Source organism: Gimesia benthica (assembly GCF_009720525.1).
In the GTDB taxonomy this organism is placed as follows: Bacteria; Planctomycetota; Planctomycetia; order Planctomycetales; family Planctomycetaceae; genus Gimesia; species Gimesia benthica.
The window spans coordinates 5,991,372-6,222,057 of record NZ_CP043930.1; the positions used below are offsets into that span (position 1 = coordinate 5,991,372).

Below are 230,686 nucleotides of genomic sequence, written 5' to 3' on the forward strand. Positions count from 1 at the left end.
GCAACTTCCGGATGACCGGAGAGCTCCGCCAGCTTCTTAAGTGAGTCGGTGAAGACCTGGCTGGACCCGTTCCGCGGATCACACCACAGTCTGCAGTTCTGCGCCTGTACCTGGTGGAAGCTCGGTCCCAACAGGGCACACCCGTTGCGGCGGGCCAGTTCCTGCCAGTGCAGGTCATGAGCGGCAGTCACACTCCCCTTGCAGGACCCTTCACCGCAACCGTGCTGATGTACGATGATCCCGCGGACCTGCTTGAGTCCCTCGGGAATCCAGAGCGTATAAGTCACGCCGATCTGCAGCTGTCCTTCAGCAGGATTATCTGGTTGCTCGTAAGTGGTCGAATAATAGGGCGGATGGTAAGACGCCTCGACCCGCGGTAATTCCAGTGGTCCCTGTTTCTCTTCAGCGAGTACAGGTAGAACAGAGCTGATGACAAAACAGAGCAGGGCAAATGCCGAGGTGTAAGCGCGTGATTTCATGTTGAGGTTCCAGTCTGCAAGGTATGAGTGTAACTTCCGGGCGGGTCGTATTGGGTTAGACTGATATCTTACGAAATACGTACCTGCCTCGCCAGCAAAAACATCCTGCAGCGGAAGAGCCCCCGCTCCCTGCGCAATCAGGCTGGGGAAACGCCAACCAGCGCTGCAACCGGCATGGTCCAGATTTCAAGGTTGTTTTCATCCTTGATTTCGAAGCCGGCCTCTTTCAGAAAGCCAACAGCGTTAATCGGCTGGCAGTCCACGATGTGCGGGAAGTGCTGGTGCATCCATTTGTAGGTCTTCTCGAGGAAACTGTCTTTTTCCCCTTCCTGGGGGAGAGCCATTGAGACCACTCCCAGACGTCCTCCCGGTTTCAGGACCCGACGGATTTCTTTCAGTACCTCCGGAATGGTTTCCAGCGGAAAGAGTTCCAGGGTAAAGCTCATGCTAACCGCATCGAAGGTATTGTCATCGAAGGGCAGCGGAGGTGTATTGGCGACCGACAGTTTAACCCGCTCAGCCAGACCTGCCTCGGCCACGCGTTTTTCAGAGACTTTCTGCATGCCATCGGAAATATCCACTCCGCAGACCTGGCCACTCTCTCCCACTGCTTCTGCCAAAGCGACCAGCGAATGGCCGGTGCCGTACCCGATTTCGAGTACTGTCTCTCCCTCTGAAACAGCCAGGGCTGCCAGCCCTTTTTCACGCGCCACGTGCTCGTTGGAATCGGCGAGCGCGTCATAAGAATGGCTGATGCGATCGTAGAAGGACTTGGTGAGTTTTTCGTCAGTGGTGCTCATGGATGCATTCTCCGCAATCTGGAAGGTGAGAGTCGAACACGCGAAATTATAAATCGATCGATTCCGGGAGAGAAGCCGCAAGAGTTAAATCTGTCTGAAGTTCATTAAGTTACAGTTTCGAAATTTCAGACGCGTCAACTTGACACTCTGACAATGCGAAACTTCCTGAAGAAAATTGAACTTCTGCAAAACAGAGTTTTTTAGAATTCCTTTCGTGCGCAGAGGATGATACAACATAGGCTGAGTCATCATCAGAATCATTTTAATGGAGCAAGGGTGCCTTCGCTTAACCTTGTTTCATATTCAGGAGGAATAGCTATGCGGAATGTCCTGGCATTGATACTGGCAGGAGGCAAGGGATCGCGTCTTGAGCCTCTCACCCGGGATCGGGCGAAACCTGCGGTACCGTTTGGAGGCGGTTACCGGATTATCGATTTTACCCTTTCCAACTGTATCAACAGTGGACTGCGGCGGGTTCTGATTCTGACCCAGTACAAGGCAGCCAGTCTCGACCGTCATATTAACCTGGGCTGGCGATTCCTCTGTCGGGAGTTGAATGAGTTCATCGATGTTCTGCCTCCCCAGCAGAGAATTGACGAACAGTGGTACCAGGGAACCGCTGACGCCGTCTATCAGAATATTTATACCATCGAACGCGCCCGTTCCGATTACATTCTGATCCTCTCCGGCGATCACATTTATAAAATGGATTACTCAAAACTGATCAACGATCACCGTGAATCAGGGGCCGAAGTCACTATCGGGTGTATTCCTGTGGACCGCACCGAAGCAACCCAGTTCGGCGTCATGGGAGTCGATGATGACATGCGGGTCGTCAAGTTCGAAGAAAAACCCGCTTCCCCCGCCCCGATGCCGACTCATCCGGATAAGAGTCTGGCTTCGATGGGGATTTATGTCTTCAACACCAACTTTCTGTTTGAGCGCCTCTGCTACGACGCCACTCAGCTCGACAGCGCGCACGATTTTGGTAAGAACATCATTCCCTCGATCATTGATGACCACCTGATCCGTGCCTATCCCTTCCAGGATAAAAACACCGGCGACGGCTATTACTGGCGCGACGTAGGAACCATTGACGCTTACTACGAAGCCAATATGGACCTGATCTCCGTACATCCGCAGTTGAATCTCTACGATAATACCTGGCCGATTCGCTCGTACCAGGCACCCGATCCACCACCGAAGTTCGTCTTCGCTCAAAGCGAAGGTTCCAAGCCCCGCGTCGGGCAGGCGGTCGACAGTATGGTCTGTCCGGGGTCGATTATTTCCGGTGGCCGCGTGAGCCAGTCGATCATCTCCTCGAATGTCCGCGTCAACAGTTGGGCCGAGGTTGATAATTCGATTCTCTTCTCCGGCGTGAACGTCGGGCGACATGCCAAGATCCGGAATGCGATCATCGATAAAGGGGTTTCGATCCCCAAAGGCTGCGAGATCGGCTATGACCTGGAGCAGGATAAAAAACGGGGCTTTACCGTTTCTGAATCCGGTATCGTCGTAATCGGCAAGATGGATGGTTTCCCCGAAGAGGGTTGAAACTGATCCAGAACGAACGCAAAAACAAAAGGCCCGTCTCGTGAGTCACTCAACGAGACGGGCCTTTGCGCATAAAAATTCCCGGAAGCAGTAGCCCAGGGGGGAAGGACATGCACCACTTCCGGGAGGCGATTGTTCGCCTTAAATTTTCATCCTGTTATTCACGGTCTGGCAGGTATCAGTCTGGAGTGACTTCAAAAAAGATCGATGCCTCAGCGTCCGTGCCTCGGGCATTCGATCTTTCCGTTGAGTGAATGAAATCACTCAACGAACACCGGTATTTGCTTGAAGGTTGAAACAGAGAATGATAACTGTCATTCTGAGGTGTGATAGTAACAGGAATTGTCTTCTCGAAATTGATTTCATTAACTTGAACGTTAATGGTGCGGGGAGAATAGAAGTTCCCCCGGAATCGGTCAAGACCAATTCAAAGCGTTTTTTCAATTTGAGTTTTCAAAACATTTAACACATGTAAATCTTTCAAAAACAAACCAAATCCACACATTCGAAAGGGAATGGCATAATGCTTCGACGTTGTTTGGTACTGCTGACAGTATTGAGCTGTCTGAATCTGTTTCTGACCACGGTCACCCGCGCCGCTGATCAACAGAAACCGAATATCATTTTTATCATGGCAGACGATCTGGGTTATGCGGAAGTTGGCTGTTACGGTCAGACGAAAATCAAAACGCCGCACATTGATCAGCTGGCAGCAGACGGTATGAAGTTCACCCAGGCTTATGCCGGTTGCATGGTTTGCCAGCCTTCACGGAGCGTATTGATGACGGGGCAGCACACCGGTCATACCGCCGTGCGTGCCAATGATCTGAATCAGCTGCTCTATGAAGAAGATAAGACCGTTGCCGAAGTATTGAAGTCCGCCGGTTACGCCACGGGCTGTTTCGGGAAATGGGGATTGGGTTACGAAGGCACGCCGGGACGTCCGAATCAGAAAGGCTTCGACCAGTTTACCGGTCAACTCCTGCAGGTGCATGCCCATTTCTACTATCCCTTCTGGATCTGGCGGAATGAAGAAAAGGTCATGCTGCCGGAAAATGAAAATAATCAGCGGGGGACCTACATCCAGGATCTGATTCACGCAGACGCCAAAAGTTTTATCCGCCAGAACAGCAAACAGCCCTTTTTTGCGTACCTGTCGTATATCCTGCCCCACGTGGAACTGGTGGTGCCGGAAGAATCAGAACGTCCCTACCGGGGAAAATTCCCCAAACGGGAGATTAAAGATCCGCGTCCCGGTTACATTGGTTCCGAAGATGGCCTCACGACCTTTGCCGGAATGGTTTCACGCCTTGATGCACATGTAGGGGAAGTAGTGAAACTGCTCGAAGAGCTGGGCATCCGTGATAACACGCTGATTATCTTTACTTCCGACAACGGCGGGCAGGGGGGCAACTGGAAAGAGATGACCGATTTCTTTGACGGCAATGCACCCCTCAAAGGCCATAAGGGAACCATGTACGAAGGCGGCCTGCGGGTCCCCTTCATCGCCAGCTGGCCCGGCAAGATTGCTCCCGGCACCACATCTGATTTACAGATCGCCTTCTGGGATATGCTGCCCACCTTCGCTGATGTGGCTCATGCAAAGGTACCCGCCGGCGTTGATATCGACGGCATTTCGATTCTGCCGACGCTGCTCGGGAAGGGAACTCAGAAAAAACATGATTACCTTTACTGGGAATACACCAAAGGCCAGATTCGCTCCCGGGCACTGCGGATGGGAGACTGGAAAGCCGTTCAGAACCGGATGAATCGGCCGATTGAACTCTACAATCTGAACCAGGATGTCGGCGAGACGAAAAATCTGGCTGAGCAGCATCCGGAGCAGGTCAAACAGATGACCGAAGCCATGCAGCAGGCCCACACGGCACCCCGCGACTTTCCGCAGACCCTCAAGCCGGTTGGCATCAAGGGCTACGTGAAATAAGCAGTTGAGTACCAGGCAAAAGAAAAACCGCGGTCTGTTTCCAGACCGCGGTTTTTTTTTGTGTCAACTATGATCGTCCGGGCTTAGTTAGCCAGATCCCACCACCAGCGACCGACGGGCAGGGCCGGGGCCTGTGATTTGGTGGAGACGGCTCCCACTTCGGGAGAGACCTTCAGGTTGTTCTGGTTCTTAACGACCGATGCCGTATCGACGCGAACACCGCCGGCTACCTGAACCACAACGTCTTTGCCGTTGTAGACCCGGTGATTGACGACCGTTTCGACCGTGTGAGCAGGCTTGTATTCTGCGGGACGATACATGCCGTTCGAAGCGAAGGCATTCATTTCCCAGCCAGCACGGTCAGCCAGCTGCTCGTTCTGCATCAGGGCAGCGACCAGGGCCAGATCGAAAATGTTCTGCAGGTCGGCGTAAACCAGATCTTTCTGGGCCAGTTCCTGATAATGTTTTGTGAAGTTGGCTGCGAATTCGCGGTTCAGCTTTTCGGCCTGACCGGTCTGCAGACGCTGACCTTCTTTGGTCACGATCTGGTTTTCAGACTGACAGAGAACTGAAGAGCCAACCAGCTCGAAGGCGGTCCGCTGTGGGTTGTGCAGTACGGAATCGTACTTCATGGTCAGCCACCAGCGAAGTGCTTCCAGCTTCTGAGCCGACTGTGAGTTTTCTTTGGCCAGCAGATCGAAGTAACTGGGGATATTCGCACCAGCGTCGAGTTTGCCGATTCCGATCATTTTCATCCGGTAGTCAGCTTCGATCAGAACACGGGCCACACGGGAAGTGTCAGGCACACCGTACTGGGTGATGTCCTGGACGCCCAGTTTGTCTTTCAGCTGACGAGTCCAGTTCCGAACACCGCCACCAGCGTGCAGAGGTCCGCGGGCATTGGACTGAGCGACGAATTCTTTCACACGGGCCAGTCCTTCAGGACGAGGATCGAAAGAACAGCCGAAGATTTTTTCACCCTGGTCAGAGAAGGTCCGCAATACGGTAACGAGGTCATCCAGCTGCAGTACGGGACGTCCGCTTTCGACACCCACTGCCTGGCCCTGCTCGTTGTAGATCCAGGCTTCAGCCGGACCGGCGATCACGACTTCGTTCTCTTTCGGATAAACAAAGATGTATTGAACTTTGGTCAGACCGGCGAGCATTTTCATGGTTTCGACCGGTGAACGACCTTCTTCGATTAACTGCTGTACCTGCTGTTCCAGACGTGTCAGCGAAACCAGACGCAGCTGGCTGTTCTGAGCAACATTCTGATTCAGGTTAGCCTGACGGGCTTTGATGCCCAGGGCTGCCAGTTGTCCGTTGCGTTCCTGCTGGCTGATCTGATGCAGCAGTCCGTTGGGATCGACTTTTACCCCACTGGAAAACTGACTGATTTCCCCGTCACCTTCCCCGGTGTCTGACCAGAGGCCAGAAGTCTGTGTCTGAATCAGCTGAATCAGTTCGGTGAAGTCGGCCAGCTGAGAACCCCCGGCCAGTGACATGGCCTGGGCTCGTTCGCTCATTGCTTGAGTGCGGGCTTCTGCCAGCGGGATCCGGTTGATCGTTCCCAGGGCGGCAACAAAGTCGCCGGAATCCATCTGGGCTTTGACAACCATCTTCAGCAGCATGGTGCGTTCATTCAGGTCAGCGACGGTCTCTGCGGTTTCAATCGCCTGACCAAATTCACCGGCAGCCAGTTGAGCGGCGACCATTTCTTCAGGAGTGACTCGCGGAGTTTCCTGAACCGGTTCAGGAGTTTGTTCCGGCACAACCACAACTTCTTCCTGTTGTTCTTCCATGACCAGTGGAGTTTCTGCAGGAGCCTGAATTTGCTCATCCACTTTTTCCACGGTCACTTGAGGCTGGCGGTTCACCAGATAAAACGTGACTGCCAGTACGATTGATAAACAGGCGATGGTTGCCAGAACTGAAACAACACTGGAGCCGACTCGAGGGTTTTTAGGGCGCATGGACGCTCTCCGATTGGCACTGATATTTGACGGTTCGATTTGCAGGCCGTGTGTACACGTTCTGCAAGATAGGGAATCTAAGTACTTTATGATCTAGGATCGTCCAACTTTGGCCCAACGTCAAGCGTAATCTCAAATTTCTTCTTCTTCCTGTTTCAGCTGAACGCTGACATCGAAAGAACAGTTACAGGTAGTAGAATAGAAACACTTCGTTCAAAATTGTTGACAACGCAGAACCGCTACCATTGCTATAGAAAGTATAATCGTGCCAGAGCTGCCGGAAGTGGAAACCATGGTACGGGGCATCCGCGATGCCGTCGTAGGCGCCCGGATCCGTGAATTCGTCAAATGTCGCTGTACCTGTAAGCCGATTTCGATGAAACCAGGCCTGAAGTCGATCCAGGGCAGGGTTTTCAATCAGTCGGTGGTTTCCGTAAGGAGACTCGCGAAACGCGTGATACTGGATCTGGAAAACGAGGAGTCGTTCGTCATTGAACCCCGTATGACTGGACTGATGTTACTCTCGGATCCCCCGGATCGCGAACACCTCCGCCTGGAATGGCGTCTACAGAACGGACGCAAGCAGACATCACTCTGGTTCTGGGACCGTCGCGGACTGGGAACGGTTCAACTATTACGCAAAGCCGAACTGGAGACCGTGCTCGGCCCCGCAAAGCTCGGCCCGGATGCCCTGGCCCTGACACTTAAGGAACTTGAGCAGCGGTGTACCCGCACCAGCCGGGCGATCAAAGTTGCCTTACTGGACCAGAAAATGGTTGCCGGCATCGGGAATCTCTACGCCAGTGAGATTCTGCATCTGAGCCGGATTCATCCCGAGCGCCCCGCCAATGAACTGAACGCAGACGAAGTCAAAGCCCTGCACCAGGCGACGCGCAAGATACTAAAGACCGCCATTCGCTACGAAGGCTCAACACTCGGCGATGGCACTTATCGGAACGCGTTGAACAAATCGGGCGGGTATCAGAATCATCACCGCGTCTACAGCCGGGCGGGAGAACACTGTCCCACCTGCCGGGGGCGGAGATCATTCGCATCGTCCAGGCGCAGCGCTCCACTTTCTACTGTCCCTGTTGCCAGGTCGGTCACAGCCTCTGAGGATTTCTCAGATATTTCAATGAATTGGGAGTAGAATTGGCGAATCGTGCTTTTCTCTCCGCTTAATTTTGGAATAAGATCAGAGGATACTCGGGCTCGGGGCCTTGGTCTGATCCTGATTCGTTAGCAGCTGGAAGTCCATGTCGTATCGCGTCTTTAAAAAACTGCTCGGTGAAACCAATCTTGAACGGAAGTGCCGCTTCCTGTTCGGCGGGGGGCTTATGGTCCTGATTACCGCCAGTTTCTCCCTCAATACCTGGATGAACAACCAGGTGCTGGATGAGCAGAACGTGACCTCCGCCCGGCTGCTGGTGGCCCCCATCATTCTGGAAAAGCACTGGAAGTGGTCCGAGAACAACAAGGAATACCGCGAGCTGATCGAAAAGATCGCTCAGTCGGTGAAGTCCAAGGACCTCGGAAATTACAGCTGGTCGGTTTTCAAAGCCAACCCTTCGAACGCCGACTCCAAGGAACGCCCCATCGACAGTGCCGGCTACGAGGCGCTCGAACGCATCAAGCAGGGTGAGAACGAAATTTTCTACGCTGACGTGTCTGAGGGCAAATTCCAGTATTACAGCGCCATTCACGCCACCGAATCCTGTGTCTCCTGTCATCGTCTGCACGATGATCCGGATCTCGAACTCGGCGGTCTGATCGGCATCGTCAATATTCGCTTCCCCTCACAGAAGGTGGAACAGGCCCAGAACTGGAACCGGGCGATCAACGTCGCTTCAGCTTTGATCACCGCCGTCCTGGCGATGCTCGCCGCTTACGCCATCGTGCGCTATGTGATCGTCAAGCCGGTCCTGCACCTCAAGGACGTCAGCGATGAAATCGCGCACGGCAATCTTGATCTGCGAGCCGACATTCGCACCGGGGATGAATTCGAAGAACTGAGCTACGCGTTCAACCGTATGTTGCGTCACCTCGTTACGGTGCAGGAAGAACTCCGGACCGTCAACACCGACCTTGATACGAAAGTCGATGAACTCGCGCAGGTGAACCTCCGACTTTACGAGATGAATAAACTCAAGGACGAGTTCCTGGCCACGATGAGCCACGAACTCCGCACGCCGCTGAACAGTATTCTGGGCTTCAGCGATCTCCTGGCGAACTCTAAAGATCTGGGAGAGAAACAGAAACGCTACGTCGCCAACATTCAGATGTCGGGGAAAAACCTGCTCGCCCAGATCAACGATGTGCTGGACCTGGCAAAAATCGAGAGCGGCAAAATGGAACTGCAGCTTTCGGAGATTTCCATCGCGGATCTGATCGAACGTCGCGTGGGAACCATGCTGCCGCTGGCGGACAAAAAGAATATCGAACTCACTTCGGAAATCGATCCAAAGATTCCGATCCTCTTCCAGGACTCGGTCAAGATTCAGCAGATTCTCAATAACCTGCTTTCGAATGCCATCAAGTTCACTCCGGAAGGGGGACGCGTGCATGTCTCGGCGACCCTCTGTGAAGACGATCCGGAACTGTTCGATCTTTTAGTCCGCGATAACGGCATCGGGATTCCCCTGGATGAGCAGGAATTCATCTTCGAAAAATTCCGCCAGGGGAAATCGAACTCGGAAACCCGGGATACGATGAGCCGCTCTTACGAAGGCACCGGCCTGGGACTTTCCATCATTCGCGAACTTTCCAAGCTGCTGGACGGGGAAGTCTTTCTCGAAAGTGAATTCGGTCGCGGCAGTCAGTTTACGGTGCGACTCCCCGTTCGCATGCAGGTCGATGCAGACAACCTGCTCTCTGATATCAACGACACCTCTGTCGGCATGAATCGCCTTAAATCCTCGGACCTGGCTAAATACGCGGAAAAACTGGCCGAGAACAAGCATTCTGAGTCACGCACTCCTTGAATCTGTTGATCAGAGAGCCTACCCTTTGCACATTGGTCGGGATTCGCGCCGACAGGAATCATTTTCTTTGCTGACTCAGGAATTGTGTAAGTGGCTCTGGAGCTGAAAAACCCCCATAGTGTGCTGGCTGCCTTGAAAACCCGCCCCATCGACGTGACCGAAATCCGTCTGACCGCGGGAGCCTCACAGGGAAACTGGGGAGACGTAGCCGATGAAGCCCGCAGTCATGGCATTCCCGTCGTGGTCCGCAAGGCACCACCCCAAAAGATGAAACGCCGCCAGTCGGAAGATCAGGGCCGCCGCACCGCAGGTTCCGTGGCGCTGGTCAAACCCCGCATACCCTCTTCGCTGAGTGAACTGTTTGCACTCGATAAATCAGAGGGCGAATCCCGCGGACTCTGGCTGGCCCTGGACTGCATTCAGGATCCGCACAACATCGGCGCCATTTTTCGAACTGCAGGGTTTTTCGGCGTGCGAGGTGTGATCCTGACCAAAGACCGTTCGGCGCCCCTGAACGGCACTGTCTACGATGTTGCTTCAGGAGGCATGGAAGGGGTTCCCTTCGCCGTTGAAACCAATCTGAGTCGCGCAATCACCGAAGCCAAGGAAGCCGGCATCTGGATCATGGGGACGTCCGAACATGCGGAAGAAGACGTCGCCGCTTACAGCCAGGATCGCCCCTGGATGGTCGTCATCGGCAATGAAGAGAAGGGCCTCAGAAGGCTCACGCTCGAACAATGCGATGTCGTCTGTCGCCTCACTTCAGCGGGGCTCGTCGATTCTCTGAATGCTTCCGTCGCCGCAGGAATTATGATCGCCCGCTTTTCTCCTTTCGGACCCGGCGTGAAATAAGTTTCCCCTTCGTTCACGCCTGAAAATCCTGCAGGTTGCCACACAATCAGCAAAATTGTGACGATTGTTACAACACCCTGCACTGGTAGTGGTTAAAGCGATTATTCTCGATCTCTGTCCTCTGCGGTGCTCTCTTGCGCATCTGCGCGCCCGGCTTCCATGACTTATTATTTTGGTTATATGGGAAATGACTGCATATAATAGGGATCAGGATATCGAGCGAAGGATGTTCGATAATGATTAAGAGGAAACGTCTGAATTCCATGCCAGATACCCGGCAAACGGATGCTACATTGAAAGTACAACTTAGGGGCCATTCGTAGAGACAGACTTGGGCGTCTGCTGGCTGTATTGTTCTGGCCCGACGAAATTTGATCTTTGCAGGAACAGAAACGTGACAAATTACTTAGTAACCGGCGGTGCAGGCTTCATTGGATCTCATCTGGCGACTCGGTTGATCAATGACGGACATCGGGTCCGTGTCTTTGACAATCTCAGCACGGGTGCTTTGAAGAACCTGGAGCACATTAAAGAGCAGGTCGAATTCGTTGAGGGAGATCTCCGTGACCTGTCCGCCGTTGAAGCCGCTGCCAAAGATGTCGATATCATCTTCCATCAGGCCGCCCTGGCTTCCGTTCCACGCAGTGTCGATCACCCACTTGATACACACGAAGCCTGTGTCACCGGAACCATTCACGTGCTTGATGCTGCCCGTCGCTCGGGCGTACAGCGCGTCGTTTACGCCGGTTCCAGCAGTGCATACGGCAACCAGAAACAGATGCCCAAGCATGAAGGTCAGACACCCGAAGTGCTGTCACCTTATGCCGCCGCCAAGCTGGCCGGCGAACTTTACTGCCAGGCTTTTGCCAATTCTTACTCACTGGAAACCGTACGAATTCGGTATTTCAACGTCTTTGGACCCCGTCAGGATCCCAACAGCCCTTACTCGGCTGTGATTCCGTTATTTGCTTCCGCTTTACTGGAAGGCAAACGCCCCGTAATCTTCGGCGATGGTTTACAGTCTCGTGATTTCACCTTCGTTGATAACGTGGTGCAGGCGAACATTCTGGCCTCTCAGGCAGACGCTGCCGTCGTTTCAGGTAATGTTTACAACGTTGCCTGTGGCAGTTCGCTGAACCTGATCGATCTCTTGAAGTTCATCTGCGAACAGTTGGACAAACCGTTCGATCTCGATTTCCAGCCGCCTCGTACCGGCGATGTCAAACATTCGTGGGCCGATATTTCCGCTGCTGAGCGGGACCTGGGCTACGAACCTGTCGTAGATATTCAGGAAGGACTGCGGCGGACCATCGAATGGTATGCTGAGTACGTTGGTGCAGAATCCAGTAAATGCCTGGGCGGTTGTTAATCGTCCCGGCATCAGAAATCGACTCAGTCATTTCCAAGAAGCAAAATCGCAGGAAGATTGCGCCTCACTAAATCAGGACCCCTGTTGTGAATACTGAATTTCAGCCTCTCGAACCTCATTCCGATCTGGACTTCGATGGAATGGAAGATTCAATCACGAATACTTCCGCTCCGGGAGTGGATATCGTCCGGCTGCTCTTCAGAAATAAATACCTGATCGTCGGGGGACTGCTGGCCGGTTTATTACTGGGACAGGCTGCCTACATGAAACTGGGCCCCGTCTTTTCTGCGAATACCAAGATCCAGGTTTCACAGAAAAACCCGGTTCCCATCAAAGAGGGAGAGGTTCAGACATTCGGGGAACTGACGGCTCACATTGACGTCATCAAAAGTCCCCGGATTGTCGGCCAGGCAGTCAAGGCTGGCAAACTCACGGAACTGCCTTCGCTTGAGGGGGAAAAAGATCCTGCCCAGGAAATCATCGATTCTCTTAAGGTCAAGCGTCTGTCTGGGACCGACCGGACTTATCTGAATATCCTGAATCTGACCTACGAAAATAAAAATTCCCACGATGCCAAAGTCATTATGCAGGCCATCGTAGATGCTTATCAGCATTATCTGGATGAGGTACGTGATCAGAATACGGGCGAAATTATTGACCAGTTAAATAAGGCCAATGAGTCGATTTTGTCTGATTTGGAACAGAAGAAAAAAGAATACAAAGAGTTCCGCAAAGATGCCCCCCTGTATTGGGAAAACACCCCCGGTTCGGAAGCCGCTGTCGCTGGTAGTACGAACATGCATCAGGAACGCGTAAAAACAATCGATAACGAACGGCGGCAGAACCTGCTCAAACTGACCGAGCTGAAATCGAAAATCAATACGCTCAAGTCAGCCATCGCCAGTGGAGAATCCAAAGAGACTCTGGAACTGCTGGCGCAACAGTTTCTGATGGGCCAGGCCCGCGGACAGTCGGGAGCAACCACCGGTGGCGTCGAAAATCAGGCAATCACACCGGGTAACACGCAGGTGGAACGGGCACGCCTCGCACTCGAAACGCATCTCATGCCGCTGCTGATTCAGAAGAATCGCCTCGAACGGGATTACAAAAAGAATCATCCGGACCTGGATGCCGTCAATCGCAGCATCGACACGATCATCAACCTCTATCGTCGACAGGGAATCGAAATCTCTGCCGATAATCTGGAGTCGGGAGATTTCCAGGTTTCTAAGGTGAAGGATGTCGACTTCGTAAACATCTATCTGAAGTCGATGGAACAGCAGCTGAAAGAACTGGAAAACCGCGAAACGGCACTGGCCCGGCTCTTTGACCAGGAAACGGACCTGGCCAAGAAGGTCGGTAACTACCAGGTCGTGGATCAGGCGTACAACGAAGAAATCGCCCAACTCAAAACGCAGCGGGAAAGCATTTTCAAACAGCTGCTGCTCGAAAAAGTGGCCCAAGGGAACAGCGGTTACACCATGACGCAGCTGTCGCCCGTTAAAGACGAGCTGGTCATCAAGCGACAGCTGAAATTCCTGATGGCAGGTGGCGCTGCCGGTCTGGGACTGGTCCTCGCGTTCTCCTACTTCCGCGAAATGCGGGACACGACCATGAAATCGGTCGATGAAATTCGTAACCAGTTGCACCTGCCGATGCTGGGAGAAGTTCCCCAGTTCACAGAAGAACCGGCTCACATGGATGACAGCCAGTTCGACTCGGCACTCTGGTATTACTATCGACCCGCGTCCCGGGAAGCCGAAGCCTATCGATCGCTACGCACCTCGTTATTGTTGAAAACCGACCGCACTGGTGCCAGAGTCCTGCAGATCACCAGTGCCGAACCGGGAGACGGCAAGACAACGACTGTTTCCAACCTGGCCCTGGCGATTGCTCAGACAGGCCGGAAAGCGCTGATCATCGACGCCGACTTGCGGCGGCCAACCGTGCACAAACTGTTCGGAATCAATAACGCCGTCGGTCTGGGAGATGTTCTGGCCCAGGAAATTGATGCCCAGACTTCGATTCGCGAAACCCGTATCAGCAATCTGTCGATTCTGACAGCAGGTATGCTGCCGGAGAATCCTTCGGAAATGCTGATGTCGCGCCGGTTTGCTGAAATGATCAATCAGCTGCGGAATGAATATGATTACATCCTGATTGACACACCGCCCCTGGTGGTGGTCAGCGATCCCTCCGTGATCGCTTCAACGGTTGATGGGGTCCTGCTTGTCGTTCGCATCGACAAGAACCGACGCGGCGTGATCCGCAAGGTACAGCAGATCATCCAGACGAATGGTATTAAGATCACCGGTTTGATCGCCAACAATGTGATTACCAACTCGCTGGTCGGCTATGATTACATCGACAGTGAAGGCTATCAGGCCTACTTCGAGAAGCCGGCAACGCAGACATCAAAGCCGGCTGCGAATCCAGCAAAGACCGAAGTCACAAGCTGATTAACGCTTGATTATTCGAGTTCAATATCGAGTTCTTCAATCTTACGATACAGACTCGACAGTCCCAGCTTGAGCCGTTTGGCAGCCTCCCGTTTGTCGGCACTGTCCTTCAGCACGCGGGTGATGTGCATCCGCTCGTAATGACGCAACGCCAGTCGCAGGTCATCGACGTCTGGTAGTGGGGGCTCGTTCTGATGCAGTTCGGGCGGCAGATCGTTCAGGCAGATCAATGTGTCGTCGCACATCATCACCGCCCGTTCGATGGCATTGTCCAGCTGGCGGACGTTTCCTTTCCACTCGGCTGACATCAACGCCCGAATCGTTTCACTGGTCGCCCCTGTAACCCGCTTGCCCATCTTGCGCGAATGCTTGGCGATAAAATATTCAACCAGCTCGGGGATATCGTCCACCCGCTCACGCAGCGCAGGGATGTGAATTTTCATCCCGTCCAGCCGATAGAACAGATCCTGCTCGAATTCGCCGGTCTTGACCATCTCTGCCAGGTCGCGTGTCGTGGAAGCGATGAGTCGTACATCGACCTTCACAGGCTCTGCACTTCCCAGCGGCAGGATCTCGCCGTATTCAATGGCACGCAGCAGTTTACCCTGGGTTCCCAGCGGGAGCTGTGAGATCTCATCCAGGTAGACTGTACCGCCATCGGCGTTCTTGAAGACGCCGGTCTGCTCCGCCTGGGGGTACTGCAGCGAACTGGCCGCGGATCCAAACAGCTGCGATTCCAGGAGCTCAATGGGCCGCATTCCACAGTTCACGGCCAGGAAGCGTTGTTCGCGATTGGGCCCGTTCGAGTGAATCGAGCGGGCAAACAGTTCTTTCCCGGTCCCCGATTCCCCTGAGAGCAGCACATTGGAGTTCGTAGCCGCGATCTTGCGGATTGTACTCTGCAGTTTCTGCAGGGCCTTACTGCTGCCGACAATCTCCTCGATACCGGGGCTGCGGGCCAGCTCTCGTCGGAGAATCTGATTCTCGTAGAAAATTTTCTGATATTCAAACAGCCGGTTGAGCTTGTGAGACAGGTCGTCAAAGATCACCGGTTTTACCAGGTAGTCAAACGCTCCCGCCTTGAACGCAGAGATTGTATTTTCGACGGTCGCGTACGCCGTGATGATCAGTACGAAAATACTCGGCTTGATATTCTGCAACCGGCGGAGCAGTTCAATACCATCCCCGTCCGGAAGCTGCACATCGCAGATTGCGACATTGAAATCCCGATCCCGGGCCAACTCCAGTGCCTTGGCCACGGTCGAAGCCTGCATGGTTTCGTAACCTTCACTGGTCAGAAATTCGGCCAGTGAGCTGCGGATGACTTCTTCATCTTCGACAATCAGTATCGAGCGGTTGAGTTGCACGTCGGAGTTCGTCCTGTTTTCTATCATCAGGTAGTTACAAATTTCATTTCCTGGGCCGGTCCCGGAGGAATTTCGCCCAGATCTTTTACTTCTTCACAGTACAGGGCGACAACGAATTTCGCCCCTTCACTTACGGTATCGTCAATTCGGATCGTGCCTGTATTGGAATGTTCCAGAATATTGCGACAGACAAACAGCCCCAGCCCCGTTCCCTTGGACTTGGTCGTGAAGTAAGGGCGGAACAGTTTTTCCTTATCCACTTCCTTGATGCCTTCACCATTGTCGTGCACGGAGATCAGGATCTGTCCGTCTCGTGCTTCAGTCGTGATTTCAATCGACTGTCCCTCTTCGGTGGCGTCCATCGCATTCAGAATCAGGTTCAGAAACACCTGCACCAGCTGATCACGCACGAGTTGCACGGGGGGCAGGTTCTCTGCGAATCGCGTGATGATCTTCTTACCCTTTTTCCGCTTATAATACTTGGCGATATTCAGTGATTCGGTGATCACCTCATTGATGTAGCAGCGGTTCCGCTCTGTAGTCGCCGGGCGGCTGAAATCGATCAGCTCGCGTAAAATACGCTGGATCCGCCGCAGCTGCGCGTCGACTTCGTCCAGTCGCTTGTTCGTATACTCGTCATTATTGTGCCGGTTCAGCAGCTGGACGAGCGAACTGATGCCCGCCAGCGGATTCCCGACCTCGTGCGCAATCCCCGCGGCCAGCAGACCGAAGGCAGCATGTTTCTCCTGCTGAATCAACAACGCCTGTGATTCCTGCAGATCGCTGGTCCGCCGGGCAATTCGGTCTTCCAGCAGTTCCTGGTTCTGTTTGAGTTGTTCGTTGGCGACCGAGAGTTCCAGACTCGTGCGTTTCACCAGACTGGAAAACGCAATACTGGCCCAGGCAACCCAGCCCATCCACACGACCATTAACAGTATCTGGGTCAGCCAGTCCGGTGGTGCATTCTGCAGGGGGAACAGCAGCGTCGTGTAGCTCAACAGATGCAGTGCCAGCGTCACATAAGCAATCAGCGGTGAATGCCGAATCGAACAGACAATCAGCGACAGCAGGTAATAAAAGCGGAACGGACTGTTCAGCCCGGTGTCGTAATGACAGAGCAGACCGATAAACAGCGCCTCCATCACGGAAATGGTCAGCGGCCATTCGCCCAGAAAGACTTTGCCTCGAAAGCTGAACCAGGTATCCGCGAGGGCATAAATCGCCCCCAGGGTCAGAATCCAGTTCAGCTGAGGGACCTGAATCGTAGCATCGTTGCCCACAAAGTTGACCAGCACATACCCGACACACAATCCAAACCAGCGGATTCGCAGCGTAATCTCTTCGGCAGGCAGTTCCCAGGTAAAGGCATCGTGATGAATCTTGGGGGGCGGTGCCAGATGCGGCGGCGCAGCAGCTCTGCTCTCGGCAGACGGAGCCGGTGGCTGGTCTGTCGTTTCGGGCTGATTCTTCAGGACTGAATGATCATTCATATCAGAAATTATGACTGGATGAGACAGACCGCGGATCGACTGCAACGATGGTGAGTCCACACTGTCAACAAAGTGTCGTGCTGAAACCGGGGCACTCCCGTGGGGGATGGCCTGTGGTTCAGAATAGGTTCAGATCATATACTATCATGAATCTGAAATTGATCCGCAATTACACATGCGGTATTTTGCTCCAGTTCCGGTTTAATTTTACTGAACAAACAGGTAAAACCAGAACGGGTCTGATATAGTCTGCTGAAATTCATCAGCGGTAGTGAGACATTCGTGCGAACAACCCGCCGATTCCAGCCGCAACACACCGGCTTGAGTTTACAGAACCAATACTCACAGCCGATAATGACGTATAGAATATTGTAGACACACCAACGGATATGTAATCCAGATAGATTGGGATTTTATGAAAATCGTCGTAGCGAGTTCTGAAGCGATTCCTTTTGCCAAAACGGGTGGACTGGCTGATGTTGCCTCCGCGCTGTCTAAGGCACTGGCGGACGCCGGGCACGAGGTGAGCCTGTTTTTACCCTGCTACCCGCAGTCAATCGCGAAACGGGGGCTCAATCTGGATGAGTTCGAACTCTGTCCGGAAAAAGTAATGATCTCCGTCGGCAGCAAGGAAGTCGAAGCCCGTCTCCGCAAAACCGGATTCCCCGGTTCCAGCGCCACGGTTTACCTTGTCGAACAGGCCCGCTATTTTGATCGCCCCGAACTCTACCACGAGGGCGGCCGGGATTATCAGGATAACTGCGAACGCTTCATTTTCTTCAGCCGCGCCGTGATGGAGTTCACGAAAAAACTGAACCTCTCACCGGACATTATCCATGCCAACGACTGGCAGACAGGTCTGATCCCGGCGCTGCTCAACATTGAGTATGAAGACCAGCCCGGCTTCGAAAAGACCGCCGCCGTCTACACGATTCACAATATGGCTTTCCAGGGGCAGTACTGGCACTGGGATATGCTGCTCACCGGAATCGACTGGAAATACTTCAACCGCCACCAGATGGAATTCTTCGGGCAGTTGAACCTGCTCAAAACGGGCATCGTCTTCTCTGATATGGTAACAACGGTCAGCCCCACTTATGCGAAGGAAATCCGGACCGAGCAGTTCGGCTACGGTCTGCACGGCGTTCTCGATTCCCACGCGGATCGGCTGGTGGGCATACTCAACGGCGTCGATACGACCGACTGGAATCCCGAGATCGATCCGCACATTGCCGCGAATTATTCCGCACAGACGGTCGCGGACGGCAAGCCTCGCTGTAAAGCAGCACTGCAGGAACGGATGGGACTCCCCCAGAAACCCGACGTTCCACTCCTGGGGGCAATCTCCCGCATGACCGATCAGAAAGGTTTCTCTCTGATTCTGGATGCCGCCGAAAACCTGCTGGCCACAGACGTGCAACTGGTCATCCTGGGAACGGGAGACCCTTATCACGAGACCTCCTTCAGCGAACTGGCACGACGGTTTCCCGATAAGGTTTCCACGCTCATCGGCTTTGACGAAATCCTGGCCCACCAGATCGAAGCCGGCCTGGATATCTTCCTGATGCCCAGTCAGTTTGAACCCTGTGGTCTGAACCAGATGTATAGCCTGATTTATGGCACAGTCCCCATCGTGCATGAAGTCGGCGGTCTGGCAGATTCCGTCGTTGATGCCTCTGACACCAACCTCGAAAACGGAACCGCGAACGGCTTTTCCTTCTGGCACTTTGATGCGACCGTACTGTATCGACAGATGCGGCGTGCCATCGACATGTATAACGACAAACCTACCTGGCAGCAGCTGATGCAGAACGGCATGACCCGGGACTGGTCCTGGAAGCATAGCGCTCAGAACTACCTCTCAGTCTATCAGCAGGCGCTCAGTTTTCGTGCGAATAGTACTGAATCAGTTTCCGCCTCGTCTTAAACTGAATCCAGCAATCCTGCAAATCGATCTCTCTGTCCCCATTCGAATCACTGTCTGCTATGTCTGAAATTCGTACCGATCCGCTGACCGGGTTGACGACCATCTTTGCGCCGGAACGGGCCAAACGTCCCATCGCCATCAAGAGCAGTCAGGGCGACGAGGACCAGAGTGCTGAGCAGATCGCCTCCGATCCCTTTGCTGAGGGGAAGGAAGATGAGACCGAGCCTGAACTCTTCGCTGTCCGCGCACCCGGATCCAAACCCAACGGGCCCGGCTGGAGTCTGCGGGTGGTGGATAACAAATATCCTGCTCTCACACCCGTCTCGACACCCGGTTCCGAACACGATTCGTTCGGTGTGCACGAAGTCATTGTGGAATGTCCACATTATGAAACGCACATTTCCCGACTGGACCTCGCCAGCTTCCAGAACATGTTCCACGCCTATCGCGCCCGGTTGCGCGTGCATCGGCAGAACCCCCGGTTGCAGTATGCGATCATCTTCAAAAATCAGGGAGTTCTGGGAGGCGCTTCACTCGGCCACGCCCATTCTCAGCTGATGGTCAGTCACGTGATTCCCGAGGCGCTGCAGAGAGAGATTGAGACCGCACAACAGTATCAGGCAGAGCAGGGGACCTCGCTGTTCGAGCAGTTGGCTTTCGACCCGGTTCTGGTGACCGAACACTTCGATCTGATTTGCCCCTACGCCAGTCGGTTCGCTTTTGAAACCTGGCTGATTCCCCGTTCCCGCGGTACGCACTATGACCACTCCCGTGATGAGGAACTCAACGACCTGGCTGCAATCACCCGACGTCTGCTCAAGGCACTGGAGACGATTCTGGGCAGCCACGATCTGAACTTTGTCATTCAGACGCCCCCGTTTCCGACGGGAGACGACGCCGGGTACACCTGGACGCTGCGCATCTATCCCCGGCTGGCCCATCTGGCGGGTTTCGAACTCGCCTCCCAGATGTACGTTAATCCGGTCTTTCCCGAACAGGCGCGGAAGCTGCTCCAGCGGGAACTGGCGCAAGAGCAGTCTTAAAGCTTCAAAACGAAGAGAGGGGCACTGTTACGCTCTTTTGGGCCTCAGGTAAAATAGAGAAGCCAACGTCAGTTTCTGGCTTAAAACCATCGTTCTGTCTGGTGAAAACTTACCTGCTTTAACAATTACCCTCCATCCGACAGTATTTCAGCTCCAGGAGTGCTGATTTTAAGGACTCCTGGATTTTATTCTCGGAAAAAGTCCTCTATCATTAGTAAAAGATTGGCTTTACTATAAGTCAGATTCGTCCAGACCCTGCAGGATTGGCGCTGAACGCGGGGAGGATCAGACCCGCGAGTGTCATCACTCATTCGTTCTAATTCACTGCGTTATCGATAGTTCTGTGTACCACACAGATGAAAGGATGCGGCCCATGGGCTGTCGACTTCGGCTCGTATTAGTCATTCACAACCATCAGCCAGTCGGGAATTTTGAAGGCGTTTTTGAAGAATCCTATCAAAACAGCTATCAGCCATTTCTCGATGTCTTGTCAGAATACCCGGATATCCCCTTTTCACTGCATACCTCAGGCAGCCTGATGGAATGGATGGTGGAAGCCCATCCGGAATACATCGATCGCGTCCGCGGTCTGGCAGAATCCGGGCAGGTGGAAATTCTGGGTGGTCCCTTTTACGAGCCCATTCTGGCCGGGATTCCCAAGTCTGACCGTATCGGCCAGATCAAAGCCTACACCGAATACCTCAAGAAGCTCTTCGGGACACCGATTCGCGGCATGTGGGTTCCGGAGCGCGTCTGGGAACAGGCCTTTGTATCTGACCTGGTCGACGCGGGTATGGAATTTACGCTGCTCGACGATTCGCACTTCAGTGCCGCCGGTGTGCGGGCGGAAAAAATGCACGGTTATTACCTGTCGGAAGACGAAGGTCGGCTGCTGAAAATTTTCCCCGACAACGAAACCCTCCGCTACCAGATTCCCTTTACCGATCCGGTCGAGACGATTCACTACCTGAAACAGATCGCCGACCATCATCCGCATTCGGTGGTCGTCTTTGGTGACGACGGGGAAAAATTCGGCGCCTGGCCCGGGACCTACGATCACGTCTACCGGGATGGCTGGCTGCGACGTTTCCTCGATCTGTTGCGTCAGAACAGTGACTGGCTCAAAGTGACCACGCTGGGCGAATCGGTCGACACCGTTTCCCCCATGGGCAGTTGTTACCTGCCGGATGCCAGCTATCGGGAAATGAACGAGTGGGCGCTCTCTTCCGAGCGGCAACTCGAACTGTCGCACCTCAAAGACAAATTCTCAGAAGACGAAGAATTCGAGCGTCTCAAACCGTACCTGCGGGGAGGCTTCTGGCGCAACTTCCGTGTGAAGTATTCAGAGCTCAACGAAATGTATTCGCGGATGCTGCTGGTCAGCAGTCGTCTGCAGAGCCTGGAAGCCACCGGAGTCGACGCAGAGGACCTGCCGATCCTGCACGAAGCCCGGACCGAACTTTACCGCGCTCAGTGTAACTGCCCTTACTGGCATGGCGCGTTCGGCGGTCTGTATCTGCCTCACCTGAGAAATGCGATCTTTAAGCATCTGATCTCAGCAGACTCGCTGCTGGAAAAGATCAATCACCGCGACAACAACTGGCTGGAAGTCGAAGTGGCTGACTTCAACCTGGATGCCCGCAAAGAAATCCGCCTGGCCAGCCATCGCCTGGTGAGTTTCCTCTCACCCGCGCATGGCGGTCATCTGTATGAACTGGATATCCGCGGCGCCAAACACAACCTGCTGGCCACGCTCTGTCGGCGTCCCGAGCCTTACCACGATATCATCCGCAAAGCGGCTCAGGAACAGGCTCAAGGTGCCCAGAACGGAGAGGATATCGGCAAGATCCATAACGCCGTCCGCTTCAAACAGCCGGGGCTCGAACAGAAACTGCAGTACGACAATACGCCTCGTAAGTCGCTGATGGATCACTTCTATCAGCCCGGCGTAGATCTCGATACCGTGATCAACGGCGGCGGAGAGCTGGGTGACTTCGTCGAAGGCGTCTACCTGAGTTCGGTACGCCGCACGGATGACGAATGCGATGTCCGCATGAGCCGTAAAGGGCACGTGGGACCGTATGAAGTCGAAGTTACCAAGACCGTCTCCTTAAGCAAGTCTGCTGCCGGAACGCTGGTCGTCCAGTATGAACTGTCGAACCTGCCCACTGAAGTACCTCTGCATTTCGGCGTCGAATTCAACTTCGCCGGCATGGCTGCGGGCGCCAGTGACCGTTACTACTACAACCACATGGGTAAGCAGCTTGGGCAGCTGGAATCAAAGCTGGACCTGGAGAAGCTCGATCGTATCGGTCTGGTTGACGAATGGCTCGGACTGGATGCGGCCCTCGATTTATCGTCGCCCGCCAGCATCTGGACCTTCCCCATCGAAACGATCAGCCAGTCTGAAGGGGGCTACGAACTCGTCCATCAGAGTTCAGTCGTCATCCCTCACTGGGAGTTTGTTGCCGACGATGAAGGACGCTGGTCGGTCACGATCACACTCTCTCTGGATACGTCCGCCGCACAGGCGAAGGCACTCAGCGAAGCAGCCGCTTCCGGCGCCTGAGACTGAACTTCAGCGGTCAGGCACCAGAGGGATTCAGGCCGTGGTTCAGGAAAACAGTTCCTGAACCACTTCGCCGCCGTCGACGATTTTCATCGGACGTCCCAGCGGACTCATGTTTTCCTTCTTCGGATTCACATTCAGAGACTGGCAGATCGAACAGAACAGGTCCGTCACGGTGACCGGACGATCCTGAACCGCAGAGCCGTCTTTGGTGGAAGATCCGATGACCTGTCCCCCTTTGACGCCCCCGCCCGCCAGGGCGGCTGAGAAGACACGCGGATAATGATCGCGTCCGTTCCGGGCATTGATTTTCGGGGTACGCCCGAATTCACCCATCCAGACGACCAGTGTGCGATCCAGCATGCCCCGCTGTTTCAGATCTGAAATCAGGGTCGCCATGCCGGCGTCGACTTCCTGTGAACGCTGTGTGATCGACTCGGAAATGTCGAAGTGATTGTCCCAGCCGTTGGAGCGGACTTCGATGAATGTCGATCCCGCTTCGACCAGCCGACGGGCCAGCAGACAGCCTTTACCGAAGTTGTTCTCGCCGTACTGGCGACGCAGGGTATCCGGTTCCTCGCTCAGGTCGAAGACTCTGGTCTGCGGGCTCAGAACCATGGCTGAGGCTTTGTTATAAATCTTACTGTGGTTTTTGACGACCACTTCACCACCCCGACTGGCGAATTCCGTATCCAGGCGTCCCAGCAGGCCCAACCGTTTCTGATACCGCTGATCAGGAACAGTGGCAGCCACGTTGTTGGGAATGCTCCCCGGATTGCTGACGTTGAACGGTTCATAATCGACGCCCAGGAACCCGGCCCCGTTGGTCGCACCAACCGAAACAATCGACGGAATCTCCAGTTCCCGGTTGCCAATCTCACGCACAATATTGGAACCGAGGCTGGGGTGTTTGACACTACCGGAAGGAATGTAGCCGGTGTGCATCTGGTAGGTCGCACGCTGGTGATTCCCTTCTTTGTTGGTCATCGAGCGAATCAGGGCGATCTCCTGCATGACCTTCGCGGTCTCTTTCCACTCTTCGGAAATCTCAATGCCTGAGACAGCGGTCTGGATCGGTGCCTTATCACCGGCACTGGAAGTTCCCGGTTTGGGATCGAAAGTTTCAAACTGGCTGGGTCCGCCGGACATCCAGAGCAGGATCATCGAGCGTCCCTGTTTGCGGAGCTCTTCCGCGGAGACGCTCATCAGATCGTGAAAACTGAGCGTGCCTGCAGCCATGGCACCCAGGGAAACGTTTCGTAAGAAGCTCCGTCGGGAAAATCCGTGACGGCCGGCCTGAACATGCTGTTGGTGATAAAGATTCATTTAAAACTCCTCGGATGGAGAGATTGTTTTTTAAGGTTGAAGCGAAACGGCAGTCACTCTGGGTCAACGCTTGGTGATAAACTCACTCGAGTTGAGCAGACTCCACATCAGGTCTTCGAGGGCAGTCTCACGCCTTTCGGCCTGCTGGAAGTAGTCCTCGCAGATCTCCAGTTCTTTTTCACTCGGCTCTCGTGAGAGTGTGAGCAGATACAGTTCCTGGATTGCCGCTTTATTCTCGGGGTAGTCGCGGGCGATCTGGGCGAGTTTCGTCGATCGATTCGCTCCCAGCATGCCGTTGAGGGCTTCGGAATTCATCATGAACAGTGCCTGTGGAACATCGCCGGTGATCTCATCCTGTGAAGTGGATGGATCGAATGTAAACAGGCTGCTGAACTGTCCCCGGGCCGAACGGCTACGCTGGTAGCGTCGGTTGCCGGCACTGCGATCGGCCTGCAGATCATCCACGCCGAACACCTGCGTGATGGCTGTGAAAATCTGATCGCCTCGCAGACGAGTCGGAAGCTGAGCCGCGAAGGGCGTCTGCAGCTGTCCTTCAGACCGCTTCTGCATCTTCCGCTGGTAAGCCCGGGTATTGGTAATCGTCCGACAAAGCCACTTCAGATCATAGCCGCTGGCGGTAAAGCCCTGGGCGAGGGCATCAAGTACTTCAGGATAGACGGCACTCCGCTCGGGACCAATATCATCGATGGGCATGTAAAAGCCTTCGCCCAGCATTTCCGACCACATCCGGTTCACGATGGCCCGCGAGAACCAGGGGTTCGCCTGCGAGGTTAAAAACTTCGAGAGCACTTCGCGACGTTCCAGGTCATCCAGGCCCTCGGGGGCTTTGGTGCCTACGAACAGGACCGGCTGGATCACCTGACCCATCGACGTCGGATCGTTCAGATCGGGCATGTAATATTCGCTCATGAACCGCTGCGTGTTTTCCGGCAGAGGCATACTCTTCAGTTCTTCCGCGGTCAGCGCTTTGTCGCCGTCTGTGTCAGCACGGGAGACCAGTTGTTCAAAGCCCCGTCCCATCATGGTCCGCTGCACTTCCTGCTGGGTCAGCTTGCCATCGCGATTGCGGTCGTAAGAGCGGAACAGGAACTCGGGATTTTTCAGCATTTGAATCCGGCGGGCAAACTGGTCCCCCTGATTCATCGATACCACTTCGAACGTACGTGGAGTCGAATCACGTACGGGACGCACGCGCACGCGGGGGAAGAAGGCCGCCAGCTCGTGGAAGTCTTTCCGCTTCCATTTGTCGGTCGGATGATCGTGACAGTTGGCACACTGAATCTGGATTCCCAGAAAGATACGCGAGGTTTCTGCAGCGAGCTCAGCCGGATCCCCTTCATGTGCGAAGATCAACGCCGTGCTGCCGTTTTCCCGTACGTCACCAGAGGCAGTCAGCAGATCGGTCGTGATCTCCTGCCAGCTCTTGTTCTCATTCAACTGTGTGGTCATCCAGTCGACAAACTGAGCTTCGTTCAGCCGAGCCCGCATGTCGGTGGCGCGGAGGTAAATCACATCCCGCCAGTAGCGGGCCCAGTTCACCCCGTAATCATCCGACTTGAGCAGTTCCTCAATCACGGCCCGGCGTTTGTCGGGAGTTGAGTCCAGTCCGAACAGCAGCACTTCGGAAGTCGTGGGCATTCTGCCGGCCAGGTCAAAAGTAACCCGACGGAGGAAATCCTCATCACTGGCCAGGGGGGCCGGGGTGATTCCTGATTTCTTCAGCTCCCCTTCGATCAGCGCGTCAACCTTGGCAGCCAGCTCCGATTCGGAGACCCGCTCCTGCTTCTTTGTTGCTGCGAAAGTCGAAGAGTGGCATAATGGGACCGACAATGTAAGTAGGAGAAAACTCACAAGTTGTGCCGTGCGTTTGATGGAAAAACTCATCATGACCTTTCACCTGAACTGAGACGGAGAGAATGGCCCCGAATTTCATTCGGGAGTCAGTCAGACATCACTGAATGGCTGACGTCTATTTAACCCGATTCAGATCAGGATGTGTCGAAAAAATGATGAATTTCATGAAATACACACGGTGCGTCTACAATTCGAACTGGTTGAATCATGGAACTAAGCGCTTGGGTGATCGTGATTATTTTAGCCGGGGTGACCATCGTCGTCGGTGGCGTCCTGTTTTTTCGTCTGCATGCCTTCCTCGCATTGCTGGCAGGAGCCATTTGTGTAGGTGTCTTGACGCCCGCTCAGCAGATCGAGGAGACAGCCCTCCGGAAAAACAAGTTTAAAATCCTCGAAGTCACTCCCGACAATCAGAAGATTGTCATCGAGATCGAAAAGGCCGGGATGCTGCAGCCCGGCATGCTATTGATGATTATGGGGGGCGAGCAGCCCGGGTTTCCGCTGATCCCCATTGCCGAGACCGAAGTGGCCCGGGTGACCTCCGAGTTTACTAAAGACAGCCAGCGGATGATCATCGCTGACCTCAAAGTTCGGGATGACAGCGCCAGCCGCGAGATTCGCCTCGACGATTTTGCCATCACCCCCGCCAACTACCAGGCGGCCATCAAAGCGGGGCAGCAGTCAGTCGGCGAACGGGTGGCCGCGGGTTTCGGTTCAACGTGTGCCAAGATCGGCATCCTGATCGCTCTGGCGGCCATCATCGGCATGTGCCTGCTGGAGAGCGGCGCCGCCGAGCGAATCGTCCGCTCAGCCATTAATTTTGTGGGTGAGAAGCTGGCCCCTGTCGCTTTCATGGCCAGCGGGTTTCTGCTGGCGATTCCCGTCTTCTTCGATACCGTGTTCTACCTGTTGATTCCCCTTGGCAAAGCCATGCGATTCCGCACCGGGAAAAACTACCTGCTCTACGTGCTGGCGATTGTGACCGGAGGCACGATGGCACACTCCCTGGTACCCCCCACTCCCGGACCGCTGTTCGTAGCGGAGCAGCTGGGGGTCGACATCGCCACCATGATTATGGGCGGCATGATTGTCGGCAGTATCGCGGCCATCTTCGGTCTGGCTTATGCCACCCTGATCAACAAACACTGTGAACTCCCCTTTCGCGATTCCGCCGACGTCACGCAGGCCGATCTCGAAAGACTTTCCAACAGCCAGCTCGAAGATCTCCCCTCACTCTGGCTGTCGCTGGCACCCATTCTGCTGCCGGTGATTATGATTGCCGGCTCCACACTGCTGAAATTCAAGTCCATCAGCGACCAGGTCTCTCCCGAGGTTCAGGATCTGATCATGACGCTGGGAAATAAAAACATCGCACTTGGTATCGCTGCCGTGATCGCCCTGGCGACGCTGGTGCGACAGAAAAAATCTTCGCTGGGCGAACTTTCCGAATCGATTCAGGCCTCCCTTTCCACCGGGGGCGTGATTATTCTGATCACCGCTGCCGGCGGAGCCTTCGGGGGTGTCCTGCAGCAGACAGGCGTCAGCTTTCTGATTGAATCACTGCCCGATGTCTCTCCCCTGATGCTGGTCACACTGGCTTTTCTGATCACGACGGCCATCCGCACTGCCCAGGGATCATCGACCGTGGCCATGATTACCACCGTGGGAATTCTGGGCGGGATTGCGGAATCTGCAACGCTCGGTTTTCATCCGGTTTATCTTGCCCTCGCGATTGGCTGCGGTTCCAAGCCCCTTTCCTGGATGAACGACAGCGGTTTCTGGGTCATCGGCAAAATGAGTGGCATGACCGAGGGGGAAACTCTGAAATTCATTACTCCCATGACGGCCCTGATGGGCGTGGTCGGATTCATTGTCGTCCTGCTGGGAGTCTCATTCTTTCCCATGGCCTGAATGAAAGCCGTTTCAAACGCGTCTCATTTATCGAAGGGATAATGTCCTGTGAAGCAGCAACTTTTGAGAGGATTGATCTGGTCTCTGCTGATGCTGCTGCCACTGTCGGCATTTGCTCAACCCGTTGACATCGGTTCGCGCCGGGAGCTGTTTGTCGATCGCCTCTTGATCGACAAGCTGCAGGGCGTGGAACTCAAGCTGCACGCGCCTGTCAAAGCCCCCCGGCCCCGCTCGCCATTACCGGTGCGGCATATGATGACCGTCATCAAAAACGGAAACCGTTATCAGGCCTACTGGCGCGGCTCCGATCCGGATTATCAGGGAGAAAAGCACACCGGTCATGCCGGGGAAACCGTGCATTACGCTGAGAGCCGGGACGGACATGAATGGAAGTTCCCGGAACTGGGGCTGCACGAAGTCGGGGGAACACGCAAGAACAATGTGATCCTGGCGCAGCAGCCTCCCTTCCTGACCAACTTCACTCCTTTTCTGGATACCCGCCCGGGCGTCGCTCCGCAGGAACGCTACAAAGCACTTGCCGGCTACCCCGGTCCGGGAGATAAACGGGGTTTAGCAGAACCGGGGCGTGGCTTGTTCGCTTTCGTTTCCCCCGATGGCATTCACTGGACGAAGCAAACCGAAGTCATCCCGTATCAGCCCCAGTGGCGGCACGCCTTTGATTCGGCGAATGTCTCCTTCTGGTCGGAAGCCGAGCAGCAGTATGTGTGTTATTTTCGAACGTGGACTGATCCCGAACGGCTGCGCAGCATCAGTCGTACGACGTCTCCTGATTTTCGCCACTGGACTGATCCGGTCGCCATGGATCCCAATCTGCCGGGCGAACACCTTTACACGAATCAGACGCATCCTTACTTCCGGGCACCACAGATTTATATCTCCCTGCCGACCCGCTTCATTCCGGGACGCGGATCTGCACCGGATTATGACCTCAAGGATCAGAACGCCACCGACATCCTGTTGATGACCACGCGCGCCGGTTCCTTACACTACGATCGCCTGTTCAAGCACGCCTTCATTCGACCGGGACTGGAACCAGAACAGTGGGAGAACCGGGCGAACTATGTAGCCCTGAATGTGGTGCCGACCAGCCCGACCGAAATGTCGATCTACCATCGCAGCGGCGATCGTTACATACTCCGCACCGACGGTTTTGTCTCCGTGAATGCAGGCTATGCTGCCGGAGAACTGCTGACTCGACCGCTGGTCTTTGCCGGGGATCGTCTGCGGGTTAACTTCAGTACCAGTGCCGCGGGCAGTCTGCGGGTCGAACTGCAGCAACCGGACGGAACTCCGATACCCGGTTTTACCAGGGACGATTGCATCCCCCTGATCGGAGACGAAATTGAAGGTCAGATGCGCTGGAAGAGCGACGCTGATCTGTCGACGCTGGCCGGGAAACCGGTCCGCCTCTGTTGGATTCTGCAGGAGTGTGATCTGTACTCCTTTCAGTTCAGTCAGTAGAATTATACTGAATAAAGTATCAGTTTTACCTGTTCTGTTTCCTGGCTTACATCATGACAGATCCGACACTCGAACCACGTTCCCGTTCTCCCTGGGCCATTACCAGTCTGGTCTGTAGTGGCGTGGTGTTATTCAGCGTACTGGCCTGCGTGGCACTGGCGGCATGGCAGAGCGAAGGACTGACCCAGGTTAAAGTAACTGCGCTGGATGCGGATAAAGAACCCCGCGATCACGGAATCCCCCTCTTGAAACAGAAGGAAGCACTGCCCGACTACGAAGTACAGATTGTCACACAGGATCTGTTCAATCACAAACTGGGAGCCAGACCGAATCAATCAGCGACGGATGGTCTCGTCTGGAATCTGAGTTCGCCTGTCGCAGTACATGAAATTGTGGGCATACGATTGCTCGATCAGGATCAGCTTGTTTCGGACACCCTGGTTGAAGTGCCCTTCAGCAGACAGCCGGTCGAGATTGATAATTACCGGCTCGAATTTCAGACAGCACACTCGGCAGCGGTTGGCGTAAATTCCTTTTTCCGCTCTCCGCTCGGAGTAACAATTGCCACTGCGTTTGTCCTCGCCATCATCGTGATCGGCATTGGTCTGTTTCTGTAAAAGCAATGCGTATAGAAACTGGCGCGACGGGAATCGGCTTTCGATTCACTTTGTGAATAATCATTGGAAAGAGAAATACATGGGATTTCTTAGCTCACCTTCCAGCTTTTTAGGATTTATGGGTTTCTGTATTGCCTGCGGCGCACTGGGCGAAATCAGTAGGCTGAAGAATAAACTGGAAGCTCAAGACCTGCGGATTACGGAACTGGAACAACTGGTGGGGGCACAGTCAGAACAGGAAACCCAACTGGAATGAGGGTTACGTGAACTCTGGTTTCCAGACGTTTCGATCCTTCACATTTCCCAGCTGTTCAAAAGAAACGTCTCAGCAAATCAGGCAGTAGTCTCAATATCAGAAGCATGGCAACAACCCTCAGGAAGAGCTCTGCCAGTAAGAGAATCCAACCCGACTCCGGCTTGCGCAACATTCCCGCATAAACGCTCCACTCACTTGACCAGGATCGAACCAGTTCAACTGTCTCTCGGCTGGCTCCGATAGAATTCATCCAGATACAACGCAGGTTGATAAACTCTCGCAGGTGTTGCAGCTTGTGATCAGAGTAACTCCGTGGAGGAAGAGTGACGGAATTGACCGTGCCATCTTTTGCCAGGTGGACATCATCAGGGCCGAGGCCCAGCTCTGACATGGCAATCCAGTCCTGTTCGTGAAAACCGAGGCGATAAGCACACCCGTAATTCCAGTGAGTCGGGCGTTGTTCGACTCCTGATCTGGTAGAGGTTGGTATTTCCATGACGGATCCCGTGGAAGTGTTCGAAGGTTTATGTGTCTGGCTGTAATGATTGAAGGTTTCCGGTCATCAGACAATGGATTTCCACGGAATAGAAAAAATCTTTCAAAAAGGCCGTGGTAAAGGGGAGAGAATATCGCCCTGTACTTAGACAGAGGCAGTAAAACTGCGGGAATTCGTCTGTAGCGTCGCTTGCCTAACCGCTTACCAGCCGACACTATGGTTTCATCCGGTCACCGAAGTAGGGCTGTCCGGCAGAGAAATCACGCTTCATTGATAAATATGGTCTGCTTTCATGACACAGAATATTCGCACATCAAAACTGTTTAACCTGATCTCAGCTGGTCTGGCATTTCTGCTCTGGGGAAGCTGGGCCTATGTGATGAACTCCGGGGAGTCCGCGCAGCAGGGAGTGGTTGCGGCCCTCACCCAGGGGACCGCCAGTTTTATGATCACTCTGTTCATGGTGCAGGCGGTGACTCACCTGTTTCATCGCTTTGATCGACCACTGGTCAAAGTTGTGGTGCCGGCGTTGATTGTGATCTGCTTCACCGGCTTCTGCCTGGTCAATGTACACACCCTGATGGGAACCCCGCGGATCATCGCTACGATCTTACCGGCCCTGATGGTTGCGTTTTCGTTCTGTATGTTTACATCCTGGAGATTACTCCGCATTCATCAGCAGCAGGGGACGACCCAATATGAATGACACCGGCACCAGACGACCGCTCAAGGTCCGCGAAGTGAAATTCGTTGTTGCGTTCGCACGTTACCTGAGCGGTAAGCAGATCACCCCCAACCAGATTTCCGTAATCAGCATTCTGTTCGCGGCTCTGGCGGCAGCCGGTTTTATCTGCTTTGCATTGTATGCACACTGGTGGCTGTTGATTCTGGCGGGATTGATGATCCAGTGCCGACTCCTGTGTAACCTCTTCGATGGGATGGTCGCCGTTGAGGGAGGTAAGAAAACGAACTCGGGCGAACTGTTCAACGATATTCCGGACCGGATCGCCGACCCGCTGATTCTGGTTTCAGCCGGTTATGCCGTGCATATGGTCGCCTACGGTGCCGAACTGGGTTGGTGTGCAGGTTTGCTGGCGGTGATGACGGCCTACATCCGCACGCTGAGTGCCAGCATCGGGGCGCCCGTCGACTTCAAAGGCCCCATGGCCAAGCAGCATCGCATGGCTGTGCTGACGATTGCCTGTGTGTTGACCGCAATTGAAACGCTGGTCTGGCACACGGATTACTGCTTATTGATCGCTTTGATCGTGATCATCCTGGGAGCGGTTGTGACGTGCATCCGCCGCGCCGTTTCTGCCTATCGATTTCTGGAGGCCTGATCATGTGGGAGATCCCTCCGCATTCTCTGTATGCGATGCTGGTCGTCTTCGGTCTGCTGGTCACGGCCACGACCTGTCGACTGATCCTGAAGCGACTCAAGCCGGAAAAGGACTATACCGAACTGCGTCAGCGGATTCAGTCCTGGTGGTGGATGATCGGCATTCTGTTTCTCTGCCTGATTGTGAGTCGCACGACGGCCATCATCCTGTTTGCCTTCATCAGCTTCCTGGCACTCAAAGAGTTCTTTTCGATTGTCCCTACAAGGCAGGCGGACCGGCGTGTGCTGTTCTGGGCCTACTTGTCGATTCCCGTGCAATACTACCTGGTCAGCATCGGCTGGTACGGTCTGTTTATCATCTTTATTCCGGTCTACCTGTTCCTGTTTCTTCCGATGCGGATGGTGCTGATTGGAGAGACGCGCGGATTCATTCAATCTGCAGGCATCATTCACTGGGCCGTCATGCTGACTGTCTTCTGTCTGAGTCACATCGCTTACCTGCTGATGCTGCCGGTAAAGAACGCTGACGCCGGTGGCATGGGACTGGTGATCTTCCTGTTATTCATGACTCAGTTCAATGACGTGTGTCAGTTTATCTGGGGTAAACTGCTGGGACGCCACAAGATCATTCCCAAAGTCAGTCCGAATAAGACCTGGGAAGGGTTCATCGGAGGATTGCTGACCATTGCACTGGTCTCCGGTTTTCTGGGACCGTTTCTGACGCCGTTGAATTTCCGCTTCAGTCTGCTGGCAGGCCTGCTGATCAGTGTCTCGGGATTCATCGGCGACGTCGTGATCTCATCAATCAAACGTGATCTGGAGATCAAAGACAGCGGTTCGCTGATTCCCGGGCATGGCGGTATTCTGGACCGCTGCGACAGCCTGATTTTTACATCGCCACTGTTTTTTCATTACCTCTATTACATGAGTTTCTGAGCTGTGGAGTGACAGAACTATGGAGCGGGTACTCAAAATCCTGTTTTTTGCGCTCATCGTCAGACCGATCGTGATTATCGTACTCGGACTGAACTTACGAGGTAAGCAGAACCTGCCCGTCGAGGGGCCATCAATCGTCGTCGCCAATCATAACAGTCACCTCGATGCCCTGGTGCTGATGAGTCTGTATCCCCTGTCGCGTCTGCATAAGGTGCGTCCCGTAGCGGCCGCCGATTATTTCCTGAAAAATCGCTACCTCTCCTGGTTTTCCAGGAACTGCCTGGGCATCATTCCCATCCAGCGGACCGGGCGCATGCGCAAGAGCGAACTTTTTGCGGGTTGTCACGAGGCACTGGATCGGGGCGAGATTCTGATCTTGTTTCCGGAAGGCAGCCGCGGTAATCCCGAAGAGTTGAGCGAAATCAAACGCGGCGTCTATCACATCGTGCATGATCGTTCCGATACGAGACTGACCCCCGTGATGATGCACGGACTGGGCAGGGCACTGCCACGGGGCGAAGCGCTGCTGGTCCCCTTTAACTGCGATGTGATTATTGGAGAAACCATTCCCGATGCAGAGACCGGCGAACAACTGGTCGAGTCGATCAAAGCCTCCTTCCTGGACCTGCAGCAGTATTGCATTACATGCCGACAGACAGGATGATGAAACTAGTTACGAAAGAAGTTTAAGTTTCCATTCGTCCCGAGGAGTTCTGTTGATGTCGTTCCGCGTGTTGCTACTGCTGTGTGTTGTCTGTCTTTTCCCAGTGATGAAAGCGTCTGCGGCAGCAGAAAAGACAACGCGGCCCAACATCATTCTGATCATGTGTGACGACATGGGCTGGTCGGACCTCGGTTGTTACGGCGGCGAAGTGCAGACACCCAACCTGGATCAGATGGCCCGGGAAGGCCTGCGGTTCACCCAGTTCTACAATAACGCGGTCTGCTGGACCACGCGGGCTTCACTGGTGACCGGGCTCTATCCCCGTTATCCCCGGCCTCATCTGACGACGAATATGGTGACACTCGGTGAAGTGCTCAAGCAGGCCGGGTATCAGACGACCCTCAGCGGCAAGTGGCACCTGGGACGTACCGAGACCACGCACCCCGTTTATCGTGGGTTCGAAGACTATTACGGTCTGCTGGATGGCTGCTGCAATTTCTTTGATCCTTACTATCGGGATCCCAAATACAAGTGGGGCAGTTCCGGAGGCGGATACCGCTTCTTTGCAAAAAATACCACGCGAATTACCGAGTTCCCCGACGACTTTTACACGACCGATGCCTTTACCGATCACGCGATCAAACAGATCAAAGGCTACGCGAAAACAGACCAGCCTTTCTTTCTGCATCTCTGTTACACCGCACCTCACTATCCATTGCACGCCAAGCCAAAAGACATCGCGAAGTACAAAGGCCGTTATGCCGCAGGCTGGGAAGCGCTGCGGGAAGAACGCTATCAGCGGCAGTTAAAAATGGGGCTCGTCGATCCCCAGTGGAAGCTGCCCGAACGGGATCCGGAGTCCGCCGACTGGGAAAAGGATAAGTACCCCCGCGACTGGCAGCAGCGACGGATGGAAGTCTATGCGGCGATGATTGACTGCATGGACCAGAATATCGGCCGCCTGATGCAGACTCTTAAAGAGACCGGCGTGGATGAGAATACGATTGTGATGTTCCTGTCGGACAATGGTCCTGATGCCAGCGAGCCGGGCGGTGCGAATCCCGAACAGGAACCCGGCCCCAAAGAGTACTACACAACCTGCGGACCCAGCTGGGCTTTCCCGCAGAACACACCGTTCCGTCGTTTTAAAACCTGGATGCATGAAGGGGGCATTTCGACTCCGCTGATTGTCCGCTGGCCCGGCCATGTGGCTCCCGCCAGTCTGACCCGCCAGCCGGCACATATCATTGATGTGATGCCGACCTGCATCGAACTCGCGGAGACAAAGTACCCGGAAACCTATGCAGGTCATAAGATCATTCCGGTGGAAGGGAAGAGCATGCTGCCGATTTTCCAGGGAGAGACGCGCCAGCCGCACGAGTCCCTGTTCTGGGAACTGCGAAACAACCAGGCGGTCCGGCAGGGGAAATGGAAACTGGTGGCGGATCGAACCATCAATCGCTGGGAGCTGTACGATCTGGAACAGGATCGCACCGAGACCAACAATCTGGCGTCCCACTATCCGGAACGGGTCGCACAGATGAAAGCCGCCTGGCAGGAGTGGGCAGAGATGACCGGCGTGGCGAACCAGAAACATCAACGCGGCAAGCAGATCCCGTAACAGGGCGGATTGTTTTAGTTCAGAAAGCCGAGCCAGCGTTTCTTCTGATCGTCGTTGAGCTGCTTTTCCTCGGGAACCGCTTCGTCTTCGCCACGTTCGAGGTTCAGACCAAGCTGTTTTTCCTTTTTGCGAATCTGTTCTTCGCGGTTTTGCAGCATCAGTTCGGTACGGGAGAGACGTGCCCGTTCGATTGAGATCTCGACTTCGGCCAGTCCCAGGTTGTGTTCCAGATCGTGCTGCAGTGTCTGCAGATGTTTCACCAGCTCTTCAGGTGCGTTGTTGATGGCTTCCCAGTTGACCGGGATCACAGCGGTTTCGGCTTCTCTCAGACGTTTGATCAACAGCCCGATGTATTGATCCCGTTCCCGAATGGCTGCGGTCAGATCTCCATGCGAAGCCTGGTCATAGTCAATTTCAGCGGGGGCGTCCGGCAAGGGAGGCTTGTAGCTGGACAGGGTACGACCGGTTCCACCAGAGAGCAGGGCACTGTTTTGTGCGACGGGTTCTGGTTGAGGCACTGGAGGTGCAGGTGCTTTTTTATCCGGCAGATCACTGGAGACATCGACTCCCTGACCTGAGAGCAGTTTCTGCTTCATGGCTTCCCAGCCACTCACATTCGGATCCGCAGCTGGTTCGCTGAAGGCCTCGGGGGCTTCTTCTGGCTCAGGTGCCTGTTGTTCCACTTCGCTTTCCAGCGGACTTTCTTCCACCGCAGGAACACTGGGTGCGGAAAGGTAATCCACAAGGGTAGACGGCTTCGCAGCGACGGGACCTTTTTCGAACCCGTCTTCGACCATCTTTTTGAGTTCGGCGATCTGCATTTCAATGCGGGCCAGGGAAGACTCGGTCTCCGCGCCCTGCATCTGTTCCATGAAGGCCTGCAGATCCTGTGCAATTTTCTGCTGCTCCTCGATTACTTCACGGGGAATGCCCCCCGAGACCGGCATCCCGCGGTCTGCACCGCTACGGTGCCGGCGATCGAGCTGTTCGGCGACCTGTTCCAGTCGCTCGGTGAGCATGACGACGAGCTGATCTTTTTCCTGCAGCTCGGTTTTGAGTGTCTGGACCTTTTGTTTTTCTGACGCCGAGAATTCCTGGTACTCGCGGCGGCTCTGTTCGAGTTCAGCCTCGACCTCGGAGAGTCGCCCGCTCAGATCGGTGACGAGCTGTGATTTTTCTGCGAGCTCCGCTTCCAGTTCTGCCAGACGGGGGCTCTCTGTTTCCGCGGGGTGTTGCTGGTTGTTCTGGCACCGCTCCAGTTCAGTGGCGACTTCGGTCAAGCGTTCCTTGAGTGTTTCCACCAGTTCCGCTTCTTCCCGCAGGCAGGCTTCCAGCTCTTTGATTCTTCTGTTGTCGACCTTGGCCAGATCCTGTCTGCTGTGCTGGCTCTTTTCGAGTTCTTCGGCGACTTCGGTGAGTCGTTCGGTCAACGTTTCGACGAGCTGCTCTTTGCCCAGCAGTTCTGCTTCGAGGGCACGGATCTGCTCACGTTCGGAGAAACTGACTTTCGCTTCCCCTGAGCTTTGAGGGCGTTCTGGCCTGGCGGGTTGAGGCGCAACATCTCCCTCGGGAACCGAAGTCGCTTCGCGGAGCGCGGGCGATTCGATTCGCTGATCAGCGTGATCGGATTGAGGAGATTTGTTATCGGGGGCCATCCATACCTGCCTGAATCTGTGAAGCCTTTCGTAAAGCTCTTGGTCTAAGGTTAAATACAGCTATGTTTAACCTAGCTTATTGAAAGTACGACAAGATGACATTCAGGGAATCAATGATGCAGATTTTCGACATCTATTTGCGGATGGTAGCGGTTATGCAAGTGCTTCCGGGTTTACGACATTCGTCGTCTCTTTACCGACGAGAACATCTGCTATCTGGCGGGCCGCCTGTGCTCGAAGTTCGTCCAGTGATTCGCTGGAAATGAAAGCCGCATGGGGAGTTGCGATCACCCGTTCATGCTGAAAGAATGGATCGGTCAAGTCGGGTGGCTCCGGATCAAACACGTCCAGAGCGGCACCAGCAATGCTCTGATTCTGAATCGCCGACTTGAGCGCGTCGAATTCAATCAACGCACCGCGCGACGTATTAATAATCAGTGAAGTGGACTTCATTTTCTCGAAAGCCGCTGCATCAAACTGATGCTCGGTGGCTTCCGTCAACGGGGCGTGAATCGAAATCACATCGCTCTCTGCCAGCAGCTCCTCAAAGTCGACCATTTTCGTGCCGGTGCCATAATCGTTACCGGACGAATTCGTCGCGATCACCTGCATGCCAAACGCACGCGCCCGTTCTGCAACCGCCTGTCCGGTCAATCCAAAGCCAAACAGTCCCATGGTGAGTGTGCTCACTCGGCGGGGAATCGGGGCAGCGGAGAGATCATAGACTCCCTGTTTGGTCTGCTGATGAAAATACGCTACGTTTCGCAGGCTGGCCAGCATGAGGGCGATCGCATGGTCGGCGACTTCCGGGATGCAGTAATCGGGCACATTGGTGACCGGGATCTTCTGTGACGTCGCATATTCCACGTCGATGTTATCGAGACCGATACCCAGGCGGGCAATGGTTTTGCAGTCGGGAGCCGCTTCAATGACGGGCCGGGTGACCTGGGCCCAGCAGGTGGCGATCGCATCGACGCCGGTCGCATGTTCGATCAGGGTCTGTTCATCCGCGCCGGGAGGGGCCTCAATGACTTCGGCATCCACGCGAGCTAATTCCTGTTTCTCGACCTCACAATCGGGCCAGGCACGATCCGTGATTAATACGCGATATTTCGCAGACACAATTAACTCCTTTAGTGAGTTCCTGCTTGAACTCGACTTAACATTTGAAAGATTCATCTGACTGGCGCACTTTACAGTCTAGCTGGCGGGGACCAATAAGGGAACTGATGATTATCATTTCAGAGAGAGTCGGTTTGATCACAGTGTGATCCATTCTGCAACAGGTTTCGTCAGCGAGTTGTTTTTTCAACATTCTGATAAAGCACCACTCATAAACCATTTAGAGAAATTCATTGCAGAAGGGACCCTCTGGGAGTCAAATTTGCATTATAACGGAGAGAGCTTGACACATTCCCGTTTTAGTGACATGATTCCAGCAGAGTGATACTCCTCTCAGGAACGATTATGATTTTACGTATAACTGTCATCTTGATGCTGTTTTCCATGCTGACCCACACATTGCTGGGTTGTGGCTGGCATCATGCGCATGACGCTCATGCAGGTCATACTAACTCCTGCCAGCCCCTGGGCTTGTGCGGACACGATGCTGAGCAGGAACACGAAGCAGCCGAACACGCTCACCATGATCACGAAAGCGGGTGTGCTCATCATGATGCGCATGCAGAGCACACTGCAGCTGCGGAACATCAGGACGAACATCCTGTGCATCAGCATTCCGACCCTTGCCATGAAGGGCGTTGTTCTTATCTGACGGCAGCGACTGTCAAAGTCCATGATGAATCGTCGAAACTGGTCAGCCTGCTTCCCATCTGGGAACTGATCTGTTCCACCCAGGAACGTCAGTATGTGAATCAGATGCGAGAGTTGCCACCGGCCTTTCTTTATGCCGCGCCGGGCGTACGCGCCCAGGCCCAGACCACTGTCTGGTTGATTTAACCACTCCACAGTACCTCTTGTTGCTCCGGCCTCTGCTCTGACACGGATTGTTCAAACTGTCAGAGGGCCTTCACATGAGACCGGTTCTATTCGACTTCCCTTGCGCTTATCACGACAGCCGATGCGCTGTCATCGTCGAGGACTGTGATGAATCAATCAAAACTCAAACAGAACTGGATCTGGATTTTATTTTTCCTGATCCTGATCCCCGTTGGCTTGCTGGCCTGGAAGACTCAGCAGCAATGGATGCCTGCCGTGAATGGCATGGCGGAAAACGGAAAATCAAAAACGGAATCGGGCGAGCATGGAGCGGAAGAGGATCATCATGACCACGATCACGCGGGGCATGAGGAATCGACCTCTCTGGAACTGACTCCCCAGGCACGCAAGAATATCGGCCTGACCGAGGAAAAAGTCATTCCGGTGAAGCTGCAGGCGTTCACGCGCACATTGACCATTCCAGCGATTGTCGTCGAAGTACCCGGTAAGACCCGCGTGAAAGTCGTAGCTCCAATGACCGGAATCATCACCAATGTGAATGTGATCGAAGGTGAAGCGGTGCAGCCCGGTCGGGAACTCTTCAAGATCCGCTTGACCCATGAAGACCTGGTGCAGGCACAGGCTGACTTCCTCAAGACGCTGGGGGAACTCGATGTCGAAGACAAGGAAATCGCCCGGATTAAGGAAATTACGGATAAGGGTGTTATCGCCGGTAAGGTCCTGCTGGAACGCGAGTATGCCAAAGAAAAACTGGAAGCAATTCTGAAAGCCCAACGAGAGGCACTGCTGCTGCACGGTTTCTCCGAAGGTCAGGTCGACCAGATCCGTGATAACCGTCGGCTGATTAAAGAACATCAGGTGTATGCCCCTCAGCTGCACGGTCAGTCGGGAGAAGTCCAACTGCCTAACATGGCAATTCAACGGATCTCAGCACCCGCACCCGATTCGCAGGGACCTGTCAACGCGCGTCACAAATCCATCTTCATCGTGCAGTCGTTGAATATCAGCAAAGGGGACTTCGTCCAGGCAGGCGATACGCTGTGTGTGTTGGCCGATTACAGTGACCTGTATCTCAAAGGACAGGCATTTGAACAGGAAGCCGATGAATTAACGCGTTGTCTGGAAAATGGCTGGTCTGTCGAAGCGATTCAGGAAATCAATAACAAAAATAAAGAGCTGATTAAAAACCTGCAGATCGATTACCTGGACAACCAGATCGAAACCGATGCACGCATCTTTTCGGTCTTTGTCGATCTGCCGAATAAGGTCGAGCATGAAAACGTACGCTCGGATGGAGAACGCTTCATCACCTGGCGTTTCAAGCCGGGACAGAGGATGCAGCTGCGGATTCCGGTGGAAACCTGGAAGAAGCAGATTGTCGTCCCCGTGGAAGCAATCGCGACCGAAGGAGCAGAGAGTTTTGTTTTCCAGGAGAACGGCGATCACTTTGATCGGCGTCCGGTGCACGTCCTGTATAAGGATCAGCTCTGGGCCGTCATTCAGAACGATGGCGCGATTTTCCCCGGAGACAAAATTGCACTCACGGGAGCACATCAGATGCAGATGGCTTTGAAAAATAAGGCCGGTGGTGCGGTCGATCCCCACGCGGGACACAACCACTGATCGTCTTATAGACCAGTCTGAAGCTCTAGTGCATCCCTTGAACGTGACTCCCGGTACGGAAGAATCCAATGCTCAATGCAATTATACGTTTTTCACTGAAACAGCGGCACCTGACGCTGGCCTTCTCCCTGTTCCTGATCGGATTCGGAACATGGCAGGCACTGAATATGGCCATCGATGTGTTTCCCAACCTCAACCGCCCGCGAGTGGTGGTGATGACGGAAGCACCAGGCATGGCGCCCGAAGAAGTCGAATCATTGATTACCTTTCCCCTGGAAACCGCCCTCAACGGTGCTACCGGTGTGCAGGCCGTGAGGAGTTCCTCCGGCGTGGGGATCTCGGTGATCTATGTCGAATTCGAATGGGGCACCGATATCTACAACGACCGGCAGGTCGTCAACGAACGTCTGCAACTGGTCACCGATCGTCTGCCTGAAGGCATCAAGCCACAGCTGGCGCCGATCTCCTCCATCATGGGGCAGATCATGATGCTCGGGATGTGGAGTGAAGGGGATGAGACTTCGCCCCTGGAAGTCCGGACCCTGGCGGACTGGGTGGTTCGTCAGCGGCTGTTGACGATTCCCGGTGTCTCCCAGGTGTTTACGATGGGGGGCGGACGCAAGCAGTTCCAGGTCCTCGTCAATCCGGAAGCCCTGATCAAATACGGGATCACGCTGCACGATGTGCGGGAGGCCTGCCAGGAAAGTAACCTGAATACGACCGGGGGTTACCTGGACGAACAGGGCCCCAACGAATTTCTGGTACGGGCACTGGGCCGGATCCAGACGCTGGACGATCTGAAGAAAGTCGTCGTGACTCGCCAGGAAGGACGTCCGATTGTGCTCTCCCAGGTGGCCCGGGTAACCGAAGGTGCACAGGTGAAACGGGGGGACAGTTCCGCATTCGTCAAGCAGGAGGACGGCTCCTTTGCCGGCGGACCGGCGGTGGTGCTGACCGTCAATAAACAACCCAATGCCGACACGCGACGGGTGACCAACGATGTGCTCCAGGCACTGGAAGAGCTCAAGCCTTCGCTTCCCAAAGACATTCGAATTCAGCCGGAACTCTACTCGCAGAAATCATTCATCGACCGTTCCATTGAGAATGTGATCGAAGCCCTGCGGGACGGGGGCATTCTGGTGGTGATTATTCTGTTTCTGTTCCTGATGAACTTCCGCACGACGTTTATTACCCTCACAGCGATTCCCTTATCGATTGCCATCACGGCGATTATTTTCGCTGTCTTCGGATTATCAATTAATACGATGACGTTGGGAGGCCTGGCGGTGGCCATCGGAGAACTCGTGGATGACGCAATTGTGGATGTAGAGAATATTTTCCGCCGCTTACAGGAGAACCGTTATCGCGAGAACCCCAAGCCGACATTGCTGGTCGTCTTTCAGGCCAGTTGTGAAATCCGGAATTCCATTGTCTTTGGAACCGTGATTGTTGTGCTGGTATTCTTGCCTCTGTTTGCATTATCTGGGATGGAAGGACGCCTGTTTACACCCCTGGGTGTGGCATATATCGTGTCGATCCTGTCATCACTGCTGGTTTCTCTGACGCTGACTCCCGTGCTGTCTTACTGGCTGCTCGGTAAGAAATTCGGTTCGCCCGTTCAGAAATCGGATAAAGAAAAAGCGAGTGAGCACTCTCACAAGGATGGACCGCTGCTTCGTCTTCTGAAATGGGGCGCGGGGCTGGTCATCGGCTTCAGTATCCGTTTTGCCAAACCTCTGCTGATGTTGGGGATTATCAGTGTACTGATCGCGGGTCTGTTCCTGATACAACTCGAACAGGACTTTCTGCCCCCCTTTAACGAAGGGGTCGCGCAGTTAAATGTGGTTCTGCCTCCGGGAACCTCTTTGAAGAAATCGAATGAAATCGCCAGAACGGTGATGGATCAATTAAAGAAGATCAAAGGTGTGGCTGCCTTTTCCCGTCGCACCGGCCGGGCGGAACTCGACGAACATGCCGAAGGGGTGAACGTCTCGGAATACATTATCTCGTTTGATCCGGAGTCAGGACGGGGACGTGAAGCGGTACTCGAAGAGATCCGGCATTCGATGGAGTCGATTCCCGGAATTGTGATCTCCGTGGAACAACCGCTGGCGCACCTGATCTCTCATATGATCTCCGGCGTCAAAGCTCAGGTCGGGGTTAAAATATATGGCGAGGATCTGACCATTCTGCGGACGACTGCTCAAAAATTGGGAACCGCGATGCGTTCGGTGCCTGGAGTGACCGACGTACTGGTTGAGCCACAGGTGGAGATCCCGCAACTGCAGATCAAACTCAACCGGGATAAGTTGAAACTGTATGGACTGACGCCCGCGTATGTGAATGAATATGTGCAGACCGCTATGAACGGGATGGTGGTTTCCCAGGTATTGCAGGGGCAACGGACTTTTGATCTGTTGATCCGCATGGACGAGCAGTACCGCGAAGACCGGGAGACGTTGAAACGGCTTTCGATCAATTTGCCTGGCGGTGGTACAACGCCGCTGTCCTCGGTCGCGGAGATTACGGAATCGTCCGGGCCCAATACGATCAACCGGGAAAAGGTTCAGAAGCGGATCATCGTACAATGTAACGTGTCCGGTCGTGGCCTGGTCGACGTGGTACAGGACATTCAGGCGAAACAGAAGCCGATTATTCAGAAGCTCCCCGCAGGCTATTTTGTGGAATACAGCGGGCAGTTCGAGAATCAGCAGACAGCCTCTCGACTGATTTCGATCCTGTTTGTGGTTTCGATGCTGGGTGTCTTCCTGGTGCTGTTTACGATGTTCCATTCCGTTAATTTCTCACTGCAGGTGATGGCGGCACTGCCGATGGCCTTCATCGGTTCGGTGATTGCCCTGGTTATCACGGGACAGACCCTGACCATCGCAGCCATGGTTGGTTTTATCTCTTTGGGGGGGATTGCCTCCCGGAACGGAATTCTGCTGCTCAACCATTATCTGCACCTGGTGAAATACGAAGGCGAAAGCTGGACGCGCGAAATGATAATTCGGGCAGGTCAGGAACGCCTGGCGCCTGTGCTGATGACGGCATTAACCTCGGGCATCGGCCTGGTTCCCCTGGCGATGGCGCAGGGAGAAGCCGGTAAGGAAATTCTGTACCCGGTCGCGACGGTGATCATCGGTGGGCTGCTCAGCAGTACGATTCTGGAGTTCTTCATACGTCCTGCTCTGTTCTGGAGTTTTGGACGCGAGGCCGGAGCACGGATTGTCGAACGGGGGACGGAAGAAATTCCCCTGCTGGAAGAAAGCGAAGAACAGATGGCTGCGATCACACATTAAAAACAGAATGTAAAACGCTAATCGAATCTGAAAATGTAACTTAATCAATTAACTGAAAAGGATTGTAAAATGAAATTTCGCAAAGCGAACTGGCTGACTGTATTGTGCTGTGTACTTGGACTGGCCCTGGTGGGATGTCAGAATCAAAGTGATCAGAACACCAAGACGTTCGACGAAACGGCGCATGAAGATAAAGAGATGGACGATCACGATCATGGACATGAACATCCTTCCGAAGGCCCGCATCATGGCTCGTTGATCGAACTCGGAAAAGAAGCCTATCATGGCGAACTGGTTCACGACGAAAAGAGTGGTGCGATTACGGTCTATATTCTGGATGGTGCCGCGAAAAAGAATGTTCCCATCAAAGCAGAAAGCATTCTCGTGAACGTCAAGCATGACGGCAAAGGGTCACAGTTCACACTGACCGCTGCACCCGAGGAATCCGATCCCCAGGGGGAATCGTCACGGTTTGTACTGAAAGAGAAAGCCCTCGGGGATCTGCTGCACGAGAAAGATACCACGGCTCGTCTGGTTCTCGAGATCGACGGCAAATCGTACACGGGAGAAATCTCTGCTCACAATCATGACCACGATCACGAACATGGTGAGAAACACGCTCAATGATCGAATTTGTTTAAACTGAACAGGTGACGCCGCGTTGGCAAACTGACGCGGCGTTTTTTTTATTGCCTCAAGTCGTGAGAGAAGTATTTATCATCTGTGCTTGAAACAGGTTCGACAATGATTCAGGAATGCTGCTATAATCGAATCAGAGTCAAAACTGTGTGAGAGACTTCATGCTTTCAGGAAGTCATTCACTTAATCCAGGTATTCCAGCGATGCGCATCTCACTGGCGAATATTCATGGCAGCACCAGAGGTCCAATCTGAAATCAGCGAGCCCTCCGTCCCCCGTAGACGGGTGGTTAAGGTTCTGGCTGCGTTGGTTGTGCTGGTTGTCGTTGGAGTGTTCTGGGGAAAGACTGCCTGGATTAATTTTTGTCAGTGGCAGGCGGAGAGCCAGCTGGCAGACCGTCACACAGAAGCTGCCTTGCAGTGGATTACGCGTGCTTACGAAGCGGATACTGAAAATCCAGAGACACTGTTGATTATGGCGCGTGCCCATCGCCGTTCCAGTCAGATTGAGTCCGCGGTTGAAGACTTGACCAGACTGTATCAGATAACCGGTAATACGGAAGATCTGCAACGGGAGCAGTGGCTGGTTGAAGCCCAGGTTGGTGATCTGCAAAATCTGGAACAGCACCTGGCTGACATGCTGATTGATCCACGGGGGAGGGCCCCCGATATTTGTGAGACATTTGTCAACAGCTGCGTGCTCAATTATCGTTTTCATGATGCCAAACGGGTTCTCGAAGTCTGGCAGGCCGATTTTCCCGAAGATCCTCTCCCGCATTATTATCGCGGACGGATTCTGGAACATGAAGGAGACTGGAATCAGGCCGTTACCGAATTTGAAGCGGCTTTGAAACGGGATCCGGAGCACATTCCCTCCGCTTATAATCTGGCCCGGATCAGACTGGCCCAGAATCAGGCGGAAGCGGCGCTGAAGAACTACCGTAGCATCACAGAAATTCAGCCGGATCATGCGGCAGCGCTCGTCGGTACTGCGATCTGTTTACGGATGCAGCAGGAAGTCGATGAGGCACGCGAAACGCTGGCAAAAGCACAGGCGATTCCAGAAGCCCGGAGGCAGAAAGATTTTCAGCGCGTCGGCGATCCCGCTTACGAGGCGCGGAGTACCATTTCGCGGGAACAGGGACAGCTTGAGCTGGCTGCAGGGAATTACGAACAGGCTCTGGTCCATCTGCAGGAAGCACTCGCGCGGAATCCCAAAGATCGCAAAGCCCGGCTGGCCCTGGCGAACGCCCTGCGTGGTCAGGGAAAACTGGAAGAGGCACAGGAACAGCTCAAGATTGTCGAAGAGACACAGCAGGCGGTGAAACGCCTGGATGAGTGTTTCGATCAACTGCACAAGGATCTCGAGAATGCAGAACTGCGTGCGGAGATCGGTACGATCTTTTTAAAATACATTTCGGAAGATCAGGGTATCGTCTGGTTAAAAAACGCACTCTATTACGATCCAGAAAATCAGTTGGCAAAACAGACTCTGACTGACTACTACAACAAACAGCAAACCCCGCCTGATTCGTCTGTCACACAATAAATGTCCCGTTATATTTATTTTCTATCCAGCATTATCAGTTGTCTTTACGAGGTGTTCCCATTCAGCAGCTTCGTTTGTTCATTGTTCCGCTGTGCCTGCTTCTGAGTAGTTGTGCTTCAGAGCAACCGGCCGAGACAGTATCCACCGAGCAGGAATCTTCTGCGCCTGTTGCATCGTCAATTTGCTTTGAAGAAATCACAGGTCAGACGGGCGTCGACTTTAAGTACCGCAACGATGAAGAATCCGGGAACCTGTCGATTCTGGAATCTATCGGCGGCGGAGTTGCCGTCTGGGACTATGATCTGGATGGCCGTCTCGATCTGTTCTTTCCGGGAGGAGGAATGCTTTTCAAAGATCAGCAGCCGCAAGGGTTGCCTTCCGCGCTCTACCGACAGCTTGCAGACGAGACGTATCAGAATCAGACCACTCCTGCCGGTATTGGTGCCAGCCCGCATTACTCACATGGCTGTACGGTCGCAGATTTCGACAATGATGGTTTTCCGGATCTGGTTGTGACCGGATACGGCGGCATCTCGTGCTGGCATAATCTCGGAGATGGAACGTTTGAAGAAGTATCGCAAGAGGCAGGCTTAATCGATCCCCACTGGAGTTCCTCTGCAGGTTGGGGAGATCTCAATGGAGATGGGGCAGTCGATTTGTACGTGGCGCATTACGTCGACTGGTCAATTGAAAATCATCCCTCGTGTGCGTCATCCTCCGGAACGCGCGATGTCTGTCCTCCCCGACGGTTTAACGGGGTGGACGATATTGTGTTCTACAGCAACGGTGACGGCACGTTCCGCGATGCCAGCCGGGAAGCGGCGCTGGTACCCAAAGGCAAAGGGTTGGGAGTGATCCTGGGGGATGTTGATCTCGACCAGGATACCGACATTTATGTTGGCAACGACACCACCGATAACTTCCTCTATCTCAATGACGGAGAGGGAAAACTCGAGGAGTCAGCATTGAGTCGGGGTGTGGCCGTAGACGATCAGGCAGTACCCAATGGCAGCATGGGCGTCGACCTGGGAGATTACAACGGCGACGGAAAACCCGATCTCTGGGTGGCGAACTATGAGTCGGAAGCATTTGCGCTGTATAAAAACATCGGGGCAGGGCAGTTCCTGTATGCCAGCCGGGAAACGGGTGTGAATTCAATTGGAAATCTGTTTGTCGGATTCGGTACCCGGTTTGGTGATTTTGATTCTGACGGTGATGAAGACATCGTGGTTTCCAACGGCCACGCCATCCATTTTCCCCAGCATGCTACCGTGCGCCAATTACCTCTGTTGCTAGAGAATCAACAGGCAAAATTTCAGCGCTTATCGTTTCCGAAGTCGTCCTATCTGGGACAACAACACTATGGTCGCGGGTTGGCCACTGGTGACCTCGACAACGATGGTGATCTCGATGTGGTGTTTGCGAATTGCAACGAACGAGCCGCGATACTGAAAAACTGCTCTGAATCGAAGGGAAGTTGGGTTCAAATTCGCTTGATCGGTACTAAAACCAATCGAAATGCAATTGGAGCGACAGTCGTCTTTCATACTTCCCAGGGAGATACATTCCGGTATGTGACAGGGGGCGGAAGTTATCTCTCTCAAAGTGCTTATAAGGTGCATGCAGGACTACCTGAGGGAGCGGAGTTATTGGGTGTCACAGTCTACTGGCCATCTGGCAAAGTAAATGAAATACAAAGTATCACCTCCTTAAGTCAAATGTACAATTTGATAGAGTAGTTAAGTATCTATTCGTCAATTGATGCCTCAAACCAGTGAAAACGGTTTGATATAAACTCATTTTTACTGCTATGATAGAGATGTGCTCGAATTGGTGAAGTAAATGCAGTAGTGGGGCCGAGTTTTGAAGAAGAGTTCCATCATCTGCGAGTTATCATTTTATTATCTTTTGGTGAATAAAGAGGGAGAGTATTATGAAGCGCTTAGCGTGGCGTCGAGGTTTTACACTCATTGAGTTGCTGGTGGTGATTGCCATTATTGCAATTCTGATTGCACTGCTGCTACCCGCAGTACAGCAGGCACGTGAAGCAGCCCGCCGATCTACATGTAAGAACAACCTGAAGCAGCTCGGGTTGGCCATGCACAATTACCATGATGCTCATGGTATGTTTCCGATTGCAAATGCACCTTCCGTTCGCGATTCCTGTACGGGTGGGTGTGCTTGGCGTGCGATGAGTGCTCAGGCACTGATGCTGCCTTACATGGACCAGGCTAATATCTATAACCAAATCAACTGGAGCCTCCGCTACGATGAAGCTCCTAACACTACAGTGCAGAACACACGGATTCCTGCCTTCCTGTGTCCTTCAGACCTCAAGTGGGCTGGCGGCGATCCAGGAAATAACTACTGTGTGAGTGCCGGTCCTTCCAAGTGGTGGCGTGTGGGTGTCGCACATCAGGTTGGTGTGTTTAACTTCAGCAAGCCGACTCGCATCAGCGATATCCTGGATGGTACTTCCAACACCATCGCTGCCGGCGAACGTACCGTGGGTGACAATAACAGTGGTAAGTTCAGTCTGCACACAGACCTCGTCCGTGCGCAGGCGTTTCCCAGTGGCTTTGCAGATTCCTATCCCACCAAAGCAGCACTGGATGCATACGGGACCCAGGCTCTGACCGGGACCAGTAACACTCACAGTCACGTTAACCGCGAATGGATGAATGGTGTAGGGGGGCAGACCGTCTTCAATACGCTGAACCCGCCGAACTCACCGAATCCGGATGCCCACCCCTGTGGTGGTTGTGGCTGGTACGATTCGGCCGGAGTCTGGTCTGCTCGCAGTCGCCACACCGGTGGCGCACATGTGCTGCTGGCCGATGGTTCGGTTCGCTTTGCCAGTGATAACATTGACATCAACGTCTGGCAGCATCTCGGCTCCGCCATCGGCGGCGAGACGATTGGCGAATGGTAAGGCCATTCAACTGAGTTGATGAATTACTGCAAGAGAGCGATTCTCACCCTTTCGAGTTTCGCTCTCTTTTCATTTCCTGATCGCTGTTCTGATCTGAATAGTTAGACCGGAATAGCAATCTGATAGACATACACATTTCGAATTTATACGCGCTAAAGGAATCGATCATGAAAACGCTTTCCGTCCTGTTAATTTTTCTGGCTGTAATCTGTACAGGCTGTGGGGGAGGGACCAACACTGATGCAGAGAACGCTGCGACCGAGCGGAACAATGTCACCTCGACCGACGACATGAAAGCTTCTTTAGAGTCCATAGCCCAGACCGGAGAAATGGGAAGTGCTGCCATGGGCTTCCGGGAAACACTGGAAGAATTGAAAAAAACGGATTCAGCCAAGGCGGATCAACTGCTTTCTGATCTGGATAAACTGGAAGCGGCCTCATCGCCCGCTGCCACCAAAAAAATCGCGAAGGATATGGCGGATAAGCTCTAAAAGGTCTATCCCCTCTCTAAAAGCCGCGTCAGGTTGCTGACGCGGCTTATTTTTTCCCTCATAACAACTTCTGAATCGGGGGACTTTGTCCTGTTTTAGAAACCGCGTTTCAACAGCCGATATCTGAATAGTTAGACATTTCGGGAGGGGCCGTGGTATACTACTCATAACAGATCTCTGATTTGAGGGGTGTGCTCCACCTCACAAGTAGATCAGACTCCATTTTAATGGTATCGGGAATGAAGCAGAAATCGTCGCTAAATCAGGCCGAGACAGGTTCACGACGTGAGTTTCTCAAGCTGGGGCTGGGAGGCCTGTCTCTACCGGCGCTCTACCAGTTACAGGCGGCTCAGGCAGCCAATGCAGGAGCACCAGCCGGTAATAAAGAACGAACTGCCATCATTCTGGTCTGGTGCCGCGGTGGTGTGAGTCATCTGGATACATTCGATCCCAAGCCGGAAGCCCCCTCCGATTATCGTGGTCCCTATTCGCCGATCGCGACAAAAACCGAAGGCCTGTATCTGAGCGAACTGCTCCCCCGTTGTGCACAAATCTCCGACAAATTCACTGTCCTGCGGTCCATCACCCATACCGGCGGCGGTCATCCCGCTGGATCATTGCAGGTTCTGGGAGGCGATCCCGATCGCGTCGATAAACGCAAGCCCAAGCTGCCCGACTGGATGTCGGTCGCCAACTTTCTCCGCCGGGATCCGAATAAAGTACTGCCCAATTATGTGGGCGTGAACGCGATTACAAACTACGATAGCTTTCAGATTGCCGGCCCCACCTATCTGGGACCCGGAGCCGGTCCGTTTCAGATTCAGGGGGATCCCAGCAAACCTGAATTCAAGGTCCCCAACATTGGTCTGTCAGACGCCCAGCAGTCGGAACGACTGGCAAAGCGAATCAGTCTGCGACAACAGTTTGACCAGCTGCGTCGAGATCTCGACCTGGAAGGGGCCATGCAAGCCATGGATCAGTTCGAAGCCCAGGCAACGAGCCTGCTGACCAGCAAACAGGCGGCACAGGCATTCGATCTGACACAGGAACCTCAACACATTCGTGACCGATACGGAATGCATCAATGGGGACAACAGTGCCTGATGGCGCGTCGCCTGGTGGAAGCGGGCGTGGAAATTATCACAACCGAGCTTTCCGGGCCTCTGTGCGGACGCGTTTCCAACTGGGACGACCATGCGGTCAATCACCACGTGTTCGATGCAATTAAATACCGGGCACCGTTCTTCGACCAGGCCGTAACCGCTCTGATTGAGGACATCTATGCTCGTGGACTCGATAAACGGGTACTCGTGATTGTCGGGGGAGAATTCGGACGAACCCCCCGCATCTCCTACTCGAAAAGTACCGGGGGCGGCATCGGCAGTGGCAGTGCCGGCACGACACAACCCGGTCGCGACCACTGGCCCAACGCGAATTCGATGCTCTTTGCCGGCGGAAACATTCAGACTGGCCAGATCATTGGTGCCACTGATGCCAAAGGGGAAGGACCAATTGCCCGCGCCGTCGGACCTCACGATTTCCTGGCGACCATCTATTCGCACCTCGGCATTGATTATGCGAATACCTTCCTGCCCGATTTCTCCGGTCGTCCTACGCCGATCGTCATGCATGGCCAGGCGATTCCGGAACTGGCGGGGCGTGCCTGATCTCAGGTAACTCGCGGTGACGCGGCAGCGGTAATGCACAGACCAAAAGAAAACAGCCCTCCAGGTGGATCACGCCGGGAGGGCTGTTTTGCGTACTGCTTAAAAGATTTATTTACCTTTGATTGCGTACAGCTTATCGAACGAACGCAGGTAAATGATTCCGTCACTGATGGCGGGAGTCGAATAGAAATTGCCGGGCAACTGGTTCTCGGCAATCACCTCTCCTGTCTTAGCATCGATGACCGTACACAACCCTTCAATGCTCAGGAAGTAGACCTTGTTGTCTCCACCAACCAGAGCCGAGAAGTACTGGCCGTTCACCCGCTTTTTCCAGACGGGTTCCCCATCGCTGAGGTTCAGGCAGGTCGCCACACCATTCTGGCTGACCATATACAGTTTGTCATTCATGATCAGGGGCGTGGATGCATCGGGGGTAGCTGTATCAAATTTCCAGAGCAGGCCCGACTTGCTGATGTCTCCCGTGCCACCCTGCTTGAAAGCTTTGATGTAACCCAGGCCGCCTCCACCGGGATTCCCGGAAGTCGCGATGATCATCTCTTTGTTCGCGACCGGTGCCGCGATGATTCGGCCGAAGGGGCTCGGAATATCCAGACCGCCGGCAATCCACAGTTGTTTGCCCGTCGCGGGATCGTAGGCATTCACATGATCGGAACCGGAAACCAGCAGTTCCGTCTGATCGCCGCGCTGAAAAATAGTCGGTGTCGAGTAAGCGTCTGCGCCGTCCTTCTCTGCGGGTAGTTTGCGGTTGGCTTTCCAGACCTCTTTGCCGGTTTCTTTATCGAAAGCCACGACATACGAGGGGCCCTTGGTCATGCAGGTGACGATCAGCAGGTTGTTCCACAGGCGAGGAGTGGAGCCCATGCCGAAGGTGATGTCGTACGCACCATAGTCTTTGACCATGTCCTTCTGCCAGACGATTCCCCCGGAAGCGGCATCGACGCAGACCAGCAACCCGGAACCAAAGAATGCCCAGATATTTTCTTCATCAGACATCGGGGTTGGCGTCGCAGCATTGTGGCGATGTTCCCAGAGATTGCGGGGACCCGGTGCCGCGAGTTCCCCACTTCCGACTTTGACTTTCAGCAGCTGCTGACCAGTCTTTCGGTCGAAGGAGAGAATCCAGAGACCGTTATCGGGAGTTTTAGTCGTCAGGTCGACCCGTTTCGCTGTGATCGCCGGAGAAGAGTTCGCACGACCGGGGAGATCGACAGACCAGAGTAGGCCCTCCTGAGCCGACCACTTTGTCGGAAGATTTGTTTCGGAAGAGACTCCACTGCCATCGGCACCACGAAACTGAGGCCAGGTCTCTGCGTGAGTCGCTGCGGTCGATAAAAACAAACCGCAGCAGACGGTAAGTAACAACAAAGGTGTGAATCGCATCAAACAAACTCCAAAAGGGGGGGAAGGTATTAGCGCGCTACCTGGAATGTCAGGTGGTTAATTATTCCTCACGTGGGGGGCGTGTCATCAGGGTCTGGGTGGCATCTTCGGGTGACTTGCCTTCAAACAGCACCCGATAGATCTCGGTTGTGATGGGCATTTCCAGCCCTCTCTGTTCTGCCAGATTATAAACGCTGCGAGTCGTGTTGACACCCTCCGCGACTGCCTCCATGCTGTTGAGGATCTCTTGCAGCGTCTCGCCGCGGCCGAGCCGTTCTCCCAGACTCCGGTTGCGACCAAAGGGGCTCATGCAGGTTGTGATCAGGTCGCCAACACCAGCCAGACCTGAAAACGTGGACGGTTCGGCACCAAAAGAGGCTCCGAACAGAGTCATCTCCACCAGTCCGCGTGTCATGATGGCCGACTTGGCGTTGTCGCCATATTTGCCCCCATCGCAGATCCCGGCTGCAATCGCGATTACATTTTTGAGTGCCCCGGCCAGTTCGACACCAATGATGTCCAAATTCGTATAGACACGGAAACGGTCTGTGCTGAAGAGTTGCTGCGTCTCGCGAGCAAGATCGAGCTCCCCGCTGGCAGCCACGACACTGGCCGGCAGACGGCGGGCGATTTCTTCCGCATGGCTGGGGCCTCCCAGTACCACGACAGGCCGCGGTCCCAGCACGTCAGTAATGATTTCGCTGGGACGATAAAAAGTCTCTATCTCAATCCCCTTGATCACACTGACGACCGGCGTTTCCCCTTTCAGGTGTGGCTTCAGTGTGGTCAGCGCCTGTCTGACAAATTCGGTGGGGATTGCAATGACCAGAAAATCGGCATCTTTCACCGCAGCATCGACGTCTGAGGTCACATGCACCGCGTCAGGCAGCTTGACTCCCGGCAGCAGTCTGCGATTTTCCCGATGGACGTTGATATCTTCAGCGACTTCCGGCTTACGGACCCACATGGAGACCGCTGTCTCCGGGCTTTCTGTGAGCAATGATGCACAGGCGGTCGCCATCCCGCCTCCACCCAGAATTGCCACTTTGGTTGTCATAACTTGGTTGTCTTTCATTTGTGAGTGTGAAAAATCGGGAATCGGTTCTTCTGCAGGCAACGCCTCCTGTTGTCTGCTGCATGACAGGCAGAATACCTACGACCCGGATACCTGTAATATAACGAGAAATGCTGCATAAGCCAAAGAAGGCGGCAGAAACCGCCGATCCAGTTTATGACAGGAATATTTCGGGCCGAGATTGACTCCCCAGCATCCTGCATAACTCGATTGTGCTGCATTTCTCCCACGATCCCTCTGATCGGAACAGCAGGCATCTTCCGCAGCAAGTCACAGAATTAACCGTTGCAGATCACAGTATTTCGCAGCTTACCGGGAAATCCATACTAGGTTTTACCTGGTAAGTTTTAAAATGAGGAGCAATCTTATGAACCAGGTTACCGAGCAACAGGCTGTCACTTTTCAGGATCGTCGTCAGAATCGTGGGGAACAGCGTCCCGATGGCGGCGTCGAACGTCGTCAGTTCAGCAATTCCTACAACTCTGAAAATGAAGACGTCAACGAACTGGCTCAGGCTATCGACCAGTACAAACTGCGTCACCGTCGTCGGTTTATCACCTTCGAAGAGCTGCACTCCGTCGTGACCGGTCTGGGTTACCACAAGTAAACCTGGAAATCCCCGTTGCTCGGGGAATCGACTGGATCTGCTAAGTCGTCCCTGTCATTCGAACCGCCAGTCAGTATCCCACGCGATATCTGGCTGGCCGGTATGCGAAGCGCTTCCTTTTGGCTCGCTGTCTTCTCGCATGTTCTCCTCGCCGAAAACTGCGCCAAAACTGCTTAATTCCATGAGCCCCAGCAGTTTCCGCTGAAAACTGCCCTTTCTTGCATTCCAAAAAAGTCTCAAAATTTGAGGAAAAATTTATTTTTTTCCTCAAGTATGCTGCTGCGAGTCTGCAGATTGATGTTGACCTGATTCGACGATTCTGGAAAACTCCCCCCACTGAACCACCCCCGAGTCATTAGAGCTGTGCAACACAGTGTGGCCGGCTCTCCCTTCAGAAAAAGAGCGTTTCTGCTCGAAACCTGATTTACCTTCATATTCACAGGTCGAACATTGAAAACTACTCTTCTTTGTCTAGCCATTGTTTTCACAGCGGGTCTGAATGCTCAGGCCACTGAACTGACCACAATTTATAGACCAGCGTCGGATTTTGATGATGTGATTCGTGCGCAAAGTCCGACTCCCACCTACGAGGAATCGATTCCTTACGGAACAACTCCGCCAGCAGGGGGAGGCTATCCACCAGCAGGGGGAGGTTATACCGTACCGGACGGACAACCCTTCGATCCGAATATGGGAGCCGGAAACCTCTACGGCGCACCGTCTCCCGGACCGGGATACGATCCGTTCCTGACACCTGGCGCTGGTGGCATTGTCGATCCCTATGCAGGTTCGCCCATGCCCGGTTATACGACTGGATTAAATGGTCCTCAGCCGTTTCGTTTTGGCTGGAGTTCCAGTTTAACCTTTGGTCTGATGCCCAAAGTTCGTACTTATGCACAGCCCGGCGGTGCAGATGGTGGTAATTTTGGTGTCTTCGAAACCGATGTCGACCTGAAATATTCAACTCCCCTGCGGAGTGGCTGGATCTTTTCTGCAGCTCCCGAATTTGATTATCGGGGCTGGAATGGTCCTCAGTTTATCTCACTGCCCGGTGCTGGCTATCGCTTTGGGAGTGACCTGGCATTATCGACGCCGGCCAACGGCCTCTGGAGTGTTCAACTTGGTTTCACGCCCGCCCTGGCTTCCGACTTCGGCAAAAGCCTGAGCTCGCATGCCTGGCAGTTTGATGCTCGTGTCGTGCTGTTCTATCGTCCTTCTCAAACCTGGATGTTTGCCGTCGGTGCCGCTTACTGGGACCGGTTGGGTGATTACATTATTCCTTATGCTGGTGTTGTCTGGACCCCGAATGATCTCTGGGAAATCCGGGCGATGTTCCCCAAATCACGCGTCAGTCGCTTCCTGGGTAACGTCGGCGATAAGAGCGTCTGGCTGTATGGTACCTTCGAATACGATATCGAGTCCTTCGAAGTCGAACGAACCGGTATCGCCAACCGTGACCAGGTGGAATTCCAGGATTATGCTCTGATGCTCGGTTTGCGGGGCGAAGGCGCCTGTATGTCGATGTTCCTCGAGGCTGGTGGTGTATTCCGTCGTCGTGCTTACTTCGGTTCCGGTGGCGGATTTGATACCAAAGACGGCTTCATGGCCCGCTTCGGCTTCCAGTTCTAAATCAGATCTGTGCTTCAGCGAACAACAGGCTGTGATGGAATTAAAATGAAACACGGAGCGGTTTGGCTGATGTCTTTCCGCTCTTTTTTTATAGATAAAGGAATTTGAAGTGAGCGCTCCTGCTGCAGTGATCCTCGCCGCTGGTAAAAGTACCCGGATGAAATCTGAACTTCCCAAGGTCCTGCACCCGATTCTGGGGCGTCCCATGATTGATTATGTGCTGGACGCCGCCCGCGCTGCCGGCTGCGAAAAAATTGTGGTCATCGTGGGGCATAAAGCGGAAGAGGTCAAAACAGCGTTGTCCCACCATCCGGATGTGGAGTTTGCTCTGCAGGCAGAACAGAAGGGGACGGGACATGCCGTAATGATGAGTGCCGATAATCTGGCCGAACATGACGGACCGGTACTCGTACTCGCGGGAGATACACCACTGTTGAAAGGGAGTTCACTCTCGCGTCTGCTGGAAGTTCAGCAACAGCAGAATGCTGCCTGCGTAGTAGGGACCGCGATCACCGAAGCCAACGAAGGTCTCGGACGCATCGTGCGCGACACGAACGGCAGTTTCCTGCGGATCGTGGAACAGAAAGATGCGACCCCGGAAGAAGCTGCGATTCTTGAAATCAACACGGGCTGTTTTGCATTCGATGGCAGACAGTTATTCAAAGCTCTGAATCAGGTCAGACCCAATAACAATCAGGCCGAATACTATCTGACCGACTGTGCAGAAATTCTACTCAAAGACGGGGAAACGGTCCTGGCAGAAACCGCATTCACTATCCAGGAAGCGCTGGGCGTCAATACCCAGGAACAGCTGGCTGAGGTCGCAGACATTCTGCAACAGGAAACGGCGTAATAATCGCTCCGGTTTCCATGGAATCCTCAGCCGTTAATGCCAGTAAAAAATGTGCAAAGCAAGGCATTTGGGTAGTTTCGCATGAAATCGAAAGCTCATGCTTGACATCTTTCTCTGGATAAGCGTGAATAGAGAAACGGACCGGGCAGAACTGTCTGGCTCTCGCAGATCTGAATCCCGCTACCCCAGGTATTGCACTACTGCAGGCTTTTTTTTCAATGTATGACCACCTCACACTTCTCAGTGGACGAGCTCATCCCAAACTGGCCGGAGAAATTGCAGAATATCTCGGCATTCGACTGGCCTCAGTCGAATTATCGAATTTTCCGGATGGGGAAATCAGCCTGAAACTCAATCAGAACGTGCGGGGACGCGATGTTTTTATCGTGCAGCCCACTTCACCGCCGGTCAATGATAACCTGATGGAACTGTTGATCCTGATGGATGCCTGTCGACGTGCGAGTGCCGAACGGATCACCGCCGTCATTCCCTATTTTGGCTATGCCCGCCAGGACCGGAAAGACTCGGGACGGGTTCCGATTACCTCCAAACTGGTCGCCAACCTCATCAACGAAGCAGGCGCGGATCGCGTCCTGGCGATGGACCTGCATGCAGCTCAGATTCAGGGTTTCTTTGATACCCCCGTGGATCACCTGTATGCAGCGCCGATTCTCGACCGCTATTTCCGCAGCCTGAATATTCCCGATAAGGATCTGGTGGTCGTCAGCCCCGATGAAGGCAGCATCAAGCGGACGCTGCAGCACAATAATAATATCGGGGGCACGCTGGCGATTGTGGATAAACGCCGCAAGAACGCCCTGGAAACACAGCAGGCCAATATTATCGGCGGTCCGATCGAAGGCAAAATCGCCCTGCTGTTTGACGACATGATCTCCACGGCCGGTTCGATTGTGGGAGCCGTGAATGTGGTTAAAGAGCATGGTGCCAAAGAAATTTATGTTGGTGCTTCCCATGCTGTCTTTTGTGGACCGGCAATCAAGTCTCTCAGCGAAGCTCCCATCAAAGAGATTGTGGTGACCAACAGTCTGCCGATTCCCGATCAGGACAAGCTTTCGAATTTACGTACGATTTCGATTGCACCCCTGCTGGGAGAAGCCATTCGCCGAATACATCGCAATGAATCGGTCAGCCACCTGTTCGACTGAGAGACGTCTGGGAGTCACAGTGTCTGAGCGGAATAAGAGGTTCTGATGGCGCTTCACGAACAGGACCGCGAAGATCTGATGCGGGAAGCGATCGCCCTTTTTCCCCGGGCAGAATTCCAGGTACCTCGGGAATCAGAACCCGTTTTCTGGGGACAGAAACGCAGTGGGCAGTTTTCGTTTTACTTAGGCGGCGATCCGGTTTACCAGTTCGATGAAGAGGGACATCTGAGGCGCGCCTATCTCGACGGCCACCTCTATCGGACCCAGGGGAACACACTGGCCCGCTTGACTAAGGTGAGAACGGCTGACTCTTCCACACTTGAGCGTTATGATCTGACGCAGGCGGAACTCGAGGATGTACTTGATAGAATGGCGGACCGTTTTACCAGGCTGCAGACAGAGCTTGAAGCCCCGGACCGGTTTCAGTTAACCGAGTACCTGACGGATTCAACAGAAGAGGAACTGCGCGAGCAGATTCAGGCACAGATCGCCCTCGTGTTGCAGGGAGCGACTCAACTGGCCCCCCGTATTCGCGGTAAACGTTGAAGCAGGGCACACATAAAATTTCAGAGAAAACAGGTTCCGATGCAAAAACTGATCATTGGTTGTGGATATGTAGGACGGGAAGTGGCTCGTCGATGGCTGGAGGCGGGGCACGATGTGGCTGCACTCACGCGCTCGGAAGCCAACGCACAGCAGTTTTCCGATCTGGGAATTCAGCCCGTCCTGGGAGAGATCACAAATCCGGAAACGCTGCAGGGCCTCCCCGAGTCGGAAACCGTGTTGTATGCGGTGGGCTTTGATCGATCTGCGAGCCAGTCTCGACGCGAAGTTTACGTCGAAGGTCTCGCGCATGCCCTGTCAGTAATTAAAGAGCGTACACAGCAGATCATTTATCTCTCCAGTACCAGTGTCTATGGTCAGACGGCGGGGGAGTGGGTCGACGAGACCTCGGCATGCGAACCGGAGCGGGAGAACGGGCAGATCTGTCTGGAGGCAGAACAGTTGTTCGCCCAGCAGAAACTGCTCGGAGAAGCAGTTGTCGAGGGAAACGCACGGGCTGTAATTCTCAGACTGGCAGGGATTTATGGTCCCGGGAGACTGCTGGCCCGGATGGAACAGATCAAAGCGGGAGAACCACTGGCGGGTAGACCTGATGCCTGGCTGAATCTGATTCATCTGGATGACATCGTTCAGACAATCCTCCGCTGTGATGGAGACTTGCAGCTCGCTTCCCATTATCTGGTGAGTGACAGTCGTCCCGTAACGCGTCAGGAATATTACGAAACCCTGGCTCAACTGCTCGAAGCACCTCAGCCCCGGTTTGCGACGGGAGAAGCGGCGGATGTGAAGTCAAAATCGACCCGCCCTAATAGCACTGAACGTGCTGCTGGTGTTAATAAACGATGTAATAACAAAAGGTTACGTGAAGAGCTGGGAGTGCAGTTACAGTATCCCAGTATCTGGGAAGGGCTCTCTCAGGCGATTAAAAATACCTGAGACCGATCAGGATCACAGGTCCCTCACTTTAGCTTTGGCGAGCGAACGTGTATGCTGTGTGGGTGTAGACGGTCTGTCGCAGATCCTGATCCGTCCGTATCAGAAGCCTTTCCTAGTTCATAGTTTATCGCATGTCCGACACTTACCAGGTTCAACCAGTTTCCGGTCCGCTCAACGGGGCTGTCAGACCACCCGGTTCCAAGAGCATCACTAATCGCGCGTTAATTGTCGCTGCCTTGGCAGAGGGGCAGACTGAACTGACCGGCGTCCTGGACAGTCGTGATACCCAGGTGATGATCGAAAGCCTGAACCGACTGGGAATTAACGTCGATCACGATCCGGAAAATTGCACAGTCGTCGTTCAAGGCTGCGGGGGCCAGATCCCCGCCAGCGAAGCGTCACTCTGGCTGGAAAACAGTGGCACCAGTATCCGTTTTCTGACCGCGCTCTGCTCGGTAGGGCAGGGGGAATTTCAGCTGGACGGTAACGCACGTATGCGGCAGCGACCGATTCAGGATCTGATTGACGCCCTTGCACAGCTGGGAGTCGATGTTTCCTGTGAATCCGGCACTGGTTGTCCGCCAGTCCGGGTAAAAGCCCGAGGATTGTTGGGTGGAGAAACGGCGATTGCCGGTAATGTCTCCAGTCAGTATCTGAGTGCCCTGCTGATGGTGGCGCCAGCTGCACTGGGACCCACAACAATTACCATTCAGGGCGAGATGGTTTCGAGGCCCTATCTGGACATCACCCTTGGTGTGATGGCGCAATTCGGTGTGACCATAGATCGAGTGCAGAATGATGTCTGGAGAATCCTGCCGCAAACTTATCAGCGACCCGGCGCCTATGATATTGAGCCGGATGCTTCCGCCGCGAGCTACTTTTTTGCAGCAGCTGCGATCACAGGCGGTTCGGTCACCGTGGACGGACTCAACCAGGATGCCTTGCAGGGAGATATTAACTTCATCCGCGTTCTGGAAGACATGGGCTGTGACATCAAGCGGGACCGTAACAGCATTACGGTACACGGGAAACCCTTAAAGGGCATTGATGTTGATATGAATGAAATCAGCGATACCGCCCAGACGCTGGCAGCAGTAGCTCTGTTTGCTGAGGGACCAACGTGTATCCGCAACGTTGCTCATATCCGACATAAGGAAACAGACCGTCTGTCTGCCATCGCGACCGAACTGAAACGCATGGGGATTCAAGTCGAAGAAACGGATGACTCCGTGACAATTCATCCCGGAGAAATTCAGCCGGCGGTGATTGAGACCTACGACGACCATCGGATGGCGATGAGCTTTGCCCTGGTGGGGTTGAAGGTGCCCGGTATTCAGATTGCAGATCCCGGCTGTACTGCGAAAACATATCCCCGGTTTTTTGACGACCTGGAATGGTTGTGTGGTCAGACGTCGTGATGAAAAAAAACGTCTGGGAAGATCAATCAAAGTCCCGTCCGGCGGATGAGCTGGCGCTACCGCAATATTTTCGTTCCGCCCGGCAACTCGCCTTTTTTCTGCTGGAAGCGTATCGCACGGAGGACCAGTTTGTCGCTGATTCCCTGCAACAGTGGAGTCGTCGGATCGATCTGTCGCAGCAGGACCGTCGCCTTGCAATGGAAATCAGCATCGGCGTGATCCGCCGCCAGTTGACACTGGACACACTGATTGAAAGCCAGCTCACACGCCCCCGCGAGAAGGTTGAGCCGGCACTTTGGACACTGCTCAGAACCGGCGTCTATCAGCTGGTGATGCTCGATCAGATTCCCGATCATGCTGCTGTTTCAGAAACCGTCGAACTGGCCGGAAAGGTCGGCAGGGAACGCTGGAAGAAACTGGTGAATGCCATCCTGAGGTCAGTGGGCAGACTGCTGACCACAGACGAAGTCACAGAGCCCCAGGCGAATGCAGTCCCACTCAGCGCACAGCGGTTTCGCTGTCTAACAACGGATCTGTTTCCGGATCCGAAAGTCGATCAGGCAGGATATTTTTCGCGGGCATTCAGCTATCCGCAGTCGGTGATGACAGACTGGTTGTCGCGATATGACAGCCAGCAGGTTCAATCCATCGCGCAATGGTTCAACCAGCGTAATACCCTCTACCTGCGTACGAATCTGCTGCAGAACAGTCGGGATGAACTCTTGAACGAGCTGCAGTCTGCAGGAATCGCAGTCAGCCCGGGCGCAGAGCCGCAATCAATCCGTCTCGAAAACGCAGTTCCGCTTGAGTCACTGGTCGGCTTCGATGCCGGTAAGTTTACCATCCAGGATGAATCGGCGATGGCCGCCGGCAACCTGCTCAGTCCGCAACCGGAGGAAACGGTCTGGGATCTGTGTGCAGCACCGGGAACCAAAACCACACATCTGGCAGAGCTGATGTTCAATCGGGGTACGATCGTCGCCACCGATGTCTCCCCGGACCGTCTGGAAAAAATCGAACAGAATGCATCCCGACTGGGGCTGACCTGCATTCGCACACAGTTGATCAACACCAGGGGGGCTACGCTGCCTGAAGAGCAGTTCGATGCCATTCTGGTCGATGCTCCCTGTTCGAATTCAGGTGTGCTGGGGAAACGCCCTGAGGCTCGCTGGCGGCTGGAAGAGCACTCTCTCCAGGAACTCCAGAAGATCCAGCAGGACTTACTGCAAACAGCACTCAGACAGCTCAAACCGGAAGGCCGGCTCGTGTATTCCACCTGCTCTTTTGACCCACGGGAGAATGGCGAGTTGTTGAAAAAGGTGTTAACCCAATTCCCGGAACGACAGATCGTCCAGGAGAACCTGCACCTGCCAGGAGCACCCAGCGATGGGGGATATCAGGCCCTCGTACGCTGATTTGGCCAGAAATGGTGAACTTGTGTATCTTTTGTGGTGTCGAGAAGAGGCCTGAGGTACATAACTACAGCCGGATAAGGGGCTAAACAGGCCTTGATGGTTGCCGTTTGCCAGGTCAGACTGTAAGATTTGAATTTGTGAAATTTGGCAACAGGTTCTGTGAAAAAGCCCGTTGTACGCTTCCATCTGCGCGCCAGCTGCAATAAAGGAACTTAGTGTGAGTGTCGACGAATTAATTGACGTAAAAGGTGTATTTAACAGCACTGAGAGTGTAGGCTACTCGGATGTCGAGCAATTGAAAAGAATTGTTTGCTCTGATCAGGTTTCAGAGCTCAACAGTGAAGTACAGTCGCTCGTCAAACGCATTGCAGACGGAGAAAGTTCTTCGGCACTGTGTGCCCGGGTCGGCATCGCCCTGCATCTGCTGGGTAAGCATCGGCAGGCCGTTATCGAACTGGAAAAAGTCACGGATAACGCAACCGCTGCTTTTTTTCATGCCGTCTCGCTGATCGCTCTCAAACGTTATGACGATGCAGATCAACAGCTGGAAGCTGCTGCCAAGCTGGGTTACGACTCGATCGAATGCTCGCTGCGGCGTGCAGAAACCCGTCGTCTGGTCAGCAAGCTGGATGAAGCAGAATCGCTGCTCTCTTCCATCGCCAAAGATGCCGCTGGTCGTGCTGAGTACTCATTCCAGATGGGTTGCATTCGGTCCGATCGTGGCGACCTGTATGGCGCAATTGAATACTTCGAACGTGCCGTCGACATGGATCCCCGTCATTCACGGGCTATCTTCCGTCTGGCTGGAGAAAACGCATCACGTGGAAACGACGAAGATGCGATTCGCCTGTATGAGCAGTCTCTTTCCAGCCCGCCGTTCTACCTAGGCGCGATCCTGAACCTGGGTCTGCTTTACGAAGACATGGAAAACTACCCGGCTGCTGCCTTCTGTTTCCGTCGGATTCTGGAAGCGGATCCAACCAACGAGATGGCAGCGATGTACCTCAAGGACATCGAAGCAGCCGACAACATGTACTACGACGAAGAGACTGCCCGCAACGAAGCCCGCATGAAGCAGCTGCTGGATCGTCCCGTTACCGACTTCGAACTGTCTGTCCGCAGCCGCAACTGTCTGCACGCGATGGACATTCACACGCTGGGTGATCTGACACGCGTCAGTGAAAACGATCTGCTGGCCGGTAAGAACTTTGGGCAGACCTCACTGGACGAAATTCGCGAGATGCTGTCTTCCTTCGGTCTGCACATCGGTCAGAACCTGCACGAGGCTCTGGGGCAGGAAGGTGGCTATGCCGCTCTGCCTCCGGAACTGGCAGACAACCCGGTTACCGAAAAGCCGATCTCCGATCTGGGGCTTTCCGTGCGTTCGCGAAAATGTATGTCGCGTCTCGGTATCGGCACCATTGGTGAGCTGCTGCGTCGCAGCCCGGACGAGCTGCTGGCCAGCCGGAACTTCGGTGTGACCTCGCTGAACGAAATTCGCGAGAAGCTGACCGAGATGAACCTCAAGCTGCGTAACGACTAGTGAAATAAAAAGATCCCGTTTTTCTGAAAGAGAACTCTTGTCAGATTTGCGGAGATCCAATAAACTCCGTTCGCCAGGTTCATTACTGGTCTCCAGCGGTGAACCTGAGTTGGGCTACTGTGTCTGAATTGACAGAAACTCATTACCCGGTAGTGTAATGGTAGCACAACAGATTTTGATTCTGTTAGTCAAGGTTCGAGCCCTTGCCGGGTAATATTCATAAAAAAACGCATTCCATTTTGTGGAATGCGTTTTTTTTTGTTTCTTGATGCGAGAGCAAAGGATCACATTCGCTCGCAGGTTCTGATCCCCAGGAGTGACAGGCCATTCTGAACGACCCGGGCGGTCAGATCGGAGAGCAGCAGTCGGCTCGTTCTGACAGTCTCATCGTCAGCCTTTAACACGGGGCAGACGTCATAGAAGGTACTGAAGAGGTCAGCCAGTTCGTAGAGGTAGTTGGTCAGGTAGTTGGGCCGTGCTTCCGCGGCGACACTTTCCAGGATCTCAGAGTACCGGTTGATTTTCATCGCCAGGGCGATTTCGGTAGGTTCAATCAGGTTGAGAGACTGCTGATGCGTCCGCAGTTCTTCTCTGTCGATGCCTCCCTTGCGGAAGATGCCATTCACCCGGGCATAAGCGTACTGCATGTAGGTGGCCGTATCACCCTGCTTGGCCAGCATTTTGTCCAGGTCAAAGATATAGTCGCTGTCCCGGTTGTGCTTCAGGTCGGCGTATTTGATGCCTCCCAGCCCCACAACTTCAGCGACATCCCGTCTCTCGGCTTCATCCAGTTCCGGGCCATTCGGTTTGGCATCGTCATTCTGGGACACGATCTGGTAAGCGCTCTCGATAGCTTCGTCCAACAGGCTTTCCAGGCCGACCGTATCGCCCGATCGGGTTTTATAAGGTCGTTTGTTTTTGCCCAGTACGGTTCCGAAGCTGACGTGTTGCAGTTCCAGATTGGAGTAGCCCCATTCCTTGACTGTGGCGAACAGCAGTTGAAAGTGTTCGCTCTGTCGGGAATCAACCACGTACAGGACTCGATCTGCTTTGAGCTCCTCTGCCCGGTACTTGATCGTTGCCAGGTCGGTTGTGGCATAGGTGAAGGCACCATCCTGTTTCTGCACGATGAAGGGAGCCTCTTTGCCTTCGATGAAAACACAGATCGCTCCCTGGCTCTCAGTTGCCAGACCTTTGGCTTTCAGGTCCGCGACCACATCCGCCAGCATGGGCTGGTAATAGCTTTCCCCCAGTGCCATGTCAAAGTGGATGTCAAGTCGATCGTATACGCCCTGAATGGCATCCAGGCACTGCGGGAGAAACTGTTTCCACAGGTCGTTGTTCTCAGCATCACCGGCATGGAGTTTTGCGGTTTCTTCCCGCGCCAGTCGAGCGATATCCGGAAAGGCGACCGCCTTGCTGTGCAGGTCTTCATTGGCTTCCAGCTGGCTGAGGCTTTCCTGCAGTGAACTGAGGGCTTTTTGTTTGTCATCCAGTTCGGCTTTGAGTTTTTTAAGCTGTTTTTGTACCTTTTTGTCAGTCTGGTCTGCTGTTCCCTCGAGCGTCTGCAGCTTTTCCGTCAGCTGCTCGATTTCCTGTTCCTTCTGCAGAAGAGAGTTTTTAGAAGCGTGGTAATCAGACAACTGGTTGACCAGCCGGTAAAGTCGTGCCAGCTCGGTAACCGGGGCCTCCTGGAAGGCTGCCTGGTTTAGAAAATGCTTGTAGCCAAAGATGATCATCCCGAACTGGGTACCCCAGTCGCCGATGTGGTTATCACCTACGACATCGTGCCCCAGAAATTTCAGGACCCGATAGTTGGCATCGCCGATCACGGTACTTCTCAGGTGACCGACGTGCATCGGTTTGGCAACATTCGGCGCGGAGAAGTCGACCACGACTTTCTGAGGCGTTTCAGCGGCGGACACGCCCACTCGTTCGTCCTGAACCAGCTGCCGGGACTGTTCCTGGAGCCAGTCCTGTTTGAGTTTGATGTTGATAAAACCCGGGCCGGCAATTTCCAGTGGTTCACAGAAATCAGACAGGTCCACCTTTTCGACGATTTGCGCGGCCAGGTCACGCGGTTTCAGGTCGGGAATTCTGGCTGCCAGTGGCATCGCGAAGTTCGCCTGGTAGTCCCCGAATTTGGGGTCCTGTGAGGCTTTGAGCATGTCGATGACCGAAGAGGGATTGTCGGTCCATTCAGTTAATACAGGTTCAAACCGGCTTCTCAGTTCGGCGAGGATATTCATGTTTCTCGTTCCGCTCGGAGCGGGGGCGCTCCGAATTAATAACATCGATACAAAGGGGGTACGTTCCTGGTACCCAGAATACACGCTGCAACGTCAGATTGGTAGAAACCGCGAGAGGCTTACTGCGAATCCGCGGGTTTGTGCGACTGCCAGTCCAACTGGGGGGCATCCCCCCAGAGACGCTCGAGGTCGTATAGCCCGCGGGCATCATCGGTGAAGATGTGCAGCACTACGTCGCCATAGTCACCCAGGATCCAATTGCTGTCCTTGCCTTCGATGTTGCGGCGATTTGCGTGATCCTGCTTCATCAGGACTCGGATTTCCTCGGCAATGGCATGGGCCTGCCGCTGGTTGTTCGCGGTGGTGATGATGAAGTAGTCGAACAGTGGGGTGATTTTCGTGACGTCGAGGACCACGATGTCCTGACCTTTAAACTGTTCGCAGACACGGGCGCACAGGCAGGCACGTTCCAGACTCGACATGCTTTCGACGGAATCAGATTGTTGAGAAGGTTCGGTATTGATTTTGGTGACCTTTAGCCTGTTTCAAATACTTAAAATAGCTCTAATGCGTATTGGATGATAAAACCGGCTATGACAACAGAAACCATACTCATCAACTTGATCAGAATATTCAGGCTGGGACCGCTGGTGTCCTTGAACGGGTCACCTACGGTATCACCTACTACTGTGGCTTTGTGCGCATCAGTTCCCTTGCCGCCATGTGCGCCTGCTTCGATGTACTTCTTAGCATTATCCCAGGCACCACCGGCATTAGCCATCATAATGGCAACTGCGAACCCACTCGTCAAGGCTCCCACCAGCAGGCCTACTACGCCGGGGACTCCCAGCAGGACACCCACGACAACCGGGGAGAGCAGGCCCAGCATAGCGGGCAGAATCATTTCACGCTGTGCCGCAGCTGTACTGATTTCGACACAGGCGGCGTAATCCGGTTCGGCTTCGTTTTCCATAATCCCTGCGATTTCACGGAATTGCCGCCGGACTTCGTCCACCATCGCACCCGCGGCGCGGCCGACAGCCTTCATTGTCATCGCACAAAAGACGAAGGCAATCATCACGCCGAAAAAGATCCCAACCAGTACCTTGGGGTTCAGCAGCGAGAAATTATAGAAACGGGAGAAGTCGGGGACGGTCGCTTTTTTGACTTCCACACAGTCGCTGCGCAGCAGGAGCTCTGTGATGTTCAGACCGTTGATAATCGATCCCACTTCAGCTTCTTCGATTTTGGTTCGCCCGGGCGTAATTTGCGTCTGGTGCAGGGCGGGGAACAGCAGGTAACCCATGTTGTTGTGTTTGGGAGCGTTGCCGTCCTTGTCTGGAATACGGAGCGCGATACAGTTTTTGCTCAGCTTCAGTGCAGACGCATTCGAGGGATCGTCGGTTACCGTTTGCACGATGGCAGAGTTCTCAACCCAGCGTTCAAACCCGATGCGGACTTCTTCCACGTAGGCGGCCAGCAGAGCCAGCGCTGTCAAAGCAGCTGAGCCGATTGCGAAGCCTTTTCCGGTAGCAGCTGTCGTGTTCCCCAGACTGTCCAGGGCGTCGGTTCGCTGGCGTACAAACGGTTCCTGCCCGCTCATTTCCGCGTTACCGCCGGCATTGTCGGCAATCGGACCATAGGCATCGGTGGCGAGTGTCACCCCGAGTGTGCTCAACATCCCCACAGCGGCGATCGCAACGCCATACAGGCCCATCGCGAATACCTGCGAGTTCTGGAAGTCGAAGCCGGTGCATAAGCCAAAGGCGACGATGATGGCGACACCAATCACGAGAATCGGTACCCAGACGCTGTAAAAGCCTTCTGCGATCCCGGCGATAATCACGGTCGCTGGACCAGTTGAAGACTGATCCGCGATGAAGCGAGTCGGTTTGAATTCATCGCTGGTAGAATACTCGGTCCATTTCCCGATCAGCCAGCCTGCAACCAGACCGGAGACGATCGCGCCGAAGACACCAAACAGTTTGTTCCCCGTCAGCAGTGGAGAATCTTCTGGGATTCCCGCGGACTGCGAAGGGATTACCAGCATGATCCAGACCAGGCCCAGGGAGGCGACAATCACACAGAAGGCGGCAGTGTCGATTCCCTTGGCCAGTGCTTTCAACAGATTTTTTTGGGATGCACCTTCCTCTGTTTTCACCATGAAGATCCCGGTGACCGAAAGGAAGATTCCGACTGCGGCCAGACACATGGGCAGCAACAGGCACATCATCTGCATTTTGGGATAACCGTGATATGCGGCGACACCCAGAGCACCACTGGCCAGGATGGAACCACAGTATGATTCATAAAGGTCTGCCCCCATGCCGGCGACATCACCTACGTTGTCGCCCACGTTGTCAGCAATCGTAGCCGGGTTACGCGGGTCGTCTTCGGGGATGCCTGCTTCCACTTTACCGACGAGGTCGGCTCCGACGTCCGCGGCTTTGGTAAAGATACCACCACCCACGCGGGCAAACAGTGCCTGGCTACTGGCTCCCATACCAAAGCAGAGCATGGTGACGGTGATCTCAGCCAGAGGCATCTTGACGATCCAGTGCAGGACACCGAACCAGAGACTGATGTCCAACAGTCCGAGCCCCACAACGACGAGTCCCATCACCGCACCACTGCGGAATGCGACCTGCAGGCCGTTGTTGAGTGATTCTTTCGCCGCATGGGCGGTACGAGCACTGGCGAGTGTGGCGGTTCGCATACCAAACCAGCCTGCCAGTGCAGAGAAAAAGCCCCCCGTCAAAAAGGCGAAGGGGACCCAGTGTGATTGAGTGTTGAGGCCAAAGGCCATGAAGGCAAGCAGTGCACAGACCACGGCAAAGAACAGGGTCACGACCTTGAACTGCTGGTCCAGGTAAGCACGGGCTCCTTCACGGACATGCTCGGCGATGGTCTTCATGCGGGCGTCACCTTCGGACTGCGCGACCATCCAGGAGAAAAAACGATAAGCAGTAAACAGGGCGAAGACCGCACCTGCAATCGCAAGTAGCCAGCTGATGACGACGGATTCAGATGCGGCCACTGGTGGCGAGGCATCTGATGTTTCTGCTGCCAGCAAGGGAGCGGAGCAGAAGAGCATGCTGATGGTTAGAGTGATGAGTTTGGGAACAGGACGAACGAGCGAGTAGCGAGCGACGGTAGAAAACCTCATCCTTAGAGTTAACCCCATTTAATAAGCCGTTGTAAATCTTGTTGTAAAACCTCAAAACCTCATATGATTCCGGGCAACAGTCAGCACAGGTTTTTCAAAGGATCAAAAAACCTACAAGTAAAACTCCAGCAAAAACTCTATCCGGGGAGTGTATCACGTAAGGTTTTTTTTGCAATAACAGTAACTTAACAAAGTTGGTTAAACGCAAAAACTTACGGAGCGCAGCAACGCGCGCAGACGAGAATTGTAAGAGGTGAAAATGGGGACTGACGGGCAGGTGCCAGAGTCGCGGCGAATCGGTCTTTACGCAGGGTTGCGTGTGAAGACTTCGCTGGTGTCGATGATGTAGTTCGCGTCGAACACCTGCTGGAAGTCGTAGATGTCGACGAAATCTTCCAGGCGATCGTTGTCGGTCTTCCGCATTCTGCCATGCTCGATCATTTCGAAGACCATCTTGCCGAAGTCTTTGGTAGATTGCACGCCCCATTGTTTGAACACGGTTTGGGTCATCAGGCCGAACTGTTTGAGGGCCAGAATGCGCACTCCCTCCAGGAGTTCCTGTCCCGAAACATGTGCTTCTTCCTGTTCGGGGAGTTCTGAGATGGAGTGTGCGTAAATCTCTTGCGCCTGCTGCAACGCTTCAAAGATAAAGTCGTAGGCATTCGGGTGATATTGCAGTTTGGGGCGGGTTAGATTGGTTGCAAATGTCATGTTTTCACCCATACCTTCTTACTCGAGCGTTTGCGGTCTCTGATGTTGTTACAATCCAGTGTTTCTGTCACAGAGACCTTCGTCAATACTATCTTAGGAGATTGCGCTTCAGATAGCGAGAAATTATCATTGGGATTTTCAGGAAAATCAATCCCGATCTGGCCAATTTCAGCGGGCCGGTTTTTGATTGAGTGATTTCCCGTTCCCGGGGGCTGGCCTTCCCCTTTTTTCTTCTTGATGACTTCCTGAATATCTTTTCTATGGACAATTGATTTTCGCGAATCGGGATAGATCACCTGAACGCATTCCGAAAGGATATCCTGATTGGTGACTTTTCCTTCCCCCTGCTCCGTGACGACGAATGAACCGACCGGGGGCAGTTCTTTTTTATAACTGCGGTAAGTGTCGTACTCGTAGCGCAGGCAGCATTTGAGTCTGCCACAGCGACCGGAAAGCTTGTTAGGGTCCAGTGAGGTTTTCTGCAGCTTGGCCATCTTCATGGATACCGGTGGCATTTCGGTCAGATGTGTTCCACAACACACTGTTTTGCCGCAGTCGCCGTAGTCGGCCAGCAGTTTGGCTTCATCCCGGACACCAATCTGTCGCATTTCAATCCGTGATCGATATTTGCGGGCCAGCGCTTTGACCAGTTCGCGGAAGTCGACGCGTTTCTCGGCCAGGTAATAAAAGATGATCCTTTCCCCACCAAAAATATGTTCCACATCGACCAGCTGCATCTGCAGCTTGTGTTCTTTCACCAGGTCCTGGCAGCCTAGAAACTCTGTGCGTTCCTCGTGTCGATTCTTGTCACGCTGGCGATAATCATCATCGGTGACAGAGCGAATGATGCGGCCGACGGTTTTGGTATCTTTCATGAAGGAGCGTACGCGGTCCGTGGCGGGAGAGAGAATTTCGCCCCATTCATGACCGCGATCGCTTTTGACAATGACAGAGGCATTCCGTGGCAACTCATCGGGGCCCTTGGTGGAGAACTCGCCAATCATGCGAGTTGACCCGTAGCGGACGATGTAACCTGAGACTTCGTTATTCATCTATGATAATTTCATCGAATGGAGATCAGAAACAGCAGCAGAATGGCCCGCGGATCCCTCGGGAAGAATCCTCTGCAGGAGAAGTGTGGATTCTGCTGTTAAGATTCTATTATAGCCGAACAGCAGGGATCAATCTCTATCGATTCGGGTGAAATCGTTTTTTTTAAAAAGCAGACTGTGCCCAGTTACTGGCACTTGCGTTCAGGAAGTGCTTTTCTGCAGCGACCGGAGGTCTTCGCTCAGGTTTTCGATACAGAGGCTGATCGTGGCGTTCCGATCGATCTGTTCTTCGGTTTCCAGCAGTCGATCCAGCAGCGAACCCAGCTTCTCGATCCGGTCTTCGGTTGAGCCGGGGAATCCGTTCACAAATTTGTCGATCTGCGCATTGTTCACCGCCGACTCATGTCCGGCGGCCGTCTGTAATGCCTGGTGATAGAAGTCGGCACAGAAATGCAGGATCCAGTGAGCAGTTTTCCGCTGAGCTGCAGTATTGCCGCCGATATCATCCACTGCTTTGATCACCGCCTGTGAAAACGCCTGCGGACGGAAGGGATGCTGGCACAACAGGCGCGTGATGCTTGTCCTGAGTTCCTGCAGGTTCTCATCCAGCAACTGGCTGGCGACATCCAGCGAGCCCCCCGACAGTCGGGCAACCTGTTGCGCCTGTTCGGGAGACTCCGCCAGTTGATGCTCCAGCAGCAGTTCGGATACATCGTCTGCAGAGAGTTCAGCAAACCGGATCAGCTGGCAGCGGGAACGAATGGTGGGCAGGATCGCATCCAGCTCACTGGCGATCAGAATCATCAGGTAATTCGCCGAGGGCTCTTCCAGGGTTTTCAAAAGTGCGTTGGCGCTCTCGGCATTCATTTTGTCAGCGTCGTCAATGACTGCAATCCGTCGATTCCCGGTCATGGGACGGAGCGACATTTCATAACAGACCCCTTCGCGGCCCCGTCGCTCTTCGCTGCCGATGATCAGGCTTAAAGGGAGGATGGCTTTGTCGGGAGGGCATTCGATGCTGATCAAATCGGGATGCGTACCGGCGGCCATCTGTTTGCAGGAGTTGCATTCGCGACAGCAGCTGAGCTGGTCTGAGGGAGTCTGTTCACAGAACAGGCACTGGGCAAGATAACGGGCGACCCGGTTCTTACCCACGCCCACCGGACCGGCGAACAGCAGCGCGTGCGGCAGGCGTCCGCGGGACAGGGCCCGGTCGAGCATTTCCAGAATGGTTTGATGACCTCGGATCTGGTCGGTTGTCATGGCATTTCCGTTTCTGATCACTCAGGTCCAGAGTCAGCTGTTTCGTCTGACGGGCTGGCTTCGGAAGATTCGATCCAGCCCAGCACGGTCCCCTCGTGCACTTCGTCTCCGGATCGACATTCACAACGGGCAAGCGTTCCGGTGCAGGGGGCCGCCACATCGAATGTCACACCGGGAATCAGAAGTTCGACAACCCGGTCTCCCCGGTTAACCGGTTCTCCCGTTCGTGTCAGCCAGAGACTGACCGTCAGTTTCTGATCCTGATTTTTCAGGGGAGGAACCGTGATCGGGGTCGGCATTCAGGACTCTTTCCCCAGTACCGATGCCATTTCGCCTGCATGATAACTGGAACGGACGAAGGGACCACTGGCCACCAGTTTGAATCCCAGTGCCCGCACCTGATCGCCCACTTCATCGAATTCTTCCGGCGGCAGGAAACGCTCAACCGGCAGGTTCTCAGGCGTAGGCTGCAGGTACTGGCCGATGGTCACAATGTCACAGCCAACGGCCCGCAGATCGGCACAGACTTCGAGTATTTCCTCGCGTGTTTCGCCGAGCCCCAGCATCAAACCACTTTTCGTGACGATGCTCGGATCAGTATCTTTCACCTGCTTCAGCAGATCCAGGGTCCGCTGATAGACGGCGTTCCGACGGACGCGGTGATACAGACGCGGCACCGTTTCGGTGTTGTGGTTAAACACATCAGGATGAGCTTCAATCACCCGCTGAATGGCATCACGATTACCACGGAAGTCAGGAGTCAAGACTTCGATGTCTGCCCCGGTCCGTTCGCGGACTGCCAGGATGCAGTTATAGAAGTGTTCTGCCCCGCCGTCGGGCAGATCGTCACGCGTGACAGAGGTAATCACCACATGTTCGAGGCCCAGACGGGCGGCTGCTTCCGCTACGCGTTCGGGTTCGTCCAACTGTACGGTTTCGGTTTTCCCCTTGGCGATCGAGCAGAACCCGCAAGGTCGCGTGCAGACATTTCCCAGGATCATCAGGGTCGCTGTTTTATGCGACCAGCATTCGGTGCGATTCGGGCATTTGGCACTTTCGCAGACGGTGACCAGATTGAGGTCTTCGATCACGTTGCTGGTGAAAGCCATGCCGGGCTTCGGCATGGGCCGTTTGAGCCACTTGGGAAGACGCTGCCGGGGTGCGGGGGCGGGATCGGTGATGATATTAAGTGTCGACATAAACTTTCTTCTTTACTCGATGCAGTAACGGGTGTCGTGTAAAAATGTGGGGATCCGGATAGCCGAACTGCTGAGCCAGGTTGCGAATCATGCTTTCGCGAACCGAACCCATACTGGCTTCCCGCGTGAGCGTTGCCGACAGGGAAGTCACGCGGTGGTCAAATCGATTGGCGTCGATCAGACGCTGCAGTTTCATATCAGGAGACACATTAATATACAAACCATAGTAAGAAATCCAGGATTTGATCGCAGCCCCCAGAAAGGCAAACTGTCCACAACGGCCCAAAATTCCTGAGTCATCCGGACAGGTTTCACAGTCGACACCCTGCTCGCCGGCTGCACTGCGTGTTGCCCTCTGCAGATGATCCCGGAATTCGCTGATGCCAATGCCCAGCTGTTTGAGGGGGAACAGGGGATAAACGGCCAGTTGCCCGGGGGCATGCAGCAGGGCTCCGCCTCCCCGATTCGTCCAGCGAACCTCAATCTGTTTCGCCTTCAGGTCGTGATAGGCCCCGGACAGCTGGTGATGGCTGCCTTCACGCCCCACTGTAACGATGGGCGGGTGTTCACAGACAAACAGAACTGCGGACTCGTCCTGCTGGTAATGGATCTCTTGCAGAGCCCGTTCCTGCAGTGTCAGCAGGGAATCAAAGTCCACACAGCCCAGCAGGTAGACCTTCAGCGTCTTGTGCTGACGCATGGAATGGCCTGTCTCTGAAGCGGATAAACTCATATATGCCTGCTGTATGTCTCGAAAATAAGGGATCCGGTGCCGGACTGTAAGCTAACAGTCATTTTGAGTCTGAGTGACCATGAGTCAATCGCCAGAAAATGAAAATCGTGTTTTGCCTGATTTGTGAGCCCGGTTTCAACTGCAGGCTCCTGTTTGCCAGAATGGGAAGGTTAGGGGACTGTGGATGATTCTGGAATCGATTTTGGGATGGTGTGTCGTTCTTAAGTGTTGATCTGATAGTGGATTATGTTATTGGTCGTGCTCTGTGAAGTACAGGCAGTGGTGCAATCGGAATAACCGGAAAAGCTTATAATTCCAATTTATTTTAAAAAATCATTACAACTCGTTCAATTATGTGAATCGTTACACCCGATAGAGAGAGATGGATAAAAGTAGAAAACCTTCCTGTGCATGATCCAGATACTACAGCTCTCACAATTCTCATCATGTCAAATCCAGTAACTCAAACATCCCTATCCAGCAGTAAGTTCCTATCGGTAAGGAGAAACACAATGCGACGCGGAAAAAAGATGCTCGCGATATTTTCAACCATGGTAATGAGTGCGAGTATCGCAACCGCCGATGATCGCATGATGGAATCAAAGTCTCCCTTTGATTCTGCTCCCCCTTCCAATTCCAAAGCCAGTATTCAGTACTTCTCCGGACAGAAGTCTACGGGTGAAGCTGCCGGCACCTCGGGAAATATCACCATTTCCCAGCCGAAGCAGACTGCGGCTCAGCCTGGTGCAGAGTACCAGCCCACCGGTAAAGCCCGTATGTCCCAGGTACCGAACTACTACAAGGAGCTGTTCGGTCAGGAACGCCCTTACCGTCGCCTGGAGCAGAAACAACAGCAGGCTGAAGTCAAGCAGTCCGCTTTTCAGCAGGTAGACCACGCGGAACCGGCTGGAGAGCAGAAGCGGTACCGTTTTGAAGAGTTCAATGCGGATCAGTCTAAAAAGAATATTGTGCATGCTGAGTTTCAGCATCATAAAGGTACACAGGGCAAAATTCAGCAGGTCAGTGCCGGCAGCGGTCAGAATCCATTCCGGACGCCCACCGAATTCAAACAGCCTGCTCCTCAGGCACCTGGTTTGACCATTCCCCGGATTCCGGATAATCAGACTGTAGAAAACAAACATCATCTGACCTTCGGAAAAGCTGCACAGGAAGAAACTGTTGCTCAGCCTTCCGGTGTAACCATTACTTCCACACCTCAGAAACGTCGTGCAGCAGCCGTGCAGGTGAAGCCTGTCGGAACTGCCTCTGAAGTTGCGAAAGCCAAAGTGTCTCACAAGTGGATTAAGAAAAGTGAAATCAACGTTGGCCAGGAATGCGAGTTCGCACTGGAAGTCACCAACGAAGGTAAAGCATCTGCCAGGGACGTCGTCGTGGAAGCCTTCTTCCCGGTATCAGTTCGTCTGACAGATGCCACTCCCCGGCCCAGTGCCAGCCATGATCATCTCGAATGGAAGTTTGAATCACTGAACGCCGGTGAAACCAAAACCATTGAGATCTCAATGATCCCCAGCCAGCGAGGTGCGATTACCGCTGCAGCGAATGTTCGGTTTACCAACTCTCTGACTGAGTCCTTCATGGTTGCTGAGCCTCTGTTGCAGGTCGCAGTTAAAGGTCCTACCAATGTCATGATTGGTGAGCCTGCTTCACAGTCAGTCACCATCTCCAACCCGGGAACAGGTACCCTGCACAATGTTGTGCTGGAAGCTGAAATTCCTAAAGGCCTGGAACACGTGACTGCCGAGTATCTGCAGATGCAGGTCGGCTCGCTGAATCCTGGCGAAACCCGCACCATCCGTCTGGCCCTGGCAGCTGTCCTGGGTGGCGAACAGGTTGTGAAAGTTGTCGCTAAAGCTGAAGGTGGCCTGGCTCAGGAAACTCAGGCTCGTGTGAATGTGATCGCTCCCAAGGTTCAGGTCGCCATCGAAGGTCCCGGACTGCGTTACAAAGGCCGTTCTGCACAGTACACAATTTCCACTGTCAATGATGGTGCAGCTGCTACCAACAACGTTCGCGTGCTGCATAAAGTTCCTGAAGGATTCGAATTCGTCAAAGCCGATCGTGGCGGTCAGTTCAATCCTGAAGACTCCACCATCAGCTGGTTCCTGGGACGTATGGAGCCCGGTCAGTCAGCCAATGTCAACGTCGAACTCAAGACCAAAACTATCGGCAACTACGTGCACCACGTACGTGCTCTGTCTGAACACAACGTGAAATCCGATGCACAGATTCAGACACGCATCGAAGGGGTCGCCCAGCTGGTTCTGGAAATTGCCGACCTGAACGATCCGGTCGAAATCGGAGCCGAAACAGGTTACAACGTGGTAGTCAAGAACGACGGTAGTAAATCTGCCCAGAACGTTTCTGTCTCCTGCGAACTGCCTCCCGGAGTTGAGCTGATCTCTGCCACCGGTCCTACTCAGCACATCGCTGAGAACGGTGTGGTCGTCTTCAAATCTCTGGCAGGTCTGGCACCTGGTGACTCGGTTCAGTTCCAGGTCATCGTACGCGGCAGTGTCGAAGGTAACCAGCGGTTCCGGGCTCGTCTCGCCAGCGATTCGATCCGCGATCCTCTGCTGTTCGAAGAACTGACTCGCTTCTACCGCGACTAAGTTCTCTGCGAATCGAAGATTCAAACCGAAGCCAGGTCAGTACATTTCTGACCTGGCTTTTTTCGTTGAAGCAGAACCCTTGTTGAACAACGAAACGAGTCTGGTTTGAATACGTTTGGGATTATTGGCCCGGCTGTCTGTCTGCAGCGGGATGGCATGTCGAGGTTGGGGAAATCTCGTGCCGGTCTGCGACTACCTCTGCCAGATGACGAGTTGCTGCTGAACGACTCCCGGCTTGCCGCGAGAAATTTTCAGGACGAGCGATTTAAGATCTCGATGCTGATCCAGTGCCTGGCGAAAGTCCTGCAGACTGTGGACTGGTGAACCAGCGACTTCTTCGATTACATCATAGAGATCGACCACGCCAGAGAATGAACTCTGTTCGTCGACACTCAAGACCAGCAGACCTGCCTGGCCCTGTGCGAAACCAAGTTGAGCAGCCAGATCTGCATTCATGGGCTGAACCCCCAGTCCTGCCAGATCCTCTGTGGCGGATGTGTGTTTGACTTTGTGGAAGCTCATCGGCTCAGCAGAGGTGCCAAAACGTCGGGAAGACTGTTGTGATTCGCGCTGTTTGCGTTCCAGTTCGTCCAGAATCCGGCGGTTCGCCAGTTCCACCATCACGTTGACTTTACGGCCATCTCTCAGCAGAACGACACTCACACGATGTTCGATTGGTGTCAGAGAGACCAGGTTGATCAGGTGGTTCTGATCCAGAACGTCAATACCGCCGAAACTGAGAATGATGTCATCGTATTTCAGGTTGGCGCGGGAAGCCGGCGTATTAGAAATCACTTTTACCACGCGGGCACCACGCACACGGTCCATATTCAGTCGGGTTGCAGTCCCGATACTGAATTCCGGATCGAGCTGGACACCCAGGTAAGCGCGATAGACCTGTCCGTACTTCAGGAGCTGCGTAAAGACGTGTTGTACCAGCTTGCTGGGGATACTGAATCCGATTCCGTCGTTACCACCACTGTTGGAAGCGATTGCAGTGTTGATCCCGATAATTTTGCCTTCGAGGTCAATCAGTGGACCCCCGCTGTTTCCCGGGTTGATGGCGGCGTCAGTCTGCAGGAAGTTCTGGTTCAGTACCTCTGACCCGCTTCCCAATTGCAGTGAACGGCGTCCTTTGGCGCTGATAATACCCAGAGTCACCGATTCACTCAGACCAAACGGACTGCCCATGGCCAGGACCATGTGACCAATATCCAGTTTGTCACTGTCGCCCCAGTCGGCCGGAGTGACATCGGTCACGTCAATTTTGAGGATCGCCAGGTCGGTATCTTTATCTTCCCATTTATGAGTCGGGTTGATGACGCGTCCATCGTGCAGTTGGATTGAAATCGCAGGTCCGTTTGAGTCACGCACGACGTGGCGGTTGGTAACAATGAATAACCCTGGTTTTCCCTCACCGCGAACGATGACACCGGATCCGGTTTCTTCAACTGCGCCACGGGGAGTCTGCCGTTCGCACTGGATGTGGACGACACTGGGGGTCGCGAGTTTAGCGATCTTGGCGAGATGCTTGCTTCCATCGTGCAGAGAAGATGCGGAAGACAACATCGCTGCATTTGGTTGACGGGCATTACCCTGAGAAGGAATCTTCGCTTCCAGCTGACGCGAACTGAGCGGTGACTCGAAGCAGGTATTCCACAACGAAATGGAGACAATGATGGCAATGACTGCCAGCAAAGGATATCGATTCTTCATGTTGCAAATCTCTCAGCGTGACCCAGGATCTTTTTTTGCATTTCAGCTTATTGCTGACCACGGCAAAATAAGGCAATCCTTCGCCAAGTGCCGAACGATTTGATTACGGAAGTCCAGCTGAATCCACGCGGGCTTCCAGTAACAAAGCAGGGTCTGGTGATTGACTGCAATCACACTCTCCGGGAATCGTAACAGGAATGAGGGGGCATCGTGTTGTGGAGAGATCAGATAATAAACGCAGTCGGTCGAGCGTGACCCTGTGTCGTTTATTATCGGAGGGGGGTATTATTTTTCGAGATCCAAATCGTGAATTCTGTACTCCTGATCGTTAAGACGTCCTTCGAACTCGTAGGCGTTTTCCCAATCGCCATGAACATCACTCGTGGATAAACCCATCGATTCGCGCTGTTGTGCACAACTGACACAAAACATCGTGTAAGGAACCGCTTTAAGCCGTGCAATCGGTATATTCTTATTGCAGCTCTCGCAGTGACCGTAACGTCCTTCCTGAATCAGGGAGATCGCACGTCGAATCTGCATCAGTTCTTTGTATTCCAGCTCTGCCAGGTGAGATTCCAGATCCTGTCGTGTCTGGCGAATCGCGGCGTCACCACTGTCCTCCACGGAGGACTGGCTGGCGGAGGAGCCTTCTGAACTGTCGTTCACAAGCTTGGTGAGCTCATCGCGGCGGTTCAACAGTTGCTTGTGCAACCGAATTATTGCATCTTTACGTACCACTCGATCTTCCCCTCATAAAAATCAGATTCAGACGACTCAATTCGAAATTGAATACTCCCAAAAGATAGCTTTTAAATTAGCTAAAGTAATCAAAAACCTTTGATGTTTCTGACAGTTTTGAGATCACTCTGCTCCGTGAGTATTATTCACTACGCGGATTAAATGTCGAGAGTTGGAAAGTTCCTAAAAGCTCGAATAGCCCATAAACTGCAAAAATGAAATGACTTATGCAAGTTTCTTTTCTCACTGTTTTTGGAAATTCACAATAAACGCCACTCTGACTGATTTTGAAGTGCCAAAAAGTCATCAAAAACCAGGGTGTGTTCTGGTGTATACATTCAGTTCTGGTTCCTGATATTGACCCATTTCGGGGATTGCGATGTAATACCCGCCCCACAATCTCAGATTTGAGATATCCATTCTCGATTAAGTCTCTGACAGCGACCGGAAACCGTGTTTACAACTTTTGACCGTTATCTTCTGAAACGATATTTCCATGTGTTCATCATCGGATTCATAGCCACCTATGGTCTATATGTCGTCTTTGACGGATTCACAAATATCGATGAATTCCAGGCTGGTCTGAAGGAAGGTGATTCCTCTGGGGGGCTGCTCTGGCTGATGGCCGAGACCTATCTGTATCAGTCCAGTGTCTTCTTTGATATGGTCAGTCCGATTCTGACCGTGCTGGCTGCTGTGGTCGTGTTCTCACTGATGGTAAGACATGGGGAACTCAACCCCGTGCTTTCCGCCGGCATTCCGACGTATCGCCTGGCGATTCCACTGACCATCGCGACGGTCATCGTCAACTGTTTTATCATTGCCAACCAGGAACTGGTTATTCCCAGCATTGCCGACAAGGTTCAGGCAGAACGGGGAAAGATGGATACCAGTGCGCAGTTCGTTGAGCCGGTCTATGATTTCAGTACCCGGATCATGATCAATGGTCAGGAACTTTATCTCACGGAACAGCGGATGGTGAATGCGGAGTTCGTTCTCTCCAAGCCGACCGTGCACGATTTTGTAACCGTCAAGGCCCCCCATGCACACTACATTTCCGGGACCGAAACGCGGCCTGGTGGCTGGGTGCTGCAGGATGCACTCCCGAAGTATGAAGACCTGGATATCGCGGCCTTCGCCCGTAAGATGATTCTACCGGGCAAGAATCCCAATGATATTTTCATCGTAACTGACGTGGGCTGCGATCAGTTGTGTAACCGTAATTCCAGCTCGCTGATTTCGACGCCCGAACTGATCGCCCGGATTAACAATCCCTCGTTCAGTGATCTCTCCATTCGCAAGCAGAAACTCGACCTGCATTCCCGATTGACGCGACCGTTCATGAACCTGATCGCCGTACTGATGGCGATTCCTTTCGTGCTCCGGAAGGAGAGCCGCAGCCAGATTCTGAACATCGCCATCTGTTCCTGTGTGATGGGGGTGATCTTTGCCATCTCCCAATGTTTTCTTTACATGGGCAGTGCCAACCTGCTCAAGCCCGATCAGGCTGCCTGGTTTCCGGTGATTGCCAATGGAACGCTGGCTGCCTGGTTCTCGAATCGCGTCCAGACCTGACAGCGTTTAACCACTCTGTCCCAGGTCCAGCAGCTGTCCGAACCGGTCCAGGACGCGAATCTTCAGCGGTGCAAAACGGGGCTGATCAAACTCCCCTTTTTCGACCAGTCGGAGTGCTATCTCGCGGGTTTCCTGTAACAGGTCGTCATCGCGCCTGAGGTCGGCGACACGCAGCGGCAACTCTCCATGCTGGCGGGTTCCGAAGATGTCACCCGGACCACGGGCCTGAAAGTCCGCTTCGGCAATCTCGAAGCCGTTGGTCGTCTGTTCCATGACGGCCAGTCGCTTGAGTGCCTCCTCGCTTTCCGTATAAGAAAACAGAAAACAGTATCCGGGATGAATACCTCGACCGACGCGGCCACGAAGCTGATGTAACTGAGAGAGTCCGAAGCGGTCTGCCTGCAGGATCACCATTAAGGTGGCGTTGGGCACATCGACTCCCACTTCAACCACTGTCGTGGAGACCAGCACCTGGATCTGGCCCTGGTGGAACTGCTCCATGATCTGAGCCCGCTCTTCGCGATCCATCTGGCCGTGCACCAGGCCGATCGAGGCATTGGCCAGCTCGCTTTTCTGCAGTTTGCGATAGACTTCTTCCGCACTGGATCGGCTGTTTTCCTCGAGCTCGGAGTCGATCCGCGGACAGACGATATAGGCCTGCCTGCCGGCCTCGATTTGAGCCCGCAGAAAATCCCAGGCTTTCTTCCGTTGAGGAGTCGTCGAGATCCGACTGGTGGTGACAGGCTGTCTGCCCGGCGGGAGTTCTGAATTGATCGAGATATCCAGTTCACCGAACTGAGTGAGACAGAGGCTGCGGGGAATGGGGGTGGCCGTCATCACCAGCATGTGGGGCGTATTCTCTTCGCTGGTGAAGTGTGCCCGCTGCATCACGCCAAACTTATGCTGTTCGTCGATAATCACCAGTCCCAGATCGTGATATTGCACATCTTTCTGGACCACGGCCTGGGTGCCGACAATCAATTGCTGCTCACCAGAAGCGATCTGTTCCAGCGTGGCTTTCCGCTCTGCTGAGGACAGGCTGCCCGTCAGCACGCATCGTTTGACCCGACTCTGGTTCAGGATGCGATTAATCGTATCCCAGTGCTGGACAGCCAGCAGTTCTGTGGGGGCCATCAGAACCGCCTGTTTGCCAGCGGCGATTGTCGCGAGCATGGCGTAGATCGCGATTGCCGTTTTTCCCGCACCCACGTCCGCCTGCAGCATGCGATGCATGGCGCGACCGGAACCCAGGTCCGTTTTGATCTCCTGGATGGCCTGGTCCTGTCCCTCAGTGAAATCAAATGGAAACAGGCGTCGGATCCGGGCATCGACTTTGGCGGTGACCTTGATCAACGGTGCGTTATCAACGCAGGTCCATTGCCGCCGCCGCATGGCCAGCCCCAGTTGAAATTCCAGCAGGTCATCAAAGATAACACGACGGACGCCGGCTTCGTATTCCTGCATTGTCTGTGGTTTATGCATCTGGATCACCGCCTGTGCCAGCGGCAGCAGGCCGTGTTCTTCGCGAAACGGTTCGGGGAGGTAGTCGGGAATCAGCTGTGCATATTCTTCTACGGCGGTCCGCACCATGCGTCGCATCTGGTACATTTTGATGCCTTCGGTCAGGCTGTACCGGGGCAACACGACCCCCTGGGGATCATCCAAATCTTCTTCGAGGACCTGGTATTGGGGATGCGACATTTCCCATTTGCCCGAACGTCGTTTGGGCTTGCCGGAGAACATCAGCAACTGCCCCTGGAAGAATCGCTTGATGACCCAGGGCTGGTTGAACCAGGTACCCTTGAGGAAGCCGGTTCCGCAGTCGAGAAGAATGGCGGAGATGGTCCGTCCGCGGGAAATCGTACGGGCGTCGAGGTCAACCACCTTGCCGCAGACCGAAGCCAGCTGGTCCTCCTCGAGTTCATTCACGGGGCGGACGTCTGTCAGATCGAGTACGCTCCGGGGCAGATGCCAGAGCAGATCTTCGACGGTTTCAATTCCCAGTTTTACCAGTAACTCGGCGCGTTCCGATCCGACTCCTTGCAGAAATTGAATCGGTGTGTCCAGGGAAGGTTCGGTCATTGCATTCCGGAACCGGTAAATTAGAGATCAGTCTGATTCTGCAGCTTCAACGCATATTCGACAGCCAGTTCATCACAGCGTTCATTTTCGGGATGTCCGCTGTGACCTTTAATCTGAGTGAACCGCACCTCGTGCTGTTGCAGCAGTTCATCCAGACGCCGCCAGAGCTCTTCGTTTTTGACGGGCTTCCAGCTCTTCCCTTCGCGACGGCGCCAGTTGTTCTTTTTCCAGTTGGGCATCCACTCTTTGGACCCCTTCGCAACATAGACGCTGTCGGTAATGATTTCGACCCGCGAACGTTTCTTCAACAGTTCCAGACCGGAGATGACTGCCTGCAGCTCCATCTGGTTATTCGTGGTCTCTGCCTCTCCACCTGAGAATTCTTTTTCGGTACCGGTCGAGGGGTGACGCAGAATAACTCCCCAACCTCCCGGACCCGGATTGCCACGGCAGGCGCCGTCGGTAAACAGTTGCACGAACGGGAGAGAGTCCAGCTGGTCTGAGTCCTGGGGCATTTGTCTTCCGGGAACGCAAGTCGGTCTGGGAGATGAGAACGTATCGAATTCAGCCCGGCAGGCAAAGCAACAACAGGAGATTACACGTTGTCAGTGAAAATTCCTGTGGCTGTGAATTCCACAAGCGGGGCAGGCAGGCCGCGGGCCTTTACCTTTCCCGATACACAATGCGTCCACGATTCAGATCGTAGGGAGAGACCTCAACCACGACTTTATCGCCGGGCACAATACGGATAAAGTGCTTGCGCATTTTGCCGGCAACGTGCGCCAGAACCTGGTGTCCGTTTTCCAGTTCGACTCGAAACTGTGTATTTGCCAGCGCCTCGGTTACAGTACCTTCGACTTCGATGGCCTCTTCTTTGGCCATAACAATTGTATCCTGTCCAATAAAGTTAACGAAATGGGAAGCAGCGAACAGAGTCGCACAATCCTCACTACCGGCACAGCCTGAAAAATGATAACTCAGGTCCGGGAGCGGTCTTCTGTCACTTATTGTGACAGGGATGCACCGATTATGCCAGTCTGAACAGAGCCTCAAGTTGCTTTCCCGCTAATTCCTGCGGGAAAAACCTGCATCTCTCACCGTTTTAGCTGAATTTTGGACACCTTCTCCAGTTTTTCCAGCTTTCGATCAGAAATATGAGTTAAATTTGAACATGCGTCATAGTTTACGGAATTGAGGGGATGGTTCGCTCTCTGACTGATCAGCGGACTCCAGAAAAATATGACAGGTATGAATAGCGGAATCGAACAATGCAATTTTTCAAGAACTTACTCTGTGAAGAAGATGGACCGACGGCTGTCGAATATGCAGTGATGCTGGCCGCGATTGTCCTGGCATGTGTGGCTGCCATCGCAGCCGTGGGTACGAATACGAATGCCCTGTTCGAAAATGCCACCACAGAAATGCACAACCACGGCATGTAAGCCATTCACAGCGTGCACATTTCCGGGAATGCGAAATACTTTCGCAGGTCTCGACGTCTAGTGTGAGCAGCAGCCGCGGAATTGCACTTCTGATTCAATTCACTAAACTGCAGGCAGTCGTCCTCTCATTTTACGCTTTTTATGACTGCCGGAATTCCAATGCCTGACTGCTATATCGCCCTGGGTGGAAATCAGGGAAATGTCCGGGAGACCTTTGACCGGGCCCTGCAGCGGCTGGATGCCCACCCTGATATCGTAGTCGGAAAGCTCAGTCAGTGGATCGAAACCACTCCCGTTGGCAGTCAGACAGAAGAGATCTTTCTGAACGGCGCAGCCCAACTCTCCGTCGAGCTCTCTCCCGAGGCATTATTGACAGAACTTCAGACCGTGGAAACGGAACTGGGGCGGGTCCGCGAGGTTCGCTGGGGCGCCCGCACACTGGATCTGGACCTGCTGTTATTTGATCAACTGATCCTGCAGAATGACAAACTGACGGTTCCACATCCCGCCTGCTGGTATCGTCGTTTCGTGCTCGATCCGCTGGTGGAGATTGCAGCCGATGTTATTCATCCGGTGAAACAGACGACGATCGGCGAGCTCCAGCAGCGATTACTCCAGCGGCCATTCGTATTCTCACTGGCAGGCCTGCCGCAAGCTGAGTCTCTGGCGTTGATTCAAGAGCTGCAGTCCCGTTTTCCAGCGGTCGAATTTTCCCGCTGGGAAAGTAATGAACTGCACGCAGATCCTTCCCTGGTCGCCTGGTTTGGGGATGAGAATACCACTACAGCGTTTGAGTCGCTGCCGTTACTTCCGCGTTTAGACGCTTCTGAGATGCGGCGGGACACTGAACAAATTGTCTGGCTAATGCAATCTGCACTGGATTTCCGCTGAAAAACAACTATACTGGTACATAAGGGCTCGCCGATATTTTTAATATGGCTGACCGGACTGGCGATTGATAAACTGATTCGGTGCGGCTCACCTTCCTCATATATTCCCACCTGAAACGATTTGGAGACCTGATACGATGCTCAAGATTCTGGGTTCTCAAAAGAGTCAATTCTGTGACCGGATTTCGCGCAGGAACTTTCTACAGATCGGTGGGCTCGCTTTAGGTGGACTTTCGCTGCCCCAACTGCTGCAGGCTGAATCTTCAAGCACCAAGCGAAAGCAGCACAAAGGCATCATCATGATCTTCCTGCCGGGAGGTCCTCCGCATCAGGATATGTGGGATATCAAAGTCGATGCTCCCAGTGAAATCCGCGGTGAATTCAACGCCATCCAGACCAATGTATCCGGCATTGAAATCGGGGATCAGTTCCCCCGCATGGCGCAGATGGCAGACAAGTTCACGTTCATCCGTTCCATGGTTGGCTCTGATGGCCGGCACGATGCCTTTCAGTGTCTCACGGGACAGCGTTTCAACAACCAGCCCCTGGGCGGCTGGCCCAGCCTGGGTTCGGTTCTCTCGAAAACATACGGAGCCGTCGATCCCTCAATCCCGCCGTTCCTCGGTCTCTCTCCCAAGATGGGCCACATGGAATGGGCACGTGCGGGAGATCCTGGCTTCCTGGGACTGGCACACGCGCCTTTCCGTCCCAACGGGGAAGGCATGGCTGACATGACCCTCAACGGGATTACCCTGGATCGCCTGAATGACCGTAAAAAAGTACTCAGCTCGCTCGACCAGTTTCGTAGCCAGGTAGACGCTTCCGGCACGATGGACGGCCTCGATTCGTTCACCCAGCAGGCCTTTGGAATTCTGACCTCCAGCAAACTCGCCGAAGCTCTGGACCTTTCGAAAGAAGATCAGGCGCTGCGTGACCGTTATGGTCGAGGAACTCCTAAACTGAGAGCAGACGGCGGTCCCAAACTGCTGGATGACTTTCTGACAGCCCGGCGTCTGATCGAAGCCGGTGCCCGTTGTGTCACGCTGGCCTTCAGTCGCTGGGACTGGCACGGCGGGAATTTCAAACGCGGACGCGAAGACATGCCGATGCTCGACCAGGGTGTGACGGCACTCGTCGAAGACCTCGAAAACCGCGGAATGCTGGATGACGTCACCGTAGTCGTCTGGGGCGAATTCGGACGGACTCCCAAGATCAACGCGAATTCCGGCCGCGATCACTGGCCCCGCGTCTCAACTGCACTGCTGGCAGGCGGCGGCATGAAGACCGGCCAGGTCATCGGTTCGACCAACCGGTTGGGTGAATACGCAGAAAATCGTCCGGTGCACTTCCAGGAAGTCTTCGCTTCACTGTATCGCAACCTGGGGATCGATGTCGAATCTGCTACCATCGACGATCTGCAGGGACGTCCCCGCTATCTGGTCGACCGCGATAAATACAAGGCAATGCCCGAGCTGGTCTGATTGACTCGAAGTAAGCGCACTGTCCAAACTCGGGGCTCTTGCGCCTGAATAAATTTCAGCAAGCAATCTGCGCTGAAATTCAAACCTGAATGTTCGCCAGTTCCTGCCAGAGCAGGGCACTTGCCAGGGTTCCCTGACGGAAGGCTTCCAGCGAGAAACGTTCGTTGGGGCTGTGCAGGTTGTCGGTATTCTGTCCCCAGCCTAAGAGCAGCGTTTCTACGCCCACCAGCGACTGGAATGTTTCGACCACCGGGATTGAGCCCCCTTCACGAATCATGACCGGAGCCCTTCCGAAAGCCTGTTCAATCGCAGTGCGGGCAGCCGCCATGTAGGGGCTGTTGAAATCGAACACGAGTCCTTTGCAGCCATGGTAATCGATGAACTGCATGGTCAGTCCCGCCGGCAACTGTTCGAGCAGGAACTGCTCCAGTGCTCTGGTCAAGGCGGCTGGATCCTGATCGGGAACGAGTCGGCAACTGATTTTGACGCGCGCCTGGGCAGGTACGATTGTCTTCGGACCTTCACCCGTGTACCCGGAGACCATACCGTTCACATCGCACGTCGGTCGTGCCCAGCGGCGTTCCAGTGTGCTGAAGTCCGCTTCCCCTGAAACCGCCTTAACGCCCAGGTCCGACATGAATTTCGTTTCATCAAAGGGCAGGGCTGCAAACTGGTCGCGTTCTTCCTGCTTGAGTTCGATCACGTTGTCGTAAAAGCCGGGAATCTGGACGCGGCCCTGGTCATCGTGTAGAGCAGCGACCATGCGGGCCAGTCCGTTGGCAGGATTGGTGACCGCACCGCCAAACACACCGCTGTGCAGATCCTGTCGCGGGCCGTTGACGATCACTTCGCAGGCGAGGATTCCCCGCAGTCCGTAAGTGATTGCCGGGATGCCCGGTGCATACTGGCTGGTGTCGCTGATCACTGCAATATCGCAGGCAACCAGATCCTTGTTCTCTGCCAGGAAGCGATCGAGGTTGTCGCTGCCGACCTCTTCTTCCCCTTCAATCACGAAGACCACGTTGACGGGAAGTTCTCCCTTCGTCTTCATCCAGGCTTCGACCGATTTAATGTGTGTATACATCTGCCCCTTGTCGTCGGTCGCACCGCGGGCATAGATATGACCATCGCGGATATCGGGTTCGAAGGGGGGCGTCTGCCATTGATCGAGCGGATCCGGGGGCTGCACATCGTAATGACCATAGACGAGGACGGTCGGTTTCCCCTCTGCTTTTTTCCAGGAGCCGTAGACAATCGGATGTCCCGCGGTTTCGATGAGTTGGCTTTCCAGACCAGCGGCTTCCATCTGCTGCTGGACAAATTCGGCTCCCCGCCGGGTTTCGGCTTTAAGAGTCGAGTCGGCACTCACACTGGGAATTTTTAAAAACTCAACCAGTTCTCCGACAAACCGATCCTGATGTTGCTCTAAATAATCGCGAACATGCTCAACCATTGTTTTCCTGTAACCCCGATCCTGCTAAGTTATGATAAACATGAAGGTGAGAGAGATTCCGTGATCTAATTATCGAATCCCGAGTATAAGATGCCGGCAACCATTTGAGTATAGAAGTCATCCATGAAAAATGCAGATGTCGCAATAATTGGTGGGGGTATCGTCGGGCTGGCGACCGGCTGGCAGATCACGCAGCGCTTTCCCCAGACCTCTGTGCTGATCCTCGAAAAAGAAAACGAACTGGCCCTGCATCAGACAGGGCATAACTCCGGGGTCCTGCATTCGGGAATCTATTACAAGCCTGGTTCGCTGCGTGCTGTCAACTGCCGCGAAGGCATCAAGGCGATGAAAGCCTTCTGCACTGCCGAGGAGATTCCCTGGGACGAGTGCGGCAAAGTGATCGTGGCTGTCGACGAAAGCGAGTTCGGTGCCCTGGATAATATCTTTGAGCGGGGACAGCAGAACGGTGTCGTCTGTGAAATGATCGACGAGGCCCGGCTCAAAGAATACGAACCGCACGTGGCAGGCATCCGTGGGATTCATGTTCCCGAAACAGGCATTGTCGATTACAGGCAGGTGGCGGTCCGGCTGGGTGAGCGGATTCAGGAAAAGGGGCATCTGATCCAGACCGGTGCGGAGGTTTTCGGGATCAAACATCATGCGGATGGCATTACCCTGCAGACCAGAGCCGGTGACTTTACCGCGAAACAGGTCATCAACTGTGGCGGACTGTTCAGCGACCGCGTGGCTCGACTGGGGGGCGCCCATCCCGATTCTAAGATTGTCCCGTTCCGGGGGGAGTACTATGAACTCAAGCCGGAAGCGGAGCACCTGTGTAAATCATTGATCTATCCGGTTCCCAATCCTGAGTTCCCCTTTCTGGGAGTGCATTTTACCCGAATGATTCATGGCGGCGTGGAATGTGGTCCGAATGCCGTCTGGGCGTTCGCCCGTGAAGGTTATACGAAATCAAACATCAATCTGCGTGACCTGCTGGAAGCAGCCACCTATCCCGGCTTTCTCAAGATGGCCTGCAAATACTGGAAGACCGGTCTGGGCGAAATGTGGCGCTCCTTCAGCAAGCCTGCGTTTGTTGAAGCGCTGCAGCGGCTGATTCCCGAGATCCGGTCCGAGCATCTGGTCTCTGCTCCAGCGGGTGTGCGGGCGCAGGCACTCGGTCCCGATGGCTCGCTGGTCGACGATTTTCTGATTGACGAATCCGATCGCATGATCAACGTGTTAAACGCCCCCTCGCCGGCAGCGACATCTTCGCTCCGCATCGGTCAGTCGATTGTCGATCTGCTTGCACCCCGGATTGAATAACGGAAAGTTCCCGCGATGACCGCCACGCTGATCACCATCTGGGGCTATGCGACGCTTGTCTTCTGGCTTGTTCTGCTGGGGCCATCACTGGTGACAATGCTGCAGAAACAGATCTCCCGCTGTGTGAACCGGACTGCGATTCCTGACCAGTGGCCGCGGATTTCTGTGATAGTGCCCGCGAAGGATGAAGCAGCGACAATCGAAGTGAACCTGAATTCCCTGCTGGCTTCTGACTATCCCAATCTCGAAATCATCGCGGTCAACGATCGCTCCACAGATGAGACCGGCGCGATGATGGAGCGGGTCGCCGCCCGGGCTGCGGCAGAGAACCGGGTTCAGATGCAGGTCCTGCACATCGAAGAACTGCCCGCTGACTGGCTGGGGAAATCCCATGCGATGCACCAGGCGGCCCAACAGGCTACCGGAGAACTGCTGCTGTTTACCGATGGGGATATTATCTTTTCGCCGCAGGCTATTACGCATGCGACCCGAATCTTTTTGGATCAGCAACTCGATCATCTGGCACTGCTCCCCCGACTGGCAAGGGGAGGTCTGTTCGAGCGGGCCTTCGTGACTTACTTCGGCTTTCTGCTCGCCTCGGGAACATTTTTCTGGCTGATCCCGACCCGCTGGAAACATGCCTATGTGGGCATCGGTGCTTTCAATCTGCTGAAGCGATCTGTCTACCAGGCGACCGGCGGGCTGGAAACGATTCGGCTCGATGTACTGGATGACATCAAGCTGGGAAAGCTGATCAAGCAGAGTGGTTATCAGCAGGATGTCTACCTGGGAATTGATGAACTCCAGGTTCGCTGGCAGCCCTCAGCCTGGGCAGTCATCACCGGAATTGAAAAGAACGCCTTTGCCTCACTCTACTATTCGGTTCGCAGACTCTGTTTTGTCACGACGCTGTACGTTCTCTTTTTTCTGTTACCGTTCGTGATGCCCTTCATGTTTCCCCTGACAGAGACGGTCGGCTTTCTGGCGACACTCGTATTGTTGCACCTGACTTACGGGCTGCTCGGCTGGATCTTTTCCTCCGGACTGGCAATCACCCCGTTTCTGCTCTACGCCTCGCTGGCACTCACCTTCGCCTTCTGGCGTTCCGCCTGGATCACACTCAAGAACGGAGGCGTACGCTGGCGCGATACGATCTATCCCCTGGATCTGCTGAAGCGGCATCTGTATTGAAAAGTCTATTGAATACCTAAGCTACCATTCCTATCAACCAACGTTGATCCCAAGCCTTGCATTGCGCGATCAGCGATCCGACTGTCTGCCCGGCGTTCAGCCCGGGGGCTGTTTCTGCCCTGCCGAACTTCTATCCGACTTGCATTAAGCTGAGAAAACGCCTGCATTTCGTACAACCAGTATGACTGGCACGGAAACTGCTTTTCATGTTCAGGCAATACAGGCTTCCTCAAGCAGATCGCTGACGAGTGAGGAAGCGACCTGAAGATACATCAGATTACAGTGAAGTCAATTTGCTCATAAGTGGCCCGCTCAGACGTCAGTGAGGACAGGGTTCGCACTAAGGAAAGCACAGGAGAAAATCATGTCTTTAATGAAACTCAGCTCTGCAACAGCACTGGCCGCTCTGGTTCTCGTTGGATGCCAGGCCAATTCCGAATCGATCGAAGAAGCCCGTAAGGAAATCGATAAGGCGAAACAGGAAGGGCAGCAGCAGGTTGCAGAAGCCAAACAGGATGCGGAAGAACGCGTTCATGAAACCCGCCGTATCGGCACCGAACAGATCCAGGAAGAAATGAAAGAGCTGGAAGAAGCACAGCGCGAAGGGGAAGCTCCGGAAGAGATCAGTGAAGAACGTCATGATGTAGAAAAGGCCAAACGCGAGCTGGATAAAGCTCTGGCAGCGGCACAGATGGCAGCTAAGCAGGACGTTCAGGAAGCAAAAAAAGATGCTGACGAACGTGTTGCAGAAGCACGTAAGAATCTCGCACAGACCAAAGTGGATGCTCTGAAAAACGCCAACGAACGCATCGCTGCGATTCAGAAAACCATCAGCCAGGAAAAGAAAGATGTTGTGGAAGCGGAGAAGCAGGTTGCCGAAGCGAAGCAGAAGCTGGAATCGGCCAGCGATAAAGAAAAGGCCGATGCCCAGGATGAGCTGAATAACGCTCAGGAATCGCTGAAAGCACAGCAGGAAGATGTCTCTGCAGCTGAAAAGCGTCTCAAGGAAGCTCAGGAAGAATTAAAGAAAGTTGAAAGTCTGATCGACGCCTAGTCCTGGTCCTTTAGACTTAAGGCACGAGAGCTGGCTTAACTAGTCGGCCCTGACTGCCTGTCTCTGTCAGAAATGCTGAACCACTGGTGCAGCCTGACTGACACGACCTCCCGTCCCCCGGATCAGCTTCTGATCCGGGGGATTTTTTTTGTGACAGGGATGAGTTTGAATTACGAAAGACACAAACAGCACGAAATTCCGTAGATCCTGAATAAGGATTCAGAACTGAGAATGCCAGGTGTCTTTTCTGTGTTTACTCCACACTCATCACTTGGTTAATCACGTAGGCTGATTTTCCGCTTTGATATTGAAACAGGACGCGGAGTTGACGAACCAGCAGATCGTCTGGCGATGTGAATTCAAGTTCCACCCAGCCTTGAAATTTCAATGCCTGTCGAGAAGATTCGGTCGTCCAGCCCGAGACACCCAACCATTCACCACCATCAATGCTGATAAAGATAGCACCATTACAGGTATCATTTATTTGGGCTGCATGCCCCTGGATTCTCAGTCGCAGGTCATTGACAGAAACGGGATGTGGGAAATTCAGGTAATAGGTTGTTGCCTCCGGGCGATCACCGGCATTACCCCGGTGCTGATCCTGGGCAATCATTCTGGAGTATTTTCGAGGCGCCACCAGGGTAGCTTTAATCGATTCTGTCGGCGCCAGTTCGTTCAATTTCTGTTCTACTTCCGTTTTCTGGTTGCCTTCCAACTGAGGCAGGGCTTTGCGATACCAGACTGCAGCGTGCTGTCTGACATGTTTCGCAGAAAGTCCCTGCAGCATTTCCGCGGTTTTCCACCAGGCTGCTCCCAGTTCGAGTGGGTCAGTTCCTTTTTCTGATTCGCTTCGTGCCAGGTTTGCCAGCGGTTCATCACCCCCTTGTGCCAACCTTTGGAGTCCTTGAGGCCATTCGTTTTTGACAAAACAGAGATATCTACCAATTTCCAGATTCAGTTTTTGATCTTGGGGAGCCTGCTGAAGTGATTTCTGGTTCTGAATGAATTCACTGTACTGTTTCTGCAAGTCGTTGAGTTCCAGTCTGGTTTCATGGGCGGCTGTTTCATAACGATGGACCCGTGTTTTGGTTGCTATCTTTTTGGCCAGATTTGCTAAGGCGGTCGCTGTCTCAAAATTATTGTTTTGAATCGCTTCCTCGATGAGCGGCGGGATCAAGAAGTAGACCTGTTTGAATTGTCTGTTAAGTAACCGTTGAGAAGCCGCCGTTTCCAGGATTTCTGTTTTAGTTTTCAGGCTGTCGATCTGGAAATCATTTTGTAGGAGATCCACAATCTGGAAGGCGCCGATAAAATCATCTCCAGTGAGATATAACTTCTGGGCAGTCAGCAATAAGGCGTAACGACTTGCCGAGTCTTCCGTCCTCTCTGCCTCACCGATCAGTTTTTCTGCCAGCTGTTTTCGCTGGATTGCATACCTGGCATTTCGTAATTCCGTGGCATTCAGTTTTCGCACAAGTTGTAAGTGCTTGTTTAAAATCGCTTCCTCAGGAAGTGGTGACTTCTCCGCAGAGTAGGACGGGGAAGTCATCATCAGGATGGTAAACAGGATGCAGACTTTTATCGAAGACATTGCCATCGGGCTCCGGAATCGCTTTGGGGTATTCAATTTGGGTACAGGCTGTTCATTGTATTGTACATGTTGCTCTGATTCATGGTTTATATAAGAGTGATCTGTAATTAATTCTGAAACAGAACCTGATCTCATCAGGGCTCATCTGATCTGCTATACTCCTGAGACTGAAGTAGATCTCCCGTATCTCATGGTACTGTCAGCCTGTTTGACAGTAAATCAATCACCGTCTCGCTTTTATCGCTCGAATCATCATGAAATATCGAAACCCCCTGACTGGTGTCTGTATCCTGCTCACATTTCTGCTGACCGGCGTCTCGACAACGACGGCCCAGGTGACGTTTCCCAAGCAGGAGAAACCGCAGGGCGCGCCTTTGAAAACGGACGTGACTGTGACCCTGTTAATGGAAGCCGACGGTTCGGCCCTGTATGCCCAGCAATGGGGGCAGACGTTTCGGGATCTGGGGATCTCGATTCGCACCCGACGTGCCGTTCTGGATGATAAACCTGCTGTCGAGGAAAATGTCAGGGGGACTCTACGGGAGGTGAGGATCACCGGTACTCTGGATCGCAACGGTGTGATTCAGTTTCCTGGACGCAAGTTTGCCCGTAACGAAGTCGCCCGCCTCAAGGAATGGATTAATGAGCTGAGAGTCTATGGTGCCCAGGGATCGCCTGACAGTAAACCGCTGTGGGGACTTTCGAATGAACAGTTCAAAAAAGTCTTTGCTGCCCTCTCTGAAGCAACACCAGTAAACCTCCAGGGCCTGACCCTGGATCAGGCGGTTCGCAAGCTGGAGTTCCCGGGTTCGCTGCCAGTCCGCTTTGATCTGGAAGCACAGAAACGTTTTTCGCAGATACCCGCCGGTGATACGATTTCTGCCGATCTCAGCAAACTGTCCAAGGGAACGGTACTGGCGATTGCCCTCAAGCAGTATGGCCTGGCCTTTCATCCCTCACGCACCCCGTCGGGCTCGCTGGAACTGCTGATCACCCCCTGGGAGGCCACAGAGTCTCCCTGGCCGATTGGCTGGGAACTGAAACTGTCGCGCCAGAAAACCGCGCCTCGCTATTTTGAATTGATTCCGGTCGAACTCAGCAATGTCCCCCTGCGTGATGTTCTGGTAGCCGCTTCCAAGGCCTCAGAGATTCCCATGCTGCTGGACGATTATGAGGTTCAGCAGAAACAGATCGACGTTGATGAAATCAAAGTCAACGTTTCCAAGAAGCGAACGACCTGGGGCATTCTGATCCGCGATGCCATCGGCGGAACCGGGCTGGTACGCAAACTGGTCATTGATGAACGCGGGCAGCCCTTCGTCTGGATTACCGCGTTTGAGCCCCGCGTGCAGTCACCGAAGCCGTAATCAGAATTTCTCTGCTGCCGGTGCGGGAGGCGGCGGGGTGTAGCCGCCGGCTTACGAACAGGCTTGGGCTGCAGTTTGAGCTGAGGCGGTGCAGGGAGCTTCGATTTCGGAGCAGGCTGTGGTGCAGGGGGAATCGACATGGGACCATTGGCACTCACCGCGGGCGCGGATTCGATGACAGCTTTCTGTTCTACGAGCATGCCCGCCTGGGTGATACCACCATAGGTGTCTGAGACGGGCATATTTTCCCGTACCAGATCCGGGCGTACGTATTTCAGGTTCCGGCCTGGTGTCACGCCGTACTGCCAGTGAAACAGAGAGACCTGGGACGCCTTGTAAGGAAAGTGGTCCCGCTTCTGGAAGAAGATCGCCGGAGCCCGTAATGTGTTGTAGTCGATCCAGAAGCTGGACAGGCTATACCGTTTGCGATGCACGCAACCCTGCTGACTCAGTACAGCCGCGGTGAGCAGCAGCAGTACGATTCGATGCCAGCGAAATTTCGATTGACGATGCATGCGACAGACCTGTGGGATACGGAACCGTTCCGGACCGGAGCGGGAGGCAGACGGATAATACCTGCGCAGTTTCCCTGACCGGTTTAATGTTATTCATCGTCGATATAAATCGGCTGGATTCAGCCAAATCCCGAGAGGAGAACGACTTGGTATCGAAAAGTATTTCGATATCGTAAGACAGGTAAGATGGGTGGATTATTTCCGCCACATTCGCGCGAAGATCTTGCCCAGTTCCGGGAGCTGATAGTGGGCGTTCAACCCGCTGGGGTTGGGCAGCACCCAGACGTCGGCTTTCCCGATCTGGCGTTTCTGCAGTCCGAGCTGCGCATCTTTCTGCCGAAACGCTTTACGGTAGGAGGTGATCCCCAGAAAGACGACCTTCTGCGGTCGGTACCTGATGACCTTTTCCGTAAGAATGCGGGCTCCCTCGTAGAGCTCCTCTTTCGAGAGTTCGTCGGCCCGTTTAGAGGCTCTGCTGACAATGTTGGTCAGTCCGCCACCCCGCTTGAGCAGTTTATAGTCTTCAAACGGGGAGTAGAGTCGTTCGGTGATTTTCCCCCGATGCATGGCTGGCCAGAAGCGGTTGCCGGGTCGGGCAAAGTGATGCCCGACCGCAGCTGAATACAGACCTGGATTAGTCCCGACAAACAGGGCTTTCAGCCCCTCTTCAATCAGATCGGGAAGCTGCTTATGGACGGCCTGTTCGACCTCCTCGGCGGTTGGCTTCCAGATTTCTTCCATGCTGCACAGACTCCCTGTTGCGTCAGGTAGGACCTCAGTCGATCAAGCCGTCATTCCGCAGTGAGTCAATGGCGCGTTCAAATGCATTGACTGTGAAATCGATGTCTTCGTCAGTATGAGAAGCGGTTGTCATCGCTCCCCAGCCGAACCAGTCCACGCCGTTGAGCAGCAGAGCACAACGGAACGCGTGCCCCAGTCGGGCATCATGTTTACGGTCCAGCTTATCAAAGTCATTGTCATACGGAACGAACGAATCGTCTTCCGGCCGCGGGCCATCGTAGCCGGGGAAGACTTTGATGATCGAGAACTGGCCGTAGACCGCCCAGTTCACGTTCTTGCGAGTGAGTACTTCATTCATACCCCTGCGCAGCTTCGCTGCACTTTCATTCGCCTGGCGACAGGGTTTACCAGTGGCAACTTCTTTCAGTACGGCGATCCCGGCGGCGGCGGAGAGCGGGTTGGCATTATAGGTGCCGGGGTGTTTCATTTTCTGGCCGAAGGGGTTGTCGAAGGCAATCGCCTGCATCAGGTCGGCCCGTCCTGCCAGACAACCTCCTGGCAGACCACCAGCAACGATTTTCGCCAGAGAAGTCAGGTCCGGTACAATGCCACAGACTTCCTGCATACCCCCGGGGGCCACACGGAAACCACTGATGACTTCATCCATGATCAGCAGCACGCCTTTATCTGCGGTCAGCTGGCGAAGTCCCTGCAGGAAGCCCTCTTCCAGGGGAACCACACCCCAGCGGCTGCCGGTCGCTTCCACAATAATACAGGCCGGGTCGTGTGCGTCGATCGTACGTTCGACCAGTTCGAGATCATTGGGACGAATGATAACCAGTTCGTCGGAGACCCCATTCGTGACGCCGGGCATCGAGTAGCTTTTGTCATCGTGGGGAGGCTCAGAAGCCTGGGTGAGCAGATCGTGCCAGCCGTGGAAGTGGCCGGCAAACTTGATCACTTTGGTCTTGCCGGTGGCGATCCGAGAGACTCGCAGGGCCATCATGGTCGCTTCAGTTCCACTGCTGGTAAAGCGGAGCATTTCACAGGAAGGGACCAGCTGGCGGACCAGCTCTCCCCATTCGAGTTCTAGTTCGTGACAGGCACCGAAATGAGTTCCTTTCGCGACCTGTGCCTGAACCGCTTCGACCATCGCCGGGTGACTGTGCCCCAGGATCAATGCACCATGGCCGCTCCAGTAATCGATAATGTCGTTCCCGTCGACATCGTATTTATGGGCACCCTGAGCGCGGTCTACGTAGATCGGGAACGGTTTCATGTACCGTCCATCGTGGGTGACTCCGCTGGGGAAGAGCTCACATGCTTTCTTGTAATCTTGCGCAGAGGTTGGAAATTTCGCAAAAAAGTCAGCTTCAATCTGCTGTCCCACGGCCTGGCTCATGGTGATGTACTCACAAAATCAGGAAAGAAAACGTTCTGATGCAATCTCAGAACCGGGAAGAGCGGCGGTGATTTCTTAAATAAAGTCACAAATCCGCATAGCGCATTTTATAACGGAAATCTAGCGAAATAGCAAAGAGATCGCTTCGCAAAAAACTAGACCCGGGTGGGCCCGAATGTAATTCGGGCCGAGCGCAACGAGCAGGAGGTTTCGTGTGATCAAACAACGCAGAGAGACTTTCTGAACCCGATAATCATATCTGGATTCCAATCAATTAGGAAATGATTTACCGATTCGTATGTGTCAGCTGAAACCTCTTGTTGCCTGCGGCAACCCCGGATTGCATCCGGGGCCACCCGGCATCGTTACTTAATACTCGTTGGCCTGTTCGGTCTGACCTTCCAGGGCTTCGAACGTATTTTCCGCTACCTGACGGACGCGGCGTTCTTCGACCTCTTCCTTCAGCTTGGCAATCGCGTCTGCTAAAGGTATCGGACCCAGGTCACCGTCGATGCGATCGCGGACAGCGACAGCAGTCTGTTCGGCTTCTTTAGGACCAACGATGAACATGTAAGGAATCAGTTCCAGCTGGGCATCGCGGATCTTCGCGTTGACCTTGGAGCTGCGCGTATCGACCGAAATCCGGAAGCCGTTCTGCCGTAGTTGAGCAGCGACTTCGTTGGCGTAGTCGAGTGTCTTGTCGCTGACGGGCAGGACTCGAATCTGTTCCGGAGCCAGCCAGAGCGGGAAGGCACCGGCGAAATGCTCGATCAGCATCCCGGTGAAACGTTCCATCGAACCGAATGGGGCCCGGTGAATCATCACGGGACGATGCGAATGGTTATCCGATCCAGTGTATTCCAGCTGGAACCGCTCGGGCAGGTTGTAGTCCAGCTGTACGGTTCCCAGCTGCCATTCACGTCCGATGCAGTCCGAGACCATGAAGTCGGCCTTGGGACCATAGAATGCGGCTTCCCCTTCGCATTCGGTGTAGGACATACCGGAATCGGCGAGTACTTTCCGCAGACTGTCTTCGGCGTGCTGCCAGTTCTCTTCACTGCCCACGTACTTGTCGCTCTTCGGGTCACGCAGCGAGAGCTGCACGCGAAAGTTGTCCAGACCGACCGAGGCCAGCACGAATTTTACCAGTTCCAGTGTGGCCCGGAATTCGTCTTCAACCTGCTCGGGAGTGCAGAAGATGTGGGCGTCGTCCTGGGTCAGACCCCGTACACGAAGCATCCCGTTCAATTCCCCGGTCTGCTCGTGACGGTACACGGTCCCGAATTCCGCCAGACGGACGGGCAGATCGCGATAGCTGCGGGGCATTGCCTGATACATCTTTGCATGGTGCGGACAGTTCATCGGCTTGAGCAGGAACCGCTCATGCTTGTGTTCCCAGTCCTTGAGAATTTTAAGTTTCTCTTCCCGGCTCGCACCAGGTGGGAATTCGAAGTCGCAGTTCATGACACGCGAGGACTGGAACAGGGTCTCTTCCTGCTCAGCGGAAAGATCATCTTCTTCCAGTTTACGTACCCAGAAGTCGACCAGCTGACCGGCGTCGTGGCCGAACAGCGGAGCGAACTGGGAATCGCGGTAATAAGGAAAGTGCCCACTGGTTTCGTAGAGTTCCACACGACCGATGTGCGGCGAATAGACGGGCTGATAACCCAGTCGGGTCAGTTCCACTTTGATGAAGTCTTCGAGGACCGCACGGATGGTCGCCCCTTTGGGTAGCCAGAGGCAGAGTCCCTGACCGACTTCGGGATTGATCTGGAACAGGCCCAGCTTTTTCCCCAGCACACGGTGGTCGCGGCGTTTAGCTTCTTCCACCTGTTCCAGGTATTTTTTCATGTCCTTCTTACTGAACCAGGCAGTGCCGTACAGACGCTGCAGCGGTTTGTTGCCGGCATCCCCTTTCCAGTAGGAACCAGCAATGGAGAGCAGCTTGAAGGCTTTAACTTTCCCTGCATTGGGAATGTGCGGACCGCGACACAGGTCGACAAATTCGCCCTGGCGGTAGAAGCTGAGCTGCGGATGGTCGGCCAGACCTGTAGCGATATGCTCGGCTTTGGATGACTGGTGCATCTCATTCACGAAGGAGATGGCTTCTTCCCGGTCGAGCGAGAAGCGTTCGAAGGGCTCTTCTTCCTTGATGATCTTCTTCATCTCTTCTTCGATTTTGGGGAAGTCATCTTCGCTGATGGTGTGTTCCAGGCCAAAATCGTAGTAAAAGCCGTGTGGCAGAGTGGGACCGAAGGCCAACTGGATATCGGGCCAGAGCCGCATCACCGCCCGTGCCATGATGTGGGCACAGGAGTGTCGCATCACGCCGAGTGCTTCGGCGTCCCGCTCGGTAAGCAGGCGGAGTGAGATTTCATTAGAGTCAGAGATGTCCTTCAGAGGGCGGAACGCATCACAAATGGTTCCGTCCACTTCCGCGGCGACGACTGCATTGGCCAGCCGCTCCCCAATTGACTGGGCGACATCGAGTGCTGAACTGTTTTCGGGAAATTCCTTTACGCTTCCATCGGGTAACTTGATCTGAATCATTCGATTTATTGAACTTCTTCTAAAGTCGGAACCGCCACAGTCGCCGTTACAAAGGGCTCACTGATCAGGCAGTTCGAAAGAGGTACGGTCTTTATATTCGACAGGCACAGCCCGCGTCAATGTTCGCAGTTTTGCAGGCAAAATGTGCGAATCTAGTGAAATTGATATGATCGGTCAGACAGGTCGACCGACTCTTCCAATCAGCAGTTTTTTTCACAGAAAGTGTTCTGGAACTTGACGATATCGAACCTGATCCGTAATCTTTTGAAACCTCAGGACGATTAGCTCAGTTGGTTAGAGTGCCACGTTGACATCGTGGAGGTCACTGGTTCGAATCCAGTATCGTCCACTTGAAAGCCCTTGTCTGTTATAGACTTAGGGCTTTTTTTGTGCGCACCTGAATCTGCTGTGCAAACCTGCTTTCCCGACTGGGACGATCCCTGTAATCGCTACTACCCGATGCGGAATCCCTCTCGAATCCTCAAATTCGTCAGCATGCACACAGGCGGAGCGGGGCTCCAGTCGATCATTATTCTGGACCGTGCCATTTTTAAGTCATACTTCTGATCGTGTATTGCTCCAGGAGGGAGTCTGGATCAGAGACAGCTATAAGGTTTCAGGATGAAGGAACATCCCTCTGGCAGAGCGCGCGGACTGGGGCTGGCACTCTCAGCTGCACTCATCACTGGCTGTGCCTCGCAGTCAACCAACGTGCAGACCGCTTCGACTACAGCTTCTGTGGATTTAAAGCCAACTCCCGTTGCCGAGACAACTGTCGTTGAAGAACCGGTGATGGAAGCGGAGATTCTCCAGACCAGGGGTATTGAATCTGCTCCGGAGGCATTGACTGACGGTACCCATTCTGATGTGGTTGTAAATCACCCTGCGATCTCCCAGCCTCTGAGTGAACTGGAGATGCTGGCTGTGGAACAGAACCCCAAACTGGTCAAGCTCTACCAGGAGTACAACGCCGCATCCTCCCGTTCCCGTTACGTCAATAAGTTGCCTGACCCGAAACTGGGGGCGAATGTCTTCGGGGCTCCGCTGCAGACGGCTTCCGGTTCTCAGCGGGCGGTGATGAGTATGAGCCAGACGATTCCCTGGCTGGGTAAACTGAATGCCATGGAGCAGCAGGCCTGCTTTGAAGCGTTTGCGGTCCGGGCTGACTATCTCTCGGAACGGCTGCGCGTCATCGCTGCAGTGCGGACGGGCTGGTATCGGCTATATGTCATTGACCAGCAGATTGAAACTGCAGAAGTAAATCAGCAACTGCTGCAGTCACTGATCGATGTGGCGAATGCCCAGATTTCGACCGGAAGTGCCACCCAGGGGGACGTTCTGCTGGGAACGCTGGAACTCAGCAAGCTGGAAGAGCGACTGCTGACATACCGCAAGTTGCGGGTCGCGATTCAGGCAGAAGTCAATCGGCTCATCGCCCGTGATGCGGATACATCAATTTTAACACCGCAGGAACTGAAGATCGATCTTCCGACTCTGTCTTCACAGCAGATCTTTCAGCAGGCCCGGGACTCTCAACCAGAGATCCAAGCGGCTCAACTCCGGACGCAGGCCACACGTTGGGGGATCGAAGTCGCTCATTTGAGCCGTCGACCGGAACTGACACTGTCGGCGAACTATTTCTTCACGGACAACAACCGGCCCCCTTCGAATCTGTATAAGGTAGGACAGGATCCCTGGTCGCTGGGAGCTCAAGTCAGTATTCCACTCTGGAAAGAGAAATACGACGCGCTGGAAGATGAGGCGACCTGGAAGCATCTGGCATCCACGTATTCCGAAAGTGACCTGCTGGACCGCTACGATGCGCTGATCACTGAACTGCTGGCCGAAGCCCGTCGGGCGGAAGAGACGGCACAACTCTATCGAGATACGATTCTCCCCCAGGCGCAGCAGACGTTGCGGGCCGACCAGGAGTCTTATTCCCGCGGGGCTGTCGAGTTTGACCGCGTGATTCGTGATTATCGCAATCTGCTGACGCTTGAGCTGGGATATCATCAGGCAATCGGTGAACTGGCGATCGCCCTGACACAACTCAGTCGCGTTTCGGGACAGGATGTGCCTTTGCATTCTCCGGCACCACCTGCACTACCGGAACCTGAGTAAAAAATCCGGGTAGACTTCAACAGGCTCAGACTCTATATTGATATAAGAGTCTGATGTCCTGTTATTTGTGGAGCCTTCGATGGCGTCTGCCTGTCAAATCCTGTTGATCTGGATCACCACAGTGATGCTGTGTGCGCAGGCCTTGGGTGCGTCTTTTCTCTTCGGCTGCTGTTGTCTGCAGAGCCGCTGCGACCGCCAGGCTGTCGAGATGGACCACATTTCAGATGCCGTTGAAATGTCCTGCTGCCATCAACAGACACAGGCTGACCGTGAGGCTGCCGAAGAGGAATCCTGCGAGAGTACTTGTGGCCAACTGCACGCTCGATGTCAGTGTGTCCAGAAGAGTACAGAGCCCGCACTCCCGGAACAGACGACGTTACAACAGACTTTCATATCTCTGGTCAATGTGCTTGCCTCCCCCCCGGTTACAGGCCTGTTTTCCGACGCATCCGTAGTTCGTCCTGCCCGTCATGAGAGACAGGATCATGGCAGCCCTTCGCATTTTGCGCAGCTGCTGTTCTGTGTCTCGCTGACCTGATTGCTCCCGGCGCAACTCTTATCGTAAAAAGAGTCTCGCTGCGCCCCTCTTTCCAGTAAGTCTCTGTCATGACGTTACAGAGATGTTCCACTCTTTGTCGTATGCATCAGTTTCAGACTGAATTTCCAGAGAAACAGGGCGGCTGGCCGGTTCGTCCGGCACGGTCCACCGCTGGTTGTTAACAATCGGCTGGTCGCTCTTTTAGAAAACCGGGAAACGCAAGATGACTTCATCTTCAACTAATGATCAACCGCAGAACTCACCAGACACAAAACCGCACCCCGAAGGCAAATCTGCCCGCTGGTGGTTGAGAAAAATACTGCCGACCGCCCTGTTTCTGGCGGTGGGACTGTTACTGATTGTACTGGTGGGCCTGGCACAGAGAGTCGGCTGGATCCAGTCGGGCACATCGACCACTGCGTCGACCAGTGACGGTGGTAAGGAAACGACATATACCTGTCCCATGCACCCCCAGATCCGCCAGCCCAAACCGGGACGCTGTCCCATTTGTGGGATGGAACTGGTGCCGGCGGCGAAGAAGGGGCCAACATTGATGAGCTGGCGGTGACGATAGAACCGGCACAGCGTCGCCTGGCCAATATACAGACGGCGGAAGTGAAGACGCAGGCAGTCAACTCTACGATTGAAACCATCGGTTCAATTGAAATCGATGAGAGCCGGCAAGCGACAATCGCCGCTTATATTGATGGACGGATCGAAAAACTGTTCGCCGATTATACCGGCATCGAAGTAGATAAGGGGGACCACCTGGCGATTGTCTACAGCCCCGAATTGTATGCAGCGCAGATCGAATTGCTGGAAGCCCGTAAGGCGCTCAAGAAAATGAGTTCCGCAGCGTTGGGCGTGGTGCGCGAGGCACAGGAAAAACTGGTCGCGAACTCCAGGCAGAAACTGGTGGAACTGGGGATGACAGAGGAGCAGATCCAGCAACTGCTCGCTTCCGGTAAGGCTGAGTCGCGGTTAACAATTTATGCCCCGATGGGGGGAACCGTCACGGAAAAACTGGCCGAAGAAGGGAAGTACATCAAAGCGGGGGAGCCCATTTATCGGATCGCCAATCTGACGACGGTCTGGATGATGCTGGAACTCTATCCCGAAGATGCCGCCCGCATCCGCTTTGGTCAGCAGGTCGATGCCGAGCTGCAGTCGTTACCCGGTAAAACCCTCAAGGGGCGTGTCGTATTTATCGATCCGACAGTGAATCCCCAGCGACGAACTGTTGGTGTGCGGGTGGAATTCAGTAACGAGCATGGACAGCTCCGACCCGGCGATTATGCCAAGGCACAGATCACAGTTCCCATTGGTCCCCAGGGAGCCGTTTACGATGCGGAGCTGGCAGGGAAGTGGATCAGTCCGATGCACCCCCAGGTGATCCGGGATCAGCCGGGGGACTGTCCCATCTGTGGGATGAAGCTGGTACCCACTTCGCGGTTTGGTTACAGCCAGGAGCCTGTTAAGCAGAAAGAGGCACTGACTGTGCCCCGGTCCGCGGTGCTGATGGCTGGCGATCACAGTGTCGTGTATGTGGAAACAAAACCGGGCCGATTTGAACTCCGAAATGTGACACTCGGCCCGATGCTGGGGGATACCGCGGTGATTCTGGACGGCGTCAAACCGGGAGAGCAGGTCGCTACGTCGGGTAATTTCCTGATCGATTCCCAGATGCAGCTTTCGGGTAAGCCGAGCCTGATTGATCCAACGAAATATCAGCCGGATAAAAAATCAAAAGAGAAAAAAGGACCATTGAAGTTTGATTCATTTCAGATTGAGAAGCTCGCAGGAGAGACCGGTACGCAGTTAGAAAAACTGTATGCGGCTTATTTCAAGATCCAGAAACAGTTTGCCGGTGATCAACCCGTGAAAGAAGCGGAGGCGACTAACTTACAGAAACTGGCTGCTCAACTGGCCCAGGCTGCTAAGCTCAGTCCAACCGTCAGACAGGAACTGCAACAGATCGCTGAGAACGCGGCGCATCTGCATCATCTTTCGCTGAAAGAGGCCCGACAGAAATTCAAGCCGATCAGTCATGCGGTGGTGAAACTGGCAACGCAGGTACGAGGTGCGACAGCGAAAGAGGCGTATCAGCACTTCTACTGTCCCATGGTTCCCGAGGGGGGCGGGGACTGGTTGCAGCCGGATCTCAAACTGGTGAATCCCTATTTCGGCAGCCAGATGTTGCGCTGTGGAGAACTGGTGGAGACATTCGCTCCGACCGGGAAAGCGGATAAGAAATCGGAGCAACCCACTGCCGGAGGAACGAAACCGAATCAGCAACCGAATTCTGATCAGGGAGGGAAGTAAGACATGTTGCGTGCCCTGATTCGTTTCAGTATTCGTGAGCCGCTGATCATGTTCTGCGTGACCGCTGTTCTAGTCGGTTTTGGCTGGATGAGCGTCCGGGATGTGCCCATCGATGCAATTCCCAACATCGGTGAGAACCAGGTGATCATCTTTACGGCCTGGCCGGGTCGGTCTCCAAAAGATGTGGAAGACCAGGTGACGTACCCACTGTCGGTGTCGATGCTGGCAGTTCCCGACGCCGAGTCGGTGCGGGGGAAAAGTCTGTTCGGTTACAGCTTCGTGCAGGTTACCTTTAAAGACAGCACCGATTTCTATTGGGCCCGTTCGCGGGTCGCCGAACAATTGGGAACCGCGGCGGCTCTGTTGCCGGAGGGCGTGGTGCCGACTCTGGGACCGGATGCCACCGGGCTCGGGCAAGTGTTGTATTACACGCTCGAACCACCGCCGGGAATGAATCTTGCGGAGTTGCGGAGCCTGCAGGATTTTGTGGTCAAATACGAACTGCAGGCGGTGCCCGGCGTCAGTGAAGTTGCCAGTGTGGGTGGTTATGTACGGCAGTATCAGATTGAAATCGATCCGGATAAACTGCGGTTTCATAATATTCCCCTGAATCAGGTGATCGATGCCGTTCGTAAATCGAACATCGATGTGGGGGCGAAGACTGTGGAATCCGGAGGGATGGAATTCATTATCCGGGGACGCGGTTTTATTGGAGCCGAACAGAGCACCGAGAAGGCGGTTGGTGACATCGAACAAACGGTCGTTCGTTCTGAGGAGGGGGTTCCTATCCGCATTCGCGATCTGGGCCGGGTGCAACTGGGGCCGGAATTCCGCAGAGGCGCTATCGATTTAAATGGCGTCGAAGCTGTGGGGGGCGTCGTCGTGATGCGGTTCGGCGAAAATCCCCGCAAAGTGATTGATCGCGTCAAAGCCAAGATGGCCCAGATCGAACCGGGGCTGAAGGGCGTTAATTTCAAACTGGTTTACGATCGTACCGGCCTGATTAACGAAACGATTTCGACATTGACTGACGCGTTGACACAGGAAGTAATCATCACTGCAGTGGTGATTCTGCTGTTCCTGTTGCATCTGCGGGCCAGCCTGGTGGTGGCGATCACACTCCCCATTGCCGTTTTGATGGCGTTTATCGCGATGAATGTGTTTGGCATTGATGCAAATATCATGTCATTAGCGGGGATCGCGATCGCGATTGGGACCATGGTGGATATGGGGATTGTGGTTTCCGAATCGATCTACGATGCGCTGGCCCAGTGGGAAACGGAAGGGCGTCCCGGCGGCAAGGAACAGCGGCTACGTGTGATTTATGAAGCGGCGTCCGAAGTCGCCCCGGCGGTCGTGACGGCGGTGATGACCACGGTTGTCAGTTTCTTTCCCGTCTTCATGCTGACCGGACGTGATTACAAATTGTTTGCGCCGCTGGCCTGGACGAAAACCTTCTCTATTACCGCGGCCCTGATTGTGGCGATCACACTCGTTCCCCTCTTGAGTCGACTGTTTCTGAATTCGAATCCCAGGCCCTGGAGACAGCGTCTGATTGTATCGGTCGTGTTCGCACTGGTCTGTGGAATCCTGACCTGGTCTTTCGGTTCAGATTTCCTGCGGTGGTTGCCATTGAGTTTACCGGTACTGACGCTGATTGCAGTGGGGCTGGCGGGAATCAGCTGTTTCTGGCTGCTGGGAGAACGCTTGCGTCCTGTCGATGAAAACCCGGTTGCGCGGCTGATTCATTATTTATACGAACCCACGCTCCGCTTTTTCATGCGGCACAAGTATCTGTTCTTCGCTGGCCCCACACTGATCGTGCTGCTCGGTCTGGGAAGCTGGATTGGTATGCCCACAGTGCTGAAGCCTCTCGAAAAAGGAGCCCGGGCTCTGGGGGTCGAGCCCAATGAAGTGCCCGGCTGGGTGGAGGTGAAGCACCTGTTTCCCGGACTGGCAACAAACGACTGGATTGCCCTCGATGAAGGGAGCTGGTTCTATATGCCGACGCTCTATCCTGCAGCCAGCTTTTCCCAGGCGATGGAAGTGCTGCAGACACAGGATGCGTTAATCAGTGAGATTCCCGAGGTTGAAAACGTGCTGGGGAAGATCGGCCGGATTGAGTCGGCCCTCGATCCCGCACCTGCGGCCATGATTGAAACATACGTCATGCTTAAGCCCGTCGATCAGTGGCGGCCCGGTGTGACTACCAACGATATCTGGGATCAGATCAACGCGGTCGCGACACTGCCCGGCGTGACACCCGCGTCTCCACTACAGCCGATCGAAGGACGCGTAGTGATGTTGCAGAGCGGGATCAAGGCTTCCATGGCCATCCGAATTTACGGCGACAGCCTGGATGGACTCGCGCAAGCTTCGATCGCCGTGGCCGATCATCTCAAACAGATTTCCCAGGTCAATGCCGCAACTGTGAATCCGGATATTGTGCTCGGCAAACCTTATGTTGAATTTGATGTGAGTCGGGAGACTGCAGCCCGATACGGGATGTCGACCGCGATGGTGAATGAGGTAATTGAAACGGCGCTGGGGGGATCAAACGTGACGCGGACCGTCGAGGGCCGCGAGCGCTATCCGATCCGTGTTCGCTATGAGCGAAATCTACGGGAACAGATTGACGAACTGAATCGACTGCCCGTGGTCACACAATCGGGAGAGATCATTCCGCTTTCGTTGCTGGCAGAGATGAAAACCACCTGGGGGCCCGGCGTGATTAACAGCGAAGACGCGCGGCTGGTGGCTTACGTCTCTTTCTCTCCTTCGGGGCAGGAAGGGGCTCTGGAAACCGTGGATACCGTTGAAAACAGCCTGCGGACTGCACAGCAGGAAGGTTCGCTGGATCTGCCGGCAGGTTACGCACTGCAGGCGATCGGATCGTTTCAGAACCAGATCGAAGCCAACCAAAGGTTGATGTGGGTAGTGCCCCTGGTGATCTTCACCAACCTGTTTATTATCTATCTGCAGTTCCGCAATCTGTCGATCGCGCTGACCGTGTTTGCCGGGATTCCGGTCGCGTTTGCCGGCGGTATGATCTTCCTGGGCTGGAACCAGATCGAAATTAACACGGCGGTCTGGGTTGGCTTTATTGCTTTGTTTGGTATTGCCGTTGATGATGGCGTGGTGATGGCAACGTATCTCGATCAGGTATTCACCCGGAAGCGACTCAATACCAGCGAGGATATTCGCAATGCGGCAGTGCAGGCAGGGCTTAAGCGGATTCGCCCCTGTCTGATGACAACGTTTACCACGATTATTGCGCTGATGCCCGTGATCTTTTCGACCGGTCGCGGTTCCGATGTGGCCAAGGCGATGGCCTGGCCGGTGGTCGGCGGGATGACTGTCGAACTGATTACGCTGTTCGTGGTGCCCGTGCTGTTTGTGGCTTACAAGGAATTCAAGATGAACCTGGGACTCGATGATCCTCACTGGGCGGGTGTGGAAGATTAGCGAGATCAATCTTTACGATTGAGTATCGCTGACCAGTGCGTTTTGAGTGACTCCGGGTCCAGATCGCCATCCCATTTCTGATTCCAGACAATGCCGGATTCGGACTTAAGCTCCGGTCGCAGTCCCAGCATCAGGCGATGGTAGACGGGGCTCTGGATCAGGTCCTGGCTGGCTTGTCCTTCGGCGAGTGCCTGCAGGGTGAGGCTGATCATCGCAGCACTCCAGCGGCTGGTGAGATCAGCCTGCAGATCTTCCTGTAAAAAGGGGACGTGATTTAGAACCGTTTCGATGGCGGCCTGATCCCGCGTGCGAGCCAGCGCGATCAGGGCGACTTGTTTCTGGAAATGGTTCTGACTGCGTTCCGCCTGATTGAGTAGATCCGTGAGAACTGGAACAGCTCGCTCACCGGCACATTCAGCGTACAGACAACAGATCGCGGCTTCCCATTTCGCACTGGAACTGTCCTTGAACTTCATGCGGTGTTCAATGATGTCCTGTAGTGTTGCTTCCGCCTGGGGACCGCCGATCTCCCTGAGGCAATAGGCCATGCGTGCGGTTGGGTAAGCGCTGACCTGTTCATAGCGTTCGAAGTTTGCAGCCAGGGTATCGCTCAGAGGAGTAACGACTTCTGGGCCGCGTTGGGACAGGCGTGTGATTTGCTGGTGGACAGTAGCTGGATAGAAGGGGGAAATACCGCCCAGCGATTTGATCAGTTCCGGTGTGGTATTGGCCCAGGCTGTGGTGACGAAGATCAGAGTTAACGAGAGAAGCAGTGCGAGGGTATTGACGCTTAGGGGGAGCAGATTTTTGAAAATGCGTTCCTGTCTGGTCGAGAAGAACTGCAGAATCTGATACGGCAGGTAGATGATCCAGCAGAGAATGATGGGCACACCCATTCCCAGGGGAACGAACATCAGAACTCCCAGTATTAAGAAGGGGATTCCGAAATAATAAAACCGCCTGGTCCCTTTCGTCAGCGGGCGACAGAAAATCAGGGTGAGAACCAGCCAGCCGGTAAAAGCGAGGAGCAGAGAGTTCAGAAAGGGCAGCTTTACCTCGGTGACACTGTTCACGCAATTCATACAGGCTTCTGCCACCCGTTGGGGCAAAGCGAGGAAGAGTGCCAATGTGAAAAGGGAGATCTGTTTCATGCTGCTTGAGCGACTGGCTGAAAAAATGATAAGTGTTATCTCTTTCATTGTAACTGATGGTGGCGCGATTCCTACTCTGGTTTGAGTGTCTGTTAGATGGGGGGGCAGGGAGCTGGATATCGGGTTTGAACAGTCGGCGGTTTTGCTCACCACAGAAATCTTTCGAGAAAAATTCCAGAATACATATTGACGCGACGATAGTTTATGTATAAACTAAATGCAGGGAGGTTACACAATGAATATAAAACCCACACAACTGCAACAGGAATTGAAGAAGAAGCAGGCATTTCAGTCCCCTGAAATCGAGGCGATTCTGAACATATTGCGTACCAGCGATCAGCTTCAGAATCGTCTCGGTAAGATGTTTCGGGAGTACGGGTTAACTTCATCACAGTATAATGTATTGCGGATTCTTCGGGGCGAGGGGAAACCATTGCCCAGTCTGGAAATCGCCAGCCGCATGGTTCAGGTCGTACCTGCGATTACCGGGCTGATTGACCGCCTGGAGAAACAGGGACTGGTACGGCGGAAACGCTGCCAGAAAGACCGACGGGTGGTTTACGTGGAGATCACATCAGAAGGAAAAGATCTGCTGGATGAGATGGATGCACCTTTAAGTGCGCTGCATGAGGAACTGTTAGGGCATCTGGCTGAAGATGAACTGCATGAATTGAATCGGCTGCTGGTCAAAGCGCGACAGAACTGTTGTGTTGGTGCCAGGATTTCGGGTTGATTTTTTTTAGCCTAATAGTTTACATGTAAATAAAGTGGGAATTAAGTAAATAGGAGAAGGGGCTCTACAATGATTCGTGTACGCAAGGCTGAGGAACGGGGCCATGCCGATCATGGCTGGCTCGATACTTATCACACTTTTTCGTTCGCTGGTTACCAGGATCCGGAGCACGTTCACTTTCGTACGTTGCGGGTCATGAATGAAGATGTGGTCCAACCGGGGCAGGGCTTCGGGACTCATCCCCACCGGGACATGGAGATTGTGACTTACGTTCTGGAAGGTGCTCTCGAACATAAGGATTCGATGGGCAACGGTGAAGTCCTGCGGGCCGGCGAGTTCCAAAGGATGTCGGCGGGGACCGGGATTACTCACAGTGAGTTCAACCCGTCCGCAACTGAGCCGGTGCACCTGTACCAGATCTGGTTGTTCCCGGAAAGTAAGGGGATCGAGCCCAGTTATGAACAGAAACAATTTCCCGTGAGTGAGCAACAGAATCAGCTGCGGCTGGTGGCTTCGCCCGAGGCAGAAGCTGGTTCATTACGGATTCACCAGGACGCGCGAGTTTATCTCTCGCAGATTGAAGCAGAGCAAACCGTTACCTACGAACTGGCTGAAGGACGGCATGCCTGGTTGCAGGTTCTGAGGGGAAGTGTGCTGTTGAACGATGTTGCTCTGGATGTGAGCGACGGTGCCGCCGTGAGTGATACTCGAAACTTGAAGATCCAGGCAACCGACGATGCCGAGATCATGCTGTTTGATCTGAATTAAACTGACAATAACAATCACAACTGAAAATCACGACAAGCAAAACTTAAGGGAGAACCGAAGATGTCTCAAAATCCACTGGCAGGACTGGCGAGCTTAGCAGGCCGAATCATGATCGCGACCATTTTTCTGATGAGTGCTGTCGGAAACAAAATTCCACAGTTCAATAACGTGGCCGGCTACATGGCTTCGGAAGGAGTTCCGGCACCCCAAATCATGCTGGCGGGGGCGATCGTGTTTCTGATCGCCGGGAGTCTGTCTGTTATTCTTGGTTTCAAGACGCGCATTGGAGCCGGCCTGCTACTGGTGTTCCTGGTACTGGCTACTTACTTTTTCCATGACTTCTGGACACTGGAAGATGCCCAGGCACAGCAGGCTCAAATGATTCAGTTCATGAAGAACCTGGCATTGATGGGGACGATGCTGTTCCTGATGGCTAACGGCCCGGGGCAGATGAGTCTTGATCAGCGCAAGAAGTCACGGGGATAGGACAGTTATAGCTTAGAATAAAAAACGTTCGATCTCCAAGACTTGGTTCAGTAAGATAGCAGTTGACTCTGCTTACTCTCATTCAATTCATCATGTATCTTCAGAAGGAAGCGAGACTCATGGCGTCACCTAAAATTCTAGCCTTTGCAGGCAGTACCAGACAGAATTCTCATAACCAGCGTGTGCTCGAAGTCGCAGTGGCGGGGGCCCGGGCAGCAGGGGCGGAAGTGACAGTGGTCAATCTAAAGCATTATCCATTGCCTCTGTTTAATGAAGACCTGGAACGGAGTACGGGTGAACCCGATGCCGCTGCAAAACTGAAGCAGCTGTTCTTCGAGCACGATGGTCTGTTGATTGCATCACCTGAATACAACAGCTCAATTACGCCACTGTTGAAGAATACAATCGACTGGGTTTCACGGAAAGTCGGCGATGAAACGCCACTCCAGGCTTATCGGGGTAAGGTAGCCGCACTGGTATCGGCCTCACCGGGAGCCCTGGGAGGCCTGCGGGGACTGGTCCACGTCCGCTCGATTCTGGGAAACATCGGCGTGGTGGTTCTGCCGGAACAGGTCGCGGTTTCCAAGGCCCACGAAGCCTTCGATGAAAACGGGCAGCTCAAAGATGAAAATCAGCAGAAGTCTGTAAGTGGAGTCGGAGCAAAACTGGCTGAGATGCTGCAGAAGCTGGCAGATTGAACTGACAATTCACCGCCGGACAATTGATTCAATCGGGAAGCCACTGGTTCTGATCTGGACCAGTGGTTTTTTATTTGGATGACAATGTCTGGAATTGCTGCATTCGCACTACCGCTGACTGCGCGGCTTAGAATCGGACTGACCCGTATAATCGTATCCTTGAATCGTGCAATTCCCCCGTATTTCACCTAAGTTGTTGCTGGGGTGGCCTAAACTTTCAACGCACGTCAGGAGGGAATCGCTGTACCAGTGAATGCGACAGCGAAACTGAAAGAAAGGAATTCAGAGCAAAGCCGAGTATTCAACCGTTTTAGATTCAGTAGCACGCCCATGTGGGGGACGACACTGAATTAAGGGCACATCAAATTGACAGATCTTAACTCCGAATTGAGTTATCTACAGGCATTTCGCGACGCCGTCGATGAGGCGGGGATCGTGGCGATGACCGATGTGCGGGGTAAGATCCTGGATGTCAACGAGAATTTCTGCCAGATCTCGGGCTACAGCCGCGAGGAACTGCTTGGTCAGAACCATCGTATCCTGCGATCCGAACAGCACACTGATGAATTCTTTCGTGAGATGTATCGGACCATCGGGCAGGGAAATGTCTGGCGGGGAGAGATCTGTAACAAATCCAAAAGCGGTTCGCTGTACTGGGTGAATACCACGATCGTGCCACTGTATGACGATCAGGGCAAGATCAATGGCTACCTTGCGCTGCGGATTGATATCAGCGAACAGAAACACCTGATGCAGCGGATGCAGCACCTGGCGCACCATGATCCCCTGACGGGACTGCCAAACCGCGTTTCGATTCTGGAATCGATCCAGCGAGTGATTGATCGTCAGCCGGAAAAACATTATGCGCTGCTCTTTATGGACTTTGATCGCTTTAAGCTGATCAACGACAGCCTGGGGCATGACGTCGGAGACAAACTGCTTGAAGCAATTGCAGTTCGCCTGCGGAAATCGGTACGAGCTACAGATACGATCCAGGCCGCCCGACTTGGCGGTGACGAATTTGTCGTTCTGCTGGAGAATCTGAAATCGCCTCAGGATGCGACCAGGGTTGCGGAGCGGCTGATCAACACCTTATCTGAACCGTACAATCTGGGCGGATATACAATTTACTCCAGCGCCAGTATCGGGATCGTGACCAGCGAGCATCCCGTAAGTTCTGCCAGCGAGATGCTGAGTAATGCGGATCTGGCGATGTATGAAGCGAAAGCGGAGAAGCTGGATCGGCCGGTTGTGTTCGACCGCGTACTGCGGGATAAGGCGCAACGGCGGCTCTATGTGGAAAATGAGCTCCGCGATGTGTTGTCACGCAATGAACTGACGCTCTTCTATCAGCCGATCATTGATCTGGAAACAGAGGAACTGCGGGGCGTCGAGGCGCTGATTCGCTGGTTCCATCCGGTGGGGGGCATGATTCCTCCCGATGAGTTTATTTCGGTCGCCGAAGAGATGGATATGATCATTCCCATTGGTAACTTCGTGATCGATGAAGCTTGTCGACAGCTGGCCGACTGGCGGAACCGCCTGGGCGAGCACGCACCAGATAATATGCATGTGAACGTCTCACGGAAACAGCTGGAACATCCGACTTTGATTTCCGTGGTTGAACAGGCCCTGCAGAAACATGGGCTGCCTGCAGGATGTCTGCACCTGGAAGTGACCGAAAGTATGATCATGCACGACCGGGAGGCCTCGATTGCCACCCTGAATGGCTTGAAAAAACTGGGAGTTAAACTGGACGTCGATGACTTCGGAACCGGGTACTCTTCACTGTCATGCCTGTGTGATTTTCCCATCGATGCCTTAAAGCTGGATCGGGAATTCGTCAAGAAATCGGACCGGGACCGTGAGGTCACCCTGATTCACGCACTGATCATCCTGGCCGAAAAGCTGGGGCTGGAAGTGATTGCAGAAGGGGTCGAAAATACCGAACAGCTGGCACTTCTGCAGGATCTGGGTTGCTGCCTGGGGCAGGGCTATTACTTCTCCAGGCCGGTTAGTGGCCAGGATCTGGAAGAATCCATTCTCGTGGGACTGGGGACAACTTCCCCGGTGGCGAAAGTCTGAACAGAGAGTTCCTGAAAGTGGGCATTCCGCCTTGACTGATCTCTGTACACATCATTAAAACCTCTTTTTTAAATGTTCATAAATTCATGAACCGCAGGCTGCTGGTTCGTGTCATGAACCCATTATTACATTAAAATGATATACGGAAGTGTCGTTTGTGATATTGTGTTAAAAGAGGACAGTGTAAAAGAGGATGGTTGCTTTCGATCAGAATTCCGGGGAAAAGGGTGACGATGCGTGCGAGCTCCCCGAAACGCTGCCCTGGGATATTCGCCCCTCCATCTACGATCATCTCTGTCTGCATATCGTTTCGGGGCAGCCCGGTCTCGTGGAAGCAGGCTATCAGTTGCCCGATGAAGAACGGGTGAACGAAGACCTGGAGCTGCGCTGGGCAGCAGGCGCCCTGGATGGAGTCATGACTCATCATACGGGGGCAGCGACTCAGAGGAACGGGTTGAGAAAACGATCTGGCTGCTGCTGACCTGTTGCGAAGAACCGACGGCGATCAACAAATATCGACTCTATCAGCACATTGTGGAAGAGCACATTGTGGCGTTGATAGATGCGGTCATTACGCGCCTGCTGAATGAACCGCAGCTTAAACATGATCGACTGTACGAACTGGCACATTCTTTTGCTACCGAGACTACGGACCGGGAAACGGTCAAATTCGGAATCGCGCTGCTGGGGCTCTACCAGGTCGAGGAAAATTCGGAGCTGTTTCATATCCTGGGACGGCACGATGAATTCACGCTGTTTTGTGCTGTGGCGTTGACAAACGTTGCGGACGACAGTGAGCAGGCATTGTGGGAGCTGGCGCAGAACGTGTTTGGCTGGGGACGAATCCACATCGTCGAGCGGCTGGCAGAAACTGAGAACGAAGAAATCAGGGACTGGCTGCTTCGTGAGGGATTCCGTAATTCCGTGCTGACAGAGTACCTGGCTTATATCTGTGCTAATACCGGCGGTCTGCTGCCCGCGTTACATAATTCAACTCAGGATCGAGAATTGTTGACCGCAGCCGGCGAATTGATTGAAGCGTTGATCAACGGCGGTCCCGCTGAAGATATGGACGACTACGATGATGGTGCAGCGGCGGTCGAACTATATCTCCAGCAGATTGAGGAAGCGCCTGTAACCCTGGATGATTTTCTGCACATCCGCGCAATTCAACTCTATCTCTCCAATCAGGAAGCCGACTGGGATGTGCGCAGTGAACGGGGCTGGTCCCGTGAATGTCGACAGAGATTAGAGGCGGCGTGTAAACGGATCCTGGAGCGTCCCGAATGGGAGACCCGGGTCAGACAGGGACTGAAGAGCGAAGATGAGTATGAGTTTTTCCAGGCAAATCAGGCGGCGCGGGTTTTAAAGCTGCCAACCTGGGATTATCACTGGGACCGACTGCAGGAGCAGCCGGACGACGCTGGACGCTGGTTTCATCTGCTGCTGGTCTGTGAAGAACCTCAGCTGACACAGGTTCTGGACTTCGCGGAACAGCAGCTGGATCTCGACCGAATCGCCAGTGGACCCGGTGATGCGCCGGGAGTGGGCGATGACTTTAAACAGCATGGCTGCCTCGATTATATTTTACAGGAACTCCGTCGTTTCCCGGGACAGGGAAAAACGTTGATTGAAGCCGGACTGAAGAGCCCCGTGATCCGCAATCGCAAGATGGCGGTCGCCGCTCTGGCCACCTGGGGAGACACGTCACAACGATGCGCGCTCCTCAAACAGGCGGTAGAAATCGAACCGGATGGACATCTGCAGCTGCAGATGCAGAAGCTGATTGATGGCCAGCCACTGGAAGAGTAAGTCTCATGGATCAGAAACGTCAAATCGGTGCCGAACAGCGCTATTGTGAACTGCGCACCATCGTCGATGATGGAAACCGTTTTGCCTGTGCCCTGTTCGCTGAACTGTCACAGGTCAATTCCGGAAACCTGTTCTTTTCGCCGGCCAGTATTTCCACTGCGCTCGCGATGACACTCGCAGGCGCCCGCGGGGAAACCGCGGAGGAGATGAAACGGGCGCTGCGACTGACTCAAGAAGGACAGCAGCTGCATGAATCGTTTCACCATTTGTTGACTGAGACCCGTACGGGAGGCGTGGAGCTGAACGTTGCCAACCAGCTCTGGGGGCAGGCGGATTATCAATTTCTCGCTCCGTTTCTGGATACGGTTCGCGAGTATTACGGCGGCGGTTTGCAGAGCGTCGATTTTCAGGGGAATCCTGGAGATGCGGCAGCTCAGATCAATCAGTGGGTCAGCCAGGAGACGCGCGGCAAGATTACAGAGCTGGTATCTCCCATGAGTTTTAATGAACTGACGCGGTTGATCCTGGTGAATGCGATCTACTTCAAGGGGGGCTGGGAGGATGAGTTCGATCCGGAACTGACACGGGATGAACCATTTCACATCTCGGCGGAGCAGCAGACGCCAGTTCCGATGATGCATCAGACAAATACCTTTGGCTATTACGAAAATGAACTGGTTCAGGTACTGGAATTGCCTTATCGTCAGCAGAATTCCATCATTCAGCCAGTCGAAGCCGAAGATGGCAGTTTTCATATGGTAGCACATGAAATCCCGGGAGGGGGGAGCGACTTCAGCATGTGCATCATTCTGCCTCGCCAGCAGGGGGCATTGCAAACAGTGGAATCGGAGTTGAATTCGGAGACGCTCAATCAGTGGCTGAGTACGAATTACCGTGAGGTCATTGTCAGTCTGCCCCGCTTTCAACTGGAGCTGGAATATGAGCTGAATGCGCCTCTGCAAGCTTTAGGGATGCAGCAGGCTTTTAAATTGAATGTAGCAGACTTTTCCGGAATCTCAGATGATCCGGAAGGTCTGTTTATCGGTTCGGTGCTGCATAAGACTTTTGTTGATGTCAATGAAACAGGGATAGAGGCAGCAGCTGTGACTGCGATTATGATGGCCGGAGCTGGTGCGATGGAGCCCGAACCTCCCAAAGTATTTCGAGCCGATCATCCGTTTCTGTTTTTGATCCGGGATCGTCAGACTCGGCTGATCTATTTCATGGGGCGGTATCAGCAACCTGATTAGCTGCCCGGTTCCGTTTTCTCAAGCAACCGTTGAATCTCATTCCAGAGTCCCGGAGCGATATCGCAGGGACCTGCGGCAGCGACCTGCTGGAGTGCTTCGGAAAACGGACAGTCATGCACCAGCGACAGTGCCCCGGCCACGATTGCGGGGGAGCGGCTCATACCGGCACTGCAGGCGACCAGTGTTGGCAGATCGGTCGAAATGAAGCGGGCTGCGGTGGTCAAAGCGGTCTGCAGTACCACAGTCTGGTTTTCGTCACCATCGATCAGGGGAAGACGACAGTAGACGATTTCACGGGGATAGCTGATGGGCGGCTCTTCCCGTGCCAGATCTATGACTGCGGTAATGCCGAGATCGAGGACCTGATTAAAGTCGCGTGCATCCCGGGCATTACCGATCCAGAGCAGTCGAGGCAGGACTTCTCGCATGACTGTGACTCACTCCGGCTTATCAGCCGCCGGTCCGTCTATGCATGAACGTGTTCTTCTGATTGCCCTTCGCGCCCTGATCGCCTTTGGGAACGGCTGACTGCATAATTTTCGTACGAGCGGGAACCGGTTGTTTCGATTCCTCGCTTGTTTTTTCCTGGGTTTTCTTTTTGACGCTCTCCAGGTGCTTTTTCTTAGCGACCCGTTTCTCGCGATCTTTCTTTTTCTGTTGTTTCTTATTCGCCATGGGAATCTTCTCCGCTGAAGGAATGCTGGATGAAATCATTTCGGGAGAAGTCCAGAGGAAATCTTCGAAACAAAGTACCTTGTGAGTGCACCGCAAGCGGTCACCCGATACTGGCATTATATTAACAACGCTGAATCCAATTAGATAGAATTCCGGGTAATCTGTTCAGACTTCTTTCAGAATCCAGAACACCACCAGAGTTTTTTCAGATCGGCATCTCTTCTACTCAGAGTGACGGTGTATAATGCAACCAGGCCAGCATGAAGCAGATTGGAATATGCGACTGTTGTGCTTCGTCAAATAAGGTAACAGGAGACCCGAGCGATGCAGGAAGAAGCCAGTTATATTTGTGATGCGTGCGGTGAAGAAATCGTCATCCCGATTGATGTTTCCCAGGGGGCCGATCAGGAATACGTAGAAGACTGTCCGGTCTGTTGTCATCCCAACGTAATCCATGTGCACGTGGGTCGCGATGGTGTAGCCGACATTCAGGCGGAAGCCGAATAGAGTCTACTCGGGACCAATAAACTGAAAGCGGGGAACGACGCGTCCGTCGACCTCAACTTTTTCCAGAAACATTTCCTTGGGACGCACCCAGAGACCGAACTGGCCGTAATCCGCACTGTAAACGACCATCTCTTCTTCGGTCTCACTATGTCTGGCGACTCCGATAACGAGATAGTCGTTTCCTTTATAATGTCGATAACGGCCGGTTTTCACGGTCATGAGTCTCCTTACATTCGGTTAAAAATTACGCGGTCACCGATTCCATTTCGGCACTGTATTCTCCGCGTCGGGCACTGCGGTTACAGTTGGCACGATGATACATCGATTTCTGAGCCGCTGCGACATTCGCGGAATCTCCGCCCCAGATCTCCATGCCGGGCTGCTGAATCGCGCGGGCAAAGGAGAAGGAGAGTGCCCAGGGAACTTTGGTTTTGTACTTGGTATTCATCATGTTCAGACGCTCGGAAGCGAGTTCGCTTGACTGACCGCCGGAGAGGAAAGCGACGCCGGGAACCGCGACGGGGACCACGCGTCGGAAACAGCTGACTGTCGCATCGGCGACTTCCTCGACGGAATTCTGCTTGGGGCACTGCAGACCCGGGACGATCATGTTTGGTTTGAGGATCATGCCCTCCAGCAGCACCCGTTGTGCTGCGAGCTGGGCGAAGACGAGTCGCAGTGTCTGTTCGGTCACTTCAAAACAGCGTTGCAGAGTATGCGCCCCATCCATCAAAACTTCCGGTTCCACGATGGGGACCAGGCCGGCTTCCTGGCACAAGGATGCATAGCGTGCCAGCAGGTGGGCGTTGGCTTCCAGACAACCGGTTGAGGGTGTGCCTTCACCAATGGTAATCACGGCCCGCCACTTGGCGAACCGGGCGCCTAACTCTACGTATTCTGCGAGTCGTTCCCGCAGGCCATCCAGCCCTTCGGTGATTTTCTCTCCGGGGAATCCCGCCAGGGAAGTCGTGCTTTTGTCGACCTTGATACCGGGGATAATGCCGGCCTCCTGCAGCACCTGCACGAAAGACTTGCCGTCTTTAGTCTGCTGGCGGATGGTTTCATCATACAGAATCGCGCCGCTGATCGCTTCATTCAGGCCGGGGGTGGTGACCAGCAGTTCGCGGTAATCGCGTCGGAATTCTTCGGTCTGGGGAATATCAAGTTTCGCGAACCGTTTGTGGCAGGTGGGCGTGCTTTCGTCCATGGCCAGCAGGCCCTTGTCGTCTGCGACCATTGCGTAGGCTGTTTCGATCAGTTGCTGCAGACTCATTATACTGCTCCTTCTGGCGGACCCGGAATGACACAGTTCACTACCTGACAACAGCCTCTCTCGTTTATGAGGGCTTTGCTCGGAAAGAGTGACCTGACAATCTTCACTTTAAACCATCGGCTTCCCACTCTGCAAGGGCGCGGTGCAGGGGGCAGTCTGTCGGAGGAGTGGAAGGGCTGCGATACTCATTCAGCAGTTCCTTGGAACGACGGGCCAGCATTCGCCGGACTTCGCGTCGTTTTCCTTTCACACGCGGAATGACCATTTCGTCATAAGCGGTTGTCTGGTGCCGCATCCAGGCGATGACAGCTGCTTCCGCACGTTGCTCCAGGGGGATCCGTTTTGTACGGGCCACCGTTCCGCTGCCGACGGGGGTAGCGTGAGCCGTGATTGCCTGTGCCATCTGATGGGCGATCTGCTCATGCGTCGGGTGGAAGTCCAGGTAAGACAGTACCGCAGTGAGAAAATCGTCTACGTAGGTGGACTGTTCCTGTTCCCGGCGTGCGGCAGCCGCAGCCTGCTTTTTTGCATAGGCGGGAGTGGCACGCTCTGCTGCCAGGTCGGCTTGTATCTGAGTGATGGTTTCTGCGGGCGCCCAGATCCCTTTCGAAAAGGTTCGCCGGCCTTTCTTTTCCTGTACGCTCCAGAATTCCCCCGCTGCTTTGACTCGTCGCGTCAGACCGGCGTCGCCGGGAGGGAGCAAGGTCCAGCCTGTGGGAACCGTATGGATTGAACCATCAGCGGCTTTGACAGAATCCGGTGTCGGGCCGGGCGAGAACGTGTTGCTGGTCATGTCGTGATCACATCCGTGTGAGTTGATTTTAAATTATTTGAAACAGGAGAACTGACGGGGGCTTTTTGTAATAAATTACCCTGTGGAGATTCAAGCCAGAGTCGCATAAAAACGATGGATATCACGTACTGAGGAGTAACAACACCTCGCATCATGGATCGAGATCGGTATAGGCCTGATTTCTTTCATAATAGTGCAGCTGTTTTTCGCAGTCTGTTTTATCTTCATTTTGGGCCAATTTCATGGCCTGGGTGATCCACTTGATCGCACCTTCAAAGTCGCCGGACTCCGCAGAGGCGGCTGCGACTACACTGAGGGAGTTCCAGTTTATTTCAGGAAGTAACTCCAGATTGCGGTGCGCCAGTTCCAGTGCTCTCGGGCCATTGCGATATTGTGGTTCCGGGCAGGTGGCCAGCATCCAGGCCAGACAAATATAAGTGGTCGGGCATTCGGGGGCGCGCGAAAGTGCGGTTTCATAATCCTGCTTCGCCAGGTCATATTTGCCCAGTTTCAGATAGGCTGATCCCCGTGCAGCCAGTAATTCTTCGGACTTCTCACCCAACTTCAGGGCGTGGTTAAAATCGTCAATCGCTGATTGATATTCCTGCAGTTCAAACCGGAGTATGCCACGATCGAGATAATTGCCGGGATCACCGGGGTTCTGGTCGATGTCTGCATTATAAACATTACTTTCCAGTGCCTGTCTGAAGATGGCTTTTGCCTGTTGCACTTCACCCAGCTTCAGGTAACAGAATCCCAGAATGGTCTGCTGATCTGGAGTAAGCGTGGTCTGTTTCTGTATCTGCAGAAAGTCCCGCAGGGCGTTCTGATACTGTTCAGCATAGTAATAGAGATTTCCCCGCAGGATGTAGTTGTCGAGGTCATGTGGGTCGAGTCGAATGGCCTCGTGGAAGAGGCAATGTTTTAAGGCGAGATCAAAATCTTCACGTGCCTGTTTCAAGTGTCCCAGTTTTGTATGGGCGATTCCGCGCTTCTGGTGACAATCCCAGCGGTAATAATACTCCCAGGTTTTGTCGCGTTGTTTCAACGCATGTGTATAGTCTGCAATCGCCTCTGGATACTTGTGGAGATTCAGGAAGCAGTTACCCCGTTCAAAGTAATGATCCGGGTTACGAGGGGCCAGTTCGATGATCCGAGCAAAGTCGCTCAGTGCCGCATCAATGTTTCCGAGACGGGCATAGGTATGGGCGCGATTGATCAGTGCATCGAGTGTATCGGGTTTTAATTCGAGACAGCGGGTTGTTTCATCGATACATTTCTCATGCTCATTTTGTAGACCATAAATCGCACCCCGGTTTAAGAATGCATAAGGGTTATCTGACTCCAACAGTGTGACCATATCGCAATCGGAAAGTGCCTCTGTCAGGCGCTCCTGCTGGATGTAAGCGCTGGAACGTGCCAGGTAGGATTTGGTATCGCGAGGATTCTTTTGAATCAGCTTGCTGTAACTTGCGATGGCAGAATCCAGATTCTTGAGGTGTGAAAATTGATGTCCCTGTGATCGTGATGAAAACAGACCACGGATCATCAGAATGAGATAGATTTCGCAGAAGACGGCTGCGACAATGTAGGCAATATTTTCCAGCATAAAACATCCCTGAACCGAGAGAATACCAGTCTATTATAACAGTCGATGGAGGGCATACCACTGCCCGTCTCAGAATGGCCAGATCCAGGGAACCAGGATCACCGCGGTGATCCAGAGCAGCAGGTTGAGGGGTGTGCCGATACGGATGAAGTCAGAGAAGCGATAGCCGCCCGGGCCATAGACCATGAGGGTGGTCTGATAGCCGATCGGTGTCATGAAACTGGCGGAGGCAGAGAGAATCAGGGCAATGAGAAACGGCAGCGGACTGGCGTCATACAGTCGGGCTGTCTCCAGGCAAAACGGAAATAACAGAACAGCAGCAGCATTATTGGTAATCAGTTCTGTGAGGATCGATCCCAGCAGATAGATTACCCCCAGGGCCGCGATTGGTCCCCAGGCTTGCGTTGAGGAGACAAACGCACTGGCAATCTCGGTAGCGGCACCGGAGTTCTGGAGAGCTGTGCCGACTCCAAATGCTGCGGCAATGGTGATCAGCACCTGCCATTCAATACTCCGACGGGCATCACCGGTAGAGAGACAGCCCAGGAGAACCATGAGAACTGCGGTCAGCATGGTGGAGAGTACCACCGGCATGACACCTGAAATCATCAGGCCCATCAGGATGAAGAAGAGCAGGGCGGCGATCCAGGCTCTGTCTGCCCGGATGGGACGCCAGTCATTGACATCACTGATCAGGTAAAATGCCGGATCGTGGCGGTAGGCACGCAGAAAATGAAGCGGAGTCTGCAGGAGCAGAGTATCGCCCGCTTGCAGACTGATATCACCGATTTTCTGTTCGATGCGTTTTCCGGCGCGATGAACGGCGACGATGGCCGCTCCATAAGTGGCGCGGAAATCGGCCTCGCAGATGGATTTTCCCACCAGGGGCGAGGTGGCGGAAATCACAGCTTCACATAGCGGGCGTCTACGCTGCTTGCGGGGCGAGATTTCGTAGTCTGGATCGGCAATGGGGATGAGATGGGGAATTTTTTCCAGTTCAATGATACTGCTGACAATGCCTGTGAAGATTAAGTGGTCGCCCGCTTCCAGAATCTGTTCGGGACCTGCAGGGGAGAGAATCTTTCCGCGGCGATCAATTTCGATCAGGAACAGGCCCGGCAACTGGCGTAAGCCGCCCTGTTCGATAGTCTGGGCGATCAGACGACAGCCGGACTGCACTTCCATTTCGACCAGGTATTCCCGCTGACATTCGCTTAACTGTTCCAGCAGTTCCAGACGCTCAGGGAGCAGGACGTGTCCCGCAAAGAACAGGTAAGCGATCCCAATGCAGGCATAGGGGACACCGATTTTTCCGATTTCAAAAAGTGACATACCCGATAATCCACTTTCCAGCATCAGTCCATTAATCACCAGGTTGGTTGAAGTGCCGATCAGGGTGCAGGTGCCTCCCAGAATAGCCAGGTAGGAGAGTGGAATCAGCAGGCGGGAGGGGGCAATACGGTGCCGACGACTCCAATCGATGACTATGGGAACAAACATCGCGACGATCGGCGTGTTATTCAAAAACGCCGACAGCGGAAGCACAACGCCCGAGAGCCTGAGTAAAGCACTGCGTTCACTGCGTGTCTGACCCAGAACATGATGCCCGATCAGATCGAGAATACCGGTTTCACGCAGCCCGGCCACAACCACAAACAGGGCTGCGACCGCCAGCATTCCGGAGTTGGAAAATCCGACGAAGGCTTCCTGGGGAGAAATGATTCCCAGGATTGCCAGGATGGTTGTGGCACTCAGAAACAACAGGTCCGGGGGAGCCAGATTTTTTAACAGCGAGAAAAACAAGAAACCCACAATACACACGGTGATCCATGCGTCACTATTCATTACAGCAACCCTTCCGGGATTGAAACGAGGCCAATAAAAAAAGGGTTGAAAGCGATGGCTTTCAACCCTTTGGATGAGATATGGTACTTTGATCAGATCTGATCAGGTTTTGATAACAATCAACACACCCTCTCCCAAAGAACGAAAGCCGTTCCTGGACAACAGATCTGACAACAAAGTGTGATGATGGATTTCATGTCGTGGAATATCGACTTTCAGGTGAATCGAGTTTGAGCTAAAATAACGCAGAGAGAAACAGGCACCAACTGGGATTCCGCGCAGACCCTCATCGGCTGCAATACCTTGCGAATAAGACAGTCGGAAACGCGACCAGGTTCACCTCAGTTTGACCATTGGACGAGGATCGTCTATTCTCGGAGTATTCAGCGTATCCTCAATACACAGGAGTTTTGACTGATGATTCGAGTCTGGCTGGCCCTGGTAGGTGGGCTGTATCTGATGCTTGCAGCCTGGTGTGCGATCACCCCTGCATCCACATCCCAGTCGGTGGGCTTTACGCTGGAGGGAGGCTCCGGGCAGTCGGAATTCCTGGTGGTGTATGGCGGTCTGGAACTGGCTTTAGGTCTGATCTTTCTCTGGCCCCTCTGGCAGGCCGGAGTGACGCGGTATGCGTTGACGGTCTGTGTGATCGTGCATGGTTGCCTGGTCTTATTTCGTTGTGCCAGTTTTTTCCTGTTCGAGGGAATCGGCGCGACGACGTACTCACTGGCGACCGGTGAATGGCTGATTTTTCTGATCAGTCTGGGCTTCTGTCTGACAACACGAAAATCAGTTTTTACTTCTGCAGAGTGACTGCATCAGTTTCAGCACCGCCTGTTCCTTCGCTTTGGCTTCGACTTCGACGGTCAATTCGCGGTCTTTCCAGCAATCAGGGAAATCACGCACATTGATGAAATCATGGTGCCGGTGGGGTTTCGGTCCCTTCCAGCCTTCCAGAGGACTGGAAATGTGAAACATGGGCTCGCGATCCCAGGTCTGGATTGCCTGTTCGGTAGCCTCTTCAACAGAGAGCTCATCAGGCAGACAGCGGTGATGATGCGCGTCGTAGACCAGCGGTATGCCGATCTTTCGACAGAGCGGTAGCAGATCCGCGGGAGTGTAGGTCGTGTCGTCATTTTCCACAGTCAGTCGGCTGCGGACCCGTTTCGAGAGACGCTGGAAGTTCTCCGCAAACTGAGCCAGGGCACTTTCCTTGTCTCCGTAGGCACCCCCTCCATGAATGTTGACCACATCCGCATTGACCCATTCTGCCACTTCGGACTGATACTCGAGCTCTGCTATCGAACGTTCAACGACTTCCACGCGCGGGGAGTTGAGTACCACAAACTGGTCGGGATGAAGGCAGGTGCGAATATGATGTTCGCGGGCGTACTGGCCACACTGTTTGAACAGCTTGACGATTGCCTTCCCCTCGGGCAGGTCCTGCATGTCGTAGCCACACTCGGGATGAGTTTTCAGGGGCAGAATCTGACTGTTGATGCGAAAGCAGCCGATGTTGTGTTCGGCACAGTATTCCAGCGACGATTGGAGTGCCTCTGCATTTTCCCGACAGAGTCGCGCCAGTTTCTCCAGGGCGGCGGTCCGTTCCATCTGGCTGTTGGATTTGACAGTGGTATTTCGAAATTTGATCGGTTCTTCCAGAAACTGACAACAGAGCCCCAGCTTGATCGATGATTGTGATTTTGTTTTTGACACCAGACTGCCAGGCTCCTCAATTCATCCAGAAAATACTGACCTGGATCGTCGTGGCGATGGAAACCCAGATCAGATATGGGATCTGAGCCAACGCGACCCATCGGGAGCGAGGCCAGATCCTGTAGATTATCCAGAGGATTGTAGACCAGACGACCAGAATATCCAGTGTGGCCAGCGGAACATTTCTCAAACCGAAAAACAGAGGCGTGAAGCTCAGATTGGCAATGAGATTAATCGCGAACGGAACTGCTGTCGCTGCAGGATAGCGACGCCGTGCTGTCTGGTAAAAGACGTACCCGAAGGAAATCAGGATGATCGGATACAGAATCTGCCAGATCAGGCTGATGGTTCCCGGGGACGGCGTCCAGTCCGGTTTGGAGAGCGTGTTGTACCATTCCATCCAGGTCATGATTTGGGCTTAATATAACAGTAAGCAGGTGATGAGAAGATTCTTCAAACAGGAGTCTGGATTTCCGATGAGTTTCCGAAACTATGGTAGTGAAGCGAGACTGGAAAACAATCAGGAAAATCGATTCTGACTGAAATCAGGATTGAAGTGGCAGAATCAAATACTGATCCTATTTTCAAACCCGGACTCGTAATAATTAGCAACTGGGGAAAAGTGGCAGAAAACAGGTTTCCCATTTACTGGAGCTGTCCCTGCGCGGTGTTTATGCTACAATCAGGTCCAGAATCCCCGCGCAGGCTGATTGCCGCGGCTGTCCGCCTGATGAAGGAACAGGGGAGGATTTCCTGTCTTGCAGCGATGGTAACAACATGTCTAAAGATCGGCTCCAATCCGACTTGTGTGCTGAAAAACTGAAAGCATTGGGAGAGCCAATTCGGCTCCGCATCATTGACCTGCTTCGTGATGGCGAACGGACGGTCAGTCAGATCGCCGAAGCACTCGAAGAAGAAGTGGTCAATATTTCGCATCACCTGGGGATTCTGTATCACGCCCGACTGGTCACGAAACGCAAAGAGGGACGGTTCGTCGTCTACAATCTGCATCCTGAAGTTGCCGCCGTCAGCAAAGCGGGCAAACAGCATCTCGACTTTGGCTGCTGTCGCCTCGAAGTCCCTGACGCCTGATCCCAGACTCTTTCTAAGAGCGATCCCATGACCGGCAGGATCCAGATCAAGCGGGTTTACGATAAAGCCCAAACCGCGGATGGCTTGCGGGTGCTTGTTGACCGTCTCTGGCCCCGTGGTGTAGCCAAAGAGAAAGCCGCCATTGATGTCTGGGCGAAAGAGCTGGCTCGCTCCAACGAATTACGGAAATGGTTTCACAGTCATTCCGATCAATATCATGAGTTTACAGTACGCTATCGGGTGGAACTGGAGGAGCGTCTGCCTGAACTACAGGAGCGGATCGCCGAACTCTCACAACCCCGGTTGACGCTGGTGACTTCCGTGAAAGAACCGGAACGCAGTCATGTGCCCGTGCTTCAAAGATTTCTCCTGGCTCAGTTTTCTGATTGAACCGATCGCATTTTGAGTGTTGACGTTTAGGACGGAAAGGGGTAATATGGTCATATTGCCATGAAAGAAAAAACACGCCAACAATATGAAGCCCGGGCCAAAATCGCCAAGGCGATGGCTCATCCCAGTCGGCTGCTGATGCTGGATCTGCTCCAGACTCAGGAGTTGTGCGTGGGAGATCTGACCGAACAGGTGAGAGCAGATCAGTCTACGGTTTCCAAGCATCTGGCAATTTTGAAAGAAGTAGGGCTGGTCGCAGCCCGCAAAGAAGGGGCGCTCAATTATTATCGAGTGACCTGCGGCTGTCTGGATGGATTCTTTTCCTGCATGGAAACGGTGCTACTGTCTGACCTGGAAGCCCGGAAACAGTCACTCGAGTAATTTTTTTAAACTAAATATGGCTATATGGCGTAATCGCCATGGTGTAGCACGAGGAGCAAAGACGAAATGTCTGCAGATGCCAACAGCGCAGGAGTTACTTCCAGTCAGGGGATCAGCTTCTTTGAACGCTATCTATCCGTCTGGGTCGCGCTCTGTATTGTGGCCGGGATTGTACTGGGAAAACTGGCTCCCGGGATTGCCCTCAAACTGGACAGCATGGCGATTTATGTCAACGAAGCTCCCGTGGTGTCGATTCCCATTGCGGTCTGCCTGTTCTTCATGATGTATCCGATCATGGTCAAAATCGATTTTGCCGAAGTTCTGAAAGCCGGCAAAGCGGTGCGTCCGGTTGGCCTGACCCTGTTTATCAACTGGGCGATTAAACCCTTTTCGATGTATGCGATTGCCAGTTTTTTCCTGGGAACACTGTTTTACCAGTTCATTGGTCCCGACGCGGTGGACTATGTTAAAATGCCGTTCGGACTCGATCTCGATGTGGGAGCCGTCTACGGTGCCGGTAAAGTCGTGCTGGTAGATGGGGTGAAAATGCTGGAAGTGCCTCTCTGGCGCAGCTATCTGGCAGGCTGCATTCTGTTGGGGATCGCCCCCTGTACTGCCATGGTACTGGTCTGGGGTTTTCTGGCGAAAGGCAACGATGGGCATACGCTGGTCATGGTGGCGATCAATTCGCTGACGATGCTGTTGTTATTCGGTGTTCTGGGCGGCTTTCTGCTGGGGGTGGGAAAACTACCTGTTCCCTGGCAGGCATTGTTGCTTTCCATTGGAGTTTATGTCGCATTCCCTCTGGTTGCCGGGTTCTTCTCTCGAAAATGGTTAATGGCCACGAAAGGGGAAGTCTGGTTCAAGGAAAAGTTTCTGCATACGCTCACACCAGTCACAATTACGGCTCTGCTGGTCACTCTGATCCTGCTGTTCTCTTTCAAAGGAGAAACAATTCTCAGTAATCCCCTGACGATTCTCTGGATTGCGATCCCGCTGTTGATCCAGACGATTGTGATTTTTGCCTTGGGATACTTTTTGTCAAAAGTGCTGGGGCTTACCTATGAAAACGCAGCACCGACTGCGATGATCGGCGCTTCCAATCACTTTGAAGTGGCGATTGCGACGGCCACGATGCTCTACGGACTTTCTTCGGGGGCAGCGCTGGCAACCGTGGTGGGCGTGTTAATTGAAGTGCCGCTCATGCTCACGCTGGTCAGGTTCTGTCTTAAAACGCAGGACTGGTTTCCACATCAGACGTGTGCGGTGAATTCTGAAGCCGACAGCAGTCAAACCGCTGAATGATTAACGACGGATACACAAACTTATTATAAAGCTGGATCTTGATAAGGAACTATGATGAAACGCGTATTAGTGTTATGTACCGGTAACTCCTGTCGTTCCCAGATGGCCGAAGAGCTCTGGGAGTTTTTAGGACAAGGAGAATGGGAGGCGGAGTCGGCTGGTTCGAAGCCTTCGGGGTATGTGCATCCCCTGGCGATTGAAGCGATGCGGGAACTGGATATCGATCTGTCAGAGAATACCAGTAAGCATCTCGATCAGTTTACCGAACAACAGTTCGATCTGGTGGTGACGGTCTGCGATAACGCAAAAGAATCCTGCCCGGTTTTCTCGGGAGCGACCCAAACCCTGCACTGGCCGTTTGATGATCCCGCTGATGCGACGGGAACCGATGAAGAAAAAATGAAAACATTCCGTCGTGTGCGGGATGAAATCAAAACCAAAATCCAGGCCTTTCTGGCTGACGAATCTGCTTAGGTTCAGTTTCAATACGAGGGAGATCATGATGACTCAGGAATCAGCTGTCGACTTTCCGGGTAATTTCCGTGTGCATGTCGCCTTGACGGTTTCCGATCTGGCGCAGTCAAAAAAGTTTTACGAACTGCTGCTGGGGGTGGCTCCCAGCAAGGAACGTCCCCGTTATGCGAAATTTGAACCGGTGGATCCTTCGGTAAATCTGACCCTGAATGAAGTGGAGGGGGACGTCACCGTTGAAGGGGGCTCAGCTCACTTTGGGATCCAGGTGAAATCCGTAGCGGAAGTGCATGCTGCCATCGAACGATTTCAGGCCGCCGGGATTAAAACCATCACGGAAGAGGCGACCACCTGTTGTTATGCCGTGCAGGACAAAGTCTGGGCCGTGGATCCCGATGGTCATAAGTGGGAAGTGTTCGTCGTGTTGAAAGCAGATGCGAAAGATGAACTCTACGCACAGTCGGGCTGCTGTGGTCCGGAGATGGTGAATCTAACAGACTGCAACCATTCGCAGGCAGACTGAGTTTATTCTTCAGTCAGTAGAACCCACTTGGCATCGTGGATGGTACCGTTCCGTTTGTGTTTGGAGACATCCGCAAGCGTGGTCTGGTCAGGCTTTGAGAAATCGAGCAGCAGCTCTGTATTCGCGTCCGGTGTAAAGGATTGAGCAGGAGTAAATTCCTTGTCATAGCGGACGACATTCGAGACGCGAAACATCCGCATGATTCCCTTGCCGAACAGGGCTGCCGGCTTGGTTTGTTCCTCATCCCATTTTTCCTGGGCACCGAGAAAGAATTTTCGATCTGCAACAAACGGACCTGGCTTGGGGGCATTCTGTCGATGCACTTCTTTGCCGTTGACGTAAATGACCTGCTCGGTGCCGGTATAAATCATGGCGACATGATCCCAGCCTTCGACCGAGTTCGGGTCGACGCGCGTAGAATAATTGGTCCCGTTGTTACTTTCCCAGCCTGCAGAATGGCGGCTGGCCCGGATGGAAATCCAGATGCTGTTCTCGGGATCTCCCTGTTTGCCTTCGCAGCAGATGCGGCCGGTCCAGTCTTTGACCCAGGCTTCGATGGTAAACGTATTCCATGCAGTGAAATTCAGATGGGGCAGAGTGACATAGCTGTCTCGGCCGTCAAATTTCAGTCCGTAGTATTCGCCTTTTACCTGTTTGGGTTCCTGTGCAGTTAGCTCTGTAGAAAGTCCGGTGGCACAATAGATAAAAAGCGTGATCAACAATAGATTTGCAGATCGCATATAAATGTTCCTGTCGCGTTGCACCTGGTGAACGTGGGTGCCTGAAATCAGTCATGTTTCTACTCGATTTTACTCAGAGAAGATGACTTCAACAGAAATGAGTCAGTAAAAATCACATAATTTATACGAACTTAACAAAAAAATTGTTAACGTTTTATTTTATACAAATGTGAATGTGCGATTCTCTGAGTACGATTCGAAGTGGCAGATTTCACGCACCCTGAATGAGAAAGACGCTCGTTCTCAAATAAAAACGAGCGTCTTTCAGTTACTGGTTTGAAAATGCGAATCAGGTTCCTTTCCGCTGAGCCAGACGGATCCGGACCAGCAGATCATTCAACGCATCACCCGAACTCGGTTTTTCGGGCAGGCTGGTGGTTTCCATCGCCTGTTCCAGTTCCCCCACAAGACGTTGGTATTCGCGTCCATGGAACTCCATGTCGGCGGCATCCAGCGTGGAACGTTCAGAACCTTCCAGCTTGCGTTCGATCAGTTCGGGGATGTAGGACAGCCGCGCTGCTTCATTCAACAGGATCAGGTTCGGTTCCAGTTCGCCAGTGCGCATCAGATGCAGACCGGTGAGTAGAACCCGATACACGTAGAGCAGGGGTTTGACCCGGGGCGGATCTTCCTTCTGGAACAGTTTCCACTGCGTGGCCGCGAAACCCAGGTAATGGTAGGCGTGATATCTGGTCACGCAGCCGGGCGCCAGTGCTTTCAGCTCTTCATACTCGGGAGTGGCCTGCAGGACCAGCGGCGAGAGTAGTTGCTCCAGCACGTAGCCATTCTTTTTGAGCATGAGTTGAAAGAACTTACCCACATCGTGTGTGACCAGATCGATTTCCAGACCGTCATCAACGCGCGAACGCTCCACCGTGACCTGTCCCTCTCGCAGACCGATCACGGTCTCCAGCGGCAGTATGTGTACGCCACGGAGATCGTAATCAGAATCGGGAGAAGGAAAGCCATAGATATGCGATCCACTGATAGTGGCGAACAGCAGAGGATAAGGATGTTCCTTGAGCTGTTGTTCCAGTCGGGGATCGAAGTTCATGGCAGTGCCTCCTGCGTCGCCAGTCGACGCGCTTTGATGAGATAGTTATTCGCAGTTTCATAATCAGGGCGGGCCGGTAGTCTGGTCTGCTCCAGCGCCTGCTCAAATTCTTTGTGCAAGCTCTTCCGCCATTTCTCGGTTTCGTCCCAGGGGAGTTCACCACGCTTGATGGCCAGCAGCTGCTCCCGGTGTGGTCCCACATCGACGACAACATAGCCTTCACGCAGGAGGGTGACTCCCGAGATCAACAGCCGGATCAGGTGCATCACATGCTTCCATTTGACCTTCCCCTGGTTCTTGATATCAGTCTGCATCTTTTTGAACTGCGACATCACATAACCGTTGTAGGTCTGATAGACGATGCGCGTCAGAAAGATTTCCCGCAGATCCAGCAGTTCCTGGCCGAGGGGCGTGACCTGTTCGACCAGGGGAGTATAGAGGCACTCCAGGACGTTCGGGTTCGCTTTCAAAGCCAGGACCAGAAACTTCTGCAGCTCCCAGTAGGTTTCCTGTGTTTCATGACAGTCGAGCTGTTCGGGAACGCCGTACAGTGACCACTGCAGCTCCGCGGGCGGCAGGTAGATGCCGCGATAATCGGTGTCGGACTGCTCATCCTCCAGACCAAAGGCCCGGGAGCCAATGATGCACTTGAAGATCACGCGGGAGAACAAGTCGCTGCGGTTTGCGTTGATCTCGCTGTTGCCGATCTCCCCCTCTTTGAATTGGGCGAGCAGGGTCAGCTCGTCTGCCTTGAGGGCAACTTCGACACCATCCGGAAACTTAACGCGATACGAGTGATCCAGGTCACGCGGCGCACGCACTACCACACCAACCGATCCCCGCGGATGCTGCGTACGACCGTTCGGTCCGATGATATCCCGGACTGTGACCACCTGTGTGCCGTCAGAATAGATCAGGTTCGGTTGATAGTGGACGCGCTTGTTCATGGTTTCACTTCCTGTTTTCGCTGGGGGCGAAGTTTTACAATCGGGGATCGACCGGCTCACTTTCCAAAGCCAGTACCCCGAACACACATTCATGGACCCGCCTGAGCGGTTCCCGGTTCACGAATCGTTCCAGGGCTTCAATGCCCAGGGCGAATTCACGCTGCGCCAGCGATCGTTTGCGGTGCAGACCCCGTTGGCGCAGGCGGGTCAGATTTTCTTTCGCGTCGTAGTCTGGACCATAGATAATCCGCAGATACTCTTTCCCCCGGCACTTGATCGCGGGCTGCACCAGTCCTTGGGAACCCCGCTGCACCCATTCCAGGGGTTTGACCACCATCCCTTCTCCACCCGTGCCTGTCAATCCCGACCACCAGTCGATGCCGGCCTGCACGCTGTCATTGTCGGTCAGATCGACTTTCAACGACGGCGTTGCCAGCAGTAGATTCTCATCCTGCGCACAGATGCGTGCAATGGTCTGCATGTGCCAGTCATGATTCTGGTCGCTGTGAACTCGCCCTTCGGTGGCCAGCAGGTGAAACGGGGCCAGCTTCAGATCATCCAGAGTTTCCACGGGCCAGCAATAGTGGCGATAGGCGCGCACGAATTCCTCGATCGCAGTCTCCCGATTACGGAAGTGGTTTGCGATTTCTGCAGCATGCGAGGCTTCGTCAGCAGTCAGCCGGGCAGTTGCCTGTTCCAGCGCAGCGACGACTGGGGGCAGCGCCGCTTTTCCCGCGGCTCCTACGGCTGCGTACTGCGACTGCAACAGCGCCTGAGCTTTGGCTGACCAGGGCATCAGTTCGCAGTCGAAGCAGGCCCAGTCCGTCTGGAACTCATTCCAGAAGTCTGCAGCACTCAAAGCCTGGCGGACCCGTTCCAGGAAGGCGGCTTCCAGTTCAGGCTGGTTGAAGAAACGCCGGCCCGTGCGTGTGTAAACGATGCCGCGTTCCGCTTCCTGCACACCGAACCGCTGACGGGCCGTTTCCTGATCGCGACAGACGACAACCACCGCCCGCGAACCCATGTGCTTTTCTTCGCAGATCACCTGGGGGATTCCCTGGTTGCGAAAATACGCAAATGCTTCTGCCGGATGTTCCAGCAGTCCCGGTTCCATAGATGTTTCCGGGGGCGACATCGTTGGCGGCAGGTAAATCAGCCATTTGGGATTGGCGGCGAAGCGGCTCATGACCTCCAGGGCCGCGGTCGCGTTCTCCTCGCGAATGGTGATGTTCGTCTGCAGACGCGTTCTGATAAACCGCTTACCGATGACATCCTGCAGGTCGAGCAGGTCGTCGTACTGCTGCTGAGCAGTTTGTGATGCTGCATCCGTATTCCGATACATGGGTTTGGCGTATTCGCAGTAGACTTCTTTCGCCGGTACGGAGACGAACTCTTTTTCCGGATAGCGGAGTGCCGTCAGGCAACCACCAAAGACGCAGCCCGTGTCGATGTTGACCGTGCGGTTGAGCCACTCCGGGTCGGGAACCGGAGTGTGACCATAGACCACGTGCGCAGCGCCTCGGTATTCGGCGGCCCAGTTATAGCGGACCGGAAAGCCGAATTCGTCGGTTTCGCCTGTCGTCTCGCCGTAAAGAGCGAATGAACGGACCTTCCCCGAGCCACGTCCCTGCAGGTCTTCTGTCAATCCGGCATGGGCCACGACCAGATTACCCTGATCCAACACGAAATGACTGATCAGGCTGTCGAGGAATTCGGCCAGCGCCTGGCAGAACGGTTCCCGCGTCTCTGTTGGTAGCGCTTCGATTTCAGCGACCGTTTCTGCGAGTCCGTGCGTCAGTTTGACATCTTTCCCTTTCAGCTTGCGGAGCAGTTTCATGTCATGGTTGCCGGGAACGCAGAGGGCCGTCCCCTCTTGGACCATGTTGCGTACGATACGGACCGTATCCAGCGACCGCGGTCCCCGGTCGACGAGATCGCCCAGAAAGACAACCTTGCGCCCCTCGGGATGCGCATAACAGACATCGCCCCACAGGGGATCTGCTTCCTCAACGGAGGTCGGTGCATAGCCCAGCTCTGCGAGCAGCAGTTCCAGTTCGTCGCAGCAGCCATGAATATCGCCGATGATGTCGAAGGGGCCCTGTTCCTCACGACGGTCGTTCCAGAGGGGGACCCGTTCCAGGCGAGCCGCATCGATCTGTTCGACCGAGTCCATTTCAAATACATAGCGGAAGCCCTCGCGACGGAGGCGTTTCAGATTGCGTTTTAACTGCGAGCGCTGATTGCGGACCACGTGAGATCCAAACGAACGGTCGGGGCGTTCCTGGTTCCGCGCATGACAGATCTTTTCGGACAGGTTGAGCACGATGGCGACCGGCAGAAAGTGGTACTTCCGCGCCAGTTCGATCCACTGTGCCCGGGCCTCCTGCTGGACGTTGGTGGCGTCGACGACGGTCAGCCGCCCGGATTTCAGGCGTTGGGAGACGATGTAACCCAGCAGTTCGAAGGCTTCTTTCGTGACATTCTGGTCGTTTTCGTCATCGCTGATCATCCCCCGGCAGAAATCGGAAGAGATGACTTCAGTCGGCAGGAAGTGTTTTCGCGCAAACGTACTTTTGCCTGCCCCGCTGGGGCCGACGAGTACGACGAGAGAGAGTTTCGGGATTGAGATTTCCATTAATTGATAATTGCCTGAGTCTGAAGTTAAGCAGGAAATCTGTTTTTAGAGTTCCTGAATGGATGAGAATGTAAACGAGTGAAATTCAAGGCACGGTGATCAGGTATCGGTGTGCGACTTCAATTCAAACACTCCCATTTGTGTGGGGGCACCTACGGCTTTATCTTCCGGTCCGACGGGCAGGAAGCGGACGGAGTAACCGAATTGGTCTGCAATGCCCGTGGCCCATGTCTGAAATTCAGTCCGCGTCCATTCGAACCGGTGGTCGGCGTGACGCAGCTGGTCGGCGGGCAGGGTTTCCCACATCACGTTATATTCCCGGTTCGGTGTGGTCAGCACGATGGTTTTTGGACGGGCGAATTCAAACAGCATCCGTTCCAGCGCCGCCAGACGGGGCGGATCGAGGTGTTCAATCACTTCAACCAGAGCCGCGGTGTCGAAACCTTCGAGACGACGATCGCGGTAAGTCAGCGAGCCGTGCAGCAGCTTAACCCGTTGGGCCTGTCGTTCCGGCAGTCGATTCAGTTTGAGACGTTTCGCAGCGATTTCCAGCGAACGGACCGAGATATCCAAGCCGACGATCTGTTCGAACTGTCGATCGGCCAGCAGCTCGCAAAGCAGCTTTCCTTCGCCGCAGCCCAGGTCGAGCACACTTTGCGCACCAGAAGCACGCAGGGCAGCCATTACGCTGCCCAGTCGCTGCTGGTTCAGGGGAACCGCTTTGTCGGGGAGGTCCTCTGCTGTCTCTTCGCTTTCGTTTTCCAGTTCCGTCTCTTCGGTCTCGGTTTCTTCGACCAGACGAGCCAGGGCGGTGAGGTACAGGCTAGGTTTATACTTCAGGTAGCGGCGGCTGATCTGATCTTTTAAGGGATGGTCGGCCAGCCAGCCGGCTCCTTTCTCTAATAGTTTTTCCAGTTCGTTCTCGCCGACGAAGTAATGTTTGCGGTTGTCGAAGACCGGGATCAGGACATAGAGGTGGTTGAGCAGTTCCGCAAGTGTTTTCGTACCTGTCAGGGTGACTGTGTAACAGGGACTCTCACCCCAGTCCGGGAACAGTTCATCCAGCGGATATGACTCGATGGCGACTTCGTAACCCAGCGGTTCGAAGATTTCGCGAATCAGTTCTTCCCCGCCGCGTACGGGCAGGACGGCGATCTGTACCGTGAGCGGCAGCGGCGTGCTGACCAGTTCCGGACGATCCTTGCAACGTCCGTTGAGTGCGGATCCCAGGACCTGTGAAAGGGCGACACTCATAAAAGACGAGGCGACATAGGGCCGATCGTTGACGTACTGGTCGAGCAGGAACGACTGGTGATGTCCTTTGCCACGGACCATCCCCACCGGATCGACGTCCAGCAGCAGGCAGGCGGTGCACTGTTCCTGGGAAACCGTGGGATAAAACACGTGGGCGTTGCCGAAACTCAGATTGAAACTCTGAAAACGGTCCGGGTGTTTGTGGAGCAGATAGCTCAGATCGCTGGCGGGTTCGTGTGTCGTTGTGATGGATAAGAGCATGTTGGATTTCCAACCGTAGAGAATGATTCAATGTGCACTGTAAGTCACTATGTGAGCCTCGGTCAGGGTGGGAGGTTCGACTTTTTCTACGAGACGGCGTATGACTTTTTCCGGGACTGGCTGGGGACGCTGACTATTCTGTTTCAATATCGTTTCCAGCGACGGTTCCAGGTAGATCAGTTCGATACGGGCACCGTAGTCGGCGAAGAGCTGCAGCCAGCGTTTTCTGATCTGTCGGGACAGGTTAGTAGCGTTGAATGCGAAGTCAGCCTTGTTGCGTAAGAGTTCGCGACAGCGTTCCCTGGCCAGTTGGACGACTTCTCCCTGGTTGTCTGTTGGCTCAATACCCAGGTCATCGCGCACATCATCCAGGGAGACGACAGGCAGATCCGTGCGGTGCCGCGCGAGCCAGGTATCTTTTCCCGAGCCCGGCAGGCCGGAGAGCATTGTGACCGTGCAGTTGAATTCTTCGTGGGGCACATAATGCACGTTCGGTTCGGGGGAGTGATAAAACAGGAATCTCGCCTGATCGTTGGCGAACGGATAGGGCTGATCGAAGCAGTGCTGTTCCTCGGCGATCATTTTCCAGAATCGCAGGTGTTCTTCGGGACGCGACATGCTGTCGGTCGCCCGTCCGCGGGTATCAGCCAGGGCGAACAGGTAGAGCAGACGATGGTTGACCAGCCAGGAGAGGGAAATCACTTCCTGTTCCGGATTCGGTTTTTCCAGCAGAAAAGCGGGACGACCATGGTAGCGGACCAGTCGGCAGATGATTTCGCGGGTTTCCAGGTCGCAGCCCAGTCCGCGCAGAATATTTCTCGCCAGGTATTCTCCCTTCACGGCATGTTTAGGCGAACGCAGGCGGCCGGTTTCGGGATCGAGTTGCGTGGTCAGTGGTTTGGCGGCATCGTGCAGGAGTGCGGTGAAGATCAGGATGGACTGTTCCCGGTTTGACAGGGTCGCCCACTCACTGAGTTCCGGCAACTGGCGGCAGACGAGCTGGGTATGCGTCCAGACATCTCCTTCGGCGTGCCACTGGGCATCCTGCGCGCAGTCGGACATCGCCTGGCACCAGGGCTGCGTAGCGGCCCAGTGCAGGATCTCCTCCAGAGTCGATGTTGTCAGTGTCTGCCAGTTCATGACCAGATATCTGCCTGTTTGGAGAGCAGGTTGGGAACCATGGCCTGGTGTTGCCAGTGGCTGCTCTGTTTGATTTTTTCTACAAATTCGGGACGGACAAACTTGGACCTGCCGGTGACGGCTGAGCCCGCTTCGGTGCGGAGATAAACGCCTTCCATCAGGTTGTCCGTGTTGTTGGAAAGTGGATTGTCAAAGACACTGTCAAAGGCGGACTGGCCAATCAGCGTCTCCAGATCTTTGCGTGCCAGCGGACCGGTATGGATAACGGGGACCGTTTCGATACCGGTGCCTGCGAGCAGTTCCAGTCGGCAGGCGAGGCTGAGAAAGACCTGTTGTACTTTATCGTAAATGTCAAATTCAAAGAAGTAGTGCGGCAGACTGCGATAATGAATCGAGTGCCGGGCATAGACCCATTCGCCGAACAGGATGAACCGGTCTTCCAGCATCTGTTCCAGGACCGGCCGTTTGACCATGGCCCATTGTTTGAACAGATCGTACTGCGGGTGCATGCCTTCGTTGATCAGGTGCCCCCGACACTGCAGAACGAGTTCTCCCGTGGGAGAGAAATGGAGTCCGACGTTGGTGCCGTCAATCTTTTCCTCCACGATGAGAGACGGATCGGCAATGAACTGCAGCGAAGCCTGTTCGCTGAGCCGTTTGTCGTCTGCCGTCCCCGTAGAGCCGAACAGATGAGGTGTCCGCGGATATTTCACAAATTGATCGTGGGAACTGCCCATCGGTCCGGACTCTCTTTAACAAAAGTGAAGGGGATGTATCAGATTCAGCCGTTTCAGTATGCGCAGACTCTCTATGTCGATTCTGGCAGAAAACGGCTGACGTGAAAACTCAGTGACGGACAACCGGCGCACGGTAATTCCTGCGCACGGTTGTTATTCTCTGAAAAAAGTGATTGCGGTTCACGCCGTCAAAAGCAGCCCCGCGTGAGGCAGCACTTTTTGAAGCGCTGGCCTGAGCCGCAGGGGCATAAATCGTTGCGGCCGAGTTTTTCTTCGAGCAGCTTAACGCCATGCACGATGCGGACGCCCCGTTTGACTTGTGTTTCAGACGGGAAGCCTGTGCGGCGTTTGCTCATCGTTTCAAAAAAATGGCCGGTCGTCAAATTCGGAATAGTTCATAGCACACCTCCGATTAGGTCAGAGAACAGAGTGGTTTGAGAAGGGAGACACGGCGGCTTCAGTGAGGTTCGCTGAATATCAGAACTGACCGGAATTCTTCCAGTACCGTTTTTCAATGCGACGCAGATTTGGCTCACCGCATAACTTTGGCAGATAGGCTGCCAACCGCTGCAACTCATTATCGTGTCTGTCATCACCGAACCAGGGAGTGACGTAGATCGCATTTCCATAGTTGCGTTCCAGTTTGCGGGGGGTGTCATCCACGATCAGTGTGCGGTTCAGATCGTAGCCGCAGCGTTTCACTTTCCGCAAATCCTTGACGTAATAGTAAGACTGCCATTCCGGATCGAAGCGGGTAATGCAGCGGTCCCGGCTCCAGGCAAATTCGAGTGAGACGGAAGCAGGGATAATCTGACTGACGATCGCCTGGACATAATCGGGACTGGACGAGGACCAGAGTGCGAGCTTGAACAGCTGAGAGGTCTGTTCGAGGAATTCAGTGAAGTAAGGACGCAGATAGACCACATACGGGCCAATGCGGCAGTCCGGACTGTGTGCCAAAGTCTGGACCGTGGCATGCAGTAACGTCTCGTCGATATCGAGAATCAACAGAATTGGCTGTGTGTGATTCACCTGTCTGATTTCATGAAAAAGCCGAACCGTTGTTCGGATGCTGTGTCAATGTCGATGAGAAAACGGAGGCCTGTTGTAAAGGGACTCCCCAATAATGACACGAGAGCCGGAGTCTGGTTCTCTTTAGTGCCTGTCGGGTACTCTGCACCACGAGGTGATATTCATGCGAATTCGTACTGGTTTGATCTGACAAATCTCTAGCGAGCATATCAACGGCGTTCTGCGCCAGGGGTATGACTTGGGGGGGCGATGTATGCGCATCGCTGGTCTGATTATTCCTTTTTCTCAGTACGGTAACCATGAATTCTAAAAACCGAAAACACCACGCCGCACGTTGCGTGGATGCGCTGATTGCGCAGTCGGCTGCCATGCGAACAGCGCATCGGAAAAAATACTGGCGATTGATTCGTGTGATTCGTTCACAGACCAGACTGTTGTCCGCTGAGCAGCATGGTGGTTTTCTGGCTCCCGTAAACGCGCAGGCGGTGATCGCAGCCTGTAAGAGAATGGCGCGGCGTAGCTTTGCCTGGAACCGTCATCCGGAAGATTGGGGAGTACCCGCGGGCAGCCCCCTGGTTCAACTGCGGTCTCTGGTGCATCATCTGTTCGATCAGTATCCCGTTCCCGAATTTCTGACCGCCGCCTGGTGGGATGAAAACGAGGCAGCGTGGGAACTGGATCTCTATCTGCATCTGGCACAAGGCCGGAGTGTGCGGCAGTTTCCCAATCCATTGTTTCAAAGCATGACTAAGAAAATGGGAGCATTTTACATGCAGTCTCCCGATGATCTGTCACCCTTTGCAGCACTGAACTGGGCACGCGTTCGCGCACTGGGGGGTGATGAGCGGCTGGCGCGGATTCTGATTTCACGGACCCCACTCTGTTATCCCTTGCAAGATCAGCGTTTCTGGGATTCGGTATTTCGATTTCTGATCCAGAACCAACCGATTTCCGTGGATGAGATCGTCGAGATTGTCCATTTTGTGAACCAGCAACGGTTTGAACCTGCAGAAAAGGTCTGGTGGAAAGGGACCGGTCCCTATCCGCTGCAACCCGATTTCTCTCTGAAGGGGCGTTCGCTGATGTCGCTCCGACGGCACATGGTTCACTGGAAAGCGGATCTGATCGAAAAAGGGGTGATGCCTCCGCCGGAAGTCGACCCGCTTGATTTCCCCTGGCAGAGGAGTGAGATTGGCGAATTCCAGTGCGAACTCGAAGGGCAGATCTGGAGTATCGAGGAAGTTCTCACGCCGCGCCAACTGCAGATTGAAAGCAAGATCATGAAGCACTGCGTGGAGACGTATCTGAATGAATGTGTCCGCCGGCAAACGACGATCTGGTCGATGAAGGTCAAAGCCGGTCAGCGACGACGGCGTCAGTTGACGATTGAAGTTCTGCCAGGGAAGAAGGAGATCTTTGAGGCACGAGGTAAAAACAACAGTAAGCCGAGTTCGACGGTTCGAAAGGTTTTAAACAGCTGGGCACACCAGGAGCATTTGACATTCAACGAGACCGTGTAAGGCAGCATAAACACGCTCCCGGCTGCAGTTGTTCCGGGAGCGTGTATCAGGAAGCGTCGAGCAGTTGCGTCAGAAACTCAGTGTACTCTCTTTTACGGGGAAGCTGATCGTTGACGATGAGCCGGCGGCGCAGCGCAACAACCGCTTCCCCGGTGAGGGGATTGACGGCCGGTTTGTCAAACTCTTCCCAGTAGACCGCGATTCCCTGTTTCTGCCAGGCGGGCAGATCGTTGAAGTTGATGCCCCGCTGGAACAGGAGTTCGTTTTTCTGACCGAAGGTCAGGCCGGAGAGCTGTTGCGTGGCCTGTCGGGCGTCGCGTCCCTCTTTGCGGAGGCACCAGTAACAGTGTGCGTTCAAGGCATTGCGAGCCGCATCGGCACTGCGCCAGCGGAAATAGTCAATCACCCGTTCCTGGTTGGGCAGTTGTGAAATCCGGCAGTCAAACGTGGCGACCTGTCCCAGTTGCAGTGAGAACTGCGCGCTGGCTTCCCCGGCCAGGAGGGAGTTCAGTTTGCGGAGCTTTCGCCCGAACAAATGCTCTTCACGGTCAAAGAGCAGCGAGATTTCGTCGCTTTCGGTAAAGGCATAAACAATGCGGAAACCGCAGCTCAATAAGGCTTTAGTGGTTCGGACCATCATGTCCCGGAATTGCACATCGAAGGGGCGTTCGAATGCGCAGACTTCTTTTGTGAGCCGGGTAAATCCACGGCCATCCAGCCGGGCGACCATATACATGTCGGGCAGAACGCAGGTGTCCGCAGCGGATTCATAGATCCGCATCTTCTGATCCAGTTCATCAAAGTTCATCGTTCCACTCCTCAACCAGGAATTCTCCCTGTTCCAGACTGACATAAAACAGTTGATCGAAGCCTTCCTGCAGCGACGGACGCTGCAAGCGTCGGGCTGCAGACAGGATTGCGGCGTCGGGAACCCGAGCGGGGGGCTCGCGTTCTGCATTCCGCTGCAGGCAGGGATCTACGCGGGAGGCAAAATAATAACCGGTGATGCTAAAGCCGGCCTGGCGGGCCAGCTGTATGTATTTGGCACGTTCTTCGCGGCTCGGACTCGTATTGTCGACCACGAATTGCTGGCCGGTCTGCAGGCAGGTTTCCAGGAAACGTGTTTCCCGAGCCCGCGTTTTCAAGAGGTCCAGGCTGATGCGCACGTGGGTTGCGAAAAACATTTGTCGATAAAACGAAGTTTTTCCGGCGCCCGGAATGCCTGTAAAGATGATGGCCTGCATTGTTGTTCCTCTCAATTGTGAACCCTGCCATCGGGTAGTGTGTCGTAGATCAAAGTTCACCCCAATTCTTATTTCGAAAGGAGGAAAACGATGTTATACAGATCGACTCTGAAACACAGACAAAGGTTCAAACAATTGATTTCATTTATTACAGAAACGACAGTCAGTCATGTCTCACAGAAAAGAAACGTCTACAAAACAGGCAGCAGATCCTGAACTGCTCGCGCATCTTCAATGTCTCGGCCTGAAGACGCTCGGGAGTATCGCCAGTGGTGCGTCGAAAATGGATTTCGCACCAGTCTCCGAAAGAGGCGGTTTCAGCGGCGCGAGGAACTGCTTTATTTCCGTCGCCAGATGGCAGTTAACTGTCTCAGACAGAGGAAACAGGAACAGCGGTCGATTGTTGATAAGCTGGATACTGTTTGTTCTAAGGAGGTCAGTAAAAAATCCATTACTGATCCTGTATTGAGAATGATCTGGCAACTGCATGATCAGGAAAGTCCCTGCATCAACCATAGCGAAATGACACGCGATTCATTTATGAGGCTGATCTCGCATCTGTATTGCTGTAAAACAAAGTTTTTAATGGATACTGTTGCAGTCACACAACAGAGGTATCCTTGGGGAGTGCGATACATTGACGCACTGGTTTTCATTGCGTCCAAAGCGAGTTACTGGATTCGACCGATTGAAACCTGGAAACCCAGAGGTACAAGCGCCCGGCGACAGTTTTCGTCGCTTTTGAGACACCTGTTCGTCAAATACCAGATGCCTCGTTTTTTCGATTCCGTCTGGCTGGTAAATTACACTCCGGAGTGTGAGGACTGGAGGGAGTGGTATCTCGAAGTCGGACAAGGACAGAATATCCGAAACTGCCGTTTGCCGGTTTCCTATTCGAAAAAAATGGCGCACTATTTTATGCAGGCGCCACAGGATCTTACGATCTTACAGGCGCTGCGCTGGGGACAGGTTCTGGGGATGGGCGGAGATCCTGGTCTGGGCCGGGCAATCATGCAGTCCCCTTTTCCCGAAGAATTATCAAATGACCAGTTTTGGACCACGGTCATTCAATGGCTGATTCATCATGCAAGTCTGGATCGCCGACAGATTCAGTCTATCGTTGAATTCTTACGGTATCAGCGTTTTGGAGTCTTCACAATACCTGGTGATTATGGTGTGTATGATGAAGTTGATGCTCCTGCACCTGATTATTCCATTAAGGGACGGACTCCGCGTTCTTTATTGCGGGATGTTGCCGACTGGCACCGTGAACAGGAACAAAAAAGTAAAATTCCCGAATGTACCTGGGTTGCGAGCGGAATTCGTGAGTTTGATTTTGAAGATGATAATCGCTGGATGATCCGCGAGATATTAACCAGCGATGATCTGGTTACAGAAGGGAACCAGATGAAGCATTGTGTCGCGAGTTATATTGAAAATTGTACCGGCGGCGAAAGTTCGATCTGGTCGATGCAGATTGAGCTTCAACAGGGCTTCAAAAAGGCGATTACCATTGAGGTCCGTAAAGAGAACAACCTGATCAGTGAAGTGCGTGGCAAGGCGAATCGATTGCCTAATCGGAGAGAACGCAATGTCCTGCGTCGCTGGGCAGAGACAGCGGGGCTCAAGTTTTCGCGCTATGTTAATGTCTGATCAATGCTTGCAGGAACCCTGTGTGATCAGGGATGCGTTACAGGCAGGTCTTGCACCGAGCTGACGCAACGGAAGCCGAGGCAGCGGCCGCGGGCGATGGGGGGGCGGCCGCGGCGATAGGAACTGCGGCAGAGAATGTTCGGGCCGACCCAGCTGCCGCCCCGTTCGCTGCGGACGCGTGTGGGATGGTGATTCCAGGCATTCGGCTCTGTCGCCTCGGGGTGCTGGTAGAAGGATTCGTCGTACCAGTCGCGGCACCATTGCCAGACGTTGCCCGCCATGTGATGCAGGCCGAAAGGGGACATACCCAACTCTTCGTTGACAGCGGCCAGGGGGAGTGTCTGGGCTGTGTAATCCAATTTCTGGCGATGCAGGCCGGCTCGCAGTTTTTCCGGGGTGGGGCCTGCATCACCCCAGGGATAGACACGCGGAGTGGCACCGCGGGCCGCGTATTCCCATTGGGCTTCGGTGGGGAGAAAGCTTCCCTCGGGATCGCCGGCTTCGTCGCGGTAGTTGCTCCAGAGTCGATTGTTGGACCAGAGCGAATAGGCGTTCGCGCCATACCAGGAGACCAGAATCATAGGCCAGTTTTCGGTGCCGAGCAGTGGCTGCCAGCCGTAGGCGGGCGTATGCTGAATAAACATATGTTCGTCTCGGTCATCTTCCGGATCGAGGACAAACCAGTCGGTCAGGAACGATTCGGGGAGCTGGCCGATGGAATTCAGAAAGCGACAGTAGGCGGTGGTTGAGACCGGTTCAGCGTCGATCAGAAAGGAATCGAGTTCCACCTCATGCAGGGGGCGCTCATCGGGGTTGGCTGTGGGAGTGTCGCTGCCCAGTAATACGGTATCGGCTGGAATGTGGATGCAGCGCATGCCATCGGTGCGTCTGCGCCACATGGTACAGGGACGCGTGGAATCCATAGGGGCGAACAAGTCTGGTTCCGTCAGTGCAGACCGTTTGCCGATGCCATCCAGTTGAGTGAAAGGAACGCGCTGTCCCTTCCCGGGTTGATTGGCTGGTTGACGAAACCATTTGGCACGAGGTACAGCACGCGTTCCCATCTGCAGGGTTACCAGTTCCACCAGGTCACAGAGTCGAAACGGCTGGCGGGTGAAGATCTCTTTATGGATGGGATCGCTGGGATCATCGGGAATCGTGATCTGAAACGCGTCTTCCAGGCTCATCATCAGTTCCGTCAGGTCCAGACTGTCGGCACGCAGATCTTCAATGATGCGATCATCCAGCGAGAGCTTTTTCAGAGGAATGTCCAATGTCTCGGAGACGACGGCCAGGAGTTTCTGTTCGATTTCGATCTGGGGTAATGCGGGAAACGACATTGAAGCCTCGCTTGATAATGGATTGAGAATACGACCCGCCTGCTTAATTTCCTCGACCCTATAACCGGTATATTTTACCTGACCGGTTCTGGCAAGAGGAGTCGGAGAACACTTATTCAGAATTGGAGATTTCTTCAGCGAGTGAAATCCCGCGGTAGTCGAAGAAGAACCTGAGCCACCATTTTAATCGTTACAGACTGGAATTGATCACTCTCGGAACAATCCCACTGACAGGATAATAATGAACGCTAGAGTTTCCTCTCGACTTCTAGCCCTGCTGCTCTTGACTGCGCCAGGTCTGTTTGCGCCTGCGTACGCACATGGTCAGGATCCGGAATGGCTCCAGGAAGATGATTATCTGTATCGCGCCTATTTTGATTTCTCAGGGGCAGCCGGCGGCTACCGTGATGTCGGACAGGGGCTGCTGTTTATTCCACTGGCGCAAGACGACGAAAGTCTGTTCTTCGCGGATCTGCGGGGAAATATCTTCAACGATTCCTCTGCTGAGGGGAATTTCGGCCTGGCCTACCGCAAGATGGTCAACGATCAGTGGATCGCGGGCATGTACGGCTTCTACGATGTCCGCCGCAGCCAGTACAATAATATCTTTCGCCAGGGAAGTTTCGGCTTCGAGCTGATGAGCATCGAATGGGATTTCCGGGTAAACGGCTATATCCCCAATCAGAAACAGCAACGCGTGGATGGTCTGTCGACGGCTTATCTGAGCGGCAATAACGTGGTCGTGCGGGCTGGTGAAGAACGGGCTTACTGGGGAACCGACCTGGAAATCGGGCGGCTGCTGAAGACCTTCGATCAGATGCCGATTGATGCAGAACTGCGGGGTTACGTAGGCGGATATTACTTTGATAATAATGCCCCCAACTTCGAAAAAATGACCGGTCCCCGAGCCCGCGTGGAATTCCGGATGTTCGATCTGCCCTTTCTGGGGAATGGTTCGCGTGTGGTACTGGCGGGACAATATCAGCATGACGATGTCAGAGGTTCGCAGGGGGAAGGACTGTTGACCGTGCGAATTCCGCTGCCCGGCAATGGAGACAGTCAGAAGCTGACCCGCTTCCAGCGTCGGATGGTTAATCCGATTCAGCGTGATATCGACATCGTGTTGAATCAGGGACAGGCACCAGAGGAATGTGCGAAGCTGCAGCTAAACGGTCAGTCGCTGGAGAATATCACCGTCATCGACGCCAACACCGCGAACGCCGAGGCGGTATTCAATGCAGCTGGGGCGGACAGCGTTATTCTGTTTGACGGGAGTGCCGGCACGATTGATACCGCGACCGGTTTTGTCTTCAACGATGGACAGCTGGCACTGGCCGGCGGTACCAGTGTGAATGTGGTAGGTTGTAGCTCGGGAGCCGTCACCAGCTTTCAGTATGGCGTGCAGCCAACTGTCAGAGGGGTGAATACGATTAATGATATCTTCACCATGGCGGACAACTCGACAATGGTGGGACTGACATTGACCGGCGGTCGCAACGGGATTTACGGGAATAACCTGAGCGGCTTCACGATTACCGGCAACAGCATCAATGGTGCGTTTGAAGACGGTGTGCACCTGGATGGCGATACGAATGGTACCATCACCAATAACACATTTACTGCCAACGGAGTCGTGACCGGCAACGATGGTCTGGAAATCGAACATATGACCGGTGGCCTCGTATCGGGTAACACATCGCGGGCGAACGAATATGGATATTACTTCAGCCGGGTCAGCGGGGGGGCGATCAGCAACAACCTGGCTGAGCTGAACGTGACCGATGGTTTCGATTTCGATAACTTCGAAGGGGGAACACTCACGGGGAATACCGCGCAGTATAACGGTGAAGACGGGTTCTACTTCGATGACGATGTGACCGGTGGTGAAATCTCAAATAACATCGCTCGGGAAAACTATAACTTTGGTTTTAATTTCTTCGGTGTGGATGGCGGGACCATCAGTGGTAATCAGGCGATTGGCAATGATTATGCTGGCTTCGCGTTCTACGGAAAAATCAACGGCGGAACATTCACCAATAACATCGCGAATCTGAATGACGCCGGTTTCTACTTTGATGAAAATGTGGATGGTGCTACCTTCACCGGGAACGTTGCCAACGAGAATAATTTAAATGGTTTCTGGTTTACCGAATCTGTGACGAACACCAGCTTCACAGATAACAGTGCCAGCCAGAACGGTGTCAACGGGATCAAGTTTGCCGATACCGTTGGTGCAGGGACCCTGATCAGCGGTAACTCTGCTCTCAACAACCTGGATGATGGTTTCGACTTTGAAGATGTGAATGGCGGAACGATTATCAATAACCTGGCACAGGGGAACCAGGAAGACGGCTTTGACTTCGACGATCCGTTCGTGAGTGGAACGTTCAGCAATAACACCTCGATCGGTAATACAGGCAATGGGTTTGACTTTGTTCATCCCATCTTCGGTGGCACACTGGACGGCAACACTGCCCAGAATAACGGCGGGGCTGGTTTCTCGATCTGGAGTTTCTCCGGTGCTAACACCGCAACCTTCTCGAATAACTCTGCCATCGACAATGCCCTGCAGGGTTACGATGTGCAATCGGGGACTCCCCAGAGCGGTACGGGAACGAACACCGGCTCTGGTAACGCCAGTGATAACAGCTTCTGATGCTGATATCACCGTTTGCTGAAACAGACGTCTGATTTTCTTACTGGCCTGATTCCGGTAGCGACTGGAGCCGGGCCAGTTCTGTTTTGAGCTGACGGTTTTCTTCGCGCAGCTGTTCGAGCAGTGGCAGGATCTCCTGCTGGGGCAGACGCGGGTGGATGTGCTGCGGGCAGTTGACGTCCCAGGCTGAGATCGTAAACAGGATGGCCCGTTCGACCCGTCCCGGGTACGTGGAGTCGTGTAGACGCGTCAGCAGTGCGGCGTCATCTTCTACGACGCGCGCCGTGCCCCAGATTTTGACGCGGCGACGATGGACGTAATCGATCAGGAACAGAAAGGCCTGCGGGTTCTCTGTGAGATTCCCCAGGGTAATGAACTGTTGGTTGCCCGCGAAGTCGGCAAAGCCGAGTGTGGACTCATCGAGGACTTTGAGAAAGCCGGGATTACCGCCCCGATACTGAATGTAAGGCTGTCCGGTGTGGCTGGCTGTACCCAGGTAAAACATATCGAGGTGCGACAGAAAGTCCTGCAGATCGTCGGTTACTTTCGTCTGCCAGCCTGGTCCCTGTTCCATACGGGCATACTGGGAGCGGGAACCGTTACGGGACTGTAATGCTTTGACTGATTCAGTAAAGGCGATATCGCTGGGAACCGAGTGCATGACATTCCTGTCTGCTGAACAGAGATGAAAAGAGGGAAGGGGAATGCGCTCGAGAGCGAATCCCCTTCCGGAAAATGACTGCAGACTGTCAGTGACTGCAGGCGTTGCCCGCACAGAGCGGTTCGACTTCCGGGAAATCGACTTCGGTCTGGGCGATGTTATTGAAGTAGTTCGTAAAGATGTTGAGGGCTACATTGGCGGCGATTTCGGCGACCTGTTCGTCGCTGAAACCGGCGTCACGTACTTCCTGCAGATCCTGGTCAGAAACCTGACCCCGTTTGTGGACGATTGTCCGGGAGAACTTGAGCAGGGCAGCCGACTGCGGATCGCTGTCGACCCCTGCGCGGCTGTCCCGGATCTGTTCCGGACTCAGTCCTGCCATCTTCCCCAGGGTGCTATGGGCGGCCAGGCAGTAGTCACACTCATTCGCTTCCGCGACGGTCAATGAGACCTGCTCCCGATGCTGATCTGTCAGGGCTCCCTGTTTCAGCAGTCCGCTGAACTGCAGATAAGACTCGAGGACTGCAGGGGAGTGAGCCATGGTTCTCATCAGATTGGGAGTCATCCCCAGTTTCTGTTGAACAGCATCCAGCAGGGTGCGGGCTTTGTCGGTAGCGGCTGCGTTGGTGAGGGCGGTTAAACGTGGCATGATCGTTCTCCTTTTAAAGTGAAAGTAACAGTGAAACGTAAATGGATATAAACAGACAGGTCTGTATATGTGTTGGCAAAATAAAAAGTGAAGCTTACTGTGAGAGTACGCCGGCAATCAGTTGAAAGGCAGCCGCTTCGGCGATTTCAGCTGCCTCGGAATTCCCTTCGCTGACTGAGGTGACGATGGCCCCTTCGACGAGGACGGAAATCGCGGGTGCGACCGCCGCGGCCTGGTCCCCTTCGGATTCGATAACGATGTCAGTCAGTTGCTGTTTGAAACGACGTTTATGCTCGGCACAGAATTCGGTTGCTACCGGGTTCGAGTCAGCCAGTTCCGAGGTGGCGTTGATGAAAGCACACCCACGGTAATCCGGACATTCGAACCAGTCTTTCAAGGCAGCGAAGAAGGCACGTAGCGGTTTCAAGCCGGCTGACTGATGTTCCATCATCCGTTGTTTGATATACAGGTCAAATTGTTCCTCCCGATATTTCAGTACCGCCAGGACGAGGTCGTCCTTGGAGGCAAAATGATTGTAGAGCGTCATCTTGGCGACACCTGCTTCCGCGATCACCCGGTCGATGCCGACGGCGCGGATGCCCTCTGCATAAAACAGTCTTTCGGCTGTTTCGACGATGCGTTTGCGGGCACTGGATGCTCTGGGTGTCTTATTCATAATTGAAATATACAGACCTGTCTGTTCTTTGTCAAGTGGTAATTCAAAAAAAATCGAATTCAGTTTGCGTCGCCAGAATCATACCAGCAGTCGACCAGAGGACCGAACTGATAATCCTGCACAGCGGGGTGCTGCTCCAGCCAGTCGCGTATTTCAGTCAGGCGTTCTTGCAGACCGTGACTTGCCATACCAAGCTGAATGATACCTTCCAGGAGCGGAGACTTGCCGCCCCCACCAAACTGGCACTGATTGCCTTCTATGGCTCTTTCAATCCAGTCATCAAGAAATGCTTGATAATCGACTCCCGGATCGAGGCGGACTTCCACCGTGACGCACCACTCCTTGAATTCCCCCCGATGTTTCTTTTTACGGAGTCGTTTTCGCATCTTCCTGAATTTCGGTTGAACAGGATAAAGTGAGTTGAGGTACAGATTCTATAAGTTCATTTTCCAGGCCTGATTTACCGCAGGGCTGCCAGAATCAGCAGGATAACCGTGACCAGGGCGAGAATGACCATGGTGCAGCCCCAGTCGAAGGGGCGGGACTCGGCTCCGACAACTGACTCGTAGCGGATCAGGTCTGCCAGCTTTTCGGCATTATGGGGGTGTCCGCATTCGCAGGGAGTGTCGATTTCTGCGTAGCGAAGTCCGGCACATTTGGGGCAGCGACCACAACAGTTGCAATAGGGGAGCTCGCACTCCGGGCAGTCTTTGATCTCCGGTTTTACGCGTCTGAGTCCACATATCGGACAGCGACCGCAGCCGGGGCAGACAGCGCGGGTGGGATCGAAGATGGCCTCTTCACAACCCAGGCAACGGATATAAGGAAACTCGCTCATCTCTGCTTTCTGCGGGCGGGGCACAGGGGCAAAGTCAGTCGACGGACACCGGTTCCGTACGGGGGTTATTCAATTTTGAAGGGAATGGTCGTATCGAACTCTTTTCGCTGTTCTTCGGTCAAACTGTCGCGGACGACACGCAAGGTGTATCCGCCGACCAGTTTACCGTCATCCACGTACATCCAGTCTGAAATCTGATCCACGGGAATGTTGATCTCATCTCCCACGACATATTTTTTGATCTGATAAGGCTCGTTATCCAGGGTGCCGTAATAATTGCCGGCTTCGATACGGACTGGAGTCGTCCAGACATGTTCCTGGTGCTCGCCGTCTTCCACGAGTAACTTTACTGAGAAGAAGTCCTGACCGGGCTGCTGTTTCTCAAATGCGGTCTGGAACTGGTTGAAGCTGCTGCGGGCCTTATCGATCGCAGCGACCATTTTCGGATCATCTGATTTGACGTAGGTAATTGCCGGCTCGCCTTCACGTTCGACCATCTCACCCGAGCGGGGTGGCTGATTATCACACCCGGTGCTCAGACTGAGGGCTGTCAGCAGAACCAGGGAGGTGAGGGACGAGGCTCGCATGGCGGTATTCCTGAAACAGAGAGGCAAATCGTACGTAAGGGGGTTTACAATAGTGGTATAACCATCCTAACGCACGCCGCCTTCTGTGTCAGGTACCGGGATTAGAAATGGGGGGCGGTCAGGGAAAATCAATTGGGGGTTCAGACTTCCTGCAGTTCGGGTTGTCGATCTTCCTCGCCGTTATAGTAATTCGTGAGAATCGACTTCATCTCCTGGTTTCCCCGGGAGATTTCCACAATTTCATCCCACATCTCGTCTGAGAGCAGCTGTTTCAGCGGCTGTTCCAGGCTGGGAATGTTGTGAAAGACTTTGAGCAGTTTGCGGTCCCAGACCTTGTAGTATTTAATCAGGTCGTTGGGGTAAACGATTTTGCGGCGGGTGCCTTCATCGATGCCCCGGAAGGGAGAGGGGATATTCAGGTAGCCGTAATCGTCGGTCAGCTGTTCGCCGGGGTGGATATCCCGGATGGCGATTTCGAAGTCGTAAGCGGTGGTGAGACAGTTGGAGTTGAAGCTGTGGTTGACGTAGCGGCCGTTGTCCCAGCAGAGGACCAGATTTCCCTTGTTATTGCGGAACGAGTAGGTATCCAGGATGTTCTGGTAGATCTCGTCCATCGATTGAAACTCGTTCGAGCTGAACTCGCGGTCGAGCTTGTCGAGGACCCAGGTGATAGAGCCGGCGGGGATGAATTCGGTGGCGACAACGCCGTAACCGATTTCGTTGCTGATGAATTTCAGCTCAGTTTTGGGGTGTATCATAGGAAAATTCTCAAATACACGGTCAGGGAGTGTGTCCGCAGGTTGGTGGCTTTGCGCAGCCCCCCGGTCACACGGTCTTTATTTCACAGAGCACCTCTTTGTTTGAATGTGTAAAAAGCTGGCGCATATATATCGTCGAAATTTGGGTTTGCCCAGTCCGGAATCAGGAAAATTTTCCGAATTGGGACAGGTCTTTTTCCAAGGCTCTACCGACCTCCCCGGCAGGCAGACTCTGCGGACGACCTGCCGGGGGAATGTGGTATGGTTTTACTGCGGTTCGGGGGCCAGTTTGGGATTGGGGCCGTAGGCGTTCTCGTTGGGGTCACTGTCGATGACCATAAAGATCAGCAGGACCAGGCCTCCGATCAACGGGACGAGAGAGATCAGAATCCACCAGCCACTTTTATTGGTATCATGCAGGCGGCGGACAGTGACCGCGAGGCTGGGGATGAAGATGAATAATGCATAGACCCCGGACAGGGAAACTGCGATCAACCCGTCTGTATCCCCGATCACGGCGCCAACAATAGAAATCAGGATCGAGATCAGGAAGTTCATCAATGCGAACATCCAGTACTCTTTTCTGCGGGCCCGGCCGGAAAATTCCGCGTATTTTTTGAGGACAGTCAAGTACCAGTTCATTTTGTCGCCTTTCGTTTCCAGTGATGTGAAGAGCGGGTTCTGTTTCAGCCGGGCGAAAGTGGGATCGCAGGGGCTGTTCACCATAGTATAGCACACATTGTCAACCTCCCCTTAATAAACCAGATTTTGTGGTCAGAACCCCGGATTGACTGGTCGGGCTACAGTGCGTGTGGGGCGTTTGATGCAGGTAATCGCCCACCAGATCAGTGACAGAATCAGAATGACAGCCAGCAGGTAGATTTCGTTACCGTAGGCGAACTGGAGTGCCGGCAAGAAATTGGCTCCTAGATCCTCCATCACATCGGAAAGCCGGGGACCGTAGGTAAGAAAGCGATATGCCGCCCGGAAGCTCAGGATCACTCCAAAAAAGAACAGGAATATCAAGGCGGGGATCCCACACCGCCAGGCAGGTAAGGGGGCCTGTATTTCGTCCCAGTCTCCCGTATGAAATTTGAGTTTGCGAGCGAATGCGTTGCGTCGGTCGACGGCATTGAATCGGAGGTTGAACCGCCTGTTTTTCTGTTTGATCGTATCGTAATAGTGCACCTTCAGGCTGGAGGTGCCTTTAAAAACAATTTGACCGAAAAAGCCTTCGGACCATTCCAGGGCCTGAATGTCTGCCAGGGGAGTCCGTCTCACCGGGTTTTCCAGGGGGGAGTGCCCCTGGAGAACTTCAAACGGATCGTATCCCTGGTTGAGCTGGTCGAGGACTTCCTGCTGCCATTTTGATTTCATGGTGGCAGCCAGCAGTTCCGTTTCGGTGATCAGGAAAATCTTGTACCAGGGGCCGACAATGTAGGAGTCGAGCATCAGGATTGCGCCTGATTCTACGTCTTCTGTCATTACTGTTCGTATTCTGAAGAAAGATCAAGCGAGAGGAGTTGAGACACTGGAACAATAGCAGTCCCGTGTCCGATACACTTAAATTAAGACGGCTCCATGGTAGTGTTCGTGTGAATATTACGCAAGTCGTCTCAGTGGATCGATATTTGCCTTGGGAATACAGACAGCGATGTGAGAGAGGAGTTACTGATCCGACCAGACGGCCAGTTCATTGCCTGAGGGTTCCTGAAACTGGAAACGCCTGCCGCCGGGAAAGGAGAAGATCGGTTTGACGATCTTGCCGCCCGCTGCTTCCACTTTGCTGAGCGTCTCCTCCAGATTCTGACTAAAGAAAACGAGCAGGGCCCCGCCCGCATCAGTGGTGGAGCAGAGGTCGGACTGAAAAAAGCCGCCTTCCAGGCCTGCATCCGCGAAGGCCGTGTATTCCGGGCCATAGTCGGTGAACGACCAGCCGAAGACAGTTTCGAAGAAGGCTTTGGTGGCAGGGAGATCCCGGGCAGGGAATTCGACGTAGTTGAGACGCTCGTGGTCAGGCATGAAGGGGGCTCCAGACGAAAGGATGTGTTGGCGTCAGCTTAGGTGATCGCGGTCTGGAATTGTAGTCTGAGCAGCGTTTTTCCCGTCGGTTCGTGGATGGATTCCGAGAGAGGCTGAAAGCCGTATCGTTCATAAAAGCGGCGTCCGATTGCATTGGCTGCGAACACTTCCACCTCCAGGTTTCCCCGTAACTCCCGGGCCTGATCCATCAACGCCCGTCCGGCCCCGGTGCCCTGGTGTGGGGGATCGACGAAGATCGCGCCCACTTCGTTGCCGAGCAAAGCGATAAAGCCGATGACGCGCTGGTCCTGTTCCATGACCCAGGTTTCAGCGTTGGGCAAATAGAGCTCGGGGATATTCCGCCGTTCCTGATCCAGAAAATTATCGGTGAGAAACGGGTGCGCCAGACGCGTGGCACTCTCCCAGGCAGCAAGCAGGTCTTGCAGGTCGTCAGCCTGGTGTTCACGAACAGTTCGATTCATCTTCATTGCGCCGGTTTTGATTTAGCAGGAAGTGGTTGAGCTACCCCTAAGGGGGCAGTGCAGGAGACATCCTGCAGACAACGGAACCGGGAAAAGGTTCGGGTTGAGTTGGGAGGTTAACGAGGCGGTTGGGGGGATCGAATTATCCAAGTAGAGGTTCTAGATCCCTGCGCTCAGCGAGTGGTTGTTTGTGCCTACTGATTCTCAGGCAGCAGTCCGATAAATTCACCATCTTCATCGAAGAGTGATTCATGGGTGACAAGATTAGAGAAAAGCTGTGAAAAGTTTTCCGCAACATATAAAGTGTCTCCCGATTCCGATTCTAGGAAGACGATTGCTGGTTCTGATTTTGTTTTCCGATAGTCGAATGCAATCCAGGTATGACCATCACCATCGAGCAACACGAAGCCCCCGGGTAATTTCCATTCTTCTGTCATGTATTCCGTTTTCAATACGCTTCCATGACCGTTTCCGATTCCGTGAATGCCGGTAATTGAAATATGCCCATGATCAACATAGGGAGCGAGATGGGAGGGAATTTCCTGCTTCGGTATTGGAATGTATTCGCCGAGTGTTGTACCGCCGTTCTTCTCTCTGAGAGCAGAAACATAGTCAGCAGGGAATCTCACATTCAGGCGACTTTCAGCATCTGAAAGCATTGTGCCTGTAAGTGGATCATTCCAGGCTGGTTGATTGAGGTCCCACATGTAACTGTCTCGTTAGAGTTCGTATGGAGTCTTTATTTGTTATCCTGTCTGGTTGGCAATACGTTTATCCGATTTCCTCATCCACGATTTCAATCTCCGCAGCCCATTTCCAGAAGAAGTAAGCAAGATAGCTGAGTGACGAGATCATAACTACGAAGAACAATAAATTCAGGGATGACTTCACGGAAAGCTGCCAATAGTTTAAAGCAAACACTAATACTCCGACTGAGATGAGGGAAAAGGCTGCCAGGTAAATTAGCAATTCGAACCAGTATGCTGGTTTTTTCAAGTCGTATTTATGTGGCGGATAAACAAGCTTTTGACGCTTAATTTCCTTTCCGTTTTTGCTTAACGTACATACAACAGGCCCCTTGAAAATGCTGACCATTTTCAAAGAGGTGTTATAACTGTCCTCTCCAATCTGGAAATTGTTGGAAGAACGCGTGGTGATATTTCTAGTAGACGATACCAGGGTTCCATCAACGAACACCTTTTCTGAACCGGATAACGAACTGAACCACGCCTCGATGTTTCTGCCCTCATCGTCAAACGTAAATGAGTACCCTTTCAGAAAACTAAATGCTTTTGGTTTGCTCATCTATGCGTTTTCTTGTTGATATAAATTCAAAGTGTGGAGGGACTGAATCATTCCACGCTTCGATCGTCCCATATGCTGCATAGAATTCAGCATACTATGAATACTTCGCAGGGAGAATATGAGACAGAATTATTTTCTGAATGGACTGCGCGACAGGGAGAGACGCAGATCTGCTTCCTCGAATGGCCAGGGGCCTTGCAGGTCGGATTCGATCCAGGTGTTGAGGCGGGTGAAGAGTTCGTCCTGGTGATTGATGGTTGTCCCGGTGCGTTTATCAAAGCGGGCGAGCTTGAGAAACAGTGTTCGGGCCTGGGCCGGGTGGGGGCATTTCTGATAGATTTGCTTTTGTGTGTGCGGTCCGAGGGGGAGCCAGCTGAACTGTCCTGAAGCCAGCCTGCCTGATTGCCAGGTTCCGACCTGCCAGCCAAAGAGATCGTAACCACCCGCGGAGGTCCTGCGGACCCAGACATGCTGATGTTGGGGTTCCACGTGTGTGCGGTACCAGTCGCTGCAGGATGTCGGCTGATTTCGCGCGGAAAGGAACCAGCCTGTGCCCACGACCCGCCATTGAGTCTGTTTCATGCCGCAGATCGCGCAGTCATGATAAGTGGCGATGATGAACGGGAACAGCAACAGGAACAGCAGGAGCAGAATCGCGTTGATCCAGCGACCGATCCGGACGCGACGGGGGAGCGAACCTCTCTGCTGAGTCGCAGGCTGGTTTGCGTTCGAGCTGGTTGAAGGGGCGGGGCGCTGGTCCATGGGGGTAAATTAACCCGTAGATCAAATTCCGTCCATATGACTTCCCCTCAACAAAACAGGCCCGATCGCAGTACGCGGATCGGTCCTGGTGAGGGGCAGTTTGAACTCAGAATTATTTCTGATGCTGCTTCGAGTAATGCTCTTTGAGCAGGTCGCGACCAAAATCGCCATCAAATTCGCGGAAAACCGCATGCACGTGATTGGCATCGTTCTGGGTGTTCGCGAATTCAATCAGGAAGACTTTGGACTGGATGCGGTAGTAGTGGAACTGGCCGCGGGCCTGACCGCCACTCCAGGCGAAGTAGAGATGGTCGCCGTCCCGCAGGTTCCCGAGATAGCGGGTTCCCTTGAGCAGTTCTGGACGGAACCGGCCCAGGTAGGCGTTGACCAGACGCAGCAGCATCTTCTGCTGTTTCGGATCGAGGTCGGCGTACTGAATGCCTTTGTGTGGCACCAGGCCCTTGTCGACGACCGGATCGTCGGTGGTAAGGACTTCCTTGATCACGCTTTTGGCGAGCAGTTTCTTGTCCATTTCAGCGGTATCAATCGTGGCGATGGCCAGCTGATCCGGATTGAGGGATTTGACCAGATTCAGTGCCAATTGCTGTTCTTCCTTGAGAACTTCAACGCCTTTGAGGGGGCCCTGCATGACGGTGGCGGGGTTGGATCCGAAGAAGGAGGGGGTGACCGAAAACTTTTCGCCGTCGACGATGGTGACATTCACACTGAGGTGATGCCCTTCGAACCGCCAGCCCCAGGTTCCCTTGGGATCGGGATTACCGAAGATGGAGACGTAGTAGAGTTCCGGATTCCGGTAGTCTTTCCCTTCCAGTTCGAACAGAACCTGCTCCAGAGCGCGGATGGAATTCATCTCGAGATAGCCGCGGTGCGAGAGTGCTGTTGCGGGGAGAGTGACAGCGAAGATCTTCTGCTGTGGTGACATTTTCGTCATCGGCAGACCGGTGCGGCCGCCATCTTCTTTGATGGCGAAGTCGGGAATGAAGTACCACTGGTCGCGTTCTTTGCTGTCCATTTTGAAGGTCGCGGCTTTGCGTTCTTCTTCAGACAGCGATGCGAGGAAGCGTTTGGCGGCGCTGGCCATTTCACGGCTGGCACGGCTGATCTGGGTTTTCTGTGCCTTGGGTGGCGCGGCGTCTGCCGGACGGGTGCTGGCCAGGTTCCAGCAGAGACCGGTGATCAGGGCCAGGTAGGTGAGTCGATGGTAGGTCTTCACGGTGCAGTTCCTTATTTCAAGATGAGCGAGGGGTGAGTTTCAATCACAGCCCCGAAATCCCACAGGGGCCGCTGGTCAGTTCGCATTTTCTTTTGCCATCTTAACAAAGGTCTGTTGGCAGGTGTAGTAACCAGCGGAATCCGGGAGAGGATGTTTCGCACCTGGGGGATTTCACGAATGACAGAAAAAGTCGATTCTTTTTTTAAGATTGATCCGTAACCGGCGAACTTCCGTTTGTCTGCTGGCAATCACAACTCGGGCAGCGACTGACTGAGATTAATAAAAAAATGGAAATGATGCACAAAAACGTGCAACTCACGGGATCTGAATATTGTCTTACAGGAGTGAGTTACTGAGAACAGCAGTTTCGTAATACGGGTAATCCATTTGAACTTTCACTTCAATCAACTTTCGCGGGCACCGAAAGTGGGGAATGGCTTTAATGAAAGATATGCTCACCACCACTTCATCGTTGATCGTAATTCTGTTCTGCCTGTCTGTCCTTTTTCTAAGCGAAGACCCACCCGACGCCGCGCCGGGTGTCGTTGAACTTCCCACTCGGCATAACGCTCTCAATGCTGAGACAAAGCATCCCCTGGCGAAAACGACGTTCTTCCATCGCGTACAGTCCGTGCGGTTTAAGAAAGGGGTGCTCAACTTTGTGACTGTCGGTGAAGAGGGGCTGGAGGATCACTTTTTCCTGATCCGGGACAAGAACGTGATTCTCGTCAAAGCGGCCGGAGGAAACATGCCCCGCAATTCTCTCAAATTCGAAGACGACGGCCATAATACGCTGCTCGTGACCATTCCGAACACCTTTGACGTGGACCTCATGAAAGAACTGACTGCCCAGTTCTAACCGGCTGTTCCAGGGACACTTAAAGTCAGAAGAGATCAACCATAGCCGATGGATGATCTTTCCGTGAAATTGCCGGAAATTACTTTTTTTGACGAAACATTCGCCGAAAATACCCGTTAAATGTTAAAATAGTTGACAGATAAACTTTTTTAACTCTGAGAGACAGGGAGCAGGTAATGCAACGTCAATCGACAAGCGCTGGTCGGCGGGATTTTCTTAAGTGGTCTTCTTTCAGTCTGGCGGCATTTACCACCCCCGGGTTAATGGCAGAGGAACTGATCAGGACGCCTTCCATGACCGAAGGGCCGTTCTACCCGGATAAAATGCCCCTGGATACCGACAATGACCTGCTTGTGATTAACGATTCCATTACGCCTGCAGTCGGAGAGATCACGCACCTGACCGGTAAAGTTCTGGACAGCAAAGGGAATCCCCTGCGGAATGCCTTTGTCGAAATCTGGCAGGTGGACAATAAAGCCTCTTACATTCATACGCGTGGCGAAAATAAAGAGGGGCGTGACGGGAACTTTCAGGGTTATGGCCGCTTCCTGACCGATTCCCAGGGGAAGTATTATTTCCGCACGATCAAGCCGGTTCCCTATCGGGCGGGACGCGGATTCCGCACGCCGCACATTCACGTCGCCGTCAGTCAGAACGGACACCGGATTCTGACTACGCAGCTGCTGGTCAAAGGGCATGAGATGAACGCGGAAGATGGCGTCTACCGTCAGATCCGCGATCCTCGGCAGCGGGAAACGATTCTGGTCGATTTTAAACCGCTGCCCGATTCGAAGCTGGGAGAGCTGGCGGCGAACTTTGATATCATCCTGGGGAAAACCGCAGAAGAAAATCCGGATGGCACCATCAAGGGGGGCATCGGGAAATCCGAGTTCGGCAGCAGACAGCGTCCGCCCCGCAGGTAATGACGGGGAGTGAACCGGTTTCGTACTCCTGACCGCTGCGAGAGTTGATCAACGGGAATGAGATCCCCATAATCGACACCAGCAGTGATCAACCGATTTCACTCCCGTCACACATTCTGCAGGAGCGCCTCATATGGATATCAGACAGCGGATCGAAGACTACCTGGCCGGACCGGAACAACTACGACAGGCCATCCAGGGGATGACTGACGCTGAACTGGATGCTGCCCCAATTCCTGGAAAATGGTCGACGCGGCAGGTGGTGTGTCACATCGCGGACTTCGAACCCGTGTATGCAGATCGGATGAAGTGGGTGCTGGTAGAAGAGAATCCCCCGCTGCCGGGAGGCGATCCCGATCAGTTCGCTGAAAAACTGGCGTATGACCAGCGCGATCTGGAAGAGGAACTGCAGCTGATTTCCGCGGTACGCAATCACCTGGGGCGGATCCTGAAGACATTGGAACCGGCTCAGTTCGAACGCACAGGCATCCATACCCGTGATGGGGAATTGTCGCTGTGGACTCTGCTCGACCGGATCACGGGTCATATCCCGCACCATATCAAACTGATTCAGGAAAAGCGGGACGCGCTGGCCTCTTGAGCCCCGAGAGAAACACGCGTTTGATTCCGCATCGGATATGCTATCATAGAATCTAAATCAGGTTTCTCTGATGAACCGTGGTCCCGTACCAGGGAAGTAAATGATGACCAGTCTAGAACTTGAATCCAGTGTTGTTGAATGGGTGATTGAGCATCCCGAAGTGCAGGGGGTACTTGAATCTCTGGGGATCGATCAGTCCTGCCAGGGGAAATCACTGGATTATGTCTGCCGACAGATGGGGCTCGACCCTCATTTTGTGCTGAAACAGCTGCATGAAGTGATCGAAGCAGATTCCGGCGTGGATGAGTGACTGAATGATCACTGTCTGGGCCTGCGGAGACGTCTTTACCCATTTCGCCCGATCGCATAAACTCCCGCTTCTCGAAACAGGGAGGGTTTCGGTTCAACGAGGCGAATGGAGCGATGCAGAATTTAATTGGTAAAACAGCACTCATCACCGGTGCCGCTGCGGGGATTGGCAGAGAGATTGCATTGCAGCTGGCTGCGGAAGGTGTGGATCTGTTTCTGCTGGATGTCAATGAAAGTGGCCTGGCAGATACAGCGGAAACGGCATCTTTGCTGGGTGTGAAGGTCGCCAGCCGACGTTGTGATCTGACCGACTCACAACAGATTTCCGCCACGACGCAGGAAGTGCTGAGTACCTGGGGCGGCGTCGATATTCTGGTGAATAACGCGGGCGTTGCCTTTTACGGTCCGACACATACGATGACTGCCGAGCAGTGGGACTGGCTTCTGGGGATCAATCTGCTGGCACCAATCCAGATTACGCGGGAATTACTGCCCAGTCTGTTAAACCGCCCTGAAGCCCATATCGTCAACGTTTCCAGCATTTGCGGCCTGGTGCAAGGCAATCGTTTCAGTGCTTACCAGGTTAGTAAATATGGCCTGCTGGGTTTCAGTGAGGCACTTCGTGCCGAGTACAGCCGGCAGGGACTGGGCGTCTCTGCTATCTGTCCCGGGCCGGTGACGACACGTTTGTTCGAGGTGGCTCCGTCAGGACGTGACGGCAAGCAAACCCCGATTCCTCCCCGCTGGATTTGTACGACCCCCGAAATGGTGGCGCAGAAAGCGGTCAAAGCCATCTACCGTGATCAGGGAATTTGCCTGGTGGGCTGGGTGGCCTATGTGCTTTATTATCTGAAGCGGATTGCGCCCTGGTCATTGGATCTTGCTTTTCGATTCGGCCGCCGTCGACGCATGAAGAAGAAGGCTCAGCAGCTGGCACTTCAGGCCGAACAACAGTTCGAAGGGTCTACAGAGTCCTCTTCGAAGGCTGCGTGACAGCCCGCAGTGTGAATCGTCGGTCTTTTCTGTTCAAAGCAGCTGGCTGCAGCTCTGCCTCGTACCGGCTGTGTTCATTCTAAACGGGGTAAGACGATTTCACTCGCTTCTGGAAATCGTCTGAAGGTACTTTCCTGTCTACACTTCCGGTAATTCCGTTCTCGGTTGCCCGCTGATTTTCTAATTTATGATTGACAGTCCTAAAGTTAATATTATATATAATGCATAATGCATTATGCGTAGAAATGAACAGGCTACGCACGTTTCGGGAGGGGGTACGGAAATACCGAACCCATCTACACGAGGAAAAACAGGCAACACCAGATGAGCACATCGATTCCTGAAGCAACCCGGCTCCTGCCCGTCAGCACTTTACGACTGGATATTTTCAGTCAGATACTGCTCTCGATTTTTACTGGCGAATACCCTTCGGGAACGCGACTCAAAGTGCAGCACCTGGCGCAGCGGTTTGGCGTCAGCAGCACGCCGGTTCGCGAAGCGATTGTTGAATTGAGCGGAATCGGAGTCGTCGAGATGATTCCCAATCGTGGGGCGGTTGTGACACCTCTGGGGATTTCTGAAATACGCGAGATGTACCATATCCGGCGGATTCTCGAAGTGGAATCTGCCCGCTGTGCCTGTGAGTGCGCTGACCTGGAGGAAATTCGACAGCTGCTGGAGGAAACCCGGGCATTACAACAGGGGCCTCGGGGAGCGGACTGGAGTCTCCTCTGTTCGGACAATGACCAGCGCACCCATACCGCGATCGTTAAGGCATCCGGAATCAGGCGATTGAAGACCGAACTGCAGCGATACGATCGACTGATGCATATGATTCGCGTGTTGCTCAAAGACTGGGAGCCTTACCTGGACCAGATTCTCACTGAGCATCTGCAGGTTCTGGAAGCGATCCTGCAACGAGATAAAGATGCTGCCGGGGCGGCGATGGAGCGCCATTTGAAAGGCACGTGTGAGCGGGCCGTCGAAGGCATTTTTGTGCGACGGATTCCGGAAACCGAAACCAGGCAGAATTGAAAGCAGAAGCACACACTGAATCCAGATCAGATTCGATTTGTCATCTCATATATCAGCCGCCCGGAGGAAAATTGAACAGGGAGAGTATCTCGTCAACGTTCCGATTGGGAATAAGCGGGTGGAAATTCATGCCTCCCGCTGGACAGGGAAGCCGTATGAGAAGTACGGTATAAAAGAGACCGAACAATACCTGCCTGCGATTTATAACGAGCAGAGTCAGTTAACTGCAGATATTAAAGCCGATCAGAGTCTGCAACTGGACTTTGATTTAAAGTCCGATTCTCAACCGTCCGGGGAGTGATTTGTGTCCGTATTTCATCCGTATCCTGAATCCCGGGTTCTGCCTGACCGCTCTCCGGATCACTGCCATTGCGCTGCAGGAACACGGTCTATGATTGATGTTTCTTCTTTGTTCGCGCGGTTACTCATGTGGGCCGTCCTGATTTTATCAGCGTGGTGTGATGCTCAGGCTGCTGAAGCGACTCCGGCTGGTATTGGACAAAATGAGCGTGCACTGTTGAAGTCAACCTGTGTGGACTGTCATTCGGGAGAATCGGCAGAGGCGAAGCTGGATCTGCAGCAGATCTCGTTCGACCTGAAAGACAAAACGGCTCGCCACCGCTGGGTTCAGATCTATGATCGGATCGCGGCGGGGGAAATGCCCCCTGATCCGGCAGACCTGTCCGCGGAGAATCGGCAGGCGTTACTTGAGTCGTTGTCGACTGCGCTGCTGCAGGTTGATCAGGCGGAAGTCAGCAACCACGGACGGGGGCCTCTGCGGCGGCTGACGCGTCAGGAATATGAACAGAACCTGCTTGATCTGCTCCGGTTACCCGAACTGGATATCCGCGACATGCTGCCCGCCGACCGGGAACGGCTGCATTGCAACAAGGTGGCTGAAGTGCTGGACATGTCCCGGATTCAGTTGGAAGCCTATCTCGATGCCGCCGATGCTGCATTGCGGCAGGCGGTCGCTTCTGGAGTCAAACCCCGGCCCCGAAAACAGGAACGATTGCCGGCCACGCGGATGTTTTTAACCGCGCAAACCTTTGGCGAGCGGGAGGCGATGTTCTATGCGAAGGATTCGAAACTGGTGCCACTCTCGATGGCAGACCTGAACCGGATCCGCAAGGAGAACAGCCATGATCCGGACATGGAACTTGCCATCTTTCGTTCTGCCTCCTGGCCTTATTATGGATATCCAGATCAGTTCAAAGCAGTACAGCCCGGCACTTATCGACTGCGATTTTCAGCCCGTGCGGTGCGACAGTTACGAGATTTCAGTCTCAAGCCGGCTCAGTCTTCGATTCCCATGAACTTCCGCGCGCGGAAACGGTCGGGGGCGGATGTCTCCGGTGATGTGCGGGCCACAAAAGAGATTCTGGACATTCAACCGGAGCCCGCGATTTATGAAACGACGATACGGCTGAAACAGAACGAGACATTCGAGTATAGCCTTCTGGGACTTCCGGTTCCCCGGGCGATCAATCCGCCCAATGCGCCGCTCTACTATGACTTTCCCCCACGCCCGGAAGGCGGCCACCCGGGAGTTGCCTTTCAGTGGCTGGAGATTACCGGCCCTCTCGATTCTGAAGTCTGGCCGCCCGCTTGTCATCGGCGGCTGTTTGGAGATCTACCGATTCGTGCGACACAGGCAGGGCCTCTGCCTGTAGAACTGGTGACAGATCAACCTGAGCAGGAAGCACGCAGGCTGCTCAGACGATTTATTAAACAGGCCGAGCGGGAGCCCACTCCCGAAGAGGTGATCCTGATTTATGAACGACTGGTACTGGGAGAACTGAAGCGGGGGAACCGCTCGCAGAGGCACTGCTTTCTGCGTATAGTGCCTTTCTCTGTTCGGGACAGTACCTGTACCTGCCTGAGCCACAGCAGAATTCTGAGCAACTGCCTTACGCGGTGGCGTCCCGGTTGTCACACTTCCTGGGGAATACCTGTCCTGACGCCGAGCTTAAGTCACATGTGGCTGACGGTGATCTGCTGCAGCCGACGGTATTGCGCTCAGAAACAGAACGCCTGCTGAAGGCGGAATCATCCGAGGCGTTTGTGAACAACTTCACGGATTACTGGCTATCGCTGAAAGACATTCGGCGGGACGAACCCGATGCGCGGCTCTATCCCGAATATCGTTTCGACGATTACCTGATCGATTCCCTGGCGATGGAGACACGTACTTTCTTCCGCTATCTGCTTGAACAGAACCTGCCGATCACTGCCCTGGTGCAGACCGACTTTATTTTTGCGAACGACCGACTGGCCCGGCATTACGATCTGCCGCCGCTGGAAGGATCAAAGCTCCGTCGCGTTGCGTTGCCTGCAAACAGTCCGTACGGGGGATTGATCACACAGGGAGCGATTCTGAAAGTGACAGCGAACGGGACGACGACCTCACCTGTGATTCGGGGCGCCTGGATCATGGAGCGGATTATGGGCGAACCCCCGCCTCCGCCACCGCCGTCGGTGCCTGCGGTCGAACCCGACATTCGGGGGGCGAAGACCATCCGCGACCAACTGGCGCAACACACGCGCGATCCGGTCTGTGCGAACTGCCATGCCCGCTTTGATCCGGTCGGCTTTGCGCTGGAAAATTATGATATCATGGGTGCCTGGCGGAACCGTTATCGCAGCCTCGGGCAGGGAGAAAAAGTGACAGGCATCGATCGAGCCGGTCACGATTATGCTTATTTCATAGCTGGTCCTGTGGACGCCGGTGGTCAGCTCCGCGATGGTCGTGCATTCCAGAACATCCGGGAATTAAAACAGCTGCTGGTGCAGAACCCGCGGCAGATGGCCCGGAATTTTCTGCAGCAGTTGACCGTGTATGCCACAGGCACCCCGGTTCGATTTTCAGATCGACCCGTGATTGAATCCATTCTCGATCAATGCGAGGCCGAACGATATCGGGTTCGCGATTTACTGCTGGCGCTGGTTCAGAGCCGCATTTTCCTGGGGACCGAACCTGTTGCAGCAAAGGGAAGCGAATCATGAGGAATCACTCAGCCAGAAGACGGACAGTGGATTATGCCCGCAGGCGTTTTTTACGCGGTGCCGGTGTGGCTCTCGCATTACCTCTGCTGGAGAGTCTGCAGCGTTCTGCGCTGGGGAAGGGGTCTTCCGCTGCGACGCCTGGTCGCATGCTGTTGATTTCGAATAACCTGGGAGTCTTGCCACAACACTTTTTTCCGAAAGAGAGTGGCTCCAGGTACCAGCTTTCGCCTTATCTGAGTGAGCTCAAGGAGTTGACTTCTGATTTTACCGTCTTCAGTGGTTTATCGCATCCGGCCTGCGAAGGCGGGCATTCTACTGAGAACTGTTTCCTGACCGGTGCCAAACATCCGACGAGCAGCGGTTTTCGCAATACGGTCTCTCTCGATCAATATGCGGCCGAGCATCTGGGACGCAAGACCCGCTTCGCCACCTTGAACCTGGGAGTGAACATCGACAAGGCGAATCGTAGTTTATCGTGGACGCGTGACGGCGTTCTGTTACCTGCGGAAGACAGTCCCGGCCGGCTGTTTCAGAAGATGTTCATTCAGGGAGACTCGGCGCAGATCAAGCGGCGGCTGGAACATCTGAAACGGCGGGGCAGTATTCTGGATGCGGTTACCGAGTCGACACAGCGATTGAACCGTGAACTGGGTCCGGAAGACCGTTCGCGTCTGGATCAGTATTTTACATCGATCCGCGAACTGGAACAGCGACTGGTGACTGCAGGGGAATGGGAGCAGAGTCCCAAGCCGAAAACGGTCACGGAATTGCCGGAAGATATTCTGGATCGGGGGCTGCTGTTCGACAAGCTGGAGCAGATGCTGGCGATGGCGGTGCTGGCGCTGCAGTCCGACTCGACGCGGATCGTCACATTGATGGTGGATGCCTTCGCGACGCCCGTCTTTCAACTGTCGGAGCAGGAAAAGAGTCTGACCAGTTATCATCCATTGAGTCATCACGGGATGCGGTCTCATCACCTGGCGCAGCTGGAGAAAGCGGATCGCCGCCAGATGCAGTTGTTGAAGCAGGTACTTGAAAAACTGCAGACCGTGCAGGGCAATACGGGACGACTGCTGGACAGCACGATGGTGCTGTATGGCAGCAACATGGGGGACGCGAATACCCATGATAATACGAATCTCCCGATTCTCCTGGCAGGGGGCGGCTTTCAACATGGCCAGCATCTCGCGTTTAACCGGGAAGCGAACGCACCATTGTGTAATCTGTATCTGAGTATGCTGCAGCGGATGGGAGTGGAGACCGATCGCTTCGGTTCCAGCAGCAGCACGCTGACGGGCCTGAAAGGTTGAGACCAGCGTAACACTTACTCGTTATGATTACTTTGCGGCGGGAGTTACCGGTTCTTCCGGTGCGACGTCCACAGAGACGGTCATGCGATGTTCGCCGCCACCAACGATCGTGCCCTGGATGGGACAGACGTCGTAGTAATCGCGGCCCCAGGCGACTGTGATGTGATCGGTGGAAGCGGGTACGTTGTTCGTCGGGTCGACGTCGATCCAGCCTGCTTTTTCCCCGCAGTAAACCGAGAGCCAGGCGTGAGAGGCATCTGCTCCAACGAGGCGTGGCTTGCCCGGCGGGGGGATCGTGCGTAGATAACCGCTGACATAGCGGGCGGCCAGACCCAGGATGCGCAGGCAGCCGATCTGGAAATGGGCGAAATCCTGACAGACGCCGTGCTTTTGTGCGTAGACCTCATCGATCTGCGTGTTGACATTCGTGGCACGGGGATCGTAGCGGAATTCCTTGTGGATCCGCGTGGTCAAGTCGAGAACCGCCTCCAGGATCGGACGTCCCTTCGTAAATGAGACTTCTGCATAATCAATGAGTTTGGGAAACAGCTTCACTCCCGGCGACTGAAATACATACTGATACGCGTCGAGTAATGCGGGACTCTGATCACTTTTCAGTGCCAGGGAGATGGTTTCCCAGGCAGGCGTGCTGTCGGGAGGGATGACTGGCGTTGCCATCACGGAGACTTGACTGGTGGCAGTTACGCTGAGTCCCGTATGAGGCTGGTCGATGGAGAAAAACGAGATATTGTTCCCGAAATAATCTTTGCGATGAGTGATGCTATAGGGATCGGGGTGAATCAGCAGCTGAAAATCATCGCACATCTGATGAGGTAATGCGCGTGGCGCCAGGTGGACCACGTTTTGACAGACCGGTACCGCCTCGGAGTACGCATATTTCGTGATGTGAGTGATTTTGTATTTCATTGCGGAATGATATCTGCCAGCTGGTGAGAGGGAACCGCGTGAACCAGATAACGATGTGAGATCGCTTCCGAGAGCTTGGGCAGCTGAGCGTCCCAGGATTCGGTCAATTGCTCCAAAGGGGCATAGTCACCCAGGCAGTGCGTGTCCGACACTTCCTGGATATCCAGCATACGTACCGAGTGCAGGAGGGTCATCGCCAGACGCTGCTCGGCTGAGTAACCGGGCAGTTCCCGGTTACGCGGCAGACGTTCCACCTGCTTGGAGAGCTGCATGAACTGGAAGACAAGCGACCGGGGATTACTTTCATCGGTCAACAGCAGATCCAGAACAGCCGCCAGTTGCAGGTTTGAGAGATATCGCGAGCGATACGTCATCAGGCTGTCGGCGACTTCGAGTACCGTTTCCAGAACCGGTGCCTGGATTTCAGGCATCGGGATAAAGCTGTTTTTGACGAGGCTGATAATCTGCAGCGAACGTTCGAGCCGGCGTCCCAGTTCGAGGAAGCGGAAGGCCTGGGTTCGCGTCATGCTTTCCATGATGATCCCGCTGAATGCAGAGAGTTCTGTAATCAGGTCGTTCATCATCGTCAGTACGTCGGACAGGTTGGTGACGCCAAAGCGGGCCGGCTGGAAGCCTTTGTCGATGCGACGGATAATCCGCCAGGTGTCGAGCGAGACCCGGTCGCGGACAATCGAGCCCAGACGGAACAGTTCATTGATGATCGAGCGGAGCGAAGCCGACTGAGTTTCATCGAAGACCGCGGTAGGCAGAACATGTTCGATGGCAGGCAGCTGGTTCCGCATTTTGTCGATTGCGTAGCCGGGTTCAATCTGTCCCTGGTCGGCCAGGCAGCGGAGCAGGATGGGAACTTCCAGATCGCTGTTTGAACGTGTTTCACCGCCGAGTCGATTGACCAGGCTGCGCAACAGCCGGGCCAGCGATTCGGCCCGTTCCAGCTGTCGTCCCAGCCAGAAGAGGTTGTCTGCTGCGCGACTGGGTAATTCCGATCCGCTGCGGCGGAGGGAGATAGTGCGGCCCTGTTCTTTGAGGAGCGAAATGTGTTCGACGGGCTGGTCGGAGAGAATCCAGGTATCCTTGCTGCCTTCCCCTTTGCGAATGGAGACTTCCAGCGGATCGAGTGACTTTGCAGTCCGGGCCAGAGCCCCCTGCATTACGGTGTAAGAATCTCCGGCGGAGACCGCATAGGCTCTGAGCGAGAGATGGGCGGGCGTCGTTTCCCCTTTCCAGACCGGGACGCTGGAGCGGATGACTTTTTCCTGGGCGACAAACTGTTTGGGGTTGGCCTGAATCAGCTCGGCCCGTTTCTTGAGGGGGAGCTGATTCCAGCTTTCCATTGCGGGGTGATCCTGACCCCGAATGCGGAAGGCAGACTGGATGGTCAGCTTCTCCAGGTTCTTCAATACGTAATTCAGTCCCTGTGGGTCTCCACACCACCAGGTGGCGACGCCGGGCAGTTTGAGTTCCTCCCCGAGCAGCGCTTTACAGAGACGGGGCATGTAGGACATGAACGCCGCAGATTCGATCAGTCCGCTCCCCAGTGAATTGGCGATGCCAACCTGTCCGGAGCGGGCAGCCTGAGTCAGCCCCGAAATGCCGCGGCCGGACGTGGATCTCAGTTCCAGGGAATCACAGTCGCCGCTGTTTTGTCGCCGGAAGATGACGTCAACGGGAATCAGTCCTCCCAGTGTTTTGAGCATCACCTGATTACGGCGAATCGCGAGGTCACCGCCTTCGACCAGCGTGTAACCGAGGTAGCGTGCCAGGTAAGCGTCTTCAAAATAGTTCGGGCTCTGAGGACCATGACTGAGCAGAACCACGCGTGGGTTTTCCAAACCCTGGGGCGCCAGGCTGCGCAGGCGATCCTGAACGGCAATAAAGAAGGGGGCCAGTCGTTTGACATGGCACTGGCTGTACAGCTCCGGAAACATCCGCGAAGTCAGAATTCGATTTTCGAGGGCAAAGCCGATGCCTGACGCTGCTTCGGTGCGGTCGGCCAGCACCCACCATTTCCCGTTAGGCGAACGGGCCAGATCGGCTGCGTAAAAGTGCAGGAAGCAGTTATCGCGGGGGACCTGTCCATGGTAGGCCCGCAGGAAGCCCGGGTGAGAGAAGACGAGTTCGGCAGGCAGCATTCCCTGTGTGAGTAGAGTCTGTTGGCCATACAGGTCGCTCAATACCAGGTTCAGCAGGCGTGCCCGTTGTTTTAACGCAGTGGCGATGACATCCCATTCGGTAGACGAGATCAGAAAGGGGATCGCATCGAGCTCCCAGGGGCGGGGCTGATCGCCGGGAGTAATATGTCCACTGTAGGCGAAATCATTGGCCTGGACAGTGCGTTGTGCCTGTTCCCAGCGGTGATCGAATTCTTCGCGGCCGATACGGGAGAGCGCATCCAGAAAGAGTTTGGCTTGCGGGCGGGGCTGCCCACCATCCAGCAGGAACTCATCAAACACGCCGGGGGGCGGCGTGTATCCTTGAAACAGATGGTTCACAGAGAGTGGGGAGGTTGTCACGGTAGTCTTTATTCCTCAAGTTGAGATGTACCTCAAGTGTTCGGTTGAAGTATACCTCGTCGCTGATCGTGTTTCGGTATTTATAATTCGGGAGTGGTTTGCCCCCGGAGGCCCGGATGGGATCAGATTATTTTACACGATGCCCCGGTTTCGGCGAAGGTCAAGCGTGAAGGGAAACAGTGCGTTTTTTTCCTCTTCCGGAACGGATCGGAAACCGCCTGTATGTCCCATTTTGAAAAATCGGGTAGCCCGACGGCTCTCTGCTTCATAAGCGTTCACTGGAAAAGTGCCTGGATTCAGCCCGCCAGGGTGGCCCACGTGGTAGGTGCAGCCGCCGATGGAGCGTTGATTCCAGGTGTCGACCAGGTCGAAGACCAGCGGTTCATCGACGGGAATGGTCGGGTGGAGGCAGCTGGGAGGCTGCCAGGCACGATAGCGGACGCCGGCGATGGCCTCTCCTTCGGTTCCAGTCGGATGCAGCGGGATGCGGCGGCCATTACAGAGCAGGACGTGACGACCTGCGGCTAATCCCTGTACTTTCACCTGCAGACGTTCGACGGAGGAATCGACATAGCGGGCGGTTCCTCCCCCAGCCGCTTCTTCACCGAGGACGTACCAGGGTTCGATCGCAGTCCGTAATTCGATATGGACACTGCGATATTCAATTTCTCCGATATGGGGAAAACGGAATTCAAAGTGTGGACCGAACCAGCTGCTTTCCAGTGGATAGCCTGCCTGCTGCATTTCCGCGATGACATCTTCGAAGTCCTGCTGGATGAAATGCGGGAGCAGCCAGCGATCGTGAATCGAGGTGTTCCAGTCCATCAGCGGGATGTTATACGGGTTGTTCCAGAAACGGGCGACGAGTGCCCGGAGCAGCAACTGCTGTGTGAGACTCATCTGCCAGTGCGGAGGCATTTCGAAACCGCGGAACTCGACCAGCCCCAGTCGGCCGGTGGCACTGTCGGGAGAATAGAGTTTATCGATACAGAATTCGGCACGGTGGGTGTTACCGGTCAGGTCGACGAGCAGATGTCGAAAGACACGGTCGACGAGCCAGGGGGGAACGGGACCCGATTCGGGAATCTGTTCGAAGGCGATCTGCAGTTCGTAGATCGCATCGCGGCGGCCTTCATCGACACGGGGCGCCTGACTGGTCGGACCAATGAAGCGACCGGAGAAGTAATACGACAATGATGGATGATTGTGCCAGTAGGCAATCAGACTCCGCAACAGGTCGGGACGCCGCAGGAATGGACTGTCCTCGGGAGTATGAGAGCCCATGACGATATGGTTTCCGCCTCCGGTTCCGGTATGGGTTCCATCCAGGTCGAACTGTTCGGTTCCGAGTCGCGACATGCGGGCGTCTTCGTAGACGCCGGAAGTGATCTGCACCAGTTCCTCCCAGTTGCTGGCAGGATGCACGTTGACTTCAATCACGCCGGGATCCGGGGTGGCCTTGATGTACTTGATGCGGTAATCGGGGGGCGGCAGATATCCTTCGATGATGACGGGCATATCGAGTTCTTCCGCAGTCTGCTCGATAGCGGTCAATAATTCGAGGTAACCTTCGAGCCGATCGACTGGAGGCATGAAGATGTGCAGACACCCGTCGCGCGGTTCGAAGCACATCGCAGTGCGAATGATCTCAGAGAGTTCGTCTGTTTTATTTTCATCGGGAGAAGTACTTTCGTGGGGACTGCTCTCTCCCCCATCGCCTGTTCCGGATGAGCCGACGCGTTCCAGAATCTGATGCTGGACCAGGTTACTGGTTTGCCTGGTGGTACGGTGAGAGACGGCCTGCTGTTTGAGTCCTTCGTAGTCGGGCAGTGGTTCAGTTGCTTCGAACGGGACCACGGGTACGGACTGAAATTCGCCTTCCAGTGCGGGAGGCAGCGAATCCAGGGGGAGGCGGAGTCCCATGGGGGAGTCGCCGGGAATCAGGAACATGTGTTCGGAGCGAACGGGCCAGGTGCCGCTTTTCCAGCGGGGACGGGCGTTCCACCACTGATGCGTCAGGGGGAGCATGCAGCCGACCGGGTTGTTGAGTCCCCGTTCGAAGACGCGGGCCAGGCGGGCCCGTTCTTCTGCATCGTCGAGATCCGCATCAAGGACATCTACGTTGACGGCCAGGCGACGTTCTTTCCAGAGGTAGTACATCGCGTCTTCGTATGCCAGCGAAACGTGATCGGGATTGAGGTCGAGTCGTTCTGACAGCAGTCGCGAGAACTGCTCTGCCTGGTCGATGTCGTGTCCGTAATTCTTGCCTGGTTCGGCCAGGAGTTTTGTGTTTTTCCAGATGGGCTGTCCGTCGGTCCGCCAGAGGCAGGTGAGTGCCCAGCGGGGCAGTGATTCGCCGGGATACCATTTTCCCTGACCGTAGTGAATCAGGCCGTCGGGGGCGAAGCGTTCGCGGAGGCGTTCGATCAGCTCTCCTGCCAGAATGTGTTTTGTGGGGCCGACGGCAGCGGTTTTCCATTCGTCCGAATCCATGTCGTCGATGGAGACGAACGTCGGTTCGCCCCCCATCGTCAACCGGACATCATGTTTTTCCAGATCGACGTCAACCTGGTGTCCGAGTTGTTTGATCTGCTGCCATTCTTCTTCGGTGTAGGGTTTGGTGATGCGCGGATCTTCGTAGACCCGGGCGATCGACATTTCGTGGTGAAACTCAACTTCGCATTTTTCGACTGTTCCGCTGATCGGGGCCGCGTTGAGTGGTTCAGGCGTGCAGGCGAGGGGAATGTGGCCTTCGCCAGCGAGCAGTCCTGAGGTCGGGTCGAGACCAATCCAGCCGGCACCGGGGAGAAAGACTTCAGTCCAGGCATGCAGGTCGGTAAAGTCCACTTCTGTACCAGAGGGACCATCGAGAGATTCGACATCGGGTTTGAGCTGGATCAGGTAGCCCGATGCAAAGCGGGCCGCCATCCCCAGATGGCGGAGGATCGTCACCAGCAGCCAGGCACTGTCGCGGCAGGAACCGCGGCCCAGCTTCAGAGTTTCTTCCGGGGATTGTACGCCGGGTTCCATACGGATGACGTAACCGATCATTTCTTGCAGCCGCTGGTTGATCTGTACGAGAAAATCGATGGTTTTGCATTCGCTGCGATCGATGGATTCGAGCAGAGCCGTCAGTTCTGGGCCGGGTGTGATCGGATCGAGAAACGGTTGCAGATCCTTGGCGAGTCCCGGTTCGTAGGTGAAGGGGAATTGGGTTGCATCCGGTTCGAGGAAGAAGTCAAACGGATTGACGACCGTCATTTCGGCGACGAGATCAATCTCGACTTCGAGATTGCGAGTCTTCTCTGGAAAGACCAGTCGCGCCAGATGATTACTGTGCGGGTCCTGAAGCCAGTTAATGAAATGTTTTTCCGGTTCGACCCGCAGGGAATAGCTGCAGATGGGTGTGCGGCAGTGGGGGGCGGGACGGAGTCGTACGAGCTGGGGGGCCAGTTCGACGAGGCGGTCGTACTTATAAATTGATTTGTGGTTGAGAGCGACGCGGATCATGTTGGTTTATCATTCGGTGTTAACTGAAAACGGTGCTGCCAGACAGAGGGCAGAAATCAACTCGTTTGTGATTGCGTTTGCGTAGAGGATGTCTGTGACTGATATTGAGGCGTGAAGAATACATCCTGAATCGCTTCGCCTACCAGATTGAGCTGCTTTTGGAATCCGTCGATGTACTGGTGCAGTCCCTGATCGATGATGTCATCGATGCTGGTATAATCCATATTGGAGCATAAGAGCCCCATCCTTTGTTCGGCGAGGTTCTGGAAAGTGCCTGCGGTACTGCCGGTGATGTAGCGCAGTGACTGTTGAGCTTTCCGCAGGCAGAAGTGCATTGCCCGGGGGAACTGAGAATCCAGAATCAGAAAGTCCGCGACGCGCGAGGGGGTGATTTTGCCGTATTGTCTGCGATACATGGCCAGGGCACTGGCTGAGCGGAGCAGGGCCGACCAGCGGACCACATCGAGGGCACTTCCCACGTCCCGGGCATCGGGGAGCAGGATATAGTACTGCACATCGACAATGCGCGAGGTCTTGTCGGCCCGTTCAATCAGGCGACCTGTGCGGGAGAAATGCCAGGCTTCTCCATGCGACATGGTGGCATCCGTGGCACCAACCAGCATGTGGCTGGCGAGGCGGACACGTTCACAGAATTCCTGTGGCTGATCCATCAGTCCGGGCTGACTGGCTGCCGAGCGGACCATGAAGTAGAACTGATTCAACTGTTCCCAGACGACCGTGGGGATAATTTCACGAATGGTGCGGGCGTTTTCCCGCGCCAGTGAGACACAGGAGATGATCGAGTTCGGATTTTTCTTGTCAAACGAGAGAAACTTGAGGACGTTTTCCCGCGTGGGTTCGCCGTAGAGTTTTTCGTAGGGAGCCTGATCTCCGGTGGTATAGACGAGCGGCGCCCACTGATTGGCGAGGGTGTCCGTTTCTCCGAGGGTGAGGTTGTAGTTGACGTCTATAAATCGCGCGACGTTTTCTGCACGTTCCACATAGCGACTTAACCAGTAAACGGAACTAGCGACACGACTGAGCATCAAATCTTCTCCAGAGCTGCGGGTGAAAAATGCGGATCAGACAGCGTGTGTCCGTTTCGCAGAATCCACGTATCCTTGCTGCCTCCCCCCTGTGAAGAGTTAACGACCATTGATCCTTCTCGCAGCGCTACACGCGTCAAGCCTCCCGGCATTACGTAAATATCTTTTCCGCAGAGCACAAACGGTCGCAGGTCCACATGTCTGGGGCAAAGTTCATCGCCAATCAGGGTGGGGACGGTTGAGAGTTTTAACATGGGCTGGGCAATCCATTCGCGGGGATTGGCACGAATGGCGTCGGCACATTTATCACGTTCTGCCTGTGAGGACTGAGGCCCCATCAGGATGCCGTAGCCCCCTGATTCGTTGGTGGGTTTAACAACGAGCTGGTCCAGGTTCGCCAGTACGTGATCGCGCTGTTTCTGATCAGAACAGAGGTAAGTCGGCACATTCGGCAGAATGGCCTCTTCCCCCAGGTAGTATTTGATGATCTGCGGCACGTAGGCATAGACGGCTTTATCGTCAGCGACGCCTGTTCCCGGTGCATTCGCCAGGGTGACGCGACCGGCGCGACAGACTTCCATCAGGTTTTCGACGCCGAGGGCGGAATCGGAACGGAAAGATTTCGGGTCCAGGAAGTCATCGTCGATGCGGCGATAGATGACGTCGACGCGACGCGGTCCCTGTGTGGTCTTCATGAAGACATAGCCGTCTTCCACGAACAGGTCGGTACCCTGGACAAGTTCCACGCCCATCTGCTGAGCGAGGAAGGTGTGTTCAAAATAGGCCGAGTTATAGATGCCCGGTGTCAGTACGACCGCGGTGGGATCGCTGACGCCTTCGGGGGCACAGTCGAGCAGTGTTTTGAGCAGCTGTTCGTTGTAGTCTTCGATGGGGGCGACTGACATGCCCTGAAAGACGGGGGCGAAGGTCCGCTTCATCAGTTCGCGGTTTTCCAGCACGTAGGAGACGCCGGACGGACAGCGGAGGTTGTCTTCAAGAACGTAGATCTGTCCATCAGCATCGCGGATCAGATCGACGCCGGTGATGTGGCACCAGACTCCCTGAGGAGGCTGATAGCCCTGGCACTGCTGGCGGAGTGTTTTGGAGCTGCGGATCAGGTCTTCGGGGACGGCTTTATCTCTGAAGATCTTGCAGTCGTTGTAGACGTCGTCGATGAAGAGGTTCAGAGCGTGGATGCGCTGCTTGAGTCCGCTTTCTACGATCTCCCACTCATGGGCGTCGATAATGCGGGGGAGCAGATCGAAGGGCCAGACCTTTTCGGTGCCCGCTTCATGTCCGTAGACGTTGAAGGTGATACCCATGTTCTGCAGGGAGAGCTCGGCCGCTTTCTGGCGTTGCTGCAGACTGCCTTCAGTCAGGGTCTGCAGGCGTTCCACGAATTTTTTGCCACTGGGCCGGGGCTGGCCATCGGGCGCGAACATTTCATCAAAACAGTCTACTGACTGATAGGGAGCTAACCTCATCTTACGATTCCTCAACGAGCCTTCTAGTTGGAATTGCTTCGGGGTTTTCGGTCTGCTTTAAGATTTAAGCAGATTGCGTGCCGTACTCAGCAAGTAATCGTTGATTGCCTGAATCTATGATGAAATCACAGCTTTTGGTGTTTGCGTGTTCAAAATCACGCGCAGGAAGTCAGCAGGCAAAGAAAGCCATGCCTATTTATCGCGCAGCGTGATTTTCAACAGCAAAACGTCTTTTCGACTCCAAAACTGTGATTCACAGCGGGAGTTCTCCGAATTGACTGTTTCCATCTTACCAGAGAGAACTTCGATTCGGCTAGACCAGCTCCGTGATCTTAGCGAGAAGCAGACAATTATTTGTGCTGCTACAGAATCGGGTGCTGGTCTGCCTACTGGATCTCTTTGAGGTCGAAGGTGAATTCATTGGCCCCGGATTGCACATCGACGGTCAGTGGGCTGGTCTGAATCTTGCGAACCTTCGCAGGAATGTTCGGGTATTCTTTGGGTTGTGCCGCGGGTTGATCCATACCGGGAGCAATTGGTTCCTGCGGTGGAGGATTGATTGTAACTGTGTATTTACCGACGGCGACCATTTCGATCGTGGCAGTTCCCGATTCATCCAGCGGGCCTCCTCCGCCTTCTCCCGTCTCTTCATTGGCCAGGTCGACTTGTCCTTCGGGGACGGGGGTGCCGCCGTTGGTGATTGTGATTGAGATTTCACCGCGGGGCTTGTCTGCACCAGGGGTACGACTGCAGGCCGTATTCAGGGTGATCAGAAACAGACTGACCGCGATTAACGCGGTGAAACGGACACTATGTCGCAGGATGGACTTGTTCATCGTGATACCAGGGAGATTAAAAGGGAGGTCTCATGCGGGAAAGCCTCCCCCGGACCGGAGCCTCGGGGGAGGGGGTTTGGTCACAGGTGTGGATTAAAATTCTCCGATGACCTGTCCGTCGTCACGTACACACAGTTGACGGAGTGTGTTCATGTCGATGTTTTCAGACAGGAAGCGAACGGAGCCATCGGTCAGCACGGCGTGAATGCCACCCACGTGATGCGAGTTGAGTACCGTGTTAGCAGAATAGGCACTGTTGGCGTAAGTCGGTGCACCGGAAGTCCAGAAAGCATTGGGAGGATTCCGTACGGTCGTGGTTCCGGCTGCATACCAGTAGCCACCCGAACTGAGGGGCAGCGGCGTGCCTGCATTCCAGGTGGAGAGACTGGCGTTGGCCCAGCCGTGCCAGGCACCCAGTGCATTCGCACCCTTCTGAGCTCCATTCACCTGACCGGACTGTTCGGCGAGGATGATGGTATTCGATGTTCCGTCGGTACAGTCGCGGAAACGGACACTCTTGTAGGGGATCATCATCCCGGTGTTACAGTTGCTGGAACTGCTCGCCAGCACATCACCGGTACAGACACTGGTGCGGCCCACGGGATCGGGGGTGGCACCGGAGATGCCAACGTAGTCGATGATCATACTCTGCAGACTGGGATCTGAGTTACTGTCAGACAGAGTGTAGTCAGTTGTGTTGGTCATGCCGTAGGGATTGGACGGACATTTGTAAACGGGGATACGGACCGAATACAAAATGGTGTTTCCCGGAAAACCGGAGTGGGCCCAGTAACCATTGGGACGGGTCAGCTGCGAGTAGACATTGGCCTGATCGATGTAGGGCAGGATGGCAGCACGCCAGTTAGAGTAGGAACCGGTCTGTGTTCCGATGGGGAGCGCCAGAAAATTATCGTTGTAGTTGTGGAGTGCGAGTCCCAGCTGTTTCATATTGTTCTTACAGGTGGAACGGCGGGCTGCTTCGCGGGCCTGCTGGACAGCCGGCAGGAGCAGGGCGATCAGAATCGCGATGATGGCAATTACGACCAGCAGTTCAATGAGCGTAAAGCCACGTTTCGGGAGGGTACGTTTCAACATTGGTGGGTTCCTGGGAAAGAAAATGAGGCGGGAAAATTTCAGTTGTTGAAACATAAATGCAAAGCGGATGCCATATTTAACGATTATTAAAAAATAAAGTTAAATTGCACCTGATGTGATTCTGTCAGGACAGATTTTAATGATTATATGCAATGTGCTTGATGTGTTCTCGTGCTGTCATACATATGCTAAAACGCTTATTGAAAGGTGTTTAGGTGAGATCGGCGAATTCAGATTCTGTACAAAGGAGCAAAACGGAGTTTGATCGTCCATCATTGCAGAGGGGCGCGCAACTTGCCTGTTTTCTAATCAGAGCCTGCGCGGATTTTGGCATCAGGGTTCTGATCAATCGTTCTCTCTCTCTCTCAGAAATCCGGTTCAATTTCCCGGGAGAGGGGGACGGGGATCCGAGGGCATGTCGAGTGGCGTTCCGGGGATCCAGAGCAGCCGTCCGGTGTCGGTCATTTTCTGTTCGAGCAGGAGCTCTGCAATTTCTGAAAGCCGGTCCATGACTTTGCCGTGGAAAGTCTTGGGGTTGGAAACATCGCCGGCGGGTAGACCGGTGAAAAGTTCGATAGCCTGGTTCACATTCGAGATCGCATAGATGTGGAACTGTTTCATCCTGATGGCTTCGATGACATCGGAACGCAGGACGAGATTCTGCACATTGGAAACGGGGATACAGACTCCCTGAGTCCCTGTGAGCCCGTGGGCACGACAGACGTCGAAGAAACCTTCGACCTTTTCGTTGACGCCGCCGATCGCCTGGACTTCACCCCATTGGTTGACTGATCCGGTGACGGCCAGATCCTGGCGGAGGGGGACTTCTGAAATGGCGCTGAGCAGGCAGAGGAACTCGGCGACAGTGGCGCTGTCACCATCGATGCCGCCGTAACTCTGTTCCATGGCGATGCTGGCGGAGAGGGTCAACGGTTGTTCGCTGGCGTAGAGGTTCCGCAGGAGTCCTTCCAGGATCAGCATGCTTTTGTCGTAGGTATTCCCGCTCAAGCGGCTTTCCCGTTCGATGTTGATGATGCCCGCGGTTCCAACCCCCACACTGGCGGTGAGTCGAGACGGGCGGCCGAAAGCGTAATCTCCCAGATCGGCGACGGCGAGCCCGTTGATCTGGCTGGTTTCGGAGCCTTCCAGTTGAAACAGCAGAGTGCCATCAGAGATGAGTTCTCGTATCTTTTCGGCAACGAGGTCGGAGCGGTAGATGCTTTCCTGGACTGCCTGATGCACGTATTTCGCTTTGACGACTTTCTGTTTGTCTTGCTCTGCCCAGAAGCCGGCTTCGCGGGCGACGTCGGCGACGTGGCTGAAAATGGAAGTCACTTTTTTCTTGTCGTCAGCCAGACGCGAGCCGACACGGACCAGTTCAGCGACCGCACCCGCATCAAAGGGGATCAGCCCTTCTCTGTCACTCAACTGGCGAACGAGCATGCCGTAGATCTGCCCGGTTTCGCCGTTCCGGTCGATTTCGGTATCGAACTCGGCTTTGACGCGGAAGATCTCGCGGAAGTCTTCATCGTGCAGATAGAGCAGATGGTAGATCAGCGGCTCCCCCATTGCGACGAGTCGGATATTGAGGGGAATCGACTCAGGCTGCAGGGCAGAGGTGGAAAACATGGAAAACGGATCCTGGATCTGGATTTCCAGGGAACGGCTTTTGAGCGTGCGTTTGAGTTCTTTCCAGACGAATGGTTCGATTAGGGCATCCATGAGATTGATGACCAGGTAACCCCCGTTAGCTTTGTGCAGGCTGCCCGATTTGATACGGGTGAAATTGGTCATCATGCGGCCGGCACGGTCGACGATGCGTTCAATGGTTCCAAACAGGTTGCGGTAGTTGGGGGCATCCTCAACGATGATCGGCGGCTCTTTGAGCTGGCTGTTGTCGACGACCACATTGACGCGATATTCGAGGAAACGCTGCTGGGCATCCTGTCCTTCAACCGCCATCATCTGCGCCATCTGGGGAGGCATGTCTGAGATATCGCGAAACAGGTTGAGATGTTCGATGACATGCTGCTTGAAACGGGGAAACCAGTCTTTGAGTCGCGGGGATTCGAATTTCTGCTGCAGTTCATTGATCATGGGTTCGATGATCTGCGTGGCAAACTTACGGGCGACTTCGCGGACGTCTGTCGACAATTGGCGCTGGATCTCCCGCTGTTCCTGCAGGACCCGCCCGGCCATCTCGACGAGTTCATCCTGGTGGCTTTCAATTTCCTGCATTTGCTCCGGCGTGAGCTTTTCAATTTCTTCCTGGGTCATGGGACGACCCTCGGTGAGCGGGATGAACAGCATCTGACCGTCGGGTAGCTGTTGCACGGTCATGTTGTGTTCGCCCGCCAGCTTCTGCAGTTTGTCGAAGACTTCGTCGCCCCGTTTGCGGTAGACCTGGCGGAGTCGCTCTTTTTCCTTGCCGAAATCTTCCTCTTTAAATGCCTTGGGAAGCAGTTCCTGCAGCTGCTCGATCAGGTTTTCCATCTCCTGTCGCAGCTGGATCCCCTGGCCGGCGGGAAGGTTAATGGCGTGCGGACAATCGGGCTCATCGAAATTATTCAGATAGACCCAGTCGTCGGGAATCGAATCGTCGAGTACGCGCTGTCGGACGGCATGGGTGATGAGTTCAGTCCGACCGGTCCCGACCAGTCCTGAAATATAGATATGGTAATTGGGATGTTTGATTCCCGTCCCCAGGTCGAGGGCCCGCAAGGCGCGGGGCTGGCCGATGATATCGGTCAGCGGCTCGAGTTCTTTCGTGGTTTTGAATCCGAAGGATTTGGGATCAATATCGAGAGTGACTTCGTCAGCGCTGAGCGCGCGATACTGCGGAGTGTCCGTCATGCATTCCTCACCAGATCAGTCAAAGACTAGGGTTGTTGTTTCAGTTTCTGTTTGGGGATTCTCAATGTCAGAGTTCCCGCTTTGTTTTCGCGTTCCACCCGATGCGGGTCGACGGCGTGTTCGAGCGGGAAGCGACGGAAAAAACTGCCTTTGCGGCGTTCGATGCAGACCCCCTGGGCAGATTTCTCAACACAGCCGGACTGACGCCAGCCGGAGATGCTGAGGGAATGCGGGGTGACTTCGATATGAATTTCATCCGTGGGGACGCCGGGGATATCGGCTTCCACGAAATAGGAGTCCGGGGTTTCATAAATATCGATTTCGGGTTGCCAGCCTCCCGAGGGGCCACAGATGCCCCACTGGCCGTGGAGTAAATCGTCGAAGGCCTGATCGATCTGCTGTTCGATGTTGCGGACCCGGATGGGCTTCCAGGGAAGTTGTGACATGAGAGCACCTGTCGATTCTCGATAGTACATGAGAAGTAAGTCGCTGCCGACATACTGTTCAGTTTACCTGCTGGAGGAGACTTCGTCCAGAATCGGGAAGGGAGAGAGGGACTCTGATTGTATGGCGAGAGTCCAGCGCCTGTCTCAAGCCGGAAAAGAAAACACGGAAAACAGAGCAGGCGGGTTCCTGGTGGAAAGCGCCTGTCTGTTTCCCGTGGGCAGGCCTTAGCGGGCTGGTCGCTGCTGCGTCGGAGCGGTTGAATCCGACTTGAGTGGAATGATGCCACGGACGCCGAAACCACCGTTGGCTTTATTCATGTCGGTCCAGAGCGTTCCTTCACCCGCGTAGAGAAAGTTCAGTTCGACATTGTCGGGCAGGTTGGTGGCAAAATACCAGTTGTTGTAGGCCTGGGGAGAACCGAAGGCATCGACGGCCAGTCGGAAGCGGTCTGATTTGGCTTCCTCAACCATCTTCTTACCTTCGTTGGTCGCTTCCCCCAGAATGGTTACAGCCTGGGCCTTCAGTTCTTCGGTCTCTTTGTCGATGGCGGCGACCAGCTTTTCGGTTTCGGCTTCAATCTTAGCCGCTTCACGCTGACCGCCGGCCTTGGCTTCTTCCACCTGCTTTTCCGTGTCGGCGTCCACGGTGTCGGTGGCCAGTTCAACTTTGTTTTCGGCTTCCCGAAGTCGGGCTTCTTCTTTGGCGGTGGATTGTTCTTCTTCGCGGGTGAGTTTTAATTCATCGGCGATGAAGGCCCGCTGGATCGGTTCGCGGACCTGTTTGGGAATGTAAACATGTCGCACCAGGCCGTAGAGCAGGGTGATCTCCTTATCGTCCAGGACGCTGTGGAACTGGTCGAGGCAGGTCTTCTGGTAGACTTCACGATCGCTGCCGACCAGCAACTGGACCGCCTTGTATTCCGAACCGTTGTTACGACAGATCGATTCGATCTGGGGCAGGACCACTTTCTTTTCGACCTGGTCCACGTTTCCGAATGTTCGGACAGCGTGAGCCGCCTGGTCGGGCATCAAACCCCAGATGCCGGTGAAGTCGATATGGATCGGGAAGCCGTCCGCACTGGGGAAGGCGATTCCACTGCGGGGATCGGAGATCTGTGGTTCGCCGTTTTCGTCCACGACGGTTTCTCCGAGTTGGTCATGTTTGACTTCTACGGAGATGGTACTGTGACGGTAACCGATTTCCACGATATCGATCTGCTGTTCGCGTCCATTGACGGGATAATTACCCGGGGGCAGTACTTTTTCCTGAACACCTTTCTTCACGCCGGTTGCCTGGTTGTCAGAGAGCTGCGTGACCACACCGACGTAACCGGTGGGGATCTCGACCCAGCCAGCGACTTTCTGGGACTGTCCCGAGGTGAAGTCGATTCGTTTTTTGACTTCGACTGTGTAGCCGTAGGGATTCACGCGATAGCGGCCCGGGTGCAGTACTTTGCGGAGCACGCCTTTGTATTCCGTATGACCGATGTCGCCGTCGACGAGGAAGTTAGCTCCTTCCTGGTTCTTTCCGAGTTTACAGGTGACTTCACCGATTTCACCCGGCTTGATGACCACGTCATCGACGAGTTTGCGTTCCCACCAGATGGGGCAGTAGAAGTGCCGTCCAGGGCCACGCATTTTTTCGAGGATGCCCATCTGGCCTTCTTTGGCCCACATGCCGGGTTCAGCCTGAATTCGATCTCCAAAGATCAGCGGACCTTTGTAACGGAGCTGCAGGCTCTGTCCTTCGGGGACGTAAATGCGGTCGATGGTCCAGTGGAACAGGAAAGCGGCGATGGCCAGCATCATCGACAGCACGACAACAGGGATGATGATCAATTTACTGCGTTGCATTGGTTTTATCTCCATTCTGGAGTGGTTGTGTTTTCTGAATCAAATGTGTTTCTGATAAATCACTTTTCCGTAGACACGGCGGTCACCGGTTGTGTCTTTGCTGGTTGCGGTGTGACTGGTGCAGAATCGGCGAAGTGATCGAAGATTCGCATCAGCGGTGAGTCTGCCGTGTTGGTCATGATCTTTTTGAATCCGGGGGCCAGCTTCTGGTAGAGGACATAGCGTCCGAAGCTGGAACCATCTCCGCCAAATGCTTCCACGGCCCTTTTCCAGCCCGCGGCATCCGCAACGTTCTCAAAGCCGATCACGGCTGCTTCCGCACGGGCCTTGGCAAGAATCGCCTGGGCTTTGTCTTTGGCTGCTTCCAGTTGTTCCTGGGCGACTTCCTTATCCCGCTCTGCCTGTTCGAGAGCGACCCCCTGTTCCTGACGGGCGAGGGTGATCTTTTTGATGATCTCCCGATCTGCGGTCACGAGGGCTGTCTTCTGTTCGATGAGCGCCGTCTCGGTGGCGAGGACGGCTTCCTGTTCTTTCTGCAGCGTTTCCCGGCCGTACTGTCCTTTTTTCTGGACGGCAATTTCGCGGTTTCGGAGCGGTTCCGCGATGGCTTCCGGAGGTGTGATCGTGGTGATCAGGGCCTGCACGATTTCGATGCCCTGTTCTTTACAGGTTTCGGTGATCTTGGTCTGGAACTCCTTCTGGAAAGCCGCACGGGTTTCACCGCCGATGAATTCGCGGGCACTGGTGTTAGAACCCCGCAGGCGACAGAAGGCCCGGGCGTTGGGCATGATGACCTTGTTGATGATTTCGTCGGCAATTGCCGTCGAACCTGTTTCGTCGTTCGAAACATCGTTGTAGGTTACGTAAGTCTGAGCCGCGGTGGTGGGGATGACGCGGAACTCGATGACGCCGTCGAGGGTAATCGGGAAACCGTCCTTACTGGGGAACATCATCACGCCCCCCTGGGAGAGGTCGAACCGGAGTGAACGCGTATCGATGGCGTTGATGCGGATCGTGTACGGATTCAGGTAGTACGTACCTTCGTCCAGGGTTTCTTTTTGTGGACCACGGTGGCCGGTATCAACGAGTAACTGGTTGGGATCTTCGGGCATGGGGCCGGCCAGGTTCGTGACGATGCCTTTGTAACCGGCGGGAATGACCTTGGGTTCCCAGAGCTCGATGATTTCGATGTAGTCGTTCTTGAGACGGGGTGCACCAACGGGCTGCTTCGAATTACGATCGATGACCAGGGCGTTGATGGCATAGCGACCTGGTTTGAGCACTTCCTGGATGATACCTTTGTGCTTTTCGCTGGTCGACATGAAGTCGCCGGGGGGCAGATCTTCGCCATAGAGTCGAATGCGGACGCCCATCGCGTCGGCGGGAATTTCGACCATCGGATAAATTTCCCAGTCCCACGTGTAGCAGTTGTAGAAGTAGCGTCCTTCGGGCAGGACTTCCCGCTGGAGTCCTTTGTGAGTGGCTTCTTTCAGCGTGAGGTCTGGCGAGATTTCCTGATCGTTGCTGAGGTCGTTACCGGTCTTGCGTGTCAGGACGGCAAAGTGCCGGGCGGGGACGTCGATGCGAAACTGGGAGTAGACCACGTACCCGAAAATCATCAGGAATAATCCGCCAACGAAGAGGCCGGTGATCCCGAATTTCAGCAAAAGAAGTCTGGCTTTGAATCGTTCGTCGCTCATTTCTGCTCCTTTGATCGAATCCGTCTCGACCGTGAATGAAAGCAATGCGTTTCTACAAGTCACTATCAATGTAGAAGATAGGTTGTTTTGATTTGCTGTATTACTTCACAGACAGGCTCTCAGGAATCTGAAGCATGTCTCTGTTGTTATTGAAAACGCAGGGGATTTCGGAGAGATCAAAAAATCGGTTCATCGAATGACCGATTTCGGTCGGTTTTCGCTAACCTGAATATCTGCAAGAGGTAAGGAAACTGGTTGTTTCTGTCGACAGGATTTCCGAAAAATAAGCGGATTTTTCTCTCTCAAATCACCCTGAAAACGTATTAAGTATGGAAGGAAAAAAGGGATCATGAGGATCCGAAAGGGTTGCGAGGAAAGGACTCGTCATCCGCCTCGCCTGTTGAAAGTGTGAGAAAGGAGGCTGGCTGTTAGTATCTCATATCTAAATTGGAAGGCAGCTCCATAATCGAGGGCGAATTTCGCAATAAGTGGGCTGAGGTCGTTGGGCCGAGGCATCCTGCATACGGGGAACTGTGATTCGCGCGCTTATGGAGCTGATTGGCTGGTGCCGGGAAGGGCAGCAGCTTTTTTTATGCGCGGTACAAAATCTTTGTGCAGTGGCAACGCGAATCTTTGCTTTGTTTCTTAATGTTCCTGTGCAGGCAAGCCGCTGCCTGACGAGCTTCCAGTGTGGGCGCTGAGCGACCAGATTTCTGTGATCATGGCTGTTAAAGCGGCTCTGGCGGCTGTATGGGCGATTTCAGACACTGGCATATGAATTGCACCTTAATCTGGCTGGTCCATTATTAAGGAGAACCCATCATGGCATATCGCAAAGTAGAAGATATTTTAGGACTGGTCGAGTCTTTTCATAAACGGATGCGTCAGGCTCTGGAACGCGTGGAAGTGGAATCCCGATCCGAAAGCGTAGAATGGCTCTCTAAACAGTTACGGGCGCACGAACTGCACTGGCAGGCTGCTTTGAACGGATACGGGAAGCGGGTGGCAGAAGGCGTATTGGATACGTGGTTGCAGTACATTCCGGATGAGGATGTGCGCGAGCAGCTGGATTCAATCCGGGTACAGCGTGATATGACGCTGGACGAGTTGAATGATATGAATATCCGGTTTCGCCAGGCATTGATTCAGTTGTATGAATCACTGGCCAATGGTTCTTCCGCACCGCGCGTCAAAGAACTGTTTGAGCAACTGCTGGAGTATGAAAAATCAGTGATCGCAGACCAGAGTCAGAAGTCTCGAGAATCGGACCTGGTGGATTCAGAGAGTCTGCCTCGGTCGCAGTCATCTTGATCGGCTCATGATTTAATGAAACGAAAAAAGCCCCGTGAAGCAGGTTGTGTTGCTTCCCGGGGCTTTTTTGTATCTGCCGGACTTTGCAGACTGGTCTTCAATCAGATCAGGACGGCGTGTCTGACCATTCCAGCTTATCGTGTTTCGGTGCTGTCGAAGTGAAGAAGAGTGCTCTTACCGCATCGGAGAGGTTTTGCACATTCGCATCCCAGTACTCAGCTTCTGCGACATGCACGCAAATCAGCATCAGGCTGGGGTCTTCCGGACCGCCTGAAAACCATTCATTCAGGCTGTCGGTCCAGAGCAGCTCTGCTTTCTGCTTGTTCTGGATGAGTTGTGCCTGGCCAGCGATAGAGATGTATCGGTCTTCTTTCGGTTCTGAGTAAACAAGGTTGACGGTCGGGTCTCGTTCGATTTCCTTGACCTTGGGATCATCGGCGTGGGTAAACAGCCAGAGTTCACCATCGAACTCATGCCGGGCTGTGATCATGGGTCTGCTTCTCAGACCCTGTTCGGAAGAGTGGGTTGTAAGCATGCAGATTTTAATATCGCGGATCAGTTCACGCAGTGTCTCGATGGACTGCTGACGTTCCTGTTGTTTCGGTTCTTGCTGATTCATTGATTCACCTGTTGATTCTTTAATAATAAGCTGACCGATGAGAATGAATGAATTGGCAGGAAACATTTCCATCGGCCAGCGAGAAAGCGTAAGACGAGTGATCACCGGATGCGCTGGTTACTGATGGCATTTGAGTAACCAGTGCATCTCACTCAGTAAGGATCACTCGAATTACGCTCCTGCAACGAGCTTTTCTCCGGCTTCGCTCCATGACTTCGATCCCCCTTCGTAGTCATAGACATAGGAGAAGCCTGCCTCTTCCAGCTTTTGTGCAGCCTGCTCGGAGGAACCGCAATCCTCGCTCGCACAATAAACGATAACGGTCTGTTCTTTACTGCCAGCCGCCTGTTCCACCTGCGAGACGAAATCGTCCTGCTGTTGAGGGATGTTCATGGAATTCGGGATATGTGCCTTCTGGAAGTCATCCTGTGACAGGGTGTTGACCAGAATACCTTTTTCATTACGCTGCATTTTGCCGCGGAGTTCTTCGGTCGAGATCGTTTGCATGATCGTCCTCCTGAATTGATTAAAAACTTTTGTAGTAACAGTCGGAGAAGAGTGCAAAACGCATACCACGACGGTACCGCTTTTGCTGATATTGAGGAAGGGCTGGTTAATACCACGAATGCCCCTGCTTCAGCAGAGATGAGTTTCATTTATCAGGGATTCATCTCGGGCCTGATGAGTTGATCGGACAGACTGTCGCATCGGTGCGACAGTCTGTCGTGGTTTTTGTGGGATGGGATTGTGGTCTGAGCGTTCGTTCTGGTCGTTTGTCAGTCTTATCGCAAGCTAAGTTATTTCAGATAGAAAGAAGTTGTTGACTCAATGTCATTAATCGAGTTGCAGACAAATCCGCTGGTTTTGAATGTGGTCCTGTTCAGTCTCGCAGCCGGGGGAGTCTGGTTATGTGGTTCCAGGCTGAGTTATTACGTTGATCTGATCGCAGAACGCACGGGGATTGGAAAAGCGTTCGCCGGGGCGTTGCTGCTGGGAGGTGCGACCAGCCTGCCTGAACTGGGGACTACACTCAGTGCCTCTGTCTCGGGGGCTGCGGAGATGGCGGGGAACAATCTGCTGGGCGGGGTGGTGATGCAGATCGCAGTGCTGGCCGTACTGGATGCGATTTTCCTGCGGAACAAACCGCTGACCCTGTTCTCTCCTAAAGCAACGCTCCTGGTGCAGGGGGTGTTTTTGATCCTGATGTTGAGCTTCAGTATCATTACGTTGGTGACCGGCGAACTGCTAGTGGTCTGGGGAGTGGGGCTCTGGCCCGTGCTGCTATTCCTGGCCTATCTGTTTTGCCTGGGAGTATTTCATCGCTATGAAGGGGAACCGCGGTGGGAACCAGCGGGAGAATTCAAGCAGCCGATTGAATCGCCTCGTGATGTAAAAAATGCGCATCCCGAATATCGAGATCTGAGTACCCGGCAGCTGGTGATACGCTTTGTTCTGGCTGCGGCTGGTGTGCTGGTGAGCGGCTTTGTCGTGGCGCGGACGGGAGAAGTGCTGGCGGATCAAAGTGGTCTTGGCCAGAGCCTGATCGGTGCGACGCTGGTCGCGCTGGCGACCAGTCTGCCGGAGTTGAGTACTACGTGGACGGCAGTTCGTTTCGGTGCTTACAGTATGGCGGTGGCAAATATTCTGGGGACGAACCTGCTGGAAGTCGCGCTGTTTCTACCTGCCGACTTGGCTTATCGGGAGGGAGCAATTATTGACAGCCTGGATCCCTCTGCAAGTTTTCTGGCAGCGCTGGGAATCATTTGCACTGGACTGTATCTCTGGGGGATACTCGAACGCCGCGATAAGACCATCCTGGGGATGGGCTACGATTCGGCCATGATTTTGCTGGTTTATTTCAGTGGCATGGGCCTGTATTACTATGTGCTTTGAGCAATAGATAACCGATGTCTGTCAGGCCTGTTTCTGCCGGGACGAACGTGCCCAGTTGATCAATCCGCCTGCGAGCAGGATCTCACGCTGACGTTCTGAGAGCCCATGTCGAGCTGTGATGGTGTTGTGACCATTGATATGGACCTGGATTGTCGGCTGATCTGCGACCTGATGCCTGAGTGATTCCATATGCAACAGTACGTTCTGCTCAATCTCTGCGTAATCGTCCGGGTTTTCAAACGTGAGGGGGATAATGCCGAAGTTGACGAGGTTCTGCCAGTGGATGCGGGCAAAGCTTTTGGCGATGACCAGTCGCAGCCCGAGATAGCGTGGAGCGAGCGCTGCATGTTCGCGACTGGAGCCCTGTCCGTAGTTTTCTCCGGCGACGATTGAATGACCGCCCGCTTCGCGAACGTCCTGGGCGTCTTCTGCATAATGGGAGTCGATCTGCTCGAATGCGAAGCGACTGATTTCGGGAATATTGCTGCGATAGGGGAGGACTCGGGCACCCGCGGGCAGGATTTCGTCCGTCGAGATGTTATCGCGCATTTTGAGTAGTATGGGAACCTCGAGTTCATCGGGCAGGGGTTCAAATTCCGGGATGGATTTAATATTTGGTCCTTTGCGGAGTTCGAACTGAGTGAGGTTGTCGTCCGTAGGCGGTGCCTGAAAGAGTTCGTCGCGACTGGTCCGAACCTGGGGGATCTCGATTGAGGGGCAGGGCATTTCCAGGGTACGGGGGTCGGTAATGCATCCGGATAATGCGGAAGCGGCAGCCGTCTCGGGACTGACCAGGCAGACCTTGTCTTCCCGGGTTCCACTCCGCCCGGGAAAGTTGCGAGGAACGGTTCGCAGACTGATCTGATCGGTGGCGGGCGCCTGCCCCATGCCGATGCAGCCATTGCATCCCGCCTGGTGAATGCGGGCACCAGACTGGATCAACGCACCCAGAGCACTCTGTTCGACCAGGGACATCAGGATCTGCCGTGAACTGGGATTGATGTCGAGTGATACGCGCGGATGAATGCGGCGGCCTCGGACGATTTCGGCAGCGATGGCGAAGTCGCGATAGCCGGGATTGGCAGAGGAACCGATGTAGGCCTGGTAGATCGGTGGGCCGGCCTGTTCGCGAACAGTGTGCACATTGCCCGGACTGGAGGGGAGTGCGATCAATGGTTCGAGGGCCCCCAGATCGATTTCGTCCTCAATGTCATAGCTGGCATTCGCGTCGGCTGTCTGTTCCGTATAATCGTCCGCGCGTCCCTGTTCGTGCAGGAAATGCTGAATCTCTGTGTCAGCCGGGAAGACCGTGGCGGTTGCGCCAAGCTCCGCACCCATATTGGCGATCACGTGACGGTCCATGGCCGAGAGCTGTTCCAGACCGGGACCGTGGTATTCGATAATGCGATTCACGGCTCCTTTGACGTCGTGCCGACGCAACATTTCGAGGATCACATCTTTCGCACTGACCCATTCGGGGAGTGTGCCCGTGAGATGAACGCCCCAGATCTCGGGCATCTTGAGATAGAAGGGAAAGCCTGCCATGGCCATCGCGACTTCGAGTCCACCTGCGCCGATAGCCAGCATGCCGAGTGCACTGGCGGAACAGGTATGGCTGTCTGAACCGAGCAATGTTTTGCCTGGCTTGCCGAAATATTCCTGATGCAGGGGATGACTGACGCCATTCCCGGGACGACTGAACCAGAGGCCGAAACGCTGACAGGCGCTTTGCAGGAAGAGATGGTCATCGGGATTTTTGAAGTCTTCCTGCAAGAGATTATGATCGACGTACTGCACGGAAACTTCGGTCTGCACGCGATCGAGCTGCATCGCTTCGAGTTCCAGCATGACCAGGGTGCCGGTGGCGTCCTGAGTGAGTGTCTGATCGATGTGGAGACCGATTTCTTCTCCCGGTTTCATAGAACCTTCGACCAGATGCGAGCGGATGAGCTTTTGAGCAAGATTAGCGGCCATGACTGACTCCTTGGAAAGGGCGGGCGCTGAGAGCCCATTGATCTTGGCGCGAGTGGATCGTGCTTTGATTCAGTGAACCCGCTTAAAAATTGATTGTAAGTTGTAATGTTGCACCAGGGCCGGACCCTGCCTTATCGGCCGCGGAGCTGAATTGTCTCCTCGAAGTGTTGTGTTCCTGTTGTTACGACATCCCCGGTGTTTGTTCGTACCAGCAGCGGGGAGGCTGACTGGCCCGGTTGGGCACCAGGGCAAACATCAATAATAATAAGCCGGTCATGATCAGGTTCTGGAGTGCGGGGGGAATAGGAGCCGGGACGGCGAAACGTCCATAGCCGATCATGGCCAGCGCAAGAAAGAAGATCGCTAAATGTGCGTGGCGCAGTGGCGGCCAGTAAGAAACCAGGCTGAGGCAGATGACCAGTAGGGCACTGACCCAGGTTACTGTTGTCAACGCAGGCACCTGTTCTCCCGCAGGGAAGATAAAGGGACTGATGGCCAGCCAGCAGCCCAACATGAATTCAATGACGCGCGACCACATGCGATTCTCCCTTGATAACTCAGGTTCTCTGTACCATCTCACTGGCGATTTCATCGGCGATTTTTGTGGGACGTCCCCAGAGCACCTGCCAGAGCACTTTTTTGTCGTGTGTCCGCTGCCAGACGCGATAGAGCAGCTTGAGTGAGGCGTAGACTTCGTCATAAGCCATCACGACCAGTACCAGTGAGATGACCGCGGTGATCAGACAGAGCAGACACCAGTTGCCGACAATCGTTGCCTGGCAGACGACGAGAATCGCACTGACGATTCCCAGCGGAATGACATCGATCCCAAACAGAATGACCAGCCAGGGACGGTATTGCCAGCGACGGGTCGAGCCTGCCAAACCGAAGATCGCATCACCCAGATACGCGAGCGCACCGAGAGCTGCGTCCGGCACCCCGAACCAGTAATGCATTTTAAGAGCGACATCTGAGGTCAGTACCTTACGCGTCTGTTCGCCGAAGACCGGATCCCAGGGAGCTTCAATCAGCCCCCACTGAAAGAGGGCCATATGCCCTGCCAGTAAGAAGGCGATGCTGGCCAGAATGCAGATCGGAATTCGCTGACTCCAGGTGGACGGGTTATAATCGAACGGCGGAACTGCGACCTCAAGGTCAGCCTGTTCTGCGGGATACCCTTTGAGCGATAACTGGCTCATTTCCGGGCTCCCGTGGCTTCGAGCTGCGGTAAGTCATCTGGGACCGGCAGACCGTTTTCTTCATACCAGGCTTTGGGATCGTCGAGCAGCGCGTCGATCATGTCGGGCAGTGTTTCGCGGAGCAGGTGCCGGGGTTCCCAGCCGAGCTGTTCCCGGGCCCGTTCCGCGCTGACCGGATAGTTCTGGTCGGCCAGATCGATCATCCAGGGTTTGATGAACGGGGCGTCTGAGTCAGCTGCGAGCTGATCTTTCACCCACGCACCTGCCTTGGCGGCTGCTTTGGGAATCCGAATGGCAGGCCACTGGTCCCCATGGAGATAGAGTCCGATTTTTTCCTGCAGTTCTTCATAGCTCATGACGTCTTCTTCACCGATAACGAACAGACTGTGTTCCGGAAGTCGGCGGCGATGACCGATGACTGCTTCGAAACAGCCGACCAGATCGTTCAGATGCAGAAAGGCCTGGCCGTGTGTTTTGTCGCCGGGGAAGAAATAACTTTCCAGCTTCTTCTGGAAGATACGAGAGATCTGCTGCCCGATGGGAATCGAGTGACACTGCTCATCATAGACGCCGGCCAGTCGCAGAATGACGGTCGGAATCGATCCGGCGTACTGCCGAATGGTGGACTCGGCTTCCAGCTTGGACTGGGGATATTGCCATTCCGCTTCGACGGGTGAGGAAGCCTGAATAAGCTCCCCTTCGTCGGCCGACTTTTGCACCAGCAGAGAACTCGAGAAGATAAACTGCTCGACGTCAAAATCCTGCAGTCCCTGTAGGAGCCGCCGGGTGCCAGCCACGGTCAGGTCCTGGTACAGCGGGCTCGGCTCGCCGGAAAAGTCGTAGTAGGCGGCCAGGTGAACCACGCTGGCGATTTTACTGCCGTGCTGAGCCTTGAGGTCTGACAGTGCGCGGGCGACCGAATCATCGTCTGTCAGATCACAGGAAATCCACTCTGCGGAATGCTGCTCTTCGGGCAGTGGTTTGACATCAAAGGCGACCACCTGGAACTGTTCTGAGAACGCTTGTACGAGTCGTGTGCCGATCAACCCGGCTGCTCCGGTAACCAGAATAACGGGTTTCTCTATCGATGTGCCATTCATGCTCTGCCTCCCTTCTGTCGGTTTCGATTGAAATTCAGAGAAAGAACGCCGCAACTGGGATGCCAAGCAGGGATTTTTCCACTGGTTTGCAACAATCTGCAGAGAATGCAGTCATATTGCCGTACTTATGACTTTCGGCATGTCAGATTGACTTTCCCGTTGATCGCTGAGCCGTCAGGCTGATTGCTGACCAGCCCGAGAACAGGGCGGAATAATGCTAAAAGAAACGATTCTATGTGCAATTCTCCATGGCACGGGCTTTGCGAAACTGAAAAGTAACGTAAGTCTGTTCAGAAGGGGGGAGAACAAAAACATGTCTAACAACCACTTATTGCTCATTTCAGAAGAACAATCTTCAGACTCAAAAATATACAACTGGTTTTCAAAACAGGATTTCTGTCAAACTCAGTGCTGTGTGCCGAGTGAGGTATCACAGCACCTGGAACAGAGGGTCGACCTGATTCTCTGTGATACCGGAGAGGATGTCAGTATCTCGCTGGAACTGCTTTATCTCGGTAAACAACAGGCACCTGAAGTGCCTTTTCTGATTGTGTCACAGACCAGTGATGTCGCGACAGCGGTCGCCGCGATGAAACAGGGGGCAGACGAATTTCTGGTCAAGCCGTTGCAGCCTGAATCGCTGGTCAAATTAATTAAGGGATATCTGCAGGCTCGACAATCGCGAGTCGCTGTAGAAGAGCAGCACGGATCCAGCACTGCGCGACTGGGGCGTTACGTGGGGTTTGAAACAATGGTGGGGGCGACCCAGGTCATGCAGCAGCTGTTTGAGCGGGCGCAGCGTGTCGCCGACACAGACAGTACGGTATTGATTACGGGAGAATCGGGAACCGGAAAGGAACTGCTGGCCGAGGCGATTCATCGTAACAGTCTGCGTGCAGAACATCCCTTTGTGACGATCAACATGGCTGCGGTGCCGGAACACCTGGTGGAAAGTGAACTGTTCGGGCATGTGAAAGGTTCCTTCACCGACGCCAGTGAATCACGGGTGGGCCGTTTTGAGGCAGCGCATGGCGGAACCCTGTTCATCGACGAAATCGGAGACTTCAAACTGGAGTCGCAGGCCAGACTGCTACGAGTGCTGGAGAATCACCGGGTGACCCTGATCGGCAGTAACCGCGACCGGGAAGTGGATGTGCGTGTCATCGCGGCGACCAGTCATCCATTACAGCAGATGGTACAGACGGGAGACTTTCGCGAAGATCTGTTCTATCGGCTGAATGTCGTCAATCTGGCCTTGCCGCCTCTACGCGAACGGCGGGATGACATACCGGTGCTGGTGAACTTTTTTCTGACACAGCTGTGTCAGGATCTCAAACGTGATGTGCCGCAGCTGGATCCCGAGCTGGAGGCCTGGCTGCGGAATGGCCACTGGCCGGGCAATATTCGGCAGCTGCGTAACTGCCTGGAGAGTATGCTGGTGCTGTCGCGGGAAGAAGTGCTGACGCTGGCCGATCTGCCCGAGATGATGAACGGGGGGCAGCTGGCAGCAGGCCAGATTGCGATTCCTGCAGGAACCCGGCTGGAGGATCTGGAACGCACGGCGATCGAGCAGACGCTCAAACGTTATCGGGGAAACCGGACCCAGTCGGCCCGCTCACTGGGAGTTTCCGTGAGGACGCTGCAGAGAAAGTTGAAAGCCTGGGGGGTGATGTCGGACTCTCGCGGGAATGGTCAATCGGAGGAAACAGCGAAGCTCGGGCTGCAGGGATCGGGGACGATTTCTACTTCGCGTTGAATTGTTTCTAAAGGCGGAGATCGGTAACTGCGAGACTGCGTTGCCATCGCTGTACTCAACCGGTACAACAGAGCATGAACTAAATCAACGTGACATGCTGAAGAATTCTACTGTTGAACTTCCGCTAGAAGAACCACTGCACCATGTATGAATTAAATCTGCCACTCTGGGGCGATGTCACCGTGTTTATCATGGCGGCTGTGGTGATCGGTGTTTCGGGAGTCAAGCTGGCGGAATATGCGGATCGGCTGGCAGATCGGACCGGTCTGGGTGAAGCGGTGACTGGAACGATCATGCTGGGGCTGATCACTGCGCTGCCTGGACTGGCGGCTTCGGTGACGGCGGCTTTGCAGGGACATGCGGTGCTCGCGTTGAGTAACGCGATGGGAGGCATCGCCTTTCAGACGACTGTGCTCGCGCTGGCCGACGTGTTGCATCGTAAGGCAAATCTGGAACATGCGGCTGCTTCGGCCACGACGATGATCCAGACCATCATGCTGATCCTGCTGATCACAATTGTGCTGCTTGGTCTGGGAAGTCCCAATGTGGTGATCGGGCCCGTGCATCCGGCAACGCTGCTGTTACTGGCGGGGGCTGTGATGGCGTTCTGGCTGACCTATCGCGTGCAGGAAGAACCGATGTGGCATCCGCGGCATACTTCTGAGACGGTACTTGATGAACCTGCACCCGGTTCACAGCACGAGCGGCTCTGGCTCTTGTGGACAGGACTGGTATTTTCAGGTTTGCTAACCTTAATCAGTGGCAGCCTGGTCGCGGAATCGGCGGGAAACATTCAGGATAAAACGAACCTTTCCGCGCCGATTGTAGGTGGTCTGCTGATGGCGGGGGCGACTTCGCTTCCCGAACTGGTCACCTGCCTGGCAGCGGTCAGGCGCGGAGCACTGACACTGGCGGTGAGCGATGTGGTCGGCGGTAATTTCTTTGATGTGCTGTTCATCGCGGCTGCCGATTTTACATTTCTCAGCGGTTCGATCTATCACGGCCCGGGGATGGGGACACGGGAGATTCTGCTGACGACGATCACACTCTTGCTGAATGTGGTTCTGCTCTCCGGATTGATCTACCGACAGAAGCATGGTCCGGGTAATATCGGTTTCGAAAGTCTGTTGATGCTCGTCATTTACCTGGCTGGTTTCATTGTGCTGTCGCTGATGCAGTGATGAATTCACCAAAGAGAACGCGATCAATCACCTGTATTCGATCAAAGATCAATTACGGCACGTAAGCCGACGAGCAGGGCGGTGTCGACGGTTTGACGGGCGGGGCGGATGACCTGCATGTCGGTGGTCAGGTGGAACCATTTGGTGACTTCTACGTTGTAGAACAGTTCAACGCCGTATCCGTCACCGACGCCTCCCAGCACCTTGTCGATGAAGGGGGTCAGGCGGTCGCTGGTGGCGGAATAATACCAGCCGATACCGAAGGTGTCTGCTTCGCGGCTGGCAATGGGACTGCTGCCGCCGATCCCGAGGCTGAGGAACCACTCGATGGGATTCGTCTGCTTATCGGCGATCCCGGCACGGCCGAACAGACCCCAGCCACGCTGGGGATTGTCGGGATCGATCACCAGGTATTGATCGAAGTTCCAGTAAAATGACCAGGACTCGGATTCTCGGTCGATGGGCACAGTGGGCAGAACGAACAGGGGGTCCTGTTCCAGCGAAGCGAACGATCGAGTGCTGTAGCTGGCTCCGAACAGGAAGTGTCCCGGTTTGCCGAAGAGATTCGTGGGGAGACGCAGTTCGGGAATGATGGCAGCACCGTGGGCGAACAGTTCATCGAAGCCACTGGTGCGGGTGGTATCTGTCGCGTTGAGGACGGTGAAGGTGAAGATCGGTTCGCCTTCTCTGAGGATCAGAAAGCCGGTTCCAAGTGTTGAATAGACGATGGTTCGCAGACCGATGGGCGTGGCGATAAAGGCGGTATTGGAGAACTGGGTTTTGCCGCGACCATGGGCGAAGGCATTCATGTCGCCGTCGAGTGTGTCGAGTTTCCCCGCGAAGACACCAAACGATTCGGAAAACATCTGAGTAAACAGGACGTTGGTCAGATAGAGCTCGTTGCTGTAGGAGACCGGCAAATCGGGAGCCAGGGTGGCGGGGATAATTGCGCCGGTTGCATTGTTAATGGTTTCACCAAAACGGTGTTCGGCGCGGAGCTTGACGAACAGGCCCTGAGGTCCGCCCAGCTTGCCTGAGTCGATATTCATCACATAGTCGCCGTGACCTGAGTAGCGAAATTCCTGTTCCCGACCTCCCGAGGCGACTCCCATGTAGTATTGAATCAGGTCGGCATCGAAGGTGATTCCCTGCTCAGCCAGACAGGCACGACGCGGAAACAGGTTCTGCGTCAGCGTTGTCTGCGTCCAGAAGTCGGGACCATCACAACAGACGCAGGGACCGGTGTTCTCAGCGCAGGTTGACTCAGTGCAGAGCAGATCAGACTCGGCTGTCTGCTGCATTTCTTCGTAGAGGGAGACTGGTAACGCATCGTCGGCGAAAGCAGATCGACTGAGGGGAGCAGAACAGCAGAGGCAAATCAGGCAGCAGATCGAGACGGTTAAGCGACCGCGTTCCAGGATCCAGAGTAGATTGGTAGAGCCTGGGATCATAGTTGTTCTCGAAAAGTAGAGAGTTAAAGGAATCTGAACCTTTAGATACTTTTCGTCGCCTGTCGACGGTCGCTGAATGTTTTTTTCGTTAAGACTGGAATAAGCGGAACGTCGTCGGTCAGTTTGTAACGGTTATAGCGGTTGGGCTGACTCTTACTATTGAGAGTCCTATGGCAGTTGAATTCCGCTGCCGAACTGCTTTTTCCTGCCCGGTTACCGCGACAAAGCTGCTTTGACCTGGGTTTCGCGATATTGCTGCAGTTGTTCTTCCGTGAGTGGGTGCTCGGTGATTTTGATGGTTACTTTTTTGAGGTCCCCGGTGAATTTGAAGGGGATCTTATAATCCTCACTGACCGGGGTGCCGGTGTCCTCACCGATATCGAGTGTTTCATCGAGCGACATGCGGTAGCCGACAGTTTGCGGGATCCTGCTGACAGCGACTTTGTTCCCGTCGACAGTGAGCGTGGCCTGGCCTCCTTTGCCGACGCCTCCGCCATCGTATTTGAAGTCGAGGGTGATGACGTGCTTGCCCGGCTTCAGTTTTTCTTTACCAGCGACGTTATAGCGTTCTACGCCACACAGGTTGTAATGGAAGACCGGCCTCCCCTCGAGCACATACAGTCCGAGGCCACAGAAGCGACCGCCTTGTGTCATCAGCAAGCCTTCTGCTCCTGATTCGGGAATATCAACGACTGCAGAGATCCCAAACGATTTGTTTTTAAGATCGGGGGCAGACCCTTCCGGGATCCGCAGCATTTCGTCGTAATAGGTGAAGGTATCGCGTCCCCTGGTCAGGCTGGGCCGGTTTTTGACATCGAGTCGTTCGGCTTTACTGTTATCCAGCGGGAGCACATTGTTTTTGACCGCTTCGATATAAAACAGTCGCTGGAGTTCTTTGAGTTTCTCCGGATATTTCTCGGCCAGATTGACGGACTCTGAAAAGTCATCATCGATGTTGTAGAGTTCCCACTGGTAGCCGTCGATGACATCCACCGGATCTGCCACGCTGACCCAGGGAGGCGTTGTGGGAGTCGTGCAGGCGATCCAGCCTTTATCATAGATAGCCCGGTTCGCGAGCATTTCAAAGTACTGCGTTTCGCGTTTCGACGGGGCCTGGGGATCATCCCAGGTATAAGCCATGCTGACGCCCTGGATTGGTTCCTGAGTGATGCCGTTGATGGAATCGGGGGCAGGCAGTTGTGTGGCTTCCAGAACGGTGGGGAGAATATCGATCACATGATGAAACTGGGAACAGACGGCTCCCTTGTTTTTGATGCGCGCCGGCCAGGACATGACCAGGCCATTGCGGGTTCCGCCGAAATGGGAGGCGACCTGCTTGGTCCATTGGAAGGGCGAGTCCATGGCGTGTGCCCAGCCGATGGGATAGTGATTAAAGGTGGTCGGGCTGCCCAGTTCATCCCTGCGGCGGTAGACCTCTTCGAAATCTTCTTTGATGTTATTGAAGAAGGTCATTTCGTTGAGCAGTCCCTGGGCACTCCCTTCGGCACTGGCGCCATTGTCTCCCTGGATATAGATCACCAGCGTGTTGTCGAGTTGTCCCAGTTCGTCGATGGAATCGATGAGTCTGCCGAACTGATGGTCGGCGTGGGAAAGAGCAGCCGCGTAGACTTCCATCATGCGGGCATAGACTTCTTTCTGGCGGTCGTCGAGTGAGTCCCAGGCGGGAATGCCTTTGGAGCGTTCGGTCAGACGGGTTCCCTCGGGGACCACTCCGAGTTTTTTCTGACGCGCCAATGTTTCCTTGCGTACTTCGTCCCAACCCTGGTCAAACTGCCCTTTGAATTTCTCGATCCAGGCTTTGGGGGCGTGATGCGGTGCATGCGCGGTTCCCGTAGCGTAATAACAGAGGAACGGTTTGTCGGGAGCGACAGCGTTCTGCATGCGAATCCAGTTTATCGCCCGGTCAGCCATGTCTTCATCGAAATTATAGTTCGGGTCGTTGGCCGGCGGTTCGATGGGCCGCGTGTTTTCCACCAGGGCGGGAGTCCACTGGCTCGTATCTCCCCCCACGAATCCGTAGAAGTATTCAAAACCCAGCCCCACAGGCCAGAGGTCGAAGGGACCGGCCTGTGATGTATGCCAGTCGGGGACGTTATGATTTTTACCGAACCAGGACGTATTATAGCCGTTGAATTTCAGGATCTGTCCGATAGTCCCACACGATTTGCGAACCAGAGTATTGTAGCCGGGATAGCCGACACCAATTTCCATGATGCCACCTGTGGCTGCGGTATGATGGTTGCGACCGGTGATCAGGGCAGCCCGGGTGGGGGAGCAGAGTGCCGTGGTATGGAACTGGTTGTAACGCAGCCCCGATTTTGCCAGCCGGTCAAAGGTGGGGGTGGGAATCGGGCCGCCGAATGTACTGGAGGCCCCAAAGCCGACATCATCGGTCAGGATGATCAGCACATTGGGCGCTCCCTTAGGGGCTTTGACCTCCTGGGGAAAGTCTCTGACCGATTCGGAAGCCTTAACGCCGATCTTTCCTTTGAAAGGGGGCTGGGCAATCGGCAGTTTCGTGCGATTGAACTCTTCTGCGGTAACAGAGAGAGGCAGTGTAGAGACACAGAGCAGGTAGAGGCAGCATCGAAACGAGCGCATCGGATTTTCTCCCGAGAAGTTTGTATGGAGATACGACACTGGACTCACGTGGCGATCCAGTGTGAGAATCATCGACAATGAGAGTCACTCAACGTTTTGTGCCCGCAGTAGCAGAGTTAAGGCGCAGCAGTGATGCCTGGCTGCATTGAGTTGAGGTCATTCACAAGTGATCTGCGACAAATCCTGGTGACACATTTAGAAAGGAGAAATATGTCACTCGGAATATATCTTAATCATCCGGAATGAGGCTGTCGAATTAATTCTGGATAAAGATTCAGGTCAGAAGTTGAGTTGTCCGCTTACTCGGCTGCAGCAGGCTGGCCGGCTTCTGACTGTTGCCGACAGCGACTTGCCAAGGTGACCAGAATGGGAGAGATCAGAGCGGTCCAGCCGGTCTGGTGGCTGGCCCCCAGTCCGCGTCCGGTTTCTGCGTCGAAGTATTCGTAGAACAGCACCAGGTCGCGCCAGTGCGGATCGTTGAGCAGGACATCGGTGCGGGCATAACTGGGACGATCGCCGGCTTCGTCGGAGAGGAACAGACGGGCAAGGCGGCGGCGGATTTCGTCGGCGACTTCCTGCAGGTCCATGTAGTTGCCCGAGCGGGTCGGACATTCGACGCGAAGTGTCTTGCCGTAGAACTGGTGATAGCGTTCGAGGGCTTCGATCAACAGGTAGTTGAGAGGGAACCAGATAGGACCCCGCCAGTTGGAGTTACCGCCGAACAGGCCGCTATCCGATTCGGCGGGCAGGTACTGGACCCTTAGCAGCTCGCCGTTGAGTTCGTATTCGAAAGGATGCTCTTCATGGAATTTGGAGAGAGAGCGAATCCCGTAGTCGGAGAGAAACTCGTCTTCATCCAGCAGGTAGCGGAGCAGACGCAACAGTCGGTCGCGCGTGGGGATCGCCAGCAGGCGATGGCCGCCTGAGGATGTTTCTGAATCGCGTTCCATGTAAGTCATAAACTTCTGCAGATTGGGGCGGCTCTTCAGGAACCACTCCATTCGCTTACGGAAAGCGGGGAGTTTCTCGATGGTATGATCGAAGAGAACGTCGACGGTAAACAGGGGGATCAACCCGACGATGGAACGGATTTTGAGCGGGATGCTGCGTCCGTCAAGGTGCAGGTGATCGTAGTAGAAACCGTCTTCTTCGTCCCAGAGACCAGTGCCGTCCAGGGAGTTCATCGCTTCGGCGATCGAGACGTAATGCTCGAAGAACTTGGACGCCATGTCTTCATAAGCAGGATTGCCATCGGCCAGTTCAAAGGCGATGGAAAGCATGCTCGAACAGAAGAAGGCCATCCAGGCGGTGCCGTCGGCCTGTTCCAGGTGGCCGCCTGTCGGCAGTGGTTTGGAGCGATCGAAGATTCCGATGTTATCCAGTCCAAGGAAGCCGCCACTGAAGACGTGTTTGCCGCGGATATCTTTACGGTTGACCCACCAGGTAAAGTTGAGCAGGAGTTTCTGGAAGACGCGTTCCAGGAAATTGCGATCGCGATCTCCGTTGGAGGCGGTCATCTGGTAGACGCGCCAGCAGGCCCAGGCGTGCACGGGTGGGTTGACGTCACTGAAATTCCATTCGTAAGCGGGCAACTGTCCGTTGGGATGCATGTACCATTCGCGGAGGAACAGGATGGCCTGGTCCTTGGCGAAGTGCGGATCAATCTTGGAGAACGGAATCAGGTGAAACGCGAGGTCCCAGGCCGCGTACCAGGGGTATTCCCACTTGTCGGGCATGGAGATGATATTGCGGTTGTAAAGGTGTCCCCAGTCTGCATTGCGGGGGCTGGGCATGCCGGGCAGGCGGCGGGCTGGTTCCTTATTCCCCTTGCCGGCGTTTTCGAGCCAGCGGGGAATGACGTAGTGATAAAACTGTTTGGTCCAGAGCAGGCCGGCATTGGCCTGGCGGAGGATCTGCTGCTCGTCCGGAGAGAGTCCCGGTTCGACCAGGCAATCGGCGAACCGATCGGCTTCGTCAATTCGCTGGGCAAAGATTTCATCGAATTCCGGTCCGAAGGGGGTTTCCGGTAATTCATCAATGGCAGACATTCGCAGGCGGAACTCAACTGATTCGCCAGCAGGAATGACGCGTTTGAAGTGCGCGGCAGCCTTGGTGCCTGTGGGGCGTGGATTGATGACGCCTTCGACTCCATCGACGACTGCCAGGTGAAAGGCGTCTTTACAGGAGGGGCGGCGGCTGTTCGGGTCTTCAAATCGCCAGGTATTGGTTTCGTTTTCGGTAAAGAGCCAGTCGGGGGTCTCTCCATCCGGACCGAGATCGGTAAAGAGGCGGAATTCGCCCAGGGTTTCATGTTCTGCTTTCAGGCAGGTGTCGGCGATCTGTTCCATGCTCGGTTTTTCGCTGGGGCGATCGAGCGTAGGACCCCAGCTCCAGGTGTTGCGAAACCACCAGGAGGGGAGGAAGTGCAGGGGCGCCGATTTCGGTCCACGGTTGAAAATGGTGACGCGAATCAGAATGTCTTCGTCGGCTGCTTTGGCGTATTCCATCTGGATGTCAAAGTAGCGGCCTTCGTCGAAGATGCCGGTATTGGTGAGTTCGTATTCCGGTTCCTTGCGGGAGCGACGCGCGTTTTCCTCGCGGAGTTCCCCATAAGGGAATTCTGACTGCGGGTATTTGTAAAGTGCCTTGAGGTAGGAATGCGAGGGGGTTGAGTCGAGGTAGTAGTAGGCTTCCTTGACGTCCTCACCGTGATTGCCTTCCGGGCCGGTCAGTCCAAACAGACGTTCCTTGAGGATCGGGTCTTCGCCGTTCCAGAGGGCGAGCCCGAAGCAGAGTCGGCACTGACGGTCGCAGATACCCAGCAGGCCGTCTTCCCCCCAGCGATAGGTACGCCAGGTGGCCTCTTCGTGTGTGAAATTGAGCCACGGATCGCCATCAGCCGTACTTTCCCGCACGGTTCCCCATTGTCGTTCTGCGAGGTAGGGGCCCCAGCGTTTCCAGTTTGCACCCGGTTCACGATTTACTTCGGCAGCAAGACGATCCCATTCTACTTCAGCCATAGACTCTATTAACTCTTTTCCATTCAGGCAGAGGCAGGCGTGCCTGTTAAATTTGCAGAATGTGCGCAGGAATAATGCTCCCCTGCTGAAGAACAGGTGTTTCGGCACCAGTTACACACTGATGATAGTCACGATGCGAATCCTGTTCCCATATATCTGCGATTTTGCGGTCAGATTTGGGCAAAAATCAATTCACTGGACAGGCCTGCATTTGCATGGGGAAAACTTGATAAGATAATCCATTATCGCGGCGCGCAGGTGATCTGCGTGCCGCTGGACAGTCGCTAATTGACTGTCTGGCTGGAATTTAGCAGAACGGCGCGGGAATGCAAAGAGGTGTATGAACCTGCAGATCCCGGGGCAAACTCAGAAGAGTTCGGTGATCGGTCTGGATTTGTCGAGCAGGAAGTAGAGTCGGCCGAGCTTGTCGTAGGCGGTCAGGTCGTGAATGCCCATCGCGTGGTAGACCGTATGCGTGATGTCGGCGGGGGTGACCGGTTTGTCCTTGGGATATTCTCCATGCTTGTCGCTGGCACCAAAGGTCTGGCCTCCCTGAATGCCGCCGCCCGCGAGGACATCAGTCAGACAGTGCGTCCAGTGGTCACGGCCTGCGCCTGATTTGCCGCCGGAACGGGGATCGCCGATTTTTGGTTTGCGGCCCATTTCACTGGTGACGAGGACCAGCGTGTCATCGATGAGGCCCCGCTCGGCGAGGTCTTCGATGAGTGCGGAGTAAGCACGGTCGAATTCGGGCAGCAGGTCTTCTTTGAGGCACTGGAAATTGTTGCCGTGGGTATCCCAGCTGCCGGCGCTCTTGCACTTCTTGCCGAGGGCTCTGAGATCGCCTTTCCAGAAGACGGTAATGAAGGGGACGCCGACCTCTACCAGACGGCGGGCAACGAGCAGGCTCATGCCGTTGATGGTTTTGCCGTAGCGTTCGAGTGTGGCCGGTTTTTCCTGCTGCACGTCAAAGGCGGAGGTGGACTGGGCAGACATCAACAATGACAGGGCGCGTTCCTGGTGCTGATTCATTGTGGAGATGCTGGCGAAGTCGTCGAACTGTCGTCGGGCGGAATCGAGCTGTTCGAGCAGGGAAATGCGATCGGTGAGCCGGTCGGCTGTGATGCCCCCTTCCAGCGAGAGTGCGGGACCGCGGAGCTTCAGCGGTTCTTCGCGTGTGCCCTGAATATACATCGGATCGTGTTCGACGCCCAGTCGGGCAGCGAACTGACCGGGGCGGGTATACGGGGCGCGGCTGGGCATGTGCGGCAGCGAGATGGCGTTGGGTAGATTCGGATGCGCGGGGCGTCGGGAGGCGACCACGGAACCCATGTAAGGCCAGTCGTCCGGCTGGGGCGTGCGGTTGTTCCCTTTGGTGACGAACGTCAGATCCGGAATATGTCCTGTGAGGTTGTAGTAATATCCGGCGTGGTGATCGTTGGTGTTAACGGTGCCGCCGACCGAATTGACCAGGGCCAGATGATGTGCCTGTTTGGCGAGCAGGGGCAGATGTTCGGAGAGGTGGACTCCCGGTGCGGAGGTCTGGATCGGTTGAAACGGACCCCGGTATTCCAAGGGGGCTTCTGGCTTCATATCCCACATATCCATATGGGATGCACCACCACACAGGAAGAACAGAATCGTTGATTTAGCGGGTTTTCTGCCTGGGGTTGTGGGAGCCGGAGCAGCGGAAACGGCGGGGGTGGGAGAGCCGAATGTCATCCCGGCAAAGCCGAGACCGGACGCGACCAGAAATTGACGCCGTTGCATAACCCGTTCCTCACTCTGAACTTCAGGCCTGTTGCTGGCCTGGAATGTGATTGCAGCGAACCAGGGACGCGTGAACTGAGACGTGGCCGTGGCGCGCAGACTGAACGCATCAATATGCTAACATGTGATGTTAGATCTGTCCAGCACGGGTTTGGGGGGAAACTCGTCACACCCAGGAATGGGGGATCTGCGATAGGAGCGGGGGAAGTATTTTAAAATTCGTAGCTGCCAGTCACCTGTCATGCTAGCTACCCGCCAAAGTAAGCACATGAAGGTGACTGGCAAACTACGAAATCTGCCGTCGCGAAAGGGGTGGTTTACCCGTTTCAGGCGATGAATTTATTGGGGTCTCGGACACGCACGGATTCCAGGTAGGCGGAAATCGCATACGATTCGAAGCGGGGTTGCCGACAGTAATCGACGATTGATTCTGCGATCGCTTCAGTGGTGATGATTTCAATGCGGGTCTGGGAGTGTCCGATAAAGGGCTCGTCGTAGACCTGGTGGTGACCCTGGCCCCAGCAGTTCATACAGGTAAACCCTTTGATCCCCAGTTCGCGGAACTCGTTTAAGAGTTCCTGTTCGAAATGGGTTTCGGTGATGACAATGACTTTGGTTAATTCTGTGGTGGTAGCCATGCCGTGGTTTCCTGTGAGACTGAGCTCGATATTTTCTCTGGTTTCAACAATGATTTAATCAGTGGGGTAAAGTTGGTTATGCTACGGGTAAGGTTTTCATGACCAGCTCGGCGATGAGCATGTAAACCGGGATTCCGATGGTGACGTTGTAAGTGAAGGTCAGACCGAGCGAAGCTGCCAGGGGCAGTGTCGGGCTGGCTTCGGGGATGGCCAGTCTCTGGACCGCGGGTACGGCGATGTATGAGGCTGCGGCACAGAGGACTGAGAACAGAGCGTAGGTTCCCAGGTCAAAGGGCTGTCCCAGAGCCATGCTGTAACCGTGTGCCACGAGAATGCCGAACAACGCAAACAGGTTGGGGCAGAGCAGTGCGAACATGATGAACCGCCAGCCGGCTGTTTTCAGGTCTTTCAAGCGACGACAGGCCGTAATACCCATTTCCAGCAGGAACAGACAGAGCATTCCGTGGAAGATATTCACAAACAGGGTGTCGTCCAGGCTGGTGACTGCTTTGCCCTGCAGGCGTCCGAGAAAGCCGATGATAATCCCGCCAAACAGGAGGTAGAGGCCCGGGTTCAGGAAGACCTCGTGCAGGAGTTCTTTGCTGAAGATCGGTTTTTTCTTTTCATCGACTTCCACTTCCAGCTGAGCAGCCAGTTCGCGATGGGTTTCCGTTTTCGCAGCGACGGCGGTCTGAGTGTGCGTTGTTCCAGAGGACTGATAGCTGACTGGTTCCCCTTCGCTGTCGAGAGTCGCTTCTTCTCCGCCGGTGCCTTCCAGGACCGGGGCGGGATGCGGTGGCTGATAGTCTGCTTCGTGAGGCATGTTTCCGTGCGCGTCCATCCCTTTCTGTCGCAGGCGCGATACGAGATAGAGGGCTACCAGACAGCCGGGAATTTCCATGACAGCCAGCATCACAGGCATGTAAGCCGCATAGGCGATCTGTGCTGCGGTTATGACACCCAGGCAGGTTACGAAGGTACCGGCTGAGTCGGATCCGTAGAAGCCGGCCACGGTGGCGGCGTCGATCTGACGCAGTTTGGTGGTTCGTTGCAGAATGATATAGGCGAAGATCCCGATCATGAGATTCGCGAAAAAGCCGATGACCATGAATCCGAGTGCCTGACCGAATTCGGAGATCGAGAGGGACGCCAGTTCTTCACCGCCGTGCCAGCCAATGGCGATCAGCAGGTAGAGGGTCAGACCCTGATAGACGGCTTTGGGAAACTCAAAGGGAACTTTGAGGATAGGAATCAGAAAGCCCATGTAAAAGAAAAGCAGCAGCGGTTTGAAGAGGTTATGCAGGAAATTGTCCAGAAAGGCCTCTAACATGGTTGTATGTTCCTTGGGGGGCGGGTTTGGTCGGCGTCAGTGCCGCCTGGGGGCGCGTTTGTTTGCACGTTGACTGACCAACGTGGCGAGTATGACTGGGGGAGATGCAATCAGTGTGCCGCAGAGGCAAAATAAACGGGGCTGGCACGTAAGGAGAGGGGTTTTGCCGGTTTTCTGCCTGAGATACAGATCCAGTTATCTGGAATAAATTTTGTCAGGGAGAGGATGGAACCAGATTTTGCAGCAGGGGCGTGCAAAGACTTGCAGGGTGCGTGCAGCATCTTGCGTGTGATCTGCAGGCAAAAGTGCTGATATTCATCACTTGCTTCACAGAAAAGAAGCCAAGCTGAGTGGATTCCGGTACACCTCACAGGGCAGAAATCGGTATCTTTTTATGCATGGTCGTTGTATCATCAGGGCACTCAATGGAGTGTGGGTTTCATTATTCCTGGTTTCCCGGAACAGGCAGCATGCTGAAAATTGAAGGCCGTGCCACGAAATTCTGTGATCAAATCTCCCGCCGCTCTTTCCTACAGATCGGCGGGCTGGCGATGGGGGGCTTATCGCTGCCTCAATTGCTGCAGGCTGAGCAGCAGAATCCGCAGCGTCAGTCTCATAAAGCGGTGATCATGATCTTCCTGAATGGGGGACCGCCGCACCAGGATATGTTTGACCTGAAGCCCGATGCGCCAGCCGAGATTCGCGGTGAGTTTCAACCGATTGCGACCAATGTTCCCGGCATTGAAATCAGCGAGTTGATGCCTCGCGTCGCGGGGATGATGGACAAGTTCTCGATCATTCGATCGCTCGTGGGTTCCGAAGGCCGGCACGATTCCTTCCAATGCTGCACCGGGCATCAGTTCCGGGATCCCAAACCGCAGGGGGGCTGGCCGTCCATGGGGTCGGCACTCTCCAAACTGCAGGGGGCCGTTGATCCTTCCGTGCCCCCTTATATTGATCTGTCGCAGAAGATGGCACACGATCCTTATAACATCAAGGGGCCGGGCTTCCTGGGAATGGCCCATTCACCATTTCGCCCTGATGGCGAAGTGATGAGCAACATGACGCTGAATGCGATATCCACGGTCCGTCTGCACGAGCGGACCAGGCTGCTGGAAGAACTCGATACGTACCGGCGGAAGGTCGATCAGAAGCTGGCCGCCGAGACCAGCGATAACTTTACCGAACAGGCATTGGGAGTGTTGACTTCCTCCCGGCTGGTGGAAGCGCTGGACCTGGAGAAAGTCGATCCGCAAGTCCGGGCCCGGTATGGAATCGACGATCCGAAAGTGCTGGGCTTTGATCCCAAAATGGGCTACCAGGCGCTGATGTCCCGGTTCCTGCAGGCGCGGCGTGCTGTAGAAGCAGGGGCCCGGATGGTGACCTGCAGTTTCGCTGACTTCGATTACCACAGCGATAACTTCGGCAGAGGCCGCAAAGTGATTCCGTTACTGGATCAGGGCGTGGCGGCGCTGGTCGAAGATCTGCACGAACGCGGGCTGGATCAGGACGTGACGGTCATCGTGTGGGGCGAGTTTGGACGGACTCCCAAGATCAATGACAAAGCCGGTCGCGATCATTGGTCGCGCGTGCATGCGGGGTTGCTGGCGGGGGGCGGAATGCCAGCCGGGCAGGTGATCGGCTCGACGGATAAATGGGCCGAAGCAGCGGTCGACCGTCCCGTGCATATGCAGGAGGTCTTCGCGACGCTGTATCACAACCTGGGCATCGATCCTGCCACGACCACCATCCCGGACAACAATGGCCGTCCACAATATCTGCTGGAACGCCAGGCACCGATTCGGGAACTGATCTGACCGCGGCTGGCTTTTGTTGCCTGCCTGCATGCGGTTTGGGATCACTCCACTTAAGAAGAGGTGCGGAATGGATGTCCGTTACATTGTAATCTCTGTCTCATTATTATTTGGTTCTTGTCTTTCCGGTTGTCACCGTGGATTATCGACCAGCAATTCCCCTCCAGCTGAGGAGCTACCACAGTTCTCAGATGAGTCTGATCTACCAGCTTATTTATTCAATAAGCCCATGATCGCCGTTTTTCAAACTCGATTTTCACCATATCATAACGATCTGTTTCAGCCCGAAATTACCTTTGCAGTCTGGGATAACGGAACGTTTTTACTCAAGGAAAATCGAAACTATGTAACGGGAACGCTGTCTGTTCAATCTTTGTCAGATGTAAATAACATCATGAACAATAAAAAATATTATTCATGTTTAACTAAATCGCTTTATGTATATCCGCATTCAGATCTTTACTGCTCAATATTATCTACAGGAAACAAAGATTATTCGACCTATTCCTCTTTCAGGCTGACCGGTGCAGACGATCTCGATGACGTGAGCGGTTTTGAAATATGGGAAAGTGACAATAGGAGTTTTGAATATGTCCGTAAAACTAACGACACCATCAAGGCGCATTTGGAGAAGAGTACAGCCTCTGGGGGGGTCTCTCTGTCTGAAGGAAATGTAATGCAGATTGTCTCAAAGTGGGGTTATGGACCACCGTATCTCTCCAAGGAAGAGATTAAGGAGATGACCCAAGGGGATAACGGACCACCGTATATCACCAACGATAACAGCAGCAAGACGGATTAGAACCTGACTGTGGTGGTACAGTAGCTCCTTTGAGGGCATCAGCAGGCGGATGCCTAAAAACAGGCAAGAGTCATGACAGAATCAGTTCGTTCACAAGTGACACCCATCATCGTGTGGGGCGCAGTTGCCTTTCTTGTCATTAATGCCTTCTCATGGAATCCAGGCTGGGGTGGACGGAGGGACCGTGAGCCCGGATGGGAACTCGAACGGTATTTTGGATGGCCTGCCTGTTACTACTGCGATCTCTGGCGTTCAGATCGCCCAGACGAGATCGACCATCCTGCGTATTTTCCGCTCATCCCCTTCAGTCGGCAGATGGGTTTTGTGTACCACAGCTTCTCATTTACGGCACTCGCATTAAATCTGCTGCTGGTGGTCTGTGGCATCGTGAGCATCATTCTTTGGATCCTGTCAAAGCACGACACCGGGAAGCCGTGGATGGGGCCAGCGGGAATTGCCTTGGCTATCCTGGGGATTTTCATTGTGATGTCCGGCAACGAATTCAGTACCTACCTTTGATTTGGCAGCGTGAAGAACAAAGGGATCGAGGCTCTTAAAGAAGAGTCCTGCCCTCTTTCAGATTCTCTTTACTTGAGGTCTCACACTTCGTTTTCTACGCTCACGTTGATATCTCGTGCGCTATTGTACTATGCTTAGGCAGGTACAGACTTAACATCGGCTGTTTGAGTCTATCTACAATTCTTCCAGGTTCTCAAAAAATCAGAGATGAAAACGATTAAGTTGCCATTGAAGTCTGCACAGCGTTTGATGGTGGCTAGTCAGAAGCTGACAGGACCAGCTTTGGATCCCGTGGAAATCATTGAGCATCTGGGGTACGTCCAGATTGATACCATCTCTGTCGTCGAACGTGCCCATCATCATGTGTTTTGGAGTCGAAATCAAAAATACAGTCCGGTTAACCTGGACCAGCTCATTGAATCACGAGACGCATTTGAGTACTGGAGTCATGCTGCCTCTTACCTGCCTATGAAAGACTACCGGTATTCTCTACCACTGAAACGAGAGTTTCAGAAACGCGAGACGTCCTGGTATCCCAAAGACCTGAAAATGATGAAACAGGTTTTAACCAGGATACGCAAAGAAGGTCCACTTCGATCAAAAGACTTTGAGATGACAAAGCAGGGGAAATCGGGATGGTGGGACTGGAAACCAGCCAAGAAAGCGTTAGAGCGACTTTTTCTAGAAGGCAAGCTGGAAATCACTCGCCGTGAGGGATTCCAGAAAGTATACGATCTCCCGGAGAATGTGATTCCTGGTACTGTTGACACCACACTACCGTGCGAAACCGACTTTGCTCGATACCTGATTCAACGAACGCTTCAGCATCATGGCTTGGCAACTGTAAGCGAAATTGCCTACATGCGCAAGTCTCGAACCAAAACAAGTGTCTTGACAACCCTCGACCAAATGGTAGCTGATGACGAAATTTCTCAAGTCGCTATTGAAGGAGTTGAACAGACTTATTATGCCCTCAAGCAATCACTGGAGAGCATTCCCGGGGTCAGCCAGAAAATACACATCCTGTCACCGTTTGATAATTTGGTCATTCAAAGAGATAAACTGATTACCTTATTCGATTTTGACTATAAAATTGAATGCTATGTTCCGGCGACAAAAAGAAAGTATGGGTATTTTTCACTGCCTGTCCTACAGGGCAGCCGATTTGTCGCCCGCATCGATTGCAAAGCAGATCGAACCAATCAACGGCTGATGATTCACTCGATTCACTACGAAAAAAAAGTGGATCAGAATTTAGTACAGAAAAAAATGGAATCAAAATTGTCAGCTTTCGCCAAATTCAATGGCTGTCACGCGGTGGAGTACAACAGGAAGTGAGATCCAGGCAACAAAAAGAGACCTGGTCCATTATTGTTTTTTCTACTCTGTTTTTTGTGAGCGGAATGGCGCTAGCCACCGGTGTTGTTCTTCGACGCCAACCTTGATTACCGGCGGCTAGCGCCTTGCCGCTCACGGGGAAGCGTCTGACCGGAGCTGACTCCCTGCGTCTCATCATGACGGTATATTGGCCAGTTAATTGATCAATCCAAAGGATTAATAAAGGAGGCAGGTCTCATCATTAGGAGCGGCGTACAGATGATTTTGAGTCTCGTCAAAACCAGACGTTTCAGCGTGATCTGGATATTGTGTGCCCTGATCACTTTGTATGTCCTGGAAGTAAGAGGGGCTCTCTTTGGGGTTGCTAAAGGGTCGTTCGGTGATGATGGTACTCGCCTGAGCCTGTTCTGGCATGTCAGTGCAGCGTGTTTAATGGGATTTGTGCTTGCACTTGTTACGCTGCTGGCGATCGAAACCAAACGTTTTCGCGTGGTTTGGCTAATGTGTTCAATGATCGCTTTTTACACTCTGTTGTTTTCCTACCTGATTACTGCTTCGTTTCCATCGGAGTATAAAACTGAAGATGGCAGATCGGTAATCGGGAGTGACAGTTACATATTGGGTAACTGGTATGAATTGGAAATCAGGCGTGTTTTCTATGGGGATACTCCCGTGTTTATCGCCCCTGATAATACTCTCCTGATCCTGTTCTGGCATGTTATTGCAGCGTGTTTAGTTGGCCTTGTTTTCGCACCTGTTACGCTGATGGTCATCAAAACCAGACGTTTTCGCGCGGTTTGGCTATTGTGTTCATTGATCACTTTTTGCATTCTGTGGTTTTCATACCACCTTTATAATTCGTTTCCTGTCGCCTGCTTTGTTGCTTGCTCATTGGGTAACTGGTATGAATTGGAAATCAGGCGGGTTCTCTTTGGGGAGACTCCCGTGTTGATCTTCTCTGACAATACTCTCCTGACCCTGTTCTGGCATGTCAGTGCATCGTGTTTGATTGGCCTTGTGCTCGCACTTGTTTCGCTGATGGTAATCAAACCTGGTGACGAAGAAAAAGAGTAGCTACAGAGGTTGTTGATAATATGAGCAGAAGAAGGTGATAGAACTAAAAATGAATTTAGAAGAAGAGCGGATTTACAATGTAAATGGATTTAAGGTTCCTGACACCTTTGACTTCTCTTAGTGGCGAATTGTAGATCGCATAGTTTTAGGATGTACGCCGAATGGGACTCTACCTTGATTGCATTCTAGTGGCTCAGGATGACACTGAAGAGAGCAATTCAACGCTGGTAACTGAATTCTTCTCCGGGGTTGTGGTCATTGCGACCGACATGGAGTTTGACGAATGCTGGGAGCTGGTTGAAGAACATCCCAATCTACTCGGCGTGGCCTCCGACGACTTGGTGAGTTGCTTTTGCGGTTCTGTATTGCAAGCAGAAGTTGGAACTGCGTTTGGGAACTGGTTAACGACAAGGCGTGTATCACAGCCAGCAATCGAGTTCACAGTGGTTGAAAACACTGGATATGGGGCGTTTTCAGTATTTGAACATGGTGTTAAGATCAGAGAGTGGGACTCGGATGGCGAGAATGTACTGGGAGAGTTATTGCCGGAAGAACAGGAGTATGAATCCCAACCGGTGTCTCGAACTTTATCAGTCGCGTCCCGCGTCCTCGGTTGTTCATTTCTTCGATATAGATGGGAGAATCTGCGATTTAATGTTTGGAAAATCGATTGAAGAAGAAGTCGGACAATAAAGGATGCAGGGACTAAATATTTAAGGTTCCTGACACCTTTTTCTTCCTACTTGCGTTTTGTCCATTCAATAACGTCATTCTTCATTAAGCCATTCTTCGAATCCATATTGTTTCAGGTGTTCGCGTATTTCTCCAACTCGATATGAGCCAGCTAAGTCATCCATAGTCGAACGATCTATGAGCGGAAGCATAACAACGGGGTCGCATCCGAGTAATTCACCCAAAACCAAAGCCGTTGTCCTGATGCTCATTTCTCCATCATCTTGGAGTATCCGACAAAGCGGAACGATGTCACTTTCGTCGACTCCGTTAGGAAATCCTCTTTGTAAAAGCTCCAGTGTTGAGCGGAGCTCATTTGGAATGGTCATACTATACCTCTACCATTTCTATGGCCCTGGCGAAACATAGGGCGCAAACCACTGACGGTTGATAGATTGGCCGATTTTATTAAAAAAAGTTTTCAAGAATGTCTTGTCTGTGGATTGAGTAAAAGGTGTCAGGAACCAAATATTTAAGGTTCCTGACATCTGCTACATCCCAATCTTCGGATCACGTATGATGTGACACTCTACGTCTGCGGGGATAGTGGCCAGCAGCTCTGCGATTGCGGAATCTGAAACATCGGTGCCGGTCACGTCGATTTCGTCTACCGCGAGACCATGCAGCTGTTTGAGGCCCTGGTCCGTGATGTTCGTATTTCTGAGATAGACACCTGAGTACGGCTGAACCTTCCGCACACATTTGAGATCACTGTCCGTAGCCGGTGTTTCGTTGAGATTGACGATTTCGTAGAGGGTTGACCCCCAGGCGGTGTCGGAACGAACCCCTCCCCCCCAGTTTCTCGATGCGCGAAACTGCAGAATTCGTTGTATCCAGGTGATAGATGATGAAACCGCCGCCCACGACGATGAGGCAGCCCATCATACACTCATAAATTACTTTGAGCTGTTTCATCGTAAGCGGGCCTTGTTAAAGAACTGGTGATTTCCCTGGAGTCTGGTTCAATCCCTTTAATACTACCTGTTGAATAATACTACGCACAGGGGATTTTCGTGTCTTTCGTGACGTTCGTGGTTTGTAAACAGGAAGGGAAACCAGGGCCTGTTCCTCTTTGATACTCCGTTTTTGTGAGCGGAATGGCGCTAGCCACCGGTGTTAAATTCCGCGTCAACCTAGCTTACCGGCAGCTAGCGCTTTGCCGCTCACGGGGAAGCGTCTAACCGGGGCAACACCCTTCGACTCATTTTGTTTGTCTTGTGATTTCGTATTGATCAGTTATTTGATCAAGCCGAAATCACCGTGCCAGACTACATAGCCGATTGCTGCCACGTTCAGGAAGACGGTCAGCCAATACACAACCAGGAATTTCTGTTTGCTGGATTTGTGTCGCAGCAGGCGTTGTGCGGCCAGGGCGCCGGGCCAGCCGCCTACCAGCGACATCAAGTGCAGGGTCGCTTCTGCTGTCCGCCACTTTCCCCGTTGGGCCGCTGACTTATCCCAGGCGTAGGCGATAAATGTGATCACACTCGCGGCACCGTATGCCACCAGCGCCAGCCAGGAGAGCCGGTTGAAATAAACAGAGACCAGTAGAAAGCCGATAAAGAGTACCGAAAACAGAACAGCGGGAGCGCTGCACAGACTCTTGACTACGGACTGGTCTGAAAAACGGACATGCTCCGCCTTGGGTTTACCGTCTTTGCCCGGGGTTGTTTCGTATGAAACAGGATCGCCTGTCTGCGGCCGGCGTGCAGTTCGAGTGAAAGCGCTGATGTGCACGAAGACCTCTGTGCCGTCGTCTTGGGGGGTGATAAAGCCAAAGCCTTTTTCATCATCCCAGTGTGTGATTTTTCCCTGTGAACGCATTCAGATTACTTTTTGATTGGGGTGTGATTTTGTGTTGAATTGTGTGTCTGGTACTGGGGACTCATTGTAGCGACTGCAGAAAATGGATTCGATGATGACAGGTGAGTAAAAAACAGGAATTGCTTCCTGGTTGTATCCCGGTTGGCGGACCTTTAGGATGGATGCTTCAAATGCGTTCCGAAAACCCGCCTGTGGAGTGCCGCACCATGATGCGTTTCTGTCTGCTGTTGACCGGTTGTCTTGGTTTCCTCTGTCTGGAGTCTGTCAAAAGTAATGCTGCGGAGCCGGAGAAGGCCGCGACGCCGTTGCTCAAGATTTCGGCCCGGGTTGACCTGGGAGAGGATGTCGGTCAGAGCTTCGGCTCGCTGTTTGAACTGCGTGATGCGGATGGCACCGTGATTGCCGGGGCCGGGTTTCTGGACGTCTACAACACCCGCTTTCGCGGCGATCGGCACACGCTGCAGTTTTATGTGAAACAGCCGGGCACCACTCCAACAGCACAGACGAAACGGCTGCCTCATCCGGATCTGGACACGGGCGTGTATCTGCTGGATCTGAACCAGACGATTTCTGCCTGGAGTGGTTATCGACCCGGGGCACTGCGGACCTGGAATCCTGCAGCCGGGAAGTGGATCGATACGCCGGAGCCTCCCACGGGACCGGTGGGATCAGGGGATGGCATTCAGAGAGTCGGTACCGGCGTGCTCACGTTTTCTTCCAACCGGGCGGCCTACAATGGGCGCATCATTCTTGAGCCGCCTGCCGAGGGACGCTATTACAACTTTTATTATGCACAGGGCTTTCTCTGTTTCTATCATGGCATGCGGTCCGAACAGGGGGGCTTTACGAAGGTTGTGGCCTGTCCCTGGAAGCCGTCGGATGGGGGACCGGTGGATCTGTCGCGGGCAGTGAGCATCGACTGCAAATTTGTGGGCGCGACGCCGTTCGCCTGGGGGCAGTATCGGAATGAACTGCTCACGGTTTCGAACTGGGGAGGCGTCTATGTGTTCGATGGAAACAAGTGGCGGACGATTCTGGAAGCCAGCGACAAAAGCAGCTACCAGGTTTATTCGATGCTGAACTTTCGGGACCGGCTGCTGCTGGCCCAGTATCCATCGGGCGAACTGTTTGAGTATACGGGGGGGACTGAAATCAGGCAGCTGTCCGGCTGGCCGCCCCGATTGCCGGGAGTTTCGCCGAGTGCTCGTGAAGCACAGACGCTGGCGATTTACCGGGGTGATCTGTTTGTGGGAGTCTGGCCCTGGGCCGAGTTGTGGCGGTACGACGCGGACGCGGACCGCTGGTTTTCTGAGGGGCGGATGTTTTCGCATCCCGAACTGACGGACAAGACGGTGCATCCTTACGAGGCGGAAGCGGTGCAACATAAGCTGGTGCTCAATCACTGGGGGCAGCGAATTACCGGACTGGTGCCGCAGGGGGGCGCGTTGATGGTCTCGACCTCTTCCAAGGGAACCTATCCCTGGTCGGATCAGTACACGTTTCTGACCGATGCGCAGCGACGGGAATATGGAGCCGTGCTGGCGTTTGAGATGCCCGGGAATCTGGCAGCGCAGTTGAAGTGGAAGGATCAGCCGCTGGAACTGGAGTTCTGTATTGAACCGGGGCGACTGGTGATTCGTCAGGACGGCCAGGAGATTGGAGCGACTGCGTTTGCAGCGACGGATGTGAAGCGGTTGCAGCAGGCGCGCGTTGTCTGGGGTGAGGGGGTGTTTGGGAAGCTGAAGGGGACGGTGCAGGGAACGCGGGAGTGAGGTGCGGTTTCTCAATATACCGTATTTGCTCTGTGAATTTATGAGCGGAATGGCGCTAGCCACCGGTGCTATATTCCACGTCGACCTTGGTTACCGGCAGCTAGCGCTTTGCCGCTCACGGGGGCTGCGTCTGATCGGGGATAGTCGCTACCGCTTATGGTACTGGACAAGAACGGCTGTCTGGTGAGTATCGGTTTCTCACTCTAGCGCATTTGTTCTGCGACCTCTTGTTGCCTGCGGCAATCGTGGATTGCATTCGGGAGCACCCTCTTTGTTTTCACTGGTGGTTGATGTGCGCTGGTTGTACGTCTGCTGTTCGTGCTGGTGCCGATCTGTATGATCTCCGGTTTGTTATTCTGAGCGGAATGGCGCTCGCCACCGGTGTTGTATTCCACGTCGAACCTGGTTACCGGCGGCTAGCGCCTTGCCGCTCAGGGGGGAGGTTTCCATGCGATATTTTCGAAGACAGCAGTGGAGGATGATGTCGTCTGGCGGGCGGACACATGGGGCCGCCCCTACGTTGTTCTTTTGCTTTGCTGTTGTAGCATCTTGTGGATTGGCGGCTGGGGGTCAAGACAGAATTTTGTCCCGATGTGGCCGGATTTTGTCCTGCTCTGTCCGGGATTTTGTCCTGGTTCGTCCGGACTCTGTCCCGGTTTGCCCTGAACAGTGGGAACGCAGATGGCACAGCGGTGCGAACTGTTTGGGTGAAAACATGGTGAAAATCGATGCTGGTTCAGGTGCAGATGTATCACTGGTTCCGACTGTTTCCGTGAGCGCAAACCCGCCTCGCGCGCGAGCCAGAAGGGAACCAGCATACGATTCGGAACAGAGCGATCAAGTTCAATTTCTGCAGGTGAAAGTGCAGGCAGTTCAGGGGAACGTTCCGACAGCAAAAAGAGGTAAATTGAGTGCTGGGAATGGGATTGGATGCCCTGCAAGAGTTTGCACTCAGCGGGTGCAGGGTCTGCAGAATCTTTCAGGGTGTTGAGGCGATTCCTGGTTCCCAGAGTGAGTCAGGGGCCTGGTTCAGTGAGAACAGATTTGTTTCATAAAAAAATAAAAGTGTGGTCGAACGGTGGAAATCAGGGGGTGGATGCAGGCTGTCTGTTTACGATCAAGGCGGGAATCTCCCGAAAATCAGGGGGAATTCTCTGCATGGGACAGGAAGTGAAATTCGTCAAGTGAAGAATAACAGATTTTTGCGAACGGGTACGACGACTGTTCAGCAGTGGATGTTTTCCGCGTGCTTTGGCATTGGATATGCATATTCTCGTCAGCAGTCCGGCAGGAACGGGTTTCTCCCGTGCTGTCATCTGAGGAACGAAATTATAGCTCATACCACTACTTCCTCACTTACCGACACTCCTGACCAACCTGCCCGGGGCTTAACATCAGAGGAACATTTAAGACCATGAAATTTACAATGACTGTCGCCAGCTTTCTGGCTTTGATTTCACTCTCGCTAACCGGTTGCGAGTATCTCCCGCAGACTCACGCCGAATCTCACACCGCAGCGCCAGGTAAGGCACATGGCGAAGAACACGCGGAAGGTCACGCCGATGAACATGGCGGTGCGCATGCAGAGTCTCACGGTGAGGGACATGGAGAAGGGGGACATCACGCGGTTCACAAGATTATTGTGACGACTCCGGTAAAAAAAGATGTGATCAGCACCCAGCAGTATGTCTGCCAGATTCACTCCTGTCAGCACATCGAAGTTCGCGCGCTGGAAGGCGGTTACCTGGAAAAGATTAATATTAAAGAAGGACAGCACGTCAAGAAGGGGGATCTGCTGTTCAAGATCCTGCCGACATTGTTCCAGGCCCGCATGGAATCAGAACTGGCGGAAGCCAATCGCGTACAGATTGAGTTGGATAACGCACAGTCGTTGATGGATAAGGGGATCGTTTCGTCACAGGAGATCGCGCTGAAAAAAGCGGAGCTGGCGAAGGCGAAAGCCAAAGTGCAACTGGCCCAGGCGGAACTGGGTTTTACGAATGTCAAAGCCCCCTTCGACGGGATCGTTGACCGCCAGCGGAATCAGCTGGGGAGTCTGATTGAAGAGGGAGACGTGCTGACGACCATGTCCGACAACAGTCTGATGTGGGTTTACTTTAACGTGCCCGAGGCACAGTACCTGGAGTACAAAGCCGAGTTGGATAAGGATGGCGGGAAATCGGACCATCTGCAGATCGAACTCAAACTGGCCAACGGCGAAATCTTTCCTCAGCAGGGGAAGATCGGTGCAATTGAAGCTGATTTTAATAACATGACGGGGAACATCCCCTTCCGTGCAGATTTTCCGAATCCGGAAGGGTTGCTGCGTAACGGTCAGACCGGAACGATTTTGATTCACCGCACCTTACAGAACATTCTCGTAATTCCACAGAGAGCGACTTTCGAGATTCTCGCCAAACGTTATGCGTTCGTTGTTGATAAGGACAACGTCGTACACCAGAGAGACATTGAGATCGAGGGCGAACAGGACGATATCTTCGTGCTCAAGAGTGGTCTCAAGGAAGGCGAGAAGATCATTCTCGAGGGAATTCGTCAGGTGAAGGACGGCGACAAGATCAAATACGATTTCCGTGACCCACAGGAAGTACTCAGTAACCTGAAATATCACGCGGAATAAGCAGGTAAGATCAATAATATGTTCGCTAAATTTCTACATCGCCCGGCATTGGCGATGGTCATCTCGCTGCTCATCCTGTTTATGGGTGGGCTGGCGATCACGGCCCTGCCAATTTCCCAGTTTCCGTCTGTCGCTCCACCGAGTGTGGTTGTGGCCGTCTCCTATCCTGGTGCGAGTGCCAAAATTCTGGTTGACTCCACCCTGGTGATCCTGGAGCGAGCCATCAACGGTGTCCCCAACATGCGGTACATGAGCTCTGCCGCCACCAGTGCGGGTGAAGCCACGATCAAGATCATCTTTGAACCGGGTACTGACCCGAACACGGCGGTCTTGAACGTGAATAACCGTATTCAGATGGTGAAGAACCGTCTGCCCCCCATCGTGGAGCGTGAGGGGATTATCGTCATGCAGAACATGACGAGTATGTTGATGTACGTGAACGTCTACAGTAAAGACCCGAACGTCGACCAGAACTTCCTCTACAACTACACCACGGTGAACCTGCTTCCCGAAATTAAACGTATTCGCGGGGTTGGCCGGGCACAGATTCTCGGTAACCGTGCATACGCGATGCGGGTCGAACTGGATCTGGACCGGATGCGGGCCTATAAAATCTCTTCCGCAGACGTGATGGAAGCGATCAAGGAACAGAGTATGATCGGTTCTCCCGGGCGACTCGGTCAGGCGACGGGTACGACGTCGCAGACGATCGAGTACGTACTGACCTGGATCGGCCGGTACAATAAACCGGAGCAATACGAGAACATTATCCTGCGTGCGAACCCGAACGGGGAGATTCTGCGCTTAAAGGATGTGGCCAAGGTCAACCTGGGATCATCGTTCTACGACCTGTATTCGGACATCGACGGCTATCCTTCCGCGTCGATTGTGCTTAAGCAGATTCCGGGCTCTAACGCTGCGGACGTGATTGCGAAAGTGAAGGAGAAACTGAAAGAGATCAAGACGGAGTCATTCCCGCCGGGGATGGACTACGCGATCAGTTACGACGTTTCGAACTTCCTGGATGCTTCTATCGAGAAGGTGCTGCATACCCTGTTCGAAGCGTTTATCCTGGTGTCGCTGGTGGTCTTCCTGTTCCTGGGTGACTTCCGTAGTACGCTGATTCCGACGCTCGCGGTGCCGGTGTCGTTGATCGGGACATTCTTCTTTATGAGTCTGTTCGGCATGTCGATCAACCTGATTACGCTGTTCGCACTGGTGCTGGCGATCGGGGTTGTGGTCGACGACGCGATCGTGGTGGTGGAAGCGGTGCATGAAAAGATGCACGCCAAGCACCTCTCGCCATATGCAGCTACCAAAGAGGTGGTGGCTGAGATCAGCGGTGCGATCATCGCGATTACCCTGGTGATGACCTCCGTGTTTATTCCGGTGACCTTCATGCCCGGGGCGGTGGGTGTGTTCTATCGTCAGTTCGCATTGACGATGGCGATGTCCATTGTGCTGTCCGGTGTGGTCGCGTTGACACTGACGCCTGTGTTGTGTGCGATGATTCTCAAGCCGCATACCGGCTATGTCGAACAGAAGGGGATCGTCGGTCTGATTAACCGCCTGCTCAAGAAGATCAGTGGCCGGTATGCCTTTGTGCTGCGGGGACTGCTGTGTGTCTTCCTCGGGGCTGCAGTGGGATATGGCGTTTACGAACTGCTGCATGTGGAGATCGTGCACGAAGTGCTTTCGGAACAGGTTGAACTGACGCATCTGCGGACCGTGATTATCGGGGTCGTGATGGCGGTGTTGTTCGCCTTTACGTTCCGGGCGGTCTTCTCCGGCAGTGAACCCAACGAGAAGAAAAAGAAGGGGCCGATCGGCATCTTTCTGTACTACTTCGACCGGGGTGTGGACAAGGTGACGAATGCGTTTACCTGGATTGTGGGTCTGATCATCACCCGGCGTATCTTCACCATGATTGTGATTGGTGTATTCGGTTACGGGATTTTGCTGGTCAACGAAGTGCTGCCTTCCGGGTTCATTCCGCTGGAAGACCAGGGGGTAATCTATGGGATTATCCAGACGCCCCCCGGTTCCACGCTGGAGTATACGAACTCGAAGTCGCATGAACTGCAGAAGATCTGTGAAGAGTTCGATGAAATTACTTCAGTGACTTCACTGGCGGGTTACGAAATTCTGACGGAAGGTCGTGGTTCCAACGCGGGTACCTGTCTGATTAACCTGAAGCCCTGGTCCGAGCGGAAGCTGACTTCGAAAGAGATCATTGAAGAGCTCGAACAGAAAGGGCGGGCGATTGCCAACGTGAAGCTTGAATTCTTCGAGCCGCCTGCGGTGCCCGGTTTCGGTGCAGCCGGTGGTTTCTCGCTCTGTCTGCTCGATAAGACCAACAGTGGCGACTACGACGCGTTCGGTAAAATCACCGAAAACTTCCTGGCGGAACTGGGTAAGCGGAAAGAGTTGAAGGGTCTGTTTACCTTCTTCGCGAATAACTATCCGCAGTACGAAGTTGTGATCGACAACGACGTGGCGATGCAGAAGGGGGTCTCGATTGCAGACGCGATGGAAAACCTTTCGATTGTCGTGGGTAGTACATGGGAGCAGGGTTTCATTCGCTTCGGACAGTTCTACAAAGTGTATGTGCAGTCCGCGCCGGAGTTTCGTCGGTATCCTGAAGACCTGCGGAACATGTTCGTCAAAAATGATGAAGGAGAGATGGTACCTTACTCAGCGTTTATGAAGATCAAGAAGATGCAGGGGATGAACGAAATCAACCGTTATAACCTGTATACGACGGCGATTATTCAGGGAGCTCCTTCGACTGGTTACAGTTCCGGTCAGGCAATCGATGCGATTAAGGAAGTGGCGGAAAAGACGCTGCCTCACGGATATGGTATCGGCTGGCAGGGGCTGGCGTACGACGAGGCCAGCAAGGGGAATACGGCGATCTACATTTTTGCGATCGTGGTGATCTTTGTGTACCTGGTGCTGGTGGGTCAGTACGAGAGTTTCATTCTGCCCCTGGCGGTAATTATCTCGCTGCCCGTCGGTCTGTTTGGTTCGTTCCTGATGTTGAAGTCGATGGGGCTGGCCAACGATGTGTACTGTCAGATTGGTCTGGTCATGCTGGTGGGGCTGTTGGGTAAAAACGCGATTCTGATTATTGAATTCGCGGTACAGCGACGCCAGGAAGGACTGAGCATCAAGGATGCGGGGGTCGAAGGTGGTAAGCTGCGATTCCGGCCGATCGTGATGACGTCGTTCGCGTTTATCGCGGGTCTGGTTCCCCTGGTACGAGCTACGGGGCCGGGTGCCATCGGTAACCGAACTATTGGTACCACGGCGGTCGGTGGGATGCTCATGGGGACCCTGATCGGGGTGTTTGTGATCCCCGGTCTGTACTTTCTGTTCGCCAAGATGTCTGACGGGAAGAAGCTCATCAAGGATGAGCATGATGAACCGCTCAGCGAGTTGGTCGAGCACAGGAGTCACAGTGATCACTACGAAGAACCCGAGCATTAACGGGCCGGAGACGGTCTTGTAAACAGGAGAGAACGCACGGTGCTGGACCACAAATATCTGGTTCAGCGCCGTGCGTGTTTTTTTGTGTAAGGCACAACAATCAGTATAAAAAACTCTGATTTTCAAATGTGAAACCGTATCGATTACGCAAGCTTTTCCTGAGTCGCTTGGGCGTTAAACGCAACGCCTGTATGCGTTCCACATGCGTGCCAACAGGCGGAAAAGTTTGACAGGCTTTCCCGATTGTATCTTTCTGCGAACGTCTTACAGGCTGTCCTGAGACGTGGCGCAGGCCGCAAACTCAACACAGCTTCTGCAGGCGTAACTTTGTTATTTCAGCGTGAAAAGAATTCACAAGTTACAGTCCTATCCTGCACTTACACGGGAAGAGCCTGTATTGCAGTACGACGCTTTCGTTGATGCTGTTATGTGAATTTAAATTGCTGCAGGCAATATAGTGGATTGCATGATTCTATGGTCTGCAGCGAACTAACTGCCGATAACAATTGAGACGGCTCTCAAGATACCCGCCTCGTTTCAGCTGTCTCGGTTCGATCGTTCAGATCGGATCCATCCGGAAGGATTTCGGATATTCTCCGGGGCGGATGCTGCTGTGTCCCCCTCGAAAGAAGCGAGATGAATTCAGTTTCACTGTTTAACAGGAATGACGACAGTCGCAGGGTGCAGAATAATGAGATGGAACTCCCCCACTGTTTTTTTATATAACGCGATCCAACAACCGCATGTGATTGCTTTGGCGATGGTCTGCAGCATGCTGCTGCTTTCAGGGTGTCAGATCCCGGATCTGTTTGGTGCGTCTGAAGGAGCGCCTCTGCCGGATGACTTCAGCGGGAGAGCAAGTGTCGACAGCTCCGCTGACGTGGGCATCAAGGAATTCTTCGATGATCCCACGCTGACCTTTCTGATTGGTCAGGGGCTGGCATCGAACCAGGAACTGCAGATCCGCAACTGGGAAGTCCAGGTCGCCAGCAACGAGGTCCTGTCGCGACGAGGTGCTTATCTCCCCTTCGTCACGGTGGGAGCTGAGGGGGGAGTTGATCGGACCAGTCGTTTCACTCCCCTGGGAGCCGCTGAGGATCAGTTAACCTACCCGGGTTCGGGCGGAGCGAATTTCCCGGACCCCATAGGGAATGTGAGACTGTCTGCGAATCTGTTATGGCGGATCGACGTCTGGCGTGAATTGAGAAATGCCCGCGATGCTGCAGAACAGCGTTTGTGCGAAGCAATTGAACTGCGGAACTATTTCGTGACCCAGCTGGTGGCTGAAGTTGCGGACAATTACTACGAGCTGGCTGCCCTGGATCAGCGACTGGTCTATCTGAATCAGACCATTGAACTGCAGAAGAAGAGCCTGGAAGTAGCGAAGTTCCAGAAGGATGCGGCTCGGGGAACCGAACTGGGTGTCCAGCGATTCCTGGCGGAAGTCCGTAAAAACGAGAGTGAAAAGCTGATCGTGAGTCAGCGGATTATTGAAGTCGAGAACAGAATCAACTTCCTCGTTGGTCGTTATCCACAAGCAGTGGACCGGGTTGGCTGGGATTTCATCAAGCTCGATTCTCAGCCTTTGCACGTCGGTGTTCCTTCACAGCTGCTGTTGAATCGTCGTGATATTCAGGCTGCGGAACGCGAAGTAGCTGCTTCCGGTCTGGATGTGCTGGTTGCCCGGGCCCGTTTCTTCCCCCGGTTTGATATTACTGCCAGCGTGGGATATGAGGCTTTCAATCCCCGTTACCTGTTTGATCCAGGTGCATTCATTGCGAATGCCGCCGGTGGTCTGGTCGCACCGCTGCTTAACAAGAAAGCCATCCAGGCGGATTACAAGAATGCGAACGCCCGCCAGATCCAGGCGATCTACCATTATCAGCGGACTGTGCTGAATGCATTCACGGAAGTCGCGAACGGAATCTCCAAAGTCGAGAAATACCGTTCCAGTGTCGAGCTCAAGCATAGCCAGGTGAAAGCCCTCGAAGAATCTGTTTCGGTGGCAACTCAACTGTTCCAGAACGCCCGGGCAGAATACATCGACGTGCTGTTCTCTCAGCGTGACCTGCTCGAAGCGAGAACCGACCTGATTGAGACCAAGCAGCAGCAGTTGTCTGCGATCGTCAATACTTATCAGGCTCTCGGTGGTGGTTTCCTGATGTCGAATGCTGGCGATGTGTATGACGAACACTTCACTCCGGAGCCGCCTCAAATGGACGGTGGCATGGGAGTGCCTCCCGTACCGGATAATTTCGATATGACATCGGCCTCGGGTAAAGCCAGCCTGATGCCAGGTTCAGAAGACCAGGCACCGCCGGCTGCTCCCGTCACGGAAATCGTGCTGCCACCCGCGCCTGCACCGGGTAAAGTCAGTCTGGAATCAGTTCAGACTGAGGACGAGTCGCAACCGCCTTCGTTGGGCGAAGTCAGTCTGACACCGCCGGTCGGCGATGCGGCACTGCCTCCTTCGCTGCGTGAGGACAGCCTGTAGTCCGAGAGTAAGAAAACGACAACGCCTGGTGAGACGGATCAATTTCAGTTTCACCAGGCGTTTTTTTATTGATAAGAACAGCTTGCCCTTACAGGAACATCATTCGCATCCATCGGTAATTCTTACTCTTCCAGACGTTTGTTGAGCCAGCTGGAGACCTGATGGTATAGATGCCGGCCGACGGAGTGGTGCTGAGGCCGACAGGTGACATCAATCCGCTGTCCTGCATACAGCTCTAAAGACTGATCTGAGGCAAGCGAGACCACGAGGTTGAACCGGGGATCGAGCAGCTCGTATTCGTCTCCCTGTTTTTCGGAAGACGCTGGTTTGACAGGCAGCGCACCGCCGTAAGCTGCTGCGAGAGCGGGATGAGTTAACGATACACTGGCACGAGGGACCACCTTCTGCACCGGACAGGGAATCGCTTGATGGTGAGGGAGATGTGCCAGGACGGTGCTCCCCGGCGTGTTCAGGAAATGCTCGAGCTCATGCTGCGCAACGAAAGAAAAAGGGGTCAGGACTCTATTCTGTTTTCATTCTCACTGGTTTCTGCTATACATTGGTTATGCCCAGAGCCAAACGAATTTGTCCTGCCGGTGAGGTATTTCATGTGCTGAACCGGTCTGTTGCGCGGCTGACTCTGTTTGAGAAGCCAGACGATTATGCTGCGTTCATGCGAGTCGTCGAGGAAACGTGGCAGAAGAATCCTCTGCCGATCTTTGCGATGTCCGTGATGCCCAACCACTGGCACTTTGTCGTGCGACCTACCACGGATACCCAGTTAACGGACTTCTTCCGACGACTCACCGTCACTCACACGATGCGCTGGCACGCTGATTACGCAACGGGCGGTACCGGCCACCTCTATCAGGGACGCTTCAATTCGTTTCCGATTCAATCCGACGTCCATTTACTGACCGTCATGCGTTATGTTGAACGTAACCCGTTGCGGGCGAATCTGGTCCAGCAGGCAGAGGAGTGGGAGTACGGCTCCGCCTGGGCCCGGCAGCAGAAACAAGACAAGCCGGAATGGCTGGCGACACTCAAGAATCCGCAGTTGCCGCGGACCTGGCGGGCCCTGGTCAACAAACCCCAGACCGACGCCGAACTGGCGGCCCTCCGAAAATGCATTGTCCGCGGCACTCCCTTCGGCAATGAAAAATGGACCAGCAACACAGCCCAAAGGCTGTCATTGGAAAGTACCACCCGACCCCGAGGCAGACCACGCATCAGAAAAGAGTCCTGACCCCTTTATTTATCCTCGTGGTAATCCCCGACAGCTTTAAAGCTTTCCGCTACGACGTTTGCGGTAGGTGATGTATACCGTGATAAACGTGATTACGCAGACTGCTTTCAGGATGAAGAGTGAAAGGGGTTGATACCAGGCGCGGGTTGAGACTTCGATCAGATCGGAGACTCCGAACAGCGCGAATGCGATGCTGCAGGCGATGGCTAAATCTCTGTTTTGCTGCAGCCGACGCAGTTGGACGAGAAACAGACACGCAATGGAAATCCAGAGAATTGCTTCAGCCAGATTGAGTATCTGATCCAGTTCCAGTGATTGAATAAAGCTCATCCGAAGTCTGATTCCCGTAATTCATGAGCAACCTGTCAAGACGCATGTGTCTTCCCTCAAGATATTATAGCGATGCTCCCTGGGATTGAGTGCCTGATTCTGTTCCAGACTTCGAATTCTGTTCCCTGGTCAACGGTGAAGTATTGCGCTGCTGTTCGTACATTTCAGCTGTTGGATTTTCAGCTTGGGTGGTGCGTCCCTTTGCCTAAAATGGCTCGTTTGATCTGGCTGTTTCTCAATCTGGGATCGGCGATCGGGGGGCGGTTCTTAAATTGAACGGTCCCTACCAAAGTCGTTTCATCTGGGGCTGACGCCCTGTGGTTCATTTGGTCTGTCAGGCTCATCTGCTCTGAAGAGATCTGTTGGCTGTCAGACATACTCCTTGAGTGCTGGTGAGGATTATGTGGAACGGCGCGGGGGCGTCAAGGGGATTGTTGGGGTTGAGTTCAGTGTGAGGTTCACTGAGTTGCTGGTGAGATGCATTTGAAATGCTCTGAAAGTGCTCCGAAATGATTTGAAATTCTACGAGACATTGAGAACCGGTGCTGTCTGTTCCGGTGAAAAACCGGAAAAAACGACGGCGATTCAGGTGATCCTGGGGCGCTGGTTCGCAGTGTTCCAGTGCTCGGATCATCCGCCTCGCGCGCGAAGCACAATTTCACAACTTTATGATTCGGGGAGTGCCGATCAAGGTCAATCTATTCAGTCTTGGAGACAAAGGTGCGCTGGATAAATGGGAGGTGGCTGGTGGGGATCGAGGACCAAATGCAGAAAATCAGTGGGGTCTCGCGGATTTTTATAAAAACATGTATTCCCATTGATCGGTCAACGATCGGTTTTTCGGTACTTCAGATGAGTAGAGGCACTCGCGCGCCAGTGAATGCCTTTCGAGTTGTCGACTGCATGAACCCGGAAAGAGCTGAATGCGTTGCCAGTTATTTCTTGTGAGGAAGTTCTTGTTATTCCGATTTAAACATCACATAATGATCTTGAGGTGCAAAAACGTTCATAAAAAGGGCCAACGCAATGTTACGCACACCTGATCAAAGACGTGGATTTACACTGATTGAACTACTGGTATCTATCTCTATTATCGCTGTACTGATAGCACTACTGCTACCTGCAGTTCAGCAGGCGCGGGAGGCCGCCCGGCGTTCCCAGTGCAAAAACAATCTCAAGCAGGTCGGTTTGGCGCTGCAGAATTATCACAGCGACTACCTGGTATTTCCGCTGGGGGTCCGGAACCAGTACCTTGGTTTCGGGTCGAGCTGGTGGGTGGGGCTGCTGCCTTATCTGGAATATGGCACTCTTTACAACATGTATGATCACGACGTCGCCAGCTGCGGGTTCACGCCTTTGAATCCGGCGCTGGTGGCAGATGTCAGCATGCCGGTCATGCTGTGCCCGTCGAGTCCGCTGGATGCCCGTGTCAATGGTGTTCTGATCCCTGGGGTAAATATGACAATGCCCCACTACGCAGGAATTTCCGGGGCGACGAATACCGGTACTGTGATGGGCGATCAACTTCACTTTGCGGATGATCTGTTTCCTTCCACGGATAACTCACTTTGCTGTCTGCCCCACCTGGATGGGCGGGTTGCCGCGGGGGGCGTGCTGATTCCCAATCGGACCATCGCGATTCGAGACATCACAGACGGTTCATCAAATACGATTGTGGTGGGAGAGATCTCCAGCTCGGTGCTGAAGTCAGGGGTCAGTCTGCGTGTCGACGCGGGGAATCCGAGTGGCTGGGCCGCGGGAACGGTGAGTGTCGGGACGCCTCCCAAATGTTGGGGCCCGGTGGTTTCACGCCAGCGTTTCCGGTGTTCAACCTGACAACGGTGCGTTATCCGATTGGAACGAAGGATGGCGGGCTGCCGGGCATTCATACGGATGGGGGGCCTAATAATCCACTGATTTCAGCGCATAGTGGCGGCACACAGTGTCTGTTGACGGACGGCTCGGTACGTTTTCTGAGTGAGAATATGAATCTGGAAACATTGAAAAATCTATGTACCCGCAATGACGGGAAGGTTCTCGGAGAATATTAACAGTAAGGGAGGTGATCTTAGAGCGAAAACGGAAGTAGCGATTCAGATTAACTTTGAAGCAAACTGTTTTTTCAACTCAGAATCCTGTAGCGTCACATGATTCAAAATGAAAGGGCCGACTGTGATGAACCGAATGAAACTGACTTTGTTAACGGGAGCGTGTTTCCTGCTCTGCTGCCTGGCGGGGAATACGAATACGAGCGTGGCTGGCGAAAAGAAGGCACCAGTAAAACCAGATCCCAAGCTGATTACCTGCGTCTGCAAACAGGTTCCCCTGGGACCTGTCGGAGGGAATCTCTGGGCCTGGATGGCGTATCGCTATCAGTACGAAACGGACTGTTCTGCAGCGACCGCAGTTTCAATCATTGAGTACAGTGAATATACCACCGCTTACCCGGAAACGTTATGTGTGGGCTCAGGGAATTGTGGCGACCAGTGTTCGGAAAGAAAGAAATCTGACGAGAAAAAATCGAAGGGTGAACCGGTAATTAACCACTATCTGCATCCATTGCCGGCGAATCAGAATGCGAAAGTCGATTTGTATCCGCCTCAGACGAAGTATCATTACGATATCGTGCAGACCCGTTATCTGAAATTCAAAGACGAGATGCCAGGCAAACACAAATATGCCAAGGTATTCTTCCTCTGCGTTTCCGAATCCCCGAATCCGACCGAGCAGCCCGACGCGGTTTACTTCTGGTACGGGTTTGAAATTGAAAAACCGACGGGTGTGAAACCGATCACTCTGCCTTATGGCTATGCAAGCAGAAGAGCCGATTATCAGGCAAGTGACAGCATGGGAGGCTGGAGCCAGGGGAAATGTGGCCACTTCGGGTTTCTGGATTACGGTGGATCGCAGTACCTGATTCGCTTTAAGTAAACGAACCTTCAATGCCACTCTGGGAGAAGGCGATACAGGCAACCCGCAGATCATGACAGCTCTGTCACTGGTTTGCGGGTTGTTTTTCTTTCAGGACAGGTGCTGTCGCAGAGCGGATGAGGCGAAATCCGATGGGGGACTGTTTGCCGTAGCGAATCGCGGTGTTGACTGAATATTCGTAGGTCTGTTTGTTTTGCATTTTCCCGTCGACTTTGGAGGTGACTTTATCGCGGGAAACAATCAGGCCGATAAAATCCGGCTTACGGAATTCGGGATTCAACGCCAGGGCAACGGCGGAGGTTTTGATCTGTTGTGGTGAGGCTTGAGTCGCGGTCCATTCTGTTCCTCTGGCTAGAAAATTCTGCAGTTCAGGATGTAAGGGGAGTGAGCGGACAATATGTTCGAACTCGTGAACCGTCATGAGTCGCCCTCCT

198 protein-coding genes and 2 tRNA genes (2 of these 200 only partly in view) are annotated in these 230,686 nt (G+C 54.0%); 102 read left to right on the plus strand and 98 right to left on the minus strand.

Translation table 11 applies throughout. The features are described from left to right. Both F1728_RS23225 and F1728_RS23230 read right to left on the minus strand, forming a co-directional pair. Positions 1–479: the 5' end (the start) of an alpha/beta hydrolase gene (locus tag F1728_RS23225; protein WP_155366067.1), read on the minus strand. It extends 880 nt beyond the left edge of the window; only the first 479 of its 1,359 coding nucleotides appear in the window; its start codon is at positions 477–479; the stop codon falls past the left edge of the window. A gap of 137 nt (positions 480–616) precedes the next feature. Beyond that, on the minus strand, positions 617–1,279 hold the full coding sequence (locus tag F1728_RS23230) for a class I SAM-dependent methyltransferase (protein ID WP_155366068.1): 663 nt from the start codon (positions 1,277–1,279) through the stop codon (positions 617–619). A 318-nt stretch (positions 1,280–1,597) separates the two neighbouring features. Between F1728_RS23230 and glgC the strand changes: the two genes are divergently transcribed. Both glgC and F1728_RS23240 read left to right on the plus strand, forming a co-directional pair. Beyond that, entirely contained in the window at positions 1,598–2,833 is a 1,236-nt protein-coding gene (gene glgC / locus F1728_RS23235; RefSeq protein WP_145189100.1) for a glucose-1-phosphate adenylyltransferase, read from the plus strand. 523 nt (positions 2,834–3,356) lie between these two features. After that, positions 3,357–4,778 carry an arylsulfatase gene (locus F1728_RS23240; protein WP_155366069.1) on the plus strand — a complete coding sequence of 474 codons (1,422 nt, stop codon included), beginning with the start codon at positions 3,357–3,359 and terminating at the stop codon, positions 4,776–4,778. An 83-nt stretch (positions 4,779–4,861) separates the two neighbouring features. On the opposite strand, the gene F1728_RS23245 is transcribed toward F1728_RS23240, so the two are convergent. Further along, positions 4,862–6,751, minus strand: a complete 1,890-nt coding sequence (locus tag F1728_RS23245; protein ID WP_155366070.1) for a DUF1598 domain-containing protein — start codon at positions 6,749–6,751, stop codon at positions 4,862–4,864. Positions 6,752–7,016: 265 nt separating this feature from the next. On the opposite strand from F1728_RS23245, the gene mutM reads away from it, so the two are divergent. The 5 genes from mutM to F1728_RS23270 all read left to right on the plus strand — a co-directional run bounded on the left by mutM (position 7,017) and on the right by F1728_RS23270 (position 14,412). Continuing rightward, positions 7,017–7,901 (plus strand): DNA-formamidopyrimidine glycosylase, encoded by an 885-nt coding sequence (gene mutM / locus F1728_RS23250; protein WP_449267412.1) that lies wholly within the window; start codon positions 7,017–7,019, stop codon positions 7,899–7,901. A 106-nt stretch (positions 7,902–8,007) separates the two neighbouring features. Then, positions 8,008–9,732 (plus strand): ATP-binding protein, encoded by a 1,725-nt coding sequence (locus F1728_RS23255; protein ID WP_155366071.1) that lies wholly within the window; start codon positions 8,008–8,010, stop codon positions 9,730–9,732. A 90-nt stretch (positions 9,733–9,822) separates the two neighbouring features. Then, complete coding sequence (rlmB, locus tag F1728_RS23260; protein WP_145442060.1) at positions 9,823–10,584, plus strand: 23S rRNA (guanosine(2251)-2'-O)-methyltransferase RlmB; 762 nt, start codon at positions 9,823–9,825, stop codon at positions 10,582–10,584. Between the two features lie 394 nt (positions 10,585–10,978). Next, positions 10,979–11,953 (plus strand): SDR family oxidoreductase, encoded by a 975-nt coding sequence (locus tag F1728_RS23265; protein WP_155366072.1) that lies wholly within the window; start codon positions 10,979–10,981, stop codon positions 11,951–11,953. 86 nt (positions 11,954–12,039) lie between these two features. After that, positions 12,040–14,412 (plus strand): polysaccharide biosynthesis tyrosine autokinase, encoded by a 2,373-nt coding sequence (locus F1728_RS23270; RefSeq protein WP_155366073.1) that lies wholly within the window; start codon positions 12,040–12,042, stop codon positions 14,410–14,412. A gap of 11 nt (positions 14,413–14,423) precedes the next feature. Here F1728_RS23270 and F1728_RS23275 read toward each other — a convergent pair whose 3' ends face one another. Both F1728_RS23275 and F1728_RS23280 read right to left on the minus strand, forming a co-directional pair. Beyond that, positions 14,424–15,779, minus strand: a complete 1,356-nt coding sequence (locus F1728_RS23275) for a sigma-54-dependent transcriptional regulator (protein WP_228030310.1) — start codon at positions 15,777–15,779, stop codon at positions 14,424–14,426. Positions 15,780–15,805: 26 nt separating this feature from the next. Further along, positions 15,806–17,269, minus strand: a complete 1,464-nt coding sequence (locus F1728_RS23280; RefSeq protein WP_155366074.1) for a sensor histidine kinase — start codon at positions 17,267–17,269, stop codon at positions 15,806–15,808. Between the two features lie 415 nt (positions 17,270–17,684). On the opposite strand from F1728_RS23280, the gene glgA reads away from it, so the two are divergent. From glgA to F1728_RS23295, 3 genes are all read left to right on the plus strand, one after another. Beyond that, positions 17,685–19,196 (plus strand): glycogen synthase GlgA, encoded by a 1,512-nt coding sequence (gene glgA / locus F1728_RS23285; protein WP_155366075.1) that lies wholly within the window; start codon positions 17,685–17,687, stop codon positions 19,194–19,196. Between the two features lie 59 nt (positions 19,197–19,255). Further along, entirely contained in the window at positions 19,256–20,239 is a 984-nt protein-coding gene (locus F1728_RS23290) for a galactose-1-phosphate uridylyltransferase (RefSeq protein WP_155366076.1), read from the plus strand. 373 nt (positions 20,240–20,612) lie between these two features. Beyond that, entirely contained in the window at positions 20,613–22,808 is a 2,196-nt protein-coding gene (locus tag F1728_RS23295) for an alpha-amylase/4-alpha-glucanotransferase domain-containing protein (RefSeq protein ID WP_155366077.1), read from the plus strand. Between the two features lie 45 nt (positions 22,809–22,853). On the opposite strand, the gene F1728_RS23300 is transcribed toward F1728_RS23295, so the two are convergent. After that, positions 22,854–24,134 (minus strand): DUF1501 domain-containing protein, encoded by a 1,281-nt coding sequence (locus F1728_RS23300; protein ID WP_155366078.1) that lies wholly within the window; start codon positions 24,132–24,134, stop codon positions 22,854–22,856. A 63-nt stretch (positions 24,135–24,197) separates the two neighbouring features. Further along, positions 24,198–26,042 (minus strand): DUF1549 domain-containing protein, encoded by a 1,845-nt coding sequence (locus F1728_RS23305; protein WP_155366079.1) that lies wholly within the window; start codon positions 26,040–26,042, stop codon positions 24,198–24,200. Positions 26,043–26,216: 174 nt separating this feature from the next. On the opposite strand from F1728_RS23305, the gene F1728_RS23310 reads away from it, so the two are divergent. The 4 genes from F1728_RS23310 (at position 26,217) to F1728_RS23325 (ending at position 30,275) form a co-directional block, all read left to right on the plus strand. Beyond that, entirely contained in the window at positions 26,217–27,920 is a 1,704-nt protein-coding gene (locus F1728_RS23310) for a GntP family permease (RefSeq protein ID WP_155366080.1), read from the plus strand. A gap of 48 nt (positions 27,921–27,968) precedes the next feature. Further along, the gene (locus F1728_RS23315) at positions 27,969–29,402 is read left to right on the plus strand and encodes a glycoside hydrolase family protein (RefSeq protein ID WP_155366081.1); all 1,434 of its coding nucleotides are present in this window, start codon (positions 27,969–27,971) and stop codon (positions 29,400–29,402) included. A gap of 53 nt (positions 29,403–29,455) precedes the next feature. Further along, complete coding sequence (locus F1728_RS23320; RefSeq protein ID WP_155366082.1) at positions 29,456–30,019, plus strand: hypothetical protein; 564 nt, start codon at positions 29,456–29,458, stop codon at positions 30,017–30,019. Positions 30,020–30,098: 79 nt separating this feature from the next. Continuing rightward, a complete protein-coding gene (locus F1728_RS23325) occupies positions 30,099–30,275 on the plus strand; it encodes a hypothetical protein (protein ID WP_155366083.1) in 177 nt (58 codons plus the stop codon). Positions 30,276–30,330: 55 nt separating this feature from the next. On the opposite strand, the gene F1728_RS23330 is transcribed toward F1728_RS23325, so the two are convergent. Further along, positions 30,331–30,771: a hypothetical protein gene (locus F1728_RS23330; protein WP_155366084.1), complete on the minus strand. Its 441-nt coding sequence runs from the start codon at positions 30,769–30,771 to the stop codon at positions 30,331–30,333. Between the two features lie 292 nt (positions 30,772–31,063). Here F1728_RS23330 and F1728_RS23335 point away from each other — a divergent pair, with 292 nt between their 5' ends. The 5 genes from F1728_RS23335 to F1728_RS23355 are packed head-to-tail and all read left to right on the plus strand — an operon-like array spanning position 31,064 to position 35,331. Then, positions 31,064–31,477: a hypothetical protein gene (locus tag F1728_RS23335; protein WP_145189047.1), complete on the plus strand. Its 414-nt coding sequence runs from the start codon at positions 31,064–31,066 to the stop codon at positions 31,475–31,477. Then, positions 31,470–32,111 (plus strand): CDP-alcohol phosphatidyltransferase family protein, encoded by a 642-nt coding sequence (locus F1728_RS23340; RefSeq protein WP_145442040.1) that lies wholly within the window; start codon positions 31,470–31,472, stop codon positions 32,109–32,111. The genes F1728_RS23335 and F1728_RS23340 overlap by 8 nt, the downstream gene beginning before the upstream one ends. A 2-nt stretch (positions 32,112–32,113) precedes the next feature. Next, positions 32,114–33,046: a phosphatidate cytidylyltransferase gene (locus F1728_RS23345; RefSeq protein ID WP_155366085.1), complete on the plus strand. Its 933-nt coding sequence runs from the start codon at positions 32,114–32,116 to the stop codon at positions 33,044–33,046. Between the two features lie 19 nt (positions 33,047–33,065). Next, complete coding sequence (locus tag F1728_RS23350) at positions 33,066–33,710, plus strand: lysophospholipid acyltransferase family protein (protein WP_155366086.1); 645 nt, start codon at positions 33,066–33,068, stop codon at positions 33,708–33,710. Positions 33,711–33,765: 55 nt separating this feature from the next. After that, entirely contained in the window at positions 33,766–35,331 is a 1,566-nt protein-coding gene (locus F1728_RS23355; protein ID WP_155366087.1) for an arylsulfatase, read from the plus strand. 14 nt (positions 35,332–35,345) lie between these two features. On the opposite strand, the gene F1728_RS23360 is transcribed toward F1728_RS23355, so the two are convergent. Beyond that, a complete protein-coding gene (locus F1728_RS23360) occupies positions 35,346–36,986 on the minus strand; it encodes a coiled-coil domain-containing protein (RefSeq protein WP_155366088.1) in 1,641 nt (546 codons plus the stop codon). Between the two features lie 153 nt (positions 36,987–37,139). Beyond that, positions 37,140–38,108 (minus strand): C-terminal binding protein, encoded by a 969-nt coding sequence (locus tag F1728_RS23365; RefSeq protein WP_155366089.1) that lies wholly within the window; start codon positions 38,106–38,108, stop codon positions 37,140–37,142. 345 nt (positions 38,109–38,453) lie between these two features. On the opposite strand from F1728_RS23365, the gene F1728_RS23370 reads away from it, so the two are divergent. From F1728_RS23370 to F1728_RS23410, 9 genes are all read left to right on the plus strand, one after another. After that, complete coding sequence (locus F1728_RS23370) at positions 38,454–38,945, plus strand: hypothetical protein (protein ID WP_155366090.1); 492 nt, start codon at positions 38,454–38,456, stop codon at positions 38,943–38,945. 147 nt (positions 38,946–39,092) lie between these two features. After that, the gene (locus tag F1728_RS23375; protein WP_155366091.1) at positions 39,093–40,568 is read left to right on the plus strand and encodes an efflux RND transporter periplasmic adaptor subunit; all 1,476 of its coding nucleotides are present in this window, start codon (positions 39,093–39,095) and stop codon (positions 40,566–40,568) included. A 68-nt stretch (positions 40,569–40,636) separates the two neighbouring features. Further along, positions 40,637–43,870, plus strand: a complete 3,234-nt coding sequence (locus F1728_RS23380; RefSeq protein ID WP_155366092.1) for an efflux RND transporter permease subunit — start codon at positions 40,637–40,639, stop codon at positions 43,868–43,870. Between the two features lie 69 nt (positions 43,871–43,939). Beyond that, a complete protein-coding gene (locus F1728_RS23385; protein WP_155366093.1) occupies positions 43,940–44,497 on the plus strand; it encodes a hypothetical protein in 558 nt (185 codons plus the stop codon). Positions 44,498–44,737: 240 nt separating this feature from the next. Further along, positions 44,738–46,057, plus strand: coding sequence for a tetratricopeptide repeat protein (locus F1728_RS23390; protein WP_155366094.1), 1,320 nt, complete (start codon positions 44,738–44,740; stop codon positions 46,055–46,057). Positions 46,058–46,095: 38 nt separating this feature from the next. Beyond that, positions 46,096–47,796 carry a CRTAC1 family protein gene (locus tag F1728_RS23395; protein WP_155366095.1) on the plus strand — a complete coding sequence of 567 codons (1,701 nt, stop codon included), beginning with the start codon at positions 46,096–46,098 and terminating at the stop codon, positions 47,794–47,796. A gap of 194 nt (positions 47,797–47,990) precedes the next feature. Next, positions 47,991–48,989 (plus strand): DUF1559 domain-containing protein, encoded by a 999-nt coding sequence (locus F1728_RS23400; RefSeq protein WP_155366096.1) that lies wholly within the window; start codon positions 47,991–47,993, stop codon positions 48,987–48,989. Between the two features lie 167 nt (positions 48,990–49,156). After that, positions 49,157–49,480 carry a hypothetical protein gene (locus tag F1728_RS23405; protein ID WP_155366097.1) on the plus strand — a complete coding sequence of 108 codons (324 nt, stop codon included), beginning with the start codon at positions 49,157–49,159 and terminating at the stop codon, positions 49,478–49,480. 239 nt (positions 49,481–49,719) lie between these two features. Then, positions 49,720–51,147 carry a DUF1501 domain-containing protein gene (locus tag F1728_RS23410; RefSeq protein ID WP_155366098.1) on the plus strand — a complete coding sequence of 476 codons (1,428 nt, stop codon included), beginning with the start codon at positions 49,720–49,722 and terminating at the stop codon, positions 51,145–51,147. A gap of 108 nt (positions 51,148–51,255) precedes the next feature. Here F1728_RS23410 and F1728_RS23415 read toward each other — a convergent pair whose 3' ends face one another. Together F1728_RS23415 and F1728_RS23420 are read right to left on the minus strand one after the other, a co-directional pair. After that, a complete protein-coding gene (locus F1728_RS23415) occupies positions 51,256–52,548 on the minus strand; it encodes an outer membrane protein assembly factor BamB family protein (RefSeq protein ID WP_155366099.1) in 1,293 nt (430 codons plus the stop codon). A 61-nt stretch (positions 52,549–52,609) separates the two neighbouring features. Next, positions 52,610–53,605, minus strand: a complete 996-nt coding sequence (locus F1728_RS23420) for an NAD(P)H-dependent glycerol-3-phosphate dehydrogenase (protein ID WP_194242486.1) — start codon at positions 53,603–53,605, stop codon at positions 52,610–52,612. A gap of 385 nt (positions 53,606–53,990) precedes the next feature. Here F1728_RS23420 and F1728_RS23425 point away from each other — a divergent pair, with 385 nt between their 5' ends. From F1728_RS23425 to F1728_RS23470, 10 genes are all read left to right on the plus strand, one after another. Further along, positions 53,991–54,230: a hypothetical protein gene (locus F1728_RS23425; protein WP_145188998.1), complete on the plus strand. Its 240-nt coding sequence runs from the start codon at positions 53,991–53,993 to the stop codon at positions 54,228–54,230. Positions 54,231–54,785: 555 nt separating this feature from the next. Beyond that, positions 54,786–55,859: a hypothetical protein gene (locus F1728_RS23430; RefSeq protein WP_155366100.1), complete on the plus strand. Its 1,074-nt coding sequence runs from the start codon at positions 54,786–54,788 to the stop codon at positions 55,857–55,859. A 109-nt stretch (positions 55,860–55,968) separates the two neighbouring features. After that, complete coding sequence (locus F1728_RS23435; protein WP_155366101.1) at positions 55,969–56,712, plus strand: NTP transferase domain-containing protein; 744 nt, start codon at positions 55,969–55,971, stop codon at positions 56,710–56,712. A 218-nt stretch (positions 56,713–56,930) separates the two neighbouring features. Continuing rightward, the gene (locus F1728_RS23440; protein WP_145042428.1) at positions 56,931–57,878 is read left to right on the plus strand and encodes a ribose-phosphate diphosphokinase; all 948 of its coding nucleotides are present in this window, start codon (positions 56,931–56,933) and stop codon (positions 57,876–57,878) included. A gap of 45 nt (positions 57,879–57,923) precedes the next feature. Beyond that, on the plus strand, positions 57,924–58,424 hold the full coding sequence (locus F1728_RS23445; RefSeq protein WP_155366102.1) for a hypothetical protein: 501 nt from the start codon (positions 57,924–57,926) through the stop codon (positions 58,422–58,424). A 39-nt stretch (positions 58,425–58,463) separates the two neighbouring features. After that, on the plus strand, positions 58,464–59,378 hold the full coding sequence (locus tag F1728_RS23450; RefSeq protein WP_155366103.1) for an SDR family oxidoreductase: 915 nt from the start codon (positions 58,464–58,466) through the stop codon (positions 59,376–59,378). Between the two features lie 131 nt (positions 59,379–59,509). Continuing rightward, positions 59,510–60,796, plus strand: coding sequence for a 3-phosphoshikimate 1-carboxyvinyltransferase (gene aroA / locus F1728_RS23455; RefSeq protein WP_155366104.1), 1,287 nt, complete (start codon positions 59,510–59,512; stop codon positions 60,794–60,796). Then, positions 60,778–62,211, plus strand: a complete 1,434-nt coding sequence (gene rsmB / locus F1728_RS23460; RefSeq protein WP_194242487.1) for a 16S rRNA (cytosine(967)-C(5))-methyltransferase RsmB — start codon at positions 60,778–60,780, stop codon at positions 62,209–62,211. The genes aroA and rsmB overlap by 19 nt, the downstream gene beginning before the upstream one ends. Before the next feature lie 217 nt (positions 62,212–62,428). Next, positions 62,429–63,754 (plus strand): DNA-directed RNA polymerase subunit alpha C-terminal domain-containing protein, encoded by a 1,326-nt coding sequence (locus F1728_RS23465; protein ID WP_228030311.1) that lies wholly within the window; start codon positions 62,429–62,431, stop codon positions 63,752–63,754. 143 nt (positions 63,755–63,897) lie between these two features. Continuing rightward, positions 63,898–63,968 (plus strand) — tRNA-Gln (locus F1728_RS23470). A gap of 70 nt (positions 63,969–64,038) precedes the next feature. On the opposite strand, the gene argS is transcribed toward F1728_RS23470, so the two are convergent. The 9 genes from argS to F1728_RS23515 form a co-directional block, all read right to left on the minus strand. Beyond that, positions 64,039–66,003 carry an arginine--tRNA ligase gene (gene argS / locus F1728_RS23475; RefSeq protein WP_155366106.1) on the minus strand — a complete coding sequence of 655 codons (1,965 nt, stop codon included), beginning with the start codon at positions 66,001–66,003 and terminating at the stop codon, positions 64,039–64,041. 119 nt (positions 66,004–66,122) lie between these two features. Continuing rightward, entirely contained in the window at positions 66,123–66,485 is a 363-nt protein-coding gene (gene rsfS / locus F1728_RS23480) for a ribosome silencing factor (RefSeq protein WP_228030312.1), read from the minus strand. A 71-nt stretch (positions 66,486–66,556) separates the two neighbouring features. After that, complete coding sequence (locus F1728_RS23485) at positions 66,557–69,169, minus strand: sodium-translocating pyrophosphatase (protein WP_228030313.1); 2,613 nt, start codon at positions 69,167–69,169, stop codon at positions 66,557–66,559. Between the two features lie 303 nt (positions 69,170–69,472). Further along, positions 69,473–69,880, minus strand: a complete 408-nt coding sequence (locus F1728_RS23490; protein WP_228030314.1) for a Minf_1886 family protein — start codon at positions 69,878–69,880, stop codon at positions 69,473–69,475. Beyond that, entirely contained in the window at positions 69,877–70,932 is a 1,056-nt protein-coding gene (locus tag F1728_RS23495; RefSeq protein WP_228030315.1) for a PSP1 domain-containing protein, read from the minus strand. The genes F1728_RS23490 and F1728_RS23495 overlap by 4 nt, the downstream gene beginning before the upstream one ends. Positions 70,933–71,133: 201 nt before the next feature. After that, entirely contained in the window at positions 71,134–72,195 is a 1,062-nt protein-coding gene (gene holB, locus F1728_RS23500; protein ID WP_155366108.1) for a DNA polymerase III subunit delta', read from the minus strand. Between the two features lie 17 nt (positions 72,196–72,212). Further along, positions 72,213–72,494: a biotin/lipoyl-containing protein gene (locus F1728_RS23505; RefSeq protein WP_155366109.1), complete on the minus strand. Its 282-nt coding sequence runs from the start codon at positions 72,492–72,494 to the stop codon at positions 72,213–72,215. Continuing rightward, entirely contained in the window at positions 72,495–73,394 is a 900-nt protein-coding gene (lipA, locus tag F1728_RS23510; RefSeq protein ID WP_145042418.1) for a lipoyl synthase, read from the minus strand. Then, positions 73,381–74,127 carry a lipoyl(octanoyl) transferase LipB gene (locus F1728_RS23515; RefSeq protein WP_155366110.1) on the minus strand — a complete coding sequence of 249 codons (747 nt, stop codon included), beginning with the start codon at positions 74,125–74,127 and terminating at the stop codon, positions 73,381–73,383. Before F1728_RS23515 ends, lipA begins: the two co-directional genes overlap by 14 nt. Positions 74,128–74,639: 512 nt before the next feature. On the opposite strand from F1728_RS23515, the gene F1728_RS23520 reads away from it, so the two are divergent. Then, complete coding sequence (locus tag F1728_RS23520; RefSeq protein WP_194242488.1) at positions 74,640–76,757, plus strand: COG1361 family protein; 2,118 nt, start codon at positions 74,640–74,642, stop codon at positions 76,755–76,757. Positions 76,758–76,949: 192 nt separating this feature from the next. Here F1728_RS23520 and F1728_RS23525 read toward each other — a convergent pair whose 3' ends face one another. After that, positions 76,950–78,473 (minus strand): trypsin-like peptidase domain-containing protein, encoded by a 1,524-nt coding sequence (locus tag F1728_RS23525; RefSeq protein WP_155366112.1) that lies wholly within the window; start codon positions 78,471–78,473, stop codon positions 76,950–76,952. 285 nt (positions 78,474–78,758) lie between these two features. Further along, on the minus strand, positions 78,759–79,211 hold the full coding sequence (locus F1728_RS23530; RefSeq protein ID WP_145042414.1) for a TraR/DksA family transcriptional regulator: 453 nt from the start codon (positions 79,209–79,211) through the stop codon (positions 78,759–78,761). A 453-nt stretch (positions 79,212–79,664) separates the two neighbouring features. Between F1728_RS23530 and F1728_RS23535 the strand changes: the two genes are divergently transcribed. Then, positions 79,665–80,786, plus strand: coding sequence for an LptF/LptG family permease (locus F1728_RS23535; protein ID WP_155366113.1), 1,122 nt, complete (start codon positions 79,665–79,667; stop codon positions 80,784–80,786). Positions 80,787–80,792: 6 nt separating this feature from the next. Here F1728_RS23535 and recG read toward each other — a convergent pair whose 3' ends face one another. The 3 genes from recG to infA all read right to left on the minus strand — a co-directional run bounded on the left by recG (position 80,793) and on the right by infA (position 83,750). Then, complete coding sequence (gene recG, locus F1728_RS23540; RefSeq protein ID WP_155366114.1) at positions 80,793–82,868, minus strand: ATP-dependent DNA helicase RecG; 2,076 nt, start codon at positions 82,866–82,868, stop codon at positions 80,793–80,795. 20 nt (positions 82,869–82,888) lie between these two features. Next, on the minus strand, positions 82,889–83,383 hold the full coding sequence (rnhA, locus tag F1728_RS23545; RefSeq protein ID WP_155366115.1) for a ribonuclease HI: 495 nt from the start codon (positions 83,381–83,383) through the stop codon (positions 82,889–82,891). Positions 83,384–83,531: 148 nt separating this feature from the next. Beyond that, positions 83,532–83,750: a translation initiation factor IF-1 gene (infA, locus tag F1728_RS23550; RefSeq protein WP_002643979.1), complete on the minus strand. Its 219-nt coding sequence runs from the start codon at positions 83,748–83,750 to the stop codon at positions 83,532–83,534. A 386-nt stretch (positions 83,751–84,136) separates the two neighbouring features. Between infA and F1728_RS23555 the strand changes: the two genes are divergently transcribed. From F1728_RS23555 to F1728_RS23565, 3 genes are all read left to right on the plus strand, one after another. Then, positions 84,137–84,310 (plus strand): Flp family type IVb pilin, encoded by a 174-nt coding sequence (locus F1728_RS23555; protein ID WP_149339099.1) that lies wholly within the window; start codon positions 84,137–84,139, stop codon positions 84,308–84,310. Positions 84,311–84,469: 159 nt separating this feature from the next. Next, positions 84,470–85,201: a 2-amino-4-hydroxy-6-hydroxymethyldihydropteridine diphosphokinase gene (folK, locus tag F1728_RS23560; protein ID WP_194242489.1), complete on the plus strand. Its 732-nt coding sequence runs from the start codon at positions 84,470–84,472 to the stop codon at positions 85,199–85,201. A gap of 136 nt (positions 85,202–85,337) precedes the next feature. Continuing rightward, on the plus strand, positions 85,338–86,681 hold the full coding sequence (locus tag F1728_RS23565; RefSeq protein ID WP_155366117.1) for a DUF1501 domain-containing protein: 1,344 nt from the start codon (positions 85,338–85,340) through the stop codon (positions 86,679–86,681). 79 nt (positions 86,682–86,760) lie between these two features. On the opposite strand, the gene F1728_RS23570 is transcribed toward F1728_RS23565, so the two are convergent. Further along, positions 86,761–88,134 (minus strand): dipeptidase, encoded by a 1,374-nt coding sequence (locus F1728_RS23570; protein ID WP_155366118.1) that lies wholly within the window; start codon positions 88,132–88,134, stop codon positions 86,761–86,763. Positions 88,135–88,257: 123 nt separating this feature from the next. Between F1728_RS23570 and lhgO the strand changes: the two genes are divergently transcribed. From lhgO to F1728_RS23585, 3 genes are all read left to right on the plus strand, one after another. Continuing rightward, entirely contained in the window at positions 88,258–89,457 is a 1,200-nt protein-coding gene (lhgO, locus tag F1728_RS23575; protein ID WP_155366119.1) for an L-2-hydroxyglutarate oxidase, read from the plus strand. Positions 89,458–89,472: 15 nt separating this feature from the next. Beyond that, complete coding sequence (locus tag F1728_RS23580; protein ID WP_155366120.1) at positions 89,473–90,648, plus strand: glycosyltransferase; 1,176 nt, start codon at positions 89,473–89,475, stop codon at positions 90,646–90,648. 364 nt (positions 90,649–91,012) lie between these two features. Then, positions 91,013–91,702, plus strand: a complete 690-nt coding sequence (locus F1728_RS23585) for a coiled-coil domain-containing protein (protein WP_155366121.1) — start codon at positions 91,013–91,015, stop codon at positions 91,700–91,702. Positions 91,703–91,955: 253 nt separating this feature from the next. On the opposite strand, the gene F1728_RS23590 is transcribed toward F1728_RS23585, so the two are convergent. Further along, positions 91,956–93,293 carry a hypothetical protein gene (locus F1728_RS23590; protein ID WP_155366122.1) on the minus strand — a complete coding sequence of 446 codons (1,338 nt, stop codon included), beginning with the start codon at positions 93,291–93,293 and terminating at the stop codon, positions 91,956–91,958. Between the two features lie 254 nt (positions 93,294–93,547). Here F1728_RS23590 and F1728_RS23595 point away from each other — a divergent pair, with 254 nt between their 5' ends. Then, a complete protein-coding gene (locus F1728_RS23595) occupies positions 93,548–94,660 on the plus strand; it encodes a hypothetical protein (RefSeq protein ID WP_155366123.1) in 1,113 nt (370 codons plus the stop codon). Positions 94,661–95,370: 710 nt separating this feature from the next. On the opposite strand, the gene mug is transcribed toward F1728_RS23595, so the two are convergent. The 3 genes from mug to thrS all read right to left on the minus strand — a co-directional run bounded on the left by mug (position 95,371) and on the right by thrS (position 99,868). Then, on the minus strand, positions 95,371–95,916 hold the full coding sequence (mug, locus tag F1728_RS23600) for a G/U mismatch-specific DNA glycosylase (protein WP_155366124.1): 546 nt from the start codon (positions 95,914–95,916) through the stop codon (positions 95,371–95,373). A 34-nt stretch (positions 95,917–95,950) separates the two neighbouring features. Beyond that, complete coding sequence (locus F1728_RS23605; protein ID WP_228030316.1) at positions 95,951–97,195, minus strand: aspartate aminotransferase family protein; 1,245 nt, start codon at positions 97,193–97,195, stop codon at positions 95,951–95,953. A gap of 492 nt (positions 97,196–97,687) precedes the next feature. Further along, positions 97,688–99,868 (minus strand): threonine--tRNA ligase, encoded by a 2,181-nt coding sequence (thrS, locus tag F1728_RS23610; RefSeq protein ID WP_155366126.1) that lies wholly within the window; start codon positions 99,866–99,868, stop codon positions 97,688–97,690. Positions 99,869–100,143: 275 nt separating this feature from the next. Here thrS and F1728_RS23615 point away from each other — a divergent pair. From F1728_RS23615 to F1728_RS23640, 7 genes are all read left to right on the plus strand, one after another. After that, positions 100,144–100,217 (plus strand) — tRNA-Val (locus tag F1728_RS23615). A gap of 59 nt (positions 100,218–100,276) precedes the next feature. Beyond that, entirely contained in the window at positions 100,277–100,435 is a 159-nt protein-coding gene (locus F1728_RS23620) for a hypothetical protein (protein ID WP_155366127.1), read from the plus strand. 54 nt (positions 100,436–100,489) lie between these two features. Beyond that, positions 100,490–101,989: a TolC family protein gene (locus tag F1728_RS23625; protein WP_155366128.1), complete on the plus strand. Its 1,500-nt coding sequence runs from the start codon at positions 100,490–100,492 to the stop codon at positions 101,987–101,989. A gap of 79 nt (positions 101,990–102,068) precedes the next feature. Next, complete coding sequence (locus F1728_RS23630; protein ID WP_155366129.1) at positions 102,069–102,527, plus strand: hypothetical protein; 459 nt, start codon at positions 102,069–102,071, stop codon at positions 102,525–102,527. A 223-nt stretch (positions 102,528–102,750) separates the two neighbouring features. Further along, the gene (locus F1728_RS31830; RefSeq protein WP_228030317.1) at positions 102,751–103,095 is read left to right on the plus strand and encodes a heavy metal-binding domain-containing protein; all 345 of its coding nucleotides are present in this window, start codon (positions 102,751–102,753) and stop codon (positions 103,093–103,095) included. Continuing rightward, positions 103,035–104,849 carry an efflux RND transporter periplasmic adaptor subunit gene (locus F1728_RS23635; RefSeq protein ID WP_228030318.1) on the plus strand — a complete coding sequence of 605 codons (1,815 nt, stop codon included), beginning with the start codon at positions 103,035–103,037 and terminating at the stop codon, positions 104,847–104,849. Before F1728_RS31830 ends, F1728_RS23635 begins: the two co-directional genes overlap by 61 nt. A gap of 3 nt (positions 104,850–104,852) precedes the next feature. Beyond that, entirely contained in the window at positions 104,853–108,314 is a 3,462-nt protein-coding gene (locus tag F1728_RS23640; RefSeq protein ID WP_155366130.1) for an efflux RND transporter permease subunit, read from the plus strand. A 5-nt stretch (positions 108,315–108,319) separates the two neighbouring features. Here the strand turns inward: F1728_RS23640 and F1728_RS23645 are convergent, their stop codons facing one another. Continuing rightward, positions 108,320–109,396 (minus strand): HEAT repeat domain-containing protein, encoded by a 1,077-nt coding sequence (locus F1728_RS23645; protein WP_155366131.1) that lies wholly within the window; start codon positions 109,394–109,396, stop codon positions 108,320–108,322. Between the two features lie 304 nt (positions 109,397–109,700). Here F1728_RS23645 and F1728_RS23650 point away from each other — a divergent pair, with 304 nt between their 5' ends. The 8 genes from F1728_RS23650 to F1728_RS23685 all read left to right on the plus strand — a co-directional run bounded on the left by F1728_RS23650 (position 109,701) and on the right by F1728_RS23685 (position 117,297). Next, on the plus strand, positions 109,701–110,198 hold the full coding sequence (locus tag F1728_RS23650) for a MarR family winged helix-turn-helix transcriptional regulator (RefSeq protein WP_228030319.1): 498 nt from the start codon (positions 109,701–109,703) through the stop codon (positions 110,196–110,198). 69 nt (positions 110,199–110,267) lie between these two features. Next, positions 110,268–110,966: a pirin family protein gene (locus F1728_RS23655; RefSeq protein WP_155366132.1), complete on the plus strand. Its 699-nt coding sequence runs from the start codon at positions 110,268–110,270 to the stop codon at positions 110,964–110,966. Between the two features lie 60 nt (positions 110,967–111,026). Then, complete coding sequence (locus F1728_RS23660; RefSeq protein WP_155366133.1) at positions 111,027–111,452, plus strand: DoxX family protein; 426 nt, start codon at positions 111,027–111,029, stop codon at positions 111,450–111,452. A 119-nt stretch (positions 111,453–111,571) separates the two neighbouring features. Next, a complete protein-coding gene (locus F1728_RS23665) occupies positions 111,572–112,150 on the plus strand; it encodes an NADPH-dependent FMN reductase (protein WP_155366134.1) in 579 nt (192 codons plus the stop codon). Between the two features lie 366 nt (positions 112,151–112,516). Continuing rightward, the gene (locus F1728_RS23670) at positions 112,517–114,235 is read left to right on the plus strand and encodes a putative bifunctional diguanylate cyclase/phosphodiesterase (RefSeq protein ID WP_155366135.1); all 1,719 of its coding nucleotides are present in this window, start codon (positions 112,517–112,519) and stop codon (positions 114,233–114,235) included. 193 nt (positions 114,236–114,428) lie between these two features. Continuing rightward, positions 114,429–114,716, plus strand: a complete 288-nt coding sequence (locus F1728_RS23675; RefSeq protein ID WP_155366136.1) for a hypothetical protein — start codon at positions 114,429–114,431, stop codon at positions 114,714–114,716. Between the two features lie 68 nt (positions 114,717–114,784). Further along, positions 114,785–116,047, plus strand: coding sequence for a limonene hydroxylase (locus tag F1728_RS23680; RefSeq protein ID WP_155366137.1), 1,263 nt, complete (start codon positions 114,785–114,787; stop codon positions 116,045–116,047). Between the two features lie 5 nt (positions 116,048–116,052). Next, positions 116,053–117,297, plus strand: a complete 1,245-nt coding sequence (locus tag F1728_RS23685) for a serpin family protein (protein WP_155366138.1) — start codon at positions 116,053–116,055, stop codon at positions 117,295–117,297. On the opposite strand, the gene F1728_RS23690 is transcribed toward F1728_RS23685, so the two are convergent. Both F1728_RS23690 and F1728_RS23695 read right to left on the minus strand, forming a co-directional pair. Beyond that, positions 117,294–117,725 (minus strand): dual specificity protein phosphatase family protein, encoded by a 432-nt coding sequence (locus F1728_RS23690; RefSeq protein ID WP_155366139.1) that lies wholly within the window; start codon positions 117,723–117,725, stop codon positions 117,294–117,296. The genes F1728_RS23685 and F1728_RS23690 overlap by 4 nt on opposite strands. A 22-nt stretch (positions 117,726–117,747) precedes the next feature. After that, the gene (locus F1728_RS23695) at positions 117,748–117,972 is read right to left on the minus strand and encodes a hypothetical protein (protein ID WP_145441943.1); all 225 of its coding nucleotides are present in this window, start codon (positions 117,970–117,972) and stop codon (positions 117,748–117,750) included. Positions 117,973–118,296: 324 nt separating this feature from the next. Between F1728_RS23695 and F1728_RS23700 the strand changes: the two genes are divergently transcribed. Next, on the plus strand, positions 118,297–118,479 hold the full coding sequence (locus F1728_RS23700; protein ID WP_145042380.1) for a CPXCG motif-containing cysteine-rich protein: 183 nt from the start codon (positions 118,297–118,299) through the stop codon (positions 118,477–118,479). A 3-nt stretch (positions 118,480–118,482) separates the two neighbouring features. Here F1728_RS23700 and F1728_RS23705 read toward each other — a convergent pair whose 3' ends face one another. From F1728_RS23705 to F1728_RS23725, 5 genes are all read right to left on the minus strand, one after another. Continuing rightward, on the minus strand, positions 118,483–118,698 hold the full coding sequence (locus tag F1728_RS23705; protein WP_149339041.1) for a DUF1653 domain-containing protein: 216 nt from the start codon (positions 118,696–118,698) through the stop codon (positions 118,483–118,485). Positions 118,699–118,723: 25 nt separating this feature from the next. Further along, positions 118,724–119,752 (minus strand): class I fructose-bisphosphate aldolase, encoded by a 1,029-nt coding sequence (locus F1728_RS23710; RefSeq protein ID WP_155366140.1) that lies wholly within the window; start codon positions 119,750–119,752, stop codon positions 118,724–118,726. 103 nt (positions 119,753–119,855) lie between these two features. Further along, positions 119,856–120,545 (minus strand): DUF2293 domain-containing protein, encoded by a 690-nt coding sequence (locus tag F1728_RS23715; RefSeq protein ID WP_155366141.1) that lies wholly within the window; start codon positions 120,543–120,545, stop codon positions 119,856–119,858. 151 nt (positions 120,546–120,696) lie between these two features. Then, positions 120,697–122,154, minus strand: a complete 1,458-nt coding sequence (locus tag F1728_RS23720; RefSeq protein WP_155366142.1) for a tetratricopeptide repeat protein — start codon at positions 122,152–122,154, stop codon at positions 120,697–120,699. Positions 122,155–122,223: 69 nt separating this feature from the next. Next, positions 122,224–123,999: an SLC13 family permease gene (locus F1728_RS23725; protein WP_155366143.1), complete on the minus strand. Its 1,776-nt coding sequence runs from the start codon at positions 123,997–123,999 to the stop codon at positions 122,224–122,226. Positions 124,000–124,416: 417 nt separating this feature from the next. Here F1728_RS23725 and F1728_RS23730 point away from each other — a divergent pair, with 417 nt between their 5' ends. After that, the gene (locus tag F1728_RS23730; protein WP_155366144.1) at positions 124,417–124,812 is read left to right on the plus strand and encodes a DUF4345 family protein; all 396 of its coding nucleotides are present in this window, start codon (positions 124,417–124,419) and stop codon (positions 124,810–124,812) included. Here the strand turns inward: F1728_RS23730 and uvsE are convergent. Together uvsE and F1728_RS23740 are read right to left on the minus strand one after the other, a co-directional pair. After that, positions 124,789–125,715: a UV DNA damage repair endonuclease UvsE gene (gene uvsE / locus F1728_RS23735; protein ID WP_228030320.1), complete on the minus strand. Its 927-nt coding sequence runs from the start codon at positions 125,713–125,715 to the stop codon at positions 124,789–124,791. The genes F1728_RS23730 and uvsE overlap by 24 nt on opposite strands. A gap of 16 nt (positions 125,716–125,731) precedes the next feature. Beyond that, positions 125,732–126,124, minus strand: a complete 393-nt coding sequence (locus F1728_RS23740; RefSeq protein ID WP_155366146.1) for a TspO/MBR family protein — start codon at positions 126,122–126,124, stop codon at positions 125,732–125,734. 368 nt (positions 126,125–126,492) lie between these two features. Between F1728_RS23740 and F1728_RS23745 the strand changes: the two genes are divergently transcribed. From F1728_RS23745 to F1728_RS23770, 6 genes are all read left to right on the plus strand, one after another. Continuing rightward, positions 126,493–126,807, plus strand: a complete 315-nt coding sequence (locus F1728_RS23745) for an ArsR/SmtB family transcription factor (RefSeq protein WP_145042370.1) — start codon at positions 126,493–126,495, stop codon at positions 126,805–126,807. 27 nt (positions 126,808–126,834) lie between these two features. Then, a complete protein-coding gene (locus tag F1728_RS23750; RefSeq protein ID WP_155366147.1) occupies positions 126,835–127,197 on the plus strand; it encodes a DUF488 domain-containing protein in 363 nt (120 codons plus the stop codon). Positions 127,198–127,257: 60 nt separating this feature from the next. Then, the gene (locus tag F1728_RS23755; protein WP_155366148.1) at positions 127,258–127,578 is read left to right on the plus strand and encodes an ArsR/SmtB family transcription factor; all 321 of its coding nucleotides are present in this window, start codon (positions 127,258–127,260) and stop codon (positions 127,576–127,578) included. A gap of 66 nt (positions 127,579–127,644) precedes the next feature. Further along, positions 127,645–128,883: an ACR3 family arsenite efflux transporter gene (arsB, locus tag F1728_RS23760; RefSeq protein WP_155366149.1), complete on the plus strand. Its 1,239-nt coding sequence runs from the start codon at positions 127,645–127,647 to the stop codon at positions 128,881–128,883. 54 nt (positions 128,884–128,937) lie between these two features. Then, complete coding sequence (locus F1728_RS23765; RefSeq protein WP_145188815.1) at positions 128,938–129,357, plus strand: arsenate reductase ArsC; 420 nt, start codon at positions 128,938–128,940, stop codon at positions 129,355–129,357. A gap of 25 nt (positions 129,358–129,382) precedes the next feature. Beyond that, positions 129,383–129,877, plus strand: a complete 495-nt coding sequence (locus tag F1728_RS23770; RefSeq protein WP_228030321.1) for an ArsI/CadI family heavy metal resistance metalloenzyme — start codon at positions 129,383–129,385, stop codon at positions 129,875–129,877. Positions 129,878–129,879: 2 nt separating this feature from the next. Here F1728_RS23770 and F1728_RS23775 read toward each other — a convergent pair whose 3' ends face one another. The 9 genes from F1728_RS23775 to F1728_RS23815 all read right to left on the minus strand — a co-directional run bounded on the left by F1728_RS23775 (position 129,880) and on the right by F1728_RS23815 (position 139,677). Beyond that, positions 129,880–130,617, minus strand: a complete 738-nt coding sequence (locus F1728_RS23775) for a LamG domain-containing protein (protein WP_155366150.1) — start codon at positions 130,615–130,617, stop codon at positions 129,880–129,882. Between the two features lie 289 nt (positions 130,618–130,906). Continuing rightward, complete coding sequence (locus tag F1728_RS23780; RefSeq protein ID WP_155366151.1) at positions 130,907–131,671, minus strand: nucleotidyltransferase domain-containing protein; 765 nt, start codon at positions 131,669–131,671, stop codon at positions 130,907–130,909. Then, positions 131,668–132,618 carry a nucleotidyltransferase domain-containing protein gene (locus F1728_RS23785; protein WP_155366152.1) on the minus strand — a complete coding sequence of 317 codons (951 nt, stop codon included), beginning with the start codon at positions 132,616–132,618 and terminating at the stop codon, positions 131,668–131,670. The genes F1728_RS23780 and F1728_RS23785 overlap by 4 nt, the downstream gene beginning before the upstream one ends. Positions 132,619–132,652: 34 nt before the next feature. Next, positions 132,653–135,253, minus strand: a complete 2,601-nt coding sequence (locus F1728_RS23790) for a polynucleotide kinase-phosphatase (protein ID WP_155366153.1) — start codon at positions 135,251–135,253, stop codon at positions 132,653–132,655. A gap of 99 nt (positions 135,254–135,352) precedes the next feature. After that, positions 135,353–136,768: a 3' terminal RNA ribose 2'-O-methyltransferase Hen1 gene (locus F1728_RS23795; RefSeq protein ID WP_155366154.1), complete on the minus strand. Its 1,416-nt coding sequence runs from the start codon at positions 136,766–136,768 to the stop codon at positions 135,353–135,355. Positions 136,769–136,795: 27 nt separating this feature from the next. Then, positions 136,796–137,908 carry an AAA family ATPase gene (locus tag F1728_RS23800; RefSeq protein ID WP_155366155.1) on the minus strand — a complete coding sequence of 371 codons (1,113 nt, stop codon included), beginning with the start codon at positions 137,906–137,908 and terminating at the stop codon, positions 136,796–136,798. Then, positions 137,905–138,645, minus strand: a complete 741-nt coding sequence (locus tag F1728_RS23805; RefSeq protein ID WP_155366156.1) for an RNA ligase family protein — start codon at positions 138,643–138,645, stop codon at positions 137,905–137,907. The genes F1728_RS23800 and F1728_RS23805 overlap by 4 nt, the downstream gene beginning before the upstream one ends. 188 nt (positions 138,646–138,833) lie before the next feature. Continuing rightward, the gene (locus F1728_RS23810; RefSeq protein ID WP_145042354.1) at positions 138,834–139,001 is read right to left on the minus strand and encodes an SEC-C metal-binding domain-containing protein; all 168 of its coding nucleotides are present in this window, start codon (positions 138,999–139,001) and stop codon (positions 138,834–138,836) included. 121 nt (positions 139,002–139,122) lie between these two features. Then, a complete protein-coding gene (locus F1728_RS23815) occupies positions 139,123–139,677 on the minus strand; it encodes an HAD family hydrolase (RefSeq protein ID WP_228030322.1) in 555 nt (184 codons plus the stop codon). A 299-nt stretch (positions 139,678–139,976) separates the two neighbouring features. Here F1728_RS23815 and F1728_RS23820 point away from each other — a divergent pair, with 299 nt between their 5' ends. After that, positions 139,977–141,197 (plus strand): PcfJ domain-containing protein, encoded by a 1,221-nt coding sequence (locus F1728_RS23820; protein WP_155366157.1) that lies wholly within the window; start codon positions 139,977–139,979, stop codon positions 141,195–141,197. A gap of 46 nt (positions 141,198–141,243) precedes the next feature. On the opposite strand, the gene F1728_RS23825 is transcribed toward F1728_RS23820, so the two are convergent. Both F1728_RS23825 and F1728_RS23830 read right to left on the minus strand, forming a co-directional pair. After that, positions 141,244–142,005 (minus strand): tRNA(His) guanylyltransferase Thg1 family protein, encoded by a 762-nt coding sequence (locus F1728_RS23825; RefSeq protein WP_155366158.1) that lies wholly within the window; start codon positions 142,003–142,005, stop codon positions 141,244–141,246. Next, a complete protein-coding gene (locus F1728_RS23830) occupies positions 141,995–142,441 on the minus strand; it encodes an AAA family ATPase (protein ID WP_155366159.1) in 447 nt (148 codons plus the stop codon). The genes F1728_RS23825 and F1728_RS23830 overlap by 11 nt, the downstream gene beginning before the upstream one ends. 627 nt (positions 142,442–143,068) lie before the next feature. On the opposite strand from F1728_RS23830, the gene F1728_RS23835 reads away from it, so the two are divergent. Beyond that, the gene (locus F1728_RS23835) at positions 143,069–144,094 is read left to right on the plus strand and encodes a PcfJ domain-containing protein (protein WP_194242490.1); all 1,026 of its coding nucleotides are present in this window, start codon (positions 143,069–143,071) and stop codon (positions 144,092–144,094) included. 26 nt (positions 144,095–144,120) lie between these two features. Here the strand turns inward: F1728_RS23835 and F1728_RS23840 are convergent, their stop codons facing one another. Then, on the minus strand, positions 144,121–145,434 hold the full coding sequence (locus F1728_RS23840) for an SUMF1/EgtB/PvdO family nonheme iron enzyme (protein ID WP_155366161.1): 1,314 nt from the start codon (positions 145,432–145,434) through the stop codon (positions 144,121–144,123). Between the two features lie 241 nt (positions 145,435–145,675). Here F1728_RS23840 and F1728_RS23845 point away from each other — a divergent pair, with 241 nt between their 5' ends. Beyond that, positions 145,676–148,090 carry a right-handed parallel beta-helix repeat-containing protein gene (locus F1728_RS23845; protein WP_155366162.1) on the plus strand — a complete coding sequence of 805 codons (2,415 nt, stop codon included), beginning with the start codon at positions 145,676–145,678 and terminating at the stop codon, positions 148,088–148,090. A 40-nt stretch (positions 148,091–148,130) separates the two neighbouring features. On the opposite strand, the gene F1728_RS23850 is transcribed toward F1728_RS23845, so the two are convergent. The 15 genes from F1728_RS23850 to F1728_RS23920 form a co-directional block, all read right to left on the minus strand. Then, positions 148,131–148,751 (minus strand): pyridoxamine 5'-phosphate oxidase family protein, encoded by a 621-nt coding sequence (locus F1728_RS23850; RefSeq protein WP_155366163.1) that lies wholly within the window; start codon positions 148,749–148,751, stop codon positions 148,131–148,133. Positions 148,752–148,839: 88 nt separating this feature from the next. Further along, positions 148,840–149,400: a carboxymuconolactone decarboxylase family protein gene (locus F1728_RS23855; protein ID WP_145441883.1), complete on the minus strand. Its 561-nt coding sequence runs from the start codon at positions 149,398–149,400 to the stop codon at positions 148,840–148,842. 94 nt (positions 149,401–149,494) lie between these two features. Further along, the gene (locus F1728_RS23860; protein WP_155366164.1) at positions 149,495–150,076 is read right to left on the minus strand and encodes a TetR/AcrR family transcriptional regulator; all 582 of its coding nucleotides are present in this window, start codon (positions 150,074–150,076) and stop codon (positions 149,495–149,497) included. A 59-nt stretch (positions 150,077–150,135) separates the two neighbouring features. After that, positions 150,136–150,462, minus strand: coding sequence for a 50S ribosome-binding protein YggL (locus F1728_RS23865; protein WP_155366165.1), 327 nt, complete (start codon positions 150,460–150,462; stop codon positions 150,136–150,138). Between the two features lie 74 nt (positions 150,463–150,536). Beyond that, positions 150,537–150,914 carry a hypothetical protein gene (locus F1728_RS23870; RefSeq protein WP_155366166.1) on the minus strand — a complete coding sequence of 126 codons (378 nt, stop codon included), beginning with the start codon at positions 150,912–150,914 and terminating at the stop codon, positions 150,537–150,539. Between the two features lie 65 nt (positions 150,915–150,979). Next, positions 150,980–151,501 carry a YegJ family protein gene (locus F1728_RS23875; RefSeq protein ID WP_155366167.1) on the minus strand — a complete coding sequence of 174 codons (522 nt, stop codon included), beginning with the start codon at positions 151,499–151,501 and terminating at the stop codon, positions 150,980–150,982. 140 nt (positions 151,502–151,641) lie between these two features. After that, positions 151,642–152,259, minus strand: coding sequence for an SET domain-containing protein (locus F1728_RS23880; protein ID WP_155366168.1), 618 nt, complete (start codon positions 152,257–152,259; stop codon positions 151,642–151,644). 267 nt (positions 152,260–152,526) lie between these two features. Then, positions 152,527–152,901 carry a DUF805 domain-containing protein gene (locus F1728_RS23885; RefSeq protein WP_155367478.1) on the minus strand — a complete coding sequence of 125 codons (375 nt, stop codon included), beginning with the start codon at positions 152,899–152,901 and terminating at the stop codon, positions 152,527–152,529. A gap of 132 nt (positions 152,902–153,033) precedes the next feature. After that, positions 153,034–153,744 (minus strand): hypothetical protein, encoded by a 711-nt coding sequence (locus tag F1728_RS23890; RefSeq protein WP_155366169.1) that lies wholly within the window; start codon positions 153,742–153,744, stop codon positions 153,034–153,036. 183 nt (positions 153,745–153,927) lie between these two features. Further along, positions 153,928–154,281: a VOC family protein gene (locus F1728_RS23895; protein WP_145441869.1), complete on the minus strand. Its 354-nt coding sequence runs from the start codon at positions 154,279–154,281 to the stop codon at positions 153,928–153,930. A 38-nt stretch (positions 154,282–154,319) separates the two neighbouring features. Further along, positions 154,320–154,763 (minus strand): GNAT family N-acetyltransferase, encoded by a 444-nt coding sequence (locus F1728_RS23900; protein WP_155366170.1) that lies wholly within the window; start codon positions 154,761–154,763, stop codon positions 154,320–154,322. A 194-nt stretch (positions 154,764–154,957) separates the two neighbouring features. Then, on the minus strand, positions 154,958–155,470 hold the full coding sequence (locus F1728_RS23905) for an SMI1/KNR4 family protein (RefSeq protein WP_155366171.1): 513 nt from the start codon (positions 155,468–155,470) through the stop codon (positions 154,958–154,960). Positions 155,471–155,534: 64 nt separating this feature from the next. Then, complete coding sequence (locus F1728_RS23910) at positions 155,535–156,068, minus strand: hypothetical protein (protein ID WP_155366172.1); 534 nt, start codon at positions 156,066–156,068, stop codon at positions 155,535–155,537. A 129-nt stretch (positions 156,069–156,197) separates the two neighbouring features. Further along, a complete protein-coding gene (locus tag F1728_RS23915) occupies positions 156,198–156,830 on the minus strand; it encodes a hypothetical protein (protein ID WP_155366173.1) in 633 nt (210 codons plus the stop codon). 112 nt (positions 156,831–156,942) lie between these two features. Beyond that, a complete protein-coding gene (locus tag F1728_RS23920) occupies positions 156,943–158,064 on the minus strand; it encodes a DUF3500 domain-containing protein (RefSeq protein ID WP_155366174.1) in 1,122 nt (373 codons plus the stop codon). 442 nt (positions 158,065–158,506) lie between these two features. On the opposite strand from F1728_RS23920, the gene F1728_RS23925 reads away from it, so the two are divergent. The 10 genes from F1728_RS23925 to F1728_RS23970 all read left to right on the plus strand — a co-directional run bounded on the left by F1728_RS23925 (position 158,507) and on the right by F1728_RS23970 (position 167,100). Then, positions 158,507–158,923 (plus strand): hypothetical protein, encoded by a 417-nt coding sequence (locus tag F1728_RS23925; RefSeq protein ID WP_155366175.1) that lies wholly within the window; start codon positions 158,507–158,509, stop codon positions 158,921–158,923. Positions 158,924–159,099: 176 nt separating this feature from the next. Beyond that, the gene (locus F1728_RS23930) at positions 159,100–159,846 is read left to right on the plus strand and encodes a dioxygenase family protein (RefSeq protein ID WP_155366176.1); all 747 of its coding nucleotides are present in this window, start codon (positions 159,100–159,102) and stop codon (positions 159,844–159,846) included. A gap of 133 nt (positions 159,847–159,979) precedes the next feature. Continuing rightward, a complete protein-coding gene (locus F1728_RS23935) occupies positions 159,980–160,447 on the plus strand; it encodes a DinB family protein (RefSeq protein ID WP_155366177.1) in 468 nt (155 codons plus the stop codon). 100 nt (positions 160,448–160,547) lie between these two features. Further along, positions 160,548–160,757: a hypothetical protein gene (locus F1728_RS23940; RefSeq protein ID WP_228030324.1), complete on the plus strand. Its 210-nt coding sequence runs from the start codon at positions 160,548–160,550 to the stop codon at positions 160,755–160,757. Between the two features lie 113 nt (positions 160,758–160,870). Beyond that, positions 160,871–161,749 carry an SDR family NAD(P)-dependent oxidoreductase gene (locus tag F1728_RS23945; RefSeq protein WP_155366178.1) on the plus strand — a complete coding sequence of 293 codons (879 nt, stop codon included), beginning with the start codon at positions 160,871–160,873 and terminating at the stop codon, positions 161,747–161,749. Between the two features lie 324 nt (positions 161,750–162,073). Further along, a complete protein-coding gene (locus F1728_RS23950) occupies positions 162,074–162,784 on the plus strand; it encodes a GntR family transcriptional regulator (protein WP_155366179.1) in 711 nt (236 codons plus the stop codon). A 118-nt stretch (positions 162,785–162,902) separates the two neighbouring features. Beyond that, a complete protein-coding gene (locus F1728_RS23955; RefSeq protein ID WP_155366180.1) occupies positions 162,903–163,085 on the plus strand; it encodes a hypothetical protein in 183 nt (60 codons plus the stop codon). Between the two features lie 90 nt (positions 163,086–163,175). Continuing rightward, a complete protein-coding gene (locus tag F1728_RS23960; RefSeq protein ID WP_155366181.1) occupies positions 163,176–164,825 on the plus strand; it encodes a DUF1587 domain-containing protein in 1,650 nt (549 codons plus the stop codon). Next, positions 164,714–165,790: a DUF1588 domain-containing protein gene (locus tag F1728_RS23965; RefSeq protein ID WP_155366182.1), complete on the plus strand. Its 1,077-nt coding sequence runs from the start codon at positions 164,714–164,716 to the stop codon at positions 165,788–165,790. The genes F1728_RS23960 and F1728_RS23965 overlap by 112 nt, the downstream gene beginning before the upstream one ends. Then, a complete protein-coding gene (locus F1728_RS23970; protein WP_155366183.1) occupies positions 165,787–167,100 on the plus strand; it encodes a DUF1552 domain-containing protein in 1,314 nt (437 codons plus the stop codon). The genes F1728_RS23965 and F1728_RS23970 overlap by 4 nt, the downstream gene beginning before the upstream one ends. 27 nt (positions 167,101–167,127) lie before the next feature. Here the strand turns inward: F1728_RS23970 and F1728_RS23975 are convergent, their stop codons facing one another. The 11 genes from F1728_RS23975 to F1728_RS24025 form a co-directional block, all read right to left on the minus strand. Continuing rightward, on the minus strand, positions 167,128–168,027 hold the full coding sequence (locus F1728_RS23975) for a transglutaminase family protein (RefSeq protein ID WP_155366184.1): 900 nt from the start codon (positions 168,025–168,027) through the stop codon (positions 167,128–167,130). Beyond that, on the minus strand, positions 168,024–170,561 hold the full coding sequence (locus tag F1728_RS23980; protein ID WP_194242492.1) for a circularly permuted type 2 ATP-grasp protein: 2,538 nt from the start codon (positions 170,559–170,561) through the stop codon (positions 168,024–168,026). The genes F1728_RS23975 and F1728_RS23980 overlap by 4 nt, the downstream gene beginning before the upstream one ends. Before the next feature lie 132 nt (positions 170,562–170,693). Beyond that, positions 170,694–174,071: a transglutaminase family protein gene (locus F1728_RS23985; RefSeq protein WP_155366186.1), complete on the minus strand. Its 3,378-nt coding sequence runs from the start codon at positions 174,069–174,071 to the stop codon at positions 170,694–170,696. Between the two features lie 56 nt (positions 174,072–174,127). Beyond that, positions 174,128–175,117: an alpha-E domain-containing protein gene (locus F1728_RS23990; RefSeq protein WP_155366187.1), complete on the minus strand. Its 990-nt coding sequence runs from the start codon at positions 175,115–175,117 to the stop codon at positions 174,128–174,130. Next, entirely contained in the window at positions 175,117–176,601 is a 1,485-nt protein-coding gene (locus F1728_RS23995) for a circularly permuted type 2 ATP-grasp protein (RefSeq protein WP_155366188.1), read from the minus strand. Before F1728_RS23995 ends, F1728_RS23990 begins: the two co-directional genes overlap by 1 nt. Positions 176,602–176,987: 386 nt before the next feature. Further along, positions 176,988–177,437: a hypothetical protein gene (locus F1728_RS24000; protein ID WP_155366189.1), complete on the minus strand. Its 450-nt coding sequence runs from the start codon at positions 177,435–177,437 to the stop codon at positions 176,988–176,990. 93 nt (positions 177,438–177,530) lie between these two features. Further along, entirely contained in the window at positions 177,531–178,532 is a 1,002-nt protein-coding gene (locus tag F1728_RS24005; protein ID WP_145188685.1) for a DUF1559 domain-containing protein, read from the minus strand. 378 nt (positions 178,533–178,910) lie between these two features. Next, the gene (locus tag F1728_RS24010; RefSeq protein WP_155366190.1) at positions 178,911–181,385 is read right to left on the minus strand and encodes a Lon protease family protein; all 2,475 of its coding nucleotides are present in this window, start codon (positions 181,383–181,385) and stop codon (positions 178,911–178,913) included. Between the two features lie 26 nt (positions 181,386–181,411). After that, a complete protein-coding gene (locus tag F1728_RS24015; RefSeq protein WP_194242493.1) occupies positions 181,412–181,831 on the minus strand; it encodes an Hsp20/alpha crystallin family protein in 420 nt (139 codons plus the stop codon). A gap of 225 nt (positions 181,832–182,056) precedes the next feature. Further along, positions 182,057–183,685, minus strand: coding sequence for an SPFH domain-containing protein (locus tag F1728_RS24020; protein WP_155366192.1), 1,629 nt, complete (start codon positions 183,683–183,685; stop codon positions 182,057–182,059). Positions 183,686–183,744: 59 nt separating this feature from the next. Continuing rightward, a complete protein-coding gene (locus F1728_RS24025; RefSeq protein ID WP_155366193.1) occupies positions 183,745–185,385 on the minus strand; it encodes an SPFH domain-containing protein in 1,641 nt (546 codons plus the stop codon). Positions 185,386–186,207: 822 nt separating this feature from the next. Between F1728_RS24025 and F1728_RS24030 the strand changes: the two genes are divergently transcribed. After that, a complete protein-coding gene (locus F1728_RS24030; protein ID WP_155366194.1) occupies positions 186,208–186,696 on the plus strand; it encodes a ferritin family protein in 489 nt (162 codons plus the stop codon). A 106-nt stretch (positions 186,697–186,802) separates the two neighbouring features. Here the strand turns inward: F1728_RS24030 and F1728_RS24035 are convergent, their stop codons facing one another. Together F1728_RS24035 and F1728_RS24040 are read right to left on the minus strand one after the other, a co-directional pair. Continuing rightward, a complete protein-coding gene (locus F1728_RS24035) occupies positions 186,803–187,315 on the minus strand; it encodes a pyridoxamine 5'-phosphate oxidase family protein (protein ID WP_155366195.1) in 513 nt (170 codons plus the stop codon). A gap of 171 nt (positions 187,316–187,486) precedes the next feature. Then, on the minus strand, positions 187,487–187,822 hold the full coding sequence (locus F1728_RS24040; protein WP_155366196.1) for a rhodanese-like domain-containing protein: 336 nt from the start codon (positions 187,820–187,822) through the stop codon (positions 187,487–187,489). 321 nt (positions 187,823–188,143) lie between these two features. On the opposite strand from F1728_RS24040, the gene F1728_RS24045 reads away from it, so the two are divergent. After that, a complete protein-coding gene (locus F1728_RS24045; RefSeq protein WP_155366197.1) occupies positions 188,144–189,208 on the plus strand; it encodes a sodium:calcium antiporter in 1,065 nt (354 codons plus the stop codon). A 21-nt stretch (positions 189,209–189,229) separates the two neighbouring features. Here F1728_RS24045 and F1728_RS24050 read toward each other — a convergent pair whose 3' ends face one another. From F1728_RS24050 to F1728_RS24065, 4 genes are all read right to left on the minus strand, one after another. Beyond that, positions 189,230–191,182, minus strand: a complete 1,953-nt coding sequence (locus F1728_RS24050) for an aconitate hydratase (protein WP_155366198.1) — start codon at positions 191,180–191,182, stop codon at positions 189,230–189,232. 181 nt (positions 191,183–191,363) lie between these two features. Beyond that, complete coding sequence (locus F1728_RS24055) at positions 191,364–191,720, minus strand: SPW repeat domain-containing protein (protein ID WP_155366199.1); 357 nt, start codon at positions 191,718–191,720, stop codon at positions 191,364–191,366. Positions 191,721–191,739: 19 nt separating this feature from the next. Then, on the minus strand, positions 191,740–192,381 hold the full coding sequence (locus F1728_RS24060) for a vitamin K epoxide reductase family protein (RefSeq protein ID WP_145188651.1): 642 nt from the start codon (positions 192,379–192,381) through the stop codon (positions 191,740–191,742). Further along, positions 192,378–193,481, minus strand: a complete 1,104-nt coding sequence (locus F1728_RS24065; RefSeq protein WP_155366200.1) for an NAD-dependent epimerase/dehydratase family protein — start codon at positions 193,479–193,481, stop codon at positions 192,378–192,380. Before F1728_RS24065 ends, F1728_RS24060 begins: the two co-directional genes overlap by 4 nt. Positions 193,482–193,794: 313 nt before the next feature. On the opposite strand from F1728_RS24065, the gene F1728_RS24070 reads away from it, so the two are divergent. After that, a complete protein-coding gene (locus F1728_RS24070; RefSeq protein WP_390642557.1) occupies positions 193,795–195,237 on the plus strand; it encodes a sigma-54-dependent transcriptional regulator in 1,443 nt (480 codons plus the stop codon). 143 nt (positions 195,238–195,380) lie between these two features. Then, positions 195,381–196,418: a sodium:calcium antiporter gene (locus tag F1728_RS24075; protein WP_155366202.1), complete on the plus strand. Its 1,038-nt coding sequence runs from the start codon at positions 195,381–195,383 to the stop codon at positions 196,416–196,418. Positions 196,419–196,459: 41 nt separating this feature from the next. On the opposite strand, the gene F1728_RS24080 is transcribed toward F1728_RS24075, so the two are convergent. The 6 genes from F1728_RS24080 to F1728_RS24105 all read right to left on the minus strand — a co-directional run bounded on the left by F1728_RS24080 (position 196,460) and on the right by F1728_RS24105 (position 207,249). Beyond that, a complete protein-coding gene (locus tag F1728_RS24080; protein WP_155366203.1) occupies positions 196,460–197,869 on the minus strand; it encodes a carbohydrate porin in 1,410 nt (469 codons plus the stop codon). Between the two features lie 213 nt (positions 197,870–198,082). Continuing rightward, complete coding sequence (locus F1728_RS24085; protein ID WP_155366204.1) at positions 198,083–200,491, minus strand: arylsulfatase; 2,409 nt, start codon at positions 200,489–200,491, stop codon at positions 198,083–198,085. A 299-nt stretch (positions 200,492–200,790) separates the two neighbouring features. Further along, complete coding sequence (locus F1728_RS24090; protein WP_155366205.1) at positions 200,791–203,511, minus strand: MGH1-like glycoside hydrolase domain-containing protein; 2,721 nt, start codon at positions 203,509–203,511, stop codon at positions 200,791–200,793. Positions 203,512–203,877: 366 nt separating this feature from the next. Then, the gene (locus F1728_RS24095; RefSeq protein WP_155366206.1) at positions 203,878–205,281 is read right to left on the minus strand and encodes a DUF1501 domain-containing protein; all 1,404 of its coding nucleotides are present in this window, start codon (positions 205,279–205,281) and stop codon (positions 203,878–203,880) included. 326 nt (positions 205,282–205,607) lie between these two features. Continuing rightward, positions 205,608–205,919, minus strand: a complete 312-nt coding sequence (locus tag F1728_RS24100) for a P-II family nitrogen regulator (protein ID WP_155366207.1) — start codon at positions 205,917–205,919, stop codon at positions 205,608–205,610. A gap of 76 nt (positions 205,920–205,995) precedes the next feature. Then, positions 205,996–207,249 (minus strand): sodium-dependent bicarbonate transport family permease, encoded by a 1,254-nt coding sequence (locus F1728_RS24105; RefSeq protein ID WP_155366208.1) that lies wholly within the window; start codon positions 207,247–207,249, stop codon positions 205,996–205,998. Between the two features lie 470 nt (positions 207,250–207,719). On the opposite strand from F1728_RS24105, the gene F1728_RS24110 reads away from it, so the two are divergent. The 6 genes from F1728_RS24110 (at position 207,720) to F1728_RS24135 (ending at position 213,470) form a co-directional block, all read left to right on the plus strand. Next, positions 207,720–209,066: a DUF1501 domain-containing protein gene (locus F1728_RS24110; RefSeq protein ID WP_155366209.1), complete on the plus strand. Its 1,347-nt coding sequence runs from the start codon at positions 207,720–207,722 to the stop codon at positions 209,064–209,066. Between the two features lie 67 nt (positions 209,067–209,133). Further along, entirely contained in the window at positions 209,134–209,865 is a 732-nt protein-coding gene (locus F1728_RS24115) for a hypothetical protein (RefSeq protein ID WP_155366210.1), read from the plus strand. 72 nt (positions 209,866–209,937) lie between these two features. Next, positions 209,938–210,384: a hypothetical protein gene (locus F1728_RS24120; RefSeq protein WP_155366211.1), complete on the plus strand. Its 447-nt coding sequence runs from the start codon at positions 209,938–209,940 to the stop codon at positions 210,382–210,384. 207 nt (positions 210,385–210,591) lie between these two features. Beyond that, positions 210,592–211,722, plus strand: a complete 1,131-nt coding sequence (locus F1728_RS24125; RefSeq protein WP_155366212.1) for a winged helix-turn-helix domain-containing protein — start codon at positions 210,592–210,594, stop codon at positions 211,720–211,722. Between the two features lie 258 nt (positions 211,723–211,980). Then, positions 211,981–212,796, plus strand: a complete 816-nt coding sequence (locus F1728_RS24130) for a hypothetical protein (protein ID WP_155366213.1) — start codon at positions 211,981–211,983, stop codon at positions 212,794–212,796. A 161-nt stretch (positions 212,797–212,957) separates the two neighbouring features. Next, positions 212,958–213,470: a hypothetical protein gene (locus tag F1728_RS24135; protein ID WP_155366214.1), complete on the plus strand. Its 513-nt coding sequence runs from the start codon at positions 212,958–212,960 to the stop codon at positions 213,468–213,470. A 93-nt stretch (positions 213,471–213,563) separates the two neighbouring features. Here F1728_RS24135 and F1728_RS24140 read toward each other — a convergent pair whose 3' ends face one another. The 4 genes from F1728_RS24140 to F1728_RS24155 all read right to left on the minus strand — a co-directional run bounded on the left by F1728_RS24140 (position 213,564) and on the right by F1728_RS24155 (position 215,352). Beyond that, the gene (locus F1728_RS24140) at positions 213,564–213,857 is read right to left on the minus strand and encodes a hypothetical protein (RefSeq protein ID WP_155366215.1); all 294 of its coding nucleotides are present in this window, start codon (positions 213,855–213,857) and stop codon (positions 213,564–213,566) included. Between the two features lie 162 nt (positions 213,858–214,019). Next, on the minus strand, positions 214,020–214,226 hold the full coding sequence (locus F1728_RS24145) for a DUF3712 domain-containing protein (RefSeq protein WP_155366216.1): 207 nt from the start codon (positions 214,224–214,226) through the stop codon (positions 214,020–214,022). A 10-nt stretch (positions 214,227–214,236) separates the two neighbouring features. After that, a complete protein-coding gene (locus F1728_RS24150) occupies positions 214,237–214,443 on the minus strand; it encodes a hypothetical protein (RefSeq protein WP_155366217.1) in 207 nt (68 codons plus the stop codon). A 321-nt stretch (positions 214,444–214,764) separates the two neighbouring features. After that, positions 214,765–215,352 carry a DUF1294 domain-containing protein gene (locus F1728_RS24155; RefSeq protein ID WP_155366218.1) on the minus strand — a complete coding sequence of 196 codons (588 nt, stop codon included), beginning with the start codon at positions 215,350–215,352 and terminating at the stop codon, positions 214,765–214,767. A gap of 170 nt (positions 215,353–215,522) precedes the next feature. Here F1728_RS24155 and F1728_RS24160 point away from each other — a divergent pair, with 170 nt between their 5' ends. The 5 genes from F1728_RS24160 (at position 215,523) to F1728_RS24175 (ending at position 225,745) form a co-directional block, all read left to right on the plus strand. After that, positions 215,523–217,124, plus strand: a complete 1,602-nt coding sequence (locus F1728_RS24160) for a hypothetical protein (RefSeq protein WP_155366219.1) — start codon at positions 215,523–215,525, stop codon at positions 217,122–217,124. A 1,065-nt stretch (positions 217,125–218,189) separates the two neighbouring features. Continuing rightward, positions 218,190–218,312, plus strand: a complete 123-nt coding sequence (locus tag F1728_RS32315; RefSeq protein WP_261344479.1) for a hypothetical protein — start codon at positions 218,190–218,192, stop codon at positions 218,310–218,312. A 226-nt stretch (positions 218,313–218,538) separates the two neighbouring features. Then, positions 218,539–219,762 (plus strand): efflux RND transporter periplasmic adaptor subunit, encoded by a 1,224-nt coding sequence (locus tag F1728_RS24165; protein WP_155366220.1) that lies wholly within the window; start codon positions 218,539–218,541, stop codon positions 219,760–219,762. Between the two features lie 18 nt (positions 219,763–219,780). Next, positions 219,781–223,251, plus strand: a complete 3,471-nt coding sequence (locus F1728_RS24170; protein WP_155366221.1) for an efflux RND transporter permease subunit — start codon at positions 219,781–219,783, stop codon at positions 223,249–223,251. A gap of 691 nt (positions 223,252–223,942) precedes the next feature. Continuing rightward, on the plus strand, positions 223,943–225,745 hold the full coding sequence (locus F1728_RS24175; RefSeq protein WP_228030325.1) for a TolC family protein: 1,803 nt from the start codon (positions 223,943–223,945) through the stop codon (positions 225,743–225,745). Between the two features lie 122 nt (positions 225,746–225,867). On the opposite strand, the gene F1728_RS24180 is transcribed toward F1728_RS24175, so the two are convergent. Beyond that, a complete protein-coding gene (locus F1728_RS24180) occupies positions 225,868–226,146 on the minus strand; it encodes a hypothetical protein (protein ID WP_155366222.1) in 279 nt (92 codons plus the stop codon). A 209-nt stretch (positions 226,147–226,355) separates the two neighbouring features. Between F1728_RS24180 and F1728_RS24185 the strand changes: the two genes are divergently transcribed. Then, the gene (locus tag F1728_RS24185) at positions 226,356–226,991 is read left to right on the plus strand and encodes a transposase (protein ID WP_261344480.1); all 636 of its coding nucleotides are present in this window, start codon (positions 226,356–226,358) and stop codon (positions 226,989–226,991) included. A 36-nt stretch (positions 226,992–227,027) separates the two neighbouring features. On the opposite strand, the gene F1728_RS24190 is transcribed toward F1728_RS24185, so the two are convergent. Further along, the gene (locus tag F1728_RS24190) at positions 227,028–227,321 is read right to left on the minus strand and encodes a hypothetical protein (protein WP_155366224.1); all 294 of its coding nucleotides are present in this window, start codon (positions 227,319–227,321) and stop codon (positions 227,028–227,030) included. Positions 227,322–228,347: 1,026 nt separating this feature from the next. Between F1728_RS24190 and F1728_RS24195 the strand changes: the two genes are divergently transcribed. The 3 genes from F1728_RS24195 to F1728_RS24205 all read left to right on the plus strand — a co-directional run bounded on the left by F1728_RS24195 (position 228,348) and on the right by F1728_RS24205 (position 230,252). Then, positions 228,348–229,157, plus strand: coding sequence for a DUF1559 domain-containing protein (locus tag F1728_RS24195; protein WP_155366225.1), 810 nt, complete (start codon positions 228,348–228,350; stop codon positions 229,155–229,157). Then, complete coding sequence (locus F1728_RS24200; RefSeq protein WP_228030326.1) at positions 229,145–229,372, plus strand: H-X9-DG-CTERM domain-containing protein; 228 nt, start codon at positions 229,145–229,147, stop codon at positions 229,370–229,372. The genes F1728_RS24195 and F1728_RS24200 overlap by 13 nt, the downstream gene beginning before the upstream one ends. A 124-nt stretch (positions 229,373–229,496) precedes the next feature. Beyond that, positions 229,497–230,252, plus strand: a complete 756-nt coding sequence (locus tag F1728_RS24205; protein ID WP_155366227.1) for a hypothetical protein — start codon at positions 229,497–229,499, stop codon at positions 230,250–230,252. Positions 230,253–230,316: 64 nt separating this feature from the next. Here F1728_RS24205 and F1728_RS24210 read toward each other — a convergent pair whose 3' ends face one another. Next, positions 230,317–230,686, minus strand: the end of a protein-coding gene (locus F1728_RS24210; RefSeq protein WP_155366228.1) for a serine/threonine protein kinase. 1,577 nt of this gene lie beyond the right edge of the window; the window shows 370 of its 1,947 coding nt (coding positions 1,578–1,947); its start codon lies off the right edge, out of view; its stop codon occupies positions 230,317–230,319.

Bases quoted from the DNA above. Each gene is read 5' to 3' on its own strand.
- F1728_RS23230 (WP_155366068.1), bottom strand. From the start codon at position 1,279: ATGAGCACCACTGACGAAAAACTCACCAAGTCCTTCTACGATCGCATC.
- glgC (WP_145189100.1), top strand. From the start codon at position 1,598: ATGCGGAATGTCCTGGCATTGATACTGGCAGGAGGCAAGGGATCGCGT.
- F1728_RS23240 (WP_155366069.1), top strand. From the start codon at position 3,357: ATGCTTCGACGTTGTTTGGTACTGCTGACAGTATTGAGCTGTCTGAAT.
- F1728_RS23245 (WP_155366070.1), bottom strand. From the start codon at position 6,751: ATGCGCCCTAAAAACCCTCGAGTCGGCTCCAGTGTTGTTTCAGTTCTG.
- F1728_RS23255 (WP_155366071.1), top strand. From the start codon at position 8,008: ATGTCGTATCGCGTCTTTAAAAAACTGCTCGGTGAAACCAATCTTGAA.
- F1728_RS23280 (WP_155366074.1), bottom strand. From the start codon at position 17,269: ATGAATGATCATTCAGTCCTGAAGAATCAGCCCGAAACGACAGACCAG.
- glgA (WP_155366075.1), top strand. From the start codon at position 17,685: ATGAAAATCGTCGTAGCGAGTTCTGAAGCGATTCCTTTTGCCAAAACG.
- F1728_RS23290 (WP_155366076.1), top strand. From the start codon at position 19,256: ATGTCTGAAATTCGTACCGATCCGCTGACCGGGTTGACGACCATCTTT.
- F1728_RS23295 (WP_155366077.1), top strand. From the start codon at position 20,613: ATGGGCTGTCGACTTCGGCTCGTATTAGTCATTCACAACCATCAGCCA.
- F1728_RS23300 (WP_155366078.1), bottom strand. From the start codon at position 24,134: ATGAATCTTTATCACCAACAGCATGTTCAGGCCGGCCGTCACGGATTT.
- F1728_RS23305 (WP_155366079.1), bottom strand. From the start codon at position 26,042: ATGATGAGTTTTTCCATCAAACGCACGGCACAACTTGTGAGTTTTCTC.
- F1728_RS23310 (WP_155366080.1), top strand. From the start codon at position 26,217: ATGGAACTAAGCGCTTGGGTGATCGTGATTATTTTAGCCGGGGTGACC.
- F1728_RS23320 (WP_155366082.1), top strand. From the start codon at position 29,456: ATGACAGATCCGACACTCGAACCACGTTCCCGTTCTCCCTGGGCCATT.
- F1728_RS23325 (WP_155366083.1), top strand. From the start codon at position 30,099: ATGGGATTTCTTAGCTCACCTTCCAGCTTTTTAGGATTTATGGGTTTC.
- F1728_RS23330 (WP_155366084.1), bottom strand. From the start codon at position 30,771: ATGGAAATACCAACCTCTACCAGATCAGGAGTCGAACAACGCCCGACT.
- F1728_RS23335 (WP_145189047.1), top strand. From the start codon at position 31,064: ATGACACAGAATATTCGCACATCAAAACTGTTTAACCTGATCTCAGCT.
- F1728_RS23340 (WP_145442040.1), top strand. From the start codon at position 31,470: ATGAATGACACCGGCACCAGACGACCGCTCAAGGTCCGCGAAGTGAAA.
- F1728_RS23345 (WP_155366085.1), top strand. From the start codon at position 32,114: ATGTGGGAGATCCCTCCGCATTCTCTGTATGCGATGCTGGTCGTCTTC.
- F1728_RS23350 (WP_155366086.1), top strand. From the start codon at position 33,066: ATGGAGCGGGTACTCAAAATCCTGTTTTTTGCGCTCATCGTCAGACCG.
- F1728_RS23355 (WP_155366087.1), top strand. From the start codon at position 33,766: ATGTCGTTCCGCGTGTTGCTACTGCTGTGTGTTGTCTGTCTTTTCCCA.
- F1728_RS23360 (WP_155366088.1), bottom strand. From the start codon at position 36,986: ATGGCCCCCGATAACAAATCTCCTCAATCCGATCACGCTGATCAGCGA.
- F1728_RS23370 (WP_155366090.1), top strand. From the start codon at position 38,454: ATGATTTTACGTATAACTGTCATCTTGATGCTGTTTTCCATGCTGACC.
- F1728_RS23375 (WP_155366091.1), top strand. From the start codon at position 39,093: ATGAATCAATCAAAACTCAAACAGAACTGGATCTGGATTTTATTTTTC.
- F1728_RS23380 (WP_155366092.1), top strand. From the start codon at position 40,637: ATGCTCAATGCAATTATACGTTTTTCACTGAAACAGCGGCACCTGACG.
- F1728_RS23385 (WP_155366093.1), top strand. From the start codon at position 43,940: ATGAAATTTCGCAAAGCGAACTGGCTGACTGTATTGTGCTGTGTACTT.
- F1728_RS23390 (WP_155366094.1), top strand. From the start codon at position 44,738: ATGGCAGCACCAGAGGTCCAATCTGAAATCAGCGAGCCCTCCGTCCCC.
- F1728_RS23400 (WP_155366096.1), top strand. From the start codon at position 47,991: ATGAAGCGCTTAGCGTGGCGTCGAGGTTTTACACTCATTGAGTTGCTG.
- F1728_RS23405 (WP_155366097.1), top strand. From the start codon at position 49,157: ATGAAAACGCTTTCCGTCCTGTTAATTTTTCTGGCTGTAATCTGTACA.
- F1728_RS23410 (WP_155366098.1), top strand. From the start codon at position 49,720: ATGAAGCAGAAATCGTCGCTAAATCAGGCCGAGACAGGTTCACGACGT.
- F1728_RS23415 (WP_155366099.1), bottom strand. From the start codon at position 52,548: ATGCGATTCACACCTTTGTTGTTACTTACCGTCTGCTGCGGTTTGTTT.
- F1728_RS23420 (WP_194242486.1), bottom strand. From the start codon at position 53,605: ATGACAACCAAAGTGGCAATTCTGGGTGGAGGCGGGATGGCGACCGCC.
- F1728_RS23425 (WP_145188998.1), top strand. From the start codon at position 53,991: ATGAACCAGGTTACCGAGCAACAGGCTGTCACTTTTCAGGATCGTCGT.
- F1728_RS23440 (WP_145042428.1), top strand. From the start codon at position 56,931: ATGTATGACCACCTCACACTTCTCAGTGGACGAGCTCATCCCAAACTG.
- F1728_RS23445 (WP_155366102.1), top strand. From the start codon at position 57,924: ATGGCGCTTCACGAACAGGACCGCGAAGATCTGATGCGGGAAGCGATC.
- F1728_RS23450 (WP_155366103.1), top strand. From the start codon at position 58,464: ATGCAAAAACTGATCATTGGTTGTGGATATGTAGGACGGGAAGTGGCT.
- aroA (WP_155366104.1), top strand. From the start codon at position 59,510: ATGTCCGACACTTACCAGGTTCAACCAGTTTCCGGTCCGCTCAACGGG.
- argS (WP_155366106.1), bottom strand. From the start codon at position 66,003: ATGAATATCCTCGCCGAACTGAGAAGCCGGTTTGAACCTGTATTAACT.
- rsfS (WP_228030312.1), bottom strand. From the start codon at position 66,485: ATGTCGAGTCTGGAACGTGCCTGCCTGTGCGCCCGTGTCTGCGAACAG.
- F1728_RS23485 (WP_228030313.1), bottom strand. From the start codon at position 69,169: ATGAGGTTTTCTACCGTCGCTCGCTACTCGCTCGTTCGTCCTGTTCCC.
- F1728_RS23490 (WP_228030314.1), bottom strand. From the start codon at position 69,880: ATGACATTTGCAACCAATCTAACCCGCCCCAAACTGCAATATCACCCG.
- F1728_RS23495 (WP_228030315.1), bottom strand. From the start codon at position 70,932: ATGAATAACGAAGTCTCAGGTTACATCGTCCGCTACGGGTCAACTCGC.
- holB (WP_155366108.1), bottom strand. From the start codon at position 72,195: ATGACAACCGACCAGATCCGAGGTCATCAAACCATTCTGGAAATGCTC.
- F1728_RS23505 (WP_155366109.1), bottom strand. From the start codon at position 72,494: ATGCCGACCCCGATCACGGTTCCTCCCCTGAAAAATCAGGATCAGAAA.
- lipA (WP_145042418.1), bottom strand. From the start codon at position 73,394: ATGTCGACACTTAATATCATCACCGATCCCGCCCCCGCACCCCGGCAG.
- F1728_RS23515 (WP_155366110.1), bottom strand. From the start codon at position 74,127: ATGAGTTTATCCGCTTCAGAGACAGGCCATTCCATGCGTCAGCACAAG.
- F1728_RS23520 (WP_194242488.1), top strand. From the start codon at position 74,640: ATGCGACGCGGAAAAAAGATGCTCGCGATATTTTCAACCATGGTAATG.
- F1728_RS23525 (WP_155366112.1), bottom strand. From the start codon at position 78,473: ATGAAGAATCGATATCCTTTGCTGGCAGTCATTGCCATCATTGTCTCC.
- recG (WP_155366114.1), bottom strand. From the start codon at position 82,868: ATGACCGAACCTTCCCTGGACACACCGATTCAATTTCTGCAAGGAGTC.
- rnhA (WP_155366115.1), bottom strand. From the start codon at position 83,383: ATGCCCCAGGACTCAGACCAGCTGGACTCTCTCCCGTTCGTGCAACTG.
- infA (WP_002643979.1), bottom strand. From the start codon at position 83,750: ATGGCCAAAGAAGAGGCCATCGAAGTCGAAGGTACTGTAACCGAGGCG.
- F1728_RS23555 (WP_149339099.1), top strand. From the start codon at position 84,137: ATGCAATTTTTCAAGAACTTACTCTGTGAAGAAGATGGACCGACGGCT.
- folK (WP_194242489.1), top strand. From the start codon at position 84,470: ATGCCTGACTGCTATATCGCCCTGGGTGGAAATCAGGGAAATGTCCGG.
- F1728_RS23565 (WP_155366117.1), top strand. From the start codon at position 85,338: ATGCTCAAGATTCTGGGTTCTCAAAAGAGTCAATTCTGTGACCGGATT.
- F1728_RS23570 (WP_155366118.1), bottom strand. From the start codon at position 88,134: ATGGTTGAGCATGTTCGCGATTATTTAGAGCAACATCAGGATCGGTTT.
- lhgO (WP_155366119.1), top strand. From the start codon at position 88,258: ATGAAAAATGCAGATGTCGCAATAATTGGTGGGGGTATCGTCGGGCTG.
- F1728_RS23580 (WP_155366120.1), top strand. From the start codon at position 89,473: ATGACCGCCACGCTGATCACCATCTGGGGCTATGCGACGCTTGTCTTC.
- F1728_RS23585 (WP_155366121.1), top strand. From the start codon at position 91,013: ATGTCTTTAATGAAACTCAGCTCTGCAACAGCACTGGCCGCTCTGGTT.
- F1728_RS23590 (WP_155366122.1), bottom strand. From the start codon at position 93,293: ATGTCTTCGATAAAAGTCTGCATCCTGTTTACCATCCTGATGATGACT.
- F1728_RS23595 (WP_155366123.1), top strand. From the start codon at position 93,548: ATGAAATATCGAAACCCCCTGACTGGTGTCTGTATCCTGCTCACATTT.
- mug (WP_155366124.1), bottom strand. From the start codon at position 95,916: ATGGAAGAAATCTGGAAGCCAACCGCCGAGGAGGTCGAACAGGCCGTC.
- F1728_RS23605 (WP_228030316.1), bottom strand. From the start codon at position 97,195: ATGAAACCGTTCCCGATCTACGTAGACCGCGCTCAGGGTGCCCATAAA.
- thrS (WP_155366126.1), bottom strand. From the start codon at position 99,868: ATGATTCAGATCAAGTTACCCGATGGAAGCGTAAAGGAATTTCCCGAA.
- F1728_RS23625 (WP_155366128.1), top strand. From the start codon at position 100,490: ATGAAGGAACATCCCTCTGGCAGAGCGCGCGGACTGGGGCTGGCACTC.
- F1728_RS23630 (WP_155366129.1), top strand. From the start codon at position 102,069: ATGGCGTCTGCCTGTCAAATCCTGTTGATCTGGATCACCACAGTGATG.
- F1728_RS31830 (WP_228030317.1), top strand. From the start codon at position 102,751: ATGACTTCATCTTCAACTAATGATCAACCGCAGAACTCACCAGACACA.
- F1728_RS23640 (WP_155366130.1), top strand. From the start codon at position 104,853: ATGTTGCGTGCCCTGATTCGTTTCAGTATTCGTGAGCCGCTGATCATG.
- F1728_RS23645 (WP_155366131.1), bottom strand. From the start codon at position 109,396: ATGAATTGCGTGAACAGTGTCACCGAGGTAAAGCTGCCCTTTCTGAAC.
- F1728_RS23650 (WP_228030319.1), top strand. From the start codon at position 109,701: ATGAATATAAAACCCACACAACTGCAACAGGAATTGAAGAAGAAGCAG.
- F1728_RS23655 (WP_155366132.1), top strand. From the start codon at position 110,268: ATGATTCGTGTACGCAAGGCTGAGGAACGGGGCCATGCCGATCATGGC.
- F1728_RS23660 (WP_155366133.1), top strand. From the start codon at position 111,027: ATGTCTCAAAATCCACTGGCAGGACTGGCGAGCTTAGCAGGCCGAATC.
- F1728_RS23665 (WP_155366134.1), top strand. From the start codon at position 111,572: ATGGCGTCACCTAAAATTCTAGCCTTTGCAGGCAGTACCAGACAGAAT.
- F1728_RS23675 (WP_155366136.1), top strand. From the start codon at position 114,429: ATGGTTGCTTTCGATCAGAATTCCGGGGAAAAGGGTGACGATGCGTGC.
- F1728_RS23685 (WP_155366138.1), top strand. From the start codon at position 116,053: ATGGATCAGAAACGTCAAATCGGTGCCGAACAGCGCTATTGTGAACTG.
- F1728_RS23690 (WP_155366139.1), bottom strand. From the start codon at position 117,725: ATGCGAGAAGTCCTGCCTCGACTGCTCTGGATCGGTAATGCCCGGGAT.
- F1728_RS23695 (WP_145441943.1), bottom strand. From the start codon at position 117,972: ATGGCGAATAAGAAACAACAGAAAAAGAAAGATCGCGAGAAACGGGTC.
- F1728_RS23700 (WP_145042380.1), top strand. From the start codon at position 118,297: ATGCAGGAAGAAGCCAGTTATATTTGTGATGCGTGCGGTGAAGAAATC.
- F1728_RS23705 (WP_149339041.1), bottom strand. From the start codon at position 118,698: ATGACCGTGAAAACCGGCCGTTATCGACATTATAAAGGAAACGACTAT.
- F1728_RS23710 (WP_155366140.1), bottom strand. From the start codon at position 119,752: ATGAGTCTGCAGCAACTGATCGAAACAGCCTACGCAATGGTCGCAGAC.
- F1728_RS23715 (WP_155366141.1), bottom strand. From the start codon at position 120,545: ATGACCAGCAACACGTTCTCGCCCGGCCCGACACCGGATTCTGTCAAA.
- F1728_RS23720 (WP_155366142.1), bottom strand. From the start codon at position 122,154: ATGCTGGAAAATATTGCCTACATTGTCGCAGCCGTCTTCTGCGAAATC.
- F1728_RS23725 (WP_155366143.1), bottom strand. From the start codon at position 123,999: ATGAATAGTGACGCATGGATCACCGTGTGTATTGTGGGTTTCTTGTTT.
- F1728_RS23730 (WP_155366144.1), top strand. From the start codon at position 124,417: ATGATTCGAGTCTGGCTGGCCCTGGTAGGTGGGCTGTATCTGATGCTT.
- F1728_RS23740 (WP_155366146.1), bottom strand. From the start codon at position 126,124: ATGACCTGGATGGAATGGTACAACACGCTCTCCAAACCGGACTGGACG.
- F1728_RS23745 (WP_145042370.1), top strand. From the start codon at position 126,493: ATGTCTAAAGATCGGCTCCAATCCGACTTGTGTGCTGAAAAACTGAAA.
- F1728_RS23750 (WP_155366147.1), top strand. From the start codon at position 126,835: ATGACCGGCAGGATCCAGATCAAGCGGGTTTACGATAAAGCCCAAACC.
- F1728_RS23755 (WP_155366148.1), top strand. From the start codon at position 127,258: ATGAAAGAAAAAACACGCCAACAATATGAAGCCCGGGCCAAAATCGCC.
- arsB (WP_155366149.1), top strand. From the start codon at position 127,645: ATGTCTGCAGATGCCAACAGCGCAGGAGTTACTTCCAGTCAGGGGATC.
- F1728_RS23765 (WP_145188815.1), top strand. From the start codon at position 128,938: ATGAAACGCGTATTAGTGTTATGTACCGGTAACTCCTGTCGTTCCCAG.
- F1728_RS23770 (WP_228030321.1), top strand. From the start codon at position 129,383: ATGATGACTCAGGAATCAGCTGTCGACTTTCCGGGTAATTTCCGTGTG.
- F1728_RS23775 (WP_155366150.1), bottom strand. From the start codon at position 130,617: ATGCGATCTGCAAATCTATTGTTGATCACGCTTTTTATCTATTGTGCC.
- F1728_RS23780 (WP_155366151.1), bottom strand. From the start codon at position 131,671: ATGAACTTCGATCCCCGACTGGAACAACAGCTCAAGGAACATCCTTAT.
- F1728_RS23785 (WP_155366152.1), bottom strand. From the start codon at position 132,618: ATGAACAAGCGCGTCCACTATCAACCGAACCTGATCTATTCTGACGGC.
- F1728_RS23790 (WP_155366153.1), bottom strand. From the start codon at position 135,253: ATGGAAATCTCAATCCCGAAACTCTCTCTCGTCGTACTCGTCGGCCCC.
- F1728_RS23795 (WP_155366154.1), bottom strand. From the start codon at position 136,768: ATGCTCTTATCCATCACAACGACACACGAACCCGCCAGCGATCTGAGC.
- F1728_RS23800 (WP_155366155.1), bottom strand. From the start codon at position 137,908: ATGAACTGGCAGACACTGACAACATCGACTCTGGAGGAGATCCTGCAC.
- F1728_RS23805 (WP_155366156.1), bottom strand. From the start codon at position 138,645: ATGGGCAGTTCCCACGATCAATTTGTGAAATATCCGCGGACACCTCAT.
- F1728_RS23810 (WP_145042354.1), bottom strand. From the start codon at position 139,001: ATGAGCAAACGCCGCACAGGCTTCCCGTCTGAAACACAAGTCAAACGG.
- F1728_RS23820 (WP_155366157.1), top strand. From the start codon at position 139,977: ATGAATTCTAAAAACCGAAAACACCACGCCGCACGTTGCGTGGATGCG.
- F1728_RS23825 (WP_155366158.1), bottom strand. From the start codon at position 142,005: ATGAACTTTGATGAACTGGATCAGAAGATGCGGATCTATGAATCCGCT.
- F1728_RS23830 (WP_155366159.1), bottom strand. From the start codon at position 142,441: ATGCAGGCCATCATCTTTACAGGCATTCCGGGCGCCGGAAAAACTTCG.
- F1728_RS23840 (WP_155366161.1), bottom strand. From the start codon at position 145,434: ATGTCGTTTCCCGCATTACCCCAGATCGAAATCGAACAGAAACTCCTG.
- F1728_RS23845 (WP_155366162.1), top strand. From the start codon at position 145,676: ATGAACGCTAGAGTTTCCTCTCGACTTCTAGCCCTGCTGCTCTTGACT.
- F1728_RS23850 (WP_155366163.1), bottom strand. From the start codon at position 148,751: ATGCACTCGGTTCCCAGCGATATCGCCTTTACTGAATCAGTCAAAGCA.
- F1728_RS23855 (WP_145441883.1), bottom strand. From the start codon at position 149,400: ATGCCACGTTTAACCGCCCTCACCAACGCAGCCGCTACCGACAAAGCC.
- F1728_RS23860 (WP_155366164.1), bottom strand. From the start codon at position 150,076: ATGAATAAGACACCCAGAGCATCCAGTGCCCGCAAACGCATCGTCGAA.
- F1728_RS23865 (WP_155366165.1), bottom strand. From the start codon at position 150,462: ATGCGAAAACGACTCCGTAAAAAGAAACATCGGGGGGAATTCAAGGAG.
- F1728_RS23870 (WP_155366166.1), bottom strand. From the start codon at position 150,914: ATGAGCGAGTTTCCTTATATCCGTTGCCTGGGTTGTGAAGAGGCCATC.
- F1728_RS23875 (WP_155366167.1), bottom strand. From the start codon at position 151,501: ATGCGAGCCTCGTCCCTCACCTCCCTGGTTCTGCTGACAGCCCTCAGT.
- F1728_RS23880 (WP_155366168.1), bottom strand. From the start codon at position 152,259: ATGATACACCCCAAAACTGAGCTGAAATTCATCAGCAACGAAATCGGT.
- F1728_RS23885 (WP_155367478.1), bottom strand. From the start codon at position 152,901: ATGAACTGGTACTTGACTGTCCTCAAAAAATACGCGGAATTTTCCGGC.
- F1728_RS23890 (WP_155366169.1), bottom strand. From the start codon at position 153,744: ATGACAGAAGACGTAGAATCAGGCGCAATCCTGATGCTCGACTCCTAC.
- F1728_RS23895 (WP_145441869.1), bottom strand. From the start codon at position 154,281: ATGCCTGACCACGAGCGTCTCAACTACGTCGAATTCCCTGCCCGGGAT.
- F1728_RS23900 (WP_155366170.1), bottom strand. From the start codon at position 154,763: ATGAATCGAACTGTTCGTGAACACCAGGCTGACGACCTGCAAGACCTG.
- F1728_RS23905 (WP_155366171.1), bottom strand. From the start codon at position 155,470: ATGTGGGACCTCAATCAACCAGCCTGGAATGATCCACTTACAGGCACA.
- F1728_RS23910 (WP_155366172.1), bottom strand. From the start codon at position 156,068: ATGAGCAAACCAAAAGCATTTAGTTTTCTGAAAGGGTACTCATTTACG.
- F1728_RS23915 (WP_155366173.1), bottom strand. From the start codon at position 156,830: ATGGACCAGCGCCCCGCCCCTTCAACCAGCTCGAACGCAAACCAGCCT.
- F1728_RS23925 (WP_155366175.1), top strand. From the start codon at position 158,507: ATGAAAGATATGCTCACCACCACTTCATCGTTGATCGTAATTCTGTTC.
- F1728_RS23930 (WP_155366176.1), top strand. From the start codon at position 159,100: ATGCAACGTCAATCGACAAGCGCTGGTCGGCGGGATTTTCTTAAGTGG.
- F1728_RS23935 (WP_155366177.1), top strand. From the start codon at position 159,980: ATGGATATCAGACAGCGGATCGAAGACTACCTGGCCGGACCGGAACAA.
- F1728_RS23940 (WP_228030324.1), top strand. From the start codon at position 160,548: ATGATGACCAGTCTAGAACTTGAATCCAGTGTTGTTGAATGGGTGATT.
- F1728_RS23945 (WP_155366178.1), top strand. From the start codon at position 160,871: ATGCAGAATTTAATTGGTAAAACAGCACTCATCACCGGTGCCGCTGCG.
- F1728_RS23950 (WP_155366179.1), top strand. From the start codon at position 162,074: ATGAGCACATCGATTCCTGAAGCAACCCGGCTCCTGCCCGTCAGCACT.
- F1728_RS23960 (WP_155366181.1), top strand. From the start codon at position 163,176: ATGATTGATGTTTCTTCTTTGTTCGCGCGGTTACTCATGTGGGCCGTC.
- F1728_RS23970 (WP_155366183.1), top strand. From the start codon at position 165,787: ATGAGGAATCACTCAGCCAGAAGACGGACAGTGGATTATGCCCGCAGG.
- F1728_RS23975 (WP_155366184.1), bottom strand. From the start codon at position 168,027: ATGAAATACAAAATCACTCACATCACGAAATATGCGTACTCCGAGGCG.
- F1728_RS23985 (WP_155366186.1), bottom strand. From the start codon at position 174,071: ATGATCCGCGTCGCTCTCAACCACAAATCAATTTATAAGTACGACCGC.
- F1728_RS23990 (WP_155366187.1), bottom strand. From the start codon at position 175,117: ATGCTCAGTCGTGTCGCTAGTTCCGTTTACTGGTTAAGTCGCTATGTG.
- F1728_RS23995 (WP_155366188.1), bottom strand. From the start codon at position 176,601: ATGAGGTTAGCTCCCTATCAGTCAGTAGACTGTTTTGATGAAATGTTC.
- F1728_RS24000 (WP_155366189.1), bottom strand. From the start codon at position 177,437: ATGAACAAGTCCATCCTGCGACATAGTGTCCGTTTCACCGCGTTAATC.
- F1728_RS24005 (WP_145188685.1), bottom strand. From the start codon at position 178,532: ATGTTGAAACGTACCCTCCCGAAACGTGGCTTTACGCTCATTGAACTG.
- F1728_RS24010 (WP_155366190.1), bottom strand. From the start codon at position 181,385: ATGACGGACACTCCGCAGTATCGCGCGCTCAGCGCTGACGAAGTCACT.
- F1728_RS24015 (WP_194242493.1), bottom strand. From the start codon at position 181,831: ATGTCACAACTTCCCTGGAAGCCCATCCGGGTCCGCAACATCGAACAG.
- F1728_RS24020 (WP_155366192.1), bottom strand. From the start codon at position 183,685: ATGCAACGCAGTAAATTGATCATCATCCCTGTTGTCGTGCTGTCGATG.
- F1728_RS24025 (WP_155366193.1), bottom strand. From the start codon at position 185,385: ATGAGCGACGAACGATTCAAAGCCAGACTTCTTTTGCTGAAATTCGGG.
- F1728_RS24030 (WP_155366194.1), top strand. From the start codon at position 186,208: ATGGCATATCGCAAAGTAGAAGATATTTTAGGACTGGTCGAGTCTTTT.
- F1728_RS24035 (WP_155366195.1), bottom strand. From the start codon at position 187,315: ATGAATCAGCAAGAACCGAAACAACAGGAACGTCAGCAGTCCATCGAG.
- F1728_RS24040 (WP_155366196.1), bottom strand. From the start codon at position 187,822: ATGCAAACGATCTCGACCGAAGAACTCCGCGGCAAAATGCAGCGTAAT.
- F1728_RS24045 (WP_155366197.1), top strand. From the start codon at position 188,144: ATGTCATTAATCGAGTTGCAGACAAATCCGCTGGTTTTGAATGTGGTC.
- F1728_RS24050 (WP_155366198.1), bottom strand. From the start codon at position 191,182: ATGGCCGCTAATCTTGCTCAAAAGCTCATCCGCTCGCATCTGGTCGAA.
- F1728_RS24055 (WP_155366199.1), bottom strand. From the start codon at position 191,720: ATGTGGTCGCGCGTCATTGAATTCATGTTGGGCTGCTGGCTGGCCATC.
- F1728_RS24060 (WP_145188651.1), bottom strand. From the start codon at position 192,381: ATGAGCCAGTTATCGCTCAAAGGGTATCCCGCAGAACAGGCTGACCTT.
- F1728_RS24065 (WP_155366200.1), bottom strand. From the start codon at position 193,481: ATGAATGGCACATCGATAGAGAAACCCGTTATTCTGGTTACCGGAGCA.
- F1728_RS24070 (WP_390642557.1), top strand. From the start codon at position 193,795: ATGTCTAACAACCACTTATTGCTCATTTCAGAAGAACAATCTTCAGAC.
- F1728_RS24075 (WP_155366202.1), top strand. From the start codon at position 195,381: ATGTATGAATTAAATCTGCCACTCTGGGGCGATGTCACCGTGTTTATC.
- F1728_RS24080 (WP_155366203.1), bottom strand. From the start codon at position 197,869: ATGATCCCAGGCTCTACCAATCTACTCTGGATCCTGGAACGCGGTCGC.
- F1728_RS24085 (WP_155366204.1), bottom strand. From the start codon at position 200,491: ATGCGCTCGTTTCGATGCTGCCTCTACCTGCTCTGTGTCTCTACACTG.
- F1728_RS24090 (WP_155366205.1), bottom strand. From the start codon at position 203,511: ATGGCTGAAGTAGAATGGGATCGTCTTGCTGCCGAAGTAAATCGTGAA.
- F1728_RS24095 (WP_155366206.1), bottom strand. From the start codon at position 205,281: ATGCAACGGCGTCAATTTCTGGTCGCGTCCGGTCTCGGCTTTGCCGGG.
- F1728_RS24100 (WP_155366207.1), bottom strand. From the start codon at position 205,919: ATGGCTACCACCACAGAATTAACCAAAGTCATTGTCATCACCGAAACC.
- F1728_RS24105 (WP_155366208.1), bottom strand. From the start codon at position 207,249: ATGTTAGAGGCCTTTCTGGACAATTTCCTGCATAACCTCTTCAAACCG.
- F1728_RS24110 (WP_155366209.1), top strand. From the start codon at position 207,720: ATGCTGAAAATTGAAGGCCGTGCCACGAAATTCTGTGATCAAATCTCC.
- F1728_RS24115 (WP_155366210.1), top strand. From the start codon at position 209,134: ATGGATGTCCGTTACATTGTAATCTCTGTCTCATTATTATTTGGTTCT.
- F1728_RS24120 (WP_155366211.1), top strand. From the start codon at position 209,938: ATGACAGAATCAGTTCGTTCACAAGTGACACCCATCATCGTGTGGGGC.
- F1728_RS24125 (WP_155366212.1), top strand. From the start codon at position 210,592: ATGAAAACGATTAAGTTGCCATTGAAGTCTGCACAGCGTTTGATGGTG.
- F1728_RS24130 (WP_155366213.1), top strand. From the start codon at position 211,981: ATGATTTTGAGTCTCGTCAAAACCAGACGTTTCAGCGTGATCTGGATA.
- F1728_RS24135 (WP_155366214.1), top strand. From the start codon at position 212,958: ATGGGACTCTACCTTGATTGCATTCTAGTGGCTCAGGATGACACTGAA.
- F1728_RS24140 (WP_155366215.1), bottom strand. From the start codon at position 213,857: ATGACCATTCCAAATGAGCTCCGCTCAACACTGGAGCTTTTACAAAGA.
- F1728_RS24150 (WP_155366217.1), bottom strand. From the start codon at position 214,443: ATGAAACAGCTCAAAGTAATTTATGAGTGTATGATGGGCTGCCTCATC.
- F1728_RS24155 (WP_155366218.1), bottom strand. From the start codon at position 215,352: ATGCGTTCACAGGGAAAAATCACACACTGGGATGATGAAAAAGGCTTT.
- F1728_RS24160 (WP_155366219.1), top strand. From the start codon at position 215,523: ATGCGTTCCGAAAACCCGCCTGTGGAGTGCCGCACCATGATGCGTTTC.
- F1728_RS24165 (WP_155366220.1), top strand. From the start codon at position 218,539: ATGAAATTTACAATGACTGTCGCCAGCTTTCTGGCTTTGATTTCACTC.
- F1728_RS24170 (WP_155366221.1), top strand. From the start codon at position 219,781: ATGTTCGCTAAATTTCTACATCGCCCGGCATTGGCGATGGTCATCTCG.
- F1728_RS24175 (WP_228030325.1), top strand. From the start codon at position 223,943: ATGAGATGGAACTCCCCCACTGTTTTTTTATATAACGCGATCCAACAA.
- F1728_RS24190 (WP_155366224.1), bottom strand. From the start codon at position 227,321: ATGAGCTTTATTCAATCACTGGAACTGGATCAGATACTCAATCTGGCT.
- F1728_RS24195 (WP_155366225.1), top strand. From the start codon at position 228,348: ATGTTACGCACACCTGATCAAAGACGTGGATTTACACTGATTGAACTA.
- F1728_RS24205 (WP_155366227.1), top strand. From the start codon at position 229,497: ATGAACCGAATGAAACTGACTTTGTTAACGGGAGCGTGTTTCCTGCTC.